The organism is Bifidobacterium sp. ESL0745 (genome assembly GCF_029433335.1).
Lineage (GTDB): Bacteria > Actinomycetota > Actinomycetes > Actinomycetales > Bifidobacteriaceae > Bifidobacterium.
Genome location: NZ_JAQTHX010000003.1, coordinates 1 through 213081 on the forward strand (window position 1 = coordinate 1; position 213081 = coordinate 213081).

At 55.8% G+C, this 213081-nt stretch carries 144 protein-coding genes, 5 tRNA genes and 5 pseudogenes; 78 read left to right on the plus strand and 76 right to left on the minus strand.

Annotated features, from left to right (window positions below):
• Both PT275_RS08120 and PT275_RS08125 read right to left on the minus strand, forming a co-directional pair.
• A partial coding sequence (locus tag PT275_RS08120) for an ATP-binding cassette domain-containing protein (protein ID WP_277153894.1) occupies positions 1–1032 on the minus strand: 1032 nt, incomplete at its 3' end.
• A 296-nt stretch (positions 1033–1328) separates the two neighbouring features.
• Positions 1329–2051, minus strand: a complete 723-nt coding sequence (locus tag PT275_RS08125) for a type 1 glutamine amidotransferase (RefSeq protein ID WP_277153895.1) — start codon at positions 2049–2051, stop codon at positions 1329–1331.
• A gap of 101 nt (positions 2052–2152) precedes the next feature.
• Here PT275_RS08125 and cysS point away from each other — a divergent pair, with 101 nt between their 5' ends.
• The 7 genes from cysS (at position 2153) to PT275_RS08160 (ending at position 15729) form a co-directional block, all read left to right on the plus strand.
• Positions 2153–3985 (plus strand): cysteine--tRNA ligase, encoded by a 1833-nt coding sequence (gene cysS / locus PT275_RS08130; RefSeq protein WP_277153896.1) that lies wholly within the window; start codon positions 2153–2155, stop codon positions 3983–3985.
• Between the two features lie 308 nt (positions 3986–4293).
• Positions 4294–6585, plus strand: coding sequence for a BspA family leucine-rich repeat surface protein (locus PT275_RS08135; protein ID WP_277153897.1), 2292 nt, complete (start codon positions 4294–4296; stop codon positions 6583–6585).
• A 283-nt stretch (positions 6586–6868) separates the two neighbouring features.
• Positions 6869–9145, plus strand: coding sequence for a BspA family leucine-rich repeat surface protein (locus PT275_RS08140; protein ID WP_277153898.1), 2277 nt, complete (start codon positions 6869–6871; stop codon positions 9143–9145).
• Between the two features lie 293 nt (positions 9146–9438).
• Entirely contained in the window at positions 9439–11985 is a 2547-nt protein-coding gene (locus PT275_RS08145; RefSeq protein WP_277153899.1) for a BspA family leucine-rich repeat surface protein, read from the plus strand.
• A 131-nt stretch (positions 11986–12116) separates the two neighbouring features.
• On the plus strand, positions 12117–13775 hold the full coding sequence (gene ffh, locus PT275_RS08150) for a signal recognition particle protein (RefSeq protein WP_277153900.1): 1659 nt from the start codon (positions 12117–12119) through the stop codon (positions 13773–13775).
• A gap of 286 nt (positions 13776–14061) precedes the next feature.
• Entirely contained in the window at positions 14062–15216 is a 1155-nt protein-coding gene (locus tag PT275_RS08155; protein ID WP_277153901.1) for an endonuclease/exonuclease/phosphatase family protein, read from the plus strand.
• Between the two features lie 282 nt (positions 15217–15498).
• Complete coding sequence (locus PT275_RS08160) at positions 15499–15729, plus strand: DUF1778 domain-containing protein (protein WP_277153902.1); 231 nt, start codon at positions 15499–15501, stop codon at positions 15727–15729.
• Positions 15730–15983: 254 nt separating this feature from the next.
• Here the strand turns inward: PT275_RS08160 and PT275_RS08165 are convergent, their stop codons facing one another.
• Positions 15984–16919 carry a 3-hydroxyacyl-CoA dehydrogenase family protein gene (locus PT275_RS08165; RefSeq protein ID WP_277154030.1) on the minus strand — a complete coding sequence of 312 codons (936 nt, stop codon included), beginning with the start codon at positions 16917–16919 and terminating at the stop codon, positions 15984–15986.
• Between the two features lie 219 nt (positions 16920–17138).
• Between PT275_RS08165 and rpsP the strand changes: the two genes are divergently transcribed.
• The 4 genes from rpsP (at position 17139) to PT275_RS08185 (ending at position 20044) form a co-directional block, all read left to right on the plus strand.
• The gene (rpsP, locus tag PT275_RS08170) at positions 17139–17636 is read left to right on the plus strand and encodes a 30S ribosomal protein S16 (protein WP_277153903.1); all 498 of its coding nucleotides are present in this window, start codon (positions 17139–17141) and stop codon (positions 17634–17636) included.
• Positions 17637–17638: 2 nt separating this feature from the next.
• A complete protein-coding gene (locus tag PT275_RS08175) occupies positions 17639–17872 on the plus strand; it encodes an RNA-binding protein (protein ID WP_277142488.1) in 234 nt (77 codons plus the stop codon).
• A 14-nt stretch (positions 17873–17886) separates the two neighbouring features.
• Positions 17887–18615 (plus strand): ribosome maturation factor RimM, encoded by a 729-nt coding sequence (gene rimM, locus PT275_RS08180; RefSeq protein WP_277154031.1) that lies wholly within the window; start codon positions 17887–17889, stop codon positions 18613–18615.
• A 325-nt stretch (positions 18616–18940) separates the two neighbouring features.
• Positions 18941–20044 (plus strand): tRNA (guanine(37)-N(1))-methyltransferase, encoded by a 1104-nt coding sequence (locus PT275_RS08185; RefSeq protein WP_277154032.1) that lies wholly within the window; start codon positions 18941–18943, stop codon positions 20042–20044.
• Between the two features lie 370 nt (positions 20045–20414).
• Here PT275_RS08185 and rsmD read toward each other — a convergent pair whose 3' ends face one another.
• The 6 genes and pseudogenes from rsmD to PT275_RS08215 all read right to left on the minus strand — a co-directional run bounded on the left by rsmD (position 20415) and on the right by PT275_RS08215 (position 30093).
• Positions 20415–20990 carry a 16S rRNA (guanine(966)-N(2))-methyltransferase RsmD gene (gene rsmD, locus PT275_RS08190; protein WP_277154033.1) on the minus strand — a complete coding sequence of 192 codons (576 nt, stop codon included), beginning with the start codon at positions 20988–20990 and terminating at the stop codon, positions 20415–20417.
• Between the two features lie 109 nt (positions 20991–21099).
• A complete protein-coding gene (locus PT275_RS08195) occupies positions 21100–24357 on the minus strand; it encodes a DEAD/DEAH box helicase (RefSeq protein ID WP_277153904.1) in 3258 nt (1085 codons plus the stop codon).
• A gap of 157 nt (positions 24358–24514) precedes the next feature.
• Positions 24515–26014, minus strand: a complete 1500-nt coding sequence (locus PT275_RS08200) for an MFS transporter (RefSeq protein ID WP_277153905.1) — start codon at positions 26012–26014, stop codon at positions 24515–24517.
• 287 nt (positions 26015–26301) lie between these two features.
• A complete protein-coding gene (gene rpmB / locus PT275_RS08205; protein ID WP_277153906.1) occupies positions 26302–26496 on the minus strand; it encodes a 50S ribosomal protein L28 in 195 nt (64 codons plus the stop codon).
• Positions 26497–27885: 1389 nt separating this feature from the next.
• A pseudogene (locus PT275_RS08210) lies at positions 27886–28083 on the minus strand (helix-turn-helix transcriptional regulator); the annotation flags it as partial.
• Between the two features lie 480 nt (positions 28084–28563).
• A complete protein-coding gene (locus PT275_RS08215; protein WP_277153907.1) occupies positions 28564–30093 on the minus strand; it encodes a beta-propeller fold lactonase family protein in 1530 nt (509 codons plus the stop codon).
• A 292-nt stretch (positions 30094–30385) separates the two neighbouring features.
• Here PT275_RS08215 and PT275_RS08220 point away from each other — a divergent pair, with 292 nt between their 5' ends.
• Complete coding sequence (locus tag PT275_RS08220; RefSeq protein ID WP_277153908.1) at positions 30386–31180, plus strand: TetR/AcrR family transcriptional regulator; 795 nt, start codon at positions 30386–30388, stop codon at positions 31178–31180.
• Positions 31181–31235: 55 nt separating this feature from the next.
• A complete protein-coding gene (locus PT275_RS08225; protein WP_277153909.1) occupies positions 31236–31988 on the plus strand; it encodes a mechanosensitive ion channel domain-containing protein in 753 nt (250 codons plus the stop codon).
• A gap of 242 nt (positions 31989–32230) precedes the next feature.
• On the opposite strand, the gene PT275_RS08230 is transcribed toward PT275_RS08225, so the two are convergent.
• From PT275_RS08230 to PT275_RS08245, 4 genes are all read right to left on the minus strand, one after another.
• A complete protein-coding gene (locus PT275_RS08230; RefSeq protein ID WP_277153910.1) occupies positions 32231–34033 on the minus strand; it encodes a CPBP family glutamic-type intramembrane protease in 1803 nt (600 codons plus the stop codon).
• A 118-nt stretch (positions 34034–34151) separates the two neighbouring features.
• A complete protein-coding gene (locus tag PT275_RS08235) occupies positions 34152–35300 on the minus strand; it encodes a D-alanine--D-alanine ligase family protein (RefSeq protein WP_277153911.1) in 1149 nt (382 codons plus the stop codon).
• A gap of 138 nt (positions 35301–35438) precedes the next feature.
• Entirely contained in the window at positions 35439–36437 is a 999-nt protein-coding gene (locus PT275_RS08240; protein WP_277153912.1) for an NAD(P)H-dependent glycerol-3-phosphate dehydrogenase, read from the minus strand.
• A 322-nt stretch (positions 36438–36759) separates the two neighbouring features.
• On the minus strand, positions 36760–37647 hold the full coding sequence (locus PT275_RS08245; protein WP_277153913.1) for a lysophospholipid acyltransferase family protein: 888 nt from the start codon (positions 37645–37647) through the stop codon (positions 36760–36762).
• Positions 37648–37957: 310 nt separating this feature from the next.
• Here PT275_RS08245 and PT275_RS08250 point away from each other — a divergent pair, with 310 nt between their 5' ends.
• The gene (locus PT275_RS08250) at positions 37958–38659 is read left to right on the plus strand and encodes a TetR/AcrR family transcriptional regulator (protein WP_277153914.1); all 702 of its coding nucleotides are present in this window, start codon (positions 37958–37960) and stop codon (positions 38657–38659) included.
• A gap of 208 nt (positions 38660–38867) precedes the next feature.
• Complete coding sequence (locus PT275_RS08255) at positions 38868–40703, plus strand: MFS transporter (protein ID WP_277153915.1); 1836 nt, start codon at positions 38868–38870, stop codon at positions 40701–40703.
• Between the two features lie 288 nt (positions 40704–40991).
• Here the strand turns inward: PT275_RS08255 and PT275_RS08260 are convergent, their stop codons facing one another.
• Entirely contained in the window at positions 40992–42404 is a 1413-nt protein-coding gene (locus PT275_RS08260) for a phosphatase PAP2 family protein (RefSeq protein ID WP_277153916.1), read from the minus strand.
• 862 nt (positions 42405–43266) lie between these two features.
• Here PT275_RS08260 and PT275_RS08265 point away from each other — a divergent pair.
• From PT275_RS08265 to upp, 5 genes and pseudogenes are all read left to right on the plus strand, one after another.
• The gene (locus PT275_RS08265; protein WP_277153917.1) at positions 43267–45495 is read left to right on the plus strand and encodes an RNA degradosome polyphosphate kinase; all 2229 of its coding nucleotides are present in this window, start codon (positions 43267–43269) and stop codon (positions 45493–45495) included.
• 21 nt (positions 45496–45516) lie between these two features.
• A pseudogene (locus PT275_RS08270) lies at positions 45517–46422 on the plus strand (NUDIX hydrolase); the annotation flags it as partial.
• A gap of 576 nt (positions 46423–46998) precedes the next feature.
• A pseudogene (locus PT275_RS08275) lies at positions 46999–47199 on the plus strand (DNA mismatch repair protein MutT); the annotation flags it as partial.
• A 4-nt stretch (positions 47200–47203) separates the two neighbouring features.
• Positions 47204–47782, plus strand: a pseudogene (locus tag PT275_RS08280) (hypothetical protein); the annotation flags it as partial.
• A gap of 1262 nt (positions 47783–49044) precedes the next feature.
• Positions 49045–49683 carry a uracil phosphoribosyltransferase gene (gene upp / locus PT275_RS08285; RefSeq protein ID WP_277153918.1) on the plus strand — a complete coding sequence of 213 codons (639 nt, stop codon included), beginning with the start codon at positions 49045–49047 and terminating at the stop codon, positions 49681–49683.
• 268 nt (positions 49684–49951) lie between these two features.
• On the opposite strand, the gene PT275_RS08290 is transcribed toward upp, so the two are convergent.
• The 8 genes from PT275_RS08290 to leuC form a co-directional block, all read right to left on the minus strand.
• On the minus strand, positions 49952–51922 hold the full coding sequence (locus tag PT275_RS08290; protein ID WP_277153919.1) for an AarF/UbiB family protein: 1971 nt from the start codon (positions 51920–51922) through the stop codon (positions 49952–49954).
• Between the two features lie 106 nt (positions 51923–52028).
• Entirely contained in the window at positions 52029–52307 is a 279-nt protein-coding gene (locus PT275_RS08295; RefSeq protein WP_277153920.1) for a phasin family protein, read from the minus strand.
• Positions 52308–52547: 240 nt separating this feature from the next.
• Complete coding sequence (locus PT275_RS08300; RefSeq protein ID WP_277154034.1) at positions 52548–53276, minus strand: glutamine amidotransferase; 729 nt, start codon at positions 53274–53276, stop codon at positions 52548–52550.
• A gap of 255 nt (positions 53277–53531) precedes the next feature.
• On the minus strand, positions 53532–55241 hold the full coding sequence (locus tag PT275_RS08305; protein ID WP_277153921.1) for a Mur ligase family protein: 1710 nt from the start codon (positions 55239–55241) through the stop codon (positions 53532–53534).
• A gap of 68 nt (positions 55242–55309) precedes the next feature.
• Entirely contained in the window at positions 55310–56764 is a 1455-nt protein-coding gene (gene dnaB, locus PT275_RS08310; RefSeq protein WP_277153922.1) for a replicative DNA helicase, read from the minus strand.
• Between the two features lie 528 nt (positions 56765–57292).
• Positions 57293–58618, minus strand: a complete 1326-nt coding sequence (gene murA, locus PT275_RS08315) for a UDP-N-acetylglucosamine 1-carboxyvinyltransferase (RefSeq protein WP_277153923.1) — start codon at positions 58616–58618, stop codon at positions 57293–57295.
• Between the two features lie 406 nt (positions 58619–59024).
• Positions 59025–59705 carry a 3-isopropylmalate dehydratase small subunit gene (gene leuD, locus PT275_RS08320; RefSeq protein ID WP_277153924.1) on the minus strand — a complete coding sequence of 227 codons (681 nt, stop codon included), beginning with the start codon at positions 59703–59705 and terminating at the stop codon, positions 59025–59027.
• Between the two features lie 68 nt (positions 59706–59773).
• Entirely contained in the window at positions 59774–61177 is a 1404-nt protein-coding gene (gene leuC / locus PT275_RS08325) for a 3-isopropylmalate dehydratase large subunit (RefSeq protein ID WP_277153925.1), read from the minus strand.
• 263 nt (positions 61178–61440) lie between these two features.
• Between leuC and PT275_RS08330 the strand changes: the two genes are divergently transcribed.
• Together PT275_RS08330 and PT275_RS08335 are read left to right on the plus strand one after the other, a co-directional pair.
• On the plus strand, positions 61441–62172 hold the full coding sequence (locus PT275_RS08330) for an IclR family transcriptional regulator (protein WP_277154035.1): 732 nt from the start codon (positions 61441–61443) through the stop codon (positions 62170–62172).
• 344 nt (positions 62173–62516) lie between these two features.
• A complete protein-coding gene (locus PT275_RS08335) occupies positions 62517–64880 on the plus strand; it encodes a BspA family leucine-rich repeat surface protein (RefSeq protein ID WP_277153926.1) in 2364 nt (787 codons plus the stop codon).
• A gap of 110 nt (positions 64881–64990) precedes the next feature.
• Here PT275_RS08335 and PT275_RS08340 read toward each other — a convergent pair whose 3' ends face one another.
• The 4 genes from PT275_RS08340 to PT275_RS08355 all read right to left on the minus strand — a co-directional run bounded on the left by PT275_RS08340 (position 64991) and on the right by PT275_RS08355 (position 68052).
• Positions 64991–66148, minus strand: coding sequence for an ATP-binding protein (locus PT275_RS08340; protein ID WP_277153927.1), 1158 nt, complete (start codon positions 66146–66148; stop codon positions 64991–64993).
• Positions 66149–66350: 202 nt separating this feature from the next.
• Positions 66351–67691 carry a metallophosphoesterase family protein gene (locus tag PT275_RS08345; RefSeq protein WP_277153928.1) on the minus strand — a complete coding sequence of 447 codons (1341 nt, stop codon included), beginning with the start codon at positions 67689–67691 and terminating at the stop codon, positions 66351–66353.
• 174 nt (positions 67692–67865) lie between these two features.
• Positions 67866–67937 (minus strand) — tRNA-Gln (locus PT275_RS08350).
• A gap of 42 nt (positions 67938–67979) precedes the next feature.
• Positions 67980–68052: transfer RNA gene (locus tag PT275_RS08355), tRNA-Glu, on the minus strand.
• 223 nt (positions 68053–68275) lie between these two features.
• Between PT275_RS08355 and PT275_RS08360 the strand changes: the two genes are divergently transcribed.
• Complete coding sequence (locus PT275_RS08360; protein ID WP_277153929.1) at positions 68276–68488, plus strand: hypothetical protein; 213 nt, start codon at positions 68276–68278, stop codon at positions 68486–68488.
• Here the strand turns inward: PT275_RS08360 and gltX are convergent.
• On the minus strand, positions 68472–69995 hold the full coding sequence (gltX, locus tag PT275_RS08365) for a glutamate--tRNA ligase (RefSeq protein ID WP_277153930.1): 1524 nt from the start codon (positions 69993–69995) through the stop codon (positions 68472–68474). The genes PT275_RS08360 and gltX overlap by 17 nt on opposite strands.
• Positions 69996–70166: 171 nt before the next feature.
• The gene (locus PT275_RS08370; RefSeq protein ID WP_277153931.1) at positions 70167–73373 is read right to left on the minus strand and encodes a family 78 glycoside hydrolase catalytic domain; all 3207 of its coding nucleotides are present in this window, start codon (positions 73371–73373) and stop codon (positions 70167–70169) included.
• Between the two features lie 353 nt (positions 73374–73726).
• On the opposite strand from PT275_RS08370, the gene PT275_RS08375 reads away from it, so the two are divergent.
• Positions 73727–75043 carry an MFS transporter gene (locus tag PT275_RS08375; RefSeq protein WP_277153932.1) on the plus strand — a complete coding sequence of 439 codons (1317 nt, stop codon included), beginning with the start codon at positions 73727–73729 and terminating at the stop codon, positions 75041–75043.
• Positions 75044–75167: 124 nt separating this feature from the next.
• Here the strand turns inward: PT275_RS08375 and PT275_RS08380 are convergent, their stop codons facing one another.
• The 6 genes from PT275_RS08380 to PT275_RS08405 form a co-directional block, all read right to left on the minus strand.
• Complete coding sequence (locus PT275_RS08380; RefSeq protein ID WP_277153933.1) at positions 75168–78710, minus strand: family 78 glycoside hydrolase catalytic domain; 3543 nt, start codon at positions 78708–78710, stop codon at positions 75168–75170.
• A gap of 42 nt (positions 78711–78752) precedes the next feature.
• A complete protein-coding gene (locus PT275_RS08385) occupies positions 78753–79643 on the minus strand; it encodes a hypothetical protein (RefSeq protein WP_277153934.1) in 891 nt (296 codons plus the stop codon).
• A complete protein-coding gene (locus PT275_RS08390; RefSeq protein WP_277153935.1) occupies positions 79603–79809 on the minus strand; it encodes a hypothetical protein in 207 nt (68 codons plus the stop codon). Before PT275_RS08390 ends, PT275_RS08385 begins: the two co-directional genes overlap by 41 nt.
• Positions 79810–79822: 13 nt before the next feature.
• Positions 79823–80728, minus strand: coding sequence for a carbohydrate ABC transporter permease (locus PT275_RS08395; RefSeq protein ID WP_277153936.1), 906 nt, complete (start codon positions 80726–80728; stop codon positions 79823–79825).
• Between the two features lies 1 nt (position 80729).
• Positions 80730–81734, minus strand: coding sequence for a sugar ABC transporter permease (locus PT275_RS08400; protein WP_277153937.1), 1005 nt, complete (start codon positions 81732–81734; stop codon positions 80730–80732).
• A 245-nt stretch (positions 81735–81979) separates the two neighbouring features.
• Entirely contained in the window at positions 81980–83338 is a 1359-nt protein-coding gene (locus PT275_RS08405) for an extracellular solute-binding protein (RefSeq protein ID WP_277153938.1), read from the minus strand.
• 390 nt (positions 83339–83728) lie between these two features.
• On the opposite strand from PT275_RS08405, the gene PT275_RS08410 reads away from it, so the two are divergent.
• A complete protein-coding gene (locus tag PT275_RS08410; protein ID WP_277153939.1) occupies positions 83729–85315 on the plus strand; it encodes a glycosyl hydrolase family 30 in 1587 nt (528 codons plus the stop codon).
• A gap of 549 nt (positions 85316–85864) precedes the next feature.
• Here the strand turns inward: PT275_RS08410 and manD are convergent.
• The 3 genes from manD to uxaC form a co-directional block, all read right to left on the minus strand.
• Entirely contained in the window at positions 85865–87112 is a 1248-nt protein-coding gene (gene manD, locus PT275_RS08415; protein ID WP_277153940.1) for a D-mannonate dehydratase ManD, read from the minus strand.
• A gap of 147 nt (positions 87113–87259) precedes the next feature.
• The gene (locus tag PT275_RS08420) at positions 87260–88687 is read right to left on the minus strand and encodes a mannitol dehydrogenase family protein (RefSeq protein WP_277153941.1); all 1428 of its coding nucleotides are present in this window, start codon (positions 88685–88687) and stop codon (positions 87260–87262) included.
• A 43-nt stretch (positions 88688–88730) separates the two neighbouring features.
• Positions 88731–90173, minus strand: coding sequence for a glucuronate isomerase (uxaC, locus tag PT275_RS08425; RefSeq protein WP_277153942.1), 1443 nt, complete (start codon positions 90171–90173; stop codon positions 88731–88733).
• Positions 90174–90334: 161 nt separating this feature from the next.
• Here uxaC and PT275_RS08430 point away from each other — a divergent pair, with 161 nt between their 5' ends.
• Both PT275_RS08430 and PT275_RS08435 read left to right on the plus strand, forming a co-directional pair.
• Entirely contained in the window at positions 90335–91429 is a 1095-nt protein-coding gene (locus PT275_RS08430) for a LacI family DNA-binding transcriptional regulator (RefSeq protein ID WP_277153943.1), read from the plus strand.
• Between the two features lie 213 nt (positions 91430–91642).
• Positions 91643–93940 carry a DUF2264 domain-containing protein gene (locus tag PT275_RS08435; protein WP_277153944.1) on the plus strand — a complete coding sequence of 766 codons (2298 nt, stop codon included), beginning with the start codon at positions 91643–91645 and terminating at the stop codon, positions 93938–93940.
• A 183-nt stretch (positions 93941–94123) separates the two neighbouring features.
• On the opposite strand, the gene fbaA is transcribed toward PT275_RS08435, so the two are convergent.
• Positions 94124–95191 carry a class II fructose-bisphosphate aldolase gene (gene fbaA, locus PT275_RS08440; RefSeq protein ID WP_277153945.1) on the minus strand — a complete coding sequence of 356 codons (1068 nt, stop codon included), beginning with the start codon at positions 95189–95191 and terminating at the stop codon, positions 94124–94126.
• Between the two features lie 850 nt (positions 95192–96041).
• Here fbaA and PT275_RS08445 point away from each other — a divergent pair.
• The 6 genes from PT275_RS08445 (at position 96042) to PT275_RS08470 (ending at position 100849) form a co-directional block, all read left to right on the plus strand.
• Entirely contained in the window at positions 96042–96263 is a 222-nt protein-coding gene (locus PT275_RS08445; RefSeq protein WP_277153946.1) for a helix-turn-helix transcriptional regulator, read from the plus strand.
• Between the two features lie 137 nt (positions 96264–96400).
• Positions 96401–98248, plus strand: a complete 1848-nt coding sequence (locus PT275_RS08450; RefSeq protein ID WP_277153947.1) for a hypothetical protein — start codon at positions 96401–96403, stop codon at positions 98246–98248.
• Entirely contained in the window at positions 98248–98403 is a 156-nt protein-coding gene (locus tag PT275_RS08455; protein ID WP_277153948.1) for a hypothetical protein, read from the plus strand. Before PT275_RS08450 ends, PT275_RS08455 begins: the two co-directional genes overlap by 1 nt.
• Positions 98404–98415: 12 nt before the next feature.
• Positions 98416–98670, plus strand: a complete 255-nt coding sequence (locus tag PT275_RS08460; protein WP_277153949.1) for a hypothetical protein — start codon at positions 98416–98418, stop codon at positions 98668–98670.
• Positions 98671–98832: 162 nt separating this feature from the next.
• Positions 98833–99681, plus strand: a complete 849-nt coding sequence (locus PT275_RS08465; protein ID WP_277153950.1) for a hypothetical protein — start codon at positions 98833–98835, stop codon at positions 99679–99681.
• An 814-nt stretch (positions 99682–100495) separates the two neighbouring features.
• Complete coding sequence (locus PT275_RS08470; RefSeq protein WP_277153951.1) at positions 100496–100849, plus strand: hypothetical protein; 354 nt, start codon at positions 100496–100498, stop codon at positions 100847–100849.
• A gap of 76 nt (positions 100850–100925) precedes the next feature.
• On the opposite strand, the gene PT275_RS08475 is transcribed toward PT275_RS08470, so the two are convergent.
• Positions 100926–101747, minus strand: coding sequence for a hypothetical protein (locus PT275_RS08475; protein WP_277153952.1), 822 nt, complete (start codon positions 101745–101747; stop codon positions 100926–100928).
• 57 nt (positions 101748–101804) lie between these two features.
• On the opposite strand from PT275_RS08475, the gene PT275_RS08480 reads away from it, so the two are divergent.
• The 3 genes from PT275_RS08480 to PT275_RS08490 all read left to right on the plus strand — a co-directional run bounded on the left by PT275_RS08480 (position 101805) and on the right by PT275_RS08490 (position 103324).
• Positions 101805–102038 (plus strand): hypothetical protein, encoded by a 234-nt coding sequence (locus PT275_RS08480; protein ID WP_277153953.1) that lies wholly within the window; start codon positions 101805–101807, stop codon positions 102036–102038.
• Positions 102035–102565, plus strand: coding sequence for a hypothetical protein (locus tag PT275_RS08485; RefSeq protein ID WP_277153954.1), 531 nt, complete (start codon positions 102035–102037; stop codon positions 102563–102565). The genes PT275_RS08480 and PT275_RS08485 overlap by 4 nt, the downstream gene beginning before the upstream one ends.
• A 126-nt stretch (positions 102566–102691) precedes the next feature.
• Positions 102692–103324 (plus strand): recombinase family protein, encoded by a 633-nt coding sequence (locus tag PT275_RS08490; RefSeq protein WP_277153955.1) that lies wholly within the window; start codon positions 102692–102694, stop codon positions 103322–103324.
• Positions 103325–103807: 483 nt separating this feature from the next.
• Here the strand turns inward: PT275_RS08490 and PT275_RS08495 are convergent, their stop codons facing one another.
• Entirely contained in the window at positions 103808–105403 is a 1596-nt protein-coding gene (locus PT275_RS08495; protein ID WP_277153956.1) for a phage/plasmid primase, P4 family, read from the minus strand.
• A complete protein-coding gene (locus PT275_RS08500) occupies positions 105400–105660 on the minus strand; it encodes a hypothetical protein (RefSeq protein WP_277153957.1) in 261 nt (86 codons plus the stop codon). The genes PT275_RS08495 and PT275_RS08500 overlap by 4 nt, the downstream gene beginning before the upstream one ends.
• Before the next feature lie 628 nt (positions 105661–106288).
• On the opposite strand from PT275_RS08500, the gene PT275_RS08505 reads away from it, so the two are divergent.
• Positions 106289–106729: a hypothetical protein gene (locus PT275_RS08505; protein ID WP_277153958.1), complete on the plus strand. Its 441-nt coding sequence runs from the start codon at positions 106289–106291 to the stop codon at positions 106727–106729.
• Between the two features lie 73 nt (positions 106730–106802).
• Here PT275_RS08505 and PT275_RS08510 read toward each other — a convergent pair whose 3' ends face one another.
• Both PT275_RS08510 and PT275_RS08515 read right to left on the minus strand, forming a co-directional pair.
• Positions 106803–107081 carry a hypothetical protein gene (locus PT275_RS08510; protein WP_277153959.1) on the minus strand — a complete coding sequence of 93 codons (279 nt, stop codon included), beginning with the start codon at positions 107079–107081 and terminating at the stop codon, positions 106803–106805.
• On the minus strand, positions 107078–107347 hold the full coding sequence (locus PT275_RS08515) for a hypothetical protein (protein WP_277153960.1): 270 nt from the start codon (positions 107345–107347) through the stop codon (positions 107078–107080). Before PT275_RS08515 ends, PT275_RS08510 begins: the two co-directional genes overlap by 4 nt.
• A 272-nt stretch (positions 107348–107619) precedes the next feature.
• Between PT275_RS08515 and PT275_RS08520 the strand changes: the two are divergent.
• Both PT275_RS08520 and PT275_RS08525 read left to right on the plus strand, forming a co-directional pair.
• Positions 107620–107718 (plus strand): annotated as a pseudogene (locus PT275_RS08520) (hypothetical protein); the annotation flags it as partial.
• Positions 107719–107736: 18 nt separating this feature from the next.
• Positions 107737–108585 (plus strand): site-specific integrase, encoded by an 849-nt coding sequence (locus PT275_RS08525; protein WP_277153961.1) that lies wholly within the window; start codon positions 107737–107739, stop codon positions 108583–108585.
• Positions 108586–108662: 77 nt separating this feature from the next.
• Here PT275_RS08525 and PT275_RS08530 read toward each other — a convergent pair.
• Positions 108663–108733: transfer RNA gene (locus PT275_RS08530), tRNA-Gly, on the minus strand.
• A gap of 360 nt (positions 108734–109093) precedes the next feature.
• On the opposite strand from PT275_RS08530, the gene PT275_RS08535 reads away from it, so the two are divergent.
• The 4 genes from PT275_RS08535 (at position 109094) to PT275_RS08550 (ending at position 112491) form a co-directional block, all read left to right on the plus strand.
• Positions 109094–110227, plus strand: coding sequence for an ABC transporter ATP-binding protein (locus PT275_RS08535; protein ID WP_277153962.1), 1134 nt, complete (start codon positions 109094–109096; stop codon positions 110225–110227).
• 177 nt (positions 110228–110404) lie between these two features.
• A complete protein-coding gene (locus tag PT275_RS08540) occupies positions 110405–111337 on the plus strand; it encodes an ABC transporter permease (RefSeq protein WP_277153963.1) in 933 nt (310 codons plus the stop codon).
• Positions 111338–111497: 160 nt separating this feature from the next.
• Positions 111498–111971, plus strand: coding sequence for a LytTR family DNA-binding domain-containing protein (locus PT275_RS08545; protein WP_277153964.1), 474 nt, complete (start codon positions 111498–111500; stop codon positions 111969–111971).
• 1 nt (position 111972) lies between these two features.
• Positions 111973–112491 carry a DUF3021 domain-containing protein gene (locus PT275_RS08550; protein ID WP_277153965.1) on the plus strand — a complete coding sequence of 173 codons (519 nt, stop codon included), beginning with the start codon at positions 111973–111975 and terminating at the stop codon, positions 112489–112491.
• 281 nt (positions 112492–112772) lie between these two features.
• Here the strand turns inward: PT275_RS08550 and htpX are convergent, their stop codons facing one another.
• From htpX to PT275_RS08565, 3 genes are all read right to left on the minus strand, one after another.
• The gene (gene htpX, locus PT275_RS08555) at positions 112773–113741 is read right to left on the minus strand and encodes a zinc metalloprotease HtpX (RefSeq protein ID WP_277153966.1); all 969 of its coding nucleotides are present in this window, start codon (positions 113739–113741) and stop codon (positions 112773–112775) included.
• A 430-nt stretch (positions 113742–114171) separates the two neighbouring features.
• A complete protein-coding gene (locus PT275_RS08560; protein ID WP_277153967.1) occupies positions 114172–115650 on the minus strand; it encodes an FAD-dependent oxidoreductase in 1479 nt (492 codons plus the stop codon).
• A 421-nt stretch (positions 115651–116071) separates the two neighbouring features.
• A complete protein-coding gene (locus tag PT275_RS08565) occupies positions 116072–119464 on the minus strand; it encodes a hypothetical protein (RefSeq protein ID WP_277153968.1) in 3393 nt (1130 codons plus the stop codon).
• Between the two features lie 832 nt (positions 119465–120296).
• On the opposite strand from PT275_RS08565, the gene PT275_RS08570 reads away from it, so the two are divergent.
• Positions 120297–121382, plus strand: a complete 1086-nt coding sequence (locus PT275_RS08570; RefSeq protein WP_277153969.1) for an ABC transporter substrate-binding protein — start codon at positions 120297–120299, stop codon at positions 121380–121382.
• Between the two features lie 409 nt (positions 121383–121791).
• Positions 121792–122610 carry an ABC transporter permease gene (locus tag PT275_RS08575; RefSeq protein ID WP_277153970.1) on the plus strand — a complete coding sequence of 273 codons (819 nt, stop codon included), beginning with the start codon at positions 121792–121794 and terminating at the stop codon, positions 122608–122610.
• An 8-nt stretch (positions 122611–122618) separates the two neighbouring features.
• Here the strand turns inward: PT275_RS08575 and PT275_RS08580 are convergent, their stop codons facing one another.
• The 5 genes from PT275_RS08580 to PT275_RS08600 form a co-directional block, all read right to left on the minus strand.
• Positions 122619–123956: an alpha/beta hydrolase-fold protein gene (locus PT275_RS08580; protein ID WP_277154036.1), complete on the minus strand. Its 1338-nt coding sequence runs from the start codon at positions 123954–123956 to the stop codon at positions 122619–122621.
• A 3-nt stretch (positions 123957–123959) separates the two neighbouring features.
• Positions 123960–124391, minus strand: a complete 432-nt coding sequence (locus PT275_RS08585) for a hypothetical protein (protein ID WP_277153971.1) — start codon at positions 124389–124391, stop codon at positions 123960–123962.
• Positions 124378–127329: a glycoside hydrolase family 3 protein gene (locus PT275_RS08590; protein WP_277153972.1), complete on the minus strand. Its 2952-nt coding sequence runs from the start codon at positions 127327–127329 to the stop codon at positions 124378–124380. The genes PT275_RS08585 and PT275_RS08590 overlap by 14 nt, the downstream gene beginning before the upstream one ends.
• A gap of 131 nt (positions 127330–127460) precedes the next feature.
• Positions 127461–128759: an ATP-binding protein gene (locus PT275_RS08595; RefSeq protein ID WP_277153973.1), complete on the minus strand. Its 1299-nt coding sequence runs from the start codon at positions 128757–128759 to the stop codon at positions 127461–127463.
• Positions 128759–129466, minus strand: coding sequence for a LytTR family DNA-binding domain-containing protein (locus PT275_RS08600; RefSeq protein WP_277153974.1), 708 nt, complete (start codon positions 129464–129466; stop codon positions 128759–128761). The genes PT275_RS08595 and PT275_RS08600 overlap by 1 nt, the downstream gene beginning before the upstream one ends.
• A gap of 274 nt (positions 129467–129740) precedes the next feature.
• Between PT275_RS08600 and PT275_RS08605 the strand changes: the two genes are divergently transcribed.
• The 9 genes from PT275_RS08605 (at position 129741) to PT275_RS08645 (ending at position 145311) form a co-directional block, all read left to right on the plus strand.
• A complete protein-coding gene (locus PT275_RS08605) occupies positions 129741–130466 on the plus strand; it encodes a LytTR family DNA-binding domain-containing protein (RefSeq protein ID WP_277153975.1) in 726 nt (241 codons plus the stop codon).
• A complete protein-coding gene (locus tag PT275_RS08610) occupies positions 130456–131856 on the plus strand; it encodes an ATP-binding protein (RefSeq protein ID WP_277153976.1) in 1401 nt (466 codons plus the stop codon). Before PT275_RS08605 ends, PT275_RS08610 begins: the two co-directional genes overlap by 11 nt.
• Positions 131857–132138: 282 nt before the next feature.
• Positions 132139–134880, plus strand: a complete 2742-nt coding sequence (locus tag PT275_RS08615) for an alpha-L-rhamnosidase (RefSeq protein ID WP_277153977.1) — start codon at positions 132139–132141, stop codon at positions 134878–134880.
• Between the two features lie 53 nt (positions 134881–134933).
• Entirely contained in the window at positions 134934–136553 is a 1620-nt protein-coding gene (locus PT275_RS08620; protein ID WP_277153978.1) for an MFS transporter, read from the plus strand.
• A gap of 149 nt (positions 136554–136702) precedes the next feature.
• Positions 136703–139786: a glycoside hydrolase family 3 C-terminal domain-containing protein gene (locus PT275_RS08625; protein ID WP_277153979.1), complete on the plus strand. Its 3084-nt coding sequence runs from the start codon at positions 136703–136705 to the stop codon at positions 139784–139786.
• A gap of 11 nt (positions 139787–139797) precedes the next feature.
• Complete coding sequence (locus tag PT275_RS08630) at positions 139798–140250, plus strand: hypothetical protein (protein WP_277153980.1); 453 nt, start codon at positions 139798–139800, stop codon at positions 140248–140250.
• A 204-nt stretch (positions 140251–140454) separates the two neighbouring features.
• Positions 140455–143271, plus strand: coding sequence for a glycoside hydrolase family 2 TIM barrel-domain containing protein (locus PT275_RS08635; protein ID WP_277153981.1), 2817 nt, complete (start codon positions 140455–140457; stop codon positions 143269–143271).
• Positions 143272–143480: 209 nt separating this feature from the next.
• Positions 143481–144812, plus strand: a complete 1332-nt coding sequence (locus PT275_RS08640) for a DUF805 domain-containing protein (protein ID WP_277153982.1) — start codon at positions 143481–143483, stop codon at positions 144810–144812.
• A 316-nt stretch (positions 144813–145128) separates the two neighbouring features.
• Positions 145129–145311 (plus strand): hypothetical protein, encoded by a 183-nt coding sequence (locus PT275_RS08645; RefSeq protein ID WP_277153983.1) that lies wholly within the window; start codon positions 145129–145131, stop codon positions 145309–145311.
• Between the two features lie 376 nt (positions 145312–145687).
• Here the strand turns inward: PT275_RS08645 and PT275_RS08650 are convergent, their stop codons facing one another.
• Together PT275_RS08650 and PT275_RS08655 are read right to left on the minus strand one after the other, a co-directional pair.
• A complete protein-coding gene (locus tag PT275_RS08650) occupies positions 145688–146653 on the minus strand; it encodes a hypothetical protein (RefSeq protein WP_277153984.1) in 966 nt (321 codons plus the stop codon).
• Positions 146654–146743: 90 nt separating this feature from the next.
• Entirely contained in the window at positions 146744–147415 is a 672-nt protein-coding gene (locus tag PT275_RS08655; protein WP_277153985.1) for a histidine phosphatase family protein, read from the minus strand.
• A 592-nt stretch (positions 147416–148007) separates the two neighbouring features.
• On the opposite strand from PT275_RS08655, the gene PT275_RS08660 reads away from it, so the two are divergent.
• Positions 148008–149366, plus strand: a complete 1359-nt coding sequence (locus PT275_RS08660; protein ID WP_277153986.1) for an MFS transporter — start codon at positions 148008–148010, stop codon at positions 149364–149366.
• Between the two features lie 257 nt (positions 149367–149623).
• Here the strand turns inward: PT275_RS08660 and PT275_RS08665 are convergent, their stop codons facing one another.
• From PT275_RS08665 to PT275_RS08680, 4 genes are all read right to left on the minus strand, one after another.
• The gene (locus tag PT275_RS08665; RefSeq protein ID WP_277153987.1) at positions 149624–150211 is read right to left on the minus strand and encodes a GtrA family protein; all 588 of its coding nucleotides are present in this window, start codon (positions 150209–150211) and stop codon (positions 149624–149626) included.
• Between the two features lie 262 nt (positions 150212–150473).
• Positions 150474–151568 (minus strand): diphosphomevalonate decarboxylase, encoded by a 1095-nt coding sequence (mvaD, locus tag PT275_RS08670; RefSeq protein WP_277153988.1) that lies wholly within the window; start codon positions 151566–151568, stop codon positions 150474–150476.
• Positions 151569–151903: 335 nt separating this feature from the next.
• On the minus strand, positions 151904–153037 hold the full coding sequence (gene mvk, locus PT275_RS08675) for a mevalonate kinase (protein WP_277153989.1): 1134 nt from the start codon (positions 153035–153037) through the stop codon (positions 151904–151906).
• Positions 153038–153576: 539 nt separating this feature from the next.
• On the minus strand, positions 153577–155634 hold the full coding sequence (locus PT275_RS08680; protein WP_277153990.1) for a glycosyltransferase: 2058 nt from the start codon (positions 155632–155634) through the stop codon (positions 153577–153579).
• Between the two features lie 121 nt (positions 155635–155755).
• Between PT275_RS08680 and PT275_RS08685 the strand changes: the two genes are divergently transcribed.
• Positions 155756–157795: a glycosyltransferase gene (locus PT275_RS08685; protein ID WP_277153991.1), complete on the plus strand. Its 2040-nt coding sequence runs from the start codon at positions 155756–155758 to the stop codon at positions 157793–157795.
• 291 nt (positions 157796–158086) lie between these two features.
• On the opposite strand, the gene PT275_RS08690 is transcribed toward PT275_RS08685, so the two are convergent.
• The 4 genes from PT275_RS08690 to PT275_RS08705 all read right to left on the minus strand — a co-directional run bounded on the left by PT275_RS08690 (position 158087) and on the right by PT275_RS08705 (position 162528).
• Positions 158087–159388: an ABC transporter ATP-binding protein gene (locus PT275_RS08690; RefSeq protein WP_277153992.1), complete on the minus strand. Its 1302-nt coding sequence runs from the start codon at positions 159386–159388 to the stop codon at positions 158087–158089.
• Between the two features lie 2 nt (positions 159389–159390).
• Complete coding sequence (locus PT275_RS08695; protein WP_277153993.1) at positions 159391–160227, minus strand: ABC transporter permease; 837 nt, start codon at positions 160225–160227, stop codon at positions 159391–159393.
• Between the two features lie 14 nt (positions 160228–160241).
• Positions 160242–160565 carry a hypothetical protein gene (locus PT275_RS08700; RefSeq protein ID WP_277153994.1) on the minus strand — a complete coding sequence of 108 codons (324 nt, stop codon included), beginning with the start codon at positions 160563–160565 and terminating at the stop codon, positions 160242–160244.
• A gap of 85 nt (positions 160566–160650) precedes the next feature.
• Positions 160651–162528 (minus strand): glycosyltransferase, encoded by a 1878-nt coding sequence (locus tag PT275_RS08705; protein ID WP_277153995.1) that lies wholly within the window; start codon positions 162526–162528, stop codon positions 160651–160653.
• Positions 162529–162822: 294 nt separating this feature from the next.
• Between PT275_RS08705 and PT275_RS08710 the strand changes: the two genes are divergently transcribed.
• Positions 162823–163896 (plus strand): acyltransferase family protein, encoded by a 1074-nt coding sequence (locus PT275_RS08710; protein WP_277153996.1) that lies wholly within the window; start codon positions 162823–162825, stop codon positions 163894–163896.
• Here the strand turns inward: PT275_RS08710 and PT275_RS08715 are convergent.
• From PT275_RS08715 to PT275_RS08725, 3 genes are all read right to left on the minus strand, one after another.
• A complete protein-coding gene (locus PT275_RS08715; protein WP_277153997.1) occupies positions 163871–166081 on the minus strand; it encodes a hypothetical protein in 2211 nt (736 codons plus the stop codon). The genes PT275_RS08710 and PT275_RS08715 overlap by 26 nt on opposite strands.
• A 181-nt stretch (positions 166082–166262) precedes the next feature.
• Entirely contained in the window at positions 166263–167909 is a 1647-nt protein-coding gene (locus PT275_RS08720) for an NAD(P)/FAD-dependent oxidoreductase (protein WP_277153998.1), read from the minus strand.
• A gap of 81 nt (positions 167910–167990) precedes the next feature.
• Positions 167991–170789 carry an RICIN domain-containing protein gene (locus PT275_RS08725; protein WP_277153999.1) on the minus strand — a complete coding sequence of 933 codons (2799 nt, stop codon included), beginning with the start codon at positions 170787–170789 and terminating at the stop codon, positions 167991–167993.
• 690 nt (positions 170790–171479) lie between these two features.
• Here PT275_RS08725 and PT275_RS08730 point away from each other — a divergent pair.
• The 3 genes from PT275_RS08730 to PT275_RS08740 all read left to right on the plus strand — a co-directional run bounded on the left by PT275_RS08730 (position 171480) and on the right by PT275_RS08740 (position 173751).
• The gene (locus tag PT275_RS08730; protein WP_277154000.1) at positions 171480–171881 is read left to right on the plus strand and encodes a glycerophosphodiester phosphodiesterase; all 402 of its coding nucleotides are present in this window, start codon (positions 171480–171482) and stop codon (positions 171879–171881) included.
• A 351-nt stretch (positions 171882–172232) separates the two neighbouring features.
• Positions 172233–172320 (plus strand) — tRNA-Ser (locus PT275_RS08735).
• Positions 172321–172557: 237 nt separating this feature from the next.
• A complete protein-coding gene (locus PT275_RS08740) occupies positions 172558–173751 on the plus strand; it encodes a hypothetical protein (protein WP_277154001.1) in 1194 nt (397 codons plus the stop codon).
• Between the two features lie 122 nt (positions 173752–173873).
• Here PT275_RS08740 and PT275_RS08745 read toward each other — a convergent pair whose 3' ends face one another.
• The 3 genes from PT275_RS08745 to PT275_RS08755 all read right to left on the minus strand — a co-directional run bounded on the left by PT275_RS08745 (position 173874) and on the right by PT275_RS08755 (position 180803).
• Positions 173874–174887, minus strand: coding sequence for a class C sortase (locus PT275_RS08745; protein WP_277154002.1), 1014 nt, complete (start codon positions 174885–174887; stop codon positions 173874–173876).
• 121 nt (positions 174888–175008) lie between these two features.
• Entirely contained in the window at positions 175009–177126 is a 2118-nt protein-coding gene (locus PT275_RS08750) for a SpaA isopeptide-forming pilin-related protein (protein WP_277154003.1), read from the minus strand.
• A gap of 383 nt (positions 177127–177509) precedes the next feature.
• Positions 177510–180803 carry a hypothetical protein gene (locus PT275_RS08755; protein ID WP_277154004.1) on the minus strand — a complete coding sequence of 1098 codons (3294 nt, stop codon included), beginning with the start codon at positions 180801–180803 and terminating at the stop codon, positions 177510–177512.
• 581 nt (positions 180804–181384) lie between these two features.
• On the opposite strand from PT275_RS08755, the gene PT275_RS08760 reads away from it, so the two are divergent.
• On the plus strand, positions 181385–181621 hold the full coding sequence (locus PT275_RS08760) for a type II toxin-antitoxin system RelB/DinJ family antitoxin (protein ID WP_277154005.1): 237 nt from the start codon (positions 181385–181387) through the stop codon (positions 181619–181621).
• Positions 181611–181892, plus strand: a complete 282-nt coding sequence (locus PT275_RS08765; RefSeq protein WP_277154006.1) for a type II toxin-antitoxin system YafQ family toxin — start codon at positions 181611–181613, stop codon at positions 181890–181892. The genes PT275_RS08760 and PT275_RS08765 overlap by 11 nt, the downstream gene beginning before the upstream one ends.
• A gap of 69 nt (positions 181893–181961) precedes the next feature.
• Here PT275_RS08765 and PT275_RS08770 read toward each other — a convergent pair whose 3' ends face one another.
• The 3 genes from PT275_RS08770 to ftsY all read right to left on the minus strand — a co-directional run bounded on the left by PT275_RS08770 (position 181962) and on the right by ftsY (position 185253).
• The gene (locus tag PT275_RS08770) at positions 181962–182300 is read right to left on the minus strand and encodes a P-II family nitrogen regulator (protein WP_277154007.1); all 339 of its coding nucleotides are present in this window, start codon (positions 182298–182300) and stop codon (positions 181962–181964) included.
• Positions 182300–183595 (minus strand): ammonium transporter, encoded by a 1296-nt coding sequence (locus PT275_RS08775; RefSeq protein ID WP_277154008.1) that lies wholly within the window; start codon positions 183593–183595, stop codon positions 182300–182302. Before PT275_RS08775 ends, PT275_RS08770 begins: the two co-directional genes overlap by 1 nt.
• A gap of 224 nt (positions 183596–183819) precedes the next feature.
• Complete coding sequence (gene ftsY / locus PT275_RS08780) at positions 183820–185253, minus strand: signal recognition particle-docking protein FtsY (RefSeq protein ID WP_277154009.1); 1434 nt, start codon at positions 185251–185253, stop codon at positions 183820–183822.
• Between the two features lie 154 nt (positions 185254–185407).
• Between ftsY and PT275_RS08785 the strand changes: the two genes are divergently transcribed.
• The 4 genes from PT275_RS08785 to PT275_RS08800 all read left to right on the plus strand — a co-directional run bounded on the left by PT275_RS08785 (position 185408) and on the right by PT275_RS08800 (position 188219).
• Positions 185408–186232, plus strand: coding sequence for a TetR/AcrR family transcriptional regulator (locus tag PT275_RS08785; protein ID WP_277154010.1), 825 nt, complete (start codon positions 185408–185410; stop codon positions 186230–186232).
• 182 nt (positions 186233–186414) lie between these two features.
• Positions 186415–187452: a glycosyltransferase family 2 protein gene (locus PT275_RS08790; RefSeq protein ID WP_277154011.1), complete on the plus strand. Its 1038-nt coding sequence runs from the start codon at positions 186415–186417 to the stop codon at positions 187450–187452.
• 118 nt (positions 187453–187570) lie between these two features.
• A complete protein-coding gene (locus PT275_RS08795; protein WP_277154012.1) occupies positions 187571–187834 on the plus strand; it encodes a mycoredoxin in 264 nt (87 codons plus the stop codon).
• A 187-nt stretch (positions 187835–188021) separates the two neighbouring features.
• Positions 188022–188219 (plus strand): hypothetical protein, encoded by a 198-nt coding sequence (locus PT275_RS08800; RefSeq protein ID WP_277154013.1) that lies wholly within the window; start codon positions 188022–188024, stop codon positions 188217–188219.
• A gap of 579 nt (positions 188220–188798) precedes the next feature.
• Here the strand turns inward: PT275_RS08800 and PT275_RS08805 are convergent.
• From PT275_RS08805 to PT275_RS08820, 4 genes are all read right to left on the minus strand, one after another.
• On the minus strand, positions 188799–188951 hold the full coding sequence (locus PT275_RS08805; protein WP_277154014.1) for a hypothetical protein: 153 nt from the start codon (positions 188949–188951) through the stop codon (positions 188799–188801).
• A gap of 122 nt (positions 188952–189073) precedes the next feature.
• Positions 189074–189146: transfer RNA gene (locus PT275_RS08810), tRNA-Lys, on the minus strand.
• A 179-nt stretch (positions 189147–189325) separates the two neighbouring features.
• Positions 189326–189685, minus strand: coding sequence for a DUF1516 family protein (locus tag PT275_RS08815; RefSeq protein WP_277154015.1), 360 nt, complete (start codon positions 189683–189685; stop codon positions 189326–189328).
• Between the two features lie 133 nt (positions 189686–189818).
• Positions 189819–190856, minus strand: a complete 1038-nt coding sequence (locus PT275_RS08820) for a DUF1524 domain-containing protein (protein WP_277154037.1) — start codon at positions 190854–190856, stop codon at positions 189819–189821.
• 251 nt (positions 190857–191107) lie between these two features.
• Here PT275_RS08820 and PT275_RS08825 point away from each other — a divergent pair, with 251 nt between their 5' ends.
• The 8 genes from PT275_RS08825 to PT275_RS08860 all read left to right on the plus strand — a co-directional run bounded on the left by PT275_RS08825 (position 191108) and on the right by PT275_RS08860 (position 199667).
• Complete coding sequence (locus tag PT275_RS08825; RefSeq protein ID WP_277154016.1) at positions 191108–191371, plus strand: type II toxin-antitoxin system RelB/DinJ family antitoxin; 264 nt, start codon at positions 191108–191110, stop codon at positions 191369–191371.
• Complete coding sequence (locus PT275_RS08830) at positions 191364–191651, plus strand: type II toxin-antitoxin system YafQ family toxin (protein ID WP_277154017.1); 288 nt, start codon at positions 191364–191366, stop codon at positions 191649–191651. The genes PT275_RS08825 and PT275_RS08830 overlap by 8 nt, the downstream gene beginning before the upstream one ends.
• A gap of 84 nt (positions 191652–191735) precedes the next feature.
• Complete coding sequence (locus PT275_RS08835) at positions 191736–192797, plus strand: LacI family DNA-binding transcriptional regulator (RefSeq protein ID WP_277154018.1); 1062 nt, start codon at positions 191736–191738, stop codon at positions 192795–192797.
• 497 nt (positions 192798–193294) lie between these two features.
• Positions 193295–194554, plus strand: a complete 1260-nt coding sequence (locus PT275_RS08840; RefSeq protein ID WP_277154019.1) for a gluconate:proton symporter — start codon at positions 193295–193297, stop codon at positions 194552–194554.
• A 108-nt stretch (positions 194555–194662) separates the two neighbouring features.
• Positions 194663–195127: a YhcH/YjgK/YiaL family protein gene (locus tag PT275_RS08845; RefSeq protein WP_277154020.1), complete on the plus strand. Its 465-nt coding sequence runs from the start codon at positions 194663–194665 to the stop codon at positions 195125–195127.
• Positions 195128–195235: 108 nt separating this feature from the next.
• A complete protein-coding gene (locus PT275_RS08850) occupies positions 195236–196132 on the plus strand; it encodes a dihydrodipicolinate synthase family protein (RefSeq protein WP_277154021.1) in 897 nt (298 codons plus the stop codon).
• A gap of 405 nt (positions 196133–196537) precedes the next feature.
• Positions 196538–197884 (plus strand): MFS transporter, encoded by a 1347-nt coding sequence (locus PT275_RS08855; RefSeq protein WP_277154022.1) that lies wholly within the window; start codon positions 196538–196540, stop codon positions 197882–197884.
• Between the two features lie 235 nt (positions 197885–198119).
• Positions 198120–199667, plus strand: a complete 1548-nt coding sequence (locus PT275_RS08860) for a sucrose-6-phosphate hydrolase (protein ID WP_277154023.1) — start codon at positions 198120–198122, stop codon at positions 199665–199667.
• Between the two features lie 424 nt (positions 199668–200091).
• On the opposite strand, the gene PT275_RS08865 is transcribed toward PT275_RS08860, so the two are convergent.
• Complete coding sequence (locus PT275_RS08865; protein ID WP_277154024.1) at positions 200092–204309, minus strand: BspA family leucine-rich repeat surface protein; 4218 nt, start codon at positions 204307–204309, stop codon at positions 200092–200094.
• Positions 204310–204703: 394 nt separating this feature from the next.
• Here PT275_RS08865 and nrdF point away from each other — a divergent pair, with 394 nt between their 5' ends.
• The 4 genes from nrdF to PT275_RS08885 all read left to right on the plus strand — a co-directional run.
• Entirely contained in the window at positions 204704–205756 is a 1053-nt protein-coding gene (gene nrdF / locus PT275_RS08870) for a class 1b ribonucleoside-diphosphate reductase subunit beta (protein ID WP_277154025.1), read from the plus strand.
• Between the two features lie 420 nt (positions 205757–206176).
• On the plus strand, positions 206177–208537 hold the full coding sequence (locus PT275_RS08875; protein WP_277154026.1) for a BspA family leucine-rich repeat surface protein: 2361 nt from the start codon (positions 206177–206179) through the stop codon (positions 208535–208537).
• A gap of 202 nt (positions 208538–208739) precedes the next feature.
• Entirely contained in the window at positions 208740–209807 is a 1068-nt protein-coding gene (locus tag PT275_RS08880) for a 2,3-butanediol dehydrogenase (protein WP_277154027.1), read from the plus strand.
• A 676-nt stretch (positions 209808–210483) separates the two neighbouring features.
• On the plus strand, positions 210484–213081 hold a 2598-nt coding region (locus PT275_RS08885), incomplete at its 3' end, for a BspA family leucine-rich repeat surface protein (protein WP_277154029.1).

Here is a 213081-nt window from a genome sequence, read left to right on the forward strand (position 1 = left end):
GCCGCTTGATACCGCACTGTTGCCACCGGCAAGATTTTGAGCTACGCCGCTTGATACCGCACTGTTGCCACCGGCAAGATTTTGAGCTACGCCGCTTGATACCGCACTGTTGCCACCGGCAACAGTGCCTATCGGGTGCTCGAAAATCTGGGTCACGTCGTTGAGGTCGACAACCTGCTTGCCCAGCCGTGAGGTCGCCATCTGCTTGAGCTGTAATGTATTACGCATTGGCGGCACGTCGGCGATGAGCTCATTGGCCTGCTTGACATGGAACTTCTGCTTGGTGGCGCGGGCTCGAGCGCCGCGAGTCAGCCACGCGAGTTCCTTGCGAGCGAGGTTCCGCCGCCGTTCCTCGCGGATATCGGCCTGCCGGTCGCGCTCGACACGCTGGAGCATATAAGCGCTGTATCCGCCTTCAAAGGGGTCGATCACCCCATCGTGCACCTCCCACATCGACTCACAGACCTCGTCCAAAAACCAGCGGTCGTGGGTAACCAGCAGCAGCGCACCCTGCCCCGCGGCCCAACGGTTCTTCAGGTGTTCTGCCAGCCAGTGAATGGTCACGATATCCAAGTGGTTCGTAGGCTCGTCAAGCGCGAGAATGTCCCAATCCCTCAGCAACAAACGGGTCAAATCGGCACGCCGACGTTGTCCGCCGGAAAGCGAACCGACCTTGGCGTCGAGGCTCAGGCCGCCGAGCAACGCCTCCACGATTTCGCGCGAACGCGTATCAGATGCCCACTGGTAATCCTCACGCCCCTCGAGCGCAGCCTGACGCACCGTGGCATTGTCATCGAGCGGATCGCGCTGGTCGAGCATGCCAAAAGTCAGTCCATTACGAGTGGTCACGCGCCCGGAATCGGGCTGCTGCGTACCGGCCAGCAAATGCAAAAGCGTTGATTTGCCGTCGCCGTTCTTGCCGACGATACCGATGCGGTCGCCTTCGAAGACACCTTGCGTTACATCGGTGAAAATGTTTTTGGTTGCAAAATCAAGCGAAACGTGTTCAAGTCCCAAGTCATAAGTCGGCATAGTGATTCGATGGTACCGCCGCCGGCCAACACCCTTGAGCTTGCAACCGAATCAGTTGCCACATCTTCTGTATGCTTTTCGTCGCGCCATCACCGAAAACGCGACCAAAAGCACACTTTCCCATGCTTTTCGTCGCGTTCAATAAAAAACTGCGACCAAAAGCACACTTTCAGCCGCTTTTTCGTGCTTTTCGTCGCATTGGCACGAGAAAGGGCCAATGAATCAGCCGACGGACGCGAGCACAAGCTGATAGGCAAGCCACTCGCCTAGCGTGTAAATACGAACCGCCGAACCGATCACTCACTCATCGCACGAGCGCTGGCGGCGCAACGCACGGCGAACGAGGAAAAGACCTGATCGGCGAGCGGCTGCAGCTCAACGTCATAGCGCTTGAAATCCTCGCGAATCTTGGCAATCTGGCTTTTCTTCATGCCTTCGACCATGCAAGGCTCGCTGAGCCACTCGTCCAGAAGCGTCGGCGTAACCTCCAGATGGAATTGCAGGCCGAGCGCGCTTTTATAGCAAAATGCCTGGTTTTCGGTGTACTTCGAGGATGCCAGAAGTTGACCGCCCTCAGGCACGGAAACGACGTCGTTGTGCCAATGGAGCACATTGATCTGGTTCTCCCACAGCGGGAACCAATCGTTCTTTGCGACCCGCTTGATCGGTGCGAACCCGATTTCCGAGCATTTCCCGCTTTGCAGCTTGGCCCCTAGCGCCGTGGCGATGATCTGGTGTCCCAGGCAGATGCCGAGCACCGGTTTGCCGGCCTTCACGGCCTTGCGCACCAGTTTGGCCTCGGTTTTCAGCCCCGGATATTCCTTGTAATCCTGCGCCCCCATCGGGCCGCCCATAACGACAAGCCCGGCTATTTCATCGCTTTTTGGCACATCCGGATCACTTTGAGCGGCAATGCTCAAGGTCTGGCTGGCCATGCCAAGGTCATCAAGATTATCAAGGATTCGTCCTGGCTTTTCACACGGGACATGTTGCAGAATAAGCACTTTCGACGTCATCATAATTCCATTGTGTCATTTCGTCACCCCAAAATTTGTATTGATTGACTTCAGGCGAACGTTTTCCTCGGCTTTGTCGGCTAAAGCCAATATCCTTGTGACTTATGGGAAACGCCACAAAACCGCAGAATTCCAAGCCTCTTCAATCGAATCAGCCGAAAGCTCTCTCGAACGCCGCCGTCGACCTAAAGCTTTATAACACCGCCACTCACGAAGTGTCGACGTTCACGCCGATCGTGCCCGGCAAAGTAGGGATCTACGTGTGCGGCGCGACGGTGCAGAGCTCGCCGCATATCGGCCACATTCGGGCGGCGGTCGCATTCGACATCGTCCGCCGTTGGCTGCAAAAGCTTGGTTACGACGTCACGTTCATCCGCAATGTCACGGATATTGACGACAAGATTTTGGACAAGGCCGCAGCTGCCAGCCAGCAATGGTGGGCACGTGCCTATTATTACGAACGTAAATTCACGCGTGCCTACGACACACTCGGCGTGCTCGCCCCTACTTACGAACCCCGCGCCACCGGCCATATCGGCGACATGGTTGACTTGATTCAACGCCTGGTTGACCGCGGCCACGCCTATGTCATCACCGACACTGACGGCAATCCGAGCGGCAATGTGTTCTTCGACGTCGCCAGCTGGCCGCATTACGGCGAACTGACCCACCAGAAGCAGACTTCGGAAGTGGATTCCGCCGCAGCCGTAGCCGACGAAATGGGCCCCAGCATCGACCAGTCCGGAAACGACAAATACAATCCGGCCGATCCTGCGGATTATTCTCCCGATAAGCACGATCCGCGCGATTTCGCGCTGTGGAAGGCTTCAAAGGAAAGTGATCCCGAAACGGCCCGTTGGAAGACGCCGTTCGGCACCGGCCGCCCCGGCTGGCATATCGAGTGCTCGGCGATGAGCCATCGTTATCTCGACGGCATGTTCGACATCCACGGCGGCGGGCTTGACCTGCGCTTCCCGCACCACGAAAATGAGATGGCGCAGACGCGCGCAGCCGGTTATGAATCGGCCAACGTGTGGATGCACTCGGCTTGGGTGACAGCCAAGGGCGAGAAAATGTCGAAGTCGCTGGGCAACGGGCTTTCCGTACCGAGCGTGCTCGCGCAGAATTCGGCCTGGGTGGTGCGCTATGCCTTGGGCGGCGTACAATATCGCTCAATGCTCGAATGGAGCGACCAAACGCTTGCCGAAGCGCAGTCCGCCTACGAGCGCATCAGCAATTTCATCGATCACGCCGGAAAGGCACTCGGTACCGACGGCCAGCCAAGCCGCGCGGAAATCGAAAAGGTGAGTGCCGACCAATTACCTATCGACTTTGTGGACGCGATGAACGACGATATCAACGTTTCGGGAGCCACGGCCGCAATCTTCACCGCCATCCGTCACGGCAATTCGCTGATTGGTGAGCTGGAAGCCAAGCAAGCGGTGCTTGACTCGATAGACAGTAGTGATTTGAACGTGCTGGTGGACGAGTTCGAAGCCACACTCGCGCAAGTGAACGCGCGATACTCCGACATGCCCCAAGAGGCGATCCAGGAGGATGCCAAGGCTCGTTTCGCCTTGACACACGGCAGCCTTTCCTGCGATGCCATCGAGGCTCTCACCTCACGCGTCGCCTTGCGCAAGACCCTGCTTTCGATTCGTGCCATGCTTGATACTTTGGGCCTTGATCCGCTCGCCGAACCTTGGAACAATCCTGCTGGCGTGGGAGGCACTGATGGGCAAAGCGCACTCGGCAGCAGCGACGCCGAGGCCGAGCACAAACTATTGGATGCGATGATTCGGCACCAGCTTGATGCCCGCAACGCCGCCCGCAAAGCCAAAAATTTCGAGGTCGCCGACAGGATTCGCGATGGCCTTAACGCCATGGGAGTGACCATCGAAGACAAGCCCACCGGTTCCACCTGGAGTCTGAAGTAGCATTCGCTACAGGCAGCGATACTATTCGCGGCGAATATCGGCATTGACCTGTCCATCATTTATGTACGGGTCGGATACATAAAAGTCGGAGATCGGACGCTGAATCTGATCTCCGACTTTTGTATATACGCTTATTTTTTACCCTAACAATTATAAGAATAAATGATTATTAGTCTTTTCGGTTTGCATTTTGTATTTCATTGCCTTACAATAACCTTAATATCCCAATAAAAGAATATTTAGTCCATATGAGCACAGGTAATGATGGGCGATACCTTCTAACGGAACGATTTTAAAGGTGATGCGTTATGAATAGAAGTCTCAAAACGGTAATTGCAACGTCTATTGCAGCCGCGATGCTGCTGGCACCTGTCCTTGCACAGGCGGCTGATCCTTCCGAACAAACCGACCGGCCACAACAAACCAACGCCGTCTCTGCCCGAGGCATGGAGCCATCCGCACAAAGCGGTGAATGCGACGGCACCACCGGCCCCATGACCCACGGCCACTGGACCCTCGGACCCAGCGCCGAATACGGCGGCGAATGCACGCTGACCTTTACGGCAACCGACCCTCTGATAGAGAATGATTTCACAGGTTTGGAAATCCAGCCAGGCACCGACGCACCGTTCACCCACATGAAGATCGAACACAATTTCGCTTACGCCAAACACATCGTTTTCGACGGCATCAACAAGACACAATTGCCTGAAAACTCAGCGTTCCTATTCGGCGACTGGGATCCGACTCCGAATCACACCTACCTCAAGACCTTCAAAGGCAACGGCCTTGTAGACACCAGCCATGTAAAAAACATGCAAGGCATTTTCCAGGGAGACCGCGGAATGACCTCTTTGGACTTAAGCGGCTGGGACACCAGCAATGTCACCAGCATGCGGTCGATGTTCGACGGGATTCAGTTGCCAACTCTGGATGTCGCCGACTTTGACACCCACAACGTCACCGACATGAATAGCATGTTCTATTCCGCCTGCAACATCCATACCTTGGATCTGAGCAAATGGGATACCAGCAAGCTTAATCTTACGATCAAACCCGATGGAACCAGCAACACAGATGCCATGTTCTGCAGGGTCAACAAAATAACTGTCGGCCCCAAGACAAGGCTCTCAAGTCGAAGCTTCAATGGCAATCCCGTGCCATCGGCTCTCCATGCAAGTCCATCAGCACCCGGCACAAGCTACACAGACAAATGGATAAAGGTTTCGCATCTGTCAAACAACACGTCGGGAACGACGGAGCCATTGACGAACGTTCAGGCTCAAGCTCAGGACAATTTCGGCAATAGCCTCGCGAATGATCCCAACCGCGCAGGCACCTACGTCTGGCAGACCGCGCCGCTGCGCACGCTCAACCTGCAGGCGAATCCGCCTTCCGGCTATACCGCTACGGCCAGTGCAAGCGGGTTTACCGCTGATGGTAATGGCAACCTGAGCACGAGCTCCACCAATATGACCGTCAACGACGTGCCTATGCCACAATTCGATACCAATGGCGAAGTCATCAGCCCTGGCACCCCGAGCACGGTACACACTCTCGACCCCGACGTCGCCTTGCCTGCCGGCAACCCGTTCACCCTTACCGCCGCTTCCCCGACCTCGGACACCTACACACTGTTGGGATGGAGCGCTACCCCAGGAGCCACCACTGCCGACCACGCGCTGGGCAGCACCGTGAATGTAGCCAGTAGTGATGTGACCCTTTATGCCGTATGGCAGAAGGTGGAACCGACCACGCCGTCGGAACCATCGACACCATCGACACCATCCGAACCCACAACTCCGTCAGCTCCCTCTGAACCGACTACGCCATCCGAACCCACGACCCCGTCAGCTCCCTCTGAACCGACTACGCCATCCGAACCCACGACCCCGTCAGCTCCCTCTGAACCGTCGACACCATCCGAACCCACAGCTCCATCGGTTCCCTCGGCGCCCTCAACGCCGTCCGCGCCAACTGCGCCGAGCGAGCCCACGGTTCCGAGCACCGCTCCATCCTCACAGCCACAGGTTCCAACGAATACCTCTGAAACTTCCGGATCGACAGGCTCGGCTTCTCCTGAGCATATGAGCGGCACAACCGTGCAAGCGGCGACTCCTGCACCAGCCGTCAATGTCCAAATTGCAGCTCCTTCGGCGCTCACCCTCGTCCCAGTCGCAGCACCGTTGGTCGCACCTGCGGCACTTACCGTGGGGACACCAGCGGCACCTGCCAACGCACCGGTCACAGGCATCGTTGCACCCAATGCCAACGGCGCGGCACCCAATGCGACGGTCGGTGGCAATGGCGACCATAACATCGGCGGCACGCCTCAGGCATCAGCACCCGTCCCGCAACAAAAGACCTGCGAAGTCGCCTACTACGGCGACGGATCGGTGGCCCCCGCAGCCATCATCTGCAAGAGCGAGGGTGGGAGCAACACCGCCAGCACGACACCCAGCCACATCGCCAGCACTGTTCTGGCACCGGCATGGCTGTTCATGTTCGCATTCGTGGCCTTGTTCCTCTTCGCCATGTTCCTCTACCAGCGCCGCAACGAGTTCCTCGCCGCACAACACCGCGCCGAAGCAGTCGCCTGACCATACGCATCCAATACAGAAAAATGGGAAACTCCGGCCTTCGGGTCGGAGCTTCCCATTTTTATAATCCGTCTGAACCCAAAAATGTACCCTCAGCACTGCGGTAAGCATCACATTCGGCTTTGATAGAAAATAGGAATCGCCATCGCTTTTGACTTGTCTTTTGTATTAACTTGTGTTACATTATAATTGGTTATTGAAATTAGGGAATATTTAGCATGAAATACCAATAGGGTTTTATAGAACGATATTCCCAGAAGAAAACGATTAAGGACGATGCGTTATGCGTAAGAATCTTAAAGTAGTATGCGGAACCGCGATCGCGGCCGCGATGCTGCTTGCGCCCGTTCTGGCACAAGCTGCCGACCCACAGACACAAGGATCACAAGCAACCGGGCAATCCCAACAAAGCACAGCCACAACATCGGCATCTACTCCCTCGTCCAAGGCCTCGTTGCAACAAACCGGTACCCCGGCTCCTTCCGTTTCCGCACAAGGACTGGAGCCCTCCGCCCAAGGCGGCGACTGCAGCGACACCGGCCCCATGACGCACGGTCGCTGGACTTTGGCTCCCAGCGCCGAATACGGCGGCGAATGCACCCTGACCTTCACCGCGACCGACCCAGTTCAGGAAAACGACTTTACCGGACTTGAATCCGACTTTTCTCACATGTATGGCGCATATGCCCATATGGGCACTATCCATAATTTCTCGAATGCCAACCATATCGTCTTTGACGGCGTAAACAAAACCAAGCTTCCGGAGAACGCGTCCTTCATGTTTGGCGATTGGAACTATGGATTCGAAAGTTTCGACAGCAACAATCACCTCGACACCAGCCATACCAAAAACATGCAAGGCATGTTCCAGGCATCCTACACTATGAGAGATTTGGATTTGAGCGGATGGGACACCAGCAGTCTTGAAAACATGACCTCGATGTTTGACGGCTGCGGTGTTAGCAGCCTGGACTTGAGCGGCTGGAATACAAGCTCCTTGAATACAACGAGATGGGCATTTTGGGGCATGCTTCATCTAAAAGCGTTGAATCTCAGTGGCTGGGACACCGGCAATGTCGAGGACATGTATCAGATGTTCGGTTGGGACGATTTCAACATGCTCACCATCGGCCCTAAAACAAAGCTGACGAACCTCGATGAAACCAGCTTCGATAACGACCCGAATTATCCCGGCACTTGGCTGAAAGTAACCAAGCTCTCGGACGGAACGTCAGGCACGACACAAGCGGATACCGATTCCACACCCGAGGAAATCTACGACTTCTCGCTAACTTTGTCCAACGACCCCGAACGCGCGGGAACGTACGTCTGGACGAACAACCGGCAACAAACACTCAGCCTCTATGCCAACCTGCCTTCGGGTTATACCGCCACAGCGGACGCAGACGGTTACACCGCCGATGAACTCGGGAACCTCCACGCCACAGCCTCCGGCACACGCGTCAGCAACGTGCCCATGCCGCAATACGATGCCGACGGACACCTCGTCAACCACGGCACCCCGCAGACCATCGATACCATGAAAGCCGATATCAAGCTGCCGACCGGCGATCCGTTCACGCTTTCCGCAGCACCGGAAACCACCGATACCTATACCTTCAAGGGCTGGAGCGATGCACAAAATGCCACAGCAGCAAATCATAACGACGGTGATACGATCAACATCTCCGGCGCAAACACAACGCTCTACGCTGTCTGGAAGAAGGACGTCGAAGAGAACAATCATCACGAGACGACACCTGTGCCCAGCACGCCTTCAGAGAACACCCCAAGCTCGAGCGAGCCTTCGGGCAGCACTCCCAGTACGAGTACCCCTTCAGGCAGTACCCCTTCAGGCAGTACCCCAAGCACGGGCACGCCTTCAGGCAGTACCCCAAGCACGGGCACGCCTTCAGAGAACACCACGAGTGTCGGCACATCTTCGGCAAGCACGAGCACGCCTTCGGCCTCCAAACCGAGCAACACGACCGAGACGGGCAAACCGTCAACCAGCGCATCAGGCGCGCACCATACTGATGGCAATACAGGCAATGTGACGGTTCAATCGGCCACTCCAGCTCCGGCCTTGAGCGCTCCGGTCTCCACGTCCACGGTGCCTACGCTTGCGCCAGCAGCGGCGGCACTTCCCGCAGCACAAATACTCGCGACTCCAGCGGCTGCCACTACGGCTCCGGCAACGGCTGCGGTTGCAGTGGCTCCTAGAACCGGAACCGCCGCAACGCCAATCAACCCCACAACCCCGACGCCAGCCGATCAGTCCATTGGTCAGGTACCGAACAATGTCGCGCCGCAAGAAAAGCAGAAGTCGTGCGAAATTGCCTACTATGCAGAAGGCTCTGTGGCACCGGCCGCAGTCATCTGCAAGCCCGATGGCACCACGATGACCCCGATCGCGACGTCAGGCCACATCGCCAGCACCGTCGCACCGGCATGGCTGTTCATGCTCGTCCTCGCGGCCGTGTCCCTGATCGCCATGTTCCTCTACAGGCGCCGCAACGAGTTCCTCGCCGCGCAACACCGCGCCGAAGCAGTTGCCTGACCGATACGCATCCGGTTTATCAAGGAGGAGCCCCGCAATCAAGCGGGGCTCCTCCTTTTTTTATGGTTACCTGGTGAGAAGAATCATATCGCGTACTGCAATGCGCTCAGGAAATATTTACGCATAAACTATGACCTTGCTCACAAAAACACACACAGCCATCAAGTTATTTGCGTTTTGTAATATAACGTACTACAATAAAAACCAAAGTGGGGAATATAAAGGAATGTATCTAATTAAATTGGGCACATTATACGATATTTCTACGAAGAAGAATTAAGGACGATGCGTTTATGCGTAAGAATCTTAAAATAGTATGCGGGACTACGATTGTCGCCGCGATGCTGCTTGCGCCCGTTCTGGCACAGGCCGCAAATCCCCAAACGCAAGGATCACCAACGACTGGGCAATCCCAGCAGACCGTGGCACCGATGTCTGCGGTCACCACACCAAGACAACGGGCCGCCGCCAAGCCAGGCGCACAGGACGAAGAACCCTCCACGCAACCTCCCGCCCAGAACTGCAACGACAGAGGCGAGATGAGCCACGGCTACTGGGCCTTGGCGCCCAGCGCCGAATACGGCGGGGAATGCACCCTGACCTTCATGGCCACCGACCCGAACCAGGAAAACGACTTCAAAGGCCTGGAGACCTACGCCGACATCGACAACGAATGGCACTCCTATTACTCCCGCCAAGCAACGTTGGATTCGGGAGTTTATGCTCCGGCTCAAATCGACAAAGGCGCACGGGCGGCGAAATTCTCGCAGGCCAAGCATATCGTCTTCGACGGCACTACCCCAGACGCCAAGACCATGCTGCCGGAGGACGCGCGCTGGATGTTCGCCGAATGGGGCGACTACTACGAAACCAACTGGGATACATGGGAAACTGATACCTTGAACGTCAATCTCAAAACGTTCAAGAGCAACGGCCACCTTGATACCAGCCACACCACGAACATGAAGGCGATGTTCCAGTATGACTGGAACATGACAGACCTTGACACGACCGGCTGGGACACCAGCCATGTCAAGGACATCGGCTCGATATTTGATGAGGACCGCGCCTTCACCAACCTGGACCTCAGCAATTGGGACGTCAGCTCGGTGGAAAACATGTATCAGACGTTCTGGAACATGACCGGACTCAAGACGCTGAACCTCAGCGGCTGGGACACCGCCAACGCCACCAATACGGATGGCATGCTTTCCTGGAACGGCCTTGAGACCCTGACCGTAGGGCCCAAAACGAAGCTGTCGGCCTTCAAGGATTTCGAGATGGACCATCACATCGACCCCAACGCCCCTGGCGACTCGGGATGGTGGACGGAGACCCGTGCGTACAAGGGCAAGTGGTTGAAAATCACCGGTCTGTCCAACGGCACGTCCGGCACCACTCAGGCAATCAACGATCCCAAGCCCCAGACCACCGAAGAGGTCAACGCGACCCTGACAAATGACGCGAACCGCGCAGGCACCTATACTCGCGTGAACTCACAGAACCAAACACCCTATCTCAGCCGTACGGCCAATCTCAACCTGAAGGCCAACCTTCCCGCTGGCTACACGGCTCAGGCTGCTGCCGACGGGTATACCGCCGACGCCGACGGCAACCTGACGGCCGACGCGCAAGTCAACGGCGTGAACGCCTTAAACGTGACATTCCCGACCTTTGATGCCGCGCAACAGATTACGGGCAACGGCCAGAAATACGATATCACGCAGACGAGCACCGCGATGAACCTGCCCGCAAGCAACCCGTTCACGCTCACGAAGGGGGCGGGAACCACCGACACCTATACCTTCCAGGGTTGGAGCACCACTCCGAACGCTACTGCCGCCGACTACCTTGCCGGCGATCCGGTCAACCTCACCAGTGCGGATACAACGCTCTACGCGGTTTGGAAAAAGGACGTCAAGGAGTCCGAGGAGCCTGCACATTCCACAGCGCCTGCTCCAGGTACTTCAGTACCTGCCGACCCAGGTACAACAACAGCGCCTGCCGCCCCTTCGCCAGGTTCACCAGCGCCTGCTCCAGGTACTTCAGTACCTGCCACTCCAGGTACAACAACACCTACCACTCCAGATACACCAGCGCCTGCTCCAGGCACTTCAGTACCTGCCGACCCAGGAACTTCAGCGCCTGCCGACCCAGGAACTTCAACACCTGCCGCCCCTACGCAGACCACTCCGAGCACAAGCAAACCGTCTCATTCGGACAGTTCAAGCTCAGCAAGCACGGCGAAGCCTTCAGTCTCCAAGCCAGGCCATACAAACGAGACGGGCACGCCGGCAACCGGTGCGGTAAATGAAAGCCACACCAATGGCAGCGCAGGTAACGTGACGGTGCAGCCGGCAACACCAGCCCCGTCCGTGACCGCACCTGTGGCTAAGACCACGGCCCCTGTCCTTGCGCCTGCAATGCCCAGCCTGCCTATGGCACAAACACTTGCCGTTTCAGCTACTGCCACAGCTTCTGAAACCACAGCAGTCGCAGTAGTTCCTAGAATGGGCAACACCATGACGCCGACCAATTCCAAGGTTCCTGTACCCGCCGACCAATCGGAAGATGGGACGCCGAACAACATTGCACCGCAGGCAAAACAGAGATCTTGCACAGTCGCCTATTACTCGGGAGGCTCCGTGGCTCCCGCTGCAATCATCTGCAATGCTGAAGGCGCTGCTCTGAGCCCGATCTCGACGCAGACAACAAGCAGCATGGTTCCGGCATGGCTCTTCATGCTCGTCTTTGCAGCTCTGTCCATACTGGGGATGTTCGCCTACCAGCGTCGTAATGTATTCCCCGCTGCACTGCATCGTTCAGCAACAACTCGCTGATTACAACGGAATCGCTGAACCATAGGAGGTTGCACTCCTGACAAACAGGAAGCCTCGACCAGTTATACACTGCGTCGGGGCTTCCTGTTTCCTTCTTACTTCTCCCTACGAACCGCTAGAATTGAGACATTATGGCAGCATTCAGTTCTTTGACAGACAAGCTCTCCAACGCGTTCAAGCACCTGAAGAGCAAAGGCAAGCTTTCCGAGGCGGACATCGACGGTACGATCCGCGAGATTCGCCGCGCGTTGCTCGACGCCGATGTGGCGCTCGATGTGGTGCGCTCCTTCACTTCCCGTGTGCGTGAACGTGCGCTGGGTGAGGAGGTCTCGCAGGCGCTGAACCCCGCGCAGCAGGTGGTGAAAATCGTCAACGACGAGCTGACGCAGATTCTCGGCGCCGGTGTCGACCGTCCGTTGAACTTCGCCAAGACCCCGCCGACCATCATCATGTTGGCAGGTCTTCAGGGCGCAGGCAAAACGACGCTGGCGGGCAAGCTCGGCTACTGGCTGAAAGACGCCGGCCACACCCCGCTGCTGGTCGCGGCCGATCTGCAACGCCCGAACGCCGTCACCCAGCTGCAGGTGGTCGGGCAACGCGCGGATGTGCCGGTCTATGCGCCGGAAAAGGGCGTGCAGTCCGACGGCGGCGAGGCCGTGGCGGCTCCCGGCCAGACCAGCGGCGACCCGGTGAAGGTTGCGCGCGACTCGATTCAGTACGCCAAAGATAAACTGTATGACACGGTCATCATCGATACCGCAGGCCGTTTGGGCGTCGACGAGGAGCTGATGAAGCAGGCCCGCGATATCCGCGATGCCGTCAATCCCAACGAGATCCTCTTCGTCATCGACGCAATGATCGGCCAGGATGCGGTGCAGACCGCCGAGGCCTTCAACAAGGGCGTGGACTTCACCGGCGTGGTGCTCTCCAAACTCGACGGCGACGCACGAGGTGGTGCAGCGCTTTCCGTCGCAAGCGTCACCGGCAAACCGATTCTCTTCGTTTCCAACGGCGAAGGCCTCAAGGACTTCGAAGTCTTCCACCCCGACCGTATGGCCTCCCGCATCCTCGACATGGGCGATATTCTGACCCTTATCGAGCAGGCGCAGAAGGAGTTCGACGAGCAGGAGGCCATGGAGTCCGCCAAGAAGATGGCGAAGGGCACCTACGGCCTCGACGACTTCATGGATCAGCTCGAGCAGGTGCGCAAGCTTGGCTCGATGAAGAGCCTGTTGGGGATGATCCCCGGTATGGCCGCGCACCGCAAGGAACTCGAGGCCCTTGACGAGCACGAAATCGACCGCACCGAAGCCATCATCCACTCGATGACCCCGGAAGAGCGCCGCGATCCCTCCATCATCGACGGCTCCCGTCGTGCCCGCATCGCCTACGGTTCCGGCAACACGGTCTCTTCCGTCAATGGTCTGCTGCAACGTTTCGAGCAGGCGGCCAAGATGATGAAGCGCATGACCAACAAGGTCGGCAGCGGCATCCCTGGCATGGGCGGCCCGGCCATAGGCGGCGGCTACGGCAAAAAGGGCAAGAAAGGCAAGAAGAAGGGCAAGTCGAAGTCCGGCAACCCGATGAAGCGCGAGGCCGAAGAAAAGGCGCTACGCGCCAAGCTCGCCGGCAAGAAAAGTTCCGGCGGCTCGGCCTTCGCCAAGAAACCGCAGAATCCCGCCCTTCCTGAAGGCCTGCAGGCGGCCATGGACGCTGCCGGCACCGACGAGAACGGCACCCCGAACCTTCCACCAAACTTCGGCGGCGGCCTTTCCGGCTTGCTTGGCTGAGCCATATCCGTTGGATAACCGAAACAACCCGTTTTGCGACAGTATCGTGAATGACCGGGAGGCGGACGACCCAACCAAATCGTCACAACCGGCAACAATTCTGGTGGCATAAGGTAGTTGCCACACTTTCTGTCTCTAGTCCACCGTTTACGTGCAGTTGCAGTTGGGATAGAGGCAGGAAAATCAGGTCTGTGCCTCTGAACCAAGTCGCTATACGAATCACGCGAGTGGTTCAAGACACCGAAGCAACCAAATCCGTTCATGAAACCAGAAAGGCCCAGATCTTATGAGCACCATTCTTCTCATATTGTTGGGCCTCATCACTCTGTGGTGGGCGCTGCGTTTCCTTCCGGCAGGAGCTGACGGACACGGCACATTGCCCTATCTCATTGCATTCGTCCGTTTTCTCTGGATTCCGTCAGCGGTTATCTTGGCCATCGCGCTTATCTTCCGCCATTGGATTGTGGCCACTTTGGCCGCACTATTGATTGTGGCCATGCTCGTATTCGTTTCGCCTTGGTATAGGAAGAGGCATAATGGTTCCGCCAAGCGAGACCGGCCAAAACAATCATCACAGGACCGGAAAATCCAAAATAATGATGATTTGTATACCGTAATGACGCTGAATTGTCGTTACGGCCTTGCCGACCCGCAGGGCATCGTAGACGCTGTACGTAGCAATGACGTATCCATCTTGGCGCTGCAGGAACTTACCCAAGACCTGGTCACCGCCCTTGACAGAGTCGGTCTCAAGGCGCTGCTTCCCTACTGCCAGCTCGGTAGATCGCACAAAAGCGATAACGGCGGATTCAACGGCATTTTTTCACGTACCAAGCCCGATGCGCAGGCCGAAAGCACCGTTAATATCGCGGCAGCCGACGTGCCACATTGCCGAATTAATGGGGTGGCCGTTTACAGCGCACATCCCAAGTCCCCGATGCGTGGCTGCCAGGATTGGTCACGAGGCATCGTCAATTTGGCAACGCTCGGCCGAGGCGTTTCCGATAATCCGGACATTTCTTCGACGACCAAATCAGGAACCGCCAAACAAGACGGCACGAGCACGGTTCCTGGAAGCGACATCTCACAAGGGGATACCGTGACACAGATCAGCGGCGGCACCAATGACAACGCCGCTCAGAATGATTCATCCAACGTCTCATCTGCAGACGTATCCCCGTGTGAAACCATCGTCATGGGCGACCTCAACTCCAATCTCGACCACCCGAGCTTTCGCAGGTTGCTCAACGCCGGTTTGCAGGATGCCGGCCTCAATGTCTCCCATGGTGTCGCCGCCAGCTTCCCGCAATGGCTCCCCTGGCCCCGCCTTGAGCTCGACCATATTCTCGCGACTTCCGGCCTCGTGGCCTCAAACGTGCACACCCTCACCATCACCGGCAGCGATCACCTCGCCCTGCTTGCCGAGCTTTGCAACCGGTAATTCAAACCAGTTTGCTCTGAGATAAAAACCAAAGTGTCGTTTAAGGAACAATACTTCCTTTCAGCTAGACCATACCTTCGTACAAACCAAGCAATATGAGGCATTTACGCCTTTCACAACTGCTTTCAGAGCTCCACCGAAATGAATAGAATTAGACACAATATATCTGTCTATTGACTTTTAACAAGAGTGTCCATATGCTGTCTTTTTGGTTGCTATGTAGACGACTTGAACCGATACTAAAAGTACGAATTCAATGTCGAATGCAAAGAAGGACATATTATGAACGACACACAAAATGCAGACATTCAATTCAATATCTCCGTTAGCAAAGACCAGCTCACCCTGATGAAGCGGGCTGCAGCGCTTGAGGAGAGACCCGTCAAGGATTGGGCGGCGGACAAGCTGCTCGAGGCCGCAAGCGAAGGCGTGGAACAAGAAGTGACGCTTCAGGAGGTCAACGAGGAGTTCGATAAGATCCTCGCCACCTTCGAGGCTCCGGCGAACGTCTGATTGGAATCGGCCGGCCAGTAGCCTTAAGTGCAGGTCGGCATTTATAGAATCGTAAACACCCGGCACATATCCGGGTATAGCAACTTTAAGTAATAAAGCGGGTATGCAGATACTTGATCTGCCTACCCGCTTTCGTATTTCCGCAGCCACACTGCCGCAGTCGCCAACCAAATGGCCATTGGTTGGTTGGTTAATTAATTAGTTGGTGGATTGGTTGATTAGCCAAGCGACCAACCGATCAATCAACCGATCGATCAATCGCCGTCGCGACCCAATGCCTCGAGCAACTGGTCATCACGCGATTGGATGGTCTCGGCGGCCTCAACGCCTTGCCAGTCGTAGAAGCCCTTGCCGCTCTTCGCTCCCAGTTCGCCAGCGTCGACCTTGGCTTTGAGCGCGGTGTCTTCACCGGTTTCGTTGGCCAGATCGTCGTAGAGGTACTTGGAAATATTATCGAAGACATCAAGCCCACCGAGGTCGGCGCTGACGATCGGGCCGAGAATGGCCCACCGACGGCCGAGGCTGTATTTGACGATGTCATCGACGGCCTCCGGGGTGGCGATGCCGCGCTCGACGATGTTGAGGCATTCACGGATGACCGCCAGCTGAATGCGGTTGCCGACAAATCCAAGCGATTCCGTCTTGAGCGGAACCGCGTGTTTGCCCACGTGGTTCATCAGCTCAACCGTGACATCGACGGTTTCCTGATCGGTCTTTTCACCGGGCACCACCTCGACCAACGGCATAAGCTGGGCCGGGTTCCAGAAATGGGCGACAACGAAACGGCCGGGACGCTGCAAGCCGGACGCAATCTCCGACGGGCTCAGACCGGAAGTGTTCGTGGCAAGGATCGTCTGGTCGGAAACGATGCCTTCGACCTTCTTCCACACGTCGTGTTTGACCTCAAGATTTTCAAGCACCGATTCGATGATGAAATCGACGTCGGCAAGCGCCTCATAGTCGGTGGTCATGGCGATGCGGCCAAGTACCGCGTCCCTCTCGGTGGCCTTCACCATTCCGGACTTGATGAACGTGTCGAGGTCTCGCTCGATGAGCTTGCGGCCTCGGTCCAATGCCGGCTGAGCCGTGTCGACCACGGTCACATCGTAACCGTTCATCGCGAACTGCAACGCGGTGGCATGCCCCATTGTGCCCGCACCGAGATTGCCGATTTTCTTGATATCCGTCATCTTCATATGTATACCTCCTTAAAGCGCTTCATGGCGCAGATTCACTTTCAAGGATAGACCTAAAGCAGAATCTATCCAGCGGGCGCGATATAGTTGAAAAGTTATTCACGGGTGCGGGGCCCTCTCAATCCCGCAGGCCGTGAGGGACAACGCGGATTCAAGCAAGTATGCCCCACATACGAGCCCGAAACCGCAATGATACCTACAAGGAGAGCCACAATGGCTACCAAGATTCGTCTGAAGCGCATGGGCAAGAAGTTCTATGCCTTCTACCGCATTGTCGTCATGGATGAGCGCAAGAAGCGCGACGGCAAGTCGATCGAGGAGATCGGCCTGTACGATCCGAACCAACAGCCTTCGATGATCAAGATCGATTCCGATCGTGCTCAGTACTGGCTTGGCGTCGGCGCACAGCCGAGCGACCCGGTATTGAATCTTTTGAAGATCACCGGCGACTGGCAGAAGTTCAAGGGGCTGCCGGGTGCCGAGGGCACGCTGAAGACTGCAGAAGCCGCCCCGGATGCTGCTGCCCGCGTCGAAGCCGCTGAGGCCGACGCCCAGAAGCGCAAGGCCAAGCAGTCCGAAGCCAAGGCGAAGGCCGAGGCCGAGAAGGCCGCGGAAGCCGCCAAGGCCGATGAGGCGAAGGCCGCAGAAGCCGGTGCCGAAGAGGCCAAGGCCGAAGCTGCTGAAACCACTGAAACCGAGAAGGCTGAGTAATCATGCTCGCGCAAGCTGTGGAACACCTCATTTCCAATATCGTCGACTTTCCCGATGATGTGTCCGTGAAGTCCCACGAAAACGCCCGCGGCGAACTGTTGCGGGTGCGTGTGAACCCTGAAGACATCGGGCGTGTGATCGGCCGCTCCGGCCGCACCGCCAATGCGATCCGTACCGTGGTGCAGGCATTGTCCGACCACAAGGTGCGCGTCGACATCATGGATGTTCGCAAGTGAATCGCGACGAAACCATTTCGCAGCAGGCAGACCCTCAGCAGCGTGAACTGTTGAGGGTCTGTCGTATCGGGCGTGCGCAGGGACTCAAGGGCGAAGTGACCGTCCGCACATTCACCGACGAACCGGAACTGCGATTCGCCCCCGGCTCGGTTCTGTATACCAAAGACGGCGAACGCACTTATACGATTGCCCGTTCTCGCACGTTCAAAGACCGTTGGATCCTGCATTTCAAAGGTGTCGACAATCGCGACGCTTCCGAAGCGCTGAACGGCACGGAACTTTACGTTGAGGCTGACGACCTCGAGAAAATGGCCGAAGAGGACGCCTGGTACCCCAAGGACCTCATCGGGCTCGAGGTGCGTGTTGCGCAGAATCCCTCTAACGGAATCGATACCGTAAAAGCCGGCCAGGTCGTCGGCAAGGTCGTGGACGTCATCGACGGCCCCGCGCAATCACTGCTGAAGATTCGCCTGGCCACGCCGGTCATCGAGCAAAAAGACGGCAACTTTGTTGCCGCCCCTGCTGCCGAAACCGACAAAAACAGTGACGCTTCCAACGATTCTGAGAACACTGGCAAACCTAACGGTCCCAAGATTCCCAGTGACAAAGCGTCCAAAAACGATACCGATAAAATCATCAAAACGACGCTAGTTCCGTTCGTCGATGAACTGGTACCGGATATCGATCTTGACGAACATTATCTGACACTGGATCCGCCGGTTGGTTTGATCCCTGGGCTCTAATCGTTCATTCTCATCGACGATATTCCAACATCATTGCGACAATCATCGTATTTTGGGGTTCTTGGTGCACCAAGAACCCCAAAATCATAAAAATGAGACACAATTCTTCGATTTTTGACCCACTTGGCGCGCCAAGAACCTCAAAAATCGAAGAATTGGGTTTCAATCTTTCATTTTTAGAGCTCTTGGCGCGCCAAGAGCATCACTATTCCAACATTTGCATGTTGCTGAACGATATACATCTTGGAACACAATCCCCAAACCCTCATATTCATGGTTTTCTCCAGAACGTACTGTCGGGTGGGGTCACGATATGGTTGAAGGCATGAAGATCGATATCGTGTCCGTATTTCCCGAGTATTTTGAAGCCCTTAACGTCGGCCTCTTCGGGCGTGCCATCGAACATGGATTGCTCGACGTGAAAACGCACGATCTACGCGATTGGACCCACGACGTGCACCATTCCGTCGACGATACGCCGGTCGGCGGAGGTGCCGGCATGGTGATGAAACCTGAAGTTTGGGCCGAATGCCTCGATGATCTGCTGGGTATGAAACCCGTCGAAATCCGTGATGACGAAAAAAATACGGTGTCAACCCGCACAGGCACCGGCGACGACGATGAGGCTACCACGAAATCGCCGACGACTACGATTCCAAACGCCGGCATCGGCATTATCAACGATTCTCAATCGTCCTCCGAAATCGAACGCCATTCATCCGATGTGCTGGATTCGAATAGACACAAAACAACTGCAATAAATGCCTCAGAAGGCACAACAACTTTCCAAGTCTCCAATGACACTTTCAACGCCCTACAGAACGGTTCAGAAGATGAACCGACTACTTCCGCAGCGACCAATCAAGCCACCGCGAAACCGGTTTTGATTTTCCCGAATCCTTCGGCACCGTTGTTTACCCAGCGCGACGCAACCGAGCTTTCGCACGCCGACCACCTTCTCTTCGGCTGCGGCCGTTACGAGGGCTACGACGCACGTATTCCCCGCTATTACCGTGCGCAGGGCGTTGACGTGCGCGAATACTCAATCGGCGACTATGTCCTGAACGGCGGCGAAGTGGCCGTCTCGGTGATGCTCGAAGCCATCACGCGCCTGATGCCCGGATTCATGGGCAACCCCGACTCCATCGTGGAGGAATCCTACACCGGCCAGAACGCGCTTCTGGAGCACTACCAGTATACAAAACCTGCGGTCTGGCGCGGCATGGGCGTACCCGACGTGCTGACCAGCGGCGACCACGACAAGGTCAACCGCTTCCGCCGCGACGAGGCCATCTCCCACACCGACCGGCTCCGCCCCGACCTCATCGAGCAGCTCGACTGCAAGTCCCTCGACAAGGCCGACCGCAAAACTCTGATGTCGTTGGGCTGGGAAGTCTCCGGCCCCCACCCTCGCAAGCTGGATGCGTAGACTGGACTTCACCAATACCATTCGTGCAACCGGACGCATAGGCTTCGTCATCGAATAGAGCTTCTCCGCCAACATCATCTGTACAATCGGACGCATAGGCTTCGCAGCCTATCGATTTCTTCCGCGCCGACACCCACAGCAAGGCAAACAACTAATGCTTTGCCCTTATGCAAACTAACCCTCTACGTTTCTTGATAACCAAAAAGAATGATTTTCAACATAGCCGCCAAGAAAATGTTATTTATAAATAACATAACCCCCTTATTGACCCCACAATGTTATTTATAAATAACATTCATAGCTAGCTATGCTATACGCCTATTAAATCAGTAGTAGGTAAACCTGCAGCGAACTTCTTACCAGTGGCCATTTAGATGTGGTCTATGTAGTAGACTTCAGTTTCGCCGTAGTGGCGCTGGTCGGAGATCTGCCAGCTTTCAGGTATGGTGAGCGGGTCGGAACGCGTTGAACGCTCGAAAATTATTACCGTCTGCTCGTCTGCGGCCGAGGAGGCGACCAAGTCGGCGATGAGCTGGTTGCATTCCTCTGTAGTGAGTGCGTAGGGCGGATCGGCGAAAATCACGTCGAAAGCGGGGCCATCGTAGCCGGGAGCAATGCGCTCGGCACGTTTGCGCATCACACGGGCCTTCATCGCGCGGGAATTCCACGCACGATTGCGCTTGAGGTTGTTGAGCTCCTTGTCGATCAACGCGGCTGCCGGCCCTGCCGATTCCACGGCGACCAGCTCGTCGGCGCCACGTGAAAGCGCCTCGATGCCCAAAGCTCCCGTTCCGGCGAACAAATCAAGCACGCGAGCGCCATCCAGCACCCCCCATGCCTCAAGCTTGGAGAAAATGGCCTCTTTCGTCCGATCTGTCGTCGGCCGGGTGCCCGGCTTGGCCTTCGCCAGCTCGAACCCCTTGAATCGTCCCGCAATCACACGCATATTCGCCATCGTAGCGTCTGGTCGAAACCGATAAACCCGTCGAAAGCTCCATCAGTCCGTCAGATGATAACAGGCAGCCGACGCCAAGACCGTTCTTCTCCTTGATGAATCAGTTGCTCAAAATCTCGGACTCACCGCCACGAGTGAAATCGAGGACGGCACCGGCGAGTTGTGGCTGGTCGGACAGCGTCGGGTCGCGTTTGAGCAGCGCTTCGGCCTGCTCGCGGGCATCGGCAATAATCTTGGCATCCTTGACCACACGGAGCAGCTTCAACCCGGACTTGCCACCGGACTGGGCGTCGCCTAGAACGTCGCCGGCTCCACGCAGTTCGAGATCGGCCTGCGCGATTTCGGCACCGTCAAGCGAGCCTTCGATGACCTTCAGGCGCTGCTCGGCGATACTGCCAGGCTCGGCACGCGAAACGAGGAACGCCCAGGAATCGGTGCCACCACGGCCTACGCGGCCACGCAGCTGGTGCAGCTGGGATAGGCCGTAACGATCGGCGTCGAAAATAGTAATACAACTTGCCTTCGGTACATCCACACCGACTTCGATGACGGTGGTCGCCACCAGGATCGGCGTCTTGCCGGATTCGAAATCAGCCATCACCTGCCGCTTGGTCTCGTCGTCATCGCGGCCGGTCAACGTCGCGAACTTGATGCCGGCGAACTGCGGCAGAGATGAAAGCCGTTGTGCTATCTCGTCGACGGCATGCAGCGGCGGCTTGGGCTCGGGAGGGGTACCGTCGCCATTCTCATCGCCGTAATCGTCGACCTCCACGAATCCGCTTTCGATATCGTCGCTACCACCGTCCGACATCGAAGACTTCCTTCGGCTGTGACGACCGGAACTCGCGCCTACCGAGGCTTCTGCGGCCGTTACACCACCGACCCCGGTCAACGCTTCGGCATCGGCCTCGTCGGCGTCAATCCTCGGGCAGACCACGTACGCCCGCTCCCCCGCGTCGATACGCCGGCGAATGTGGACGAACATCTGCGCCATCATGTTGCCGTCGGCCTCGGGCACGATGAACGTGCGGATTGGCTTACGCCCGCCGGGCAGCTCGGTGAGCCATGAAATATCGAGGTCGCCGAACCATGTCATCGCGGCGGTGCGCGGGATCGGGGTCGCGGTCATCACCAGCAGATGCGGCGTTTTTTCGCCTTTTGAGCGCAGAATCTCGCGTTGCTCGACGCCAAAGCGATGTTGCTCGTCGATGACCACCAGTGCGAGGTTCGGCGCTTGGAACATTTTGGAGAAAGCAGCGTGGGTTGCGATGATGATGCCCGGCTCGCCACTGGCCGCGGTCGCGAGCGCCTTGCGTCGGGCCGCCAGTTTCATCCCGCCGGTCAACAGCGTGACCGGAATGGCCAGCCGACTCACGAATTTCCCGGTCTTACCGATTCCGGAAACCTTGGCATTTGCACCACCGGTCTTGGAAACCTTGGAAGCCTTATAAGCCTTGGCACTCGCCGAATCGACCTGATGACCTGTCACTATGTTTCCCGCATGGCCGTTCGCCTCATCGGCGGCATCTTCCAACAAATCAGGCACCGCACTATCCTCATTGTCGTTTGCCCGCGCAAATCCGCCTGTCGGCAAAGCGCCACTGTCGGTTTTGCCGGCTTTGGGATTCTGACCGCCGGCCGCCGATGCTTCTCCTGCCTCGGCAACGGGACCACCGGCCGCCGATGCCTTGATTGGGCTGGCATTTGCAGCATCGCCGCCAACGATCTTGGCCACCATCCCGCTGATGGTCTCGAAATGCTGTTCGGCCAAGACCTGGGTAGGTGCCACCAAAACGGCCTGATTGCCGGAACCCACGGCCTGCAGCATGGCCGCAAGCGCCACCACCGTCTTGCCGGAACCCACTTCGCCCTGCAGCAACCGCTGCATCGGATAGCTTCGGCCCATGTCCTCACAGATGGTGTCGATGACGTTCTGCTGGCCTTTGGTCAGCGTAAACGGCAGCGAAGTAACAAATCCGTCTCGCAAGCCGGAATTCTTGCATTCGAACGTCTCGGCCTTACGCGCGTTCTCGCGTTCCTGCAGCACGGAAATCTGCGAGACGAACGCCTCTTCATAGCGCAACGTCGCTAACGCAGCATAAAACGCCTTGGTTGATTGCGGGTCATGGATGGCGGCAAACGCGTCCGCCCGATGCATGAGTTGCTTGGATTCAATCACTTCCCGAGGCAAGACATCGTCAATCGCGGCACGCAAAGCCAGTACCTTTGCCTTGTTGTCGGCGGTATTGTCGGCGGTATCGGAATCAGCGGCATCGGTGACGATATCGCCGTTATTGCCGCTATTACTATTCTCATCATCACTTTCCGATAATCCGCTATCTTCAGCGACCGACCCGTTATCTGCGCGGCTCATCCTTTCTGATGAGCTGATTTCATCATTATTCTTCTGTGATGATTCAACAGGCAAGCCGTTACCGTCATTGGCGCTCTTCCTCAGCGCCGCTTCCCCGCTTGTACGCAGCGCATCAAGCATCGCGACGATGGATTCGTGGATGTGCTCGGTGGAGATGCGCGAAGTGGCATGGTAAACAGGGCGAGGGCGACAGACATGCTGCAGCGCCTCGTAGGCGGTCGATGCGTCGAATTCGAGGGCATTGGCGGCCTGCGTTTGTACATATATGTTGCGATTTTGCGGTGTAGCTACTCGAGTTTGATTCAGCATCATCGAGGTAGCAGTGGCAGGATTTTGACGTCGAGCGCTCACATTGACAGCTTGAGTCGGTTGGGAATGCGAAGCGGGAACACCAGCATCAGAAAATACGCTACCATGTGGTTCCGGCTGTGCATTGGCCCGGTTGGAAATGGTATCGAAAGAAAGTTCGCCGGCACTTGCGGAACCCGGCGCTGTTGCCGGATCGGCGAAAACGTTTGCGCCCTGCGGCATCACCGTGAGCACCTCAGGATGGGTAAACTGCAGCTGGCCGTTGAACTCCGTCGGCGTGCCGGCAAGCACCACGTCTGCACCCGAATGCAGGCGGCCGCTCATCCAGTCCATATATTGCTTTTTATGCGAGAAAAAGACGAGTCGGCAGCTAGATCCGGCGATCTGGCGGCTTGCGGCGAACGCACCATCGTCAACGACGGCCTCCAGCCGAAACCCGCGTCTGCCACCCATCGGAATCACCCTTGCAAAGCGCACCACCGCCGCAAACGCCATAGGCATGCCGGCCTTCGCCTCGCGGATCGCCCGCAACGGCACGGGCTCGGTGACACGGAACGGGTAGTAGGTCAGGGCGTCGCCGACACTCACCATGCCAAGCCCCTTCAACGCGCTGACCCGCCGTTTGTTGGCGATCAGCGCGGAAATCGGGGTGGTAAGGGTGATGGTATTGCTCATATTCCTATTCTATTGAGGGCCGGCGAACGAGAAATCCCACACAAGTCGGCAAATACGATTTCAGGAATGGCCATATTAAGCCAATCTCAAAAACCTATCTACCGACTTGTGCGGGACTCTCCCGGTGAAACACCCGGGAAGCGCCTAACTCAACTCATCAGCGCTTGGAGGCGTCGTCCGTCGAAGTCTGCTTGGAAAGACCGAAGGAGATGACGAACGCAACGATGGCGAGCACCAAGGCGAAAGTGAAGCCCCAGCGCGAGCCGGTGACGAAGGCCATCGCCTTGCCGCCGGAGTGTGAGGCAGCCTGGCCGGCGCCGAGCAGAATCGTGGCGACGGCGGTGATGACCGCGCCGACGACCTGCTGCATGGTGTTGAGAATGGTCGAACCATCGGTGGAAAGGTGCTGCGGCAAGGAAGCAAGCGCCGAGGACTGAGCCGGGCTCATGGCCATAGGGATGCCGATCATCAGAATGACGTGCGCGCAGATGATGTAGCCCACGGTTGTCGACGGGCCTGCCAGCATCAGCAGGACGACGCCGATCATGGAGAGCACCAATCCGCCACGCACAAGCCATTTCGCGCCGACGATGTCGTAAAGACGGCCGGCGAACATAGAGACCACGGCGTTGGCGACGCCGCCGGGCAACATCACCAGGCCGGTCAACGCGACCTTCACGCCGAGGCCGTTCTGCAGCTCCTGCGGCATCAGGTACATGGTCGCAAGCGTAATACCAAAGTTCATCATTACAATGAGCGCACCGACGGTGAACTGGCGGATTCCCAGCGCATGCAGATCGATGATGGGGTTGTCCATGTGCAGCTGACGGTAGCTGTAGGTGGCGATGGCCGCGATGCCGACCAGCAAAATCACCACAACCGGCAGCGAAAAACCAAAGTCGCTGATAAGGCTCACGCCAAGCACAAAGCCGCCGAAACCGACGATCGAAGTGATGCAGGAAAGCACGTCAATGCTCGGTTTGGTGAGCTTGTAGGCGTTGACCATCCAGATCGAGGCGCACACGAGCGCAACCAGGGCGATGGCGGCGAAGAAAAAGAAAATCGCGCGCCACGAGAACGCACCGATCAGCGCGCCGGCGAGGGTCGGGCCGATGGCCGGGGCGAACATCACCACAAGGCCGGCCATGCCCATAGCTGAGCCAATCTTGTTAAGCGGGAAGACCTCAAGAATGACCGAGAACATCATCGGCAGCACCAAACCGGTCGAGATGCCTTGGATCATACGGCCCGCAAGCAGCACGCCGAATGAGGTGCCGGGCGCGAAGCCGGAAATCAAGGAGCCCACGAAGAACATCGCCAGCGCGAACAGCAGCAGCGGCCTCGACGGAATCCACTTCAGGAGCAGGCTGGTGAACGGCAGCACGATGCCGATGACGAGCATGTAGCCCACCACCATCCACTGCGCGGTGCCGGAACCGATGTGGAAGCTGACCATCAAATCCGGCAGCGCGATGTTCATGGCCGTCTCGCTCAGCATACCGAGGAATGCCCCGAGATAAAGCCCCAGCATCGTCAGATTCGGATGCTTTACATCGATACGTGCTTTCAGCGGCTTGTGCGGTGACGTCGGGCCTTCCACCTCACGCTTTGACTGCTCTTTGACGATCCCATTTTCGGGCGCAATTGACCTAGACATGGCAGAGCCCATGTTGTTCTTTCTCCATTTCATTCCCGCGTCTTATCGCCGTTCACGGTCGCGCAGGACATTCGTACATCGCGCCTTCAAGCGCGCTTCCATTGTGCAAGGGTGGCGCCGAACGCGCCCACTTTTAAACGGGAACCCCTCATTTTCCGAAGCGAGACCTTATTATTAGCACCTCGCTGGACAACATCGCCCGGCCGAGTACACAGAAATGGATATCCGGGCATGAAAAAACCTCCGACGTCGGATGACGTACGGAGGTTGGAAACGCTATTCGCTTTTCACGCGGCCACGCGCTGAACCTTGCCGGCCTTGAGGCACTTGACGCACACGCGAACGCGAACGTTCTGTCCGTCGATAGTCGTGCGAACCGACTGGAGGTTCGGGTTGAAGGTGCGCTTATTGCGGATATGTGAATGCGAAACGCTGTAACCGGTGTGCGGTCCCTTGCCGCATACTGCGCAACGAGCTGCCATAATGGACTCCCTATATTGTTTTTTGACTTGCAAGTCTTGATGCCGTCATCTTGCGACAGCGACATACAACTTATCAAGTATACAGCCGGGGCCGACCAAGTGCGAGAACCCGGCTCACACTACCCCATGCTTACCAAAAGATACTGTACGTATTCCCATCTTTCTTTTGGTAACCATGGGTCAATGTGAGCGTGTATTGCTGACGTAGACCAGATAAAAGACGCCGTCGACAATGGCGCAGATCACCCCGCCTACCGGCCAGATCAGCCAGAACGGAAAGCCGAGGAAGCCAGGCCCCATACCGGTCTCATGTCCAAGAAAAAGCATAAGCAATCCGATAAGCGTGGCCACCAGCATGATGATCCCATCCACAGAGCCGCTTAGACGGCGATAGAACCGGCCCGAAGAGGTTGAGGACATCGCTGAATACTGCGAGCAATCCCGCAAATCCGAAAAATCGTGGTTTGCCTTGCCTTTCCAATCCTCACGACGCTCGCAACGACGGTTGTACCTCTCGATTCGCAACATGGAACGCCGCAACGCCCCGTAGATGATACTCGCCGCTGCCAAAGCGAACAGCAGCAGCATCACCACATCCGGCCAGCCGCCGTCACCGTCACCGAGCCCGAAAACCGAGTAACCGAGCTGGTTGACGACGATACCCATGCAAGCCTCGGCAATGCCGGCCACCAAGCAGACGATGAAAATGATATTGCCACGGCTGCGATCCTCATCGGTATAGAAATCCTCGATATACGGATGTTTCCTCATAAACTCTCGACGCGAGGACGTGCCCAGCAGCACGAGGGCGATGCCGACAACCGCGCCGATGGAAATAAAGAGGAAGGAAAGTGCATCGGTCATCGGCGTGCTGGGGCCACCGAAATCGGCGGCAAACGCCACACCCGCAGCCATCGCGCCAATGCCGACAGCGATTTTCCACGCGAAGCCTTTCATTTGGGCGTCGTAACCGGTGACGTCTTTGACGCCCGCGCCGCCTGTCGTTCCATTGCCAGTCGCGGTCGCATAGGCGGCGAAACCGTTCGTCGGAGCGGCCATGTCGGCCCCATTCGCCGCATTCGCCGAGCCTGCAAAGCCCGCAGAACCCGTATGGGTTGTGCCGCTTGTGCCTTCCGCACCATTCATCACAAAATTTGTACCGTTGGCATTGCTTGTGTTCTTCGTGCTATCTGTAGCGTCTGAGACGCCTGTGTTTTGTGCCTCGCCAACATCACCGGTTCTCCCTTCGCCCGCCGGCCCGGCCACAAACCCCGATTCAGCGACAGCTTTCTGCTCCGAACCGCCAGACGTAAACGGGGCTGACTTGGATTCCGCAATACCGGTATTGCCCGCATTGCTCGTACCGGCCACGGTTTGGCCCGGATTTCGGACGTCGCCCAAGACCAGATCATCAAGCGTGCAGCCGAAAAGATCACAGATCATCAGCAGCTTGTCCATCTCGGGATAGGCCTTCTCGGATTCCCATTTGGAAATCGCCTGACGGGTGACGCCGAGCAGCATGGCCAGTTGTTCCTGGGTCATATTCCGCCTTGAGCGCAAATATTGAAGATTGTTCCGAAAACTCATCAGAACCCTTTCTCGTTGGTTTCCACTCAAGTATGCGGCCAAATGTCGTTTTCCCGCTACCAGCTTTCGGTTGCATCAGGAAACGCAACCGAAAAAACATGTCAACTTGCGGTTGCATCCCATTGATTTCCAATGGTTCGGGCCATGCATCACGATTATTTTTATTTTCCGCTGATGACCATATCGCAACCGTTCGTGGGTCTATATCAACCGTTCGCAGTTGTTTCTTGACACAAGTTTTTACTAACGATAAACCATCTTTTATGTTGACGTTTTTAATGCCCATCACCACAGACTTTGTTGACGGCCACAGAAGGCAAGCATCGAATATCCTTTGTATCCGACAAGGCATCTGCAAGCCACGAATGACGGCGACTGCCGGTGCCTGATCGAATAAATGGGTATAGCGGCTCCGACAATTTTGGCCTGACAGAGATGCAATCCACCAGGCCATTACCTTCACGATACCGAAAAGTCGATTCACATTCTGGTCAGCGGCAACACCGAAGTGGGCGATCCCGCCGGATAATCGCCAAGGTGCACCGGCTCACCGTCCGGGGCGACACGGAAGAGGCTCAGGTTATCGCTGACCTCATTGGCCGCGATCAGCATGTTGGCGATGGCGACGATATGGCGAGGACGCTTGCCCCCGCTCGATATGCCGCGGCCTTTCCAACCGGCTTCGGTTTGTGGCGCCAGACGGCGCAGCTTGCGGCCATCCCAATACAGCGTCACGATACGCTCGGAGCCGCGTAAACCAACGTACACGAAACCGCGGGAGAACGCGGAAACGGACGGTTCTCGCGAAGACGAATCCGAAGAGTCGGAGGCGTCACGTCCAGTATTTTCCTGCGAAACGCCAGAAGCATGAACCACCGCCGCCTCACCGTGTTCTCCAGGATTCCGCACTTCCGCGCGAGGAATCAAGGCATCGGGCACGAAGGCCAAGGATGCAGCCTGATCCGGGTGCTCTCCCCCGTCACCGCCCAAACTCACGGTCTGGGCAACCCAGAATTCATCAGGCGCCTCGTTACCAGAAACATCGGCAGTGTCGCCATGTGCCGGATTGCCTGAATCACCGGCAGCGGCCTTTTGCCGTTCGCTCGAAGCACCGGAAACACTTGGATCCTGTCCCTTTTTATGATGGCTGTCGTCGCTAACCGGCTCCAGAATGGTCACCGTACAGCCCCATTCATCGACCACGGCGATGCCCCAATCATCACCCTCGCCAAACCGTCCTGAAGGCCCCGGCAGCACGTGCATATCGCGTGGCCCGGTACCGGGAGCCAACGAGACAAAACCAGTACGGACCAAGCGCGAACCCCGCCAATGATGGATATATATGCGGTCGGCCCCGAGATCGGTCGAAAGCACGCGGCCGTCAGCCAGCGGAAGAATCCAATGGGCATGCGGGCCCTCTTGCGCAGGCAAAGGCCCGTGTTGCTGCGGGTCGCCATGAAACACCTGCGCCACCGGCCCCAATACATTCCCCGACTCAATCGGCAGCACACAAACGGTACCGTCACCATAATCGGCGGTAATCAAATGCCGTCCAAGCAATGGGTCCATTGCGATCGCCGCATGGGTTGGCCCAGACGAATCAGGCAATTTGACACGGGAGATCTCCCTTAGATTGACTTCACCTTCGTCATCGGCATGGCCATCGGCCCCTGCCTTCTGACGCTCGATGTGCAGCGAAGCGACCTCATTGGTATCCTCCAGCACCGCGAACGCCGTGTCGCCCTCCTTCAAGAGCCATGACGGAGAAGGGATATTTGACGCGACACCAGCGAACCGAATTGTCGGCAAAGCTTGTGACACATCATTATTCGTGACTTTTTCGGGGCCTGCCTCATTCGCTTTTACAGCCTTTGCGGCAACCGATGCGTCAAACGTTTTTTTATCCATTGAATTAGACAACGAAAGAACATAACGCTCAACACCTTTGCTGTGTTCGTTGTGAATCGAACCGAACCCGCCCACCAGCAGGCGATAACCTTGAATATCCATGATTTCAATCTATCCCGCTTTAGATGTTCACCTCAACTTTAAAAGCGAATTTTTAATTAATGTGATTTTCATCACATTAATATTTATAACTATTGGACATGTCTATATAAAGAAATAGAAATAATCAAATAACCAGGCTAGTTTAATATGCACCTAAACGCATATAATGAATGCACTTTGTTTTTTCACTACGCGCTAACCGTAAATAAATGGAAATCGTCAACCGTTATCCTTTAGAATCAATACAGAAATTCTTCACATAGAATTTTCTTAATCATCAGGAGGCATCAGAATGTCTAGACCCCGACAAGACTCAAATCAATTGCCGGCTACGACGCGCATGGAGAATGCGTTCTGGAAGTTGCTTGAGGAACGCGATTATCCCAAAATCACCGTCACTGACATCGTCAATCTGGCGGGTGTCAACCGTAACTCTTTCTACTACCACTACTGCAAACTCAACAACCTTGCCGAAACCGCAATCCAGCATGCTGTCGAAAGCATCAACCGAGCACTGCCCGAGTTCACCATCGATCCGGCCAAGGCTTGGAACGGCATCGTCATGCAGCTCGTTGGCGTACCGGCCAACCGCATCTACCTTGACCACATTGCTTTGACGGTCGGCGAGCACGGTTCCCCGTTCCTGCTCTTTACAGTGCATGACGCGATTCGCGACGGCTTCATCGAGTGGCAGCACCTTGACCGCGATATGACGATCACCCAGAACGTCCTCTTGGAGTTCTCGGTGGGTGGTCTGCTCTCCATATCGGCCATGTGGCCCAAGCTCTCCAAGGAGACGACGGTCGAGCAGTGGAGCAACCTCGACGCGGCTGTAGTCGCTCGCACGCTCTATATGGCGGTTTCCGGTGACAGCATGCCCGGCTTCTGGGTACAGATGTTCCGCAGTGCGCTGGAGAAGGGTGACAGCTCCCTGCTCAAGAGCATTGCCGAAACCGAAAGTCAGGATAAGGATTTCAAGCACGAGGTTGATGCTCTGCTTGATGACCTTCACAACATGCAGCATCAACATGCCGACGGCTTCAGAGGGAACGCCGCGCTTATGGGTGGTATCAGCCACACCGCTTGATTTTCGTTTTCGCCAATCCAACAGGCCGAAGCCGACGGGGGTAAGCTAAAGCTCTATGGAAACATTGCTGGACTGGCTAAAGGTGCACGATAGTCGCATCGCATTCCTGGTTATTGTCCTTGTGGTGGCTTTCGTGGCCACAAAGGCCGTTTCGCGATGGCTGAGGAAATTGCTCAATCATTCCGGCATTCCGAATGCGTCGATTTTTGTCAACCTTTCTTTGGTAGCAATCTGGACCATCGCCGTGGCCATGGTGTTGCAGCCGGTTTTCGGCATCAATCCGACCACTATCGTCACGGCACTTGGCGTCGGAGGACTTGCCATTTCGCTGGGTCTGAAAGACACCATCGCCAACTTCATCTCCGGTTTCGGACTGATGATTGGCCATGTCATCCATCCTGGCGATCAGGTGCGTATCCAAGGCATCACCGGAACCGTCGAGGACATTACCTGGCGGCAGACCCTGGTGCGTGAGCGCAATGGCAACCAGCTCATCATCCCCAATTCAGTACTCAATACCTCGTCGCTGGAACGACTTACCCGTGAGGGTGAGGCGAGTGTGAGCGTGGCCTTCACCGTGAAATCCGGTACCGATATCAAAATGGCGGCCAAGCGTATCGCCAGTATCCTCAAAAGCGCCACCTCTGACATCACCGACCGACGCAACCCGCCGCAAATCAACTTCACCGGCTTCTGCGCGGACGGCGTGGAGGGAGAGGCGCTGCTATTTGCCAACGCTGGTATCAATCAGGACCGAGTGCGCGATTGCGCAGTGCGTGCGCTGGCCAAAGAAGACTTCATCGTCTGAAACGTAGATTTTTTCTTCTGCTCCATTTCGCATCATCTCATCATCGTCGAAAACTCAGCACATGCTCACTTATCGGACCTACCGCAAAACGCATCGCTGTTCAAACTCCAGCCAAAGGCGCGTTTTATCTCAACTGCGACGAAAAGCACGTTTTCTAGCCAAAATTCGTGCTTTTCGTCGCAGTTATATGGAAATTCGAAGGCAACACAGAAGATACAATAGTGAGTTTCGATTAGCTGATACTAGTTGAGGAACAGCGCTGCTATCATCTCAATTACGCAAAGAATAATGAAAATTATCACACCAGGATTTCCCAGCGCGGTCCTGGCCCGCGTGCCCGCGGGCAGTTCTTCCGGCGCACGATAGAAGACCAGCTTCTTGCGCTGAACGATTGCCACCACGATACCGACGATGAACATCACCCCGTTGAACACGAGGTAGGCTAAAAGCGGTGCGACTTCCAGGCCATGCCCCGTGGTAAACGCCTTCCTCATCCCTGCTACGATGTCGTTATCGACCGCGGTCATTGTGGTTTTGCTCATCGCCAGATAGCACATCTGCGGCAGGAATCCGCCGAAGAAATTGAAGGTCATGTGCATGGCGATGGTATAGCGAAGCTTGCCGGTGCGCACGTAGACATAAGCCAGCAGGAGGCCGAAACCGAACGCATAGAAGAACTGGAAGAGATTGCCGTGGAACAGACCGAAAGCGAAGGCCGAGAACAGAATCGCGGTTTTCTCCCCATATTGCTGGGTGCGGTCGATCAGCAGGCGACGGAACAGCCATTCCTCGAAAATCGGGGCGATAATCACGGTGAATAGCAAGAAGCTCACGGGGTCAAGGCTCTGGGAAAGCTCGTCGATGCTGTTTTGCGCCTTGCCGTTGGAGAACAGACCGGAAAGCACACTGCCGATGACATTGCCAATACTGGTGAGCGGGAACGATACGGCCATCACTGTCAGGAACATGCCTACGCCCATATTGCTCGTCTTGCGTTGCACTTTGGGTATCGCACGGAAAATGAGCAGCGAAAGCGGAATCGCGACCGCATACAACGGGCCATTGCCGATCAGCAGTTCGACCCACATCGGCAGTTTTTTGGGATCAATGAATATTGCTGCCACTTGGCCGATGACCAGTGCGAGGACGTTCCAGACCAATATCACCATCGTCAGCGTAAAGCCGATATTCGAGAAGTGTTTACGGACGTTGTATAGCCATCTGGACATGGCCTGCCAGACTGGGTTGGGCTGGTAGAAAGGCCCATTCGGGCGTGCATATTGCATGGGTACAGGCTGAGCAGCGTATTGGGGCTGGGGCGTCTGGGACGGGGACGGATACCGGTACTGTGGCGCGGCCGGTTGATCCGGTTGCATCCAAGGCTGCTGCGGCTGATAGGAAGAGTAGCGATAAGGCTGATATCGCTGCTGTCCGCACTGCTGCGTGGAAACATACCCTTGTGGCTGAGAAGATTGAGGCGGTTGAACCTGCGGTTGATAGGGTTGAGATTGCTGCGTTTGATACCGATAAGGCTGGGCCCGGTACGCCTGATACTGCGGCTGTGGTTGCTGATACGCCGGCGTTGACGGCTGGTTGTATTGGCCTCGGTACGGATGGTACTGAGGGCCGGGCCAAGCCTGCTGGGGCTGATATGACTGCGGCTGCTGCCCTGTATAGCCCTGTGGGGGTTGATACTGTCCCTGATACCGCTGTCGCGAATCTTGAGACCCTGATTGCGGCTGATACGACTGGGACTGAGCCTGTGTCTGATACGACTGAGGCTGATACGCCTGAGCTTCAGACGCCGACCACTGCCAAGATTGCTGCTGTTGCAGCGGCTTGCTCTGCGACTTCAACGCCTGGTACGCCGATTGCGGCCTATATTGCGTAGAAGGCTGCAAACACGATTTCTGCGAGTTTTCGAGATTCTCACTATTTTCAGTGCTCTCGGACTTTTCAAGTTTCTCGAGATTTTCAGTCTTTCCAGACTGTTGAATCTTTTCAGAGTCAGAGGTCTGATGTTCAGAACCGTTGTCATCATTCATACTGTGGCACACGCCCCCTCAGCTCATCAATGCCCCTGCTCCAAATCCCGCAGTGAGCTCATACATAGCCGTCACACTTCACATTCGATAAAAATCCAACGGCCTGTAATCTTCGAGTTTAGCGCAACACACCCTCAATGAGTCTGGTGATCAACTCGGTATAGCTCACACCGGTGGCTTGCCAAGCCTTGGGGAACATGGAAATCGGCGTGAATCCGGGCATGGTGTTGATCTCATTGACCATTACTTCGCCATCTTTGCCAACAAACGTATCGACACGCGAGAGCCCTGCCCCGTCCACGGCCTTGAACGCACGAACTGCAACTTCCTGCGCACGCTTCAGCGTCTCGTCAGGCAAACTTGCTGGCACTTCAACGTGCGAAGCCTCGGAATCGGTGTACTTGCTATCGAAATCGTAGAACTGGTCGTCACCGGCGGCCAAGCGGTCGAGCACGACTTCGCCGGGCAACGCCGACTTCGGTTCCCCACCGGCAACGGGGTCGAAGACCGCGCATTCGATTTCGCGGCCGTCGATGCCCTGTTCGACCAAAACCTTCCAGTCGTGGTGCGATGCCTCGAAGAGCGCCGACGCCAATTCGTCGGCATCCCCCTTGTGCTCCAGCTTGGTCACGCCGAAACTCGACCCGGCGCGAGACGGCTTGACGAACAGCGGATAGCGTAGTTTGGCGTCTTTGATACGCTTCATCGCCTCAGGTGCGTCGTCTTTGAACTCGTCGGACTTGTCGAAATCACGGGTGTCGAACGTCACCCCAGGAGCTACAGGGATACCCGCCTCACTCAGGATGATCTTGGTGAACGACTTGTCCATACAGGCGGCCGAAGCGAACACGCCGCAACCGACGTACGGCACCCCCATCATTTCCAGCAAGCCCTGCACCGTTCCGTCTTCACCGTAAGGGCCGTGCAGAACGGGGAAAACGGCGTCAACATAACCCAGAGAGGTGAGCGACCCGTTTTTTTCGCGGACGTAGAAGCCATTGTTGCCACGCGACATATCAAGCACGACCGGCTTGACGTTCTCGTTGACGTCCGTTCCTTCGACCATCGGCATTGAGCCATCGGACATGTCGAAATCGCGCGGATCGGTGCCGCCCATCACCCATTCGCCCGCCTTGGTGATGCCAATGGGGATAGGCTCGAACCGCTCGGTATCCATGGCTTTCAAAACCCCGGCGGTGGAAATGCAGGAAATCGAATGTTCGTCCGCTCTGCCACCATACAACACCACCACACGCTGCTTACGCATATTCCCTCGCTTTTCTCTTCGAAATCAAATCTGAATCCAAGCGTACACGGCGAAGAACACTCGAAAAAGGGAATGAATCCCTCATTCACAAACCCGATGCACTGGCTTTCAACAGGGTGTGTTGCAGCAAACCGATATCTATTCTTCGGTGACGTCGCCTTTGATAAGCTCACGAAGCATCTGTTCGCAGGTGAGGCCGTGCTTGAGTACATCGTCCATTGCGCTGGCCAGCGGGGTTTTCACCCCGAGTTGCTCGCCCAAGCGCACCACGGCTTCGGTGGTCGGTACACCTTCGGCCACACCATTGCTCACTTTCGTCGCTTCCTCAACGCTCATGCCACGGCCCAGATTCGCGCCGAACGTGTAGTTGCGGCTCAGCGGGGAACCACAAGTGGCGATAAGATCACCAACACCCGCAAGCCCGTGGAAGGTCTTGGCTTCGGCATGCGCGGCCTTGCCGAGCGCAGCAAGCTCCGCCAAGCCGCGCGTCTCGACCATCGCGGCAGTGTTTTCGCCGTAACCGGCGCCGCGCGCCATGCCGACGGCGAGCGCCACGACGTTCTTCAGCGATCCGCACATCTCCACGCCGATGACGTCGGTAGTCACGAACGCCTTGAAATACGGGGTGCTGCAGGCCTGCGCGACGATTTTGGCATTGTCGATGTTTTCGCAGGCCACCACCGTCGCGCTCGGCTGGCGGTCAGCCACTTCCCGGCTCAGGTTCGGCCCGGAAATCGCGGCGAAGCGCTCGGCAGGCAAGCCGCCCAGAGCCTCACAGACCACTTGATCCATCCGTTTCCCGGTGGCGCGTTCGATGCCTTTCATCAGCGATACCACAATTGGATCGGAGCCGATCAGCGGGGCAAAAGGCTCCAACGCCTCACGCGCGTGCTGCGCTGCAATGGCGACCACGATGATTTTCGCGTCCTTTACTGCCTCGGCCCGATCACCGGTGGCGGTCATGTTGTTGGGAAGACGTTTGACACTGGGAAGGCGCGCCGCGTTATGGTGGTTGTCGCGGATGCCTTCGACGATCTGCGGCTCGCGCGCCCACATCGTCACGTCGTTGCCCGCGTCCGCAAGCACTTGGCCGAACACCGTTCCCCACGCGCCTGCCCCGAGTACTGTCACCTTCATAATCTGCTCCTTTGCACCGATTGCTTCCCTCATAATAGTGGCTTTTATTCCGTTCTATTATGAGTTCACACAGCGCATGCCTTTCGTCAAGAACCTAACTACTGTGTCGCAGTATTAATACATCCGTCAATTCCGTGGCCCGTCTTATCTCATCAGATTTGGCCTCTTGGCGCACCAAGTCCGCCAAATCTTAAAGATTCATGCCACAATCATGTAATTTTGCACCTCTTGGCGCACCAAGTAGCCTATTTTAACGACTTTGACACTCAATTCTGCGATTTTTAGGGCACTTGGCGCACCAAGAGGGCCAAAAAATAAAAAATCAGCGACGCGGCTTGCGGCTCATCGTCCGGAAATCCCAATATCCCTCGGCCGGAGGCTCTTCGCCACGAATCTCGGCCATGATCGTCTCCATCCGTTCACGGATGCGCGTGGTGAGCTCCGTGACCAGCTCCATCGGCGGTTCTTCGCCCCACGAATCCATGTCTTTAAGCAGATCGCCATAATCCAGCGCGTCGTCGTAGCACATCACCACGTTCTTGCGCGGCCAAGGCCACCAATGGTTGATACTCGCCGCGCCCCACGTCACCGAGCAATAGAGCGGTATCTGGTAGCCGAGCCTGCGGGAGGATTCAAGGGCGATGATGCCGACCCCATCCTTAAGACTCATCGGCCATTTGAGCGGATCGCGCGAAAGCGTGCCTTCCGGCCAGACGGTCAGGGGACGCCCAGAGGTGAGAATATCGATGGATTCCTTCTCAATCTCGACGGCCTTGCCGCTGCGGCGCGGCACCGGCTGCATGCCCACCAACAGGAACCATTTACCGATAATCGGCCAGTGCGCCATCTCGGCCTTGGCCATATAGCGCGGGCGACGACCCATGTGGAAGAGTGCATCCATGGGGATAAAAACGTCATACATCGTCACATGCGTGGCGGCCGTAATGAACGGGCCGGTTTCGGGGACATGCTCAAGCCCCCACGCGTAGCACTTGCTGTGCGCGCGAAGAACCACAGAAACGGCGTCAAGCAGGCGTTTGGTGCCCTTGGGGTTCTGCGCCTCGATTTCGGCGGTGTTCGCTTTGCGCGGGCCGGTGGGGAAATATTGCGTCGGGTCAACAAGATGATGACGCTTGCCCAGAAGCTCCACCTGCGCATCGCTCAACGGCTCCACGGCCGAACGCGGCGACGGTTTTCCTTTGGAAGTCATGCCCCTATTGTGCCTCAGGGCGGCGAATTCTGGAACGCGACTTGTTGCCTCCAAGATAGAGTTTTACTCCATAGCCGCTTTAGATTGACGCTGGCAGCATTGCCATTAGCCAGAAAACGAGAAAGCAGGTTTGGAATATACAGAAAACTATTAAACAAAAACGACACACCTACTCCATACCGACCGTTGGTATGTATAATGATGGCAACACGGTTTAATTGGTTTCGCACGAAGCGCAATAGATTCACTTACGCCTTACTGCCGTATCGGATATCACGAATCCGACAACACCTTATAAAGGAGGCACCGCATGGCACGCAACGCACATCCAGAGGTGACCAGACACCGCATCCTTGACGCGGCGCAAAAGCTATTCGCCGCCAAAGGCTACGAAAACACGTCGATCCAGGATATCATCAACGAACTCGGCGACCTCTCCAAAGGCGCGATCTACCATCATTTCAAGTCCAAACTGGACATTCTCGACGCCATCAGCGACGAAGACAACAAGAAATCCTACGCACAATACAACGCCTTCCTAGAGCGCGAAGACCTGAATGGTCTGCAGAAAATTCGCGAACTTTACCTCAGCACCATAAACGATTCGGAACACATCGAACGCCTGAAAGGCGCACTCTTCACAGTCGATGACCCGCAGAATCTCGCCGAAAGCATTGGCATGTGGACACACACCCTACCTGGCGACCTGCGCACGCTCATCGATTGCGGCATTGAGGACGGTTCCATCATCACGGACTATCCGCAGGAGGCCGCCGAACTGATCTCACTGCTGATGAACATGTGGTTCATGCCGAACTTCTACCCCGGTACCCGTAGCGTTTTGCGGCACCGCGCACAATGTCTGGCCACCATCTGCGTCTCCATCGGAGTGCCGGTGCTCACCAACGACATGATTGACCAGCTCGCCGATTTCTATTCGCAGATCCAAAGCCACGATCGCGCCGATGACACCATCAGCGATGAAGGGAATAAAACCAAAAAGACGAAATAAGGACACTTGGAAACGAGGTTTTTGACGACAAAATCGATGTCAAAAGGTCAAAATAAAAAACTCGGAACATTCCCACAGTTATCCATTGAAGAGTTGAAATAGCCAAGGAGTTCCGCAACAATCACAACAGAAGATATGCCTCGTAATTTTTTATTTAATTTACATACCGTCGGTCGGTATGTAATTTCAGAAACCAGAAAGGAAAAATATGAACACGACAAACAACAGGAACAATCAAAAACGAGTAAGCGCGACAGAGTTCGACAACCTCGCTTCTACCAACGTAACCGCACAAACAACTCCATATCAAACCGGCGAAGTAAGAGGCAATGGCGAGCCTGCACAAGCGAGGCAGCAGCAAAAAGACGAAACAAAGAACGGCGACAACTCCGAACGACTTCGCAAACCAGCCACTGCGTCTGTGTCGCCTCTGCGTTCCGGCAACTTCATCCTGCTCATCGCCGGGCAGGGACTCTCGCTGTTCGGCAACACGATGCTGCGCTTCGCCATGTCGATGTGGGTGCTCGACAAAACCGGTTCGGCCACGATTTTCGCGACGCTGCTTTCCATCTCGATCATCCCTACCATCCTGCTCATGCCGTTCGGCGGGGTCATCGCGGACCGCGTCAACCGCCGGACCATGATGGTCGCGCTCGATGCCATCAGCGGGTGCGTCGTGCTGGCCGCAACCCTTGCGTTCGGGTTTATGGAAACCCACACCATCATCTCGATCGCGGTGCTGCTCATCGCACTCTCCGCACTCGACGCACTCGAATCTCCCACCGTCAGCGCCGCCATCCCTCAGATGCTCGGCCGGAAGGACGCCGTACTGCTGCGCCGAGCGCAAGCGATTTCCAGCCAGGTCAATTCCATCATGCAGATCATCCCGACCTTCGCCGGCGGTGCGCTTTACGCGCTAATCGGCATCCGCACCATGATGGGTGCCACCACGCTCTGCTTCTTCGCCACTGCAGGCTTGGAATGTTTCATCAAGCTCGAAGCCGTCCATCATCACGAAACGATAAATGAAAATAAGAACAAGCCATCACCAGACGAACAAACCAAACCTCGACGTAAAAGAAAAACGGAAACAATCTCGAGAAATGGAACTGCCCCTAAAGGTATTCGTCTCGAATCCACGGCATCCCCCGTCGCAACGGTTCCAGACGATTCGGTACGTCCTTACGAAACACTAAAAGCAAACAGAAACAAATCAACGTTCGACGAACAAATCGGACTTCGCAACGTGACAAAAGCGGAAACGACCGAAACTGTCGAGACTGTTGCAAAAGAGGGTTGTCCTGAACCTGCAATACTGACCTTTCGCGTCACAGCCGGACCGGACGATTCGGAATTATCGGAATCCCAAAATAATAAGCCTGCTGCCCATACCGGGATCATCAAGGTTTTCCTTGCCGACATCCGCGACGCCGCCGCATTCCTCAAAGCCAACCCGACACTGCTGGAACTTCTTGCCGTCACCGCCGCACTGAATTTCTTCCTCAATGGCGTATCGTCTGTGGGCTCGCCGTATATCATCCGCACAGCGCTAGGTTTCGGAGCCGATATTTATGGCTACTCTGATGGCATCATGAGCATTGTGTCACTGCTGGATACTCTGCTGACCACGGCATTGGCCGCGAAACTGTTCATGCGCCAGATGCCGGCGACCATTTACGCCGCCGCCCTTTGTTTCGCGCCAATCACCGTGATCTTCGCGCTGCCTATGAGCAGATGGATGAAACTCGTCACGTTCATTGCCGCGTTCTGCCTGATCACGCTTTCCATCGATTTCACCAACATCATCATCAGCCCGACTTTTTTGATGCTGATTCCCGACGAGCTGATGGGCAAGATCGGCGCATTCATCTCAACCATCAGCCTTTGCGCGACGCCTCTGGGCCAAATGGTTTACGGCCTGCTGTTCGACCGCATGGCGGTTGCGCCGATTATGGCCGGCACCGGCATCTGTCTTGCGATTGGCGCGTTGGTTCTTACGCCGATGTGCAAAAGATTCGGACACGAAGAATCCACACAGCAGTAATCAAACCGGTACAATTCCCGCCCACGCAACATGGCGACAGATGGAATGCTGATTTTTATTTGTTTGCCTGACTTACCCAAGTAAAAAAGCAACATTTAGATGGTCATTTGTGTCTTTTCCCTTGCGGACTTCAAGGGGCCCAAGCTCAAATAAGCAAGTAAAAGACACAAGTAAAGATGGACCGAGACGAAAACACCGGTCTGCCAATCCAGCCGGAATCCCCAACTCTATTTGACGGGAAGATACTTGAGACGCTATCCGCGCATTGACGAGTAGCTCACTGCATGATTACTCCTGCGGCGGGGCGGGAGGCGCACCGACCAAGCCCAGGCGCGTCAACGGGGACGCGGTCAGCTGCCGAACGGCAAGCGCGAGGCCAAAGACCAGGCATCCTACGCCGATGATGGCGGCCATGGTCAGCGCACACGCGCCGTTTTTCGCCCACACGGCCATCATGTCAAGTCCCGGATAAATCTGCCAAAGCATATAGCCCGCGTAAGCACAGCAGACAATGCCGAACGTAATCATGATGCTGCCAACAATCTGTATGCTTGCCGAAGAGACGCGGCTCCCCGGGCCGTCCATGCCGGATTTGCGGGTAAAGGCAAGCGTCAGCAGCATCAGGCCGCCGCCGATCAGCAACGACATCAGCACGTCGGACGGGCGGTGCCAGCGGCCGACGATCACCGACGCGGCGACAAGAATGCTATACGCTCCCCCCAGCAATGCGACCAATGCGCGCCAAACGCGCGGAACCGCGATGAGCAAAACGAGCACCGACCCCACCGCAAGCAGCGTGTGCCCAGACGGAGCACTATTGGTATGCGGAGAGAGGGTATGCATCATCAACGGGCGCGGCAGCACCCGCTTGAGCCACGCGGCGCCATAGGCGGCGACACCGAAAACGGCCATTTGCCCCACAAGCCACCAGCGTTTGCGAACCGCGGCAACGATAAAAGCCAGAATCGCTATCGACAGGCTAATCGCCGGTATCACAATCTTGTCGTTCAATACGTGTGCGACCGCTACGATCCAATCGGGGACTGTGCCACCGAATCCCTGCCAGACAATCTCGTCGAAACTCTGGCCGTTCAAGGTGTGCACGCCGAACCAGTAAATCGCCGCCGCCGACGTGAGGAAGAGCAACGCCAGAACCACAGCAAGGATGCAGCTGGAAAAGCGGGGGTGGACGGTCAGTGGGTCAACCTGGGCGAGTCCTTTTTCGATTTCGGCTTCATCTTTTGAACCTTTGGACGCTTTGGAATCATCATCATTCGATAGTTCACCGGCAAATTTGATATTGGCCGCACCTGAATTTGCATCGGCGGCGAAGGCACCATTGACCGAAACCTCACCATCGTCTTCAAATGTCGCGGATTCCCCACCAAAAGCAACAAAACTGACTGGCTCGGGAACATTCGTCAGCGGACTGGATTGCGACGGCGGCTCGGAATCATACGGTGATTGCGACGACGGCTCAGGATCGTACTGAGACTGCGACTGAACCGAAGGTTGTGGCTGGGTCCGAGCCTGTGATTGCGACTGCTCAGACGCCACTTGTTCTGCCCCCGCCTGTTCCGCATTCATACTGGGAGGCGCAGGCACTTGCGCACGCGGCGGAACCTGCTGTCCCGCAGCCGTATCGGAAGAATTTTCGGTCGGTTCGGGCGTCACCATCTGTCCATTCGAATCGTCAGTCATAGGCTCAAGTCTAGATGGCGCAGACTACGAGCAGGTCCCTGCGCACATCTCAGGTCGGAATATCCACATGTCACCGCAGACGCAAGGCACGTCGGCTTCGTCCGACACCCCAACAAACCTACCACGTAAAAGGTGCCGAACGTAAAAAGAGACCCGCCGAAGCGGGTCTCTTCCAAGTTCAAACCGACGGCAGATATCTTCACAACTCCATCGTTGCAACGGAAGCTTCATCAACGGCCCGTTCAACGTAATAGTCATCGAGACCTTGTCTTTTTGTGGATCTGCCTTTTCAGTTTTGCTTGTAGTCCATATTATGTACCATTCATCCGCCAGTCACAAACCAAGAGCGACGTTTGTGCGCTAATGGTAACTAACGTTTTCTTATTGCTTGCACTGCACACGAAATGTCATCTTTTTGTTATATTTTGCAGGCATATTGTGCACTTCTGTTACTTTGCTATTCCTGCAGCGTAACCTTCAACCGCATTGCATGGCAATGCCATAAAAACCTCAATTACGATTATCGGAATTCCTCGTTCATCCATGCCGGATAAACATACGGCAATCACTCGAACCGCACTATCCGACATAAATACCTATCAAGTCGATTTTGGCAAGATCTCCCTCTCATTCCGCGTTCAATTTCCAGCAAAGCATTGCGAACTGTTGAGAAAGCAATCCGAAACAGGCACTGCGATCAAATGATTACGGTTATGCACATTTGGGGCGTGTCGAGGTTTGCGAATCAGAATTATGCACATTCAGGGGGAATCACGGTGTATGAAAAATTAGTTATCCACAATATGGTGAATTTTATGTTTCCACGCTTCCATAGCGCTGCGAGAATGCTTAGAGTAGATATATGGCACAGATATTTGACGCACCCTCAAAGGCATTGCTCCGCAGCCAAATCGCCGAGCACATCGCCGAAACCGAAAAGACCGACAAGCGCAAGGCGCCGCCGGAGGAACAGCCGTTGCCGGAGGACCGTTACTTCGACCGCGAACTGAGCTGGCTGAAATTCAATAAGCGCGTCCTCGAAATGGCGGAGGACCCTGAAGTCCCGCTGCTGGAGCGCGCCAATTTCGCCGGCATCTTCGCCTCGAACCTCGACGAGTATTTCATGGTGCGCGTCGCCGGCCTCAAGCGCCGTATCGACACCGGCATCGCCGTGACTGCGGCTTCCGGTTTGAGCCCACGCCAACAGCTGCGGTCCATCAGCGAAACCGCACACGAACTGCAGGCCGAGCACGCCAACGAGGCCATCAAGCACATTCTTCCCGAACTCGCGAAGGAACACATCGTGTTGCTGAGCTGGGATAGGCTCACCAGCACCGAGCAGGAGCGCCTTTCGCGCTATTATCGCCAGCAGGTCTTCCCCGTGCTGACGCCACTTGCGTTCGACCCGGCCCACCCCTTCCCCTATATTTCCGGAGGTTCGCTGAATCTCGCCGTTTTAGTCGAGAACCCGAACAGTGGCAAGACGCATTTCGCCCGTGTCAAGGTACCTGACAACCTGAACCGTCTGGTGCCCGTCGACGATCTGACCGACGAGGAAAGCCGCGAGGAACGCTATGGCTTCATCACCATGGAAAACCTCATCATCGCCCATCTCGAATCGCTATTCCCCGGCATGATCATCAAGGAGGCGCGTTCGTTCCGCGTCACCCGTAACGAGGACATCGACGTTGAAGAGGACGATGCCGAGAACCTGCTGAACGCAATGGAGAAGGAACTGCTGCGCCGTCGCTTCGGACCGCCGATCCGCCTGGAAATCAGCGACGCCACCAGCCCGTTCCTTTCCCAGCTCTTGGCTCGCCGCCTGCGTGTCAATGAGGAAGAGATCTACCGTCTGCCGGCACCGCTGGATATGAAGCTCATGTTCGAACTGCAGGACATCGACCGTCCGGATCTCAAGGACAAGCCGTTCATCCCGACGACGAACCGTCAAATCGCCACAGTCGAGTCAAGCCGCGCACAGGACATTTTCGCTGCCATTCGCGAGCGCGACATCCTGCTGCATCATCCCTATGATTCGTTCTCGACTTCAGTGCAGGCCTTCTTGGCCCAGGCCGCGGCCGACCCGAAGGTGCTGGCCATCAAGCAGACGCTCTACCGCACTTCCAGCAATTCGCCGATCATCGACGCGTTGGTCGATGCCGCGCATGCCGGCAAGCAGGTACTGGCCTTGGTCGAGATCAAGGCCCGTTTCGACGAGGACGCGAATATTGCATGGGCCCGTAAGCTCGAACGCGCCGGCGTCCACGTCGTCTACGGCATCGTGGGGCTGAAAACACACTGCAAGCTTTCGCTGGTCGTGCGTCAGGAAGCCGACGGTTTGCGCCGTTACTGCCACGTTGGCACAGGAAACTACAACCCGAAAACCGCCCGTCAGTACACCGACCTCGGCCTGCTGACCTGCGATCCGGTGGTCGGTCAGGACTTGACGCGTCTGTTCAACCAGCTTTCCGGCTATGCACCACGCTCCAGCTTCCATCGCCTGCTGGTCGCGCCGCGCACCGCACGTAGCGGACTTATCCAGCGCATCCGCCGCGAAGAGAATGCAGCACGAGACGGTCACGAAGCGTGGATCAAGATCAAGGTCAACTCCATCGTTGACGAAAAGACCATCGACGCCCTCTATCGTGCCAGCCAAGCTGGTGTGAAGGTCGACATCGTCGTGCGCGGCATCTGCGGCCTGAAGCCCGGAGTCCCCGGCCTGAGCGACAACATTCGCGTTCATTCCATCCTTGGCCGATTCCTTGAACACAGCCGTATCTACGCCTTCGCCAATTCCGCAGGCCCGCAGATCGGTGAGGGGCCAGCAGCCGGACCGGAAGCCTGGATCGGATCGGCCGATCTGATGCACCGCAACCTCGACCGCCGTGTGGAGGCGCTGGTACGCATCACCGACCCCGAGGAAATCACCTCCCTGATCGACTATGTCGATCTGCAGATGGCCGATACCACCTCGTCCTGGCACATGCAGCCGGACGGCACTTATATCCGTCATTCACACGACAAGGACGGCAAGCCTCTGATCGATTGCCAGGAACTGCTGATCAAGACCCACCAGCGTGGTCGCAAATAACAATCAAGAAGTGGGCGGTAGATGACCTCCGAGCTTAAACCATCACATGTCGTTGAGGCAGCAGGGGGCATCCCTTACCGCTGGATTGCTTCGGGCAAAACCGCGAGTGTCGACGAACGAGCCGAAAAAGCCAGCAAATTCGCCGATGCTCGTGCTTCGCACAGCTCAAGCAAACGCAAACGCCCAAAGCATAAGCTGCCGTTGACACAGGCTGAAATTCATTTCCGCGCCATCATCACGCAGCTGGAAGTCTGTCTGGTGCATCGTCCGAAATATGACGATTGGAGTTGGCCGAAAGGCAAGCTCGAAGAGCATGAATCCAGCCGTCACGCCGCAATACGCGAGATGGAAGAGGAAACCGGAATGCCGGTGGCATTGGGGCCGAGCATCGGTGAAGTCGAGTATCCGCTCAGTTCCGAAGGCAAAAGTTCGAAGCACTCCAAAACCAATACCAAAACCGGTGCGATCTATACCAAACATGTCGTCTATTGGATGGCGCATCCGATTCCTGCCCAAATCGCAGAACACCGCAAGCAGGCCATCGGCACCATCAAACCCGCCAAGACCAGCGAAATCGACGAGGTGCGCTGGCTGCCGATCCCCCAAGCCCGCAAGCTGCTTTCGCACCCGCTCGACCGCGATATCCTCGACCAATTCGTCGACCGCATCCAGGAAGGTGCGCTCAAGGCGCAAAAACTCATCATCGTCCGCCACAGCAAGGCGGTGGCGCGAAAACGCTGGGAAGGTACTGACGCCAATCGTCCGATCATTCCTCGCGGTGCGGCGGCAAGCTTTGCACTGGACCAGGAATTGGGCTGCTACGCTCCGCAAAGACTCGTATCCTCCCCCTGGCTACGCTGCATGGAAACCTTGGAACCATACGCCTGGCACACAGGTCTTGAAGTCGAACAACTGCCTGCGCTTACTGAGGATGCGTTCGCAGCCGACCCTGATGCCGCTTGGCAATGTGTCCGTGATGTCATCGATGATTTGTTTGCCGAGAACGCCGGAACGTCCGCGGCAAAATGCGCCGTACAAGCCGGCACCAAAGCCGTGGTAAAAATAAGCGATACCAACGATTCGGCCAATCAACCAAACACCGACACCACTGCCGACACCAATCTTGCCAATCATTGCGCAAACGATGACAAAACCGAAGAGCCTACGGACGTAACGCCAGCTTCGGATAAGAATGCTGTGAACTCTGCGGTATCGCCGGAGGACGCTCAATCACCCGACGATGGCCAAACCAATCATGTCGCCGAGAATGCGGATATCGACAGCACCAAAAATCAAGCCGACGAAAATATCACATCTTCTGACGCTCTCGACAGTGAAACACACGCCGACGTCACGGCTTCCGGCAATAGCGAAAAAGCCGGTGAAGAACACAAGGAAGGTACAGGTAACACAGCGTTCGATAATGATGATGCCCTCGCGACCGACTCTCAAACGTCGTCCAATTCGCCGGGGAATACACCAAAACAATATAGCCGTGCCACTGCAATATGTATGCATCGGCCCGTCATCGGGGGCATATTCGAACATCTGCGCGCCATATGCGCCTCGAAGTCGCTAGCCAAACAGCTCATCGCGAAGTCACCTTACATGCCTACAGGCAATGCCGTAGCATTGTTTATCGTCCAAGACGCGGAAGGCCCGCGTATCATCGATATCCAAAGAATGGCTCCAGTTGTCTACTAATCCTGTGCATTACAGTTCCGGTTCCGTCAATTCCGCCCACCCGGGCTTTGCGCCCGCCCGTACAGGCTCTTCTCGTCCGGCACGTCCCGCCCAACTCGATCCCGCACTGACCGAGAAGATGGCCGGCGGCATGGATCCGGAGGAAATCAACGAGATGAGCCATGCTTCCGCGCAGGCCATGCTCGATCGCGTCCATCACACCCAGGATCCGCAGATCGTGCAGCGCGTGCTGACGTTGGTCGACCGCGAAGGCGTCGATATCATCGCGGAATTGTGGAGCAGGTCGGAACCCGATTCTCTGCCCGGAATCCTTTGGCGTTTGTATCTGCTGCGCACGTGGATGCGCAAGAACCAGCGGTCATTGGCAAGTCTGTATCGTATCGCCGAGCCGGAAGACACCGCCGCGTCAGCTATCGCCGGCGTTGACACCCCGCCCAGCGCCGAAGACATCGTACACACTGCCGATTCCATTCTTTCCGGCGCATTCACCGGCGACTTCGCCGTCGCCCTCGAACGCGCCTCGGCGTTCATCGACGTCATCGCCAAAGGTCTGGCCATCCGCGCGAAAATGCTGACATCCAAGGCTCGCAAAGTGGAGGCCGCGCAAGCCGCCCGCCGCGAGGCACATATGCATGACATCCAGCGCGAAGTCGAAGCCGCTGAAGCGGCACAACGCGTCGCCGACGAGGCCTCCGATAAAAGCGGCACCAGCGAAAACAACGCCAACGAATCAACCGACGACAATACTCCATCCGACAACCACACCAAAACCGAAAGCTTCGCCAATGGCGATGGCACTCTCAACCATTCGGAAACGGCTGAGGGTAAGGCCCGACCGGGCAATCACGCAGCAACCGAAAACTCCAGCAATGGCAACGGCAACGCTGCGAATCCCACTGCCAACGCTTCCAATCATGATGACAATCATCGCACTGGTTACGGCGAACGCGACCGCAACAATCCCACCGCCAATCGATACAACTCGGCCTTGAACGATGCCGACACGCGCTACCTCGAAGGCAAGGGACCGGCAAGCTCAGCCGGTCCGGCATCCAACGACCCGCGCACCGTAGCCGCACGCCTGCTGCACACCGGCAGCAACCTGATGACCACTTCCGCGGATTTCCGGCACGGAGCCAGCCTTTGGCGACAAGGAAAACTCGAGTAGCCTTTACTCCAAGCATCATTCAAGGCGATAAACCACAAATCTTTGAATCTCAAGTTCTTAGGTTTTTAGCATTTCCGGATAATCGATGCTTCCAAACGTGAAATCTTAAGAACCACCTGAAGCTGGTTTCACTAGACGCTGCATGGTTTCCACAAACCACATCAAACAACAGCAACTTTTTATTTGCGTTTATGCGCTCGGCGTGTAACGGCAGGATGACCCGTTATACTTAGAGACGCGCTGGACCGTGCTTAAGCCCCGGGCTTCATTTTTTGCCGCTGCGAGCGGCGTTCGCGCCGACAGGCGCTTTCACGGTTCAGCGTTTTACTCTTCAATATCATCATTTCCAAGCTGAATTTGATTCCGATCAATCAACCCCACGACGAATCCTGAATAGTCACGCTAATCCGGCAGACAAGAAGTCACCAACATCATAAAAACGACGTCAAAATGCGACTTTCCCAGCAGTACAGAGGGTACATGTGCTGGAAACAACGCATCTAGCGCCGTTAAATGGGACTTTTCCAGCACATGTACCCGGTTTAGTGCTGGAAAACACTCATTTATTAGGCGTTCTATTCGAATATCAATAACTTGTAGTCCAACGTGTTGTGCTGCTATAGACAATATCCGTGTTTCGATTTTCAAAAAACCACGGCTGGGCATATCCTTGAAGTATGCAACTTCAAGTTTTGGATCACCCGCTGGTCGAACACAAGCTCACCGTTCTGCGGGACAAGAACACACCTTCCAACATCTTCCGCGAGCTCGTCAGCGAGCTCGTCACCCTCGAGGCTTATGAAGCGACGCGAAACCTCACCGTGGTCGACAAGGACATCGAAACCCCGATCTGCAAGATGACCGGCAAGTACCTTGCTTCCCCGCGCCCCATGGTGGTGCCGATCCTGCGCGCTGGCCTCGGCATGCTTGACGGTATGACCAAGCTCCTGCCGACCGCCGAAGTCGGCTTCCTGGGAATGCGCCGTGACGAAGATACGCTTGACATCATCACCTACGCGAACCGTCTGCCTGAGGATCTGACCGGCCGTCAGGTCTTCCTCCTGGACCCGATGCTCGCCACCGGCGGCACTACGATTGCAGCGACCCATTACCTGATCGAGCGCGGCGCGAAGGACATCACCTCCATCAACATCATCGCCGCGCCCGAAGGCCTGAAGCGCGTCGAAGAGACCCTCGACCCGAGCATCAACCTCAAAGTCGTGGTCTGCGGCGTCGATGACCACTTGAACGAGCACGGCTACATCGTTCCCGGCCTCGGTGATGCCGGCGACCGCCTTTACGGTCTCATCGACTGACATAATCCAGCAGCCTTCATTTTTATAAATAAGTGGTTCTCACCGAAAAGTTATCGGTGAGAACCACTTTTATTACTGATAAGCCGTAATTCAATATGGCTAAACTTACAAAACTTGATTATTACGAATCAATAAAACGTCTATTACACCGTTGAATTTTGAGTCCAAACACTCATCTCAACCGGTGATACTTCCAATACAAACCGATAAATATCACATGTAGCGGTTCCCAGAACCTTATTTCGTGCTTCGCTGTTGTAAATCTTTGCTATTTGTTTTTGGCGGCTTTCTTGGCTTTGCGACCCTTGAAGTAGATATCGAAGACGATCCACGCGCCGAGGATGAACGCGACGACGTAGCCCATGAAGCCGACCACGGGGATGCCGAAGACGATGGGCTTCATACCAGCGTAATACACGATGGACGAGCCGACGAACAAGCCGACCACAATCAGCGCCATCGTCAGGCGATTGGTCATGTCGGAAATCTGTTTCAGCGGCTCTTCGCTGCCGACGATCTCCATGTTCAGCCGCATCTGGCCACGTGTCAGCATGCGCATGGCGATCTTGCTTTCCGCCAGCGCGTCGAGCGAGCCATGCAGCGCTTTGTTGCCCTCGATGCCAAGCGATTTGAGCTCATCCTGGGCGACCTCATCCAGACGTTTGCTGGTGGTGGCATGGTCGGTGATGATCTGGATCATGTTGACATCGGGAATGAATTCGTCGAGCAGGCCTTCCAGCGTGACCAAGGCGCGGCTCATGGTGGTGATGGTCGAAGGAACCTCGATGCCGTGACGCTGCGCGAGGTTGGTCAGCGCCATCGCGAACTCGGCGATGTTGAGGTCGGCCAGGTCGACCTTGCCATATTCCTCCACAATCACGTCGAGATCCCGTAAAAGATGCGGATAATCCTCGGAATCTGGCTGGACATCTGCGAATCGCAGCAGCCCGTCGGCGAGCGCCGGTGAATCCTGCTTGCCGACCGCGAAAATCATCTGCCGCAGCAACCCGCGGGTCTTGCGATCGAGACGACCGACCATGCCCAAATCAATCAACACGATCTTGCCGTCGGAGATGATGATATTGCCGGGATGCGGGTCAGCATGGAAGAAGCCGTTGTCGAGGATCTGCGCGGCATAGTTGTCGACCAGCTTGGTGCCGATCTCCTTGAGGTCGTAGCCTTCCTGGATCAGCTTTCCCGTGTGGTTAAGCGAAATGCCGTCGATATAATCCATTACCACGACGTGCTGGGTGCACAGGTCCATATACGGTTTCGGACAGTCCATATAGCGGTATGGTTCGCAGAAACGCTTGAATTCCGCAAGATGTTGGGCTTCCTTCAGAAAGTCCGTCTCGTCCTCAAAGGTGTCCCACAGCTCCTCGACCACGCCGCCAAGATCGACCACCTGCATGCTGGAACCCATGAATTTCGTGGCCGCCTTGGCGATTGAACGCATGATGGAGACGTCCTGTGCCATTGTCTGTCGTACGCCCGGTCGCTGCACCTTCACGGCCACGTCCTCGCCGGTGACCAACGTCGCGCGATGCACTTGAGCCAACGAAGCGGAACCCAACGGCTTTGGGTTGATGTCCGCGAAAATCTCATCCACAGGCCGTCCGTATTCCTGCTCCAACGTTTCGACAACGGTCTGGTAGGGCATCGGATCAGCATCCGCACGCAGCTTCGCCAGCTCGTCGCAATACTGCTGCGGCAGAATCTCCGAACGCATCGACAGTATCTGGCCGACTTTGACGAAGGTGGGTCCGAGCGCTTCCAGCATCAGCCGCATCTTGCGGGGGGTAAGCCCCTTGGTGATGTCGAACTGGCCCATGATGTGCATAATCTGGCCAAGGCGTTTGGCCTTGCCACGTCGGGTCAGGTGGTAGCGCTGCGCAAACGTCTCGCGACGCCGCCCGAACAGGCTGAATTCGTTGTTTTCCGCGGTATCGTTGTCGGAGTTTTCGGTGTCGCCGGCGTTATCGACACTTTCGACGTCACCGGTATTTTCGGACTTCCCGGCATTGCCGCCTTCGAAAGCCTTATCGGGTTCACCCGCGTTTGAATCGGCGACTCGTGAACCGGAATCATGCGAATCCGCACCGCGCGATGTTGCTTCGTTTTTTATCATGTCCGCATCCATAGCCGCGCTTTCGGAGATTTTCGTTTCATCGTCACCGTTTGCCACAGCTTTTTGGGCATGACTGCCCTTCAGAGCGGCATTGCGCACTGTATCGGCCATTGTCACCTGAAATCAAACATAAACGTACAACGCATTGCCGCCCTGTCTTTTGCCCAGACAAAACCGGTATAAAACAAAAGCAGCGATGGTGCCGAAATCGTCCGGCTTACTCGCCGCTTTCCTCGCTCTTGTCGGCAGAAGCTTCCTCGGCAGGCTTCACGTCTTCGGCCTCAGCCTTGGCGTTCTGCTCCTTCATATCATCTTTGACTTCATGGGCCTTGTGCTTGAGCTCGGTATTCAGGGCCTTGCCCTGCTCAACCGTCAGTTCACCTTTCTTCACCAGTCCATCGACGATTTCCTGTCCCTTTTCGGCAGTTGTCGCCAATGCCCCGATGCCGGCCAGAAACACGGTGCGCAGTCCGTCGCCCAGTTTGTAATCAGCCATGATTCCTCTTTCGTTAGTAATGATACCTGTAGTACTAATTTAGCCTATATTACGCCACTACCCTAGCTGCGAAAATACAATAGGGTTTCCATTATTGGTCTCATCAAAATATCACAGGAAAGCAGTCCGATCAACCAGCAGTGCCATCCGATATTGCAAAGGCCCAAGCACACTGGTTCCAATCGATTCTGTTCGATTACCGGGCTTTTGCCATTGCCGCCACGAAGCGCTCGCGTGCTCTCACCTCGGACGTATGGCAGCGACATGGCGGGCGTTGTCGGCAAGCTCGCCGATGTGGGCGAGCTCGGCCTTCTGCGTTTGCGTCTGCTTTGGCTCAAATTCACCGTATCTGTGAACGACGGCGGCACGGATCAAAAAGTCCGAAACCTCTGGGTTCTTGGGCAGCAACGGGCCGTGCATGTAGGTGCCGATGACGTTGTGGACGCGGGCGCCTTCCGTGTGGTCCTGGCCGTTGTTACCCCAGCCCTCGTGATCGACGTGGCCGAACGGTGTCACGCCTTCGCGCAGAAAGGTCTGTCCGGAATGGTTCTCGTAGCCGATGACGTCACCGAACTGGTCGGAATGTTCCAGCAAATTGCCGATCATACGGGTTTCGCGGCCCTCGGTGTAGACGCCGAAAATGCCGATGCCGTCAAGCCTGGTGCCGTCAATGGTCTCGAAATACTCGCCGAAAAGCTGGTACATGCCGCAGATCATCAGCATCGGCACATCCTCTTCGACAAGCGTTCGCAGGATGTCCGCCCGCTTGAAGAAGTCCTCGGAAATCTTTTTCTGACCGTTGTCCTGACCGCCACCACCGAGGATCATGTCGACATGTTCCGGCCACGGGTCGCCTTGGTTGTAGGTGTGGATGACCGGCTCATAGCCGTATAGCGCAAGCCGGCGCCTGACGGTGAGAACATTGCCCCAGTCGCCATAAATGTTCATATCCTTGGGATAAATGGACATGATATCGACCGGACGGGCAGCGCCAGTCACTTCGCCGCGATTGGGTTGCGGTTCGCCTGATGTTGCAGCCAGGCTGACGGATGCAGCATTCGTATCACCACTCATGCCGAACTCCCTTCAAAAGATGTCGGTTCTCGATGTTTCTTCCGATTCGATAGCTGTTTTCACGTTTTGCGGAACGTCCGCCCATTGTGCAAATCGCCATGCTCATCGGCACGTTCTCAACCATCATCCACGTTTCCGCCATCGTTGCAGTTACTTCCCCACCCCGGCGTCAGTGACTTTGGCGTATTTGCCGAGTTCCGAGCGCACCTTAAGCATGGCGGTATAGGTGCAATAAATGTGTTTGGGCACGTCGGGGTCGGCGGTGACGAACTTGCGGACGGCCTCTTCGAGATTCGTGTCGGTCTGCGCGACCTTGACACCCTCGTATTCCAACCGCAAGGCCATATCCCACGCACGCACGCCGGAAACCATCCTGACGCCTGTGCTACGCAACGACGTGAAGTCGACGTCCCACAGCCAGCTCATATCGCGCCCGTCGGCATATTCGTCATTAATGACAATCATCGTATCGTGACCAGCGGGCGCGAAGCTTGCCAGCGACATCCTGAATCCCATCGGATTCTTGACCAACAGCAGTTCGACCGGCGCCTTGCCGACGGTGATGACCTCGCCACGGCCGAACGCCGGGGTGACATGCGAAAGCGCCTGCATCAGCACCTCATCACGCGCCCTAGGCAGGGTGGTGTCGGCATTCTCGACGTGTTCGGTCACCGCACGAACCACCGTGAGCGCCGCAGCCGCGTTGAACAGGTTGTAGACGCCCTCGAGCTGGACTTTCGTTTCGAATTCGGCATCGTCCATCACGAATTCGGCCTCGTGATCGCCAACACGATTGAGCACCACGTCCGCATGGCGTTTGGAATCCAACGAATCCACCATGGCCGAGGAAGCGGAAACCGTCTCCCGCGCGTCGAGTTTGGGAATGATCCTGTTGCCTTCGGAATCGAATATGTCGTGCGAGTTCACAAGATCGGCCTGGTTATCCGCCGCTTTCGTCGTTGCCGACTTTTCGGTCACATGTTTAGAAGTCCCGTCTTGGTCCGCCGAATCAGCCACGACACCGGAAGTTTTCTTACTTGCGTCACTGCCAGCATGTCCAACGGTTGCAGGCGCGACGGCACTGGCCAAGGCGGTATTGACGCCTTCCACCTTTTTCGCGGCTTGCTCTGCGACCGACAGGTCGCCGGCGTGCATATCATCGTCGGAGGGGAACAGCTTGCGCAATTCATCGGAAAGGCCGAAGTAGCGCACCTGCGTACCCTCCGGCACCACATCCGCGAGCGCCGCGATCCGCCGGTCCTCCCGGTTCAGAATCACCGTCCCGGTTGTCGCCTCCGCGACTTTGCTCAAAAGTCTCGCGGTGTTGTCGATCTCCCCAAACCGATCGAGTTGGTCGCGCATGACGTTGAGCAGCAAAGCATAACGAGGCTTGACCTGATGCACAAAATGCACGGCGTACGCCTCGTCCAGTTCCAGCACCGCGATATCCGCATCCAGCTTACCGGAAGCCGAGACCTGTGTGAGCAACGCCGAAACCACGCCGCGTGTGAAGTTGGAGCCGGTCGGGTTGGTGAATACCTTGAGGTTGAGATCCTTCAAGATTGAGGCGATCATGCGGGTGGTTGTGGTCTTGCCGTTGGTGCCGGAAACCAGTACCACACCGTAACGCAACTGCCCAAGTGTACGCGCCAAAAAACCAGGGTCGATCTTCTCGATCACTTCGCCGGGGAACGCACTGCCGCCATGGTGGAGCAGACGCGAAAGTCCACGGACCGTCTTGCCGATGGTCGGCGTGGCGAACGCGTTCCAAGGCGCGTGCGGCGTCGAGGCCACGCTCGCGGTGTTGGGCTTCTTGCCGTTGGCACGCCCGGTTGCGCCGGTGTTGTTTTGAGTACCCATGATTCACCGACCCTGCATAAACGCTAATCGAATAAATGATTGAAAATTCGTTTGTGATTCGCCAACCATCAGACCCCCTGGTTGTAATCCTGCGGCATATCCTGGAAACGCGAAACGTCGCCGCGGAAAGCGAGCGGGAACGTGCCGGTTTTGCCGTTGCGGTGTTTCGCCAGAATGATATCGGCCTCGCCGGGACGGTCCTCCTCGTTGTAGAAGTCAGGGCGGTGGACAAGGAAGACCACATCGGCGTCCTGCTCGATGGAGCCGGATTCGCGCAGATCGGCGAGCTGCGGCTTCTTGTCGTTGCGCATCTCGGGGCCGCGGTTGAGCTGGGAAAGCGCGACCACCGGCACTTCAAGTTCCTTGGCCAGAAGCTTCAATGCACGTGAGAAACCGGAGACCTCCTGCTGACGGCTCTCCTCCTGTTTGCCCGAGCTCATCAGCTGCAGGTAATCGATGATGATGAGCTTCAGATCGTTGGTCTGCTTCAGGCGACGGCACTTCGCACGGATTTCCATCAGGCTCATGTTCGGGCTGTCGTCCAAAAACAAGGGCGCTTTCTTCATCGCCGTCCAGAAGTCATTCAGCGTGTTCCAGCGCTCCGGTGTCAGGCTGTCGTTGTCCGCACGGCGCAAGGCGACCAGCGGGATGCCGGTTTCGGCGGAGATAATGCGCTGGGCCAGTTCGGTTTTGCTCATCTCCAGCGAGAAGATGACGGTGGTCAGATTATTGTGCAGCGCCGCCGAACGCGCAAAATCCACGCCCAACGTCGACTTGCCCATCGCAGGGCGTCCGGCGACCACGATCATCTGACCCGGCTGCAAACCCTGGGTTTCATCGTCGATGGCCTTGAACCCCGTTGGCACGCCTTTTTCGATGGATCCATTCTGCAGAGCGTCGAGCTGATCGAGCGTATCGTGGACCACCGTGCCGATGGTCTGATAGTCCTGACGCACCTTGCCCACACTCATCTCGTAGACTTCGGACTGGGCCAGATTGACCACGTCTTCGGCCTGCGAACCCTCGGCGGAATAGCCGAGCTGGGTGATTTTCGTGCCGGCCGCGATGACGTTGCGCAGGATGGCCCGCTGGTGGACGATTTCGGCATAATACGTGGCGTTGGCGGCCGTCGGAACCGAGGCTACGAGACTGTGCAGGTAATCGACGCCACCCACTTTTTCAAGATTGCCGTCTTTGAGCAGCGCGTTGGCCACGAGCACCGCGTCGACCGGCTCCGAAGCGGAGAACAGCGTAATGATCGCCTCGTAGATGGTCTGGTGCTTGGGCTGATAGAAATCAGACACTTCAATCATCTGCGAAACCTCGCCGATGGCGTCCTTGCTCATCAACATGCCGCCCAAAACGGCCATTTCCGCGTCATCGTCATGTGGTGGGATGCGATCGAACAACGACGCGTTGTTCGCCGAAGTATCCTCACTGAACTTGCCTAAGCCAAAATCGCCCTTGCGTGAATTGAAATCGCCGCCAGAGCGCGAAGAGTCCCATGAATTTCCGTCTGCCATGCCGCCAAGCTTAACCAAATTCTTATAACAATTCAGCGTTTCACGCGCTCTTCCTCCGAAAGCTCTACAACATAACAATGAGAATGTTCACTTCATTTTTGGTTCATCATTACGACACGCACGAGCTTTTGCATGTGGACGAGAAAACTAAGTTATCCACATTTTGGGCGTGTCACTGGGGACAATGCACAAAGTTATCCACACCATGGGGATAACTCTGTGTACAAGGTGGGGATAGAGGGCGCTCAGGTCATCTCCGATTTGCCTAAAACGTCGTCCTATGGTAGTCCATTCATCTTTTGAAACGATGGTACATAAACAAATTGTCATAACGTTTTTAACGACTAAATCTATAGAAAATGTCTCAAAAGTAATATCGAAACATAGTTTTAATTCTCTTCCTATAAATCATTCGTTTGGCAAAACCGCACGTCGGCGTTGCCTCATCATCACTCACAAACGAAACGAAAAATCTCCCCGCCGGAATACCAGCGGGGAGATTGGAAATAGACGAAAGCGCGCGTGACTTCAGTCGAAATCGGCGCCGAGGGCGGCAAGTTTGCCACGGAAGTCGGCGTAACCACGATCAATCAGGCTGATGCCCTGTACATTCGACGGGCCGGAAGCCGCGAGTGCCGCGATGAGGTGACTGAATCCGCCACGCAGATCCGGCACGTCGATGTCGCGGCCTTCGAGCGGCGTAGGTCCGAAAATGACGGCGGAATGCTTGTAGTTGCGCTGTTGGAAACGGCACGGCAGGCTGCCGAGGCATTCGCGGTAGAGCTGGATGGTCGCACCCATCTTGATCAGCGGCTTGGTGAAGCCGAAACGGTTCTCGTAGACGGTCTCGTGCACAATCGACAGGCCGTTGGCCTGGGTCAGCGCGACGACAAGCGGCTGCTGCCAGTCGGTCATGAAGCCGGGGTGCACGTCGGTTTCGATGGCCACGGGCTTCAAATCCCCGCCCGGATGCCAGAAACGGATGCCCTCGTCGGTGACGTCGAACTCGCCGCCGATCTTGCGGTAGACATTGAGGAACGTCATCATCTCAGGCTGCGTGGCACCCTTGACGAAGATGTCGCCGTGGGTTGCGAGTGCCGCCGAGGCCCACGAAGCGGCCTCGATGCGGTCGGTAAGCGCGGTGTGGGTGAAGCCTTTAAGCGACTTGACGCCTTCGATGCGGAAAGTGCGGTCGACGTCGACGGAAATGATCGCACCCATCTTTTGCAGGACGGCGACCAAATCCATGATCTCAGGCTCGGTGGCGGCGCCGGAAAGCTCCGTCTTGCCCTCGGCCTGGACCGCGGCCAGAAGCGTCTGTTCGGTGGCGCCCACGGACGGATACGGAAGATGGATTTTCGCGCCATGCAAGCCGTTGGGCGCGGTGATGTGAATGCCGTCCTCGTGCTCCTTGTCGACGTTGGCGCCAAGCTTGCGCAGGGTCTCCAAGTGGAAATCGATCGGACGGCCGCCGATGTTGCATCCGCCGAGCTGCGGGATGAACGCCTCGCCCAAACGGTGCAGCAACGGACCGGAGAACAGGATCGGGATGCGGGAGGAACCGGAAAGCGTGTCCACATCGGCTACGTCGGCAAGCCGGACATTGGTTGCGTCGATCCTCAGCGTGCCCTTGGCATCGTCCCAATCGACGGTTGCACCGTGCAGGCGCAGCAGGTCGGAGACGACGTGGACGTCACGGATCTCGGGAACGTTTTTGAGCACGGAAACACCGGGCGCAAGCAGGGCCGCCACCATGGCCTTGCTTACGAAATTCTTGGCACCACGCACCTTGATGGTACCGTTGAGCGGTTTGCCGCCTTCGACGTGCAGGACGTCTTGTGTAGTATCTGCCAAAATCAACCTCTTTCGTCGGCCCTCTATCAGCGAGCTTACTACTACATAGTGTGCCACAGCGGTTGTGGCGGCTCGGTGAAGCATGGCCGAAAATGCGCCCGAGGCCGAACGGACTTGTCCAGATTGCATAATTTTGGCTTGCAGCGATATATAGAACCCTTATTGAGAGCCAAAATTCAGCCATTATTATTACCTCGTTTTTACGATAATTGCCATCACAAATAAAACTTGCGCGGCCTCATCGAAGCGATGAAACCGCGCAATAATTACTAGTTAATTATTGGAATTATGCACCCAGAGGCCCGAGTCCTGCAATTTTTGACCGCTTCTTCGAAGCGGACTCAATTCCTTGTCGCCTCGCTCGAGAATCGCAAGGTGACGCAGGACCTAGGTTTAGTCCACAGGACTAAACCTTTAACGGTCCCGCCCACGACGAATCATCCACAGGTCGAGCGGACTTGACCGGCTCTTCGGGGCCGTGCTTGGCGGGCAGCGTCTTGGGCTTGAAGGGGAAACGCTTGGCGCGCATCTTTTCGTAGTCGGCGATGGCGTCCTCGTGCTGCAGCGTCAGGTCGATGTCGTCGTAGCCGTTCATCAGGCGCCAACGCGTGTAATCGTTGACCTCGAAGGGCAGGGTGACGTCGCCGCAGGTCACGGTGCGTTCCTTCAGATCGACGGTCATCTCGCGGCCAGGTTCTTCTTCCAGCAGCTTCCAGAGCAGTTCGACGCTTTCCTGCGGCATGATGGCGGCCAGCACGCCGTTCTTGGCAGTGTTGCCATAGAAGATGTCCGCAAATCGCGGGCTGATGATGACACGGAATCCATAATCGCGCAGCGCCCACACGGCATGCTCACGCGACGAGCCGATGCCGAAATCAGGGCCGGCGACCAGGATCTTGCCTTTGTTCTGGTACTCGGGCTTGTTCAGGATGAAGTCCGGGTCGCGTCGCCACGCATAAAACAGCGCGTCCTCGAAGCCCGTCTTGGTGACGCGCTTCAAAAAGACGGCCGGAATGATCTGGTCGGTATCGACGTTCGAACGCCGAAGCGGGACGCCGACGCCGGTGACCTGCGTAAGTTTCTCCATAATCGATAAACCTTCTGAAATTTAAAATCCGATAATTAATAGTAAAGACAAATAAATCGTCGATGGCCTTACAGGTCGGCGGGGCTGGAAATCGTGCCACGGATGGCGGTGGCGGCGGCGACCAGCGGCGAGGCCAGATGCGTGCGCCCGCCCTTGCCCTGACGGCCTTCGAAGTTGCGGTTCGAGGTCGAAACCGAGCGTTCGCCGGGTACGAGCTTGTCCGGGTTCATCCCGAGGCACATCGAGCAGCCGGCGTTACGCCATTCGGCACCGAAGTCCTTGAAGATCTTGTCAAGCCCTTCGTCCTCGGCCTGCAAGCGGGCGCGGGACGAGGCCGGCACGACCAGCACGCGATGGATGGAATCGGCCTTGTGATGGCCTTTCATCACCGATGCGGCGGCACGCAGATCCTCGATGCGACCGTTGGTGCAGGATCCGATGAAAACGGTGTCCACCGGAATCGATTTGATCGGCGTTCCGGGCTTCAGACCCATGTATTCCAGCGCGGACTGCGTGGCCTGGCGCTGCTCGGCGTCGGCGATATCCGCAGGGTCCGGCACGTCGGCGGTAATCGGCGCGCCCTGGCCGGGGTTGGTGCCCCAAGTCACGTAAGGCGCAAGGTCGGCGGCATTAATCGTGACTTCCTTATCGAATTTCGCGTCGTCGTCGGTTTTGAGCGTCTTCCAATAAGCCACGGCCTTGTCCCACATCTCGCCGGTCGGCGCATACGGGCGGCCCTTCAAGTACTCGAAGGTGGTCTCGTCGGGGGCGATCATGCCCGCGCGGGCGCCTCCCTCGATGGACATGTTGCAGATGGTCATGCGCGCGTCCATGGAAAGCGAACGAATCGCGGAACCGCGGTATTCGATGACGTGGCCCTGTCCGCCGCCGATGCCGATCTTGGCGATGATGGCCAGAATGATGTCCTTGGCAGTCACGCCTTCGGGCAACTCGCCTTCGACGTTGACGGCCATGGTCTTGAACGGCTTAAGCGACAAGGTCTGCGTGGCCATAACATGCTCGACCTCGCTCGTGCCGATGCCGAACGCGAGCGCCCCGAACGCACCGTGCGTGGAGGTGTGCGAATCGCCGCAGACGATGGTCATGCCCGGCTGCGTCAGACCGAGGTTCGGCGCGAAAGCGTGGACGATGCCCTGGTCGGCATCACCAAGTGGATGCAGCAGCACGCCGAATTCCTTGCAGTTCTTCTCCAACGTGCTCAACTGCTTGGCGGAAGTCTTGTCCGGATTGGGTTTGTCGATGTCGACCGTGGGCGTGTTGTGGTCTTCCGTAGCGATCAGCAGGTCGGTGTGGCGCGGCTTGCGCCCGGCCAGTCGCAGGCCCTCGAACGCCTGCGGACTGGTGACCTCGTGCATGAGCATGAGGTCGATATAGATCAGGTCCGGGGCACCGTCTTTGCCCTGGTACACCAGGTGATCGGCCCAGACTTTTTCAGCCAATGTGCTTGCCATACGACCTCCTATCGTTGGTTTTGGGGCCGCAACCCCGTTTCTATTTCTGCCACGCGGATTTTTGTGGTGGCACGTATTTTCGAGTATCGACGTTTGTCAACAATATGGACATCGTTGTTTCATATTCTGAGATAGATGAGATGATAGACCCCAATGTATAATATTCACGTATGGACTCATTATCAAAGGATCCCCAAGCGGCGCGGACCACACGCGCGCCCAAACCAACCGGCAATGCTGCCCAAAACTCGAATCATGCTCCTATTCATGACGACATTCATTCCGGGGTCGGGGTCCTCGATAAAACGGTCAAGATTCTTGAGGCCCTCGAAAGCGGGCCTTCCACATTAGGACAATTGGTCGCCGCCACCGGGCTTGCCCGCCCCACCGCACACCGCCTGGCCATTGCGCTGGAGCGTCATCGCTTCGTCCTGCGTGACCAGCACGGGCGCTTCATCTTGGGTTCGCGCTTTGCCGAACTGGCTACCGCCGCCGGCGAAGACCGCTTGCTGACAGCCGCCGGACCAATCCTTCAGACCCTTCTGGACCGCACCGGCGAATCCGCGCAAATCTACCGCCGCCAAGGCGACCAGCGCGTCTGCATCGCTGCCGTCGAACGGGCCAGCGGGCTGCACGATTCCATCCCCGTCGGCGCCATGCTTTCAATGCAAGCTGGCAGCGCCGCGCAGATCCTCGTTGCCTGGGAGGATTCCGAGCGGCTGCATCAGGGTCTGCGTCACGCCAAATTCACGACCTCAACGCTGGCGACCGTCCGTCGCCGTGGTTGGGCCGATTCCGTCAACGAACGCGAGGAAGGCGTCTGCTCGGTTTCCGCGCCGATTCGCAACTCTTCCGGCCAAGTCATCGCCGCCATCTCCATCTCCGGCCCCTCCGGCCGCATGGGCCCCTCACCAGGCCGCCGCTACGCCCCTTATGTGATGGCCGGCGGCAAGTACCTCACCGACGCCCTGATGAAGGCCAGCGCCGGCAGATAAAAGCACAATAGACGTAAAACTTTTCAATGGCCTTTGTCCGAAGCACGAAAGATTGATCGGACAAAGGCCATTATTTTCAACAGACTAGTTTTGTTGCCTATAACCTTATATAATCATCAAAATTGATCTCTGATACCTTTAAATATTCATACAGTCGACATAGTTGATTCTTATGTCATCATGTCTACACATTCGAACCCATAATTAATTCATTATTGGGCAGATGTTCGTGTAGCATTACAAGCGGAGCTATGCAGATTCGGCCTTACTGTGAATCACAGCCATATCACAGTTCAAGCCAAATGCTTCGCAGCTATGATGCACGACCGACGGAGGAGACATAGATGACAGGGCAACAAGCGGTACACCGACTGACAACAGTCTTGGTATCCATGGCCATGTTAGCGCTCACCCTTCCTCAGACGGCCACAGCCGCAGAAACCGTTGCCTCCTCCTCGGCCGATACCAGTACTTCAGCTTCGCCTACCCCCTCCCGCAGCTCAAATAGTGCGTTAGACTCGTCCAAGCTTCCTCAAGATCAACCCAAGCCACAAAACACAGCCAAGAAGCCAGAATATTCTTCTCATTCCACCGATTCCGTTGGAACCAATGCCAAACAAGGCGACTCCACTTCTGCTTCTGCACAAGGCAGCACTGCCTCCGGCACCACTGCGGACACCAGTGCCAAGCAAAACAACTCCGCACCTGCCACCGCACCAGACGCTAATGCCCAACAAGACAGCGCCACCGCCCCTGCCAACGCGCAAGGCACGAACACCGGTGCAACCGCCCCGAATAGCGCCAACCCATCGGTATCAAGCTGTCAAACAGCCGCAGGCGACCAGTCATGGGGCGAAACCGACCCGCTCATCTGGAATATCCACACAGACGGCAGCGACTGCGTACTCGAGCTGAAAAGCGGTACCGTGCCGGATTACCGCACCTCAGACGGCAATTATGCCAAAGTGCCTTGGGACAACGGCAGTAAAAACAGTTGGACGAGACGCGATGACATTTCGAAGGTGAAAGTCACCGGCCCCGTCAAGGCACTGAGCGTACACGGGCTGTTCGCCGGTTTGAGCAACATGATCACCGCCGACGTTGGAAACCTTGATCTGACGAATCTTGTGGACGGGAACATCGGCGATTTGTTCGCCTTCGACTCCTCATTGGCTTCCATCACTGGGCTCGAACAATGGAACACATCGAAAGCGACAAGTCTGAAAGGCATATTCAACGGCGACACCTCCCTCACCGTGCTCGACCTTTCCAGCTGGAACATGACACAAGTCACCGACTTCTCTTGCATGTTCGGCGGTCTCGGGAAAACGCTCACCCGCATTGGCCTTGGCAGCAAGCAGTCGTTGCCGGCAGAAGCGTTTCGGCAACACTACGACAACAATGGAAATGCCGTGGATGACGACAGCTGGAAAGACACAACTTGGAAACTCAACAGCGAAACAGCGACAACCATAGAGCCATACAACAATGGACTTCACAACGATAACGATGACATTTCGGAGTTTGTAGAATCTAGTAATTTTTCAAGTCAAGATAACATAAAAACTGAAGACAGACACAATGTGGTAAATAGGCAAATTAGTCCTAGATATTATGAGTGGTATACTTTTTACCCGAATATACCAGGACAAGGTGGACTTATAACTAAAATGCTTGACGGGAATAACTGTCTTAGTTTTCCAACGCCTGATTGGTCAAGTCCAGGCGATTGGTCACGTCCAGGATACCAACCACTCGGGTGGAGTCAAAATCCAAATGCGACCTCTCCATCTTTTAGACTCGGTTTTTCAAGCTGCTCCTGGGGCTCGTGGCAGGGAGGGCACAATTTTTATGTCGTTTGGGGACGCTTACCCACAACTCTCTCAACTCCAACTGCCACTGGGCTGACGTCGCCAGACGCTTTAGGCATGGTGACGCTCAACGGCACGCTCAATTCTGGAGACACCATCTTTCCATTGGAAGCCAATGACAAAGTGGCAACTTGGCACATGCCGACGGCAGACCCGAGATCAACAGCCGAAGGGGTGGGAGTTGAATCCACCTCAGAATCGCTGAATCCTACAGGACACACTTGGAACGCCAAGTTCAACGTGGCGGATTTGGCCGCCGATGACAAGATTGGCAGTGGCGTGTCACCCCCATTCCGTTTGCGTCTTCAAACCGTGAACCACGGCAACGGCTCATTCGTCTTCACGCAGGCGTTCAAGACGGACTTCGTCGCACCGGCCATCGATCAATCAACCCTCAAGTTCGACTTTTCCGCGCGCACCGTCACGGGATCGGTGTGGAGCTCAGGGAATGCCGAGACACAGTCGAACCGTATCAAAGAATCCGGCGACACCGTGACGATAACGTGGCCAGCCGGCTCCACACCAACGACGCAGACAACCACCACCGGTCCGGGTGGCACGTTCTCAGTGAGCATTCCGTCAGGCGTGGCTTACGGTGGCACCGCGCAGATTACGGTAAAAGACGCCCCTGCCGCCGACGCGGTGACGTTAACAGGCAGAGGCACGCCGAATGAATCGGCTGCCGTTCCGCTGGAACTCACCATTCCGGTCGTCTCGTCCTTGCCGCTGACCGGCGGCTTCCAATTGGAGCACTACCGTACGCAAACGATTCTGGCTACACTATGTGCCTTGGCCGCCTTCGCCACGCGCCTCACCCGTCGCTCTCACTTGGCTTGAGCAGATAATAAATCTGTCCTTAAAACTTATAAGACAAAATCAATAGTCTAAATTTCAATCCGCAAAACCGTAATTGTTGCTCGGCAACCCCAGCATTTATCGAAAATACACTATCTGAGCAACCAGTCCTTGGCCGTGCATACGTTCACTCCGTTGGATGTGTAACTGGACTCCACCCGGGAAACAACCCACTGATGCTCCTGCGAAACGCCTAAATCACCGGCAATCTTGCGAACATGTTTCGCAAAACGATCATGATAGGTCTGACTTGATTTGATTTCGACCAGATCCGGTTGCGATGAATCGGTGAAATCGAGCAGATCGACTTCTATATCGCTGTCGTCGTGATAGAAGTAAAGTTCTGGATCCTTGCCCCTGTTGAAATATCGTTTCGCCGTCTCCGACACCATCAAGTTTTCGAATACGCTTCCCAGCGCGGGGCTCAACAAAAGTTCCTGAACAGAATTGATTTTGAGCAGATAACACAGCAGCCCCGTGTCGTAAAAATACAGTTTCGGCGTCTTGGTCAAACGCTTCCCGGCATTGTAATGAAACGGCATCAGTCGAAAGACCATATAGCTTGACTCCAGTATGGAAAGCCATCCCTTAACCGTTTCCAGTCTTACGTTCAATTCATTGGCCAAATGGGTATAGTTGATGAGACTTCCAACATTGAGCGCACATAGGTCAAGAAACTTGCGAAACGCGACAACATTGCGCACACCGAGATAATCGGCAACATCACGTTCAACATACGTATCAATGTAACTTGAGAAGAACAAATCAAGCGGCATTCCGTTATCGTAGGGACGCGGGTATCCGCCCCTCAACATGAATTCATCGACATTTGGCACCGTTTTTGTTTTGAGAGCCTCAGTATAAGAAAATGGAAGTAATTTTGTGATGCCGACTCTTCCAGCCAAGGATTGTTTGATGTTTTTCAGCATTAAAAAATTCTGCGAACCCGATAACACATATTGCCCCGGTTCGTTGCGCTCATCAGAAGCTACTTGAATCATTGAAAAAAGGTCGGGAACATATTGCGCTTCGTCCACGACAAGGTGATTCGGTCGATTTCGGATAAAACCCACGGGATCGGTTTCCGCCTCGTGCCTCATTTGCGGATCTTCCAAATTCACATACCTATAATCAGTGAACGCTGCCCTGACTAACGTCGATTTTCCACTCTGTCTGGGACCAGTAACGGAGACTACCGGAAACCAAGTTGCCATTTTATTAAGCCTTGGAGCCAAAAGACGTGGCGTCATGACAGCTTCCCTCCAAACAGTACTTCAAGGTACAAAATTTATTGTTTTACTGCTTATTTTACCATAATTTACGGTTAGGGAATACCGTAATTCCCTATTAGGATTTACCGTAATTTACGGTTAGGAAATACCACGACTCGCAAATTCATAACAAAACATACTTGAAAACGCGAGATATCACCGAAACTACAGTTTATAACACTTACTTCTTCAGATGCATCTTACGCAGGATCTGGGCGATGAGGCGCGGGCGACGAAGCAGGTTGGTACCTTCCTTTGCGGCGTCTGGGGTGCCGTTGAGCGCGTAGGTGTAGGCCTTGCTGGAGCTTGACTTGCCGACCAGGTCGCCGAATTCCAAAAGCTGGGTGCGTGGTTCGTAGGGATGACGGATATCGAATTCCAAAAGCCTTGCTGCGCGCTGGGCCGGAGCAGGGCCGTAGGAGCCGAACCCGCAGGTCGGCGTGGCGATCAGCGTCAGTCCATCGACGGTGCCGACGAAACGGTTACGATGATCGTGGCCGGCAAGCAGCGCGAAATAGCCGTCGGTCGACTTGAGGACGTCGAACTCGCCGGTGTCGGTGTCGGGGCAGCTGATGCCCTCCCCCAGAAAACTGCCGGGCAACGTTTTGGCCTCGTCGATGACATAATTGTGGCCGGCGAACTTGCGATAACCCTCCACGGCATGCGCGGCCGTGGCCGGCACTTCCTTGAGCAGATCGTAATATTGCGGCACCGGAATGTGCTGGAAGACCATTGATTGGACACCGATCAACGATGGGACCGTCTTGAGAAAATCAAGCGCCCGCTGGCTGGGAGCACCGTAACCGCCAAGCTTGCCGTAATCGCCGGAATTGAAAACCACCAATCCCAGCACATTGCCACTTTCGCGATCTTTGCTGACTGGCAGCGCAAAAGTGCCCGGCTCGCACGGATAGATGTATTGGTCGGGCAACCCGCTGCCCGGCTGCTTGCGAGGGCGGTCGGAAGGTTTGATCATCGGTTCCGGGTTCAGACACCCTGGGAATTCACGATAGATCTCGTCCAGTTCGGCGTTGGTGAGACCACACTGGAAATCGTGGTTGCCGTAGGTCACGGCCCACGGGATGTGGCGCTCGATCAGCGGGGAAACAAACTGGGAAATGGACCCACGTACCAGCTCGCGCGTGTGATCGAGCTCAGCGTCGCGCTGGTTGGTGGCCGCAGCGCCCATCGACCATTTCTGCGGCGTCCACGTGCGCTTGCGGAAGGTTTTGGCATACGCCTTGTCGTAACCGGCGATCTGGTTGCCGGGGAAAATGACGATATCAGGACGGGAGCTGTCGAGTGCCGCTTCGATAAGTTTGATGGTGTCCTTGCTGATCTTGGGACCATCCTGGATGTCAGCCAACACCAAGACGCGGAACTTGCCGGAATCATGGAACTGAAGGCGGCCGAGGCGCGCGGAAACGGAAACAGGGCGAGTGTCTCCCGGATGCACCGGCTGAATGCGCGGCTTCGACGCGAAATCCGCAGAATCCTTGGCCACACGCGTGAGTTCAGTCATTGTTGCCTCAACCTTTTCCTTGGCGCTACCATCTCATTGCTTTCTTTACCATACATCAGCGCGGCCGGTTTTGCTGCCTCCGTTGAGCCGATTCATGCCGCGGTACTGAGCGGTACGGAATCATGGCATAGAAAAAGCCCCGCAACCCTAAGCTGCGAGGCTTTTGCATCTTTGCTGGGGTACCTGGACTCGAACCAAGAACAACTGAACCAGAATCAGCCGTGTTGCCAATTACACCATACCCCAATTGGCTTGGTGCCGTAGCCGTTTAACCACTATAGCACTTCGTACCTCCAACCGGATTTGAACCGGTGTTGGCGCCGTGAGAGGGCGTAGTCCTAGACCGCTAGACGATGGAGGCCAACTTATCTGCTGCCCTTCCCAAGGCAACAAACTAATATTTTATAGGAAAGTACAAATATACGCAACCCGGCGTGTTGCACACCCCTATTCAACGCGGGAAACGGCTCACAGCCGCCCGATTTGCAAATAATCTACCTGATTCTCAATTTTTGGGGCCTCATGGCGCACCAAGTTGTCCCAAAAACGATAATTGACACCCAAATCTCCGAAAACAAGGATACTTGGCGCACCAAGACACGCAAAAAACAATACTTTTGCTCTCAATCTTGCTAAAAACGGCAATTTGGCGCACCAACATGGCTAAAAATGAAGAATTGAAGGATCATTCACTCGAATTTGAGTATGTTGACGCACCAAGAGCCCGTTTTACCGGCATTAACTACGGCAAACGGGCTCTTGGCCTCTCTAAAAATCACCTTAGAGGTGTTCTCTGAGGCCCTTCAGGCGGGCGAGAGTCAGCGGCTTGCCGACGATTTCCATGGACTCGAACAGCGGCGGGGAGACGCGGCGGCCGGACATGGCCACGCGAACCGGGCCGAACGCCAGACGCGGTTTGAAACCGCCGTCCTCGACCAACGCCTTGTTGAGCGTCTCGTGGAGGTTGTCCGTCTTCCAATCTGCTTCGGGCACCTCGGCGAGCGCGGCGATGGCCTTGTCGAGCACCTCGGGGGCGGAATCCTTGAGTGTCTTGCGGGCATCGTCCTCGGGCTCGATGTACTCGTCTTCACTCAGGAGGCTTCCGGCCATACCGGCGACCTCGCCAAGCAGACGCACACGCGGCTGGACCAGCGGCGCGGAATCGGTCAAGATCCGGCGTTCGCGGTCGGTGAGCTTATCCCACGAATCGGCGGAAACCACGCCGTCACGGTGCAGATACGGCACGGAACGGTTGAGGAAGTCCTGAGGCTCCAACATGCGGATGTGCTCGGCGTTGATGGAGATAGCTTTATCGATGTCGAAGTGGGCCGGGTTGGCCTTCACGTCGCGGATGTCGAACTTCTCGACCATCTCGTCCATACTGAACACGTCGCGGTCGGGCGCGATCGACCAGCCGAGCAGTGCCAAGTAATTAAGCAGGCCTTCGGGGATGAAGCCGTGCTCGCGATGCAGGAAGAGGTTGGATTCGGGGTCACGCTTGGAAAGCTTCTTCTTGCCTTTGCCCATGACGTAGGGCATATGGCCGAACAGGGGCATCTCACGAGCGATGCCGAGTTTGATGAGATAGCGATACAGCACGACCTGACGAGGCGTGGAGCTCAGCAAATCCTCGCCACGCAGTACGACGTTGATGCGCATCAGCGCGTCGTCGACCGGGTTAGTGAGCGTGTAAAGCGGATCGCCGTTCGGACGCACGATGACGTAATCGGGCACGCTGCCGGCCTTGAACTCGATGCGGCCACGAATGAGGTCGTCGAAGGCGATATCCTCATCAGGCATCTTGATGCGCAGCGCGGGCTTGCGGCCCTCGGCCTTGAACGCGGCCTTCTGCTCGTCGCTCAGGTTGCGGTCGTAGCCGTCATAACCGAACGCCTTCGGGCGGCCGGCGGCGACGTTACGTGCCTCGATCTCCTCGGCGGTGGAATAGGATTCGTAGGCATAGCCGGCGTCGAGCAGCTTCTTGGCGACGTCCTTATAGATGTCGCCGCGCTCGGACTGGCGGTACGGGCCGTCAGGGCCGCCGACGTTGATGCCTTCGTCCCAATCGATATGAAGCCAGTTCAGCGCGTCGATGATCTGGTTGTAACTTTCCTCAGAATCGCGCTCGTTGTCGGTGTCTTCGATACGGAAGACGAAGGTGCCATGCGTATGCCGCGCCTCAGCCCAGTTGAACAGGGCGGTGCGCACCATGCCGACGTGCGGCGTGCCGGTGGGCGACGGGCAGAAGCGAACGCGGACGTCTTTGGGCAGTTCAGGTCTAGAATCAGTAGCATTTTCAGTCATAGAACCATTATGCCGCGCGTGATTGACGTGACGAACCAAATGGTATTACAACAAGTGGATCGTCGCCACACCGGGCATACGATCCACTTGTTCATCAAATAATAGGAAATCACCGAACCCACGAGAGCTCGACACAAATTCCCAGTGATGCCGGCCGCCGCGGGACTTTTCTCAGCCAACCACCACTGTCGTCGTTCCGGCGCTCAATGGCACTACAATGGTGTCTGAATCCACGCTTGCCGAAGAATCCCCATCATGTCCATCGGGATAAGTGACGGCAACATCCTGCAACGTATGCCCGGAAAGCGGCCAGCGCAGCGTTCCCCTCGTGTTGCCGGGAACCGTGACCGTGAGTGTCGTAGACTTCTGCTGCTTGACTTGTACGGAAACCAACCCACGAACCGTCACCACGCTGCCCTGCACTTCGGGCAAGTCGGCAGGATGCGGTTCAACCGCAATCTGCGAAGCTCCCGCCTTGACCAGTTTGACGCCAAGCATCCAACGGGAAATCGCCACAATAGGGCTCGCTCCCCACGGATGCGCGAAAGTGGTGTTCGGTTTGATATCCGGGCTCCACGCCTCCATGGTCTGCGTGGCACCCCAACGATGCATCATCGACCACCACGAGGTCTCGCTATGCGAGCGCATGACCTCCAACGCCGCCTGATCCTGACCGGTCCGATACAGGGCCTCAAGCAGCCATGCCACGGCATTGCAGCTGACGGGAACCCAATCGAGTTTTCCATCAGCGGTGAGCCATTGGCCGATACGCTTGAGATCCTTGTTCTCAGCGACTCCCAAGGCAGTGGCATACATCGTCGAATGCATGGCCGTATGGCTGCTGTCACGTCCGTCATGATACGCACCGATCGCCGAATCAAACATCTCCGTGTTCATCGCCGAACGCATACGCTTGGCCAATCTGCGGAGCCTGGACGCGTCATCCTCGCGTCCCACCGCCTGGGCTGCATCGGCCAAATACACGAAAGCGGCGTACTGCCACGCATTGACCACGGCATTGACGCGGGTGAATTCGAATCCGTCAATCTCCTTGGGCTGCGGCCAATCGATGATATCGTCGTTCATCGGCGTTTTGCGATCCTTCTCGATCAGCCCGTCCTTGTTCAGCCAACGCAAGCCCTGCTCACGCTCGTAAAGCCCCCAGTCCTTCGAAAGCGCGTCCGTGTCACCTGTCTCCAGATATTCCTCATACGCCATTTGGATGGGCATGAATTTGTACTCCGTGAATTTTCCGGGGGCACGCACGATGTACCGGCAACTTTTACGCAGCAGATCGTAGGAATGCGAATACACCACTTCGCCACGTCCACGGGTCACCAAGTCACCTTCATAAGGCATGCGTTCGCGGGTCGGCGTATCCATGTAAAGATCGTTGCGGTTTTCTCGCATGCTGTTGGCGCAGAGCTGCCATACCTCATTGAGCACATCATCCGAAGAATGGAACGAACCGATCTGCTCGGGTTCGGGCACGACCGTGTTCAGCAACGTGATGGCGTCGGAAAGGTCAAGGCTTTCGACCGTATCTATCTGCAGATAGCGGAAGCAGCGATAACCCCAATGTTCGATGGACTGCTTGCCTTTACGCAGGGTCCAGGTATCCTCATAGCGAATACCGCTGCGCAGGTTGTATCGCACCGAGCCATCGTCATTGAGCTCCTCACCCATACGCAGCCGCAATTGCGTGCCGGACAGGCCTTGCGGCACATCCAGCTTGCACCTCACCGAATAGACACGCTCCACGCCGGCATCGAAAAGCCAGCTGCCAGGAGCCAATTGGGTCACTGAAACGGGCTGATAGGCGATGACGCCTATGCCATTGGAACTGTCCGCGTGCAGATTGCCGACACGCGAATATGTCGCCACCGGCCTGAAATCGGAACCTTGGTAATTCGAGGATTGCCAGCCGACGGGCTCATGACGGGCATCGATGTCTTCGCGGGGAGCCACGAAATAGTTCACCTTGACGTTCATATCCCCGACCCAAGGCCTCCAGTCAAGTCCCGGCCTTCCCTGCCATTCTGGACCGCTGACCACCGTGTAGATGCTGCCGTCGGCGTAATGGACGTCCAAAAGCGCCTGCACACGGCCGCCGGTCTGGGCCCAAGCCTGCAATGCCAGCACATTCGTGGCACCCGGGCGAACCATATCAGTGACATCGTGGGTCTCATAGGTCCTGCGTCCGATATCGCGCGCGGGGCCTTCGCCCGCATATTGCCCATTGACCCATGCACGATAGACGTGTTGGCGCGCGCCGATGGGCGAGCGGCCCGTGGCATAAAGATATGCACCGACGACAGTACCTTCCGGCAGATCGAATTCACGACGCAGCAACGCCCAATAGTCCCCCGGCAACACATCACCGAGAAGACCGAAGGAATTCTCGTCGATCACCATGGCGTCGTCGGTCACATGGGCATACGTCGGCACGACAGAATCTTTGTCATACGTAGCTTGGAAGATGGGCTCGGTCTGGTTGAGGGGCACGATGCTGGCACTCTTGACGGCTATGCTTTCATGCTCAGCCATCTTGAAACCAAAGGACGAACCGTCATTGGTGATGTTGTCATCAACATCGACGGGAATATCATCAATGAACGTCGCTGTGCGATTGCCGTCGATATTGATTGACAGGTTCACATATTGGCGCAAATCGATGTTTTGCGGCAACTTGACCGAAGTGATGGGGTTTTCATGACCATTGCGCACATGCACCTTGTCCAAGGTGTTGTCGGTGGCATTGAATCGCCAAAGGTACCCATCCTGGCAATCGGCGGTAATCCTGAAGAAAATGCCAGCCGATTCGCCCAGCACTTTGAAACACAACGAAAACGTTCCGTCCACCGATGTCGCCGGGCCCGGGTCGGCCGGACGCACCGGCGCACCGCCTACCGTCCAGATGCCGATGGCATTGTCCCAATCCCTCGGACTTAAAGGTCCCACAACGATTTTCACCGGTTCAGACCATCCGGTCAGAACGGATTTTCCGCCCAGAGTGCCTACCCGGACACGGACACGCCAAAACGCGACCTGCCTGGGAACAAGCCGCTCGAAAGGCCACGGAACGGCAGTGCTCTGCGAAGACGTGATTTCCGGAGTGCTCTGCACCAACGCGCCATCAGCGAATCCATTGACGTCATTCGACAGCTCGATCTGATATGACAATTGGTCTCCGCCGACGCCGGGCACTACCGGCACCTCCCACCACAAACGGGGATGGGTCTGACCAATGCCAATCGGCTTATCGCGCAAAGCGGTCAACAACTCATGAGGGCGGTACGACGCCTCCCCCTCATCGTCATCCGACACTTTCTTGAATACCGGCGTCCCCGAAGTGCTTTGCATTTCTTCCAATTTCATTTCAGCTCCTTCACCGCTATGCGGCCTGCTTCCGGCTGTATAGTAAGTAGCCATAAATGGAATCCGGGCAAATTGCCATAGTTTGCACTGAAATAGAAAAACGATGGCCAGCCGTTCAGAAAACGTTCACATCACAACCGTTTTCGACTTCACCAACACCGAGTCCTTCACCCATATAAATCCCATCGGCGACGATACGATTACCTGCCTAGGAATTTTATTCTTATATTAGAAATATCCCGTCATGTGTTGAGAAGACGGAAAGAGTTAACCGATAATACCGGTTCCGAAAAGGCGATAACGCCGAATCCACGAAGCCGGATATCGGAAACATCAAAGGGGGAAAGAGATTCATGACTGATGAATCTGCAACTGAGTCCACAAAGCTCGGAAAGTATAAAAGCCTGCAAATCGCAAGCGGTTTAGGCGGAATACTGGGTTCCGGGTGCATCGTCGGTCTGAGCGCGACGATCACTGTGTTCAAGGATTACCTGCACATGACCCCGGTCCAGGTAGGCGTTGTATCGAGCGTATTGACGTTCGCAATCGGCTTCGGTTCACTGTTCGGGGGGCGCATTGCCGATCGCATCGGCCGTATCCGCGTCTATAACTACATCAACTTCATCTATGCCATCGGCACTTTGCTCATGGCTTTCGCGCCGAATTACGGCACGCTGATTGTCGCTGCCGTCATCCTTGGCCTGACCTCCGGAACCGAACTGCCGGTCTCACTGGCAGTCATGTCCAGGGACGCGCCGAACGAAGGCATTTCCAACAAGCTCGTCTCCAGCCACCAGATCTATTGGCATTTCGGTCAGTTCATCTCCTATCTGGTGACCTTCTTCCTGTCCACCACGGGTATTCTTTCCGCTCGCGTGGTCTTCATCTTCCTGACGATTATCGCTCTTGTTTCGGCTTGCATGCGTACCTTCAGCAAGACCTTGGCGCAAATCCACGCCGAGGGTGAGGCCCGTATCGAAGCGAATGCCAAGCTCAACAACGTTGATGTGGCAGAAAACAAGGTCAGCGTCACCAAGGTGCTCTTCGGCAAGTACAAGAAGACCTTCCTGTTCTCCTTGATCGGTATCGGCGTCTACTACGTTGCTTGGAACCTCCTTGCGAACACCTGGGGCCAGTTCCAGACCTATCTGCTTTCGGTTAACATTCCCAATCCGGCACATCGTCAGACCTTCGCTACCGGCATCGGTCTTGTGCTTCTGTGCGTAGCCACCATCATGTCCGTCATCTTCACCCAAATCTCTGCAAGCAAGATGCGTAAGCCTCTGTTCTATCTTGGCGGAGCCATGCAGGTCGTGGCCATGGCGATCATGGCCATCGGCATCCGTTTGGGCAGTGGCAGCCTCTGGTTCATCGTTGCGGGTCTGGCTATGTTCAATATCTTCAACTCCTTCGCCGGCGAAGCCATGTACAAGGTGTGGACCCAGAATTCATTCCCTGCGACGATTCGCGCGTCCGTTCAGGGCTTCATCAACGGTTTCTCCCGTATTTGCTGTGCTCTGTTCGCCATCATCACGCCTTCGCTCGTAGCTCCTGAGCATATCGGCGCAACCGCTTGGGGCTTCTTCGCCATCATGCTGGTTTCGTTCATCGCCGGTGTCATCATGATCAACACCGAGGATTCTCGTGATTCCGTGGTCGACAAGGCCTGAGTAAGTTTCTAACACAAACTAGTAAATGCCTCCATCGCCGCTATCGGCGCTGGAGGCATTTACTTATATCATCTTCAATTTTTTAAATCAGAACCAATATAACAAGCGCCCGAAGGCAAACCCATCACAGGCACACAGTGGTCACGCCGGGAACCAGCGGCACAATGAGGCTGCTGCCTTTCACCGACAAGCCGGAAATACCGGAAGAAGCCGAAGACCCGTCAGCCGAAAAAGTAGCCGAAACCGTGTCGAGCAGTTTCCCGGCAAGTGGGTATTCCAACCTTCCAACCACATTGCCGGGCACCGTGACCTGTACCTTGGTACGCTTACCTTGATGAATATCGACCGAAACCAAGCCACGAACGGTGGCGACGCTTCCCGAAACGTGTTCGAGATCCGCAGGATGAGGTGCAACGACAATCCGCGAGCCACCGGCGTCCGTCACATTCACGCCGAGCAACCATCGCGCGATTTCCACAATCGGCGTGACTCCCCAAGGATGCGCGAACGACGTGTTCGGCTTGATTTCAGGGTTCCAGGCCTCCATGGTTTGCGTGGCACCCCAACGATGCATCATCGACCACCACGAAGTCGCGCTGTGCGAGCGCATGAGATCGAGCGCCTTCTGCGGTTGCCCGGTGCGGTACAACGCCTCGATCAGCCAGCCTACGGCATTGCAGCTCACCGGCACGGTGTCGTCCAAGCGGCTATCCGCCACGAGCCACTTCCCCACTTCCCGGGCGTCAACTTCATCGGGAATGCCAAAAGCGGCGGCATAGACGCTGGAATGGATCGCGGTATGACTGGTATCTCGCCCATCGCGATAAGCGCCTGCCGATGGATCAAAAAGCTCTTTGTTCATCGCTTCGCGCATACGAGCGGCCAGCGCATCGTAACGCTTGGCGGCATCGCCGCGCCCAACCGCCTCGGCAGCGGCCGCGAGCGCGCGCAAGGCACCGTATTGCCATGCGTTGACCACGGTATTGACACGGGTGAAGTCGAAGCCATCAATCTCCGCGGGCTGCGGCCAGTCGACGATGTCATCGTTTTCCGGCGTCTTGCGGTCCTTTTCTATCAGACCGTCATCATTGAGCCAACGCAGCCCCTGCTCACCTTCATAGAGCCCGAAATCACGCTCAAGCTCGTCCGGATCGCCAGTTTCCAGATATTCTTGATAGGCTATTTGGACGGTCATGAACTTGTATTCGGTGAACTTGCCGGGGTTACGCACCAAATACCGACTGGTTTTACGGGTCAGGTCATAGGAACGCGCGAATGCCATCTCGCCGCGACCATGGGTCAGAAGATCGGCCTCATAGGGCATGCGCTCGCGGGTCGGGGTGTCGATATAAAGGTCCGCCCGGCTTTCGCTCAAGGTATTGGCACAGAGACGCCACACCTCGTTGAGCGTCTTGTCGCTGGACGAGAATGACGCCGTCTGATCGGGCTCTGGCGCCACCAAATCGGTAAAAGTGATGGCGCCGGAAAGGTCGAGGCGCTCGTCGGTATCGATTTGAAGATAGCGGAAGCAGCGATAGCCCCAGTGTTCGAAGTCTTGTTCGCCACCGCGCAAGGTCCACGTGTCCTCATAACGGATACCGCCGCGTAGGTGGAAACGCGCGGAACCGTCCGCATTGAGCTCCTCGCCCATACGCAACGTCAGTTCGGTGCCGGCCAAATCGTCGGGAACGTTGAGGTGGCAACGCACCGAATAGCTGCGTTCCATGCCGGTGTCGAACAGCCAACGGCCTGGCGCCAAACGCGTGGGCTTCACCTTGAGGTCATTAGCCTTGATTTCCACTGATTCGTCGGCGCGCAAACCGTCGATGCCATCGAAGGACTCAACGGGCCGGAAGTCGGTTCCAGCATAACCCACGGTTTTCCAGCCGACCGGCTCACGTCTGGCGTCGATGTCCTCGCGGGGAGCGACGAAATAATTGACCGTTTCGTTCATGTCGCCATGCCACGGCATCCAGTCAAGTCCCGGCCTGCCTTGCCAATCCGGGCCCGTGGCTACGGTGACTACCCTGCCATCGGCATATCGCACATCGAGCATCGCCTGCACGCGGCCGCCCGCCTGCGCCCACGCTTGGAAGGCAATGACATTGGCGGTTCCTGAATTGATAAATTCTGTCACATCGTACGTTTCGTACGCAGGTCCCTCAGCCTGCCGGCTTGAGCCGACACCGGCAAAATTGCCATTGACCCACGCGCGGTACACATGCTGCCGCGCACCCAGCGGAGAAAGACCCGCCGCATACAGATAAGCAGCCGCAATCTCACCTTCCGGCACATCAAATTCGTGGCGAAGAAACGCCCAATAATCTCCCGGCAACGCGTCGCCGAGTAGCCCGAACGCGCCTTCCGGCACCACCATCGCCCCATCGACGAGCTTCGCATACGGCGGTACGGCGCAGCCATCGTGGTATTCCATACCAAACAGTTGCTTACCGGCGCCGGAAGACTCGCTTACATCGGAAAGACCATCACACGAATCAGCCACATTCCGGTACCCGCCCCGGGAAATATTCGATATATCGACGTCATTCGAACGTTGGTCACCATCGCCGGTTACGCCATTACCATTCGAACGTTTACTACGCTCAGTATCTACCTCACCGTTGACGTCAAGACCGGTTCGGTCACACCCGCTTTGCGTTTGTGGCAGGCAAATCGAAGCGCTTTTGACGGCTACCGATTCACCTTCCGCCATTTTGAAACCGTAAGCCGCTCCGTCTTTGGTGATGCCGTCGACCGCATCGATTTGAATACCATTGATGAACGTCCGTACGCATTCATCGACGGCGACAATGCGTAAATCAACATAATCGTGCAAATCGATATCCTGCGGCACACTAGCCGCGCCGATGGGTTGCTCGTGATTATTGTGGAGGTGCATCTTTTGCAATACATTATGTTCGGCATCCAAGCGCCACAAAAATCCGTCGTTGCAGTCCACAGCGGAACGCAGCAGAATACTGGCGGACTTGCCCAATACCTTGAGCCGCAAGCGCAAGACGGCGTCCTCGGCACGCGTCGGCCCAGGCTCAGACGAGTGAATGGGCATGCCACCGGAGGCCCAGATGCTGGCCGCACCATCCCAATCCTCGGCCCGCAAAGGCCCCACGACCACCTTTTGCGGCTTAGACCAATCGGAAAGAACGGACTTGTCCGAAGTCTCCCCGACCCGCACACGCACGCGCCAGAAGCTGACGCTGCGAGCGGGTAACGGTTCGAATGGCCACGCAATCGCCGTGCTTTGCGACGAATGAATCTCTCCGGTAGAAGCTGTTGCTTCTCCGGCAAAACCGCACGAGTTTTGCGACGGGCACACTTTTCTGGCGGGATTCGTCATCCCCTCGGCAAAACCGCGGTGGTTTTGAGACGAACGAATTTCCCCCGTGGATTCCGCCCCGCTGTCGATAAATCCACTCGCACTTTGCGAGAGCTGAATTTCATACGAAATTTGCATGCCACCGACACCCGGCACAATCGGCACCTGCCACCATAAACGTGGCGTCGCCTGCCCGATACCCAGCGGATCGTCGCGCAATCCCGTCAACAAACCATACGGTCGAATGCCCGCTGCCGTGCCGCCTGCGTCACGACCTTCCGATGATTCCTTTTCGTTTTCGTTGAGATTACAAGCAACCTCGTCGTTACTCATTGAAACTCCTCTATGCCACTACTTTACGGAATTTTTTTGTATTTATTGTCGATAATCGCTCATCGACGAGAAGAGACCGGACATGCCACCGCCGGAGCCGCTTTCGGGTTTTTCGCTGTCGCCGGTGTAAAGCTCGATCAGCTTCTTATCGCCGCTTTCACGGGCGAGGGCCACAAAAAGCACGTCGGCCTGCCAGCGCGCTGAAGCCCAGACGATATACCAGATGATGCCAGTGAAGAGCAATCCGGTGATGATCGGAGAGCTCGCCATTCCCCAGAAATAGCCGAAGATGGCAAGGCCGCTGATCACGACCATATAGATCCGCCGCGCCGAAAGCAGCACGCCGTTCTTGACGACCGCGTACCATTTCGCATTCGGGTATTCCACCACGAGCACCAGCGAGACCAGCAGCGATTGGATAAGAAAGATGATGCAGACGGAAAGAACCGGCACCATCACGGCGCCAAAACCGAGCTTCATCATGATCTGCATCGAATAGGAGAACGTGAAGATGAAGAACCCGTAAATCGCACCCTGCGCGATCGCACGGGGAAGCAAACGGATGAACGCACGGAAATACGGACGGATGCAGGCCGCGGTATCGTCCGGAGGGACGTATGGGCCGGCGATCCAGTCGGGGGTCCGGTAGCCTTCGTTGTACATACGGACCCGGCGTTTGCTCGCGCGTCCGAACAACGTCGGCTGGTCGCGGAAGAGGGCGAAGCCGGCCGCGATGCCCGGCGAGCTTAAGACAAGGGCAAGCGTGAGAGCCGGGTAATAGTCAACATTCTGCACCACCACCCAGATGGCGATCAGAGGAATGATGCCGACAAACAGACACCATCCCGCCATCAGCAGGACATAGACGCTGTTGGCTATCAGCCCGAACGCCTCACCAAGATTGTGATTCTTGCCGCTTGACGAATCCGCCATCACGCACTTCCCTTCCGTTTTGATCCGTACCTGAATCGAAATCCACCATCGTAAAGTCTACCGTCTCATAGTCTTGACCGCGCGTATGGGCGATAATACGAAAATCCGATGTATGCGTCGCAATGAGATCACTGCGACCTGCATACATCGGATTTTCACTACTCATGAAACCAGCGGTATCAGCCCTTCATGCCGGAGGTAGCGATACCTTCGATGAACTGCTTCTGGCCGATGAGGAAGACGATGATGATCGGGAGCACCGAGATGACGGAGCCAGTCATGATCATCGCGTAATCCGCGTTGTACTGGGAGATGAACTGCTTGAGGCCGATCTGGATGGTCCACAGGTTTGCGGAACGCAAGTAGATCAACGGGCCCATGTAGTCGTTCCAGGTGTTGGTGAAGGTGATGATCGCCAACGCCGCAATGGACGGACCGGAAAGCGGGAGGACGATCTTCCAGTAGATGCCGAACTCGCTCAAACCATCAAGTCGAGCGGCTTCTGACAAATCCTCAGGTATCGTGTCATAGAACTGTTTCATCATGAACACGCCGAACGCGCCGAATGCCTGCAGCAAAATAATCGACCAACGGGTGTCGGAAAGGCCGACAGCGGCAATCATCTTGAACTGCGGAATCATGTAGGCCTGCCACGGCACGGCCATGGTCGCAATGTAGATAAGGAACAGCGTGGTGCGTCCACGGAACGGAATCTTCGAGAAGCCATAGGCGGCGAACGAACCGGTGAACACCTGCAGGCAGGTCACGATGATCGCGAAGAACAGGGTGTTCAGAATCCACGTGGTCATATTGGACTTCGTCCAGATGGCCGCGTAGTTGTGCCACTGCCACGCCGACGGGAACCACTTGATCGGTACCGCATAGACCTCGTTGTTCGGCTTCAAGGACGAAAGAATCATCCAGAAGAACGGCAGCAGGGTGAACGCGGCCACCAGAATCATGGCGAGATAGCCAATGATCGTGCCAACGACCTTGAGCGGGGACACGGGCTTCTTGTTGAAGGGGATTTCAGGTGCCACGGCACCAGTCTCAACTGCTTGAGGGGATACTGTTTGCGCGGACATGTTACTTCTCCTTCGCATTGTTGTACCAGAACTGAATCAGCGTGACCACCATGCAGATGAACAGCAACACCAACGATACCGAAGATGCATAGCCATAGTCGCCGTTGTCGAATGCCACCGAGTAGATGTACTGGGCCAACACCTCTGTGGTCGTTCCAGGACCGCCGTCGGTCATGATCAAGGTCAAATCGAGGATCTTGAACGAACCTATGGTCAACGTGACCATCACGAAGAACAGCGTCGGTCGCATCGAAGGCACCGTAACGTGCCAGAATCGTTGCCAGCCGTTCGCGCCATCGAGCTCTGCGGCCTCATACAATTCACTAGGAATCGTCTGCAGACCAGCCAGCAGAAGAATCATGTAGTAGCCGACTTCACGCCAAGTACCCACGATGATGACTGCAGGCATAGCCCACTTGGTCGAACCAAGCCAGCCAGGCACGTTGTTGCCGAGGAACAGGCGCAGGAACTGGTTGATCGGGCCCGACTTCGGGTCGAACAGCATGGCCCACACCTGCGCGGCCGCCACCATTGAGGTGACATACGGCATGAACGCCACCGTACGGAAGAAGCCACGTCCCTTGAGCTTGGAGTTGAGCAATACCGCCAAGCCGAACGCAATCGCCAACGTCAGCGGAATATGCACCAATGAATAGTAGAACGTGTGCCACACGGTCTGCCAGAAGATGCGGTCGTGAACCAAACGTACCCAGTTCACCAGCCCGTTGAACTTCGGCATACCGAACGCCGACCACTTCGTGAACGCGATATAGAACAGCGAGAGCACCGGGAATAGCGTCAACAGGATGAAGCCGATGAAATTCGGCGAAATGAAGATCAGACCATTGCGCAGGTTACGATGCGAAATCGCCTTTGCGTCCATCCCTCCGGTTTTTTGCCGTTTTGGTGCCGGCGGTTTATTTCGGGCTTCGGCGGCACCCGCCTCCCCTGCTGCGGCGAGATCGGCACCCACCGCGGCAACGTCCGAACTAGAAGAATCCGACATCGCTGCCTCCTCCTTGAATACAGCTAATGGGTACAAGCCGCTGACTACTGCGTCAACGTCGTCTTGCAACACCTGTCAACTGTTATTATCTCACAACAATTACATTTTTGGTAATGAAAAAGACCGGCAGTCCTTATCCGGGAATCAAACCTGCCAACCCGATATGGACCTGCCGGTCTCCCGTCTATATGTCGCGGCTGTTACCAACTCAACCGCGACACATGTTTCAGACGGTTTTACGATAATCAGTTTTCGAGAACACCCTGGTTCTTGACATCATCCTGGCACTGCTTGATAGCAGCATCGGGCTTTGAGGTGCCGGTAAGAATCGAGGAGTTCATCGTCTTCTGAAGAGTCTGAATCGTATCAGTGGCAGAGCTCACAGGCGCTTCCAGCTTCATGTCGAACTTGGACCAAGCGTCCTGGGACTTCTGATCGGTGGCCATGCCATCGGCTGCGAAGAAGTCCTTGGTGATCTTGTCATCGATATAGGCAGGAGTGGTGGTGAGCTTGGCAAGCACATCAGCGCCGCCTTCGCCAACAGCCCATTCAACGAACTTCTTGGCCGCAGCGAGCTTCTGGCCCTTGGACTTGGCCGAAACCATGAGACCGGTCGGGCTGCCGAAGGTGATCGGAGTGGAAGGAACCTTCTTGCTCGGGTTCTGCGGAATCGGAGCCATGCCCCAATCGAACTTCTGGGCATCGCCGGTCTTCTGCTGGCTCAGGAACGAAGCGGCATACCAAGTGCCCATCGGCATCATGGCGGCCTTCTGCGTACCGAACTGCGCCTGATACTGAACCTTGTTGGTGAAGGAGGTGTTGTAGCTGATCGTCAGCTTCTCGTCCTGCCACTTCAAAGCACGCTCATAGTAAGGCTTCATGTAGCCGAAATCGCCCTTGAGATAGGTCTTCTCGGCAGGCTGGCCATTCTGGGCCAGTGCGAAGGACTGAACCACGGACTGCCAGTTGTGCTGGTACATCGGATAGACGGAATTGGCGTCATATCCGGCAGCGGGGAGCTTCTGCTTGAGCTCTTCGCCGGCCTTGGTGTAGTCATTCCATGTCCAAGTGGCATCAGGTTCCTTGACGCCGGTCTTCTTGAACATGTCCTTGTTGTAGAAGAGGACCCAGTGATCGGCGCGATACGGCAGAGCAAAATACTTGCCGTCCTTGGTCTTGTACATGGAGTCGTCATAGGTCTTGTGGCTGGCGAACTTCTTGGCGATATCGCTGATATCGGCCAGGCCCTGCGACTTTGCATACGTATCATACTTAACGGTGTTCTTCAGCGGGAAGACATCGGGCTGTGCACCGGCGGAAATATCAGCGGTGAGCTGCTTGTCATAGTCATCTGCGCTGTATTCCTTGAGCTTGATGGTGACGTTGGGGTATTCCGCCTCGAAACCATCAACGAGCTTCTGGAACTCCGGGGTCATCTTCAGCGACCAACCACCCATTGTGATCTCGGTCTTCGCGTTCTTATCAAACGCGTTGGAGTCGGAGGCACCGCTGTTTTTCGCGTCGCCGCCGCCACCGCAACCCGCAAGAAGCATTGCGAGCGCAGAGACCGCTGCTATGGCGCCTACTGGACGTGAGACTTTCATATTCAAATCCTTTCTTCAAGGCTTCCTCGCCTATATGCAAGGACTGACGAACTACGTTTCCGTATTCCGCTGCCGTCCTTAATTTTCAGAGTACACAAATGGCAACAAGGAAAGTGTTTGTTGCCATTATTTGTCAGATTTGATAGAGCAACTGTTCGGTTGTAATTACTGGAAGAACCGCGGCAATTCGCCAATAGTCCTCTTTTATGCCTTCGGCAATCCATGGCACCTCACCTGGTTAAGCACTTCGCGCTGCTAGGCTCGAAGTATGGAGCGACAACGGATTACGCATTTGGTACAGCGAAATTCAGGTTCGTTCATAGCATCATTCCTTCCCTCCAAGCGGGGCGGAATGAAAGAAACGGACAGATAGCAAAGGAGTATCAGCCCATGGGCATACCAATGAGAAACGAGGACCCGGAAAGTTACGTGTCCTCTGCACACCACGCACCGAAGCAATTATGGACGGCGACCAGCGGCGATTTGAGCCAGCGCCGTACACCGATTGAGACGCCGAAGATAGTTGACGAAGCGGGAGATGCCATCACCGTGGTCATCGACCCGACCCGCCAATACCAGCTTTGGGAAGGAGCCGGCGCGGCGATCACCGATTCCAGCGCAGCGCTTTTCATGCAAAGCATGTCCCCCGAGCAGCGCCACGATATTCTCGAAGAGATGTTCAGTCCCTCGAAGGGCGGCTTCTCGTCCGTGCGCATCTCCATCGGTTCCTGTGATTTTTCCAGCCAAAAGTATTACAGCTATGACGACCTGCCAGAAGGAATCGGTACGGACGCCAATCTCGACTACTTCTCCATCGGCACAGGCGAGCCCGGTGCACCGAACGCCACCAAAGACCTCAAAAACGTCATCCCTGTGCTGCAGGAGATCATGGCCATCAACCCGGCCGTCAAAGTGATGGCCTCGCCGTGGAGCCCGCCGGCCTGGATGAAGACCAACCGCAAGTTCGAAGGCGACGGCAGGTTGCGTCTCGGTGAGTTCTGCGGCAATGGATATCGCCGTCAGGACACCATCGATTACGTTTATGCGCAGTATTTCGTCAAATTCATCGCCGCCTACGCCAGCTACGGCATCCCCATCGCTTCGGTGACCATGCAGAACGAGCCTGGCAATTCCCCGCAATGGCCGATGGCCATCTGGACGCCGGAGGAGCTGACAAAATGGGGCAGCGAATATCTGCGTCCTTGCCTCGACGAATCGTTCCCGGACGTCGAGATCTACTTCGCCGACGACGGCCTGCGCTTCTTCCAGCGCCCCGTGAGCGACTATATGACGCCGGCCCAGGCCCAGTGCTTCGCCGGCGTTGCCTTCCACACCTACTCCGGCCTACCCAAGTGGGTACTCAACGGCACCCGCCAGTTCCCGGAATGGAAGGCCGCCATGAGCGAGCGCCGTTGCATGCTCGATGAAACCGTAGACGAGGCCAGCCACGTGATGTTCGGCGAAATCGGCACCGGACTGGTGCGCAACAACGTCGGTCTCATCAACCTGTGGAACATCGCGCTGGACGAGCAGGGCTTCCCGAGCTACGCCAAGACGCGCGGCCGCCGCGGCGTGATCACCATTGATTCAAGCACCGGCAAGGTCAAGCGCAACCTCGAGTACTTCATGCTGCGCAACTTCGGCCAAGATGTGCGCCCTGGCTCACGGCGCGTGGCCTCGACCAACCACACCCCCGACGGACGGCATGGCGGCCTGGGTTCGGTCGCTTTCATCGAGCCGGACGGGCAGGGCTTCGCCGGATTCCTCTATAACCCGACCGCAGAGCCGATCAAGGCAGCAGTCACCTTCGCAGGAGAGGGAGCGCAGTGGCGCCATGTCACCGTTCCTGCTTACGGCACCGTGACATTCCACCTGTCGTATTCGCCAATCAACACGAGCGAGGCGCCCGCGGACGATGATTTCAAGATCACCTACACCCCGCACCCCGCCGACGACCACGACGAGCGCATCTTCTAGTCGCTAACAACACGAAGCGCCGCCTCCCCATTACCAGGGAGGCGGCGCTTCATCATATTCCACTTACAAAAGCAGATTACTCAAAGTGTTGGACCGAAATATGCATTGCGCTGACGTACCCCCTGCTCGAACGGACTCCAGTGTCTTTTATCTTTTATTCGCTTCAAAGGCCTTTTGAAGTAGAGCATTGAGGCTGACACATGCCTTGTTCGACCGTAAAGACTCGGCCCATCTTTTTATTCGCTTACCAAACCCACTCAACGCAGAGTGCCGGATTGGCACATATGCGTTGTTACGGCGTAACCTTGCCCGAACGGACTCGAGTGTCTTTTATCTTTTATTCGCTTCAAAAAAGCAGATTAGTCAGAGCGATGGGGACGACATATGCGTTGCTCGACCGTAAAGACTCGGCCTGCAAAATCCGATGAATTTTGCCTTCGCGCTCACCGAACCTACAGACAGCCCACTGGGCTGTCTGCTTTACGGTTCGGCCCGGAGCGTGTCGAGCAATGTATATGTCGTCCCCATCGCGGCAGTAACTAAGAAAAATCACCACTCATGCATGGTACCGTCAAGCAGACGATCCACAGGCAGTGGAGCCGGCTGGTACGGGTACTTCGCGGCGAGCTTCTCATCGAAGTCGACGCCGAGGCCCGGCTTGTTGCCCGGGTGCAGATAGCCGTCTTTGAACGTGTAGGAGGTGTGGAACACTTCGAGCGTTTCGTCGCTGTGCTTCATGTACTCCTGGATGCCGAAGTTCGGAATCGCAAGATCCAAGTGAAGGTTCGCAGCCATGCCGACAGGCGAAACGTCGGTGGGGCCATGGAAGCCGGACTTGACGCCGAAGAGCTCGGCGAAGGCCATGAGCTTCTTCATGTGGGTAAGTCCACCGGTGTGGGTAACGGCCGAACGCACATAGTCGATGAGCTGCTCTTCGATCAGGGTGATGTAATCGGTCCAGGAGTTGATGATCTCGCCGATGGCGATCGGGGTGGTGGTGTGCTCGCGCACCAGACGCAGGAACTGCTGGTTGTCCTCCGCAGGCGTGGTGTCTTCCATCCAGAAGAGGTCATAAGGCTCAAGCGCCTTGCCGAAGCGGGCGGCCTCGATCGGGCGCAGGCGATGGTGGGAATCATGCAGCAGGATCAGGTCCTTGCCGTACTTGTTGCGCACTTCCTCGAACACGCCGGGGATAGTGTTGAGATACGTGCGCGCATCCCAGACCTCCTCGACCGGAACGCTGGTACGGCGAGCGGGCTCGTAATCGTAACGCATGCCCTTCTCGCCCTTGCCGGCCTGCGCGTTGGCCGAAGCCGCGACGCCGTAAGTCGAGGGGATGCCAGGCAGCGCGTACTGGATACGCGTGGCCTTGAAGCCCATATCGCGATACATGTCGATCGAGTCGAACAGGCTCGGCAAATCGGTGCCGGAAGCGTGCGCGTAGGTCAGGATGCCCTTGCGGGATGCGCCGCCAAGCAGGTCGTAAACCGGAACGCCGAGCTTCTTGCCCTTGATATCCCACAGTGCCACATCGACAGCGCTGATGGCGGCCATCGTCACCGGTCCGCGCTTCCAATAGGCGCCCTTGTAGAGGTACTGCCACATGTCCTCAATGTTGTCCTCGTTCTTGCCGATCAGGGCAGGAGCGATGGTCTTCAGATACTCCGCGGCAACGAGTTCACGCCCGTTGAGCGTCGCGTCGCCAAGACCAACGATGCCATCCGTCGTCGTGAGCTTGAGGACGACGAAATTACGTCCTGGACTCGTGACAAAAACCTCGGCTTTTTCAATAGCCATATCGATTCCTTTCTGTTGTACAGCTTTTATTCCGCATACGTCTGTTACTTGATGACGTCTGTTTACTAAATTTTTTGTCCACGATTTTCAGTGGAACGTTGCCGATGCAAATCCCGATGCCAGGAAAGTCGACAATATTGTTGTTCACTAAGCCTGCCGATTCGCGGCCGCGAACTGGCTTACCACTCCTATCTGCGAGACAACCTCATCAACGAACGCCGCAGAGGACGCAAGGCTGTGATCCAAGTAAGCGACCACATGCTTCACCCCATCATCATCGATGCTGCCGTCAGATTCGAAGCAGGCCTTTGCGTATGCAACGACCTTGTCTTTATTGACGTCCGCAAGCTTATCGGTAAAACGGGTGAGGAACAGTATCCAAGCGGCGATGGCACGAGCTGCAGGGGCCGTCGACCGTCCGTCCTTCAATGCCTTGCGAGCGGCCGGCACGATACGAACCGGAAGCTTTTCGCTCCCATCTGTTGCTATCTGCAACAAAAGGTGACGAATATTCGGATTCTCAAAACGCTCAAGCAGCTGCTTGCGGTATTCATCAGTCGGCACGCTGACATAGTGCCCGGCCAGATCCCACCATTCGTTGATCCACGAACGCAATGTCGGATCGGCGACGGCATCCGCCACCGTTTCATAGCCGAACAGTGAACCACAATAGGCCAAGGTGGTGTGGGAACCATTAAGCATCCACAACTTACGCTGTTCGTAAGGTGTGACGTCATCGGTGATGACCGCTCCGGCTTCATCCCATGCGGGACGACCGGACGGAAAATCACCGGCGATTACCCACTCACGGAACGGTTCCGTGCGCACCGGCGCCGCATCATGCCATCCTTTGACACGTTCGACAAGCTCGATATCGTTTTGCGTCGTCGCAGGAGTGATGCGATCGACCATTGACGTGGCCCAAGCGACGTTAAGACGTGTCCAGTCAAGCAATGACGGATCAACCTCCGCGATGGCCTGCTCGACCACCTTGCGGAATGCAGCGCCGTTGCCCGCCAGATTGTCGCAGGGCAGCACCGTGATCGGGCCGACCCCCGCACGCCTGCGGGCAAGGAAACCGGCAACCATACGCACGGGAACGGTTTTCAGCCCGTCCGCTCGCGAATTGGCTTTCAATGCCCGCAAATCCGCAGCAACATCGGCGTTGGCAACGTCCAAATCGCCGTTGTGGGCACGCATATACCCCGCCTCGGTAACCGTGGAAGTGACAATCGAAATATTCGGATCCGCGAAACGGGCCCGCAACGCCGCGGTGTCCGAGCCGCTATGCATGGACGAAAGCGAGGAGATGACCTCGAATTCATCGTTCTGAGCCCCCGAAGTAATCAGTGTGTATACGCAATCCTGTGATTCAAGCAGGTCGCGCATGCGCGGGCCGCGACCGGTGAAACCGGCGATGCCCCACTGGGCTGCATCCGGCGCGTGTTCGGTGTACCAAGCCTGGTGCGCACGCGTGAAATTGCCGATACCCAAATGGACAATCCGTTCGGGCGCAGCAGGACGGCCGTTTTTTTCACGACTGATTTGTGGAATTCCTACGCTATCTGCTGACATTGCTACCCCTTTCCTAAAGCGTTGTCATATTAAGCGTTATTCGTTATTGCTCGGCCGCATCGAGCTTAAAGACATGCTTTGGCTGCACCGCGATCTGATTGTGCACGATCTCAAGCCCTTCCTCCATGGAAATGCGGCGGTCGCAGACCAAAGAAGCGACAAAGCTAGCGGTGACCCGCCGATTCATGTCGTGACGGGAGGGAATCGAGCAAATCGCCCGGGTGTCATCGATGAACCCAGAGAGCTTGGTGAATCCGGCGTAAGGAACGACGTCGTGGAAATAACGCGAAATCGAGTCCGGAGCGTCGATGAACCACCAAGGGGCACCGATGAAGAAGGAGGGATAGAAGCCGGCGAGAGGCGCCAGTTCCCGAGAGTAGACGGTCTCGTCGTCGGTGAAGGCCACAAAATGGAAATCCGGATTGTTGCCATAGGCATTGAGCAACGGCCGCAACGCTTCAACGTACTCGGCACGGGCCGGAATATCACCACCGACATCAGCACCATAATTGGCAAAAGCCGTGGCATCATAATTGCGGGCAATCGCGGGGTGCACGGTCATCACCAGACCGTCTTCCTGAGCGAGTCTGGCCTGGTCATTAAACAGATGCGCCCGCAGACGCGCCGCATCCTTCGCACCGATACGACCTGCGTAGGCTTCGCCGAAGAGCAGATGCACTTCCCCGTCGGAAAGACGCTCGCAGTTGAGATCGGCATGAGAATGGTCGCTCAATACCGCACCATGATCCTTGAAATACCGCCTTCTGCGACGCATCGCTTCGGTGAAGCCTTCATAAGTGGAGGCATCGATATCGGCACTGCGACCCAAAGCATCCACCAACTGCGGCCAATCGGCGCGAGAAGGTTCAAGATACTTGTCAGGCCTGAAGGCGGGGGCGACGAACGGTTTGAAACCGGGATCGGCATTGACTTTGTCATGAAGTTTCAGGTCGCTGACCGGATCGTCGGTGGTGGAAACGAAGTCCATATTGAAACGGTTGGCGAGCGCGCGCGTACTGAATTCCGGCGTCTTGAGCATCTCGTCAAGCTCGTCGTAAATCGCACCGGCAGTTTCGGGGCCGAACTTCTTCTTGATGCCGAACACCCGTGCCAACGAGTCCTCGAACCAATAACGCATAGGAGTGCCGGCAAAGGCAGACCAATGCTTGCCCAGCATCAGGAAAGCGTTACGTGCCTGCTGATCGGTGAAATCGGATTGGCCCACGCCCAATTCGCTCAAAGCCACACCTTGCCCGTGCAGAATACGGGTCACGTAGTGATCGGGAGTGATAAACAGATCAGTGGGATTGGCGAAGTGCTTGTCTTGTGCAAACCACTCGACCGGGATATGGCCATGCGGCGAAACGATGGGAAGATCCTCAACAGACTCGTACAGTTCACGGGCAACACGCAACGGCAACCCTTCCGCCGGCAGCAATCGATCTGGGGACAAAACCGATTCTGCTATATCTGTTTGGCCAACCATAGGCACCATCCTTACGAAACGTGACAAACCAAGAAGCCCGCCACGATGCCGAACACCCTTTTTTCGTTTTCTCAGTGTACGTGAGACATTTCGGCACTGCGCTCTGTTGCCATAACTTGCCAAATACAGGTTATACTGGCATCGCAAGGAGCAATATGGAAATGACAAACGACAGTTCACAGCAGCCCAATGGCAATGCCGACGTGCCGAACGCGCAAATCGCACCGAACGCACCAAAACAAAACGTCACTATCCGCGACGTGGCCAAAGCCGCAGGAGTCGCTCCTTCAACGGTTTCAAGAGCGTTCGCCAGGCCAGGACGCGTCAACGAGGCCACAGCCCAACGTATCTACGATATCGCCGATCAGATCGGCTATCGCGCCACCGCCATCAGGGCGCATACCGACGGCGAACACCTGAACGGTATGCTCGGCATCGTGGTGGCCGACCTGAGCAACCCCGTATTCGCCGAGTACACGCGTGCGGCCCAGCACGAATGCCTTTCCAACGGATTCGGGCTTCTGGTACTCGACTCGGAAGAGAACGCCGTCATCGAGCGCACGTCCATCCACACTGCAATCCAACATATCGATGGGCTTATTTTGGCCTCGTCCCGACTTTCCGACGCCGGCATACGCAAACTTGCCCAGACCAAGCCGCTGGTGACGCTGAACCGCTCCATCCGCGGCATCCAATCGGTAATCGGCGACGTACAAACCGGGCTGACGCAGGCCGTCGATCATCTTGCCTCGCTCGGGCACAACAATTTCACTTACCTAAGCGGGCCGGAATCCTCATGGCAGGATGGCGTGCGCTGGCGGACACTTTCCTCGATTTGCTCGCGGCGACATCTCAAACTGCGCCGCATTCCCTCGAACGCACCGACTTTCAGCGGCGGTTTCCGCACAGGAGAAGTGTTTTTGAACAACCCGACCGACGCCGTCATCGCCTATAACGACATCATGGCCATCGGGTTCATCGCCGCTTTGCATTCGCGTAACATCGACGTTCCCGGGAAAGTTTCGGTGGTCGGCATCGACGACGTGCAGTTCAGTTCGCTCGTCTCCCCCGCACTTTCGACCGTCCGGTTGCCACGAAAGGAGCTGGGTACGAAAGGGGTCACGGAGGTGCTGAGCCTGATCCACCACACCAAGCAGTCCAATGACCGGAAGCCAATCATGCTCGAATCCTCGTATGTTGTACGCGCCAGCACCGGAAAGGCGAATCCTTCGTTGACATCCGCCATACATGCGTGAATGACCGAATGACAGAAAGCCGCAATGGCCGAAACCTCAGTGAGGAAACGCCGTAAAGACGGAATGTTGCCAGAATTTGCTATCCATTTCGAAAATAAAATGACGTTCAAATCATTGAATCGCCCTTAAATAAAATCGGCCAGATTTTCTGCGCACTTGCGTAAAACCGGACAAACGACAGACCATAGTAGGCATACCAGGGAAAGAAGTGTCATGAAAACGAAGCCATTCAATGGAGATGTCGCTACGAATCCGCTACGCACAAAAGCGGATTGCGAACAGGCACTCGTCGACATACTCACGCCGGCAATGCGGCTGGTCGAAAGCGGCGGAAGGTACGGGCGATTCCGCATGAGCGACAGCGGGGCCGTCTACAGCCAAGACCGAACTTCGATCGAGGGCTTCTGCCGATTGCTCTGGGGGCTTGGGCCGTTGTTCGCCAACCGCAGCAACATCGCCCGTTTCCCGCGCTGGTGGCGGCTTTCATGCGACGGCATCGTGCACGGCACCACGCCCGGCGACCCCGATTTCTGGGGCGATCCGCTGGACGATTACGACCAGCTTTTCGTGGAAATGGGCGCGATTACGGCGTTCCTTTTCGAGACAAGGCAGGATTTCTGGGACCATCTGAGCGGCGAAGCGCAAGACAATATCCTGACCTGGCTCGACCAGATCAACCACCACACGCTGCCGAAAACCAACTGGCTCTGGTTCCGCCAGATGGTCAACACCTGGTTCGTTCATACCGGTCACAGAGAATACGACGCACTGGTGCAGGCCGATTTCGACATCACGGCCTCGCACTATCTCGGCCACGGATGGTCGTATGACGGCTACAAAAACCAAATCGACAACTATATCCCGTTCGCGTATCAGTTCTTCACGCTGATGAACGCGGGGCTTGCCGAGCGCGACAATCGCTATCTGCACACTGGTTCCGATTCCGGGAAACGCAGCGATACCAATACGGAATCTGCCACAACGTGTGACGACGTCTCCCTTGAAATCCACAAACCGGCAGATAACGAAACTTTCGAGACAGCAAATTCCGATGATCCCAACGATACAGAAGCGAAACGCTATGCGTTGCTCAAGCAACGCGCGACGGCCTTTGTACCCAGTTACGCCAACTGGTTTGCGGCCGACGGTGCCTGTTTGCCGTTCGGGCGCAGCCTTGATTATCGCTTCGCACAGGCGGCATTCTGGGGTGCGGCGGCTTTTGCCGGGATTGACCTGCCGAACGGTTGGACTTTGGGCGATATCAAACACTTGCTGCTTGGCAATTTGCGTTGGTGGTTCCGCCAGAATATTTTCCAATCTGACGGACTGATTCCTATCGGTTACGCTTACCCGAATATGAACATGGCCGAGGGCTACAACGGACCGGCTTCCGCTTATTGGGCGCTCAAGACCTTTATTTTCCTGTGTATTCCTGAAACCGACCCGTTCTGGACCGTGCGCGAAAGTGACGATTTCAAATTCGAGGCGCTCAAATTGCAACCGGAGCCGCGCATGCTGGTGGCGCACAGCCGCACAGGACTGGAAGTCCAATCGTTCACCGCCGGGCAACACGCTCCGGAACACAATCACACCGACGCGAAATACGAAAAATACGTCTATTCCACGGCCTTCGGCTTCTCGACGCCAAAGGCGGCAACCGTGCTGAAACAGCTCGCCTGCGACAATACCTTGGCCGTTTCCGAATCCGAATACCACTGGCGCACGGCCTTTGGCTACGCCGATTATGCGGTGCATGGCGACTATGTCTACTCGCGCTGGGAGCCGTGGAGCGATGTGGCCATCTGCAATTTCATTGTGCCATTGATGCCGTGGCACATCCGCGTCCACGTCGTCGATTCGGCGCGGGCACTGCATCTGGCGGAAGGCGGGTTCTCGATGCCGGACTTCGGGCAGGAATTGGACGGCCCCAATATCAACGCGATCCGAGGCGTTGCAGAAGCGTCGAGCCAGCATGCCGGCGATGGGTCATTCGCCTCCGGTTGGGACAAAGGCAACAATGGAATCGGGAGCCTTTTCCCCGAAACCGATGAGTCGAGCACCGGCGCAAACGACGACAAATTGGCAAACAATGATACCCGAACTTCCAACGCTTTTGGGGAATTCGGAACAAACGGTGCTGGCGACGAAGGTGCCAAGAGAGCCATTACAAAGCCAACGGCCACACTGGGATCGCCGCAACAATCGGTTTTCTACCGTACAAAAGTCGGGCTTACCGGGCTGATCGGCGCAGAAGGCTTTTCGCTGGAACTTTCTGCTCCCGAACCGAACACCAATCTGCTTTATCCGAAAACAAGAATACCGATGCAGATGCGCGCCATCGATCCCGGTCACTATGTATTCGTTTCTGCGTACCTCGGTGATCGCGAGCTGGAAAGCGTCGGCGACGATGGGTCGATTTCATTGCCGTCCGTGACACTGACCGGCGATGAGTTGCGTATTGGTTATCGGGGCGAGACCAAGACAGTGAAACTGGCGGAACTGTGCGACTGATTAAGCGGAAAGAAGCGAATCAGTCAACCATCCCCACACGCAATCCCCAACACGAGATGACCAACATTCCACTTCGTGCCCCCAACCCTACGGAAATTGTCCGTTCCGCTTGCATTTGAGGCAAAATCGGGATTCTGCCCTTAAAGCAACAGGAACCACTCTGACAGCAGGCCGGCACTATAACTATTTGAGCGCCTTACCGGCCGAACCCAGTTCGACGCAGGCTTCGACCACACGCTTGGCCATCGCGTCTTCGGCGGTGCGGCCCCACGAACGCGGGTCGTAGTACCGTTTCTCGCCCACCTCGCCGTCTACCTTGAGCACGGAATCGTAGTGTTCAAACATGTGGCCGGCGACCGCTCGGGTGAAAGCGTATTGTGTGTCGGTGTCGATGTTCATTTTCACCACGCCGTAATGCACCGCGGCGGTAATGTCGCCCTTCGATGAGCCGGAACCGCCGTGGAAGACGAGCATGAAGGGTTTGTTGTCATGCAACTCGGCGTTGTCGTAACCGTCCCTGATCTTGCCAGCCTTTGCCACCGACGCGACCTCGCGCTGGATCTCGCCAAGCAGTTCCGGGCGCAACTTCACCACACCGGGTTTGTAGGCGCCGTGTACATTGCCGAACGTGAACGCCGCCATGTACCTGCCACGCTCCCCCAATCCGAGCCGACGCGCGACTTCGATGCCATCAGCGGGCGTGGAATAGAGTCGTTCGTCAATGTCGGCGCGGTGGCCATCCTCCTCGCCGCCGACCGCGCCGATCTCAATTTCCAAAACCGTGTGCGCTTTGGCCGAAAGATCCAGCAAATCTTCGGCGATATCAAGGTTTTCCTTCAGCGGCACCGTTGAGCCGTCCCACATATGGGATTGGAAGGTCGGCTCATGGCCGTGCGCCACCTCGTCCGCCTCATGTGCCAACAATGGCCGGACCCAGCCGTCAAGATATGGCTTGGCACAATGGTCGGTGTGCAGGGCGATGGAAATATTCGGATATTTCGCGGCCACCTCATGCGCAAACGCCGCAAACGCAAGCGAACCGGTGACGCGGTCGTTAACCCGCTGCCCGGAGAAATAGGAGGCAGCACCCACGGAAACCTGGATGATGCCGTCGGACTCGGCATCGGCGAACCCTTGAAGCGCCGCATTGAGTGTCTGGGTGCTGGTCACATTGATTGCCGGGTAGGCATAGCCGTTACGCCGCGCGGATTCCAGCATTTCACGATATCGTTCAGGAGTTGCGATGGTCATAGCTCTATTATTGCCGCCCGCCTCGCCATCAGTACCTTTCAGTGCGTTTCCATATTCGATGCAAATTGTAGGATCGCGAGGATTCCATACAATTCGTCAGCTCAAGTCAAACCGATCAATCCCGGCTAAAGCCCTCTGCCAAAAGGAATTTAGACCAGCGCAACCTCACATTTCAAGTCTCATCGGCGGGGCAAGACTCATCAATTTTGCTTTGCCGAAAACAAAAATCAAATTTTATGGTAGACTATTTTTTACGAACGTTCGACGTTACGGTTTCGGCAAAACGAAATTGATATGGCGTACGTTTCGGGGGATTAGCTCAACGGTAGAGCCCGCCGCAAGGCGGAGACGCATGGTTCAACTCCTGCCTCCTCCACTTTCATTTCTTTTTTTTACAAGCCACAGTAGCTAAATACCTCAAGTTTTCTAACTTCGATATTGCATTGCTGCTTTAGCATTCGGGATTTCAGATATTTCGTTCATTGGGGGTTATAAACCAAAGATTTTGGCCTATAACCCTATAACCCCGATTTTTACGATTCAGAGAAACCAAAAACGTTGGTAAATCAATGGTTTCAAGGGATTTCGTTGGGATTGAAAAGAGCGGATGACGGGAGTCGAACCCGCAATTTAAAGAATTCCCTAGGCTTATAAAACGTTGAAATACCAACGTTTTTAATCCTCTTTACTCTTGCCGAAATCAGTTTTTAGCAACAAATCAGCAACATTTTCCCATAAAAGACCATTGCACGGTTGAGCCATAAACAAATATATCGCATTCAAAACTTTGTCCAAAATGCTAACACTCTGTTTGTGGTCTTATCGGGCTACCTGCTCTTGAATCAAAAGTATGCTAACTCCCGGTTTCAAAGACATGCTCAACGGCATGGGCCGTCGCATCAGCAACCTGCGCCGCCAGCAAGGTCTCACCCAGGAGCAGCTCGCCGAAAAGACTGGCCTCGACCGCGTCTCCGTGGGCTATATCGAGCAGGGCCGACGTGCACCGAAGCTCTCCACCCTCTACACCCTCGCCAAGGCGCTCGGCTGCGATATGGGCGACTTCTTCGCCTGACCCGGGCGGGACCGCCAAACCCCGCCGACGCCCATGACCGGCCACGAGACGTGGCCCATTCCCGCATACGACACATCGCGCCCGGGTGTCACACATCACTATTATGCTTACGCTCTGTAAGAGTTCTTTAAAGAAGGATGCCATTCCACGGCGGAAAGCGGCATCAAGGAGATCAAGATGACTCGACCAGCACGGACAGGGCCAGCGTCGGCCGAAGGACTCGTCAACGTGGCGAATTTTCTCGGTCCACAAACATCGCCACCACATCAATACCCGAGTCCCGCAGCATAAAAATTTGCAACAAAGAAACACACCGATCCGGTCACAAGTACCGGAACAACAACAACCAACAAGAAAAAGGAAACACCATGTCAAAGCACACTCCGCAACATGCACTGAGGACGCCCCGCACGCGCTCGCGCGCAGGACTGCTCACCACCACCGGCCTCGCCGCCATCGCCCTGTCGGTGATGGCCCCCTCGGCCAACGCCGCCGTCCTCAACAACGACGGCTCCGTCACCATCCAGCCCGGCGACACCCTCTCCCAGATCGCCACCGACTACGGTTCCAAGGACGGTCGCTGGGGCTACTGGAAGGGCTTCACCAGCGGCGACGACGACCTCATCTATCCCAACGAGGTCGTCGGCGATTCCCGCAGGATGGATACCTCCGGCCTTGAGGCCAAGTCCCGCGCGGCCTTGAAGAAGGGCGCCGTTCCGACGGCCTCCGTCACTACCGACGACGTCGACCAGCTGGCCCACGAGGTCATGCTCGGCGCATACGGCAACGGCGAGGCCCGCCGTGAGGCGCTTGGCGACAAGTACGACGCCGTCCAGGTCAGGGTCAACCAGCTCATGGGCTACGGCGTCGTCGCCGCGGCCAACGCCACCAACAGCGTCAACGCGCCTGCGTCCAACGCGGCCTCGCGCCCGATGACGCATCCGTCCCAGGCCTACGGCCCGGTGCCTTCCGCTCCGGCCCCGGCGATCCCCGCTCCGGCACCTGCCGCCCCGGCTCCCGCCGCTCCGGTGGCATCCACGCCTTCGACCCCTGCTCCCGCACCGTCAACCCCGTCGCAGCCGTCCACGCGTTCGCAGCCTTCACAGCCCTCCATGCCGTCCGCTCCGTCGACGCCTTCGCATCCGTCCACGCCTTCGACCCCGTCGCAGCCTTCACAGCCTTCGATCCCGTCGCATCCGTCGACGCCGTCCACGCCGTCCCATCCTTCGGTCACGCCGCATGACATCGTTCATCCCGCCGGCTCCGAAGGCACCTATGACCACAAGCCCTCGCCAGCCTGGACCGAGCACATCCGCGTCGATGAAAACGGCAACATGGTCGACGACGTTTCCGAACGCCCGTACTGGGTCGCCGGCACTCCGGCCACGCCCGGCACGCCCGCCACGACGCACGTCGTGCACCACGACGCCGTCCCCGGCTCCTCCGTCAACGAGAACGGCACGCCGGTCTGGGGCGACTGGGGCACCGCCGGCTACAGCCAGACGGTCACCGGCCGCATCTACACCTCCAAGCTCGACGGCTTCCAGGTGAAGGACTGGTCGGGCACCGACCCGCAGGGCAAGGACTACGCGTTCGTCGCGGGCGCCGACATGACCATGGACTTCCACAACATGAGCCTTCCACAGGCCGTGTGGGACGCCCACCCCGGTCTTGAGGCCGCGCATGCCGCCGACTACCACAACGCCTTCACCGTCACCACGGTAAACGTTCCGCAGTGGATCGCCACCCCGGACAACGTGGGCAAGCGCAAGATCGCCTATTTCACCTACTCCGACGGCTTCCACACCCCGGTCGCCAACCCGAACGTCTACTACAACCCCGCCACCGGCATCGACACCGCGGGCGAGACCTGGCACGACGTCGAGGGCTATCCCACGCACGTCGTGAACAAGCCCGGCACCGCGGCCTACGACGAAGTCGTCACCGACGCGCCAGCCGTCCCCGGCACCTGGAAGACCCGCTGATGCCCTCAGGCACCGACAGGCCGTCCGATCCCAAGGACGAGGGTGATGACGGCCGCCACACCGACGTATCGGTGGCTCCGGTCGTCATCGCCCTCGTCCTCCTCGCCATCGCCGTGGCCAGATTGATGCTCCGCGCCATGGTAATCTATTCGTAAGGAGATGCCGTCATGGCGACGGATGAAAAGACCCAACAGCCATTGCTGTACTACGACGACGATGCCCTTGACGCAGAACGTCAAGCGGTCGCCGAACGCTATGGCCTTGACGACGATGCGACGCAACATCTGCTCGAAGACGACCTGTATCTGATCCGGGCCAAGGAGGATTGCGCCGCCGGCAAGCCGCAGAAGGCCATCGCCGAGGCGTTGATCGCATTGGCCGTCAAGGCCGAGTCGTATAGCTTCGGCCAGCCATCGGAATGACAATCGAAAATATTGACCCTGGCACGCACCGTGCATGGGCTGTCGAGGTTCCGACCGCCGTACCCTCAAAAGCGAAACGGCGGCCATCACCGTAATTACCAATTAAAAAAGCTGATATACCAACCGCAATAAACAGGAGTTGAATTGATAAAGAAATCCACAATGGAAAAAATTCTGTCGGTGATATGCGGCGGCGTAATGCTCATAGGCACAGCCGCTTGCGGGGCGTCAAGCGGCGCCACCCCGAAGACTTCCGCCCCAGAGAACAAGCCGAGCACGCTTTCCGAGACCTTGGAAAACGAGCAGTCAGTTTGGTTCCACAGCAACGGCAAGCCGACAAAAACCGAAGACGTCGACGAAGTCTGGGCATTCGACCACGGCAAAGTAACTGTTTATCAAGTCTCCTATTATGCATCCGAAGAACCACTGGTGGAATCACCGTATTCCGTATTCAAAGGCTTGACATCGTACAGTCAGATCGTCGACAAAGCCAAGTCTCTAAATAAAAGGATATTTGACAAGGAGCAAAAAGACCAGATTAATGAAGCTCAACGCCTCATCACCAATCCGCAGACCAGAGAAGGGACCGACCCAGACCAGCCTGCCGCTGAAAAGAAATTCATTCCTGCCGCACAAGCCATGAAGTACCAAGCTCCACAGCAGACGAGCTACAGTCTCACTGTAAAGGCCGATGAAACCGGAAACGGTGTCACGGAAGAAACAATTAAGGTCCCCCAAAGTTTACGGCTTAATCTCTATGCTGTTGACGTGAACGCGAATAAATATTCTGCTGGATGGACACACTGGCCTGCGAGCATCACCTTCAACAGGTCGACACCGTCTGCATACCCAGTTTACGAGAAAACGTACTCCGGCGTGTGCACCTTAGACGAAGATGAAGATGCTGACGAAGCCAATGATTTCTTTGTCCGCGCGGACACTGACGGGCATGCGCAGCCACAGGTCCTTCTCGACACCGTGAAGACCAAGGGCGTCAAGGTCAAGGATTGACAATCAATGGACACGTCGGGTGAAGCGAACCCGGCACATCACGGTTTGAACCGGCCCGTATTCGGGAGCTATAAAAGAGCTCACGAGTACGGGCCTTCTTTTTCCCGCCACGCACCACCTCCCACAGCCCACGGCCGGCGAGGAGGAGGCGTGGGCCCCTGCACACCACACACGACCTCCAACGGTTCTTTATTATTTATATTTATTTCCTTTTACCTGTTAAACAAGAAAAACAGTGTGCATGTGTGCAAGACGAAGCCTTGGGGGATGGAAGCCCTTGAGCCACAAGGGCTGCGCCTCCCCTCCCCCGTCGCACACGCGTGGGCCACGGGAATGTGGAAAGTGTGCACTCCCAATACCGCGGCCAAATAGCGGGGGCGGGTGGTGCTCATGCTCCGTTGCCCCGATGTTTCGGGCCGAGACGGCTCAGTATCTCGTCAAGGCCGCAGGTGAGCGATTCACTCTGACGGCCCGCTTCATTCTTATGGTGATGGCATTGACGCCTGTTTACCCGCGTACACCCATGCGTGTGCCTTGGGCGCGGTTGTCCGCTTCCGTACCGTATGGCGGCCGTGCCGCAGCGCACATGTTTCGCCCGTCCCGGTTCACGGGGTCCGTCCACCGGCTATAACCGCGTTCTCGTGGGACGTGATTGAAAACGATCTATGTGATTTATGCATATTTATATGATGCATATGCATCTATATGATGAACATAAAATGGCTGTTTTTCAACGTTTCTAAGTTTACAGTTCTGTATATTCAGTGTATAATATGTCTTATATTCGTTTATTCGGAGTTAGAGGTGAGGGGTCATGCCGAGCACGACGATGCGGTTTCATATCGGGGCTGATCCGGTCCTGAAACACAACAACCGCACGAAGAAAATCGTGAAATACGAGTCGCACATTGACCCCGATGGGTATCACGAGAGCTGGCGGGACGGCACACTCGAAGACAAGTACGCCGAGCTGTTCGGCGGGGCGATCGAGGAGTACAACAAGGGGCGTCGCAAGGACCGGCGGCTCACCGTCGCCAGATACATGGACAAGGTGGCGGGCGACCGGCGCGGCCGCGCCAACAGGGCGGCGAGCAAGACCGCCGGCCGCGAGGTCAAGGGCAAGCACCTGGCCTACGAGGCGATCGTGGGCGTGGGCAACACCAACTAGGCCCGCGACGCCAAGGGGCGCATCGTCCGGGCCGCCGACGGGTCGCGGCTGATGCCCCAGCGCGTGCCGGACGAGGTCAACCGCGCGATCGTGCGCGAATACTATGAGGACTTCGAGGCACGCAACTCCACGCCGGACGGCGGTGGGCTGAAGCTGGTGAGCGCGCAATGGCATCAGGACGAGTTTTTTCACTGAACACCACAACGGCAGATCGACAAGGATATACGGCGCCGCCCATGCACACCTCGACTTCGTCCCGGTCACGACAGGCTACAAGCGCGGCCCCCAACGTCAGGTCTCGATCGGCAAATGCCTCAACCAGCTTGGCTTCAAAGACATTTACGAGCAGGACGAGGACGGCAAACGCCACCTGCATACCGCATGGGCGCAATGGGAGGCCCGCGAACGCGCCGAGATGGAACGCATCACCCTGAAATATCTGCCCGGCTACACCATCGACCACCCCGACGCCGGCAAGAGGCGCGAGACGCTGCCCAAGGCCGTCTACGAGCGCGAGAGGGACCTCGACGAGCAGGCCGACCACAACCGCCGCCAGAAGGAACACCTCAAACAGGAGTCTGCAAGGCTCGACGAGCGTGAGACCCAGCAGGCGGCCGACGATTTCAACAGTGTCCTGCGCGACCGCGCCGCCGATGAACGGGCATAAAAGCTTGACGAGCAGGAACAGGAACGGGAACGCAGGATCGACGAGCGCGAGCGTGGCCAGGAGAACCGTGAGCGCGAGTTCCGCCAGCGTCAGGCCGACACCGCAACAGCCGAACGCAAGGCGGCGGCCAAGCGCAGGCAGCGTGACGAGCAGCGCCAAAACGAGTTCGAGCAGCGTGAAGCCGAGCTCGACCGGCGCGAACGGCTCCAAAGCGAGCGGGAACGCCGACACAGCCCGACGAACTACGCCCTCGCCGTCCTCAAGATTCTCCGTGAGGGAGTCTTCGTGATGGGGTCGCCAGACCCGGTCAAACGGGTGCTGCGCGAGGCCCTGTGGCGGCTGATCGCCTATCTTATGCGCCCGTCTCGTGACCTGGAGCGCATCAACCGCCAGATCGCCGAGGACGACGCCAGGCTCGAGGAGGTGCGGGCCGGCCGCGAGCCGATCGACATCGAGCACGAGAAACAATGGGAGCGCCAACGCCAATACGAGCGCCAGAACGAAATGCAGATGGAACTATGACCCAATCTACATCCCCACATATCAAGATTCAGGCCACGGCAAAGCGCCGCGACCGCAACAGGAAAGGAGACCATCATGGCCACCAAAACCACGCCCCCGAAGGACGGCGACGACAACGAACAATCAAGGAAAAGGAAGGAGGAGCTGAAGAAGTTGGAACGCAACTATTTCGGCGACGATGGCATCGGGACGCCCATGCGCCGCAGACCACCGCGCCGCCCTGGCCCGGGAACGCTCCGCACCCTCAGTCGCGCCGGTCTACGAGCCCAGGGGAAAACGAACAAGAGCTGATTGAGACTGAAAGCGCTCGCGTTCGCCGTGATTTCGCAGCAGCGCTGGAGGCTGTAAACAACCCGCAATCCAGGAACCAGAGTGACGAAAAATCCAGAGAAACCAACACGCCCCTCCCCTATTTCAACGATTCGGTGTATCAGTTCATGCAAACCCACGATGAGCAGGGTCGCCCCATCGACGAGGACGGCAACGTGATTCCCGATCCGTCCGATGACGATGAGTACGGATGCTGACCGCCACTCCGTTAACGGGCTGTCAGGCTGGGGTATACCCCGGTCTGACAGCCCACATACCATCCATCCGCGTAAGGACAGGGTGGGGTTTCCGTTTTTTCTTACACATTCGTCGGAAGGCCGACCATGAATTTACAGCAGCAGGAACAGAACACACAACGGCCCACACAGGGCGACGGCAAAGGCCAGACCGTGGGCTACGTGCGCGTGAGCAGCGCCGACCAGAACGAGGCCCGGCAGCTCGATGCCATCGGGAACGTTGACCGGCTGTTCAGCGAGAAGGTCAGCGGCAAGGACACCAACCGGCCCCTCCTCAAGGAGATGCTCGACTACGTGCGCGAGGGCGACGTCGTCAAGGTCAAGTCCCCCGATAGACTTGCCCGCAGCACCACGGATCTCTTGAATCTCATCAAGACGCTGGATGGCAAAGGCGTGAGCGTGCGGTTCATCGACGAGCCGCAACTCAACACCGGCACCCCCGAGAGCACGTTCATGCTCACCGTGCTCGGCGCGGTCGCCGAACTGGAACGCGCCACGATCCGCGAACGCCAGGCCGAGGGCATCGCCCTGGCCAAACAGCGCGGCGTCTACCGCCGCAAACGCACACACAAGCTCGACGCCGAACGCATCGGCCAGGCCCGCACATGGATCGCGGCGAGCATACCCAAGGCCGAGGCGGCCCGTAGGCTCGGCGTCTCCCGCCCCACGCTCTACGAGGCTCTCAAACAGCGTGAGAAAAATACTGAAGCCAACCCGTGAACCACATAAAGATTTCGACAACGGCACTAACAAAAAGGCAACGGGAAACCCGTTGCCATAGAATCCAGTAATATTAGTGTCACGCATCTTTCGCTGCATGACACTAATCTGGACCGCTCCGCAGGGCCGGCCTACGGCCGGGACGGCGGCGCGACCGATGTGAACGGTACGCCGCCAGGCTGCGCCGGCATTATCGGCGGAGCCGCTAAAGGAGCCCTTGGTGACATAGGAGTCACCTTGGCCACATCCGCGTAAGACGGTGGCGCAGTTACTCCCGGAACGGACAAACTACGCCATTCCGTATAGGCGGCTTGCCTGCTGGCAAACTCGGCATCGTTACGACGATCGCGGGGCGTCTTGTGGTCCGTCTGATACTCGTTCCAAGCCGTTCGCCGCACGAGCCCACGTTCACGGCGCCCATTCTGCCGGGCAGGGCTGAGCCAGCCATACAACGGGTTCTTCTGATCCGGCTCATGCCATTTGTTAGACGGAACCAGACTGGCTACGAGCGGCTCCGTGCGCGTCATCCATTCTGACACGTTGAACTTGCTTGACCTTGCTCTCACCGTCTTTGTCGCGGACGACCATCCAAGTGTCGTCGGACTCTGCCAGCTTCGACAGACGCCCGATGACTTTGTTCCGGTTCTCAGGATGCGAGCTCGGGTAATTAGCTTTCATTGTCACCAAGTAGAAACCGTAGAACTCGTCGAACGGCAGGAACGCTTCATGAAGACCGGGCTTGACTTCGTTCCAGATGGCGGCGACCGGATCGTTATCCTGCTGGAAGGCTTCGAGCATCATCTTGGAGGTATCCGTGGTTTCCAGATGGTCGAAGTCCTCAAGTTCCATCAGCAGCTGCCAGGCGAACCATGAAAGCACTTTCGGATCCTTGAGATACGTGGTTTTGATAAGGCGATCCTTGTGCTCCTCGTCGAAATGCTGGGTGAATGGCAAAATCAACATCCGCCTTAGCATTGATTCTCCTTTGTCGCGGATATGGGGAAGGTCGTTCGTACAAAAAACGCACAGGATATGTGGTTGGTACATGATGGCCGGCAGACCTTTGCGGTCAACGCTCACCGGGTCCCCGGTGGTGACGGACTTCAACGCATCCGCACGGCTGACCAGCGCCGAGGCGTCCTGCTCGTCGCTGACATTGAGCCGCTTGCCAATAAGCTGCTGCATTCCGAAACGAGTGAAGAACCCGGTCAACGGGAGGCTCGAACAAACCGACAGCCCCACCATCTGGCGCATGGACTCAGCCACCGTCGACTTGCCCGTGCTGCCGTCTTCCGAATAGAAAATCACGAAGTGCTGCCAATCCTGATACGGCCGTAAGGCAGCACACATGACCTGCATGAGCTGGTGCCTTGTAGCATCATCGGGAACAGTCTCCCTCAACCATGACAGCGGATCCCAATACGTGCCGTCCAGCTTCCCGATCCGCGGTAGTTCCGGTTTGCTTTCGGGCATGTCGACCGGGGACTTCGCCAGGAACACCTCGTCGGGAGTGAAAGGCCTGAGCTTTTTCGTCTTGTAGTTGAACAGGCCGTTGTGCATGGGAATCGTATAGGGGTTGTCGCACTCATGGACCCTGGGGACATGGGCACTGAGCCAGCGTCTGAACTCCATAATCCATTTGGCGTTAGCCTCCGGATTGTACTCATACGCTAACGAGGCCAGCAGCTGTTCTGTCAGGATCTTATAGATGCCCTCGTCATCGCCGGTCTCTATGTACATGCCCAGCAAGCCATTTACAGTGGAGCCATCAGTCCCACTAGCAATGATCATTGCAACCCGATGCAGCTTGAAGAATACATAACCCGCTTGATGGGGTGTAATCTCGGTCAGTGGCTTCCATTTCTGGTCGCTCCTGCCTGTCGAACGCATTTCGATATTATGCTGGTCAATGCAGTCATTCGACTTGCGGATGATCTTGCGGCGGATTTTTCTGATGTCGCACAAATCATGTTTGAAGGCCCAATCCATCACCTCACGGACGATGCGGGCAAACATATCACCATAGGTTTCAGGATCATCATCAGAAGGCCGTCCGAAGTAAGGTTCGTCCTCGCTCATCGTGCGCCTCCCTCAGATTTGGGACCACGTTCACAAGACCGCAACCAAGTATCAAGGTCTTTCAATCGATATTTAACTGTTTTGGCACCCGGCTTCAAATACTTCGGTCCTTTGTGGACGAACCGAAGTTGAGCCATATGACCAACGGTAAGGCCACAATGATTAGCCGCTTCCTTCGTGTCGCACAACACGTCATCGGTTGCAGACTCTTTTGGCTTTTGTGAATTATCTTTATCTGGTAGAGCATTCGCAATCACGATTTATTCCTTTTAGAAAGGCGTGGACGCACGTTTGGAGCAAACGCCCACGCGTTAATAATATGAATGGATATAGCAAGAAGAGCGATAGCCAATCATTGGCGGCTCTCTTGCCATTTTGGACAGTCTGCTCGATTGCGCACTCGAACAAACTAGCTGTCCACTGGCGATCTGGTAACAACTAAAGGTTACTAGGCCAGGGCTGTGATTGCTTTGTCCTAAGCACATTACTGTAACACGCTAAAATGGCAGAGTCACACCCAAGACCATTTAAAGAACAAAAAGCTTGACTTACTAAGTTATAACTTATCTGCGTAATTTCAACGATTACAAAGACTTTTAAAAATCTCTGTAATCATTTAAATCCATTTTTCTATCGGCGTGTCGTAAAATTCTTCCTTCATGGCATAGTTGCTTATTCACTCCCTTTTAAATGCAATCAAGCACACATAAAGCATAGGCAAAATCCCTATTCCTGCAACACATCCGGCTCACATGACCTAAATGTTAACCGTCGGCATCCATCCTCTTACTGTTCCATACCTCTATTAGCCATCGCTTTTACGTGGCCCGGCTCCGCCGGGCCGACCAAATCCATGACCAAATTCCTTCTAGCAAAGGGGCAGCTATGTCTGCATCAGTCATGGAAACCATACGCGAGAACGCACTCGAACTCATCAACAATCCGGAGCACGCGCCGCTGCGTCTCAAAGTCGCACCAGCCGACAGCACTGGCAGCCCGGAGACCGACCCGTTCGACGACGACAGCGCCATATTCGACCCGTTGAAGCCGGACGCCACACACCTGCTCATCGGTGCGATCAGGGGCAGCGACCTTACCCGCGACTACACACAGCTCAACGATCTGTTCGACGGGCAGTACGCTTCACCTCTGAAACTCGCGAAGGCCGTCCTCCACGCCTGGAGCCGCAGTGACACCGACCGAGCGCTGGCCATCCTCGACCGGCTTGGCCTCACCCTCACCATCATCATCGGCGACGAAGAGCTCAGCATCAGCGTGCGGCTGCACGGCAACAATGCGGCAACCCAAAACGATGAAACGGAATGAGAACAAAACAATAGCCGCCCGCGCCTTGCAAAAGACACGGACGGCTATAACGATAAGTCCCGGACAGTAAACGTCACACCTGCTGCGGCGTAAGACCGTTGATGAGGCTGCGTCGCGCGTACTCGCTGACACTCATTCCCATCGCCTTCGCCTGCCGTTCGACCAGACCCCACACCGAATCGCTCACACGGATGGTGCGCGGCTTCAACGGCTCGCTCTTGACCTCCCAGGCCCGTCCTTCGAACGGCCTGATCTCGGCACCCTGGAAACCGTCCTCGGCCTCCTGCGCCCACTGGTCCACCATGTCGTCGGTGATAACAGTGCCGTTGTCGGCTACATATTTCTGACTCATGACCGCCCCTTCCTGATCTCGTCGATAAAGCCCTTGGTGGCACGGTTCGCGTGAATCACCAACGGCGTGCCATCGGCTAGACGAACAAAAACCAACTCGATACGCCGGCCCTGACCATCGAAACCGACCGTCGCCCACCGCTGTGGCTCGCTGGCATGATCCCGGTACCTGATCGTCGCACCCGACACGCCCGTCTCGAAGGCCGAGAGGATCTGCCGGTCGCTCAGCCCGTGGGTCCTGGCGTGCGGGTGGATGATGATACGCATACCATACAGCATACACGATAGAATACGAAACAGTAAACGTACCATGAGTACATCAGCAGAAAGCAAAGAGGCATCATGCCATTCTATTCATACAAGACCTAGAAAGGCACCCGGTACCGGTCGTCTACAGGAAACCTGGTGACCACCGGCAAACCTCTCAAGCTGGATTCATCAGAAAACACGACGCGGAAGTATGGGAGGCCAGCCAGACCGTTGCAAAAAGCAGAGGCGACTTCATCGACCCGCAAGCAGGCAAAACCCGCATTTCCTCTCTGGCCTCCGAATGGCTTAAAGGCAAGCAGGGCACCGCGAAGCCAAAATACTACCGTGACCTGGAAAGCGCATGGCGAGTCCACGTCGAACCGAAATGGGGCGACAGGGAGATCAAATTGATTCGCCATTCCGAGATTCAGCAGTGGGTCGGCTCACTCAGCGCCGGTGACCCCAAACAAGGTATCAGCGCAAAGAGTGCGACCGTCGTCATCAGAGCTTACGGAGTTCTGAAAGGGATTCTTGACATGGCGCGTGATGACCAACTCATCAGCCGCAATCCCTGCGAGAGAATAAAGCTGCCTCATAAAATGCCCAAGAAACGTACCTATTTGACGCCAAGCCAAGTGTTGACGTTGGCCGACGCCTCAGGCGAGCACCGAACGCTGATCCTCACGCTCGGCTTCTGTGGGTTACGCTGGGGCGAGGCGGCAGCGCTGCATGTCGGCGACGTTAGAAGCGACCAGCACAGGCTTCATATCAGGCTGAGCTACACCAAGACCAAGGACTTCGAAGGCGAGCAGCCACCGAAAACATGGGAGATCCGCGACGTACCGGTCCCTGATCAGGTCATGGCAGCAATTGATAAAGAGTGCAAAGGTAAAAGTGCAGGCGATCTCGTGTTTACCGACAAGGATCATGGTGACCGGCGCATAGACCAACAATCGAGGCTTAACCACGGATGGTATGCACGTGCATTGAAGGCCTCGGGAGTGCCCACTCTGACACTTCACGACTTGCGGCACACCGCCGCTTCCATCGCCGTCAGCAGCGGGGCAAATGTGAAGGCAGTGCAAAGAATGCTCGGGCACCAGAAGGCGTCGATGACTTTGGACACCTATGCCGACCTGTTCGACTCAGATCTGGATGAAGTGGTGACGCGCATGAGCAAGGAGATAGAAAAGGCGAAAATGGATAGCCAACAACAAAATCAGCAACAAATCAGCAACAATTTATCAAAATCATAGTGATTTCTGTGATTTACTCGAATCACAAAAACATTGGTAAATCAAAGGTTTCAAGGGATTTCGTTGGGATTGAAAAGAGCGGATGACGGGAGTCGAACCCGCCTCTGAAGCTTGGGAAGCTTCCATTCTACCGATGAACTACATCCGCAGTAACGTGCGCGCTACCATCCGCACATACAAAAATTAACTTTAGCACAGAACTGCGAAACAGCACGCCGAACCGATTTCGACCCACCTTATATTCCAATAACCCGACTGACCTGGCTTGCAAATTGCAGTTTCATGTTCGTTCCCAAGCACCAGCCCGCAAAATAAACACAACTTATGCATGACAAATACGAATGTCTGATTCATCCTCTTAGCGCAGCAATCTCGCCTCTTGCCGATAAGCAACGACCGGTCATCCACGTCGGTTTCCTTTCACCGACTGGCAGCGACACAATCATCCTGTCACCAAGTCTCAAGCGGTTCGCACTACGGACCGGACATCGACATGAAAGGTTTATCCATGTCAACACTGCTGCACGCGGAGCATCTGCTGAAGTTCTACGGCAATCACGAAGCCGTCCACGATGTTTCGCTGAGCATCAAGCGAGGTTCGCTGACCGCGGTCATCGGGCCGAACGGCGCCGGCAAATCGACCACAATCTCAATGCTCACCGGCATCGCCTCGCCGGATGCGGGTACGATCGAATTTCCGGATTCCAACACTTCCCATAGCCACGCCGGAACATGCGATACCAACAAAGCCGGAATCCGCGAGGCATCTGCAAGCAAGCGCCCCGCAATCGGTGTGGTGTTCCAGCAAAGCGTGCTCGACCGGCTACTGACGGCCCGCGAAAACCTGCAATCCCGCGCCCGGCTTTACAACGGCCTGCCAAATAACCGCATCAACGAAGTCATCGAACTCGTCCACGCCGAAGATTTCGCCGACCAACGCTATGGCTCGCTTTCCGGCGGCCAACGCCGATCGATCGACATCGCGCGGGCGCTGATCAACAATCCCGACCTGCTCGTGCTCGACGAACCCACCACCGGTCTCGATATCGTCACCCGCAACTCGCTGTGGTCCTTGCTGAACCGACTTCGCCGCGAAACCGGACTTTCCATACTCCTGACCACGCACTATCTCGAGGAGGCCGAGCACGCCGACCAGGTCTATCTCATCGATCAGGGCCATATCAAGGCTTCCGGTTCCGCGGCGGAACTTATTTCCCGTTACGCCGATTACCGGCTTGAGCTCACGTTGAAACCGGGAACGCGCCGACCTGCCGAATCCGCTCTTGAACAGCTCAGCGACGACATTCCCAGCGAATTGCCCAAACCTGCAACACCAACCGAACGCCAAAGCCAAAGCCGACAAAACGATGCATCTGAAGAACCAACAGTCAACCATCAAATCCAACGAAACAATACATTTGCCAAGCCAACAGGCGACGGTCAAACCCGACAAAACAGTACATCCGAAAAGTCAACGGACAACAATCATCCCGACTATGACAACCCAGATCATCTGTCACTCACCTTGCCGACAGCCAGCGTTTGCTTGATAATCCTCAACGGACTACAGCCTTATATCGCCGATTTCCAGTGTCGCCCCGGCACGATGGACGACGTGTTCCTGGCGCTGACAAAACAGTGAGACTCACAAAATTTTTGCCTCCTAAAATTTTGTGAGCCAAACGAACAAAACCTACCACCGAAATTTTTACGGAATCGTTGGAATATCAATGATTCTCATCGCCTAGCCATTTTTAATGGCTCACATTTTTTAAAGCCTCGAAAAAAATGCGAGCCGAAACCACTCCAAAGGACCATCATGCTCGCCTTATCGCAACGCAACCTCAGACTTTTCCTGCGCGACCACGCCCGCGCCCTGCTTTCCCTGCTCAGCGCCCTCATCGCGTTCGGACTTTACGTCGTCTTTCTCAAACAGACCGTTCGCTCCGGCTGGAGCGGCAACGGCCTCAGCGCCACAACCGTCAACACCTTGCTCGACAACTGGCTGATCGGCGGCACCCTTTCAATCACCGGACTCACCACGTCACTGGCCATGGTCGGTCAGATGGTCAACGACCGGGAAAACGGCCTCGATATCGACTTCCGCATGGCCATTCATTCGCGCTGGCGCATCGCCGGCGGCTACGTGCTGAGCAGCGTAATCATCGGATTCGTTATGCAATTGATTGTGTTCGTGGTGATGCTCGCGTATTTCCTTCCCGTAGACCGTATTTGTGTGCCGTTGAACCATCCGACGACCGACCTCGGGCTTCTCGCGCTCATGGCGTTCAATGCCCTTGCCAGCTCGGCTCTTTCCTACGCCATCGTCGCCGGCATCCGCTCGCAAAGCGCCAACACCGCGCTCAACACCATCGTCGGCACCGCCTCGGGCTTCCTCGCCGGCGTCTACCTGCCCATCAGCGCCATGCCGAAATTCGCGCAGCATCTCATCGAAGTGTGGCCGGGAGCCTATACATCATCACTTTTCCGCAGATTACTCATGAGCGATGCGATGGATTCCGCATTCGCACCTTTCCCCCATCAAGCGACGATCTCCGCCAAATTCCGTGCCGATATGGGCATCGGCTACACGCTGCCCCGCGCATCCCAGCCGACTTCGGCCGCCGAGGAAATTCTCCTGCTTGTCGTCACCACAGTCTTGATATCTCTGGTTATCTGGGCCATCCGTGTGCTCGCCGCAAGCATACGTAAGCTAAGTATCAGTAGGGAACGAAATCTTGCGACAATCTGAAAATGATGGAATCCGACATTCAATGATGGAAAATAGCGTGCATATACAGCCGCATATACAATCGAAAAACGCATCTACGTATCCGACTACGTATAAACGCACAAACGTATGACAGAACAACGTAAAGCAAGACCGTCCAACCGGAAAGGTGGTGGAAGGCGTGAACATCACGTTTCGGGCGAATTCCGAACTTGAAGACGGCGAAGTAAGCATCGTCATCGAAGCCAAAGCGCCCACCGCAGAGGCGTTATCGGTAATGAAAGCCGCGGAAACATTGGGACGTCGGACTTCGCAGACCATTTCCATCGACACGGACGGCAGGATCGAAATCGTGCGCAAAAGCGCCATCATCGCCATCGAGGTGCATGGCAATTCGCTTATTCTCCGGATTGGCACGTCCCCAGATTCGCCTGCTCACGCACTGACCACCAGGGATCGGCTGCAACATGTCATGGAGTCGTTGCCATCCTCCGATTTCGTGCAGATATCCAAACAGGTCGCCATCAATCTGCGCCATCTGAAATCGCTGGAAGCCAGCTATTCCGGCAATATGACGGCGAAGCTCACCGACGGCATCGACGAAACCGTAAGCCGGCGCTATGTGGCCGATTTGAAAAAAGCGCTGGGGGCCTGAAATGCAGCGAAACGAATATTCCATCAATCGGGACATTGATAAAAACGATTCCGACATCATCGACGACATTCCCGGTAACCACCGCCATGACGGCGACAAGAAAGGCGAAATCATGGCCCATTTGCCAACGATTCTTCGCGATATCGCCCGCAACGCGGCCATCGGGCTTGGGTTCGGCTCGTTCTTCTACCTTTTGGTGGGGGTAATCGCACCGGGCTGGGTGCCTGTCAACACGTTCAGCATCGTCACCCTGTTTGTCATGAGCGCGCTCATCGGCGAACTGACGTTCCTACTCGGCAACGGGCGTATCTCCGGCTATATCGCGCACTGCGTGCTCACTTTTGCGCTGGTCATCGCTTGGATTCTGGTGAACGGCTGGAGTTTCTCGCATATCACCGGCGGCCTGCCTACCGTCGTTTTGGTATTCATCCTGATTTATGCCGCGATCTGGACGATCAGCATCGCCCACAACAAGCTGGATGCCCGCAAAATCAACGAACGGCTGACAAAACAGCGGTGACACCACAACAGCCGAATTCCATTCCCGACCAGCGATTTTAGCATTACAAACGTTTTGCCGATATCGTTTATCGCTTTATCAACAGCGTCTGCCGGAATCACAGACCATCGCCATCGAACGGAAACCGACATAGCAAAACGTACATTTTCACATCGGGACGATGGCTTTGTGTTCACATTCATCCGCATGTTCATATCCATAGATTTACCGAACGGCCAGCCTTTCATGTCTTCAGGGCGAATATGCATTTGTGGAACAGGTCGGCCAAGAATGTCAACCATTCAGTACGCAGCCTGCGCTTCACCCTCGGAACCCAGGCGGTTCCAGCGCTGGCCTCGGTTCGGGCCGGCGGACACACCTTGCATCTCACGAGCCATCTGCATCAGCCGGTTGATGCGCTCCTGGGTGGGCGGGTGCGTGGAGAAGAGACGGCTGAAGCCCTCTTCGGAGAAGGGGTTGGCAATCATCATCGCCGCGGCGGACTGGGTGCCGGCGGTCTGCGGCATTGGGTTGGCTTGTGCACCGGCAGTGATTTTGTTCAGCGCTGAAGCGAGTGCGGCCGGATCGCCGGTGAGCTTGCTACCATCTTCGTCCGCATCGTATTCGCGGGTGCGGGAAATGGCCAGCTGGATCAGCGATGCCCCGATCGGCGCGAGGATCGAGCTCAAGGCAACGCCGATGAGACCCAAAATACCGGAATCGCGGTCATCATTATCGCGTCCGCCGCCGAAGAACATCAGCATATAGCCAAGATAGGTGATCACCGTCGCCATCGCACTGGCCACCGCCGAGGTGAGAATGTCGTGGTTGTAGACGTGCATCAACTCATGGCCAAGCACACCGCGCAGCTCACGCTCGTTCAGAATCTGGAGAATGCCCTGCGTGCAGCAAACGGCGGCGTGGCGCTCATTGCGGCCGGTGGCGAACGCGTTCGGGCTCATGGTCGGCGCGATGTAAATGCGTGGCATCGGCTTGCCGGCACGGGCGGACAGTTCACGGACGATATGGTAGAGCTCAGGCGCCTCGGCCTCGGAGACGCGACGCGCACCCATCGAAGCGATCGAAATGCGGTCAGAGAACCAATAGGAAATGAAAGTCGTGGCAAGGCCGATGAAAATGTAGTAGATAAGCGTGTCGCGGCTGGCTCCAGTAAGCCACCAAATAAGCATGATGATAGCCCACATCACCCCGAAAAGCAGTGTGGTTTTGAGGCCGTTCAAATGGCCATGCACTTTGATCTTGCCGTCCATGTACCAAATCCTAACGGCTCACCCTGTACTTTTGCTGAACGCCTGCTGTGACTACGCGGTATCTTGGCCACAGCAGGCCTCCGTTCATCTTCCCACATCGAACTTGCGAGCAAAATCAAGAAAACAGGCCCGAAATGTTGATTGTCATCGCATGTTCAATTGAACATGCGATGACAATCAGGAAAATGCCAGCAAAACACTGATTTTCCTCGCATCTTCAGCGTGAGCATTGTGCCATGACGCTGATCGTACAGGCACATCCATCCGGCAAACGCGACGAAAAGCACGAAAAACTGCGGAAAAACATGCTTTTGGTCGCAGCACATTATTGGCCGCGACGAAAAGCACGAAAAAGGGTGCTTTCTGTCGCGTCAACAGAAAGCACCCGAACGGAAACCCGACGCACTGCCGACTAATCGGTCAACGCCTCTCAGCCCAGCGCGAGCGCACGCAGCTGGTCGGGGTCGATCACCTTTTTGTGCTCGCGGCCTTCCTTCGCGCCCTCGGCACGCTCGTAGGTGTCGACCTTCTTCCAGCCGGCGAAATCAATCGGTTTGACACCGCGCGAAGCGAGCAGGCGGTCGATGGACTCGGGGTCGCGGTCGGCAGCGATGCAACCCTTGCCGGTGCCGTCAGCGTCCTCAGCTTTGGAGAGGTCATCGAGCATGTTGCCAACAATCAGGAGCGCATCGGACTTAGTGGAACCAATCAGCCCGACCGGCCCGCGCTTGGCCCAACCAGTGGCGTAAAGACGCGGGCGAACGGTGCTCTTGCCGGTTTCGGCGGTGAGCGCCGGTTCGGCGAGGATGCGTCCTTCCTCATTGGCCAGCACATCGCGCTGCTCGTCGTAAGCCACGCCCGGCACACTCGCCGGCTTGTAGCCGATGGCATGGTAGACGGCCTCGACCGGATAATCGGTGAACTCACCGGTATGGCGCATCACGCCGTCCGCGCCGGTTTCGGTGCGCTCAACGTGCAGGCCGACGACCTTGCCGTCTTTGCCCAGAACCTCGGTTGGCGCAGAGTTGAAGTGCATGTAATACTTCTTCGGCGCGGGGTTGCCTTCGAAATCGACACCGCCGTCGTCCTCCATATCCTCGGCCATGTCGCGAATGGCGTAAAGCTCCTCGACCATCTGGCGGGCCAGCTTGTCTTTGCCGGCCTGCTCGACGGTGGCATCGTCGAGGTCGAAATCGTCCTCGTTGATGAGGATCTGCACGCCCGGTAGCTTCTCGAGCTCGCGGAGCTCCTGCACGCTGAACTTGGCCTGGGCCACACCGCGGCGAATGAAGAGATGCAGCTCCCGCGCCTTGTTGGTTTTGATCCCTTCGTAGACATTGTCGGGAATATCGGTGCGGGCCTTGAGGTCGTCGGCGTTGCGCATCAATTCGCGCGAAACGTCCATCGCCACGTTGCCGCCACCGATGACAGCGACAGTTTCGGCATCGAGCGGCCACGTGCGAGCGCCGGTCGGATAACCGTCGTACCACTCCACGAACCGCGCGGCGCCATGCACGCCATCGAGATCCGCCCCCGGAATCGTCAAAGGTCGGTCGGCAACAGCACCGGTGGCGAACAGCACCGCGTCGTAGCGCGGCAGCAGGTCGTCAAGCGTCAGGTCGCGGCCGAATTCGACATCGCAATACAAATGGATATCAGGATTATCCAGCGTCTTCTCCAGCGCGTCGGCTATGAACTTGATGGCCGGATGGTCGGGCGCGACGCCGTAACGTACGAGGCCGAACGGCACCGGCAGCTTTTCAAAGAGGTCGATACGCGCGTCAGTCGGCAGACCAAGCGATTCGCCCTTCTTCTTCAACTCGCGCAGGAAAATGTCGGATGAATAAACTCCCGCAGGACCGGCACCGACGACGGCAATGCGGAGTGTGTTGCTATTGTTTTCGCTCATACCATCCACCTTATCGCAACGGGCCACGCCGCAAAAGACCGAAAAAGGGAAATTCCACACATCTTTCGTTTCGGTAAAACACTCTTAGGCCCGACGATACGTTGACATGCTCACAAAAACGCTGCCTCCCGATTCCCCTTACCAAATCGGCGATATACCGCCTTTGGGGGTACCGAACCAGCAAAAGCGACACCGAAACAAATCCTGTCACTGCGCTCACGACTATCGATTCCAACATCCGCAACGGCTTACTTGGCGCCGGCTTTGGCAGCGCAACCGATACATATCCACCGATATATTTTGTGCCATATCAGACATCACGCTGAGCAGCAATGAACCAGCATTTAGGATCCTAATGGCTGAGCTCGGCCCTCAACGTATTCCGGCGCTGATATCGCGGAACAATCACAGGAATCGCCGCTTACCACACATGTTGCGAACGATGACATTCACGAATAACAGAAATGACAACTAGCGACGCAAACGAAAAAGCAAGCAATGCCGCCAATATTGCGGCCGCTCGCCAAGAACCGCCAGTCTGGGGAATATTGTGATTGTCACCGGCACGAATGGAATACGTCGCCGATGTCTCGGGACTATAGACCGCGCGCGCGGCCCCGGCATCCCGCCAATCCTTGTCTTCCGAACCGCCGAGCTTCGCGTAAACGGTATAGCTGCCGCCTTCGGGCAGCAAATTGACGCCAATGGTGTAACTCCATGTATAGCTGTCACTACCATCGGCGGAATTCCCACCGCCAAAGGTGAACGGAGCGTTTCCGGAATCAGGCAATGTGCCGATGGTCTGGCCGTCATTGCCGACAATCCGCAAAGCCGCAAAATCTTGATCAGCCCATGGCACACCGGTGCCGGTAATGACGACGGCACCGGTAGATTCATCGCGCGTCATCCCGGTGATGGTCGGCGTAGTCCGTTTGTGCCAGATGGCGAACAGATCGACATCCGTTTCGGTGTCGGCACCTTCCTGATTCAGGTAGACGGTACGATTGGCGGCATCACCCATGCTGTTGGCCGGGCTAACGTCATCGTTGCCTGCAGCAGTAGCGGTCGCGACCTTGTTCCAACCCACGAATTCGGCGTCTCCCGGTTTCATGCTTTCGGTCGGATCCGGCAGCTTGACCAGCGCGTTCTTTTGATCATAATCGACCAAGACATTAAAAACGTCAGGCGGAACAATCGGCAACGTACTGGGCGGGGTGCCGGAACCGCCACGCCCGGCATTCGCGTCAAACGTCGTCTTCGCCCAAGGCAACGTACCTTCCAGCGGCACCGGATTGGAGAGGTCCCCGCTCATGCTCAGTCGTATCACCAGATGATGTTCGGAACCAATGGGGTATTTGGCGACGAACGTCTCGCGCGGATAGGAAATTTTCCAATTCTGCACACCGGTGCCGCTCAGCTGGACGTACAAGTTTTCGACGCCGCTGGTGCCATTGCCCGACACACCATACCCATATTTGGAAATCAGCTTGATCTTGTTGCCAATGATGTTGAAGTGTTGATCACGCTGATAAATCCAGATGTCATAAAGGCCTGGACCATTCTTGAAATCGCCGTCACTGGTGGTCCAGTCGGAATGAGCGGTGCCGGTCGCTGGATCCCAATGACCATTGATACCGAAACCGTCCGTATTGCTGATGCCGTTGGGATGATCGTCGGTAAGCATCTCGATGTTCGAGCACAACGGGTTCGACGGCGCACTTGTTGTACCGCCACCGACAAAACTCGGAAACTCTGCCCCCGCAGGGCAGACAAGTGCCTGTATCCACGTGGATGCAGGGCTTCCGTCTTTTTTGAGACGGTCTGCGGTGCCGGTGATGTTGATCTTTCCGCGATCATCGTGATCGATTTTCATGCCCTCGACCCTGACACCGGAACCTCCATTGCAGTCAACCGGATCGTGACTCCCGTCCGTCGCGCATACGGCGATGACATCGTTCTTATCGTTGCCGGTGTCTACTTTTCCGGTCACATCCACCGTATCGGTGCTGCGGTGATAGGCAATGGCAAGGTCATAGGGAGTAGGCGGCACCGTCCATATTCCATACAGCGTGACGATTGTGCCGTAACCGCTTGAGGAGGTGGTACCTCCGGTGGTTGGCATCGTCTGTTTCCCAACCGCATAGATGGTGCCAGACGATTCGTTTGCATTCGGATCCCGGCTCCAACCCAGAAGCCTGCCACTGGCATTCACCATGCTGTCCTTGCCTGGCAACGTCATCTCGGATTGATCGTCATCAGTGTACCCGTAGACGGATCCCGGGGCCGTACCGGACCCTCCATGACTGGTATTGGCGTCAAATTTCACTTCCAGCCAAGGAAGGATTCCTGAGGCCACATCCGACTGCGATGTCGCCAGAGTCGTGAAACCACCGCTGTCAAGGGTCAGTCGGGCGGAAATGCGGTAGTCGCTGTCCATCGGATACCAGCCGGCAAAATCTGCAGCAGGATAGGTGACGCTCCATGATTGCTCGCTGCTGCCCCCTATCCTTATGCCCTGGGTGCGGGGCACAGCCGAGCTGGACTGCACCTCGACGACGCCACTGGCCTCTGTGGACGATCTTGGTGAAGGAACGGTGTACAGATATCCGGCGAGAATACGCTGCGGCGTGCCGATGACCTTAAAATGCACGCTTCGCGTAAAGACCCAGACATCATATTGGCCGGGTCCGTTCTTAAAGTCGCTGTCGGCGGTAACGTACGTGGCGCTGCCACCATAGCGCCCGCCGATGATGAAGTTGTTGGTTCCGTTGACGCCACCGCCACTGCCATTGGTAAGCATTTCGATCAGCGAGCACTTACTGGGAATCTGAAGCCCGTAGCCGGAATTGCTGGCTTGAAACGGCGTGCCCGCCGGGCAGACCAGTGTTTCGGCCCACGTCCCATATCCTTGATCGCCGGAACCCGTGGCGTCAAGCTGGTCAGCGCGGGCTGCGAAGGCAAGCTGGCCTGGATCATTGAGATTCGCGGTAATCGAGGAGACGCGTATATCGCTGCTGGGCCGACAGACTGCAGGACTTGACGGATTGTCGGCACAGACCGTCACCACACCGTAACGGTCGTCAAGATCATTGGCCTTTCCGCTGACGGTGAGGGTGTCCGAATTACGATGATAGGCAACTTTGAGATCGGTGGGTGCGGGCACGGTACGCCATACGGCGTATAAGACGACTCTTGTCGGCACTGTTGAAGCAGCATACTGGTGACTTCCCGGATCATAGTTGGAGTCCGGCGCAGTGGCTCCGGAATCCGCGGACCATCCCCTGAACGACTTGTCCTCGCCCGCGGGTATCATGGCAGACCCACCTGGTATCGTCACAACACAGGTGCCACCGGCATCAATCCGTCCGGTAACGTCACCCGGAACACCCGCACTCGCGCCGTTGCCGTCAAATGACAACTGGGTACACGGGTCTCCTTCGGCCTGCGCCGAAACATGATTGCGCGATCCAACACCTGAATACGTTGTTTGCGTTTCCGGCGTCGACCACGTTGGGAACCCCGTTGCCGCTGCCGACTTTAGATTGTCGACGGGGTACACCGGCAGCTGTGCATGCGGACTTGCAGGTTCGTCGGATATCGACGTCGTAGCAGGAATCGGGGAAGAAGAATGAGAAGAATCAGCCGTCGAAACGGCCAGAGAACCGGCGCCTCGTCTATCATCCTGCGAAACAGCAGAAGCAGATTGAGACGAAGACAATCCTGCAGACGCTGCCGTGCCAGCAGGAGCTACGCACAACAGACTTGCGCAGGCGCACACTACCGCCATCAGATCACGCCAGAATTTACCTCTCACCGCCACATACTCCCAAAAATCGACGCAGCCTGAAAAGGCCCATCATTTCTCCCACATTCCTGACAGTTTTGCCGGAAGTACCTGCTCAAACCTTATAGACCAGCATATTCCATATGAATAATATTCTACAACATTTAATACTTTTGTTATACAAACTTTGACTTATAGCACAAACCTCGATGGCCTTTTTTAAACATCGCGATCACGACATCGCAGTCAACACAATCGGTAAACCCACATTGGTATACTGGAAATGTTCGCGCGGTTGGTGGCAGCAGCTGCGCCAAGACGATTTAGCAACGCAACAAGCACGGCAACTCAGGCTTTGCACTGGTATCGGCTGGAATGGATTCAGCAATCACCGCTATGCCGATTGCCATAGGCCAATTCCCAGGCTTGGAACATCGGCTTGATTCGTCGCGCGGACTCCTCACCTTTCCGCATGCGTCGCCTCAGGCCGCAAGAAAAGGCAAGGTGATTCATGGTGGGCATCAAGACACAGTTTTCGCGGATTTTTGGAACTATTCAACACGCTCAGGCGCGGAAATCCGCTGTCACGAATCAATTGGCGACCGGCGTATCGGCGCATATTCAGCATAGCCGTAGGCAGCAAAACCATACTGGACTTGGCAAATCAACAGCCGACTTTTCAACATCGACCCCGATCAGCGACAAAAATCGATGGGATACTGCCACCGACAAGACAACCCCGCTGAGTTTTGTACGTTCCGGGCTTCAAACATATACGTTCTCCAGCAGGACCGACCAGCTAGAAATGCAACAAAACCGTTCAAACCAAACCAACAACAGGCTAGCCGGTCGGAAGCATACCATGAAGCGACTGGCCACGAAGACGATGGCGGTCATTGGCGCTGCGGCACTCGGACTGTCACTGGCGGCGTGCGGCAACACGTCCGGCAGCAGCGCCACAACCGGTGCCGACGGCAGGCCGACCTTGACATTTATGCTCGACTGGACGCCGAACACCAATCATGTCGGCCTTTACGTGGCGCAGCAACTCGGCTATTTCAAGGACGCCGGCGTCAACGTGAAAATTTTGCCGACCGCCCAGGCCGGTGCAGAAACCAGCGTCGAAAACGGCGTGGCCAACATCGGCTTCTCCAAACTGACCGACCTCGCCAACGCCGACGCGCAGGGCGCTGACTTGAAGCTGGTTTTCGATTTAACACAGAAGCCGATCGCACGCTGGTGCAGTTTGAAAAGCCGCACCGACATCCAGACGCCCAAGGATTTCGCCGGTAAGACCTTCGTCACCTTCGGATCGGCTGAGCAAAGCGCTTCGGTACGCCAGATGATCCGTTACGCCGGCGGCTCCGGCGATTTCAAAACCGCGACGGCAGGTACCAACACCTTCCGCACGCTCACGAGCGGCAAAGGTGATTTCGCCGGGTTCTACGCCAACTGGGAAGAGGTCGAATCACAGCTCAACGGGCCGGCGCTCAACTGCTTCGCGGCCGACAAGTGGGGTGTGCCGGGCAATCCCGACCAACTCGGTTTTGCAGTGAAGAACTCGTGGCTCAAGAATCCACAGAACGTCGCCAATCTGAAGAAATTCCTCAAGGCCACACGCCGCGGTTACGACTACGCGCTGGCCAATCCCGACAAGGCCGCCGATATCCTGGTCAACCAGACCAAAACCTCGCATCTCGACCCGAAACTCTCGCGCGCCTCAATGGAAAAGGTCGTAAAGGAAGGTTACTGGAGCGGCAACGGCATGAACGACGACACCACCAACGGCAAGCCCGACCAAAAGCTTACCGCCACGGTCAATACCGAAGACGGCCAGAAATACCTGGACTTCCAGTACAACGCCGGCACCTACACCGATTCGCACAAGAAAAAGCTCGCCCGCGCGCCGCAAGCCGCCGAGCTTTCGACCAACAAATATGTGGAATAATTCCTCTCAGCTCTCTTTGTCTTCATAAATGCATAATCTCCCGCGCTCAAAGTACCTATTTTGGAACCTCTTGGCGCACCAAGAAGTCAAAAAATCGAAGAATCATCCCCAATTCTCTTGTTTTTGCCCCTCTTGGTGCGCCAAGAACCCCCAAAATTGAAGAATGGATAGCAAATCACGCAAATTTCGCCTTCTTGGCGCGCCGAGAGGTTAGAAAATCGCTGATTACGATAAAACGCGATGCGAATCATCTGAAGGATAAGGAAACATCCGACTTGGAAAACCTGTTGATAGGTGATGCCGGATAAATCAACGAACGATCTAAGTTCCTCCCTCGAAAAGCTTCAGAAGACAGCTGAATGAAAACTGATGGAATAATGGAAACTACAAACGCAACGGAAGAACAACAATGACAACGAAGCAGAAAGGTCAGTCAACGCCCTCACAACGCTGGTGGCGCAAGGCGCTGCCGCCGGCCATCACCATCGGGGCGGTGTTAGCTGTCTGGCAGGTGGCGGCGAGCGCGCACCTCGTTTCGCAGACTACGCTGGCCTCCCCTGTCGCCATCGTCTCGTCAATGGTTGTCACCTGGCCAGACCTGATGGCTGCAACAGCGGTGACCACCGGTGAAGCGTTGGCAGGCTTCGCAATCGCGGTCGTCGCCGGAATCGCCATCGGAATCGGCCTTTACGCCTCGAAAACCGCAAACCGTGCCATTTACCCGCTGCTCGTGGCTGCTCAGACCATTCCCATCATCACCATCGCACCGCTGTTCATGATCTGGTTCGGCTTCAATCCGGCCGGCAAGATCACACTTGTGGCCATCTTCGGCCTGTTCTCCGTTGCCGTCGACACCTCACGCGGATTGACCGCAGTACCCCGCTTCTATCAGGACGTGGCGCTGACCTGCGGGGCAACGAAACCGTGGACGCTGTTTCACGTGAAACTTCGCGTCGCTGCGCGCCAGATCTTCTCCGGCATTCGTATCAGTGCCGCCTACGTTTTCGGTACGGCAGTCACTGCCGAATATTTGGGAGCCACCAACGGCCTCGGTGTGTGGCTGCAGGGCGCGTTCAATTCATTCCAAACGGCCATGATTTTCTCGGCCGCCATCGTCGTGGTGGCCTTGACCGGCATTCTGCTCGGCCTCGTTTCACTGGCAGAACGCCTGTTGCTTGGCCCGGCCGACGAGGATGATGCGATTTCGCTAGATGAGAGCGAAGCCTGACGAGTCCTTCAGTTCTTGAATATGTTCTGGAGGAAATCGTAAAGCGCCAGATGCCAGCTTCCCATGGAATGGTAGCGCATTGGGAACACGTCGAATCTGGTGTTGGCCCCCGGCTTCAGACGCGGCTCCGCATTCAACAACGCACGATAATCCTGCGCCTGACCGGGACCTGCAAAATCGAAGATTCCGGTGGAAACATAAAGATAGTGGATTGGATAATTCCTGAGTCGAGCCGAACGAATGGTCTTTCGAAAATCCGCGGCTGAAGTACGGCTGCCGCTGAATGTACCGAACCATGAAAAATAATCCAGGCTCTGGCACATCGCCGAATGGTAGGTGGTGACGGCTCCGCGAGAAAGGCCCGCAAACGCTCGGTGGTCACGGCTGGCCGTGAACCCGGCGCTCGTGGCAGATGCGGCGTATGTGGAATACCTTGACTCCACAAACGGCATCAGATCATTACGCAGCTCGCTGTTGAACGAATACGTGAGCGCATCAAGATTTCCCTTGCAATCGTCGCCGACATAAAAACTCGGCGTGACGACGATCATCGGCTTGACCACTCGATGCGCGATCAATTGATCAAGCACATTCTTGTTCGCCTGATTGTTTTTCAGCCAATCGGCCTCTGTCTGGCCGGTGCCATGCAACAAATACAAAATGTCGTACTTATGATGACTTGTGTATCCATACGGCAGATAGACATAAGCCGCCTTGGTGACGCTTCGACGATCGGTGGCGTACGCCTTTGTCTGATAGGTAACCCGTTGCAGACTGCCAGGTTTGGAGGATGCGGCATCCATCGCGGAAGGCACGTCCCAGACCTCGTGTCGGGCATCCGAACCGCTTCGCGCATAGGCCGCACAACCTTGCCAAACGCCCACAAGAACAACGACAAGCACCAGAAACACTGCAAGCCACCTGCGACCCCTCGCCCACATAGGACGAATACCATCGTCTTGTGTCACTGCCGCCGGCCGCTTACGCAATGCGCAATAAATCTGCACCGCGGTTCCGGCCACCGCCGCCAGAACGGCGACGGAAGCCTCGACATAAAACACAACGTTGAACATCGTCGTTTCCGAATAATTCATGGTGTAGCCGAGAACGAAGCCCGTAATCGCGTCAGCCGCGAAGATGACGGGCAGACGCAAACGCCAAGCCACAGCCCCGGCAAGCACGATAAGCAGTTCGACCACAGCCATAGCGCCGAACAGCCGCCACGAGCCCAGGAAGGCGTATCTCAGCGCATGAGCCAGCCCCAGCGATGCCAAAGCCAGAAGCGCCAGCGTATCGATACCGTCCACGGTGCAAATCCATCGGAAACGATGATGTTCAACATCCATCACTTAAGCTCTCGCCTCCTTCGATCTGTTGATTTCCTTGCTGCTCGCACCCTTATCGATATGCCCCGAGGACGTTCCGCGCAGCACGCTGACCACCGCGGAGGCGATGACGGCAAGCACAATCAAAACACCTGCCGCAATGAAGGAACGGCTCAAGCCTGCCATGTTCATCTTGGTCAAAATGGCATATTCCTCGTCCCAAACAGCGGCAACGAACCGTCCCAAACCGACCAGTGAGAGCACAAACGGGACATACTCGAGATAGGGAACCTTCGGAAGAAGGATGACAGTGAACTGGATCACGGCCGCCGCAACCATTACCACCGCAATAAGAATGGTGTGGTTGCGGGCGCCACAAAGCACATAGACGATTCCTGCCGCGAATTCCAGTACCGCCGCAACGTACGCGGCTACCGATACCTTACTTACCTTCATGTTCAGACTCCTTCTCGATGATGGTGACGGACGCCTCGAAACGCTTCCGAACCATGAACACGGCCAAAATCACATCAGCCAAGGCCAACACAGCAATGACGACGTAGGCGATAACCAGCCAGTAAGGCGTGACCTTGACGACACGGGACGTCGACGACAGGCCATTGACACCGATACTGTTGGCAAAATTGAAGAGGATGTAATGGCTTGCCTCTTTGAGATTCGCCAGCATCTTGGCATCCTTTTTGGCCTTTGGCAGTGCAGCGTCATGGAAGGTCGTGGCCGAAGTCGCCCACATGCTGTTGCCGTTTTGAAGACCGGCACCGATACTTTGCAGCGGAGGAATGACGGCCATGTCCGTGTCGATGATGGCGGTGGAACCCCATTCGCCACGTACCACGTCTTTGAGCAGCGGCGAGAACGCTCCCGCCCAAGTGCAGCCGATCCTGTTGAACGATCCCATCGCAGCCTTGGCGTGCCCCTGCGTGAACGGCTTCTCGAATGCCTTGAGATACAGTTCACGAATCGACTGTTCATTGGCGAACGTGCTGACACCCTGCCGGTTAGTTTCCTGCTCGTTCATCATGAAATGCTTGACAAACGCCACGATACCGCGGGATTGCAGGCCCTCAACGGTCTCACAGGCCATATCCCCGGCCATCAGTCCGTCTTCGGAATAGTATTCGAAATTCCGGCCTCCATAGGGGGTGCGATGAATATTCATGGCAGGCGCGTATGCACCCGAGGTACCGGTACGTATCCAATCCTCGCCCATGGCCTTGCCGACACGACGAGCGAGCTCGTGGTTGAACGTCGAGGCCATAACCGTCTCGCTGCAGTAACCGGTAGGAGTCGTGCCGTCGGCAAGGTACTTACGTACATTCTCTCCGGCAGGACCGTCCTTCATGAACAGCGCCGGGTAGGAAATCGAAGGCACAGCCACCTGGCCGGACCTCATCACCAAAGTGACCAGATCGTCCGCGCTCATCTGATCGATGAGCTTGTTCCAGCGCTTATCGTTGAATTTCGCGCCGGACATCTGCGCAAACGTCAGCCCGTTCTTTTGCTTGGTGACCACTGACGAGACATCCGAAGATCCGGGCTTGTAGGTGCCATCGGCATTGAGGTTGGCGATCATGGCATCGGTCGCTTCAAGACCGGTATACGGCTTGGGGAACGTGTTCCAGTCGGCACGGGTCAAATAACCCGCCTGCTTGCCATAGCCCTCCAGCGAGGCCTTGTCAAACCTGTTGGTGACGGATTTACCCGAATAGGATTTGCCGAGCTTGATCAGGCTTTGGTTGTTCCATGAGAACACCTTGCTGGCCACTCCGGGTGCATCCATGCCATTGGAGACTGAGCTGCCGGATGCCGCAAGCACGTTGTTGAGGGCATCATGCGCACTGTCGCCCACCGCGAAACGATAGCTGCCGGGATCGAGCACAAAGGTTTTGGCACCTTGGTAATCGTAAGAGGCATAATCGGCGGGCTTGGCTTTGATGGTCACGCTCTGGCTTTGGCCGGGCTTAAGTTCTCCGGTCTTGCCGAATCCGACCAGTTGGATGGCGGATTTCTCAATACCTTTTTTGACGTATGGTTGCTGAGCGTAAAGCTGCACGACGCTTTTGCCTGCAACCTTGCCTGTGTTGGTGACTTGCACTGTGGCCGTGGCTCCGTCGGCATCCGCGTGGGAATCGACGATGCGTTGGTCGAACGGCTTCCCATCCGACGAACCGTAGCTCAGGCCGTATCCGAACGGATAGACGACCTCGTTATCGTAATTCCAAGCTTTGCCGTCACTGGCTCCGGCTGCCGAAACGGCATTCGTGCCTTTTGGATCGGTGACCGTATCGGCATAACGCGTTTCGTAATACCGATACCCGACGTAAATGCCTTCCCGATACACCACATATTTCGTGGCCATGGCCGCAGGATTCATCTGCTTGACGATTTTGCCGGCATTGGTATAAGTGAAATCACCGAAATTCTGCATCGCCGGCGACGAGAACGAATTGGACGCGTAAGTGTCCACCAAGTGGCCGGAAGGATTGATCGCGCCATCAAGCGCACGCGCGATGGCACGCGATCCGCTCTGTCCCAAGCCGCCGACCCAGAGCGCGGCGTCGATGCCGTATTCACGGCCCTGCAACCAGCCGAGTTCCATGGCGTTCGATGTGTTGATCAGGGCAATAATCTTATGGAATTTGCCGCTTTGCTGAATCTGGCGAAGTAGAGCCTTCTCCTGATCCTGCAGCTTCATGTATTGCGAGCCGTCACCGAACTTCGCGGTCGGCATGTCGCTGCCCTCCCCGCCTACTCGTGAGAGCACCACAACAGCCGCATCGTCATACTGTCCATAAGACTGTTTGACGGCATCCGTGTAGTCGGAAACAGGAGGCTCCGCAACGTGGATATCTTTCGGAAGGGCACCCAAAAACGTCCCGTTCGAACGGATATAGCCAGGCTTCCCGCTGTATTTCTTATAAAAATTCCAGAGAGTGGGGTTCACCGCGAACCCTTCACCCTCCATGGCCTGCTTGAGGTCGATGGCCTTGGTCGGGTCAACGGTTCCGGCACCAGTGCCGCCGAGGACAAGGTCGGTCGAGGAACGACCGAACAACGTCACTTTCGCCCCATGGGCCAGTGGCAACGCCGCGTTGTCGTTCTTGAGCAAGGTTATGCCTTCCCCTGCAACCTCCTGGACCAAGGAATCGGATTGCTTCTTCCAAGCGTTGAGCGACATACCGTTGTCGCGCGCATAACTGATTGGTTTGGCACCGTTGGTACCAGTGATTTTATAGGGCGAACCACCAAGCGCAGTGATGACATAAGCGCTATAGGTCGAGGCGCCAGATGCCATGCCGACCGCCAATGCCAGCAGCGAGCTGACCACAGCGATCGCGACACGTAGCCCGCCGCTTGTCCGTTGTTTTGCCATTGTTTTCTCTCCTAACAGCTCGGTTGGATGAGCTGGCACCAGCATAAAACCACACGATCTGCGCCAAACGCACTAGGCAAAAATGTCACGTTTTGTGGCAAAACGGTACGCGACGCAGGTCTAGGCATCATTCATTTCTTCACAAGATTGGATTGGGAGGGGAACAGGATATTGGCCACGAAGCAATCATGACTTACTCCCAATTGCAATGTTCCGTCATATTTTCTGACCAGATAGCGCACACTGCGCAATCCGAAGCCGTGGTTGTCAATGTCGCCTTTTGTGGTGTGAGGCAAGCCCTCGACCCACGTTTTCTGATTCTTCACATCCGGCGCATAATTCTCCACACTGACGCTGTCCATGGCACCTTTTGCGCGAATCGACACCGCGATGCTGCGCCTGGAAGCCGGCGAGACCGTGCGCTCATGCTCGATGGCATTGTCGAGCAGATTGCCGAACAACGATGACAAATCCGCCGGTTGCAGGAATGAGACCGCCTCTCCCTGGGCGATAACGGTCAGGTTGATGTCACTTTGCTTGCACAACAGCTGCTTTTGACCCAAGACCAAGTCAAGATCCCTGTTTCCGGTGTCGAATTGGTTTTCGTAACGTGCGACCAGCGCCTCGATATTGTCCAGTTCGGCGTCATCGGTGGAACCGTGGGCACGGATTCTGGCAATCTGGTGCTTCAAATCATGAGCTTTCATATTGATCAGGTCCATGCTCTCGCGCTCGATACGATATTGCCGAGCCTCGCCGCGGAGCATCCTTTCCAGCAACAATCGCTCGTCGGCACCGGTTTTCAGCGCGACCAGACCGGACTGCACGCACAGGCCGGCCAGACAGCACAAAATCAACGGCGGACGCACCACCCATATGCGATCGATGCCATAGACCTGGAACGAATACTGCATAAGGTAGGTGAACAGCGCGCACAACACGGCAAACGGATACACGTAGATGCCGTTGATGCCTTCGGCACCGTCCATGTTCATCCGCTGGACAAAAACGACAAAGCACACCGAGTACGTCAGGGCCATGCAACCGATGGAAAGGCACAGCCATGGCAATGGGGTGAACGCATCCGGGAACAAATGATAAATCAGGCTTTCAATGTTATATGAAAGGTTCTGCATCAGCTGCGCACCGATACAGCAAAACAGCACCTCACGGAAACCCCGTCGAAGAACCACTTTCCACATCGCCAAGGTCAGCAGGAATATCGTCAGCGAGAAAAAGCCGGAGACGAACATACTGACGATATTGGGTACGACCACCATGCACGGCAAGGCGACCAGCAAGCCTATGATAAGCCGCACCGCAAATCCGTGCGGCTTCTTCAACGGCACCATGAACAGGAATTCGGCGATGAGGATCTGCAGGATATAGCCGTGCTGCACGCCGATGACGAACAACTGCTTGAAATCCATCAGGCCCTCCTCGCCACAAACACCGTCAGCGCCTTACGGAAATCGGCACGGCAGGTGCGTGAAACCGGCAGCCGTTCGCTGACGCCATCCAATGTCACTCCTGTGGCATCGACGGCAATGACATAGGCCATGTTGACCAGTATGGATTTGCGAATCATCGCGAAACCCTGGGCCTTGAACGAATCCACAATCGAGCTGATAGTGCCCCGCATACGCAAGTCGCCTGCAGTGGTATGCAACACGATGTAGTGTTTTTGGCTTTCGACATACATGATGGTGGAATAGCGCACTGATTGCATGCCACCGACCTGTTGTATGACAAATGCGGCATCTACGTGCACGCTGCTCACCGCGCGATCCATCTTGATCACAAACAAATCGTAATCCAGCGGCTTCACCACATAGTCAAGCGCCGCCACCTCGTAACCATGAATGGCATACTGCGACATGCTGGTAATAAAAACAAGACAGACATCCGCATCCTGCCGACGCATGCGTTTGGCGGTCTCAATCCCATTGATATGCGGCATGACGACGTCCATAAACACAATCTGGAACTGCCGGTGAAACCCTTCGAGGAAGGCGGCGCCATCTGCAAAACGAACGACATCGATCTTCATATGGCGTTCGGCGGCATACCGCTTGATATAGCTCTCCAACAACGCGGAGAAAACGACATCATCTTCGACAACCGCGACGCTGAGCATGCCCATACCTTCCCGACCATGTCTTGCACTTCTTTACATGCAACTCTAAATCAATGGATACCTTGTTTAGAAACAATTTAGCGGTCCGATGCAAGAATTGATGATTTCCGGCATAAACGTACCATAAAGCGATATCGTTGCCTAAAAACAGGTAGTGAACCAGCGATATCACCCGCCCGCCCCACAACCAAAGTGAGCCGCGCCGACAGACAGGGGCACACTGCCTAGGATGTAATATAAGAAAATACGAAATCCTGAGAGGAAACCGAAAAGGATGATGATAACCGTTGCGCTGATCGAAGATGACGCAACCGCCATGCGCCATTTGCGTGATTCCATCGAACGTTTCCAAAACAGCGGGAAATCACAAGGAACCGAATTCAACATCGCCGAATTCAACGAGCCCACGTCGTTCCTCGACCCATATCGCGGCAGCTACGATATCGTGTTCATGGACATCGAGATGCCCAATATGAACGGCATGGAAGCGGCGCGGCGCCTTCGGCAAATCGACCCGCACACCATCATCATCTTCGTGACCAACATGGCCCAGTTCGCCGCAAAAGGCTACGAGGTCGACGCACTGGCCTACATCATCAAGCCCTTCACCTACAACGATTTCGAGCAGAAACTTGAACGCGCGGTCGACCTTTGCCGCAGGAAGTCGGAATCCTTCGCCATCACGCAACGCGGCGAAATGAAAATAGTATTGCTAAGCGACCTGGCCTACATCGAGGTCAAAGGCCACACCCTCGTCTTTCACACCGATCAGGAAGAGCTCATCGGATCGGGCAGCTTGCAAGAGGTGCAGGCCAAACTGGAGGGCAAGGGGTTTCTCAGAAGCGGCAAATCGTATCTGGTCAACCAACGATTCATCAAGGAGATACACCGCTCAGAAATCTTCATGTCCGATGGCTCCATACTGCCTATCGGCCGTTCGTACCATAAGACGTTTCTGACACAGCTGGCGCAAAGTCTGGGCAGCGATCATGTGCTCTGAAATCATCGCCGTAGCCGGCGCCACAGTTAATGCCGCAGCCATCGCCAACACGGTAACCATCGCGGAAAACGCTCAAACAGGTTCGGCAATCAATGGCATCCTATGGTTTTTCAATGCTTGCGGGTTCCTCTTCGAAATGCTCATCGCCTTGGCAATGTTCGTGTGGAGGCTGGAACGCAAGCGGCATTTCGCGATTCGCTTCACTTGCTCGGCCGCAGTGATGATCGCCATCGCCATCGCGTGGACGAAATTCATACCCAGTAACGCCTGGACCCTTATCGCGCGCTGCACGCTCTTTTATGCGATGTGTTACATCACACTGCTGGTGTGCATGGAGCTGAACGCCCGTCAGGCCTTGTTCTATCTCGTCGCAGGCGTGGCCACGCAGCATCTCGCCTATTGCGCGGCGCTAATCGTGGTCATGCTGGTCAATCCGGGCAACTACAGCATCGGCACATCCATTTCGTCACTGATCTACCCGCTGGCGCTCATACCCTGTTTCGCCATCGCCTACTGGCTTTTCGCCCGCCCGTTGGCGCACACTGTGCCGGATTCCAGTCTGAGCTCGCATATGCTGCTTCTGTTCATCGGCGTCCTGCTGTGTGTCAACGTCTTCGCCTGCCTGTTCGACGGCTTCGTGGCCGGCCAGCAACTGCCGTATCTCGCCTACATGATGTGTGTGTTGACACGGTTGGTGACCTGTTCCTTCCTGCTGATGCTGCTGCGTGAAATCGTCGAACGCAGCCAGGCCGAACGCGACGGCGCGGTGCTCCAGCAGCTGCTCAACCAGCAGAAATCGCAGATGGCCCGCGACAGAGAGACCATCAATCTCATCAACGTCAAGACGCACGACCTCAAGAAACAGTTGACAAGTCTGGGAAACAAAATCGGCAAGGATGAAATCACTGGGCTTAACAATCTCGTGGACATCTACGACAGCTCCGTGCGCACCGGCAACGAGACGCTTGACATACTGCTGGCACAGAAATCACTGATCTGCGAGCAACGCGGCATCTCGTTCGAACGCCTCATTGACGGCCACGCCATCGATTTCATGAAACCGGCCGACATCTACGCCCTGTTCGGCAACGCGATGGACAACGCGTTGGAGGCGCTGAGCCGGCTCGACCAGTCCGACAAGACGACGCCCCGCACGATACGCATGCAGGTCAAGCACGACAAAGGCGTAACCGTCATCCACATCGCCAATCCGTACCAAGGCACCCTCACTTTCGACCACGACCTGCCCGTCACCACCAAAAGCGACAGCCGCTACCATGGCTTCGGCATGCGTTCCATTCAGTTGGTCGTGGAGCACTATCACGGGGCGCTGAGCATCGAGACGCAGCATCAATGGTTCTCGCTCAATATCGTATTGAGTGGCGAATAGAGCCAAACCACCTGTCGTTCTTGACTATTTTGCTGCGCAGCGTGATTGGCCGCAAAACATGTATTACAACATTGTCAAAACCAGAATATCGTCACCGTTTATGTCTGACATCACATCGAAACGTCAGCACGGGCCTTGTCGTTCGTGACGCAAAAAACGCGTTTCAAGTGGTCGGCATTGATTCGCCATGCCGGCGGATTCACACTGAAGCTGTAGCGCAAAGGAGCGGTCCAATGCGCCGGCAATCACAATCGGTTGAGATATGGGAACCTTGGGAGGCTGATGGTCATGCTTTCGATTGACAGGCTGGCTGTGGAAAACCTTGAGCACGGCTGCGTGAGTGACAACGAGCACCCACGGATGTCATTCAGCACCAGCAGCGACGTTCCCGGCGAGCGCATCGCACAGGCGACGTTGAGCGTCAACGGCTGGACACACACCGGCACGGAGCAGATTGCCATCCCTTACCAAGGCGAGCCTTTGCAGCCTTTCACTGTTTATCCGGTCACGCTTGAGGTCACCGATGCAAGCGGCAATCATGCGAGCGCCGCCACCACCTTCGAAACCGGACGCCTCGGCACCCCTTGGAAGGGCTCGTGGATCAGCGATCCAAACTATCATTTCACCGCCAAAAAAGTTTCGCCGACGCCGATGGTCTTCCGCAAACGTCTCGCACCGAAGCAACAACACATCAAGCGGGCCAGGCTTTACGCCACAGCCATGGGCATCTATGAATTTTCGATAGACGGGCATCGGGTCGGTGACCAATACTTCGTTCCCGGTTTCACTTCCTACGCCACCAATCTGCAATACCAGACATACGATGTGACCGACCTGTTCAAGGCCGATGGCGACGTAGACGAAAACGGTACACACACCCTCATGGCCACGGTGGCCGGCGGATGGGCCGTGGGTTCATTCGTCTTCACCCGCAAGAACCGCATCAGCGCCGACCGACAGGCCCTACTGGCCGAATTACGTCTCGATTTCGAAGACGGCACCAGCGAAACCATCGCCACCGACGAATCCTGGGAGGTCTGCGAATCAGGGCCATACCGCATGGCCGACATCTACGACGGCGAGACCTACGATGCCACCATGGAGCTCGGCCCGGACGGGCAACACGGCACGCAATGGCATCCGGCAGCCGTCGAGACTCTGCGCCATAGCCCCAGCATCACCGCCGATTACGGTTCTCCCGTCCGTGCCCATGAGATATTCGACCCCGTCAGCCGCACGAAAGGCCCTGACGGCGAAACCATCTATGATATGGGCCAGAACTTCGCAGGCGTGGTCCGCCTGCATATCCGCAAGGCACACCAAGGGCAACGCATCATCGTCCGGCACGCGGAAATCCTCAACACCAAAGGCGGCCTGAACACGACGTTCCTGCGCACCGCCAAAGCCACAGCCACCTATACCTGCGTCGACGGCGAGCAGACCTATATGCCACATTTCACCTATATGGGCTTCCGTTATGTCAGCATCGAGGGCATCGATCCCGCCGACATCGACGTGGAAGGCATGGCACTCTATTCCGATCTGAGGCGAATCGGCGATTTCGAATGCAGCGATGCCAGACTCAACCAGTTGCAAGACAATATCGTATGGGGCGCGAAATCGAATCTGATGGACATCCCCACCGACTGCCCGCAACGCGACGAACGAATGGGATGGACGGGCGACATCGCGGTCTTCGCCCCCATCGCCTGCGCCAATTTCGACATGGAACGTTTTCTGGAGAAATGGCTTCGTGACGTCAAGGCCGAACAGCACAGGGGCGGCGGCATCCCCAACACCGTGCCGGCGCAGGGATATGGCTTCCCGGCGACCATGCCCACCATGGCCATCGACTGGTGGGGCGATGCCTGTGTATTGGTGCCATGGGTGCTTTACCAGGCCAACGGCGATGCCACGGTGCTCGAAACGATGTATCCAGTCATGAAAAAGTATGTGAAAGCCTGCCGTTTCTGGGCCGGTCTGGTTGGCTTCGGCCGTCAACGCTATATCTGGCACACCCCGTCCTCCCTGCATTTCGGCGATTGGGTGGCGCCGGACGTGCCGAAGATGAGCCAATGGCAGCAGCGCAGCAAGTGGACAGCCACCGCGAGCCTCAACAACACCAGCCGAACCTTGGCAAAAGTGGCGCATGTGCTCGGCCATCAAGAAGATGCCGACCGGTACAACGCACTGGCCGACAAGGTGGCCGACGCCTATTGCACACTGCTGAGCGACGGCAAAGGGCGCATGAAGTCGGAGTTCCAGACCGCCTATGTTCTGCCGCTATATCTGCATATGTTCCCGCGCAGGCTGCAGGCCACGGCCGCCGCCAATCTGGCACGCCTGGTGAAAAGCAACGGCTACCGCATCGGCACCGGCTTCCCTGGAACGCCATATATCCTTTTCGCGCTTGCCGACAACGGCCAGGTCGACACCGCTTACCGGATGCTGCTCAACACCTCATGCCCCTCATGGCTCTATGAAGTCAAAATGGGGGCGACCACCATCTGGGAACGTTGGGACGGGCTCGACGAAAACGGCGAATGCCCCATCGGCGACGACGGCACCGACCTGATGATCTCCTACAACCACTATGCCTCCGGAGCCGTCGGGGACTTCATGTACCGCCGCATCGCCGGCATCGAGCCGATTGAGGCGGGCTACCGACGTTTTGCCGTCCATCCGGTGCCCGGAGGCGGCCTGACCTACGCACAGGCCCAGTTCACCACGCCTTACGGCACCATCCACGTCGAATGGCATATCGATGAAGCCGATGCTGAGACCAGCGGCGAGAACGCCAACAACGAACACCAGCAGCAATTCACCATCGAACTTGACGTCCCGATGGGCACCTCGGCCTTGGTAACCCTGCCGGACGAATCAAGCAGGAACGCCGAATCAGGGCATCATCGCTTCAGCTGCGGTTTGACAGACGAAACCGCTGAAGAAATCACCGAACAGGCAACCGATGCCGTACCTGCCGCTGCCGCAACACAGCCCGAAAACCAACAGCCACGAGACTAAAACATCCGCAAACAAGCCAGATCCGAACCTTTTAGCAAGAGAAAAGAACTCCAATGAACTCCACCAACAATGACACCGCCAAGACCGCCGAAGCGGGTGAAACGCTCAACGTCAGCGGCAACGCTTTCGTCCGCTTCTTCAACCGGCCGATCGTGCGCACGCGCATCACCACCGCCAAGGTCAGGCCACCGGAAATGCTGCTGGGCTATCTGGTCGGGCCGTTCTGCGCGCTGATCTCCAACGCCATCTTCGGCTCGTATCTCAACCGTTACTATTCCGACGTGCTCGGCTGGACCGATACGTCGAAATTCGGCGCGTTCTCGGCAATCCTGCCCATTGTTTCAGTCATCGTGGTGGTTATCGGCAACCTCGTCATCGGCCATCTGATCGACAACACGCGTACCGCACAAGGCAAGGCACGACCGTTCATGCTGCTGTCAGTGCCGTTTTTGGTGGTCGCCATCGCCCTGCTGTTCCTCACCCCGCGCAACTCCTCGCCGGCAGTGCAGATGGCCTGGATCGCGATTTCATACAATCTTTACTACGCCGTGGCCTATCCGCTTTTCTACACGGCGCACAGCTCCATGGTCGGGCTTTCCACACGCGACACCAACCAACGCGGGCTTCTGGCCACCCTTTCCAACGCCTCGGGCGTTGCCGCGATAGGAATCGGCGCCAGCATCGTGGTGCCCATCGCACTGCAGAGTTTCCTGTTTGTCGACAATCAGGGCCACATCGACGCCGCGGCAAGCTACGCCCACTGGCGTGTGCTGATGATCGCGCTGTGTGTGCTCACCGCCGTCGGCATCCTCTGCGAATACTATTTCACCCGCGAGCGCATCACCGAAGAGAACCTGAACCTCAACATCGTCGAGGAAAAACTGCCAATCGCCAAGCAGGCCAAGGCGTGCATGTCCGAGCGCTACTGGTGGCTCATCATCGGCTATTTCCTGCTCTTCCAGCTTTCCGGCATGATCAAGAACGGCTCAATGAGCTATTACAGCCGATGGATGTTCGACGGCGTCAACACCGAAGCCACGGCCGGCGCGGCCATGAGCACACTCGGTCTGATCGGCGGCATCCCCACGGCTATCGGCATGCTGGTGGCCTGGCCCATCGCCAACAAGATCGGCAAGCGCAACGCCGTGGGATTCGGCATGATCATCGCCGTGCTCGGCGGATGCGTAAGCCTCTTCAATGTGCATAGCATCGTGATGGTATGCATCGGCGTCGTACTCAAAGGCATCGGCTCCATCCCGGCGATGTACGTCACGCTCGCCCTGCTATCCGACGTGCTCGACCATCTCGAGGCCAAGAACGGCTTCCGCTCCGACGGCTTCACCATGTCGGTTTACGGGGCGATCATGGTCGGCATGTCCGGCCTAGGCAACGGGCTCATCAACCTGCTGCTGACCATGGCCGGCTACAATCCCACCGCCGCAACCCAGAATGCTGGCGTGCAAAACGTACTCGTCGCCTGCTACCTGGGTGCGGAGCTGGTGTGCTATGCCCTCATCGCAGTACTCATGGCTTTCCTCAACGTCGAAAAGCACATCAAGGAAGACCAGCAAACCATCGTGGAACATCAAAAGCAAACCGTTCAGGCGCAAGGAGGAACCTGGGTCGATCCGGAGCAAAAACTGCTGGATGAACAGCAATCGGCACAAGCCTGATCCACAGGCTCAAAGCCACAACGCTCAACCGGATGTGCCGCCGATGACAAAGCGAGTCGGAAGCGGCAATGGAAACGAGAAAGAGACATTTGCGATCCGAATGGCCGATGCCGACCGTCCGGACAACGAACAAGGAAGGAAATATCGCAATGACACAACACAACAACACAAGGGCGTGGAGAGGGGTTACGACGACATTCGCCGCGTTGCTGGCCTTCTCCTTAGCGGCGACGAGCGCCGTCAGCGGTTTCCGCACCGACATCGACAAGTTCCTCGGGACCAAGAGCAGCGAATTCGTCACCGCCGCGAAGGACCCGGCCAAGACCTTCACCTATCACTCGGATTACAAGGACACCAAGCAATTGGTGCAATCCATCCGCGATCTCGGCGAGCAGATGAGCGCGGAGGGCTCGGTACTGCTGAAAAACAACGGCGCGCTGCCGCTGAGCAAAAACGAGACACAGGAGGTCTCCCTGCTCGGTTTCTCGAGCTACTACCCCGCCGCAGGCGGTGATATGGGCTCCAGCGCCGCAACCAACACGGGCACCGACGCCGATTCCGTGGATATGGTGGCCGCGTTCAAGGCCCGCGGTTTCGCCATCAACGGGACCCTGGCCAAGATGTATGGGGCGCTCAAGAACGACGTGTCAACCGAAGTCAATAATTTCGGCCACAAAAGCGTGCTCACCCACATCACCGCGCCGATGATCGGCAAGCCATTCTCCAGCAAGGAACCTTCCCAAAGCAAGCTGGACGCCACTCAACCGGACTGGAAGGCAAGTCTGAACCAGAACAACGTCATGGTCGTCACCCTGGCGCGAGCGGCCGGTGAGAACCGTGCCTATCTGCCCGGCAAAGCAGGCGTCGACCCCACGCAGAACCTCAACCAGACCGATCCGCTCGGGCTTTCCAATGACGAACGCGATTTGGTCAATACGGCCATCAACGTCAAGAAGGCCAACGGCGGCAAAGTCGTCGTGCTGCTCAACAACGCCAATCCGATGCAGGTCAAAGAACTACAGGACAACGCAGGGGTGGACGCCATGCTGCAAATCGGCATGCCGGGCAGCTATGGCTTCTACGGTGTGGCCGATCTGCTCACGGGCAACGCGAACCCGTCCGGACGTCTCGCCGACACCTGGGCCGTCAACAACGCCAGCGCACCGGCAGTACGCAATTATGGCGACCTCAAGTGGAAGAACCCCAACCAAAAGCACACCATCAATTCGGAAATCGTGCAGGCCGAGGGCATCTATACAGGCTATAAGTATTACGAAACCCGCTATGCGGACACCGTCACCAAATCCGGCAACGCGGACGGCACTGCCGGCAGCACTGATGGCAAGGCCTGGAACTATAACAACGAGGTGCTCTACCCGTTCGGTTACGGACTGAGCTACACCACCTTCAAGCAGAAGCTTGACAGCGTCAATGTCGATCTCAAGGCCAAGACCGTCACTTCCAAGGTGACGGTGAGCAACACCGGCAAGGTCGCGGGCAAGGATGTGGTCGAGCTCTACTCCTCCGCCCCCTATACCTCCTACGACGCCAAACACGGGGTCGAAAAGCCCGCGGTACAGCTTTTCGACTATGCCAAGACCGGTAAAATCGAACCGGGCCAGTCACAGACCGTCACCATCAAGTCGGACGCGCAGTACCTGGCCAGCTGGGATTCGACCCTGCGCGACAATTCCGGCGGCTACAGGCTTGACGCTGGTGACTATACCTTCGCCATCGGCTCCGACGCCCACAACGCCACCGACAACATGCTCGCCATGACCGGCGCAAACACCAAGGGCGACAAGACCCAGGCCGCCAGCTGGAAGCTCGGCAGCGACGATACCACCACCTTCGAGAAATCGAAGAACGGCACGGTCGTCAAGAACCAGCTGCAGGACGCGGACCTCAACCACTGGATGAAGGGCACCGTCACCTATCTGACCCGCTCCGACTGGCAGGGCACATGGCCCAAGACCTACGAGAACCTGACCGCGAGCGATGCGATGCTCAAGGCCGGGCTGGAGAACCAGACCTACACCATCAAGCCCAACAACGATGCCAAGGCCACGAAGTTCGGTGCCAGCAACAACATGTCGCTGGCCAACCTCAAGGGTGTCAAGAACATCAAGGACCCGCGCTACAAGAAGCTGATGGACCAGATCACCCTGCCCGAAGCCATGATCCGCACCGCATTCGGCGGCACTTCCACCAAGCCGATCACCTCGATCAACTCCCCTGAAGTGGTCCAGAACGACGGCCCGAACGGTTTCGGCTCCTATCCTCTCGGCCAGTACGCCAACAAGGACAAGTCCTCCGGCGACCCGTACGCGATCTCCAAAGATGACAAGAACATGAAGTTCAAGATGAACGTCATGGCCACCGACTCGGTGATCGGCCAGACCTTCAGCAAGGATCTGGCGAAGCAGTGGGGCAAGGCCCTCGGCAACTACTCCATCTGGGCGAACACCACGCTGCTGTGGGGTGTGGGCACGAATCTGCACCGCACGCCGTACAACGCCCGCAACCACGAGTACTATTCCGAAGACCCGATCCTGACCGCCTATGAAGGCTCCGCTACCGTCAAAGAGGCTCTGAAGTACGGCTGCATCATCGCGCCCAAGCATTTCGCGTTCAACGACACGGAAATCAACCGCACCGGCGTGGCCACATTCGTCAGTGAGCAGAAGGCACGCGAAGGCGAGCTGAGGGCTACACAGCCCGTCGTCGAGGACGCGGGAACGCTGGGCATCATGACCGGTTTCAACCGCGTCGGCGTGCAGAGCGTCAACGCGAACACCCCGCTGCTCATCAACATCCTGCGCGATGAGTGGGGCTTCAAGGGCTTGGTCTCCCAGGACTTCATCATGGATCCGGAATACCAGAACCTCCCGGCGTTCGCCCACAACGGCGGCACCATGCTCACCACGACCGGCGACGACAACCTCAACGCGGTAGCCAAGCACTGGCCCTTCTGGACGCAGAAGAACGTGAGCAGCGACAGCACCATGTGCGCGGACCTCAAGCGCAACATGACCTGGCAGAATTACGCGTACGCCAACTCCAACGCCATGGACGGCATGAACTCGAGTTCGCACTTCGTCCATCTGCGCACCTGGTATGACAACGTGCTGCTGGCCGCTTCCATCCTCACCGGACTGCTGACGCTGCTTGGCGCGGTGATGTATGTGCGCTCAAGCCGCAAGGCCCAAACCTCAAACGAACAAAGCAAGTAGGGAGAACTGCCATGAAATTCATCAAACAACAATCGGTCGGTTTCTACGTCAACGCCCTCGCGCTCATCGTCGGTATCGCGGCCGTCGCCTATTACCTGGTCAACGCCCACACCGACACCTTCACCAACATCGGCACCAGCGCATTGGTCATGGCATTGACCGTCCTCGCCCTGCTCATGCTGGTCGCGGTGCTCGTCATCCGACAGATGCCGATCGCACGCGGATTTGCGGCGAACACCCTGCTGGATGTGTGCTCGCTGGCCGCTCCGGTGCTGCTCATCGTTTCGGTGGTGTCGATCATCGCGAGCCGGGTCGACACGTTCGCGAGCATTCTGACGTTCCAGCAGAACGCCCACACCACCGCCGACATGCACAGCGCCATAGTCGCAATCGTGGCGTATTTTGTCGCGGCACTGCTTGCGGTCATCGCCTCGTTCTTCAAAGTCAACAAGAACGAGCAGTGATAACGCCACTGCACTGAAGGAACAGTAAAGGCGAGATGTGAAGTATCGTTATTACAAAGATTGCTTCACATCTCGTTTTTGCCTCAGACGTGTCTTGGATATGTCTTGCGAACATGCAGTCGCAACGGTTTCACGACGGGACGTCCATTGCATGAACGCAATACAACGAAAACCGATGAATACAATCAAACGAAGGGGCAACCGATGAAAGCCATAGCCTGCAACGACGGATGGGCGTACCGCCATCTCGACAGCACAGAGGCGTTCACACCGGTCGATCTGCCCCATGACGCGATGCTGTACGAACCGCGTTTCAAGGATGCCCCGGGCGGCACTAACACCGGCTGGTTCGAAGGCCGCGATTACGAATACGTCCGCCGATTCACCCCGGGAACAGTGCTTGCAGGCAAGACGCTTCTGTTGGAATTCGAAGGCGTCTACGAACACGCACAGGTTTTTGTCAACGACCTCGAAGTCGGCTCCTGCGCATACGGATACACCGGTTTCACCGTCGACATCACCGATGCCGTCAACAGCGATCCGAACCAATCCAACGAAATCCGCGTCATCGCCCGCAACGCCGACCAGCCCAACAGCCGCTGGTATTCGGGGGCCGGCATCTACCGTCCGGTGACCCTCTGGGTGGGGCCACGCCGCCATATCGAGCACGAAGGCATTCGCATCCGCACATTGTCGGTCAATCCCGCGAAAGCGGAAATCACCGTCAAAGCAAGCGCCGCCGGCAATATCCATATCGATATCTTCGAATTGCCTGACACATCCTGCGATTCCAATACTTCTCATACCGTCGATATCTCCAATACTTCTGACGGTTCCCAAAACTCAAGACACAAACCCCAAGCCACACCAGTGGTGAGCGCAGACGCCGACACCGACGCATTGGGCACGGCAACGTTCACCATCAGCATCCCCAATGCCAAGCTGTGGAGCCCCGAAAATCCTCACCTGTACACCTGCCGCGCCTATTACAAGGCGGCAGACAACGGAAACACCACTCCACCACACTCCACCAATGCCAATGGCAACGTCACAGACAACACCGCTAGCATACGACCTCTTGATGGTGCCAATGATGCACTCAACGATACCGACAGCACGACTTTCGGCATCCGTACCCTCGAATGGGGACGAAACGGCTTCCTCATCAACGGCAAGCGCACCATCATCCAAGGCGCATGCGTACACCACACCAACGGAATCCTCGGCGCGGCCGCGTTCGAGGAAGCGGAGGAACGCAAGGTGCAGAGCCTCAAAGCGCAAGGCTACAATGCCATCCGTTCGTCCCACAATCCCTGCTCCAAAGCCATGCTGGATGTTTGCGACCGTCTGGGAATGCTGGTGCTCGACGAATATATCGACCACTGGTACATCCACAAAACCCTCAACGACTATGTCCGCTATTTCGATGACAACTGGCGCAACGATCTCTCGGCCATGGTGGCCAAAGACCGCAACCACCCCAGCGTGGTGATGTATTCCATCGGCAACGAGGTCAGCGAGACCGCCGAAGAACGCGGCATCAGGCTGACCGGCATCATGACCGATTCCCTCCATCGCCTCGACCCCACACGCCCGGTGACCTGCGGCATCAACATCTTCTTCAACTTCCTGAGCTCCATCGGTTTCGGCGTCTACTCCGACGAAAAAGCACGCAAGGAGGTCGAAGCCGCGCATAGGAACCAAAGATCTTTAAATGCGAACGGCGATGCCATGTTGCCGTCTTCTGCAAAACATTCCGCTCCCGCAATCGTGCCCGGAGCCTGTGTTATCAATTCTGAAGAATCTGCGGCGGAAAAGCCGGCGAAACGGGGCAAACACAAGGCTGTGGGCAGCGAGTTCTTCAACACCATGGCAGGCCTTTTAGGCGCCGGATTCATGAAAACCGGCGCGACACTGCACGCATGCGATGTAAAAACGCGCGATGCATTCGCCAAACTCGACATCGCCGGCTACAACTACGGCATCAAGCGCTATGCCAAGGATCTGCGCCATTATCCAGACAGGCTCATTCTCGGCTCGGAAACCTTCTGCTCGGATGCCTACCGGTTCCGCGAAATGGCGAAAAGGAACCCGCGTCTCATCGGCGATTTCGTTTGGGCCGGCATGGACTATATGGGCGAAACCAGCGTCGGCGCTTGGGAATATGCCGATTACGCACCGCGTTCCAACGGGTTCGGATGGCTTACCGCCGGGTCCGGCCGCCTTGATCTGACCGGTCGCGCCACCGGCGAGGCGCTTTACACGCGCGTCGCCCTTGAGCAATCGGCCGGCCCTTACATCGCCGTGCGTCCCGTCAACCACACCGGCGACAAGCACTCCCCCAGCGCCTGGAAAATGACCGATGCATTGCCCTCATGGAGTTGGGAAGACTGTGAAGGGCGGAAAGCCCGGATCGAGGTCTATGCGCGGGCCGATACCGTATCATTGCTGCTCAATGGACGCGAAGTCGGCAGGAAACGGCTCGGCGATGGCTGTACCGCGAATTTCTCCTGCGCCTACCATCCCGGAATGCTGGAAGCCGTCTCATATAATCGGCAAGGCGAGGAAATCGGGCGTTGCACCATGCACAGCGCACAAGGACCGACCATGCTGACGGCAAGCATCGAGGCGCCCGAAGGCTTCGATGGCCATGGAATCGACTGGCAATCGAGCGCGGACACGCTGCCGGAGGGTTCTTTGTCTGCGAGCGCTTTGACAGCCCGCAAATCCAAGCGACATCTGGCCTATGTACGAGTGCGTTATACCGACAGCGAAGGCATCACCAAACCTCTTGAGCGGGGAACGCTACGTGCCACCGTCACCGGGGCAAAATTGATGGCTTTCGGCTGTGCCGCACCCTACAACACCGGCAGTTTCGTCACCGACACCACCGACACCTATTATGGTGAGGCGCTGGCAATCATCGAACTGACCGGCAAAGCCGGGACCCAGCCGTTTCAACCGGTGACGTTGGAAATCACCGACGGAACGCTCAGCGCAAGCCTCGTTATATCCGATTAAAACCATCCATACTGTCGATTCGCCTCATTCATTGCCGCCGGTTCAATCGATTGCTGAGATTCATGTGTTTGAAGTTGGTCTGTCTCGATATTTTCGGCTAAGCTTAAGAACGTATGTAAGGCGGTATATTTGCCATTTGGCTGAATAACGTGAATATTACAGTTATCGAAGCACGCATAGAGAACAATCCGCTCCATGAAAGGAAATCGATGAACGACACCAACCCCGAGGCCAACGAAGACTACGCTAATCCGCAACAGGGTGCAGACAACGGTCAGGCTCCGGACACCTCTCAATATCATGGCTACAACACGCCGGACCCCGCGTCTACAGGCGGTTCCAGCGCACAGGGCGAAATCCCCCAGACTGCCGCTGCGCCGCAATACCAGAACCCGCAACATGACGCTCCACAATACATCGCGCCTCAGCAGCCACAGGCCAACATTCCTCCGCAAAATATGGGCTACCAGAATGCCGGTTATCAAAACAACGGCTATCAAAACGCGGCGCCAATGGGCCAGGGCGGCGCACCGACATTCCCGACCGGCACACCCGGCCAACCATATGGCGCGCCAAATCCCAACGGTTTCGGCGCCTCGCCGGCCGTTCCGCTCAACATGCCCGATTACGGGTGCTCGTTCGTTGACGCCATCAAACGTTTCTTCCTGAAATATGTCAAGTTCTCCGGTCGCGCCAGCCGCAGCGAATACTGGTGGGCAGTGCTTTTCCTTTTCATCGTCGCCATCGTTCTGAACTTCATCGACCAAGCCCTGTTCCAGAAGAACCACACCATCCTTGATACCATCTGGAGCCTGGCCATATTCGTGCCGAGCATCTCCATCGCCGTCCGCCGCTTGCACGATTCGAACAAATCCGGTTGGTGGCTGCTGCTGCCGATCGGCTTGATTGTGGTCGGTACGGTGATTCTCATTGTCATCGCAGTCAGCGGAGGCTTGACCATCTCGGCCATGGCCCAATGGGGCGCAACCACGAAGCTGCAAAACGCATTCGGCGCGACCATGGTCTTTGCTCTGTTCCTGTTTATGCTGTGCTATCTTGCCGCAGGAATTCTGCAAATCGTCTTCATGGTGCTTGGTCCGGATCCGCAGGGCGCCCGCTTCGACGAAAGCCTCCCGCCACAAGCCTATGCCAACGGCCAATACATGCCGCCGATGAATCAAGAGGCCCCAATGAGCGGGCAATATGGCCAGCCGATGCAGCAGAATCCGGCAAACCCCGCCTATCGTCCGCAGGCCGACCAGTCGGCTTCTATGGGCACGTATACACAAACGACAAACCAGCAATATCCTGGCAATTACCAGTTTGGACAGCCAGGAGGGCAAGGAACTTCTGCGGGAAACCAGTATGGGCAAACGGGAAACCGGCAAGCCTTCACCGACCAGTCTGAGTACGCTGCCGGTCAGACGAGCCAAAGCCAGGCTCGATACGGTCACGATTCCGCAGGATTCGGCGGCGAGAATGGGAACAATGGCAACGCCGACGCCAACCGCGATGGTAGCGCCGACAACAACGCCATTTGATAAACACTGACCTTCATAGCGGAAGGCTCTTCGGATACGCCCGGGAAGCCTTCCTCTTTGATATTCAAACGAACTAATGTTTTCCGGACAACCGCATTCGAGACGGAATTATATCGATTTAAACGCGCTTCAAGGCCATGTTCACAACCGCCTCATGCAAAAAAAGAATTCACAACGCGGAAAACGAAATCTCACACACAAAAGTTTGCCGAATGTACTACTATAATAGTCATAACAAGTTCATATGTACGGCAGCACTTGTTGGAGCCAGATCGGCGCACCGCGATGTGTGAGCCTGCCAGAAAGAAAGAGCAAGATGAGCATAGCTGATTCAACCAACAATGCAGAAAATATGAATCTCAAAGAGCCTCCATTCGATGCAAATACTCGTCCCGGTGGCGGTCATGACGGCAAGACGAAGCTCCCCGGTTCCGGCGGGGAACCGGCGCAGGGATACATGGGTCCGACGGATATGGGTCCCGACGACGAGAAACAATAAAAAAAACATCCTATACGCTATGAAACGTGCGTTACCGCAATGTCGCTGGTAACGCACGTTTCGTGTATATGGACCATTCGTCTTCAGGGTTATAGGCCAAAATGTGCATCCGAAATCAGATCTGAGACATTACAAGAGTAACGGGATAAGGGGTTGGGATCTCTCCATCCAAATCTTAAACAGCTTTTATTCAATATGACGGAACATTTTGAAGTTTCTGAGGGACACACATTTTGGCCGTACCCCAATTTTGCTGAGGTATATCATCCGGCGCTCAGAAAACGAAAAACTCTGATCAGGCCTAATCCGGGGCATACGCCACCACACTCATCGAAGAGTCGCAACGTTGCGCATGCCCCGGCTTTGGCCTTTGCGACTACAGCTCCACCGGCGGCTTGTTTTTGTCCTCGGGAATGTCCTTGAACTTCTCGGCCAGCTTGGCCTTCTTGATCTGCTCTTCCTTTTCCTTTTCGGCCTTCTTCACCGCTACCGGATCGAAAACGACATCGTTATGATGCTTCTCCCACTCGGCCTTCGCCAACGGAGCCACAAACTTGGCAACCGCGTCCAGACCGTGCTCGCTGTCACCAGAATCCGACGCTTCACGGTACCTGGCCACCAGATCCTTGAATTGCTGGCTGGTCAGGTACATGCGCGGAATCGCCATGCGCTCGCACAGCTCGTTGATGTAAAGCATGATCGGCGTCGCGTTACGCGCGGCGGCATCGGCGTCGCCAGAAACGTCAGTACTGCTTTCAACCAAGCCGAACAGACCATCAATCGCAGCCAATACCACTGCCAGACGCTGGGCCACGCTCTCGACATCCGCCCCCTGCGGCGCCGAAGCGTCATCGCTCGACTCGTTTTCGCCCGACGCGGTGCTGGCGCCCGCCGCGTCTTCAATCTCTTCAAGCGCGGCGGCAACATCCTTCACCGTTTTCTCATTCCATCCCACGTTCAGATCGCCGGCACCGGCCATCACCAGCGTTGTGTCACCATTGCGGGAATAGTCTTCCATCTGCTCGTACGCGTCGTTGACGTCAATCAGCGCGTCCACCATCGATTGCGGACGACCAGGAATATTAACCGCACCTTCGTATACAAATTCGGCATCAGCCATCGGAATTTCGCCGCCTGTGATGACTTCCGCCACCGCACGACAAACCAGGACCTGCAGGTCCTCCGCGTATTTCGCGTCGTTGCCCAACTTCTGAGCGGTGTCCAGCGGCCAAAGTTTGATGAGATCGACACCGGTCTGCGCCGCATCCCGTACTTCAGGCATCAAAGCCAGACGCGCCAATTCACCATCTTTGATGATGCCGCCCTCAATATCAACCGTCATTTTCGCTCCTTTGCCCTTACTGCCAATTGCCGGTTTTACTCTATCGTAATCCCTGCACGGTTACGACACCGATGGCCCCGATCGGTTATGCTATTGCACGTCCTTGGCAGGGTCGACGTAGGCAATGTGCAGCATTTTGCCGGTTGCGCTGTCGTAGGTAATCGACGTGATCGAAGCAAGCGCGGTGTGTCGCAACAGCATGTTGTGTTCGGGATGACCGGTTTCCAGCATATGCCGATAGCTCCAGATCGGTGATTCGTGGCTGACGATGATAACCTGCGCTCCAGGGTAATTACGCACCGTTTCCTGCGCGAAATCGCTGACACGCGCGGCGATATGCTGATAACTCTCGCCCCAGCTCGGCCGCCAAAGGTTGCGCAACAGCTTGAGGCTTCTAGGCCTCCACAGCGCTGCCTTGCCATAGCCGACGCGCAGGCCGCGAAACTCGTTGCCCGCCTCGATAAGCCGAGGGTCGGTTTCGATGGAAAGTTCCGCTTCCCTACGCGTGACACGTACCGGATTGAGTTCGGCGGCAATCGCCTGGGCCGTCTCGCGCGTACGGTCCAACGGCGAGGAATACAGCGCCACCGCCTGGTTCATATCTGCATCATTTGCGATATACCGCGCGCTGGCCTGAGCCATGCGCAACCCAAGCGCCGAAAGATGGAAGCCGGGAAGACGCTCATAAAGCAGATGATCGGGATTCTCGACCTTGCCATGACGTACGAAATGCAACGTGGTCTGCAAAGCGGTTGACGACATGGATGGCCTTTCATCGTGACAATGAATCTGTTTGGATAGGGCATATCGCAACCCGTACCAATTCATAGGGTACCAGCGGCTCAGCACGCGCGCCGTCCTGACGATGTATTGCTCGTAGTGCCTCTGCCTATAGCCTATTTTTATATTACAAACGGCCGGAAACCTTCAGATTTGCAAAGTCCACACCACCGGCTTCGGTCTTTACCGACTACTTGACCTACCGCTACTCAAGCGGTTCGAATCCGAATTTTCCGGTTCCTTCAGGCGCTATTTCATTCTGGTATTAGTATTACATTTTCCGGCATTCCCATCCATTTTCAATGCACAACAAGACGGATGAATACGTTTGCAAAAGATTTACGTTTTTGGCCTCGGTCTTCCGCATAATTCCCGCGTGTTGGGGCGTATGACCGCTAAAGTAGCGAGACTGAGAGTAGAGAAAAAGGAACAACGCCGTTGTTCCCTCCGAATCCACAAAACCGGTTCGACAAACGGATCATTTTCGATCCGCTCGGCCGCGAACCAACTGATTCCCCTTTGCTTGCCACCGACCAAACTTCCGCCACGTTTTTTGAAAGGAATCCGCAAAGCCATGCGCTTTATCCCCGTCTCTGGAATCAAAGACGCCACCCATCATCTCTTCGGCGGCTACGCCGAACTCTTGCGAATGCCGCACACCGCACGTTTCTCCATCGGCTCGGTCATCGCCTGCATGCCCTTCCCCATGGTCGGCATGACCATCACCATTTCGGTGCAGCATTACTACGGCAACTACACGCTGGCCGGGGCGCTGAGTGCGGTGCAGGCCATCGCGCTGGCGATCGTGACGCCGATACTTGGCAGGCTGGTCGACAAATTCGGACAGCGGCAGGTTTCAATCCCCACCATCATCGTATGGGTCGTGGCCGCCACCGCGCTGGTCACCTGCATCACTTCACGGGTCCCGTCCTGGATATTGTTCATTATCGTGCCGTTCATGGCCGCCATTCCGCCGTGGGGCGCGATGTCCCGCAGCCGCTGGACGCACCTGCTGCGTGGCGACCGCCTACGCACTGACCGGGCACTGTCGCTTTCCGGCGTTTTCGACGAGGCGATGTGGGTCATCGGCAACCCGCTGTCCTCGACCTTGGCCGTGATTTCCGGTGTGCTCGCCTTTTCCGTGACCGGCATGTGCGTGATCGTGGGCGCGCTGATGTTCCTGACTGAACTGTCCACGGAACCGCCTTCGCAAACGCAACTGGCCCGCAAAGCCGGCATCTCGCGCAAGGAGTACCGCCAGCGGGAGGCGCTTAAAGCCGCGAAACTGCGTGGGCAAGAGGAAGAAGCGGAAGAGAAGGCCGGCCTGTTCAAAAAGGGCCAGTCCATCTGGGGACCGGGGCTAATCGTCATGTGCATCACATGGTTCGGGCTTGGCGCCTTCCAGTCGGCCGCCTCCATTTCGATCATCTCGTTCGCCACCGAGCAGAACGTCAAGCAGTACACGGGCTTCGTCTTCGCGTGCTTCTCGTTCTCCTCGATGATCGGTGCGATTTTCTACGGCGCGAAGAACTGGACGATTCCGCTGTGGAAACGTTTCTACTTCTGCATTATCGTGGTCGATTTGGGGACGAGTCTGTTTATGTTCACCCACAATCTCTGGTCGATTATGCTCATTTATCTGATCATCGGCGTCTGCCAGGCCCCGACGTGGATCAACGGCAACCAGCTGATGCTGCACCTCGTGCCCCCGACCCGCTTCACCGAAGGCATGGCGTGGACCAGCGCCATGAACTCGATCGGCGGTTCCGCGGGTTCGGCCATCGCCGGCGTGTTCATCGATCGGATGGGTTCGCATGGCGGCTTCCTCGTCGTCACGGCACTCGCGCTGACTTCGCTGGTGCTCTCCTTCACCGGCTTCAAGCAGATCAAGGGAAGCACCGAAACCCCGACACTCACCCAGGTCGAGGTGTGAAATACTGCGTAAAGGCATGAGACATGGGGTCGGAAGGCGCGAGACTCATCAATCCATGAGCTGCACGACACGTGTTTGCCGATACCCCATAGATCTCTAAATGCGACTTTTCCAGCACTCCACACACATTTGTGCTGGAAAAGTCCTAATTAATCGCGCTAAATGCGACTTTTCCGGCACCTATACCCTACTTAGTGCTGGAAAAGACGCATTTTGCTGTTATCACGAACTAATTATTCATATAATGCAAAAAGCTTTTACTGCCAGCCTTTAGGGGTATGGGCGATCGACCATTCACCGAGCTTTTGGGCGAAGGTCTTGCGCTTAGCAGCCGAGTTTGTAGAAGCGGCTGCCGAAGTGGTCGCGCCAGAGGACACGCCAGATCCCGATTCGGCCTGTTGCTTGGTGCCGCCATTCTGCCCGGAACGGTCGTCGAGCAGCCATTTGCGGATGACGAAGTTCCAGATGGCGACCACCACGGTGGCGACGATCTTGCCGATATTGGTACGCAGGACGTACATCGCATGTTGCGCGACGGCCGCATTGGCCGCCATTCCCAGCGTGCTTCCCCAGATAATCAGATCGTTGATACCAAGCCCGACGACCGCAGCCGCCAGGAAAATCGTGCCTTCCATCCAGCGTGCCATGTCGGCGCGGCGCTTGAACACATATTTCATGCTCGCCCAGTAATTGAACGCCAGAGAAACCAGGAACGAAATCGTGCTTGCCACCACGTTGTTCATATGGAAGGCGGCTACAAGAATGTTAAGCACACCAAAATCAATAACGGCAGCGATAACGCCGACAATACCGAATTTCACGAGTTGTTCAATAAGCTTTTTCACAAGAAACCATTTAACTCCCAGCGTCTGCCAAATAGCTGCAAGAATGCGTAATTACCACTGATTCATCGCATGGAATCGCACAAATAATGATATTGAATGCCAAATATCGTTATCACAAAGACAAGTGAACATAATTCCCCCAGCCTTCTCTGGGACGAAAGTTGCGACATTCAAAATTCATCGAAAACTTTTAAACGGCACAACCGCACCTCGAAGCAAACGCCGGAAACCGGGAAAGCACCCATCAAGCGATATTCAAGGCCTAGGCCTCAAAGCGCACGCCGGAACCTGGCCGATGCACCGAAATCTCACAACCTGGCAGACGATTTCGTAATTCTTCAGCGACGTTTTCGGCGTCGCGGCCTTCGGTGAGCACTTTGACATTGGGGCCGGCATCCATCGTCGACCACGCACCCAAGCCTGCCTTGCGAATCGAAGCGACGGCATTGAGCGCGGCGACGGTCTGCGGAAGCCAGTAAAAAATAGGAGGGCGGGAAGCCATCATCGCCGCGTGCATACCCAACGCATTGGCCTCGGTGATTTCGCCCAGACGCCGTACGTCGCCCATATGAATCGCCGCAAGGGCATCGTCCAGATCCTGCCTGCAGGAATCAATCCACGCATCATAAAGCGGCGAGGTCGTGATGGTGCGGCGCATGGCTCGACGGCTGGAAATTGGCTTCTTGTCCCCAGAAATCAGAATCACGACAATAGCCAGGTCCATATTGTCGGAATCCACCGGCTCCGCGTAGGAACTCTCGTCGTTGTGCCCCGCGTTCCATTTCACCAACCCGCCGAAAACCGAACGGCAGGCCGAGCCTGAACCTCGCCGCGCCAAACGAGACAAATCGCGCGGGCTCAAATCAAGTCCTGCAGCTTTGGAAGCCGCAGCCGCAAGTGCCGCAAACGCAGACGCCGAACTCGCCAATCCCGCGCCAAACGGCACCGTATTGGTCGATACCACGCGCGCAGGCAGGGTGATTTCAGCCTTTGCGCGGACGATATCAAGGAATTTAGAGACACGAGTCAATGCCGAACCTTGTTGCTGCTTCCCGTCAATCGTCAGGGAATCGGCAGTCAGCGGCGTATTCGGCTCGCTAAATTCGACCATAGTACGGGTGGAAAGACCGTCAAGTGTCAGCGAAAGGCTTGAGGCACGGGGAATAATCAGGCGTTCGTCCACTTTGCCCCAATACTTAATCAGTGCGATATTGGCGTTGGCGACAGCAGTGGCGGAATGTGCGTCAGATTTCTTGCCGCCGTTGACCATGGATGGCGACGACGAAACGGCATCCGCAATATGTGCCGGCGAGGTAATATCACCACACGAGCGCCCCGACTCCTGCGTTCTCGCCATATCTTCTGTACTGACCTTCACAGTTCCATGAGTCTAACGCTTCGGCGTCCACACAGATACGCAAAACCGAGACTATCCACCAAACCCGCAGAATCCACGATATTTCGTATACGGATCCGTCACAGTCGTGCGAACTTCCCAGCATCCTGTGGGTTTTCTGCAATTTTTGACATCATAATCAAAGATAATTATCGGATTCAATCAGAAACGAATGCTAAAAGTGTACGAGCCATCGGACACGAACGCCATCCATCGAAGTCCCGACCTACGGCAACCCCAATGAGCATCGGTCAGAATGATGAGAGTATTACGATGAAAGTATTACGATGAGAGTATTACGCAACGACGAACGATCCGTCAGAAACAACATGGTGAGCGGCAACGGCGCCTTCGTTGTCAAAACCACGGTTGGCATCGGCAGCAAACGAATGAATCCAGACCTCGCGGGCACCCTCACGCAATAACGCGCGTTTGACATTTTTCGCCGTTTCGGCATCGCCAGCCAACGCGATCAGGCATCCGCCCAAACCACCGCCGGTCATTTTCGCGCCGCTGGCACCTGCCACGCGTGCCGCCTCGACCAAATGATTGACCAGGGGGTGGCTGACGTTGAGCTCGTTCAGCAATCCATGCGCCCGATTCATCCGCTTGCCTAGCATGGCAACGGTGCCGAATTCAAGATCGGTTTCGGAAGCACGCGCCAGTTCGCCAAGCTCGTCCATAATGGATTTGACGCGCATATGATCCTGCTCGTCCTCTTTGTGGACGTTGCCCACGGCCTCACGTGTGCTGCCGGCGATGCCGGAATCCGCGATGACCAAGTATGCCGGCATATCAACGCTCATGTGCTGCATCTCGCCGGATTCGAACGCCACCAAATCACGCGAGCACGTCGTCACCGCGTCGAGGCCCGACGGATTGCCGTGCGTAATGACTTCGGCCTCATTGGTGAGACGCAGAATCTCCTGCTCGCTGGTTTTGACATCGCAGGCATCAAGAATCGCGCGAATCACGGCACCAGCACTGGCCGCCGACGAACCCATGCCGCGACCGGCCGGGAACGAACTATCCGTGACCACGTCGAACGCGAGGCCGGGGCATCCGGCGAATTGCGTGGCGACCTTGACCGCACGCTCCAACCCGCCAAAACGGCTTCCCGCCTCGGAAAGCGAGCCTTCATAATTCAACGCCTTAAGCGTTCCGCAAGGCGATTGTGAGGAATCCATGGAATGACGAAAATCACTGATAACCGTACGCGAAGGCTGCGGACCTACAGCATGACGACTTGCCTTTTCCGAAGTGTCATAAATAGTCCCGACGTCATTTTGGGCCTGTCCGACCGGCGTGACCCAGGCCCGCATCTTCAGGGAAAGCAGCGGGGCGGCGAGTGCAGGGTACCCATAAACCACGGAATGTTCACCCATGAGAATGACCTTCGCCCAGGTCTCGCCATACCCCATGTGCACCATTTAGCGCCTTCACCTTCCGCACGCATACAGCAAAGAGGGTTCCGACGCGCTTTCCGGCACGTTTCCATAGGTCTGTCTTCGCTGCGTTGCATATCCACTAACGCATCAACAATGCCCAAACCGGCGATAAACCCCGCACATTTTTGTTCGCGCATATTGCTTGGCGCAACCAAACCGTCGCGCTGCAATCGCCAACTGTTATGGCCGATATCGTCGAAATTCGGGCATCAACTTGTCTACTAGTTCCTGAGTCTAGAAATCCATTTGTGAATCCTGCGCGAACGCAAGTAAAGATACTGCGAAGACCGATGAGGAATTACGAAGATAACAACACCGAACATTCGGCTGAAATTCTGCGTTACAGCTGGAAACGCATGATAAAGCGCAACGCAGTGTACACTACAGACGCTAACATGCACCGGCACACACAGCGTGCGCTGACGCACACAATGCAAAACTAAACCGGAACACACCCGTGTACCAATCAACAAGACAATCAGCCAATAAGACGGCAAACGAATCGGCATTCGGACTATTTTCTAATCCTGCTTCTGCAAGGATGCCAATATCGCGCGCCACGAATCGGGGCTTGACAGATCAGCAGAACGATAGGAGTCGGCAAGTTCATCCCAGTGACGTACCAGCGACGTGGCAATCCGGTAGCATTCACGCAGATTGCGCCGGTAGAGCTTGCTGTCGCGTTTCAGCCACGCCGCGCCATTGCCGTCGGAAGTGGTGACCAACGCCGAGCTCACCCCGTCAAACGACGGCCAGAGCGCGTCCTTGGACTTCATCTCCAGCTGCGGAACAGCATCGTGAGACCCGTCCTGCCGCGAGAACACCGCCTTCACAACCTCTTTCGCGGCACGTTTGGCCAGCTCGCCGCTCGAAAGCGCAGGCCGCCGGTTCTCGAACATCGCCGCTGGCGCCGGGAAAGATTCGACGTCATCACTTACCTCGCTGTCGGCAAATCCTTCACGGGCCGCACGCACTTCGGGGAGCTTGGTCGAAAGCGTGTCGACGAGATGAGCAGGTCCCCGCATCACGTCGCGCAAAGCCATATGATGCAGTTTCATGCCCGAATACATCAGTTTGACCCCGAGGTGAGCATCCTCGTACATCATGCGGAACACGTAGCTTTTACCGGCGTTCGGGAAGTGGAGCAGCGTGCAAATCCAGCGGTTGCGCTGGGCGTAGTATTCCTCCCACGTACGCGAAATGTCCTTGTCGTGCCAGCCTTGATGCCAAACAGCGACCCCCGGAAGCCCAACTGTCGGGTAGCCGTGTTCGCGAGCGCGCAAACCGTATTCCACGTCGTCGTATTTGATGAACAGCGGCAGCGACAGGCCGATCTCACGGATGACCGAGTTGGGGATCAAGCACATCCACCATCCGCTGTAATCGCAATCGAACCGGGCATGCAGTTCCGGCGAATCGCGCAGCGGCGAGACGGCAAAATCGTGGTTATAACTGGCTCCGGCAGGCGGGCATGGTTTCAGCGTGCCGCGGTCGAAACGCTCGCCTTGCACGTGCAGCATCGTCCGGTCGTCGAGATGGAACATGCCGCCGCCCACCAAAACGGGACGTTTGGCGTAATCCTCGAACTGGATGGAACGCAGCAACGATTCCGGCTCCATGATGGCATCGTCGTCCAGCAAAATCGTGTAGGCGCTTCTGCCCGCATCGATCGACTCGAGCATGCCGCGCGAGAACCCGCCGGACCCGCCGATATTGCCTTGTTGAATATAGGTGAGCTGGCCGCCCAAATCCTTTGAAATCTCGTCAAACCCATCGTGATCACAGACCTTGTCGTTGCCCTGGTCGACGCAATAAACGGTGTCGAGCCGCTTGCGCAGCCCGGTTTCACCCGCGATGGCCTTGAGCTGACGCAGGCAATATGGAGTGCGGTTGTAAGTGGTGATGGCTATGGAACAAGTGGGAAGACGGTCTGAGCCATCGGCAAAATCGCCAGCCGGAACCTGCCATCCGGCGTCGCGAATGGACAAGCCTGCCATAGCGCCATCGGCAGCGTTCTTTTTCGATGTGCAGGAGGCATCGAACCAGAAATACCCGCCATCCAACAGGCCGGAAAGCGGAATTTCGACGGCTATCTGCGTCCAGCCGTCGCTACAAACCTCAAGCGTCTTTACCATCGAAAACAGACCGCGCGCCGTGGATTTGAACACGCTGATTTCGCCTTCGCCGCGCACTTGCATTACAATTCGGACGCAACGCACATTCGTCCAGCGCTGCCAATACGACGCAGGAAAAGCATTGAAATACGTGCAGAAAGAAATATGCGCCCCAGGCTCAAGACTGGCGGAACGACGCGAAAGCACAGTGAAATCCGAAAGTTCGTCACCGGCAGCGCCGGCATCCGCAGTCGCTTCGCGCATGGTTTCATCGAAGCCGATTGCGTTTAACGCGTCGACATCGGCACGTTTGAGCTGGGAGACGCCGTCAAACACCGATTCGGGAACATGGGGCCTCGTCCAACGAACCGCATACAGCGGCATGACGGACTCCTGATCGTCGACCGGGAACACCACACGGTTCACCGTTTCCCATTGCTTGTGCGCGGAACTTTCTTGACCCATAGTTCTTAAGTATAACGACGCCAAATCAACAGAGTGCGTAATTCCAGCGAAACCACACAAGTCGCGCAAGAGCGCCGACGACGCCAGCCCGCTGAACATACATCACTCTATAATCGTGGCTATGCAACAGAATCCGAACTCATCTGAAGACTGGGAAACGGTCAACCGAATCGTCTACCCCATCACCGACCAAGATGTCACCTTGCCTCTGTATGCCATCGAATGGACGCGTCCCCACATCACCGACACCGTCATCGATCCACGCCTCAAAATGCAAAGCCTGCCGTTCGGGCAGATGAACAAGGATTCGTTCGAGCATCTCATCGACGAAAGCGTTCACCGGCATTCCGATGAATCCGGAAAAGACCCGTTCAAGGTCGACAACCGCGATCAGATCACCGTTTCCCCCAAAGGCCATATCTCACTGTGCACGTTCTTCAACGCGTTTCCGGCCTCATATTGGAAGCGTTGGACCAACGTGAGCCAAGTTCGCCTTAGCGCCAAGGTGCAAGGCAAAGGCACCATTACGGTTTTCAAATCAACGGGTCGCGGCCTTTTCTCGCCGGTTTCGACCATTTCCGTGGACACGACCAGCGGTGATGAAGGTAGCCAGGAAATCGAAACCATAATCCCGATGACCGGCCTCATCGACGGAGGTTATTTCTGGTTCGATGCCGAAGCGAGTGAGGTGCAAGAGCTCACCATCGCAGACGCCGGCTGGGCGGTGCCCGCAAAGGAAAGAGTTGCGAAACCGAATTCCACGCTTTCCATCGCCATCACCACCTACAATCGCCCGATATACTGCCTCAACCAACTGAAAACCATCGCCAAAGACCAACGACTCAGGAACCGGCTCGATACCATCTACTGCATCGACCAAGGCGACCAATTGGTGCGGGAACAGGCTGAATTCCCGGCAGTATCGTCGCAACTTGGCCCACAACTCACCTATCTGCGCCAGAACAACATGGGCGGTTCCGCCGGCTTCTCGCGAGGCATGTATGAGACCATCAAGGCGGGCAAAAGCGCCTACACCCTGCTGCTCGACGACGATGCCATCACCGAACCCGAATCACTGCTCCGCGCCCTGCAATTCGCGGACTACGCCGCGAAGCCCACGATCGTCGGCGGCGGCATGCTCCACCTCGACAACCGCACCGTCCTCTACACCCAGGGGGAACGTTGGGACTATACCCGCATGTGGATGAAGCCCAGCCAAGGACTCAAGTACAACCACGATTTCGCGCGCTTCCCGCTGCGCGACTCCCCTGAGCGCCACCAGCGCGTCGACATCGATTTCAACGGGTGGTGGATGTGCCTCATCCCCGTGAAAATCATGAAGGAAATCGGCCTTTCCCTGCCGTTCTTCATCAAGTTCGACGACGCGGAATACGCCTTGCGCGCCCGTGAACACGGCTACCCCACGGTCAGTCTGCCGGGGGTCGCCGTCTGGCATCAAGCCTGGCACGACAAGGACCCTGCGCGAACCTGGGAAGAGTATTTCTCGCAACGCAACCGCTGGATTCTGGGGCTGCTGCATTGCCCGAAACCGAATTCGCGCTTCGCTTACGAAATCCTTTACGGCGACGCGGAACTGGGAATGAAATTCATCTATTCGGCGCTCAAGCTGCGGCAGATGGGCCTTAACGACATCCTCAAAGGCCCGCAATACATTGTGGAATCGATGCCCAATAAAATCGCCGAAGTCCGCGCCGCCCGAAAAGGATTCAACGACACCGCCCTGTCGACGTCGGCGGCCGATTTCCCCGAACCCAAACGCGAATTCGTCGGATTCAGCCGCACCGTCGACCGGCGTCAGGACCGCAAGGCCGGCGCAAAGGCGCTGCTGCACGCACTGACGACCAAAGACAACGGGCTGAAAGACAAGCGCCCGGATATCGCGGTGCCGAGCGACCAGAACATCTGGGAATCGTTCGTCGGAGTCAACTCCGCCCTGGTCACCTCCCCCGACGGCAACTCTCTAGCCTGGTGCAGAAGGGACAGCAAACTGTTCCGGAAGCAAATGAAACGCGGCGTACGGCTGGTGCGCACGCTGATGAAAAACTGGGAAAAGCTTTCGCAACGGTATCGCGCCTACGACATGGCAAGCCTCAAGGTCTGGAGCAAGGTATTTGCCGAAAATTCCATCAACGAAGAGTAGCGCTAGCTAATAACGATATTTTCTACTACTTTTCAATATGGGTCCATTGGTCGTGAAGGAAAGCCCGGGTATCAACCTCTCTCACAGCTTTGAAATCTGAATGGGCGAACGGCACCATATAAATTGGCCTTGTGCTTGTCAAAACCAAAACGAGCGCGAGGCCAATCGTTATTAAAAACCTTTTCTGAAACCACCAGCGGATAGCAGGCGGCGGGTAACAGTCAGTAGGAACCGATCAGCAGAAACCGGCCGATCCGAAACGATGCCGTTGCCTGGCTTGCAGCCGATACCCTACTGCTTCACAATGGTGACCAGCGAGGTATCGAGAGGCCGGATCTTCATCGCACGATCGCTCAACAGCGCATATTCGCCATTCCGTTCGTTTCTGATGACGAAACTGCAGGCATTGTCATCGACCGCGACCCCGACCGCATCCGTAGCCCCGGCGTCGCCCGGATGGGCGATACGCAACGAGGTGACCAGCCGGAACTCGCCGTTGTTGAGCAGGCTGAGAGGGACCTCAAACCGCACCTTCTGGTGACCGTGCTTGGTCATCTTGAAGACCTTGGGGCCGGAATCGTAGGTGATGCCGCCACGCCTCAAATCGTGCATGGCGATCGCGAGATAGAAGTCGCCCGGATCGTCGTACTGGTATTCCACGTCAAACACAAACGGCTTCGTACCGTCGACGACCTGCGGCGACACCGGAATGGTGCACAGGACGGGGCAATGCTCGTTGAGGCCGTTGGGATAGCCCACGCTGGTCTCGTCGGCCACTGTCGCACCAATCTGCTGGGCCTTGAGATTGGCCAGCGTGTATTGCTGGGAAACGGTTTCGGGATCGCCCACGGCCTCGACCTCGCCATCGGCGATCATCATGGCCCTCGTGCAATACTTCTTGACGGAACCCATATCGTGCGTCACCAAAATGACCGTCTTGGTGGGATCCTTTTTGATTTCGGTGAAGAAATCGTCACACTTGCGCTGGAACGCCTCATCACCGACGGCAAGCACCTCATCGAGCACGAGAATGTCGCCCTGGGCCTTGATGGCCACGGAGAACGCAAGACGCACCTGCATGCCGGAAGAATAGTTCTTGAGCTTCTGGTCCATGAACTCGTCAAGTTCGGCGAAATCAACGATATCGTCATACATCGCGTCGACCTGATCGTGCGTGAAACCAAGCAACGCCCCGTTAAGGTAGACATTCTCGCGGCCCGTAAGCTCCGGGTTGAAGCCGACGCCAAGCTCGATGAAGGGAACCAGCTTGCCCTGAACTTCGATGGTGCCGTGCTCAGGATAGTAAATCTGCGAAATAAGCTTCAGCAATGTCGACTTGCCGCCGCCATTGCGGCCAACGATGCCAAAGAACTCGCCCTGATGAACCTGGAAGCTGATGTCTTTGAGGACGTTGAGCTGCCTGTAGCCCTTGATGCCGCGGGTCCAGTTGATAAAAGCCTGTTTCAGACCGGTCGCCTGCTCGGTCGGCAGCTTGAAGCTTTTGGAAACATGGTCGACCGAAAGCACTACCGGAGCCTTCATATAATCGCGCTTTTCGATGGAGGATTTCGCTGTGGAATCTTGCTTTACCATTCTCACATCACCTCCGCGAACTTGCGGCTATTGCGCCTGAAGACATAAACACTCAGCACGAAGAGAACCACAGTCAGCACCACCGGGAACAGGCGGATGCCCCAGTTGGTGTACTGGTTCCAGATCGTGGGCTGGGTCATCGGTGCGATGAGATTGTGCCGGATGTCCTGAATGCACTGGGCGATCGGGTTCAACAGCTCCATACGGGCCAGTTTCGCCAGAATGCCGCCGCGATCGGTGACATATTTCAACGGATACACAATAGGCATCGCATAGAAGATGACCTGCTGCAGCACTTCCCAGATATGGCCGATATCGCGGAAATAAACATACATGGTCGCCATCAGCAACGTGATGGCAAGCGTGACGATATACAACTCGATAATGTTTATCGGCACCAGCACCACACGCCAAGTGAACTGCACCCGCGTGAACAACGCAAAGACCAACACCACGACCAAATTGATGACATAGCTGATCATGGCGCCCATAGTGGCCGAAACCACGACAATATAGTTGGGGAAATGGATCTTACGAAGCAAATCACCGCGATCCACTACGGAGCGCAACCCAACCGTGGTCGATTCGGTGACGAACTGCCAAGAGCTGATGCCGAGGAGTAGCACGACGGGATAGGTCGGCGTGCCGTCGGACATACGCAGGAATTTGCCGAACACGACGTACATGACGCAGAACAACATCAATGGCTTGAGGACAGACCAGGCTACGCCAAGGAACGAGCCTTGGTAGCGTAGCTTGAAATCTGTCTTTACCAACCCACGTAATACGGTTAATGCGTAACCATAGCGAGATTTGAGTTTTGCCGCCAATTGATTCACAAAAGGTCATTTTATCAGTGTCCCATAACTTCAATTGCGATTCGAGCAATCTGCAAAATAGAAGCACATAATACGTAAGGCGTAAATGCCGTAATGTACAACGCAAAAGCGTTGATGTTGCAGGCATTTGGGCTATTGTCTGCTTGCTTTTGGATCCAAAAATTATCGATTTTAATAAATAACATCAGAACGCACAGCCTACTTTTCAATCGCTGCGCAGAAAACAATATGCAATACAGACAGACCTGCGCCCTTGCAGACTTAAACCCTTGCGCCCGTGCACCTTTGCCTGGAATAATGGCGAGATTATCAATTTGGCCGGGAACATCTGCAATCAATCAGACAGCAGACGCTCCCGGCCAACAAGACAGCGAACAATATCCTCAGGGGTCAATCCCTTTCAAGGGCTATCCCCTTAACGGATTAATCCATCTTGAGGTAATGCCTCCAGTACTTTTCGCTGGTCAAGGTCGGACGCACCGAGGCGTATTCGCTACGAATCCGCTGGATGTTGGCCTTGTAATAGCGCAGGTCATTGTGATAGCGCTTCTCGATTTCGGCATAGCGTTGCGGATCCTTGGTACGGATGGCGCCCTTGCGGTTGTACCAATCCATGATGATGAGCTTGTGCTTGCCGCGAATCACGCCGGCGGGGTACGCCCAACCCAAAAGCGGAATGACGGCATAACCCTTGCCGGAGCTCTTGATGATACGCTGGCCGTTGTCGGTGATCAGGTCTTCCAACCGCTGCGGAAGGGTACGGGCCTTGTCGCCGTCGATGAGCTGGCGGTCCACCTTCTTGATGCTGAATCCACGCAATTCGGGGTCGGCATCGGCCTGACGCTGCAACGTATCGAAATCGACAAGCTTTTCTTTGTTCTTGTTGGCAGCCATAAAAGTCTTCTCGGCGAATCCGGGCTGGCTGAAACGCTTCGGGCCACGCAGGAAGTCCTCGAAAGCGTCAAGGCAGAGCTCGGCGTTCTCATAGCCGAACTTCTTGAGTTCCAAACGGATATTGTTTTTCAGCTCGTACATGAAGTCGGACTTCGGGGCCATGCCGCAGACGGCCTGGGCGACCATGGTATTGCGCGTGGTCTGGTAACGCTCGACGGCCGCGTTGTACCGCTCGTGGAAGGACATGTGCCAGACACAAAGGCCATTCATGGTAATGAACTTCGTCTTGCAACGAATGCCATACTCGGCATCATCGCAGCGCACGAACACCGGCAGCGGCAAGCCGTTCTTCTTGATCACGGAAATCGGGATGCAGCAATACCACCATGCCGCATACATGTTATTTTTCATTTGCTTGGTCGGCTCGAAGGTCTCGTTGTAGACAAGGTCTTCGAACTTGGTCATGCGCAGCGGCGGCTTGCAGGGAGCAAAGGTGCCTTCCTTGGTCATGTGGCCGATGTCTTCCCACTGATCCTCGCCGATCTCGTAGTTGAGCATCGCACCGCTGATCATCGCCTCGGAATACGCGGGCTTCAGGATACGCAGCAGATTGTAGGTGCGCTTGATGGACTCTGGAGAAACCGCCACATCGTCATCCATAAGCAGGACGTTCGTGGCCTGTGGCTTCTGATCCATCGCCGCCAGCATGCCGCGCGTAAAGCCGCCGGCACCGCCGACATTGTCGTTGGGAATGATGGTGACCTTGTTGCCGTTCAGCGCATTGACACCGAGCGTACGGCCGTTGTCCATCACATACATGTGGAAATGGTCGGCAATCTCATCGCCGGAATGGACAATCTGATCCTTGATCAGCTTGACGTTGCCGATGATATAACTTTCCTTCTTGAACGTCGTGGTCGCAATCGCAAGCTCGACGTCGCGCAGCTGGCTTTCATCCTTATAATCGATGGAATAATAGCTGTTGCGGATATCGACACGGCCGTCGGTCTCAATCGTGAAGCCGACAATGATCATGTCATTATTGACGGTCAAAGGCATGTCGATGCTCTGCCATTCATCGGAAGCATCAAGGGAATGTTCCGTGCCCTCGACCGGAATCGAATGCGCGGCAAAGGCGTCACCCATTGTCTGCTGCACCCGGCAAGCCGCACCGCGCAGCTCAAGATGCAAGGAAAAACCGGTCGCAACCGTATAACGCTTCAGTTTCATCAATGAAAGCGAATTGAAATACGTCGTGAAATCAAACGAACCCGCAGCGCTTAACGCCCATGCATCGGCCTGTTCATCAAAAACAAAAGGCTGGTCCGCGCGGCAATACATGCCGGGATAGGCAACGGATCTCGGATTCGTCTCAAGCAATACATTCGCGAATTTGAAACTTGGCATTCTTTGGCACCTCGATTTTTCAATTTATTCCTGCATTTATCTTAGTCTTAAACCGCACAAACTCCTTGCGAGCTTGCGATATCTCCACTACTCAAACAATAACAAGAAGTATATTTCCCTCTCACCACGCTTGGCAAAGAAACAACGATCAATCTCGCAGAAACCGCAGCAAATTCCGTTATGAAATTAACCGACAGAGACTATCACAGGGGTTCTTCCCTACAATGTACAAAAAATTTCATTCCCTATCCATATACTAATCCTTGTAAATACGAGTATAGACAAGGATAATTGATGGCTGCACGAATCAAATATTTCGATATCGCAAAAGGAATCGCAATAATATGCGTTCCCCTTGGCCACAGTATCCTCATTGTCAATGATTCTCACCCTGTCGGCATGGGATCGATGTTGCTTTATGGCATCATCTTCACCTTCCATATGCCGCTTTTCTTCGTTCTTTCCGGCTATTTTATGCATCCAAAACATGAATTCAGATGGCGCAGGGAATCCCAGGAGATGCTCGCAACGTATGCGATAACTGCGACAGCGGTTGTATTAATGAATACTTGCATCGCTTTCGCACGCCGAACGGGAACCAAGGCCGCGTTTGCCAACTGGGCGGCAGCAGCGTTTTACGGAGCCGGGGATTTTTCCCCGAACTATCTGTGGCCTGTGCCCATGCGCATCGGGGCAATCTGGTTTCTGCTCGCACTGTTCTGGGGTCACCTATTCATGACTTGGGCTGCAAAACACAAATACACGCCAGTCTGGGTTGCAGCGATTTGCCTCATCGGATATTTCAGCGGCAAAGTCTTCTGGTTCCCGCTGAGCATTCAGTCCGGTATGACCGCCACTGGATTTATATACCTCGGCTATCTCGCAAAACAATATAATCTGCTCGATTTCCTAAAACGGCATCTTTACTATTGGGCTATCCCCGCCATTATCTGGGTGTTGTTCGCCTGGAAATTCACCGGATTCAGCATCGCTATGAACAGTTATGGGAAATATCCGGTCTTGGATCTGATCGGTTCCTTGGCCGCAACACTATGCGTTGTGGGAATCTCTATGATCATTGATCGATGGATACCAAGTGTTGGCAAGCTGCTGGCACTTGCCGGACAATATACGCTTCCCCTGCTCTGCACGCATCTTTTGGAGGATGATACGACCCCCTGGCCGGATGCGGTATCGCTGGCCGTTTCCGCCGTCGGCTTGCAAGCGGCGCCGTATCTTATCTTCGTTCTCCGCTTTGCAGTCGACTGCCTGCTGGCTTGGCTGCTTTACTATATTCCAAAGATCAATGTCCTGTTTTTCCCGTCTTTGAAGAAACAGGAAATCAAACAAACAGGAACCACGAATTGACGTCCCACCACAATTTGGCAATCGACTCAGCGGGGGTGCTGAAGAACATACCAAAGAACTGGTTGAAGCATGCCACAACCAGGCCGACCATCACTATGATGACCATAAGACGTGCCTGCCCAGATAGCGGAGGATTCCTCTGGATTTGCCCATACTCAGGAATAAGAAAATCATTTGCCGGCCATTGCCTACCATGATCGACTGCGAAAAGCAGCAAGACGAACGCGATCATAAGCAGCCAACCGAAATCAAGCATATAGCGCATATCGAAACCGGCGATATGCGAATCGAATATGGCCAAAATAACTGACAGTACCAGGGCCAGTACGCTCAATCCGAAAACCCTGAGCCTTTTCATCGTTGTCTTCCATACCGGCAAAAGCAGCAGTGCCAGAGCAAACGGAGCTATGAACAACAGCAAGCTGCCGTGGCTGGCATGCAAAGGGAACCAAGGAGAGACGACTTGCGGCGCATCTTCGAAGAACGGGAATTCATTGGAAACAGAGGGAGGCTGCAGAAAATAGGTGAAAAGGAACGGCAAGACCTGTGTCCACGCCTGCTTGTTATTCGGAAGGTCAAAAACGGTCAAATTATAGTTTGAACCGAAATCAAGCAGAGATCCAAAACGCACTTTGTTGTAAAGCAGAGCAGGAATGAACGCAACGATGAATGGCAGCAAGGCCGACAGCCATGTACCGATTTCTTTCAACAACCCCTGACGACTTTCAAGACCTTGCCTCCAAAGTCCCCTAATCTGCTCAGCAAACAGCGGAAGCGCCAGCAAACTGGCGAAAATGAACTGAGGCCTAGAAGCGAAAGTCAATCCCATCAGCAGCGACCCTGCCGCCAACCACGCCTTATTGAGCCCGCGAAGTTTCGACTCCACCCAACAAGAAAGCGCCAAAACCGCAAACAACATCGCACAGACCTGCGGTATCTGATAGAACTGCATGAGATTTTGCACATTGAGCACAGTTGTCCCCAAGAACATACAAGAAGAAGCCAATAGAACGGTTCCAAGGCTCACCTTACGACGTTTGTTGGAGCACAGACGAGCAAGCTGTACCACAAAAACCATCAAGGCTATGGTAGCCAACATCGCAAAAATCTCTACCGCGACGGGAGTCGACAAATCTCTTCCGGTCAACAACTTATAGGGCACGAATAGGACAACCGCCGGCAGCACACCGAAATACACATAATACTTACTGTCTTTGAATGCCGTATCAAAAAATACCGGAGCCGGATCGTTTGAGCTCATGGCGACCCGATACCGACCGAAGGCATCATAGGGATTCTGCATTGTCGCCAAATCATTGTTGAGCGGGACATTCAAAGCAACATGGCCATGAATCAACGCATCCGCCAATTCATCATACTGATCGAAATTGGCGTAAGTGCCGTTGTCCATTTTCATGAAACCTGAAGATTGGACGCCGACGCTGCAGGTCGCGGCCAAACATACCAATTGCACCGCCAGCAGTACAAGCAACGAGGAAACACACACACCACTGGTCAAGCTGAATTTACGCCGATAAACCGACGAGCCTGGTCTGAAAACAATAACCAGACAGGCAAACAGCACCTCCAACAAAAGGCGAATCGGCGATATATGAAACGCCATTTTCGGATTGATGGTAAATGAATTTGCGGGAAGCGTACTGTTACGTTGCGCCAAATACTTTATCTTTACACTGTCGGCCTTGCTGCCAACATGGAAATATCTCGATTCCTCAAATTGAGGCGAATAGCGCTTTGTATCGGTGGCCTCGTAAAACCCGCCATCAGTGGTTTTACGCGTGTACATTTTCCACTCGATACCCGCAGTTTTGCTGTTTTCCTCAGAGGCGGCATGCAATTTCATGTCGTCTGGGGAATACCGCATAACATACTCATGATTGACATGATTGAAATAAAGATAGTCGATATGAGCGTCACTCGAGGAAGAGACTTCAACCCATGCTTCGTCGGGATCCGTGACCTGAAGCCTGCCATTGTCAAGTCGCTTAAGACCCGGCCCAACGACGACATCGGACACCTGCTGAGGTGTGGCATTCCTTGTTCGCCAGTAAGGCATATTGAATACAAATAATTCGGCGACAATCATTACCACAATCATGCCAATGGCCACGGCATACTTACGACATAACCGTTTCAACTTATGTATTCCGTCATGAGAATCCATAGAAATCATGTGTATTAAAACCTCATCACTGCCACATCGTAGCTTGAACCAGCAAAAAGACAGTCCTCATACTTTTAAGAAAGTTTTCGTACTTGCACGTCGATACCCTTGCACGAAAGGTGTTTGCAAGTACTAGAGATGGGGAATAACCAAACCATGGTCATTCCCCATCTCAACGCCGTTATTTCTCTTCGTGGTACGACTTCTCGGTATTGACCGACCAGACATTCTTTTTGTCTTCACGTCCGGATTTGATATTCGACACCGCCTCCATGGCAGTAGCCATGGAATGATCCTGATTATTGTAGCGGTGCTGGCCGTTGCGGCCGACGCAATACAAATTACCGAACGAATCAAGATAATCGATCAACTCCGGCATTTGCGTATAGGTATCGAAGTAGGCCGGGTAGGCCTTCTTGACATGCTCGCGGTGGGAATCAAGCACTTCATCCGGACCATTGATTACGCGCATACGAGTCAATTCCTTGATGGCAAGATCGGTGGCTTCCTCATCGGTCATGTTCCAGAAATCGTCGCCTTCCTCGCAGAAGTACTCGAGGCCGATCCACACGGTGTCGTCGACGTCCTTGACCAGATACGGGCTCCAGTTGTTGAAGATCTGGATACGGCCGACCTTGTAGCCCGGATCCTGCACATAGATCCAGCAGTCCGGCACAATCGGCGGATTGCCCAACGTCGGGGTGTCCGTGGTGTTCTTCAGGCGCAGGTGCTTGACCAGCAGGCCGACGGTGACAAAGTCGCGGTACGGCAAACCGTTGGCAACCTTGACCATTTCGGCAGGCACAGCAGCCGGCTTAGCAGCAACACCCTGCGCAGGGACATCATCATCCTTGGCGGCCTTGTTAATAGCATTAACCAGATCCTTGACCGGCATGGACGAGATGAACTGATCCGCGGCGAGCTCCACACGCTGGCCGTTGCCATCGATGTATACGACCGAAGCAATGCTGCCGTCATCCTTCTGGCGCAGCTCGACCACGTTAGCATCGGTCAAAACCTTGCCGCCATTGTCGACGACCTGGCTTTCGACGGTCTCCCAGAGCTGGCCCGGACCGAGCTTCGGGTACCAGAATTCCTCGATCAGCGAGGTCTCCACCTCACTTGAGTCACGCTTCTTCGGCATCAGTTTCTGGATGGCGTTCTTCAATACCGCTACCACGCTCAGGCCTTTGACGCGCTGCGCGCCCCAATCCGCGCTTATCTCACGCGGATGCCTGCCCCAAAGCTTCTCGGTGTAGCCTTCAAAAAACATCGAATAGAGCTGACGGCCGAAACGGTTGATATAGAAGTTCTCCAGATTGTCCTCAGGAAGCTTGTGAATCATCGACCACAGATAGCTGAACCCGGCCTTCATTGTCAGTTTGAAGCCCAACGCCTTGAACAGGCTCGGAGACAGCGAAATCGGGTAATCAAGGAAATGCTGGTTCCAGAAAATACGCGAGACGCGGTGGCGCTTGAGCATGACCTTGTCGGTCTTCTCCGGATCCGGCCCGCCGGGCTCGAGGTCGTGATGGCGTCCGAGCCTCTTGTCGTCATAGGACGGCGCGCCCTGCAATGGAAGAATGTTCTTCCACCAGTCCATGATCCGGTCGTCCTTGGAGAAGAAGCGGTGGCCGCCGATGTCCATGCGGTTGCCGTTGTGCTTGACGGTGCGGCTGATACCGCCGAACTCGCGCGTCGCCTCCAGCACGGTCACGTCATACTTGTCGGCGCCACCGTCTTTCAACAGCTCCCAAGCAGCCGTCAACCCCGCAGGTCCGCCACCAATGATTGCCACTGACTTCTTCTCAGCCTTGCCATCGCTCACAGCGACCTCCTATTGCAAAATACGAATAACACACTTAGAACAATTTAACTTTACACACAGATGAGAATATACGGCCACTCATCAGCGTGCGATCCAACGCTGTGCAGAGTTTCCGTTCTCTGTATAAAGTTGGACTTTCGCGCCCGGCATCACCGACCCAAAGCCAACTTCAAGATTCAGGCTGGGATTCAGCGCGGAAACCAGCTTATATGAGTTCCCATCCCTTATCGCTACCCACTTCTGTGCGTATCCGCCGCCCAACTGGTTAGGGGTGAAAAGCTCGAGACTTGCGCCTGGGAATGCACGCCCTGCAGGAACGTCAAGCGCCTTGCCTGATACGGGATTGACAAAGCTGACATATCCAGCTGCATCATGGCGGACCTTCCACTGCTGAGTCCACAGACCGTTGCTGTACCACGTCGATATTCTCGCGCCATTCGCGGTTGAACCGCCGGCCACATCAAGCATCTTCGTGCCATCGTTACGCATGGCGAAATTATATGTTCCGTCAGGAAGGTCATTGCGGTACTGGGCCGCGAGATTGTTCAGCTCTTCGCGAGGAGAACGCATGTTGTTCACTATCCATTGCTGAGCAGGAGCCCCATTACCACCCCAAAGACGTAGACGGGCACCGTTGAACGCATTTCCGGCGGGCAGATCCAATGCAAGATCTGCGGCGCAGGCGGAATAGAAGGCATATTGGCCATTAGGTCCTTGCCGCACAGCCCAATGCTGAGCCAATCCCCCTATCGCGTCGAATTGCTGCACCGAAGCGTCATAGACGGCGTTACCCGACGGGACATCCAAAGCCTTGCCTGAATTGACATTGATGATCTGGTAAATCGCGTTTCCTACCTCGCGGAATTCATAGCGCTGGGCCCCGCTCCCGTTCCAGGAGAAAACCTGAAGCCTGGCACCATTATCCCAAGTCGAATTAGGCATGTCAAAAACCATATTCCCGTTCATTGCGGTGGCCACACGCACCGATCCGGAAGGCACACTGGTGACGGAACTCAAAATATACTGCTGAGCGGTAGCCATCGTAGGCTCCCACAATTGCATCCGGGTACCGGCGTTGGAATTACCGCCAGGAACATCGAGCATCCAATTGCCCATAGCGGACTGGATATACACTCCACCTTTACCGGTATCCCGAAGGAACCAATGCTGCGCGGCACCGCCAATCGGCTGGAATTGCTGCACGGGCGCACCGTTATAAGTCCGTCCGCTCGGCACATCCAAAGCCTTGCCCGAAGCGACATTCCTGATTTCATAACTACCATCGGACTGCCTTGTCAACTGATATTGCTGGGCAATCGCCCTGTTCCCTGGCCAAATCCGTGGTCTTGCGCCATTCGCGCCGGTACCGCTGGGAATGTCCAATGCGGAGGAATCACGAAGCGTCGTATTGATGAAATACCGACCATCAGGGATATTCATCATACGGTATTGGGAAATATTCGGTGCGAAGCTGACATAATTCAGATTGCCGAACGCGTTGATATCGACGTTGCCGATGCCGTTAATCCAGCCGTTGTCGGCGTACTGCCAACCGCGGTAGTTCGCGAAGAAGGGGAAATTAGTCCGTGCGCCGTAGCTCGCCACCCAGCGGGTATTGTTGCGCACGTCCGGCGTATTGAGAGCCGTGTTCAGATAATAGGTATATGAATAAACCGACAGGTTGTGGTAACCACCCTGCAGCAAGGCAACCCACCATGTTTTCACTATGTCGTCATTCACCCATGGGTTGGTCGCTGGAGAATGGCCGGTCCATGTCCAGTTTTCAAGATCATAGAAAACCGGGTAGCTCAAATCGCCGGGGCTTACTCCTGCCGCACGAAGCTTGTTGACCGTGTCAGCACCTTCGGCCCATGCCGAATTATGGTCATACGCATACGAATAGAGGTAAATGCCGAAGGGAATGCCCAAACGCTTGCATTCGTTGATATTGCGCAAAGCCTGATAATCGTAACGATTGTTCCAGCCGAAAGCGATACGAATGATGGCGCCCTCGACACCGGAGTTCTTGGCAGCCTGCCAATCGATAACGCCCTGGTGCTCGGAAACATCGACGACACCCTTGGCTTGCTGGGCAAAGAGATTGCCACCGCGTTCGAAGAACGCCGGAGTGTTGTTCCACCAGCCCCAATAAGCGCCATACTGGTTGTTCTGCAAAGCCACGTTGCGCACTGTGCCGCTCGTCGATTTTGAAGCAACCTCGACGTCAGAGGCACCACTCACTTTGGAAGACGACAAGCCATTCGAACTGCCGCTATCCGTGGCATTGGCATCGCCGCCGTTCTTCTGGACGGCCTGTTTCACCTCACTGGCTTCGACGGGGATGAACCGCTTGCCGCCGGTTTTGGCCAATGGATCGGGCTGCTGGTCTTGCGTGCCGACCAACTTGGGATCGGTCACCGGCTTACCGGTTTGAAGATTCTTCACCTGGCCGTCGGCGGTCACCGCCAGGTTCTTGGAAACCACCGTCGCATCATCGGGAACCGCAGCGCTCACCTTGTCGGGGAGCTTCTGACTGGGGTTATCCGGCATTGCACCCTTCGACGCAGCAGCGGTTGATACGCTCTGATTGCCGATCGTCTTGCTCAGGGGCGCAATTTGCTGCCCGCCAATAGCGTTACCGGAAGTGGCGGAACCAATACCGGCCTGGTTGAAACCACTCAGGTTCGTGTCCGTAGCCGCTTGAGCCGGCACAGCAGTCAACGCCAACCCTAACGCTGGAGACGCCAAAATCGCCGCCACTTTGGCAGCCAACTCCTTCACCTTATTTGTCATCTTCTTGCCCTTCAATAGGTCTTGCTGCTCGGAACCCAACTCGCCGGCATCTGATGGCGCCCGCTGACCGATGGATACTGTTGGCACAGTTCCTATTTTTTTATCTTCAAATTTGTTCTTTTCGAGTTGAACAGACCACTATCTATTGAAAAATGAGAGCAGCTTCATCCAATCTAGTGCAAATAGTAATGCCAGCTGAAAAAATACTACCAAACGAGGCAAAAATATTAGCGAAATCATAACAGTTGATTAGAATCGATTGAAAATCAGCACAATATACTTGCATTGAGATTTATTCCGTTGGATACGTCAGGTTCGGGTACAACATAACTCAACGAAGTTCTGTGTATAATCCGTGAGCCCGACAACAATGCCAACGGTAAAACAGAATCGGCGACAACGGTCTGTATCTAATCGATTTTCCTTATAAACGCAACAGCGAATTTATGTCCCCAAAATTATCAAATTTACTATCTTTAAATCCATTTTGATTAAACTTAACAATTTTAATGTTAAGTTGAACATAATATCTCTTCAATAATCCATAGATTTGCCAAATTTTGTCGGGAACATAACAAAAAAATGATATCGCGTCACGTTCTGCGAAATCAAGGCTCTTGCGCCATTATCGATGTGCTACACTAAACGGGTCGGCACACCAAAGTGTCGGAAATATCTAAATGGGTTATCCTTGCTAAAAGGGTGTTCGCTGTAACATCTAATGAACAAAATAGTCCATTGTCTATTGGCAACAAAGCTGATAGGAAGGAATACATCATGGCAGATGACAAAACCATCGTCGTTGATCCAGCACTTTATGGCGAGACCGCAGCCGAGAAAACCGCAGAAGCCAACAAGGTAGCCCGTAAATTCGGTATCGGAGACGACGCCCTCGCCAAAGTCGAGGATTTCAAAAAAGAACTGACCGACCATAATGCTTGGGATCTGCCGTTTATGGGCTATGTCGACGAAGATGGCTACGGCTACGCCTACGTTCCAAACAAGGCCATCGCGCCGCCGAACTGGGATGCACATGCAGCTTTCAAAGCGCTTCCTTACGATGCACAGACCGCCTTCGCGATTCGCATGCTTTTCACCCACCGCGATGTCGACCGCTATGGCGCCACGATGTTCCTTCATTATGAGCGTAACTTCGACATCAAATTCAAGGAAGACTGAACTTCGATCACCTATATGCCAACGGCACGTTATGAGCAGGAATGGTATGTTTCTGTTCATAACGTGCCGTTGTTTTGTCTGAACCTCACAGTTGCCCGGTGCACTCGTAAAACCAGTTAAATCCTTCGCGACGCTTACCAGCACATGCGCTTTATGCAGTAGACGGCAAACCGGCTTCCCAATAAGGTCGAAGTATTCTCCAACCGAATCGTTGTTCCTTGTGACTCCTGCCGATTACCGATCCGACCGCCACGCCGACGCTCGATTGCTTGCGAAGCTCGCGGGCTCATGGTATCTTATTTAAGTTGTGTGTTGACTGGTCTGCCTGTCAGGCTTGTTGATGTGCATGCTGGAGAATTCGCCTAGTGGTCTATGGCGCACGCTTGGAAAGCGTGTTGGTGTAACAGCCTCACGAGTTCGAATCTCGTATTCTCCGCCAGTAGCCCGGAAACGTTGAAATATCAAGGTTTCCGGGATTTTTTTATGCCTAAAATTGCATCCCCCCTCCGGAAAACGGTTCTATGTTATTACCATGTTATTAAAAAGATATTCCTATAACCCCATCATTCTCGCCTCTTATAAAATCGATTACTCTGTTTAATAACCAAATCATCCCTGCTTTTTTGTCCATTTAACTTGCAAAAATGTTAATACAAAGAGGATAAGGAAAATCAAAGTGGACGATGAAGTACAAGCAGTCGAATCGGAAGACGACGACTTAGAAAACGATCCCGAAAATAATAGTTCGAAAAATGATAAGTCGGAGAACTCAGAGCACAACGATGCCGCCGACGATAAAGAAATTCAGCACGCTTCCTCAAACGATTTAAAACCCAAAAGCCACAAGAAAATTTATGCATTGTCCATAGGAATTTTGGTCATGGTATTTGCGGTTGCAGGATATTCGATAGCGGCTTATCAAGACAACAATTCCTACAACAACAGTGTAACAGAATCGAAATCTCTTGCAGGAAAATTCAATATTTCGTACGATACCGCTATGAAAACAGCGACTTCGACAGATCCAAACCAATTGTCGGACGCAAAAACGCTTACTCGACTGAAAAAAGAACTACGTGATGTAAAAAAGCTTAAGAAATCTCCCGATACGACTCCGGACAGCATATTGCTTTGGGAAACTTTATCCGCGCGAAATGAGCAACAGAATTACGTTTCACGGATTAAAACAGAAATGCCGAAACTCGTGACACTCCAGAAAGCCGTGATAAAAAGTCGCGACGCCAAAGCTCTGGAAGATGCACAGGCTGCACTTAAAACTTCTCTAGCAACCGCCAATGCTTTGTACACGTCATCCGATGGACAGGTTGCCGACAACGCAACCCGCGATTCGCTGAAGCAAACCATCGACGCAGCCACACAGCTCAGCGGTCAAAAAGCAGCTAAGAACCCAGAAAATCTGACGAAACAATTGACCGATATGAAGGCAAAGCTGAATGCTGCCTGCAAATGTGTGACCGATTCGCAAGGACAGAAACAGCAGGCGGACGCACAAGCTGCCGCTCGGGCCCAAGCTGCCGCTCAGGCCCAAACCGCCGCAGTAAACCAAAGAAGGAAAACCCAACGCTCAACAACCCCCGGCTCTACTTCCAGATACAGCTCAGGCCAACGCGGTCCTACCGGACAAAGCGGTCAGGAGAACGCTAATTCGGGTTCAGTTTCCACTCCCGAATGGAACGGTGAACTGGATCTAGGCGATATCCTCGGTACAGGCGGACCCTTGGGACCAGATATCGACCACGATAAAAGCCATTGGAAATGGGACGGCAAGACCCATTGGGCTCCGGTCTATATTCCTGGGACCGAGTGTAGTTCGCCAGACCATTGCGACCTGTCAAAAATCACATGGTAGATACAAGCACATTATGACACCACATGCTAGGAATTAGCATAAATCCAAAACAGAGGATTTTGGTCTACGACAACGTCTCCGATAATTTCCGAATGATCTCTGAGTTCTGGTTCTTTGTGGAATCAGTACAGGATATTCTGTGGATCGATTGAGCCTTTCCCGTGTCCTTTCAACTTCCGATATTCAGAATCGACATGTCGGTGACGGGCGGAAATAAGGGCGCTGCGACGCGTGAGCTTTACGGCGATGATGCCGATGGCGAGAACACCGAGAGCGACAATGATGGCGATAGGCAATGGGTCTCCTTTGGAGTTGTCGGGATTGGGAATCGGGTCGGGAATGGACTGGCGGGTTCCGGTGATGACAAGGCGCTGCGTGTTGATGGCGTAGGGCGTGCAGGTCATCAGCGTGACCAAATCGCGGCCCGGTACCACACGATAAAAGCGCGTATCCTGCGGGTCGATGACGTGGATACCAATCACGCGATAACCCATTGTGTGGTCGAGAGTCTGAACGTAGAAAATGTCGCCGTGCTTGAGCTCGTTAAGACGAGTGAAAAGCAAGGCGCTGCTCAACCCGCGATGGCCGCTCAAAACGGCGTTGGTGGATTTGCCGCCAACAGGCAGGCTCGTACCGTAAAGGTGGCCGGCGCCATGAAGCAGCGCATTGTCGGAAGTTCCGTGGTAAATCGGCATATTCACTGAAATCTTGGGGATACGGATACTACCCATCACACCGCCGCCGACGTTCAGAAGATTTTGGTATTCGCGGTCGTCCTCGCTTTGCGTTTTCGGCTTGGATGACGGCGAACCGCCGTCCGCAAACGGATCAACGAACTCCCCCAGCGTCTTCTGGCCGGAGGCTGCTATACGACGGTTATAGGCCTGCGCCCGGCGATATTCGTTGACAACCTTGCCTTGAGGCCAGTGCTCAACGCGCCTTACGGAATCATCGACAAGCTGGCTTTGCCGATATGTCTGAACCATCCAAACCGTGGGGAACCACGCGACAGCCACGATCAACGAGACGGCGCAGCATGCAAGCAGCACGTCAACGATACGGATGACAACTTTGCGAGCACAGCTCGGTTCGACGGCTTTGTCACGTAGAATCGCGTCGAAATCAAGGAATGGCAAGACCAACCCCTAACCGTTTCTGTCAATTATTTTTAAATGAAAGCATTTAATATGAAAAATCAGGAGAGCCGAATCCGTAATGGCAGCATTCCGGTTTCGACTCTGACTGATTGCTTTGGCGTTACTCCTGACGCAGGCGGCTACGGGTCAACACCAACAGACCCGTGAGCACCAGCAGCACCACGATGACAAGCAAGGCAAGGATCACACCTGCACCACCGGTCAGTGGCAGCTGCGAAATCGCGGTGACGGCGAGCACCACGATCGGCTTGTCGCCCGAGACGGCCTGGGTGTGCGCCTCGACTAAGTGCCAGATGTCGCTTTCGTTGGTATAGGCGGATTTTGCGGCATCGGCTGCATCGGCTTGAACATGCACCTTGAATGTGGGCATGAAGACGTCGGAGAAACCGGCCGGGGCTGCGACCTCCTTGACGGTGTAATCGCCTGCGCCCAAGCCATCGAAGGTAAGCATGCCGTCGGGCCCGACTTCGAGGTCCTCAACGAAGGCTGCGTTCTCGGCACTTTGCGCGGCGACCAATTTGAAATGCCCGTCTGCAAGTTTGATGAACTTAAGCGCGGCAACGCCGGCTCCGGCATTTGTCGACGCCTCGTCAGATTTGGCTTTGGAAGAAGCGGAAACATCAGCAGATAGGCGATATTTCACGCCAGCAAGTCCGGCGACTGCATTCTGCCCAGCCTCGCCTTTGGCATCGTCCCACGCGGTCTTGGGCTTGGTAATCACCGAGAATTTCCGGAAGCTTGCCACCGAGGCGGGGTTTTGCGGACTGGTGGCATTGGAAGCGATGGAACCGTTGTTTGCGCCGCTCACATCGCCGGTGGCTGGGTCAATGGTGGCTTCGGTGGGGTCGGTCGGGTTCGCAGCAGTGGGCTGCTTGTTGGTATCGCTCGAATAGCTGAGTTTTACGCCGTTTTGTAGCGGGCCACCGTCGGCGTCATCAGTGATTGACATGGTGTAGGTGATGACAACCGAATCCCGATAATGGAACCTCAGAATGCTCGGCGAAAGATCAAAGACCACATAATCGGTGGAATCGTCGCCCGCGATGTCTTGGAATCGGCCAGCGGCCGCAGCGTGGGCGGTCACCTTGTAATCGCCGTCTTCGGCGTGAAGCTGAGTGGTGCCGATCATCACTTTTTCAGAATTAACAACATAATGCAAACCAAGCTGCGCCGGGCGATCGACCATGGTATAGATATAGCGTCGGAAACCGGTGGTCAACGGGACGCCGCCGGTGAGCTTGTAATGAAGGTTGCCACCGATGGAGGCGTTGTTGGGCCGGGAAGTGTCAAGTTCCTTGCCGACGATCGGCGTATCGTTTTTCATATCGACCAAACCGAGCGTTTCGTTGGAACCGATCTTGTTGTAAGTCACGCCGCCGGAAGTGATGGCAGTGCTTACCAGCATCGGAATGGAGTTGCCAGCGGCCGTCGGTTCGGTTGCCGCTTTGTCGGCCATGACTGAAACCGCCGGCTCAGCCACATCTGCTTCACCGGTCACTCCAGACCTTTTTGTCAATCCAACAATGTCTGCCGCGCCGCTGACGCCAGCTGCCCCGGTGACATCATCGACAATGTAGATGCCCGGAAGCAGGCCGGAAATGCTCACGGTCATCTTGCCGTCGCCCGTAACCGTGGTGGCGCTTGGAGGATCGGCGGGCTGTGCCTCAACCGCGCCCAACAATTCCTTGAATTTTTCGCTGTAGAAGACGTTGCTGACGAACTGGCGCAACTTGCCGTCCCAAGCGTTTTCGGTGCTGCCACTGTTGGAAGTAGTGTCCTCGTTGATTGTGCCATCGTTCGCTTTGCCTGGGAAACCAAGCCACTTGGCCGCGACTTCGCCTACGGGGTTGCCTTGATAATGTTCATCGGAATCAGTGCCTTTAACAGCTTTCAGCGCGCTTGTGGCCTCGTCGCGAAGCTGCGGGTCGGTACCGACGGACACCGCATTCAGCACGCCTGTCTTGCCGTCCTCGTTCACGGCACCTTTGGCATTCACGTACGTGCCGATACGCACGGCCTTGAACCGGTGGCCTTCGATCATCGATTTGTCGCCCTGAATGGTGACGGTTTCACCAGCGTACGCCCCCGCGATTGCGGTGGGAATAGAGACGAACCCGTCCCCTGCGGCGTTCGCGGCTCCAAGAGGCGCCATCGCCAGCAACGTGGCGGCGGTGAGCGCAACCCCGGCGAATCTGTGTATGGTGGTTTCGAAACTCATATATTTGCTACCTGTATCTTTCTTTTTCTCAACTGGTACGGATATTGGTTATCGGCCCGTGTCGCCCTTGTCTCCAAAGGTTCCGTCAGGTCAAATCTTTACATTATGCATTACGTCCATTGCGTTCGGCGATAGCCAGCCACCGAATCACAGGCCTTCCGACTCGTAAATCCGCAAGCCGGCAAAATCGGCAACGGGCCAACAAGCCAAACGTCGGATCACAAACCTTCCAAATGCTGGCCGGCATACAAGCAGACCGACAAATCATCAGGGCTGCCTGCAGATTTCTCTCTTACCACTTGATCGGCCTTGCCTATGCGTCACATTTGTTCAGCCTTGGCAATGCTCGATCCCCCGGCCGGACGCCCTGTTTCACAATGAACTCAACGTCTGGCATGCGCCCCTGCTTTCTTTTTGAATGTGGTGCGTGCACTGATTTTCTTTTTGAACTTGACGAGGCCAGCGAATCCCGCCGCGCTGGCGATCGCGACCGCTGCTACAACAACCAACAACCACCAACGACGCCAACCGGTGAACGGCAGCGACGAAACCGGCTCGGGCGAGGTCAGATCCCACGTAATGGCGTCGGACTGATTGCCCGGCTCGTTGCCGGAAATCTCGGCGAGCGTGTTGATGTTGTAGACGAAGTCGAGCGTTCCAGAGCGGTCCATCGAGGTGATAGTGAGCCGTCCGGGTGGCATAAACGTGGGAACATCGACATGCCATTTCGCGTCCTTGTCCGTTGTAGTGCTGGTTTCGCTGCCGTCCGGCCATGTCACCGTGACGTGGTTGCCCTCCATCCCCGTGAGGTTGCTGGCCGGCGACGGGTCGAGGCCCGTGTGGGCGGTGTCGGTCACCGTGCCGAAAATACCGTCCTGTCTGCTGCCCGAAGTGACCTGGACAGCCGTCGGGTACGTGTCGATCAGCTGGTTGCGCACCTGGCCGAAGGTCAACGCGTGCGTGTCCGAGTTTTCGAGCACCGCGACGATGGTGAAAAGGATCTTTCCTGCGTTGGCACCCTGTGTGAAGGTGCTTACCGGCCCCTGCCAGACCCAATCAGAGAACCAATGGCTGCTACTGGTCTGCGCCGGGTCTTGTTGCTGTGCCGACTGTTGGCCCAACTCCGCCCAATGTTCCGACTGCCGTTCTCCCTGTTGTTGCGCCGACGCTTCCTGTGTCTGTTCCTGTGCCGACTGTTGTCCCGGCTCCCCCCGCTGCGCCGACCGCTGTTCCTGTTGCTGTTCCTCCTGTTGGGACGAACGCACCGACTTCTTCTGTTCCGCCTCCTTTCTCCCTTGCGTTTGGTGCACTTGACCCTTCTGCTGTGCGGCATCGAGCGGGCCGAAATCCTCCAGCAGATACGTGCCGGCCGGCGGCTGCGGGTTACTCGGATCGTCGTAAGGCTGGCCGGTTATCGTATCGTGATGAATCGGTTGTGACTGCGGCACCGCGTAAAGCCTGAGGCTGTCGTTCGAGTGCAGCGTCTGTGCGGACCCCTTGATGCTTACCTTCGCATCGGCGGGCATCTCGCTTTTGCCCGCGCTGTTGCGCACGGTATGCGGTACCGTAAGCTGCTTGATTTCGGGGTTCTTGTTCATCTCAAGCTGAAAATTGCCCTGCACGACATTCGAGAACAGCGAGGCTATTTTGAAATCGCTGCTATCGGTTTGCCAAGCGTGATAGCGGATGGAATGCTGCAGGTTGGTGTCGATTTTGCGTGAGTCGGCGATGGACCATGTCCCGTCAGCACCGACCTCGGCAGAACCGATTCTGATGCCGCGCGTTTCGGGATTGTTTGGTTTGTTGAGATCGATGATATGGGACTGGTCCTCGGCGAACAGCGTGACCGTGTCTCCAGGAATGCCGGTGCCTGTGACCGTACGCGACGAGGTCGGCACATAACCGCTGAATTGATCGATCACGGGCGCATCCGGCCGCGGGATGTTGTAGCTGGCAAAGGCGGTGTCGATGGTCCAGCCGGTCGCCAGCAGCTTGTTGGTATCTTCCTGCGACATACCGGCCTTGACGGTCAGCGGATGGCTCGGATCGGCGTTGTTGTAAAGCGGATTGTAAGCGTCGTGGACGCTCAACGTCTGCCCGCCTGTCGGCGTGTTCTGCACCACACAGCCCTCATAGGCCGCGGCGCTGTTCTGATCCCTGACGCCGGGGTTGGTGGTGATCGGCCAGGTCACGAGCTTGAAGTAGCCATCGAGACCTTCCTTTTTCTTGATCGCGCCGAAATCGATATTGCCCTGGGCGTCCTGCAGAATGTTCGGGTCGGTGCCGGCACCGGGAACCATCAGGTGGTTCGGCGTGCTGTTGTACCCCCTGTTGTTCGGGCTGTTGAACGCCGAATACCAATCGTTGCCGCCGTAATTGTTGTACGACTGCTGCCCGTCGACGCGCACGGCAGTGGGGGTCAGCGACTGCACCGGCACCCAGTCCTTGCCGCCTTTCAGCGCAAGCCACTGGTAGTAGAACGAGGTGACCTGCGAGCAGGGGTAAAGCGAGTTCCAGCGGCTGGCGATGTTGTACCAGAAAACAAAGAACGAGTTGGCCGGAGCCACCCCCGCGCCGGTTCCTTGGCTCGGGAAGCCGTAGTCGGTCACCAGACCCCAGTTGGCCTGGCCGCTGCTCCACAGGTTGGGGTGCGCGTCAAAGCCGATATGGGAGGTCGGGCCGTTGCACTGCTGTACCTTGTCGGCGTTCGTACCGGTGCCCGACCACCAATTGCACTGGTTCGCGTACATGTATGACGGAACGCCCTCGCTGATATTGGTGACGTAGCGCGGATCGAGCGACGAATAGTAATACTTATTATTGTTATTGACCGGCGTTTTGCCGCTCATCTGCCGGCCGGGCGCCGCCACCGCGTAGACGTACTGGTCGTATTCGGTGCCGCCGACGTTGGTCGGGTCCAGCGTCTTGCCGGTGTAGCTGATGTTGCCCTCGATCGAGATGGTGAGGTAATCGTAATCGCCGGAAACCAGCACGTTGTGGATCGTGTAGAACTCGCCCTGGTTGCGCGCCCAATTGAGGGCGGCCTGCTGCGCGTTCGCGACCGAGGCACGGTCGCTGTCGCCGCCGTAGGTGTTGAGATAGGGGAAGCTCGTCAGCTGCGTGTTCGGGTCGGTGCCGCGCGCGCCGGACTGCGAGACCAGCATTTGCATGCCGCAATCGACCCTCGGGTTGTCGCCGGGTGCGTACTTCGGCTTGTTGTCGCCGTTGCCGCCATAATCCGAGACGGCTCCCACCGCCACACAGCTTGGATTCACCATCCCGTGCGGCATGCGCAGCACGAAGTCGATGCGTAGCTCGTCGTCGACGTCCTCCCCCTGCATCCTGTTGTTGTTCGCGAGGAACTTGTACAGCCGCGGTTTGCAGTCCACGCGTTTACTCGCGTCGGGGGTGGCGACGTTCATGCTGGCCGTATCCTGAACGCACAACGCCGGATAATCGTCAACGGTCACATCTTCGTCTGTGCCATCCTCCGCCGCGACGGTTTGCGCGAACGTATTGAGGTTGCCGGAAACCGCGACGGCGATATCCGGATTCAGCGCGCACCCTCCCACCAGCAGGGACATCGCGACGGTCACCGCGAAAAGCAGGTGGCCGAGGCGCGAGATCCCCATCGGCTTTGAGGTCAGATCATTATTACTAAAATCGTTCGACTTCATCACAATCACCTCCCGACGTCAGATAGATCGAAATTTAAAGTTCTATATTCATTCGTCAATATGTATAAATGTTGTTTTGTATAGGTTCATGTCCATCAGATTGTCTTTTCAGGCAACAGGTGCGTCCCCTAGTAGACACCTTGCGAAGGAGATAAACGGGTACAAGTGTGCGACTCACATTAGACAGGTAAATTCAGGGAAAATTAGACAAATCTCAACATCGATATGATATCCGTCTCATTTCAAACCAGCACTTCACAACGCTGTTATTTATGCAAACACGTCATGTTTGTATACGAATCCAATTTTTTTCAATGAATATCTATGATGAATAAAATCCCCAAAGCCACAAAATATGTAACTACTTGTGCACTTCCGAAATGTGACATTCCAAACACTACATCAAACGTTTTATAGCTGACAGAAATATAAAGCTCCGCCGTCCGCCCTGATTCAAACCGTACACAATAATGCCTGGATTCCAAAGTGAAATTATTGCGAAATATTGCCGAAAAGGGTACTATTGTACCTATTCATACACAAAAGAGGTAATTAATTTGGTAACATCAGCAAAAACACGAATGCAGATTCGAATCGATCCCAAACTCAAGGAACAAGGCGAACAACTGTTCCGTTCAATGGGAACCGACCTGTCAAGCGCGGTGAGCATGTTCGTGGCGCAGGCCGTACATGAAGGGGGTTTCCCGTTCCGGCCGGTCGCCGACCCACTCGCCATGGCGGTGAAGAAAGCCGAGGCCGAACCCGCCGAATATGTAGGCAGCGCGCAGGACGTAAAGGACATGATCGATGCCCTATAACTTCGAGGTCAGTCCTCAATTCAAGCGCAACGTGAAGGCGATGAAGCAACGTCACCGAAATATGACAGAGCTGGAAAGGGCAATCGACGCACTGGCTGTTAACGATATCGATTTACTCTCTGGCCATTTCCGCGACCATAAACTCACCGGAGATTTATCTGGCTGCCGCGAGCTTCATATCGAAGCCGACTGGTTATTGGTTTATAAGAAACAAAAGTCAACGGTGACTATCATCCTGCTACGTACCGGAACCCACGACCAATTGTTATAAGACTGCTTACTAAAGTCGGTTAGCCTGGTATTCCCTATCAGGCTAACCGACTTTAGTAATTAGATAGCGCTAGATCGCGTCGCCATCCGTTTCGCCGGTACGAACGCGGGTGACCGAATCAAGCGGCAGCACCCACACCTTGCCGTCGCCGATGTTGCCGGTACGCGCGGTTTTGACGATGATGTCGACCAACGGATCGGCGTCGGCGTCGCGCACCGCCACCTCCACGCGGATCTTGGGGATGAGATTGACCGAGTAGCTGGCGCCACGGTAGACCTCGGTGTAACCGTGCTGCTCGCCGCAACCGTTGACTTCGCTGACCGTCATGCCCTCGACGCCGGCGGCCGCAAGGGCGTCCTTGACCTCGTCGAACTTCTGCGGCTGGATAATCGCTGTTATCAGTTTCATCACTTCATCTCCTTGAAGAGGGCCGTGGCCTTACCTGCAAAATCGTACGCGCTCTCGCCCTGGTCGGCGAGGTCCACGCCGGCCAATTCCTCGTCCTCGTTCACCCTCCAACCGACAGTTTTTTGTAATATAAACGCGATGACGAACGTGACCACAACGGAATAGACGACCGCAGCGAGCGCCACGACCACCTGCGCCGCAAGCTGACGCCAGCTGCCGCCGGCGAAGAGACCCGTGCCATGGGCAAAGAAACCGACGAGAATGGTGCCAGTCAAGCCGCCGACGCCGTGGACTCCGACCACATCGAGGGAGTCATCATAGCCGAACCGGAACTTCAGGCCGCACGCCAGACAGGTCAAGATGCCGACGATCGCGCCGATAACCATGGCCCAAAACGGGGAGACCACGTCAGCTGCAGGTGTAATACCGACCAGACCGGCCACCATGCCCGAGGCCGCACCCACGGCCGTGTAATGTCCGGTGCGGATCTTTTCGGTGAAGCCCCACGTCAGCATCGCCGCAGCCGCGGAAAGCGAAGTGCTCACCCATGCGTAACCCGCGGTACCGTTGGCCGAGAAGGCAGAACCGGCGTTGAAGCCGAACCAGCCGAACCAGAGCAAGAACGCACCGAGCATGACGAACGGGACGTTGTGCGGGCGAATCGGAGCCTTGCCAAAGTCCTTGCGTTTGCCGATCAAGAGAACGATGACCAGCGCCGCGACGGCCGCGTTGATATGGACGACAGTGCCACCAGCGAAATCGTGGACGGGCGCGCCGATGAACCTGGAAATCGGACCGTCAGGCGAAAGAATGCCACCATTCCAGACCATGTGGGCCATGGGCGCATAATCGAGCGTAACCCAGATGGCCACAAAAATCATCCACGTGCTGTATTTGATGCGTTCCGCGAGCGCCCCAGAAATCAGCGCGACGGTGATCATCGCGAAGGCCAGCTGGAAGGCGACGTCAATGCTCACCGGGTATTTGTTGCCGTTCGGCGTGAGGCCTGTGGCGGTGAAAACGCCGCCTTTGCCGGCTTTCATCGTGTCGCCGAGCAGGAATCCGGAGATCGGATCGCCGAAGATACCGCCGATGTCCTTACCACCCCAAGAAATCGACCAGCCCCACAGGGCCCAGATGATGGTACTCACCGCGAGCGCACCCGCGGAAAGCATGAGCATGTTGAGCACCGCTTTGCGGCGCACCATGCCTCCGTAGAAGAACGCCACCGCGGGCGTCATCAGAAAGACGAGCGACGCCGCGACCAGCATCCATGCGGCATTTCCAGTATCCATTTCGTGTTTCCTCTCCTCCGGCTTTCCCGCGCGCCGGCGTCCGACGCGTCCTGAACCGTATGTGGCTATAAAACACGCGAAACGTAAGGAGAAGTTTGACGCGAGATTACGGCGGTGTAAAGCTCGCGCCCCTATCGAAACATAATGGTTACTTATTAAAAAGCAAACCGCGCATCAATCCTCAAAGGACAATGCGCGGTTGAGAAAATAGCACTTATTACGACTCAGGCGAGAATGCCGTCGACGAAACCTTCCGGATCGAAGGGGGCGAGGTCGTCAGGGCCTTCGCCGAGGCCGACGAGCTTGACCGGAACGCCCAGCTCCTGCTGCACGGAGATGACGATGCCGCCCTTGGCCGAACCATCGAGCTTGGAGAGCACCACGCCGGTGATGCCGATGGCCTGCGCGAAAACCTTGGCCTGTGCCATGCCGTTCTGGCCGGTCACGGCGTCGAGCACAAGCAGCACTTCGTCGACCGGCAGATTCTTTTCGGTCACTCGGCGGATCTTGCCAAGCTCGTCCATGAGGTTCGCCTTGTTCTGCAGACGGCCTGCAGTGTCGATAATCAACACGTCAACGCCCTGCTCCTTGGCCTGCTTGGAGGCATCGAACGCCACGGACGCCGGGTCGCCACCCTCTTTTTCACTGCGCACGACCGGCACACCGACCTTCTGCCCCCAGGTTTCGAGCTGGTCGGCCGCGGCGGCACGGAAGGTATCGGCGGCGGCGAGCATCACGCTCTTACCTTCGGAGACAAAGAGACGCGCGAGCTTGCCGGCGGTTGTGGTCTTGCCAGTGCCGTTGACACCGACCATGATGATGACGCTCGGCTTCTTGGCACCTGGCTTTTCGGCGTTGAGCGCACGGTCGGGTTGGGAATTGACAAGGTCGAGAAGCTTGGAACGCAGGGCCTCGCGCACGGCCTTCGGGTCGGAAGTTCCGGTGATGCGAGCGTCGTTGCGCAGCTCGTCCACCAGCTTTTCGCTGGCCTCGCTGCCGACATCGGCCAATAGCAACGTATCTTCGACGTCTTCCCAGTCAGATTCGGAAAGCTGGTCCTTGGCCAAGATGTTGAACAGCGCCCGTCCGAACGGGTTCGAGGACTTGCTGAGCTTCTCCTTGAGGCGAACAGTGCGGGAGGCCTTGGGTTCCGGCGTTTCGACACTCGACGAAGAAGCGGCGACGCCACTGGCTGAACCCTCTGCGGAAGAATCGGAAGCAGTCGACTCGTCATGGGTACTTTCAGCTGAGGAATCGGAAATGACTTCGTTGTCGGCAGAACCTTCAGCGGACGCATTTGGCCGAGCTTCGTTCTTTTCGGTTACCCCAGATTCTCGCTGGGACGAAGATTTTCCGTCAGAACCCTTGTTATTCTGCTCATTTTTCGATGTAGATTCCGCTTGTCCTGACCTGTCGCGATTTGAAGCATTCGTCTTCCCGACGCTGCCAGCGGCTTCAGCCGATTCCTTATTATCATCGACAGCACTGCTCGATGCGTTGGGACCAGCACCCTGTGCGCTCTTGGAAACGTTGGTATTCTGCACATTCGTGCTGTTTTTCTTATGCGAATGCACAATCAGCGCGACCACGGCAATAAGCACGACGGCGACAACAACCAGCGCCAGAACAATCAGCATGGGATTCATAGTAAGACTCATGCTTCAAGATTATTGGCGAGACCCGACGCAGGGTACTCGGCACACGCTCACACCAACCCATGGTTATCAAAAGATACTGTACGTATTCCCATGGTTTCTTTTGGTAACCATGGGTTGGTGTGAGCCTTGGGCGTGCGTCATTTACAATATAACTATGTCGAATGCTTCCAGAATGACCTCGTACCAGCGCCGCGAACAGCTCATCGCCATCGGGCGCGGGCTTTTCGCAGCGAAGGGCTACGAGGCAGTGAGCGTCGAGGAAATCGCGGCCGCCGCAAAGGTTTCGAAGCCGATCGTCTACGAGCATTTCGGAGGCAAGGAAGGGCTTTACGCCGTCATCGTCGATCGTGAAATGCAGAAATTGACCAGTACATTAATCGATGCGCTTTCCGCCGGTGACACTCATCCGCGCCAGATCGTGGAACGCACAGCACTTGCCTTACTCACTTATATAGAAGAGAACTCGGAGGGCTTCAACGTACTTGTACGCGACTCCCCCACCACAGACCCGGCTGGCTCATTCAGTTCGCTTTTGGGTGACGTCAGTCTTCGCGTCGAGGAGATCCTCACCAAAGCGTTCAAACAGCACAAGCTGCCGGCAAAAGGCGTGCCGTATTACGCGCAGATGCTCGTCGGCATGACCGTTTTCACCGGCCAGTATTGGGCAGCGAACCAAAAGAAAATCAGCAAGGAACAGCTTGCCGCGCACATCGTCAATCTCGCCTGGCACGGACTTTCGCGCCTTGAAGCCAAGCCGAAGCTGCAGTTCGAAGGCGATTTGAAAGCCACGGCTGACGACCGGAGCCGCAAAAGCCATAAGAACGATAACAACCGCGAAAACGATGACACCAAAGCGAACGCCGGCAATGACGATGCGGACGATAATGACGGTGACAGCGACAGCAAAGACGGCACCAATAAGACGAGCACCGACAAGCACTCCAATAATGGCGATAATTCAAGCGACGCCGAATCCTAAAATCTTCAAAAGACACAAAGCCGTAAAAATAGACAATCGCAAAATCAAACCACTAACGCTTTTGCGCAACTTACGTCGGGAGCAACGCAATTCATGCGCCCGCGCCCGCCATTCTCAGGCTTACATGGTAAGTTGGGCTTGTTTCGCCGCACCAACGCCGCGAATACCCATAACGAGGAACCATGCCGCAAACAAGCTCGAAAATGCTCACCTTCGTAGTGCCCACATTCAATATGGACACCTACCTTGAGCGTTGCGTCTCGTCGCTGACCGCGAATCCCGACAGCGACGACATCGAGGTGCTGATCATCGACGACGGCTCGTCCGACGGCACCCCGGAACTTGCGGATCGGCTTGCGGCGGCAAAACCCGGAATCATTCGCGTCATCCACCAGACCAACAAGGGCCACGGCGGTGCGGTCAATACCGGGGTCGCCAACGCGAAAGGCATGTATCTCAAAGTCGTCGACGCCGACGATTGGGTGGGTCAGGGATCCCTCAAACAGCTCATGGATGTAATATATCAACAGCGCGACGCCAGCGACCCGATCGACATGTTTGTCACCGATTACGTCTACGACAAGATTGGCAAACGGCGCAAGCACGTCGTGAAATTCGACAATGTGATGGTTGCGGACCGGCGCCTCGGCTGGGACAATCTCAAACGCTTCGGTATCGCGCAATACATGATCATGCATGCGCTGATTTTCCGCACGGAGGTGTTGCGGCAAGCCAAGACCAAGCTGCCCGAGCACACGTTCTACGTCGATTTCATCTACGCCTACCAGCCATTCCCCTGGGTCAAATCGCTGATGTACATAAGCACGCCGCTTTACCACTACTTCATCGGCCGCGACGGGCAAAGCGTGCAGACCGACGTGATGATCCGTCGCGTGGACCAGCTTGTGCGCGTCAACCGCGCGATGGTTGCCGCCACTCCCGAGCACGGCACCGTTTCTGACGGCCTTTATCGCTATATGATTCATTTCCTTTCGATCGAGTCTGTGGTGGCCAGCGTCTTCCTCATCCTTTCACGCAAACCGGCGAACTACCAGATCAAGCAGGAGTTGTGGGAAAACCAGCGCAACGTTTCGCCCCAAATCGCGCGCGATGTCCGGAGGCAGCTGCCGTCCCGCGCTATCAATCTACCCGGCTCAGTCGGTCGCTGGATTATCCGCATGGGTTATCATATAGCTGAAAATATTATCGGATTTAACTAAATCGTATAGGCCAAAGGCTCACGGTCTTTGGTCTTTCCGCCCACGTTTTATCGCTTATCGCCAGATACGCCAATAACCAAGCCGGAAAGACATACGATTGCTCAAAAGGAACACAGTCATGGCAGACTCAAATAGCGCAACCATTGAAATCTACGGAGCCGACTGGTGCGGCGACTGCAGGCGTGCGAAGGCGGCGCTCGACCGTTTCGGCATCACCTACAACTGGCACGATATCGAGCACGATGACGGAGCCGAGGCCAAAGCCATCGAAATCAGCGGCCAAAAGCACATCCCGGTCGTCGTATTCCGTGACGGCAGTTTCGAGGTCGAACCCAGCGCCACCGATCTCAAGACAAAGCTCGAAGCGCTCGGGCAGTTCTGAAACCGGGAGCACAAAAGACACGGGGCTCGTGGCGGGTTGCATCACGAGCCCCGTGTTCCGTTTTGTCCAGGGCTATCCTGCCAGGACCTACTCACCAGCCACTCACTGAGCCGTTTCCGGCGCGCGATGCTGAACGACCACGAAGCCATTGTGTCGCCTTATAACCGCGAAGAGCACCATTATAGCGATGAAAATCACAAGCAGAATCCACGCCGGCACCGGCCTTGCTTTGGTGGCGTTCACAACCGAGGCCGCGGTACCGGGTTTCACACGATTGCCCTTGGCCAACGCCGAAGCCGAAACGGACTGCGAAGTAGCCGGTTTGGCCGACCAGGAGTTCTTCCGAGACTCCCACAGACAGACAAACCGACACGGTGAGCCTTGAATTTTGTATTGGCGCCAATGTTATCCGGATCAATTTATAGGTGCCGAAGAACATATCTTCTGTACCTCAGACCTTGCTGATATCGAACTTGCCGCCAAAATCGAAATCGTCATTGGCCAGACGGCCATAAGCGCAGGTAACGGGACTTTTTAACATTCTCGATATGGCGATTTTTAGCCATTTGAAAATCGCCACAAGTTACCGATTAATGTCCGTCGTGCTTAACGGCGAGGGATAAAGGGAATTCGATACTTGCCAACGTTTCCCTAAAATATAGAGCTTAAAGGGTTCGAAAATACAATAAATTATCAATAATTAACTATTGATTTTCATCCTGAGCATATAATTATATATTTCGAATGATATTTAACAATATTCACTACTACCAATGCACCGTTGACCCGCCAAAATCTGTCATTGGCAGCCCACCCAATTATTAGGCCTCCCGCCATATCAAACCGCTCACTCCAACGTCAATGTGCTTGAAAGCAGCTAAAACGTCACTCACCCACATTCCCCGTCGAAAACGCAAAAATACACCCCACCCCAAAAGGCCTGCCCGAACCGCACGGGTAAATTTCACCAATCAGAGATCCCATCCCGGAAATCCATCATCACCAGGTAGCCGCCAATGGCCACCAGCACGATGTCAACGATGACACTATCCGCCTGCACAATAAAGTCGGGCAAATAAGCTTTGGAAGACGATGCCAATAGCCAGGGCGCTTGCATTGTCCTCTAGTTAATAGCCGCGGGTCGGTATCTGATTCATTCGGATACCGACCCAACGAGTTTCAAGACCGCAACGGAACCAAAACGAAAAAAGGCACCTCCAAAGGACGATACCTTACTTGTGCCCCCCGTGGGACTCGAACCCACAACCCACGACTTAAAAGGACGCTGCTCTAACCATTGAGCCAGAGGGGCAACAAAACTTCATTATACAGTCACTTCACGATTTGCGTATCCTGTTTTGCGTGTCGCAATAATGCAATCCGCGGAAAGTAAATAAATAACAATACTAAACAAGAATCGGCATATACAACAAAGGCGAAGCATCTACTGAAGCGCCTCGCCTTGTAAAACCGGAGTAACCGTAATTATTTTTACTTCATGATGAGCGGGAAACCGTGGGAGACCACAAGGCCGACCACCATGACCACGATGACCAGCGCAATCGGAACCCAAATGGCAACGGCCGACGCCGTATCCTTGCTTTTCTTGGCGAAACCGATTTCCGCGAGCGCAATCAGCGCAATCGCAAGAACGATCTTGACCACCAGCAGCACAGTGATATGCGGCCAGGCGTGCACAATCAGCACGATGCCGCTCACAATAATGAGGATATAGCAGACGCGGGCAATCATCGCCCAGATCTTGGTCATCTTCGCCGGCCCCAGTAGCCCCACGGCCACCGCGACGACCAGCACCACTCCAACAACCAAATGCATCCAAGCCCAAACCATAATTACTCCCAACAATAAGAAAAATTATCAGTAAATCTATATCCAATATATAGGCTGCAGCCCGCACTCTCAACACGGCTCATTGAAGGCGTATCGCTTCCAATAAGCAAATTACAAGCAACTTGCCCATAGCTTATTTTTCGCAGGCTATTCCGTCGCGATCGCGGTCGAGGGCAGCGCGATAACCAGGCTGGCCGGCGTAAATCGGGGCTTTGCCGGCGGCACGGACTGCAGCGCAGTTTTTGTAGTACACGTCGCCACCGCCTTGCGGAACGGCAGACGCAGCCGGGGCAGGTGCAGGTGCGACAGGGGCAGGAGCAGGCTTAGCGTGGGCGCGCTTTACATGAGTGCGCTTTGTACGAGTGCGCTTAGCCGGAGCAGATGAAGACTTGGACGCAGCAACGGGAACCGGAACGGGAACGGGCTGGATGGAACCTGCATTGCTACCACTAGCCTGGCCGGAGTTGCCGGAACTCTGAGGAACGGCGCCCGTCCGCACACCGCTCTGCAGCCCCACGCCGTTCAGCGCGAACGGCCCATCATCAACCGGAACCACTTGCGTCGGGCAGGATGCAAGCACGTGCTGCATCGCGGCTTTTTCGGCCTTGGTGACCCACAAGTCGTACTTGGTTTTCACGCCGATCTGACGCGAAACGTACGCGCAACGGTAGGACTTCTGTTTGGGCAGCCAGGTCGCGGCGTCACCGTCGCTTTTCTGCTGGTTGGCCTTTCCATCGACCGCCAGCAGGTTATACGGGTCGTTCGCCATCTGCTTGCGTTGGTCCGCAGTAAGCTTCTGCGCGCCGGTCTGCCATGCGTTCGAAAGCGCGACGACATGGTCGATCTGCACTTTGGACGACGTCTTCTTGCCCTGCTTGAAATGAATGGTCTTGCCGGTGTACGGGTCATCGAGCGTGCCCGACATCACCTTGCAATCATTGGTTCCGGCCTTGAATTTCTTGTCTTTAAGGTCACGTCTCAGAATGTCGTTACGAGTGTCGCAGCCATTGCGGTCGACGTCGGCCCAGGCCTTGCTAAATTTGGTGCGTTTATAACCGGTCTTGGGTGCGCGCCCCTTGACGGGCAGCTTGTCAAGCGCCGCCGTGGCCAATTCACTATCTGCAGCTGGCGTATCCGCGAGCGCCGAGTCGGAAGTAGTCACCACCGCCATCGACAGCATCAATATTGCCGCCATCAACGCACCAAAAGCGGCCTTCAGCGATTTCTTCGTTCTACCCACTTGAGTTCGCATCTTTCATTGCAGGCATTCAACTATCGTCATGCCCTATTCCTCTGGATATTCTATCAGATTTAGATACCGAACTCTCAGGATTAACCGCGGATATTGTAGAGCCGATAAGTTTCATAACATTTGCATTTTTAACTTGTATTAAAGTATAATTTACTCATAAAGGAGATAATATGACGGCAGTAGCACGCACACGCATACAAATCAGCACCAAGAAAACCCTTAAGGAACAAGCAGAACAGCTTTTTGATTCCCTCGGCATCGATCTGGGCACCGCAGTCAATCTATTTCTAGCCCAATCGGTACGTGATGGAGGCCTGCCTTTCAGACCCACCACAGCTACGCCATTCGAACAGTCGATACTCAAAACCGCGCAGGAACAGCCGATTCACGCAGGCAGCATCGACGAGATGAAGGACATCATCAATAATGCTTGACGTATTTTACGAACCCGCTTTTCTGCGAGACGTACGCAGACTCAAACGCAAGCACTACGACATGACGAAACTCAATGATGCCCTCGACACGTTGCAGTCACAAGACAAGTCTTTATTATCCACCAAATACCGCGACCATGCGTTGAAGGGGAATCTTAAAGCCTTTCGCGAGTTACACATCGAAGGTGATTGGTTACTTGTTTATCAACTTTCACGAAATTCATTGACTTTAACCCTGACGAGAACCGGCAGTCACGACGATGTCCTGCGACAACAATGACAATCCCGCAATACAAATAATTCATTTCAACACGTAACGCTCATAAGCCCTGCCGCATCACGGGCGGCAGTTATTATACAAACCATGACCACGATCAAAGAGGTAGCGCAGAAAGCCGGGGCGTCGGTGACAGCCGTTTCGATGGCGCTCAACCATCGCGAGGACGGGCACGTCAAGAAGGAACTTGCCGAGCACATCCGCGAAACCGCCAAGAAAATGGGCTACCGACCCAATCCCCTCGCCCGCTCCCTGCGCACCAGCCGCACACACACCATCGGCTTCATCAGCGAAGAGATCGCCACCACCCCGTACGCAGGCGGGATGATCCTCGGCGCGCAGGACGCGGCCAGCGAGTTGGGCTACATGATGCTGCTGGTCAACACAGACGGCAATGCCGACGAAACCAGCGAAATCGCCGCCCTGAAACGTTACGGGGTCGACGGCTATCTCTATGCAAAAATGTATGACAGAATCTCTCACATCCCAGCCAGCCTCAAGAACGAAAAAACCGTGCTGATCAATGCCAACGATGCCGACGGACGCGTGCCGTATATCACCCCTGACGAGGTCGCCATCGGCTACGACGCCACGAAACGCCTGGCCGAGGCAGGCGCCAAGCGCATCGCCTACATCGGCTGCAGCGATAATCTCATCGCCGAGCCATTGCGTTTCAAAGGCTACAAGCAGGCGCTAGCCGACGCCAGAATACCCTTCAACCCCGGTCTGGCGGCAAAAGTGCCAAACGACGGCCCAGCCCTCAAAACCGTCTCCACGCTCTTCGACGAACAGCAACCGGACGGCTTTTTCTGCTTCAACGATGCCCGCACCTGGTACGTCTACCAGTGCGCGGCCCAGCGAGGTTTGCAAGTCGGCCGTGACATCTCCGTGGTCGGCATCGACAACAACCGCATCATCAAGGAGACCTTCGAACCCCGCCCAACCACCCTCGAGCTGCCCCATTATGAAATGGGCTATTGGGGCGCTCGCAAGCTGATTTCGATGATCGAAAACCGCACGCTTGATGACGCTGCTCCCGACGAAAACCAAACCGCCGCGCAAATTCCGTCGCTCGACACCCCGAATCCGGTACGTATCCGCTGCAAGTTGCTCGAGCGCGGCTCGCTGGTCGGCACATCCGAAAAGTAGTCCGCGACAATCAGCATTGCTGACAAAACAGGCATGGATCCCGCCGTGTCAGCAATGCCAAGAAACCCGCATGTCGCAGGAATCACAGCCAGTCTGCTTTAGGAAAGTGCACTCGGCACCAACCAGCGGAAAACCAAGCATCCGGCCAAAATCATTCGAAGACCTCCCGAAAACAACAAAGGTAGCCATAAACCAAACCCGCCTTTTCTCCCAAAATTTTTCCCACAGCTTAATTTTTCCCAACCTCCTGTGACGCACTTCACTTATTTTTCAACACTTTTCAAAAACCGCCACTTTAAAAACCGACACCCAAACGAAACAAGTCGTTTGAGCTTTTGCCTCGATGGCGTTACTGTGAAATTAACCAATTGGGGGAACAACTGGTTAATCAAGTTAGACAACGTCTGTTTGACTAAATATTTTGGGGGCTGATAATGGGATCTGCCATAGTAGCGATATTGCTAGCTTTGACGTTTATAGGATTCGTCATATTTTCCGTGAAAGGCGGAAACCTTACCATCGCGTTCTTCTCGATGGCAGTGCTCTGGACGGGCATCTACTTCATCGCCGTGGCGTTCGGCATTGCCAAACCGTTTAATTTCATTACGGACATCTTCTCGACGCCCGCCGTGAATTACGGTTCCACCGCCGTGCAGATCATCCTCGGCGCTTGGTTCGGACGCGTGCTGGTCGATACCGGCATCGCCGCCGGCATCAGCAAGCTCACGGTCCGCGTCGGCAAGGACAAGCCCGTCATCGCCACCATCCTGATCGCCCTGGTCACCTGCCTCATCTTCACCAGCGCGTACGGCGTCGGTTCCGCAGTGGCCATCGGCTCGATCCTCTTCCCCATCATGGGCTCGCTCGGCGTTCCCAAGAAGATCGCCGTCCCCGTCTTCACGCTTTCCATCGGCGCGGCGATGTGGATCAACAGCGTCATCTTCGTACAGTTCCAGCCGTTCTTCCAGGGCTACAAGTCCCCGGACGGGCAGGTCGTCGCCTGGGGTGACCACTACCTGCGCTTCGGCATCGCGGCCATGGTCATCCAGATGATCGTCATCATTCTTTTCATCCTGGTTCGCTCCAAGACCATCCGCAACGGCAAGCCTTACGAAATCGGCGGTGTCGGCAACGACAAGGAATGGGCCAAGGTTTCCCCGGTCACCTACGTTCTGCCGATCGTCCCCGCCGCTCTGAGCATCTTCTTCAAGTGGCCCGCCGTTCCGTCGCTGCTTCTGGCGACTATCCTGGCCTTCCTCTTGACCGGCAACATGAACTCGATGAAGAAGCTGGTCAGCATCATCGGCTCCACCGCCAAAACCGCCATCGGCGACATCGGCGGGCTGCTCATCATGCTCTTCTGCCTGATGATGTTCCAGGCCGCCGCCATCAAAGCGGTCGGCGTGGTCACCCCGATGCTGGCCCACGTCATCCCGAACAACGAACTCATCCTCATCATCATCGTCCTGGTACTCGCCCCGCTGGCCCTGTTCCGCGGCCCGCTCGAGCTTTACGGCGCAGGCGCGGCGACCATCACCCTGCTGCTGAGCCTTGGCACGTTCAACGTCTGGTTCCTCTACGCTTTGATGGTCATCCCCTCCATGATCGGCATTTCCGCTTGCTTCACACAGTCCTGGAACGCCTGGTCGCTGGAATACACGGGATTGGACACCAAGACCTTCCTGTTCAACGGCGTGCCGGTGGCATGGATCAGCTCCATCTTCATCATGGCCGCTGCGTCCGTGCTGCTGTTCTGAACAAGAGCCACGCTTTATACCTTCGAACGGATTCGCGGCCTAGTCGCCGAAACCGGCTATCCGGCTGCGAATCCGCCTAAATCCGCATATTAGATTAAGGAGAATCATATGGAAAACGGGAATGCGAAATCGTATCGCACGGATCCCAAAGTCCGCGCCCGCATCGACAAGACCATCGCCTATCTGATCAGCCACGAAAGCGAGCTGGCCGCCAAGCCGGACGGAAGCTATCCGCTCGACGATTCCATCGTCCTGCTGCTGCAGAGCTACGATACCGCCGATTACGACACTATCAGCTACGAAAGCCACTACGACCACATCGACCTGCACTACATGCTTTCCGGCGAGGAATACGTGCGCTGGTGGGACACCGGCACGGTGGAGCCGAACACGGAATACAACAAGGAAAACGACATCATTTTCTATCCGCACCCAGAGCACCACAACCGGGCGCTTCTGACCGACCACCATTACGTGCTGGTCTACCCCGAAGACATGCACGCCGCGCGCGGCATGGTCGACGGCAAGCCGCAACACGTGCATAAGATCGTCGTCAAGATTTCCGTACTCTGAAACCTGTTAAAGCTTTCAGCAACGGAGTGGCATCAAGCCAAACCAATAAAAAATTTGGCAGCAACCCACCATCCTGGCGGATTGTTGCCCGCTCAAGCAAAGGAGCCAATGAATATGAACAAGAATCTCGATGGAGTCATTTGCCCATCCATCACCATCACCAAGGAGAACGGTGACATAGACTACGAGGCATGGGGCAGGCATCTGGACCATCTGGTCACGGCCGGCATCGATGGCATCCTCATCTTCGGCAGTATCGGTGAGTTCTACGCGTTCCCGCTGGATGTAAAGGAGAAGGTCACGGACTTCGCCGTCAAGCGCGTTGCCGGCCGCACCAATGTGTTCATCGGCGTTGGCGGCACCAATCCTGACGAGGTCGTGGAGCTGACCCGCTACGCCTCCAAGGCCGGTGCCGATGCCGTTGTGGCCGTCGCTCCGTATTACTTCGGCCCGTCCGACGCTTCGGCCAAGGATTATTACGCGATGATCTGCGAAGCCACGTCCATCCCGGTGATCCTCTACAACTTCCCGCCTCGCACGGGCATGGATCTCTCGCCGGCGCTGGTCGCGGAACTGGTGAAGGCCCATCCGGAAATCGTCGGTATCAAGGACACCGTCGACACCATCAGCCACACCCGCAAGATGATCGCCGCGGTCCGTCCGGTCAACCCCGACTTCCGCGTCTTCTCCGGCTTCGACGAGTATTACACTCCTAACCGCATCGCCGGCGGCAACGGCGTGATCTGCGGCCTGACCAACGCCAAGCCGGAACTCTTCCACAAGATGAACGAAGCCTATCTGTCCGGCGACTATGCCACTTCGCTCGAATGCGCCAAGAAGATCAACAAGCTGATGGCGATCTACGACACGGCCGATCTGTTTGTCTCGGCCATCAAGGGCGCGGTCAAGGCCGAGGAAGGCCCGATTTCCACGGACATCCGCAGGCCCGCCGTCCAGCTCACCGAGCAGCAGTTCGAGCAGATCAAGCAGCTGCTGAATGTGTGAGTCGCGAACGTAGCGATTTATAGATAATTTCGCCGCTTGGCGTTGTTGTATACAGGTTGTATGCAGCGATGTCAGGCGGCGAAATTTTTTAGATATTATTTAAACTATTTTATAGTAATTTCAAATATTTTATGTTAAATTCTGAACGTAAAAGTTTCCGATGCCGGTTCATAAAGCAAAACAATAAGTCGAAAATGAAAAATTGAACCGCTTATTTATACATATTCCCGTGTGTTATATATTATTTATCAAGAAACACGAGAATCGTTTTACAATTTGACGTGAATCGATTCTCGTCCTATATTTTCTTTCAGTTTCCCACTTTAGGCAATGCCGCAAAGAACAAACGGAAACTGTGGTGGAAGCGTCGCGCGGCAGCGACACTTGACTAGAAAGGTGACGATTATGGCAGTCAAAGGTGCCAGAACCTATCGGAACCCCTCATATCTTGAGAGCTCCGCAGGTATTTTCATGTTCTTCTGCTCGTGGGGCATTTGGTGGTCCTTCTTCTCGATCTGGCTGACAAGCCCAGAACCGAAGGGCCTCGGGATGACCGCGGCCCAGCAAGGCGATATCTACTCCGCCAATTCGCTGGTCACTCTTATCATTATGTTCGTCTACGGCGTCATCCAGGACAACCTGGGCATCAAGCGCCGTCTGGTGATCGTGATTTCCTGCATCGCGGCCTTCGTCGGCCCGTTCGCGCAGTTCATCTACACCCCAATGCTCAAGGCCGGCGGCACCACCAAGTTCATCGGTGTCCTGATCGGCTCCGTCGTGCTTTCGGCAGGCTTCATGGCCGGCTGCTCACTGGTCGAGGCACTGACCGAGCGCTATAGCCGCAAGTTCGGCTTCGAATACGGCCAGTCCCGCGCATGGGGCTCCTTCGGCTACGCCATCGTGGCCCTCGTCGCCGGCTTCCTGTTCAACAAGAGCATGATGTACAACTTCTGGCTCGGCTCCCTCTTCGGCCTCGGCATGCTGTGCATCTACGTCTTCTGGCGTCCTGAAGAACAGAAGGAAGAACTCAAGAAGGAGGCCGACCCCAACGCGCCGCGCACCAACCCGACCGTCAAGGAAATGGTCTCCGTGCTGACGATGGGTTCGCTGTGGCTGCTGATCATCTTCGTGATCTTCACCAACACCTTCTACACCGTTTTCGACCAGCAGATGTTCCCGAGCTATTACAAGAGCCTCTTCGCCAACCCCGACCAAGGCGCGCAATGGTACTCCGTCCTGAACGCCTGCGAAGTGTTCTGCGAATCGATCATGATGGGCGTTGTCCCAATCATCATGGACCACATCGGCGTACGCAATTCGCTGCTGCTCGGCACCTGCGTGATGTTCCTGCGTATCGGCCTGTGCGGCGTCTTCCACGACCCGGTGATGATCTCCTTCGTCAAGATGTTCCACGCCATCGAGACCCCGCTCTTCATGCTGCCTGTCTTCCGCTACTTCACGCTGCATTACGACACGAAGCTATCGGCCACGCTTTACATGGTCGGTTTCCAGATCGCCTCGCAGGTCGGCCAGGTGCTGATGTCCCACCCGCTGGGTGCGTTGCGTGACGCCCTCGGCCCGCAGAAGACCTTCTTCACCATTTCCGGCATCGTCATCCTCGCCTTGATTTACGGCTTCTTCATCATCAAGAAGGACGACCAGCAGGTGGGCGGCGATCCGTTCATCCGCATCAAGGACCGCAAGAAGATGGAAGCGGCCAAGAGCCAGGATCAGGCTCAGGTCTCTGCCTGATCGACTATCCGGCTGGCGCTTCGGTTCGCATGGTGTTCATCGCCCTCTACCGACCGAGGCACCAGCCGGATATTGGATAAAATTCAAAACCCTTTCACGACATTCCATAACGATATGGGCCACGGCATGAGTAATATTGTGCAATGTGAAAGGTTTTACATCATAGCGGACGATAACGAATCGTGAGATCTTCTCAGAGTCGTCCCGCAAACAAACCGCAAGAAAGGTATCAAAGATGACCACCACATATCCCGTTTACCATGAGATCCACGACCATGACAAGGAACTTGCCAAAGCCGAGGCAAGCGTCGACGAGCTCGAGCTGGAACGCGTGGACCGCTGGTATCCCAAGTTCCACATCGCCTCGAACGCCGGCTGGATCAACGATCCGAACGGCCTGTGCTACTACAAAGGCCGCTGGCACGTCTACTACCAGCTTCACCCCTACGGCACCCAATGGGGCCCGATGCACTGGGGTCACGTTTCCAGTACCGACATGGTTTCCTGGCGCCGCGATCCGATTGCGATGGCCCCCAGCCTTGAAGAGGAAAAGGACGGCGTCTTCTCCGGTTGCGCCGTCATCGATGACGACGACAAGCTGCGTTTCTATTACACCGGCCATCGCTGGATGAACGGCAAGGACAGTTCCGAGGGCCAGTGGCAGGTGCAGATGGAGGCTGTGGCCGAAGACGACGACGCCACCAAGCTGAACAAGCTCGGCATGGTGATCGATTGCCCATTGGACAAGGCCAAAGACCACTTCCGCGACCCGAAAGTCTGGAAGCAGGACGGCGTGTGGACGATGATCCATGGTGTCTCCACCATCGACGGTCACGGCCAGATCTGGCTGTACACCTCCAAGGACATGACCAACTGGGAATTCCAGTACGTCCTCTTCGACGACCCGGACCCGGATGTGTTCATGCTCGAATGTCCCGACTTCTTCCCCCTGAAGGACAAGGACGGCAACACCAAGTGGGTCATCGTCTTTTCGGCGATGGGCTCGAAATCGCAAGGCTATATGAACCGCAACGAAAACAACGCCGGCTATATGATCGGCACCTGGACACCTGGCGAGCCGTTCAAGCCAGAAACCGGTCTGCGTTTGCTCGATTGCGGCGCCAACTACTACGCGCCCCAGTCCTTCGAGGCCAACGGCCGTCGCATCATGTACGGCTGGATGAGCCCGTTCAGCGAGAACGCGCCCATGCAATCCGACGGTTGGTGTGGCCAGATGACCCTGCCACGCGAATGCACTCTCGGCCCTGACGGCGACCTGCGCACGGTGCCGGTGCCTGAAATCGACAAGCTGCGCATCAACACCTTCGAGCATTCCGCCCGTCCGCTTGAGGCCAACGAGGAGATTCTTCTTGACGAGGACGCCGAGGCCGTGGAGATCGAGCTGGATATCGACCTGAAGCACACCACCGCCGAACGCGCGGGGCTGAAGGTCCACGCCACCCCCGACGGCTCCTACACCTACGTCGCCTTCGACGCGCAAGCCGGCACCGTGGTGGTCGACCGTCAGGCTGCCGCCCGCGGCGATCGCGGTTACCGTGCAGCCAAGTTAACCGAAGCCGAACTGAACGCCGACGAGCTGAAGCTGCACGTCTACGTCGATCGCGGTTCGGTCGAGGTCTACGTCAACGACGGCCGTCACGTCCTGAGCTCCTACAGCTACCCGTCCGACGGCCCCCGCGCCATCCGCCTTTCCGCGGAATCCGGCACACTGACCCCGACGCGCCTGACTATTCACGACATGCGCAGCATCGGTCTGGAGTAACCTCTTCAATCAACCAAAGTCATAATAAGGTCCCGCTGGCAATCTTACTTAAATCGCCAGCGGGACCTTATTATCGCGACAAATCAGTCGATTCCAACTCGCTCCATGCGACTTCCATATCACCAATTGCGGCAAATCCGCCGCACGAAGCAATCTGCCGAACCTGGTGTCGGCGGCCTGGTCGTATCCATAGACGACGAGCCAACGATGGCTTGAAAATAAGCCGGCTCCGCATGTCGCAAAGCGGAGGCACGACCTGCCGATTTCTATATGTAGCGGTATCGCTTTGCAAAACCGCTACAAGCCCGGCCTGAAAACTATGCAAGTGAGGGCTGCGGATAATGATCTGCAGCCCTCACTTATTTCATTTCCGGCTTTAGGTAATCAGCTTTGACTGGTTACTTCAACGCTTGCCTTTGTCCTGTCAGCGCTCCGTCTCCTCCGGGGAACGGTGACGGGCATAGATGACGAACCTGTTGCGCTTCGCCAGAGGAATCAGGAACAGGAGCAGCAGCAGCGCGATCCACCACGGGAACGTAGAACGATTGTTAGCGCTCACCGGCGCGGCACTCGACGCGGTGGAGCAATGCTCCACCGTAGGCACCACATAGCCAGCGGCATCCAACACATACGCCACTCCCTCGTTCTCAATACACGACGGACTCGGAGTCTGTACACGCGGAGCCGGGGCACCACTGTTCACCCCGCCGCCAAGCGCGTTTGCCTGCGGAGCTGCGGCCCCAGCGGCAACACCAGACGGGGAGACGGTGTTCCGAACCGCAGAAGCCGCCGGAAGCGCCGGAAGAGCCTGGGCAAGCACGGGCTGCGCAGCCAGAGGAGCCTGCACCGGAAGAATCACCGAAGACTGCCCGGCAACAGCCAGACCACCGTCAGAAGATGCGGCCGGACCGGAAGCCGAACCGCTATCCGATGCTTCCGGCTTGGAAGGCTTGCCCGGTTGGGTCTGATTGGCAGAACCGGCAGGCACAGCAGGCTGAGTCGGATTCTTCGAAGCGGACGGATTGCTCGGCTTGGAAGGCTGAGTTTGATTCGTAGAACCATTCTGGTTACTGGAGTTGTCGGGTGTTTCAGGCTTGCTCGACGTACCCGGGTTGCCAGGTTTACTAGGCGTCGCGGGAACACTCGGCTCGGGCTTAGGCGTGGGCTTGTTCTCCTCCCACATGGCACGCACCACCCATTCACCGCCGGGAACCCACATCCTCGTTTGCGACTTCTGAATATCCGCCATGGGATCGTCATCGCGCAGCCAGCCGACGTTCTTGTAATCCTCGGCCTTCAATTCCTCAGGAAGCGTGAAGAACATACCATGTACGTCGACCGGCGTGGTATTGTCGTCGACTTTGATGGATTCCCCGTCAGCGCCGTAAAGGTCCTTCGGAGCCATCGCGGTATCGTCGTAGGAAGCCGTCGGCTTGGTGGGGTCAAGACCTGCGAAATGCACCAGTGCGTGCTGCTCCCAGAGGTAAGTGGCCTCGTGCGGATGCGCATTGGCTTGGTTCATCATCGCAGCCGTGGCGCCGGTACCGGCCGGACGGCCGCAGCTGTTCCAGGCCTCGCCATGCGCTGTGTAACTGGATCCGTCAGCAGCGGTGCAAGTCTGCACGGCATTCGGTTTGGCACTCGCCTCGGCCCATTGGCCGGTGTATTGGCTAATACCGCGAGTGAGGCCACCGGGTTCAACGCCTTCAACGAAGTATTCCGGACGCAGAACCGTTTTCGGCCCGACGGTCAACTGACGCAGCTTGGCCGAGAAGCGCGGCTGGAAGCCGGTATTTGCCGTCGTGTCCCAACCGGTGAGATCGACAGCCGACACATTGGCGTCACGCAACGGCAGCTCAATACTGACGGTATTGTTGACCTTCCAGTTGGAGAGATCAAGCTTCATGCCGTCAGGCGCGCCCGCTCCAGTGAATGTGTTGCTGAAGCTCGTGACCGAGCTGGCATCCCAACCGGAAAGATCCAGGTTCTTAAGGCTCGACGTGCCGGCAAACATATTCTTCACCGTCGTCACATGCGGAACATTCCAGCCAGACAAATCAAGGCTTTCAAGCGCGGAATCGCCCGAGAACATATTGTCAATGCCAAGGTCTGCATGGCAATAGGTGTTATTGCCGACATGCTCTATATGCTTATAATCCGAAGCTGCGTAACGCAAATTCCAACCGCTCAGATCCAGCGACTTAAGCTTCGGACAATCCTTGAACATGTTTATCGCGCTATAGAAGTAGTCCTCGACCTTCCAAGCCCCTGTACCAGCATTGGCAGCCATGCTGCCGACGCTGGTCAACGAAGAATCGCCATTGAACATATCAGACGTCTCACGAAGATTGTCGGTCTTCCAATTGCTGACATCCACGGACTCAAGCTTCGGATCATTCTGGAACATCCTGCCCATATCCCCATCGTTGCGAGTATCCCATTTCGAGACATCCAGCGTCTTGAGGTTGGGCATGTTGCTGAACATGCCTTGCGTGTAAGGAACGCCACCCATACTCCAACCGGCGACAGGCAGGGTCTCGGCCGCGCAACCATCGAACATGTTGCTCACGTCAACTGACCGACCGGCGAAATCCCAACCCTTCAACGAGGCCAGGTCAACATGACCAGCTTCCTTGCCGAAGTTCCGGAACGCGGAATCCATATCCCATATGCTCGAAATGTCCCAACGCGAAAGATCGAGCGTGGAAAGCTTGTAGCAATTCCAGAATATGCCATTAATGCTCTGCACAGAACCGGTTTGCCACGAAGCAATACCCTTAAGCGCAACAAGCCTGGAGCACCCGGTGAACATTCTGCTCAAATTAGTCGCCGCAGAAGTATTCCATCCGGAAAGATCAATGGAAGCAAGATGGCTGTTCATATTCTTCTCGGAATCAGACATGCCGCTGCCATAGTACGCAGGATTATCCATGGCGAAGGCATAGGACATATCCGTGATATTCTTCGTGTTCCAAGCGTGCAAATCAAGTTCGGTCAACGCCCAATCGTCACAGAACATGGAAGCGATACTGTTCACATTCGAAACCTGCAGCTTGCCGATACCGCCGATCGATTTCAGGTTCTGGTTATAGGCAAACATCTGGCTGGCATCGGTGACGGCATCCATGTTGATCTTGTCGACGCCCCTTAGCTCGGTAAGAGATTCCGTGGAAGGCAACCCATCAAATCCTTGGGCACCTGAGAAAAGACCCTTCATCGTAGTGACATGCGAGGTGTCCCAAGTACCCATCACGCTGACATCAGTGAACTTGCCATCTTCTGAAAACATCCAGGACATATCAGTCAAGCTGTGCAGCTCGAGGTTCTTGGCATCATCGATGTTCTGCAGATCAGTCGCATCTGAGAACATATATGCCATTGTCTGCACCTTTGAAAGATCCCAATGCGAAAGCGCCGAGATTTCCGAAACTTTCGTATTATGGAACATGTAACTCATATCCGTTACGTTCGAAGTCTTCCAACCTTTAAAGGATGCCGTACCGGTGATGACAGGAGAGTTATCGAACATATGGCTCATATTCGTCACGTTGCTGGTGTCGAGTTTGCCTATCTCATCGAAATTCAGCAACCCAGGATTGCTTATCCTGGCAAACATACTTGAGCTGTCCGCAGGAAGAAAAGTATGCTCCGGATCGGTAAAGCTAACCTGTGACCCTAGTGAATACGAAGCATCCTTATCAGCTAGGCCCAACCAAGGAGATCTTCTTGCACTGCCAACCGTGCCAGGTCCAATTTGTATATTGTAGTGGACTTGAGAACCGTAACCCTGACTGATGCGATTCTTAATCAAAGACGCATTCCCCCAATTGTCCAACTCAACGTCTTCCTGCCAGGAATCATTGCGAGAGACGGAATACCCGTATTTATAGCCACTGTAAATATCATTAATCACACTCCCGCTAGACCGAGAGAAACTAAGCGCTTCTAACGTATTAAAGGTGGCGGGCTGCCTGGAATCCTTGCTCACCGTCAGATCAGGAACCGGAGAACCATAAGGATAACTGTATGCAATACTATTTAAACTACCGTCATCATTATTTTGATTAATTAATTCGTTTGGTGCAACAGAGACCTCGGTATTGTCGAAAGAATGATACGTATATCTTCCATCACTGCGGAAATCAAGCCACGAACCATCCTTAACGGTAAGTTTGAATGCGCCGTCGTTGCCATAAACAATGGTAACGGTTGGGGTGGTTGGTTCCTGTCCAAGCAGCGGGGATTGCGTACCACCCTGCGCCTGAGGCGCCTGGGCCCGCGTCTGAGGCGCTGCCACCTCGCTCTGCGCCTGTGGGGCTTGCTGCTGCACACTGGTCTGAGCTTGAGGAGCAGGTGCGCTCCCAGCCTTCTTGGGCACCGTGCTCGTTAAACGATCGCCGCTTTCAGCTTTCAACTGGGGCTTGACCTTGGCAGCATCACTACTACCGGCTGCCTGCCCATCGTTTTGGGCAACCTCGCCCTGTCCCTTTGCCTTTACATCAGCCTGTTGTTCTGACGAAGTCTGAGCTCCGGATTCTCCATCCACATCGCCGGCGGTCGCAGAAACAGTAACAACGCCGCACAACATAGCCGCAGCAACAACTGCGCCAAGAACCTTGGCCATCTTGTTATCAGCATTCATTTTTCTCATCTCTTAAGTCAGTAATATGTTATTTTCTGACATCTTTAGTTATTATATATTACATTTTGTTTTTTATCAAATTTGGTGAGAAATAAATAAAAAATAAAATATTTGTCATACAGTCAATGCAGTTCCATCGTTCTGTGTTATCTACATCACAGGAATGTTCCGCGTGCCGTCGAGCGAAGCCATAACCTACCGATTACTATATGTAGAGGTATCGCATTGTCTGGCCACTATATGTAGTGCCGCCAGCGCCAGAACCAGCCGCTCTATGTCAACGGAATACGGGAGAATGAACCCTCCAAGATGTATTCGCAAGCTGCTGGTTCACAAGCAAGGCGCATACCAGCAAAACTTTAAAAACATACCGGCACAAAAAGAAGGAACACCCATGACAAACGAGGTCAAACTCGCCGACGACAAGATGATGGCCGATTCGCTGACCCCCCCGCAGTGGTCGACGGCCTTCGCCAAGGGCGCGGATCCGAACTCCATGCGCATCCGCCCCGTCAACTGGAACAACATCCAGGACGACAAGGACCTCGAGGTCTGGAACCGCCTCATCGCCAACTTCTGGCTACCCGAAAAGGTGCCGCTCTCCAACGATATCCCCTCCTGGCGCTCTCTGACCGAGCACGAGCGCACCACCACCGTGCGCGTCTTCGCCGGGCTGACCACCCTCGACACCGAGCAGGCCACCGTCGGCGAGCTCGTCCAGATTCCCGACGCGCTCACGGAGCACGAGCAGGCCATCTACACCAACATCGCCTTCATGCAGTCGGTGCACGCCCGTTCCTACTCCTCCATCTTCTCCACCCTGTGCTCCTCCGAGCAGATCGACGAAGCCTACCGCTGGGCCGTGGGCAATGACTTGGTGCAGGAGCGCGTGCGCATCGTCATGGAACAGTACCAGTCCACCGACCCGCTCAAACGCAAGGTCGCGGCCGTGATGCTCTCCAGCCTGCTGCTTTACGCGGGCTTCTACCTGCCGCTTTACTTCTCCAGCCGTGCCAAGCTGATGAACACCGCCGACATGATCCGCCTGATCCTGCGCGACAAGGCCATCCACGGCTACTATTCCGGCTATAAGTACCAGCGCCACCTCGAGCACCGCACCGCCGCCGACCAGGAAATGCTCAAGAAGTACACCGACGACCTTTTGAACCAGCTTTACGAGTTGGAAGTCAAGTATTCCGATCAGGTCTACGAAGGTTTCGATTTCATTGACGACGTGCAGGCATTCGTGCGCTACAACGCCAACAAGACCCTGATGAACCTCGGCTACGAGGCCAAGTTCTCCGCCGCGCAGACCAAGGTGAGCCCCGAGATCATTGCCGCGCTGAGCCCTTCGGCCGACGAGAACCATGACTTCTTCTCCGGTTCCGGCTCGTCCTATGTCATCGGCAACGCCGAAGCCACCGACGACGACGATTGGGACTTCTGAGTTAGCCTTATCGTCCGTCACGTTTTTAAAACCGCCCGTTCATGTGCACTGCACGAGACCGGGCGGTTTTGTATTCAGATCACACACCTATTCACCGTCCGTCGCCTGACAAACCGAGCTTTACCCCCGCCACGAAACAAAAACTGGAAAATCAGCATGAACACGGGCACCAGCGCGCCATAGCTGTCACGTATGCCAAAGGTACCACCAAATACCGCGCGATTTTGCATCGCCGCAACAATAGATGCTACGTATGCTATGGACGCAATACTCAAGATTCGCGACTTTATTCTATAAGGAATAACGATTATCGTATCGCATTTCGTATATACTAAAAGTTATTATATTTCATGAACGCAATCAGTGGTACGGGGATTGCATTTCACTGATTACAACTAAATGATAGGGAAGAAAAAAGTCATGCGCAAACCATTGAAGGCAGCCATGGGAATTTTGGCCGCTGCAGCCATGCTGTCCATTCCAGCACTCTCCAACGCCGACGATATTCAGCGCTCACACCCGGAAAACACAGCCCAAAGCCAGACGCAGACACAGGCAGCCCTTCAGGCGCCCTCAACGCAAAGCCTCTGCGATCCCACCGTCAAAAACATGGGCAGCAACGTCACCGGTCAGCTTTCCAACAACTCCGACGGCTGCAAACTTACTATTACAGCAGGTGCAGGAGGCGGCACCTTCGACAAAAATACCTTGCAACCCCTGTACAATTCAAACGCTGTGACCGAGATCGCCTTTGCCGGTTCCAACAAAATTGCCTTCCCCGCTGACTCAAGCTCCATGTTCTACGATATGTTCAAACTTAAAAACATCGATCTCGGCGGCTCCGTTGACACCAGCAACGTCACCAACATGAAATCTATGTTTAGTTCTTGTCGCAACCTACGGTCGCTTGATTTGAGCCACCTCGACACCCACAACGTCACCAACATGCACCAGATGTTCCTCTTTTGCTGGAGCCTGCGGTCGCTTGATGTCAGTCACTTAGATACCCACAACGTCATTGATATGAGCGCCATGTTCGAGGAATGTGGGAGTCTGGCCAGCCTTGATTTGAGTCACTTCGATACGCGCAAAGTCACCGATATGGGGAATTTGGTCAACAATTGCAGCAAAATGAAATCCCTTGACCTTGGCGGCACATTCGACACCAGCAACGTCACCGAGATGAGTGACGTGTTCGACAACTGTTTCAACTTGATACAGCTGACGGTCGGGAAAAACGTGCACTTGTCCGATGACTCAGGAAATGCATCAGCGTACGAAGCCGAGTACGACCCTATCAAGTGGCAATGGGTACAGCTCGAAGTGCCCGGCACCGACTCGGCTCATGTCAACCAGTCCGGCACCACCCGATACATCTTCACCGAGCTAAAGGCCCGGACACGAGACGTAAGTGCCTCCGACCGCGATGGCACTTACGTGCGCATAGGATATTCAACCCTTCTAATTCTCAAAGCGGAGTCGCCACTACCCAAAGACACGAGCGTAGCCGGTGAGGACGGTTTATATTCCACGGACGCAGCCGTTGGCAATAATGTCCCCGTGCACGACGCCAATGGAACCGTCATTACTAAAATCGTGGCTCTGGGATACTACACCTTGCCCGACGAGGCCAACAGCCCATTCACAATCAGCGGTTGCCCCGAAACCGGCTGCACATTCCAAGGTTGGGCTGAAAACGCCGATGGCAGCGGCCCCCTGCACCAGCCAGGGTCCAAAATCGATCTGACCAATAAAAAGGTCACCCTTTACGCAACATGGAAAGCCGAAGAACCCAAACCGGCAGAAACGGTTACACCATCAGAGCCTGCGGCCACGCCAGTAGCCCCTGACACAACCCCGTCCGGCTCGAGCTCTGCGACCGATTCGCCCTCATCGACAGAGTCGAATTCCTCTCCCACGAACAACCCGGCTTCGAGCCCCTCGCCCATGAATCCAAAGCCGGGAAGCCCATCCGAGTCTTCCAATGCAAGCACTTCGGCCAACCCGTCAGCATCCTCCAAGCCCGGCACCTCGGCCAACCCGACTTCGCCATCACAGGCAGGGAGCTCCTCCTCTAATGCCACGTCCCCGATCGCAAAGCCGAACATCTCGGCCAATCAGCCCGAACCTTCTTCGTCAAGCGCTTCTGGCAATTCGTCGGCGACGTCTGGCTCCGCCACCCATTCGCAACAGACAGGGTCGGCAACACCGCAACTCTCGGCCGGCACTGCGACACAGCACGAGACCGCTACGTCGCAGAACGGCGAACCGGTCACAGGCATCGCCACCGAAGCGGCACCGGCAATTCCGGCAGCCACGTCTCCGGTCGCCGAAGCTGCCGTATCACCCGTTGCCGCGCCCATAGTCAGCGCCGTCGCCACCACCGTCGCGGCCCAAGCTGCAGGCACAGTAAATGCCACCAACAACGGGACCAATAGTGCCGCCATCAACAACAGCACCGCCAGCGGGACAAGCCCCAACGCCGTAAGCCTCCAATCCGGCCGTGACACCAACAGCACCCCGGCCCTGCAACCAGCGGCGCCCAAGAGCGCCAACCGCGAATGCGCCGCCATTGCATGGCGTACCGGTGACATCCATCCTGCGGCTTACCAGTGCAACGCTGGCACTCCCGCCGCGTCCGTCGCCACCGACACCGCCGACCAGACGCCGATCTGGATCTTCCTGCTGCTCATGCTGGCCACCCTGTTCGTCTTCTTCGCCCTCAGCAGCCGCAGCCGCTTCGAAGTCGTCCGCCACCGCGCCATGGAAACAGAAGAGTAAAACAGTCGCAATCAAATTAGTTGAGGCCCGCACCGAATCCAATCCGGTGCGGGCCTCAACGCTAATCTCCAGAATCGTAATCTCATCTACAAATATTGCCGATTTGTGAACGTTAACGTCGTATTATTCATACTTTTTTTCATTATTTATATAATAAAAAGGATAAGGGTAACACCACCCTATCTACGAAAGGGAATCAACGATGAAAGCTGTTCGTATTTACGGCCAGGAAGACGTACGCGTCGAAGATGTAGCCATTGCCGATCCGAAGCCGGATCAGGTACAAATCAAAGTGAAGAACTGCGGCATCTGCGGTTCCGACCTTCACGCTTATGCCGAAGGCTGGGGTCTGCCGACCCATCCGCACCCACTGACCGGCAAGACCGTGCCGATTACTCTCGGTCACGAGTTCTCGGGCGAAGTCGTCAAGGTCGGCAGCGCGGTTACCGATCTGAAGGTGGGCGACGGCATCGCCGTTGAACCGCTGCTGGCTTGCGGCAAGTGCGCCAACTGCCGCGCGGGCAACTACAACTTCTGCGACAACGTGGTGGCCGAGGACGGCGCCGGAAACTTCCTTGGATTCTCGCAAGACGGCGGCATGGCCGAGTATGCCAACATCGACGACGTTTTCGCGCACAAGCTTCCCGAAGGCATGGATTACGACCTCGGCGCACTGTGCGAGCCGGTTTCCGTTTCCTACGAAGGCATCAAGAAGGTCGGCCTGCGCGAAGGCCAGACCGTCGCCGTGATGGGTGCCGGCCCGATCGGCCTGACCACTGCACTGCTCGCCCGCATCGCCGGCGCGAACCGTGTCTATATTTCCGACGTTTCCGAAGTTCGTCTGGCCAAGGCCCGCGAGCTCGGCTTCACCGACGCGCTTAACCCCACCAAGCAGGATGTCAACGCCGTTATCCGCGCCGACTACCCCACCGGCGTGGATGTCACCTTCGAATGCGCGGGCGTGCAGGCCACGTTCGACACCGCACTCAAGGTCACGCGCCGCACCGGCAAGATCCAGATCGTCGCGCTGTTCGGCAAGCCCGTCAGCGTCAACTGGACCGATGACGTGATCATGCAGGGCATCGACATCTACACGACGCTGTGCTATCAGAACAGCTTCGACACCGTCCTCGGCATCATCAACGCCCATAAGGACCAGTTCAAGCCGGTCATCACCAAGAAGGTCAGCCTCGACGACGCCATCGAGGGCATCAAGGCCCTGGCCACCGACAAGTCCCAGGTCAAGGTGATGATCACCCCGGAGCTCTGAAACTTCAATCCGACATATTGGGCGGATAGACTGACGCATAATCCACTGGCTATCCGCTCAATTCACCTTTCGAAACGTTCCCGACAAAGCAACGATTTACGGTTTCGGCACATGGCACGAACCTTCGTCGGGGGCGTTTTCATATACCCAGGCCTTATACGTCCTCGTCGACTCGGCCTTTGCCAACAGGCACCATTAATAGTTCATAGACATTCGCATGGATTCAATCTCAACAGCAATCGCAAAGAATCCGATTTTGTCTATTGGAATATGCTGTAAGTGAAATTATATAGAGAAACTATTTATTTTTGAATAGTAAATTGGTTATTTTTTTTATAAATTCCCATTATTTTAAGTGGATAATTAAATAGGTTCGTTACAGCATACCAAAACAACAAACATTGAACGATAAACCAGAAATTCAACTCCGAAGCCGACCAAACGTCGCATGACCTATTTTTCACTTTCTATCACACATCGATGAAATCCGGACCGCATGCACATTCATCGCCGGCAACTATGTATTATAAAATGCCGATAATGCTTGTGCCTTAAGGCCTTTCGACATCCCATTGCATCAAAAGCAAGTATAAAATGTAATATAATACATTTTTAGAAACTGATCTGGGGAGAACAATGCTGCTCCCTTGTGCCTTTTCAAGGGGGGAATAAAGACATGAGCAAACCATGGAAGGTAACGGTCGGGGTGCTTGCGGTAGCGGCAATGCTGTCGGTACCAGTGCTCTCCCAAGCCGGAGAAATTCAACAGGCTTTGACCGGCGATGCCGTCACTCAAAGCGCAACCACCAGTAACACCACGCCGAAAGACGACAAAGATCAGTCGGCTAAAGACGGCGCGCAAGCGGATGACACCGCCAAGGAAACCAATCAAAAAGGTGCGGCTAGTGGATCAACGCAAGCAAAGTCAAAGAACGGTTCACAGGCAAGTGACGCCGCCAAGCAGCCGGTCACGGCGACAACGCCCGACCTGGCCGCCAAGCCCACGATCGGCGCACAAACTGACACGCAGAGCACAACACAAGCCCAGGCCCAAGCGCTGAAGGCCGGCCCGCAGGAAGACCAGCCCGCCGCCCAGGACGGCACCTGTACCGGAAGCGGCAACACGAACGCCGGCACATGGACGATCGCACCTACCAGCGACGGCGGATGCAGATTGACCGTCAACGCCACCGAAGACAACAATAACGTCACCCAGCTGTTTCAGAGAAGTCATTCAGAAGTTACCGAAATTGTCTTCACCGGTAAGAAAAGCATCTTTGACGTTAACCCTTATTACGCGCCTACAATTTACGGACTCTACTTGAAGTCCATAGACTTTGGCAATTCCGTGGACTTCAGCAACCAAAAAACCTTGTCCCAAATGTTTTATGCGAAGCCATATCTGGAGACCGTGACATTTGGCCCTGATTTTATCCCCAATAACGCTACTGGTATGTCCAGTATGTTCAGTGACTGTCAGAGTCTGAAAAAAGTGGACTTTGGCGGCCTTGACATCAGTCATGTTCGAAGCATGAAGCAAATGTTCGAAAATTCTCCAAAACTCGAGACGGTTATATTCCCCTCCTCTTCAAACACTTCCTCAGTCACGGACATGGAGTACATGTTCAGCGGGGATACCAATCTGAAGAACTTCGATTTGAGCAAGCTCGATCTGCACAACGTCAAAAAAATGAACATGATGTTTTGGAAGTGCGATAGTCTCGAATCTGTGACTTTCCCAAGCAGCGGAACAGCAAATGGAGCCCAACTATACGAAATGCTCTATTGGTGCCAGAATCTCAAAAAGGTCGATCTCAGTAATTTCGATGCCAGCAATGTCATATCCATGGCAGACATGTTCGAATATTGCGACAACTTGGAAACCGTTAAATTCTTCCATACAGATACAGCCAATGGAACTTATTTGATCCGTATGTTTGATAGCTGCACCAGCTTGAAAGACATCGATATGAGTGATTTTGACTGGAGCAATGTCGCCAGCATGGAACGAATGTTCCAAGGTTGCTCGAGCCTGAAGAACGTAAAATTCCCTCATAAGAACTTCGCCGACGGTGTCGACCTGAGTTTTATGTTTTTCCAGGATCCACTAGAAAATGTCAATCTCAACGACTTGAATTTCAACAATGTTTCCAATATGTGTGCCATGTTCTCGGGTTGCAAATTCAAAACCTTAGTATTCCCGCGCACCACAATCGCCAATGATGCAGACATAAGCCGTATGTTTGAGCGTAATACGTCACTGGTAAACGTCGATCTAAGCAAATTGGATACCAGTAACGCCGGAAATTCAGAGCTAATGTTCCAGTTCTGCATAAACCTGCAACAAATCACTTTTGGTGCGAACACAAAAATGACAGCTAACTCCCTATCTGATATGTTCGGTTATGCCTGGCCTACCGATGAGTGGGTGGAGTTGGCAGTGCCTGGTACGCCTTCGGCGCATACAGACGATTCCGTGGTATATACGCGTGACGAGCTTGCCACACGCACACAGTCGTCTCAACCAGATCGCATCGGCACCTACGTGCTGGCGACGAAGCATACGCTGACGCTCAGGCCAGAGACCAATCTGCCAGAAGGCGCTGAGTTGAAGAACAGCGCCGACCCCGACCCGATAACCTTCTGGTACGGCAAGGGCACAGACGTTCCTGTGCGCGACGCCGATGGCAATGTCCCCGAAGGAAGCCCGTCGAGCATTGGTTCGGTGACTAACTCAATGCCTTCTCTGCCTAACGACCCATACGGCCTGCAAAAGGATCCTTGGTCCAGCCAAGACCCCTGGTCCTATCCCAGCTCCCCGTTCTATCCGGAACCGGACCCATGGAACCCGGCCACGGAATCCTATTACCCTGGGGTGGGCCCGGCATACCCGTGGTCGCAGACCTCCGGCCTTTACGGCCAGTCAGATTATGGTAAGTCTTCCAAGCACTTCCCCATTCTCGACCCCTGGGAGGATGAGACCCCTGAGGAGACCTCTGAGGAAGGCAACGAGACCTCCGGAGAGAGCACTGAACCGACTGAAGCCGACGAGGACACCTACATCTTCGACGGTTGGGCCGAAAACGAGGACGGATCAGGCGAGGTACACGCTGCTGCCCAGTCGCTCCCAGCCGTAGACAAAGACCTCACCTTCTACGCCAAGTGGGAGAAGAAGCAGCCTCCTAAGCCCGATCCTTCCGATCCTTCCGATCCTTCCGATCCTTCCGATCCTTCCGATCCTTCCGATCCTTCCGATCCTTCCGATCCTTCCGAT

Bases quoted from the DNA above. Each gene is read 5' to 3' on its own strand.
- PT275_RS08125 (WP_277153895.1), bottom strand. From the start codon at position 2,051: ATGATGACGTCGAAAGTGCTTATTCTGCAACATGTCCCGTGTGAAAAG.
- cysS (WP_277153896.1), top strand. From the start codon at position 2,153: ATGGGAAACGCCACAAAACCGCAGAATTCCAAGCCTCTTCAATCGAAT.
- PT275_RS08135 (WP_277153897.1), top strand. From the start codon at position 4,294: ATGAATAGAAGTCTCAAAACGGTAATTGCAACGTCTATTGCAGCCGCG.
- PT275_RS08140 (WP_277153898.1), top strand. From the start codon at position 6,869: ATGCGTAAGAATCTTAAAGTAGTATGCGGAACCGCGATCGCGGCCGCG.
- PT275_RS08145 (WP_277153899.1), top strand. From the start codon at position 9,439: ATGCGTAAGAATCTTAAAATAGTATGCGGGACTACGATTGTCGCCGCG.
- ffh (WP_277153900.1), top strand. From the start codon at position 12,117: ATGGCAGCATTCAGTTCTTTGACAGACAAGCTCTCCAACGCGTTCAAG.
- PT275_RS08155 (WP_277153901.1), top strand. From the start codon at position 14,062: ATGAGCACCATTCTTCTCATATTGTTGGGCCTCATCACTCTGTGGTGG.
- PT275_RS08160 (WP_277153902.1), top strand. From the start codon at position 15,499: ATGAACGACACACAAAATGCAGACATTCAATTCAATATCTCCGTTAGC.
- PT275_RS08165 (WP_277154030.1), bottom strand. From the start codon at position 16,919: ATGACGGATATCAAGAAAATCGGCAATCTCGGTGCGGGCACAATGGGG.
- rpsP (WP_277153903.1), top strand. From the start codon at position 17,139: ATGGCTACCAAGATTCGTCTGAAGCGCATGGGCAAGAAGTTCTATGCC.
- PT275_RS08175 (WP_277142488.1), top strand. From the start codon at position 17,639: ATGCTCGCGCAAGCTGTGGAACACCTCATTTCCAATATCGTCGACTTT.
- PT275_RS08185 (WP_277154032.1), top strand. From the start codon at position 18,941: ATGAAGATCGATATCGTGTCCGTATTTCCCGAGTATTTTGAAGCCCTT.
- rsmD (WP_277154033.1), bottom strand. From the start codon at position 20,990: ATGCGTGTGATTGCGGGACGATTCAAGGGGTTCGAGCTGGCGAAGGCC.
- PT275_RS08195 (WP_277153904.1), bottom strand. From the start codon at position 24,357: ATGAGCAATACCATCACCCTTACCACCCCGATTTCCGCGCTGATCGCC.
- PT275_RS08200 (WP_277153905.1), bottom strand. From the start codon at position 26,014: ATGTCTAGGTCAATTGCGCCCGAAAATGGGATCGTCAAAGAGCAGTCA.
- rpmB (WP_277153906.1), bottom strand. From the start codon at position 26,496: ATGGCAGCTCGTTGCGCAGTATGCGGCAAGGGACCGCACACCGGTTAC.
- PT275_RS08215 (WP_277153907.1), bottom strand. From the start codon at position 30,093: ATGGATATTCAAGGTTATCGCCTGCTGGTGGGCGGGTTCGGTTCGATT.
- PT275_RS08220 (WP_277153908.1), top strand. From the start codon at position 30,386: ATGTCTAGACCCCGACAAGACTCAAATCAATTGCCGGCTACGACGCGC.
- PT275_RS08225 (WP_277153909.1), top strand. From the start codon at position 31,236: ATGGAAACATTGCTGGACTGGCTAAAGGTGCACGATAGTCGCATCGCA.
- PT275_RS08230 (WP_277153910.1), bottom strand. From the start codon at position 34,033: ATGAATGATGACAACGGTTCTGAACATCAGACCTCTGACTCTGAAAAG.
- PT275_RS08235 (WP_277153911.1), bottom strand. From the start codon at position 35,300: ATGCGTAAGCAGCGTGTGGTGGTGTTGTATGGTGGCAGAGCGGACGAA.
- PT275_RS08240 (WP_277153912.1), bottom strand. From the start codon at position 36,437: ATGAAGGTGACAGTACTCGGGGCAGGCGCGTGGGGAACGGTGTTCGGC.
- PT275_RS08245 (WP_277153913.1), bottom strand. From the start codon at position 37,647: ATGACTTCCAAAGGAAAACCGTCGCCGCGTTCGGCCGTGGAGCCGTTG.
- PT275_RS08250 (WP_277153914.1), top strand. From the start codon at position 37,958: ATGGCACGCAACGCACATCCAGAGGTGACCAGACACCGCATCCTTGAC.
- PT275_RS08255 (WP_277153915.1), top strand. From the start codon at position 38,868: ATGAACACGACAAACAACAGGAACAATCAAAAACGAGTAAGCGCGACA.
- PT275_RS08260 (WP_277153916.1), bottom strand. From the start codon at position 42,404: ATGACTGACGATTCGAATGGACAGATGGTGACGCCCGAACCGACCGAA.
- PT275_RS08265 (WP_277153917.1), top strand. From the start codon at position 43,267: ATGGCACAGATATTTGACGCACCCTCAAAGGCATTGCTCCGCAGCCAA.
- upp (WP_277153918.1), top strand. From the start codon at position 49,045: ATGCAACTTCAAGTTTTGGATCACCCGCTGGTCGAACACAAGCTCACC.
- PT275_RS08290 (WP_277153919.1), bottom strand. From the start codon at position 51,922: ATGGCCGATACAGTGCGCAATGCCGCTCTGAAGGGCAGTCATGCCCAA.
- PT275_RS08295 (WP_277153920.1), bottom strand. From the start codon at position 52,307: ATGGCTGATTACAAACTGGGCGACGGACTGCGCACCGTGTTTCTGGCC.
- PT275_RS08300 (WP_277154034.1), bottom strand. From the start codon at position 53,276: ATGTCCATTTATCCCAAGGATATGAACATTTATGGCGACTGGGGCAAT.
- PT275_RS08305 (WP_277153921.1), bottom strand. From the start codon at position 55,241: ATGGGTACTCAAAACAACACCGGCGCAACCGGGCGTGCCAACGGCAAG.
- dnaB (WP_277153922.1), bottom strand. From the start codon at position 56,764: ATGGCAGACGGAAATTCATGGGACTCTTCGCGCTCTGGCGGCGATTTC.
- leuD (WP_277153924.1), bottom strand. From the start codon at position 59,705: ATGGAGAAACTTACGCAGGTCACCGGCGTCGGCGTCCCGCTTCGGCGT.
- leuC (WP_277153925.1), bottom strand. From the start codon at position 61,177: ATGGCAAGCACATTGGCTGAAAAAGTCTGGGCCGATCACCTGGTGTAC.
- PT275_RS08335 (WP_277153926.1), top strand. From the start codon at position 62,517: ATGACAGGGCAACAAGCGGTACACCGACTGACAACAGTCTTGGTATCC.
- PT275_RS08340 (WP_277153927.1), bottom strand. From the start codon at position 66,148: ATGACGCCACGTCTTTTGGCTCCAAGGCTTAATAAAATGGCAACTTGG.
- PT275_RS08345 (WP_277153928.1), bottom strand. From the start codon at position 67,691: ATGACTGAACTCACGCGTGTGGCCAAGGATTCTGCGGATTTCGCGTCG.
- gltX (WP_277153930.1), bottom strand. From the start codon at position 69,995: ATGACTGAAAATGCTACTGATTCTAGACCTGAACTGCCCAAAGACGTC.
- PT275_RS08370 (WP_277153931.1), bottom strand. From the start codon at position 73,373: ATGAAATTGGAAGAAATGCAAAGCACTTCGGGGACGCCGGTATTCAAG.
- PT275_RS08375 (WP_277153932.1), top strand. From the start codon at position 73,727: ATGACTGATGAATCTGCAACTGAGTCCACAAAGCTCGGAAAGTATAAA.
- PT275_RS08380 (WP_277153933.1), bottom strand. From the start codon at position 78,710: ATGAGTAACGACGAGGTTGCTTGTAATCTCAACGAAAACGAAAAGGAA.
- PT275_RS08385 (WP_277153934.1), bottom strand. From the start codon at position 79,643: ATGGCGGATTCGTCAAGCGGCAAGAATCACAATCTTGGTGAGGCGTTC.
- PT275_RS08390 (WP_277153935.1), bottom strand. From the start codon at position 79,809: ATGAGTAGTGAAAATCCGATGTATGCAGGTCGCAGTGATCTCATTGCG.
- PT275_RS08395 (WP_277153936.1), bottom strand. From the start codon at position 80,728: ATGTCCGCGCAAACAGTATCCCCTCAAGCAGTTGAGACTGGTGCCGTG.
- PT275_RS08400 (WP_277153937.1), bottom strand. From the start codon at position 81,734: ATGTCGGATTCTTCTAGTTCGGACGTTGCCGCGGTGGGTGCCGATCTC.
- PT275_RS08405 (WP_277153938.1), bottom strand. From the start codon at position 83,338: ATGAAAGTCTCACGTCCAGTAGGCGCCATAGCAGCGGTCTCTGCGCTC.
- PT275_RS08410 (WP_277153939.1), top strand. From the start codon at position 83,729: ATGGGCATACCAATGAGAAACGAGGACCCGGAAAGTTACGTGTCCTCT.
- manD (WP_277153940.1), bottom strand. From the start codon at position 87,112: ATGGCTATTGAAAAAGCCGAGGTTTTTGTCACGAGTCCAGGACGTAAT.
- PT275_RS08420 (WP_277153941.1), bottom strand. From the start codon at position 88,687: ATGTCAGCAGATAGCGTAGGAATTCCACAAATCAGTCGTGAAAAAAAC.
- uxaC (WP_277153942.1), bottom strand. From the start codon at position 90,173: ATGGTTGGCCAAACAGATATAGCAGAATCGGTTTTGTCCCCAGATCGA.
- PT275_RS08430 (WP_277153943.1), top strand. From the start codon at position 90,335: ATGACAAACGACAGTTCACAGCAGCCCAATGGCAATGCCGACGTGCCG.
- PT275_RS08435 (WP_277153944.1), top strand. From the start codon at position 91,643: ATGAAAACGAAGCCATTCAATGGAGATGTCGCTACGAATCCGCTACGC.
- fbaA (WP_277153945.1), bottom strand. From the start codon at position 95,191: ATGACCATCGCAACTCCTGAACGATATCGTGAAATGCTGGAATCCGCG.
- PT275_RS08445 (WP_277153946.1), top strand. From the start codon at position 96,042: ATGCTAACTCCCGGTTTCAAAGACATGCTCAACGGCATGGGCCGTCGC.
- PT275_RS08450 (WP_277153947.1), top strand. From the start codon at position 96,401: ATGCCATTCCACGGCGGAAAGCGGCATCAAGGAGATCAAGATGACTCG.
- PT275_RS08455 (WP_277153948.1), top strand. From the start codon at position 98,248: ATGCCCTCAGGCACCGACAGGCCGTCCGATCCCAAGGACGAGGGTGAT.
- PT275_RS08460 (WP_277153949.1), top strand. From the start codon at position 98,416: ATGGCGACGGATGAAAAGACCCAACAGCCATTGCTGTACTACGACGAC.
- PT275_RS08465 (WP_277153950.1), top strand. From the start codon at position 98,833: ATGGAAAAAATTCTGTCGGTGATATGCGGCGGCGTAATGCTCATAGGC.
- PT275_RS08470 (WP_277153951.1), top strand. From the start codon at position 100,496: ATGCCGAGCACGACGATGCGGTTTCATATCGGGGCTGATCCGGTCCTG.
- PT275_RS08480 (WP_277153953.1), top strand. From the start codon at position 101,805: ATGGGGTCGCCAGACCCGGTCAAACGGGTGCTGCGCGAGGCCCTGTGG.
- PT275_RS08485 (WP_277153954.1), top strand. From the start codon at position 102,035: ATGACCCAATCTACATCCCCACATATCAAGATTCAGGCCACGGCAAAG.
- PT275_RS08490 (WP_277153955.1), top strand. From the start codon at position 102,692: ATGAATTTACAGCAGCAGGAACAGAACACACAACGGCCCACACAGGGC.
- PT275_RS08495 (WP_277153956.1), bottom strand. From the start codon at position 105,403: ATGAGCGAGGACGAACCTTACTTCGGACGGCCTTCTGATGATGATCCT.
- PT275_RS08505 (WP_277153958.1), top strand. From the start codon at position 106,289: ATGTCTGCATCAGTCATGGAAACCATACGCGAGAACGCACTCGAACTC.
- PT275_RS08510 (WP_277153959.1), bottom strand. From the start codon at position 107,081: ATGAGTCAGAAATATGTAGCCGACAACGGCACTGTTATCACCGACGAC.
- PT275_RS08515 (WP_277153960.1), bottom strand. From the start codon at position 107,347: ATGCGTATCATCATCCACCCGCACGCCAGGACCCACGGGCTGAGCGAC.
- PT275_RS08535 (WP_277153962.1), top strand. From the start codon at position 109,094: ATGTCAACACTGCTGCACGCGGAGCATCTGCTGAAGTTCTACGGCAAT.
- PT275_RS08540 (WP_277153963.1), top strand. From the start codon at position 110,405: ATGCTCGCCTTATCGCAACGCAACCTCAGACTTTTCCTGCGCGACCAC.
- PT275_RS08550 (WP_277153965.1), top strand. From the start codon at position 111,973: ATGCAGCGAAACGAATATTCCATCAATCGGGACATTGATAAAAACGAT.
- htpX (WP_277153966.1), bottom strand. From the start codon at position 113,741: ATGGACGGCAAGATCAAAGTGCATGGCCATTTGAACGGCCTCAAAACC.
- PT275_RS08560 (WP_277153967.1), bottom strand. From the start codon at position 115,650: ATGAGCGAAAACAATAGCAACACACTCCGCATTGCCGTCGTCGGTGCC.
- PT275_RS08570 (WP_277153969.1), top strand. From the start codon at position 120,297: ATGAAGCGACTGGCCACGAAGACGATGGCGGTCATTGGCGCTGCGGCA.
- PT275_RS08575 (WP_277153970.1), top strand. From the start codon at position 121,792: ATGACAACGAAGCAGAAAGGTCAGTCAACGCCCTCACAACGCTGGTGG.
- PT275_RS08580 (WP_277154036.1), bottom strand. From the start codon at position 123,956: ATGGATGTTGAACATCATCGTTTCCGATGGATTTGCACCGTGGACGGT.
- PT275_RS08585 (WP_277153971.1), bottom strand. From the start codon at position 124,391: ATGAAGGTAAGTAAGGTATCGGTAGCCGCGTACGTTGCGGCGGTACTG.
- PT275_RS08590 (WP_277153972.1), bottom strand. From the start codon at position 127,329: ATGGCAAAACAACGGACAAGCGGCGGGCTACGTGTCGCGATCGCTGTG.
- PT275_RS08595 (WP_277153973.1), bottom strand. From the start codon at position 128,759: ATGGATTTCAAGCAGTTGTTCGTCATCGGCGTGCAGCACGGCTATATC.
- PT275_RS08600 (WP_277153974.1), bottom strand. From the start codon at position 129,466: ATGCTCAGCGTCGCGGTTGTCGAAGATGATGTCGTTTTCTCCGCGTTG.
- PT275_RS08605 (WP_277153975.1), top strand. From the start codon at position 129,741: ATGATGATAACCGTTGCGCTGATCGAAGATGACGCAACCGCCATGCGC.
- PT275_RS08610 (WP_277153976.1), top strand. From the start codon at position 130,456: ATGTGCTCTGAAATCATCGCCGTAGCCGGCGCCACAGTTAATGCCGCA.
- PT275_RS08615 (WP_277153977.1), top strand. From the start codon at position 132,139: ATGGTCATGCTTTCGATTGACAGGCTGGCTGTGGAAAACCTTGAGCAC.
- PT275_RS08620 (WP_277153978.1), top strand. From the start codon at position 134,934: ATGAACTCCACCAACAATGACACCGCCAAGACCGCCGAAGCGGGTGAA.
- PT275_RS08625 (WP_277153979.1), top strand. From the start codon at position 136,703: ATGACACAACACAACAACACAAGGGCGTGGAGAGGGGTTACGACGACA.
- PT275_RS08630 (WP_277153980.1), top strand. From the start codon at position 139,798: ATGAAATTCATCAAACAACAATCGGTCGGTTTCTACGTCAACGCCCTC.
- PT275_RS08635 (WP_277153981.1), top strand. From the start codon at position 140,455: ATGAAAGCCATAGCCTGCAACGACGGATGGGCGTACCGCCATCTCGAC.
- PT275_RS08640 (WP_277153982.1), top strand. From the start codon at position 143,481: ATGAACGACACCAACCCCGAGGCCAACGAAGACTACGCTAATCCGCAA.
- PT275_RS08645 (WP_277153983.1), top strand. From the start codon at position 145,129: ATGAGCATAGCTGATTCAACCAACAATGCAGAAAATATGAATCTCAAA.
- PT275_RS08650 (WP_277153984.1), bottom strand. From the start codon at position 146,653: ATGACGGTTGATATTGAGGGCGGCATCATCAAAGATGGTGAATTGGCG.
- PT275_RS08655 (WP_277153985.1), bottom strand. From the start codon at position 147,415: ATGTCGTCAACCGCTTTGCAGACCACGTTGCATTTCGTACGTCATGGC.
- PT275_RS08660 (WP_277153986.1), top strand. From the start codon at position 148,008: ATGCGCTTTATCCCCGTCTCTGGAATCAAAGACGCCACCCATCATCTC.
- mvaD (WP_277153988.1), bottom strand. From the start codon at position 151,568: ATGGCGAGAACGCAGGAGTCGGGGCGCTCGTGTGGTGATATTACCTCG.
- mvk (WP_277153989.1), bottom strand. From the start codon at position 153,037: ATGGTGCACATGGGGTATGGCGAGACCTGGGCGAAGGTCATTCTCATG.
- PT275_RS08680 (WP_277153990.1), bottom strand. From the start codon at position 155,634: ATGGGTCAAGAAAGTTCCGCGCACAAGCAATGGGAAACGGTGAACCGT.
- PT275_RS08685 (WP_277153991.1), top strand. From the start codon at position 155,756: ATGCAACAGAATCCGAACTCATCTGAAGACTGGGAAACGGTCAACCGA.
- PT275_RS08690 (WP_277153992.1), bottom strand. From the start codon at position 159,388: ATGGTAAAGCAAGATTCCACAGCGAAATCCTCCATCGAAAAGCGCGAT.
- PT275_RS08705 (WP_277153995.1), bottom strand. From the start codon at position 162,528: ATGCCAAGTTTCAAATTCGCGAATGTATTGCTTGAGACGAATCCGAGA.
- PT275_RS08710 (WP_277153996.1), top strand. From the start codon at position 162,823: ATGGCTGCACGAATCAAATATTTCGATATCGCAAAAGGAATCGCAATA.
- PT275_RS08715 (WP_277153997.1), bottom strand. From the start codon at position 166,081: ATGGATTCTCATGACGGAATACATAAGTTGAAACGGTTATGTCGTAAG.
- PT275_RS08730 (WP_277154000.1), top strand. From the start codon at position 171,480: ATGGCAGATGACAAAACCATCGTCGTTGATCCAGCACTTTATGGCGAG.
- PT275_RS08750 (WP_277154003.1), bottom strand. From the start codon at position 177,126: ATGAGTTTCGAAACCACCATACACAGATTCGCCGGGGTTGCGCTCACC.
- PT275_RS08755 (WP_277154004.1), bottom strand. From the start codon at position 180,803: ATGAAGTCGAACGATTTTAGTAATAATGATCTGACCTCAAAGCCGATG.
- PT275_RS08760 (WP_277154005.1), top strand. From the start codon at position 181,385: ATGCAGATTCGAATCGATCCCAAACTCAAGGAACAAGGCGAACAACTG.
- PT275_RS08765 (WP_277154006.1), top strand. From the start codon at position 181,611: ATGCCCTATAACTTCGAGGTCAGTCCTCAATTCAAGCGCAACGTGAAG.
- PT275_RS08770 (WP_277154007.1), bottom strand. From the start codon at position 182,300: ATGAAACTGATAACAGCGATTATCCAGCCGCAGAAGTTCGACGAGGTC.
- PT275_RS08775 (WP_277154008.1), bottom strand. From the start codon at position 183,595: ATGGATACTGGAAATGCCGCATGGATGCTGGTCGCGGCGTCGCTCGTC.
- ftsY (WP_277154009.1), bottom strand. From the start codon at position 185,253: ATGAGTCTTACTATGAATCCCATGCTGATTGTTCTGGCGCTGGTTGTT.
- PT275_RS08785 (WP_277154010.1), top strand. From the start codon at position 185,408: ATGTCGAATGCTTCCAGAATGACCTCGTACCAGCGCCGCGAACAGCTC.
- PT275_RS08790 (WP_277154011.1), top strand. From the start codon at position 186,415: ATGCCGCAAACAAGCTCGAAAATGCTCACCTTCGTAGTGCCCACATTC.
- PT275_RS08795 (WP_277154012.1), top strand. From the start codon at position 187,571: ATGGCAGACTCAAATAGCGCAACCATTGAAATCTACGGAGCCGACTGG.
- PT275_RS08800 (WP_277154013.1), top strand. From the start codon at position 188,022: ATGAAAATCACAAGCAGAATCCACGCCGGCACCGGCCTTGCTTTGGTG.
- PT275_RS08805 (WP_277154014.1), bottom strand. From the start codon at position 188,951: ATGCAAGCGCCCTGGCTATTGGCATCGTCTTCCAAAGCTTATTTGCCC.
- PT275_RS08815 (WP_277154015.1), bottom strand. From the start codon at position 189,685: ATGGTTTGGGCTTGGATGCATTTGGTTGTTGGAGTGGTGCTGGTCGTC.
- PT275_RS08820 (WP_277154037.1), bottom strand. From the start codon at position 190,856: ATGGCGGTGGTGACTACTTCCGACTCGGCGCTCGCGGATACGCCAGCT.
- PT275_RS08825 (WP_277154016.1), top strand. From the start codon at position 191,108: ATGACGGCAGTAGCACGCACACGCATACAAATCAGCACCAAGAAAACC.
- PT275_RS08830 (WP_277154017.1), top strand. From the start codon at position 191,364: ATGCTTGACGTATTTTACGAACCCGCTTTTCTGCGAGACGTACGCAGA.
- PT275_RS08835 (WP_277154018.1), top strand. From the start codon at position 191,736: ATGACCACGATCAAAGAGGTAGCGCAGAAAGCCGGGGCGTCGGTGACA.
- PT275_RS08845 (WP_277154020.1), top strand. From the start codon at position 194,663: ATGGAAAACGGGAATGCGAAATCGTATCGCACGGATCCCAAAGTCCGC.
- PT275_RS08850 (WP_277154021.1), top strand. From the start codon at position 195,236: ATGAATATGAACAAGAATCTCGATGGAGTCATTTGCCCATCCATCACC.
- PT275_RS08855 (WP_277154022.1), top strand. From the start codon at position 196,538: ATGGCAGTCAAAGGTGCCAGAACCTATCGGAACCCCTCATATCTTGAG.
- PT275_RS08860 (WP_277154023.1), top strand. From the start codon at position 198,120: ATGACCACCACATATCCCGTTTACCATGAGATCCACGACCATGACAAG.
- PT275_RS08865 (WP_277154024.1), bottom strand. From the start codon at position 204,309: ATGAATGCTGATAACAAGATGGCCAAGGTTCTTGGCGCAGTTGTTGCT.
- nrdF (WP_277154025.1), top strand. From the start codon at position 204,704: ATGACAAACGAGGTCAAACTCGCCGACGACAAGATGATGGCCGATTCG.
- PT275_RS08875 (WP_277154026.1), top strand. From the start codon at position 206,177: ATGCGCAAACCATTGAAGGCAGCCATGGGAATTTTGGCCGCTGCAGCC.
- PT275_RS08880 (WP_277154027.1), top strand. From the start codon at position 208,740: ATGAAAGCTGTTCGTATTTACGGCCAGGAAGACGTACGCGTCGAAGAT.